Below are 206,718 nucleotides of genomic sequence, written 5' to 3'. Positions count from 1 at the left end.
TATCATGGAGAGTTTGATCCTGGCTCAGGATGAACGCTGGCGGCGTGCCTAATACATGCAAGTCGAACGCATCACCTTGGTGATGAGTGGCGAACGGGTGAGTAAGACATAAGCAACCTGGCTGTACCAGGGGGATAACGCGTGGAAACATGCGCTAAGACCGCATAGGCTTTAACTAAGCATTTAGATAAAGTTAAATATCCTAAGGGATAGGGAACAGATGGGCTTATGGTGCATTAGCTAGTTGGTGGGGTAAAGGCCTACCAAGGCGACGATGCATAGCCGGCCTGAGAGGGTGAACGGCCACACTGGGACTGAGACACGGCCCAGACTCCTACGGGAGGCAGCAGTAGGGAATTTTCGGCAATGGGGGGAACCCTGACCGAGCAACGCCGCGTGAAGGAAGAAGGCCTTCGGGTTGTAAACTTCTGTTATAAAGGAAGAACGGCTAATACAGGGAATGGTATTAGAGTGACGGTACTTTGTGAGGAAGCCACGGCTAACTACGTGCCAGCAGCCGCGGTAATACGTAGGTGGCAAGCGTTATCCGGAATTATTGGGCGTAAAGAGGGAGCAGGCGGCAATGGAGGTCTGTGGTAAAAGGCTGAAGCTTAACTTCAGTAAGCCATGGAAACCAAATAGCTAGAGTGCAGAAGAGGATCGTGGAATTCCATGTGTAGCGGTGAAATGCGTAGATATATGGAGGAACACCAGTGGCGAAGGCGACGATCTGGTCTGTAACTGACGCTCAGTCCCGAAAGCGTGGGGAGCAAATAGGATTAGATACCCTAGTAGTCCACGCCGTAAACGATGAGTACTAAGTGTTGGGGGGACAAGCCTCAGTGCTGCAGTTAACGCAATAAGTACTCCGCCTGAGTAGTACGTTCGCAAGAATGAAACTCAAAGGAATTGACGGGGGCCCGCACAAGCGGTGGAGCATGTGGTTTAATTCGAAGCAACGCGAAGAACCTTACCAGGTCTTGACATCTGGATAAAGACTCTAGAGATAGAGGGATAGATATATCCAAGACAGGTGGTGCATGGTTGTCGTCAGCTCGTGTCGTGAGATGTTGGGTTAAGTCCCGCAACGAGCGCAACCCTTGTCGTTAGTTACCAGCAGTAAGATGGGGACTCTAACGAGACAGCCGGTGACAAGCCGGAGGAAGGCGGGGATGACGTCAAATCATCATGCCCCTTATGACCTGGGCTACACACGTGCTACAATGGACGGATCAAAGGGAAGCGAAGAGGCGACTTGGAGCGAAACTCAAAAACCCGTTCTCAGTTCGGATTGCAGGCTGCAACTCGCCTGCATGAAGATGGAATCGCTAGTAATCGCGGATCAGCATGCCGCGGTGAATACGTTCTCGGGCCTTGTACACACCGCCCGTCACACCATGAGAGTTGATAACACCCGAAGCCGGTGGCTTAACCGAAAGGAGAGAGCTGTCTAAGGTGGGATCGATGATTGGGGTGAAGTCGTAACAAGGTATCCCTACGGGAACGTGGGGATGGATCACCTCCTTTCTAAGGAGAAAAAGGTTCTGTTCAGTTTTGAGTGGAGACACTCAAGGAAAAGAGATCATTGAAAACTGGATAATAAGATGAAAAGAAATATTAGAAAGATCAGGAGAAATCAAGGATCTTTCCTAATAGTCGAAAAAACTAAGAAAAAGTAACAAAAGCAAATCTAGGATAAGAAAAGAAGAGCGTATGGAGGATGCCTAGGCACAATGAGGCGAAGAAGGACGCAGCAAACGGCGAAACGCAGCGGCGAGTGGTAAGCACACGCAAGAGCCGCTGATATCCGAATGGGGGAACCCACTATCTACGAGATAGTATCCATGCATGAATACATAATGCATAGGAAGCAAGACGCAGGGAACTGAAACATCTAAGTACCTGTAGGAGAAGAAAATAAAGAATGATTTCCTGAGTAGTGGCGAGCGAAAGGGAAGGAGCCCAAACCAAGAGTTATCTTGGGGTTATAGGACAGTCAAGAAAGGCAAGACACTTTACAGAAGAAATACATGGGAAGGTATGCGAGACAGGGTGAGAGCCCCGTATTCGAAGTAGAGCGAAGCCAAGACTGATCCTGAGTACGGCGGGACACGAGAAATCCTGTCGGAAGGATCGAGGACCATCTCGAAAGGCTAAATACTCCATTGTGACCGATAGTGAACCAGTACCGTGAGGGAAAGGTGAAAAGAACCCCGGGAGGGGAGTGAAAGAGAACCTGAAACCATATGCTTACAAGAAGTCAGAGCCCGTTAAGGGGTGATGGCGTGCCTTTTGTAGAATGAACCGGCGAGTTATGATAGTCAGCGAGGTTAAGCAGGAGATGCGGAGCCGAAGCGAAAGCGAGTCTGAAAAGGGCGAATAGTTGGATGTCATAGACCCGAAACCGAGTGATCTAGCCATGACCAGGTTGAAGTTGGGGTAAAACCCGATGGAGGACCGAACCGACCCCCGTTGAAACGTTGGCGGATGAGTTGTGGCTAGGGGTGAAATTCCAAACGAACTCGGAGATAGCTGGTTCTCCCCGAAATAGCTTTAGGGCTAGCGTCAGGGTAAAGTAGCGTGAAGGTAGAGCACTGAATATGTGATGGCCCCATCCCGGGGTACTGAACATAATCAAACTCCGAATGTCACGAAAACATACCTGGCAGTCAGACAGTGGGTGATAAGGTCCATTGTCAAAAGGGAAACAGCCCAGACCATCAGCTAAGGTCCCAAAATTATTGCTAAGTGGAAAAGGATGTGGAGATGTCCAGACAACTAGGAGGTTGGCTCAGAAGCAGCCACCCTTTAAAGAGTGCGTAACAGCTCACTAGTCGAATGACTCTGCGCCGAAAATTTACCGGGGCTAAGCAATATACCGAAGCTATGGATTGACATTGAAAAATGTGAGTGGTAGGGGAGCGTTCTATCATCGGAGAAGCATGATCGTAAGGACATGTGGAGAGGATAGAAGAGAGAATGCCGGTGTGAGTAGCGGAACGTGGGTGAGAATCCCACGCACCGAAAACCCAAGGTTTCCAGAGGAAGGTTCGTCCGCTCTGGGTAAGTCGGGACCTAAGGCGAGGCCGAAAGGCGTAGTCGATGGACAACAGGTGGAGATTCCTGTACCTAATAAAGAGTGATGGAGTGACGGAGAAGGCTAGACAGGTCCGGCGGATGGAAGAGCCGGAGCAAGCGGGATATCTGGTGTGTAGAAAAATGCGCATACCGCAAGGAGAAGACGTGAAGCGTATGGAAAGGGGCGACCCAAGTACAGAAGCTGTCGAAGCAAGCTTCCAAGAAAAGCTTCTAGCAAATTTTTATTAGCCCGTACCGATAATGGACACACATGGGTGAGGAGAGAATCCTAAGGTGAGCGAGAGAACTATGGCCAAGGAACTCTGCAAAATGACTCCGTAACTTCGGGAGAAGGAGTGCTTATGAAAATAAGCCGCAGTAAAACGGCCCAAGCGACTGTTTATCAAAAACACAGCTCTATGCGAAGCCGCAAGGCGAAGTATATGGGGTGACGCCTGCCCGGTGCTGGAAGGTTAAGAGGAGTTGTAAGATCGTAAGGTCGAAGCAATGAATTGAAGCCCCAGTAAACGGCGGCCGTAACTATAACGGTCCTAAGGTAGCGAAATTCCTTGTCAGGTAAGTTCTGACCCGCACGAAAGGCGTAACGATTTGGGCGCTGTCTCGGCTGTAGACTCGGTGAAATCTTAGTACCTGTGAAGATGCAGGTTACCCGCGACTAGACGGAAAGACCCCATGGAGCTTTACTGTAGCTTGATATTGGACTTTGATGAAGGATGTACAGAATAGGTAGGAGACAGGGATACATGCACGCCAGTGTGTGAGGAGTCGACGTTGGGATACTACCCTTCCTTGATTGGGGTTCTAACCGGATGCTTTGAAGCAAGCAACGGGACAGTGTCAGGTGGGCAGTTTGACTGGGGCGGTCGCCTCCCAAAGAGTAACGGAGGCGCCCAAAGATACCCTCAGCTTGGATGGAAATCAAGCGCAGAGTGCAAAGGCAAAAGGGTGTTTGACTGCGAGACAGACAAGTCGAGCAGGGACGAAAGTCGGGCTTAGTGATCCGGCGGTACCGAATGGAAGGGCCGTCGCTCAACGGATAAAAGCTACCCTGGGGATAACAGGCTGATCTCCCCCAAGAGTTCACATCGACGGGGAGGTTTGGCACCTCGATGTCGGCTCATCGCATCCTGGAGCTGAAGTCGGTTCCAAGGGTTGGGCTGTTCGCCCATTAAAGCGGTACGCGAGCTGGGTTCAGAACGTCGTGAGACAGTTCGGTCCCTATCTGTCGTGGGCGCAGGAAGTTTGAGAAGAGCTGTCCTTAGTACGAGAGGACCGGGATGGACACACCAATGGTGGACCAGTTGTCACGCCAGTGGCACAGCTGGGTAGCTAAGTGTGGCAGGAATAAACGCTGAAGGCATCTAAGCGTGAAATCCCCTTCAAGATGAGACTTCCGGACGCAAGTTGGAAGACCCCTTAAAGACGATAAGGTAGATAGGTCAGGAGTGGAAGTATAGTGATATATGGAGCGGACTGATACTAATAGGTCGAGAACTTAACCTAGAAGAAGAAAGAACTTATTATCCAGTTTTGAGTGAGAGCTCAGAGGAATCCGGTGATGATGGGGATATGGAGACACCTGTAACCATCTCGAACACAGAAGTTAAGCATATCAACGGCGAAGATAGTGAGCGATCGCGAAAATAGCAGATTGCCGGGTAAGAGAAGGAGGAGTTCCTCCTTTTTTTATGTATTGGAAAGAGACTTGTCTATAGAGAGAGAAGAGAGATTTCTACTCTTTTTTGTGTACTATTTCTCTTTTTTTATTATAATTAAACATAATAAGAGGAGATAAGACATGGACAAAAAGTATTTTTTCTTTGATATTGATGGTACACTAACCAATAAAGTTTCGGGAGAACTAATTCCCAGCGCAAAAAAGACCATTCATTTGTTGCAAGAGAATGGGCATTTTGTCTGTATTGCAACAGGTCGTGCAAATTATAAGACAAAGGCGTTTGCAAAACATGCTGGAATCCATCATATTGTCAGTAATGGTGGGGCAGCGTTAACTATTAATGATGTGCTTTTAAAGAATAGCCCATTAGATCATAAAAAGGCCATTTCTTTATGCTGTGAGGCAGAAAAAGCTGGATTTGGTATATTAATAGCTATCGATGACAATATCGATGTGAGAATGAAAAATATGCGTTTTATAGAACAGGCAGGATTTAGACAAGAACCTACACGGTACTTTTTAGATTTGAATCAGCCTTATGAAGAATATGAGAATATTTATAAAATTTATATTGCTGTCCCTAAAGCAAAAGAAAATAATCTTAGCTTAATAAATACATTAGGACATATTCGTTTCGCAGATGACTATTTAACATTCCAACACGATCGAAAAGATCAAGGAATCATGGAAATGATGGAACAAGTGAAAGGAAATCTAAAGGATGTTGTTGTCTTTGGAGATGATTATAATGATTTGGTCATGTTTCAAGATGGCTGGACTAAAATTGCTATGGGAAATGCCTGTGATGCATTAAAAAAGAAAGCGACGTTTGTCACAAAAGCAAACACGGATGATGGAATTGAATTTGCTTGCCGTCACTTTGGTTGGATAAAATAAAAGTCTTTGAACTGATTTTAGCTCAAAGACTTCTTTTTTTATTTTTCTTTTTTAGGATCTGTAGCAATTTCTTTAACAGAAGAAACTAACCCTGCTAATCCTTGGATCTCACTTGGAATAATGATCTTTGTGGCTTCCCCTTCAGATAATTTTTCTAAAGCTTTGTATCCTTGTAATTGTACATATGCCGGCTGTGGTGCTGCCTCATTGATATAAGCAATCCCTTTTGCCTGTGCTTCAAAGACTAAACGCAGTGCTTCGGCTTCACCGGTCGCTCTTGTGATCTTCGCTTCTTTATCTGCTTCAGCTCGCAAGATGGTAGATTCTTTTTCCCCTTCGGCTGTTAAGATCGCCGCAGTTTTCTTTCCTTCAGCCTGTAAAATCGCTTCACGTCTTTCACGTTCTGCACGCATTTGTTTTTCCATTGCTTCTTGAATATCACGTGGCGGAATAATGTTTTTCACTTCAACACGATGTACTTTGATTCCCCATGGATCGGTTGCTTCATCAAGAATACTTCTCATTTTGGCGTTGATTAAATCACGTGATGTTAATGTCTCATCTAATTCGAGATCCCCAATAATATTACGTAAGGTAGTTGCGGTTAAATTTTCAATCGCATTGATGGGGCGTACAACACCATAAGTAAATAATTTCGGATCTGTGATTTGAAAATACACAACTGTATCGATTTGCATCGTAACGTTGTCTTTGGTAATAACCGGCTGTGGTTCAAAATCAACTACTTGTTCTTTTAAAGAAACACGGTTGGCAACTCGATCAAAAAATGGAATGAGGATGTGTACCCCAACATTGCAAGAACGGTTGTAAGCCCCTAATCTTTCAACAACGTAGCAGTTGGATTGAGGAACGATACGAATCGTTTTTGCGACAATCAAGAGTCCAACTAAAATAACAACGGTAACTAAAACAATGGTAATAATTTGTCCTGGCATATAACTCTCTCCTTTATACTTTCTTTACTACTAATTTTACACCATCGATGGCTAAGATTTCAACATGTGTTCCTGCTTCTATGAAATCTCTGTCAATTGAGATTGCACTCCAAGTACTTCCCATGACTTTGACTTCCCCTTTGGTGTCTTCTTGAATCTCTTTTGTCACTAACCCTTGTTTGCCAATTAAACGGTCAGTGTTAGTATGAACAATATTCCCCGTTAAATACTTTTTCGCAATCGGCCTTGTTATAATGAACGAAAGCACGGTAATCACTAAACATACAATAATCTGTACGGTTAAATTGAAACCTAGAAAATAAGCAATCAAAGCACCTAAACTACCTATACTAATCCAAATGCTGACTAAATCGATTGTGACGATCTCAACAATGACAGATAAAATTAAAATAACTAACCAAATGGTCATTTAGACCCCTCCCTTATAACTGCACAATTAATAGTTTATTCTTCTCATTGAAGTGAGCATCATATTTAATACCGTTTTGAGCGGTAAAATCAATGTTGTACAATTCTCCAATAGAGCGAATAAATGTTTTATTGCTTATTCTACCGTAACTTTTACCAATGGATATTTTATGCAATTGGCTAGGGGGATAGACCCCTAAATCGATCTCGTCTTTTGTAATAGGTTTGATGGCAACTTGTTTAAGCTCTTCATCAATCCCTAATAATACATATCGTATGTCAGTAAAATTTTCACAAGCAACTTTATTTAATGTCAAATTGGACTCATAAATGGTAACCGTAGGTGTTGCGATATCATTTTTAATCCACTTAAAGTTCATTTTATCACCTTCTTCAGTATTATTATATTATTTATATTATTTTTTTGCAATATATTATTTAACTAAATCTTAGTAATTTCAATTGAATTTTGGTATACTGTTAATGGTTAGGAGGAATTGTTGTGTTTAAAAAAGGATTTTTATTATTTTTAGTGTTGATGATTGCGGGATGCACTCTGACAAATAAAAAGAACTATCCGGATTTTAATGTGAAATTCTTTTATCGGGATTCCTGCGGTTACTGTGAAGCCTTTAAAGAATATGCGATTCCTGCTTTAGAAAAAGAATTTAAAGAAGCGATTCATATCGAATATTATAATATGGATGATGAAACCTCCATGATGGTATATAATGATATTTGTGATCAGCTTTATTTTTTTGATGAATCTTATCGAGGCGATGCACCACTTTTTGTAATGGAGGGGGAATTTGCTTTATTGGGATATGCCTCGGGTGAAGAAAAAGAACTGATTCGTGATATTAAGCGTGCTTTAAATAATGAAGAATTAGGCGATCGATTATCAGCTTACAGATGGGAGTTTACACTATGAAAAAATGGTTATTAAGTATGATTGCTTTTTGTTTTTTGATCAGTTTGAGCGGTTGTACATCCACTAAACAAAAAAATGAAGAAAAAATTAATATGACAGTTTTTACAGTCAGCACCTGCAGCAACTGCAAGGCGTTTAAAGAATATGCGATTCCGGCATTGGAAAATGAATTTGGTGATCAGCTTGTTTTGACAATCAAAGATCTTGATGAAGATGAAAATGGGGCATTATATGATCAAATCACCAGTCAGTTGGCAGATTATGATACCGTATATTCGCGCATGGTCCCATTCATTGTTGTTGAAGGTTACTTTGCCGTTTTGGCTTATAATAAAGGAGAAGAAACAGCATTGATCAGTGATATTAAAGCAGCTAGAGATGGAAAACCGTTAGGGGATACATTATCTAACGGCAGATGGCTATTTAAAGAATAAGGAGGAAATAAAGATGGCTACACCACATAACGAAGCAAAAGAAGGAATGATTGCGAAAACAGTATTAATGCCGGGAGATCCGTTGAGAGCAAAATTTTTGGCAGAAACTTATTTGGAGGATGTCGTACAATTCAACGGTGTTCGTAATATGCTGGGCTATACCGGCTATTATAAAGGAAAACCGGTATCCATCATGGGATCAGGTATGGGAATGCCTTCAATCGGCATTTACTGTCATGAACTTTATCAGTTCTATGGCGTAGAAAATATAATCCGCATTGGGTCATGCGGAGGATTAAAAGAAGACGTGCATTTGCGTGATATCATTATTGTGCAAGGGGCATGTACAGATTCTAACTTTGCAGCACAATACCAATTGAATGGAACTTACAGTGCCATCAGTTCGTATTCTTTATTGGAAAAAGCAGTGAACTTTTCAAAGGCAAAAGAGCTTAACTATCATGTTGGCAATGTCATTGCATCGGATTATTTTTATATGGCAGAAGGCGGATCAAACTTGAAATGGGCTAAAATGGGATGTCTGGGAGTAGAAATGGAATCGTATGCATTGTTTGCGACAGCTGCTTACTTAAATAAAAAAGCACTGACTTTACTGACCGTTTCTGATTCTTTGGTGACAAGTGAAGAAACATCTGCACAAGAGAGAGAAAAAACATTTACAGCGATGATGGAAGTCGCTTTAGAGATTGCGTGTGATGAAGCGTAAAATAGCGTTCTTTGATTTTGATGATACGCTTTTGCCACAGGATTCCATGAAACGATTGATCTATTTTTGTTTAAAACGTCATCCATGGAGTTTTATTTACTTGTTTAAACTGGCTTTTTTAGGTCTGTTGTATGGAATAAAAGTAATCTCTTTTATTCCTTTAAAACAAGCTATTTTGTTTCCTTTGAATCATCTGAGCGAAAAAGAACTGGAATTGTTTTATCAGGAATGTTTGATTCCTCATTATTACACCAATGTAGTGGAGGAGTTAAAACAAAAAAAATCAGAAGGCTATCTGATTTATCTTGTTTCTGCTTCTCCGGAAGTCTATTTAAAATATACAGATCTTCCGGTGGATATGGTGATCGGGACAAAGACACTCACAAAAGAGGGGAAAAATACCAGCAAGGTTATTGGAAAAAACTGTAAGGGTGAAGAAAAGGTAAGACGAATTCAAGAGATTCTAAAAAAACAGAACATTGAGATTGACTATGATCACTCTTATGGTTATTCGGATTCACTTACGGATATGCCGATGTTGATGCTGGTAAAGCATCGTATTCGTATAAATAAAAAAGATGGCTCAATGAGCCAATTTGAATAGGTGGTAAACACCTATTTTATTTTTGATCCAAGTCAAGAAACAACAACATAATGTTGATGATCCCAGAAATACCGACAACGATATAGATCAATGAAGTTAAAAATGTACTAGTTCCAAAAATCATTTCAACTAAGTTGAAAGCGAATAATCCGATTAATCCCCAGTTGATTGCTCCGATAATAGTGAAGACTAATGCAATTTTATATAAAATATTCATTGTGTTACCTCCTTTTAAAACTATTATGGCTGTTCATTTGTATTTTATTCAGTCATAACTGCAATTTTTAAACATATAATGAACTGCATAGAAAGGTGGTTATTATGAAGAAAAAGATTATTATTGGAATTGTCATTGTCTTACTTGCTGGCGGTGGTTTCTGGTTTTATAAAAGCAAAACAGGAACATCGGATGCCAAAGCAAAAAATCAGTTGAGCGATTTGAACAGCTATCATTTAGAAGCGAATATGGAGATGACCATAAACGATGAACTTAAAACCTACAAAGTAGATGTCGATTATTTAAAAAAAGACAGTGATTTATTCAGAGTCAATATTTATGATAAAACGCTGAATCAGTCACAAATTATTATTCGTAATACAGAGGGTGTTTTTGTTTATACGCCAAGTATGAATCAAGTGTATAAGTTCAAGAGCGAATGGCCTTATAACAGTGATAAACCTTACATCTATCAAACTTTACTTTCTTATTTCGATAAAGAAAATAAAATTGAAAAAACAAAAGATGGTTTGATCTTGAGAAGTGCAGTGGCTTATCCGCATGATGAAAAAATAGTATCACAGGAAATTAAATTTGATAAAAACATGGTACCTCTTTATATTTCATTATTCGATGAAGATGAAGCTGAACATGTAAAAGTAGAATTTACAAAAGTAAGCATTAATGAAACCGTTGATGAATCATTGTTTAATGTGGAACAATTATCTGCCAGCCAAACTGCCTCAAACCTGACAGATGATTTTCCTTTAATGCCATTAGAGTTGTTAGGAACTCAGTTAGCAGAACAGCAAGAATGTTCAATCAATGGAACAACAACGCATATTCTTCAATTTAGTGGGGATAAAGCATTTACTTTGATTCAGTCTTTAGAACAGCCAAGCGATACACTACAGACAATTGATACATCTGCTGAACTGGTGGATCTGGTAGGCGGTGTAGCGATGTTTGAAAACAATCAGCTTAAATACCTTTATCCTGGCTTAACATGCAGTGTCTATTCCGAAACGATGTCAAAAGCAGAAATGATTGAGGTTGTCAGCAGTTTGCAAAACGAAGTATTAAAATAAATTATTGTTTTGACAGACATTAAGCATTGGTATATCATAGTCAAAGAGGTGTTAAAAATGAATTTTTATCGAGACACAAGAGCGACTGTGGATTTAGATCATCTACTTTATAATATTGATGTGATATATAAAAAAAGTCAGAAACCATTGATGGCAGTATTAAAAGCCAATGCTTACGGTCATGGTGACCAAGCAGTAGCAAGTGTATTGGAGAATCATCTGGCGATTGCAATGTATGGATTAGCCACAATTAAAGAGGCGATCGATTTAAGAATTGCCGGGATGAAAAAAGAAATGCTGGTGATTGGACCGACGAGATGGGAAGATGCGAAATATGCCGCTATTTATAATGTGGCATTAACCGCCTACAGCATGGATTATATTCAATCGTTAGTAAAAGAAGAATTTACCAAACCATTAAAATTGCATATTAAATTAGATACCGGAATGAATCGGATTGGTTTACGAACAAGAGAAGAATTAGAAGAAGCATTGCATCTGATTAAACAAAACAAGATGTTGAAAGTGACAGGAGTTTTTACTCATTTTGGTGCCTCAGAAGAGGAAAATGAAACATATGCGTTGCAATTACAACGTTTTCAAACGATGATTGAAGGCTATTCTTTTGAATATGTACATGCAGATAATAGTGCCGGAACGATGTATCGCCATGATGATTTTACCAATTTAGATCGTCTTGGCATTGGGATGTACGGGGTAGATCCGAAAGGGAGAGAAAACAATGAATTAAAACCGGTCATGATGCTAAGCACAACTGTTTTAATGGTCAAACATATTAAAAAAGGAGAAAAGGTAGGCTATGGCTTTACCTATACTGCTGAAAATGACGAATATGTTGCCACTTTGCCAATTGGTTATGCCGATGGATTTATTCGTAAGAATCAAGGGCGTGATGTTTATATCAACAATAAAAACTATCAGATCATCGGACGTGTCTGCATGGATCAAATGATGGTTCGTGTTGATGAAACCGTAAAGGTCGGAGATCGTGTGGAAATTTTTGGACCGCATTTGTCAATCGTACAGATGGCAAAAGAATTAGAAACGATTCCTTACGAAATTATGTGTTTATTGACAGACCGGGTTGAACGAAGATATGAAAAAATAGAAGAATAATGGAAAAGCAAGAAAAGGGATCAGAAGATCCAACTTCTTGCTTTATTTGTATATGATCATATTTTTATCAAGGAATATCATAGAGCATTTTATATTGAACAAAAAGATTCATTCCAATGTCGTCTTCTTTTGTTATTGTGTGATCAAAAAGAGAGAAAATACCTGAAATTGCAAACTAAAAATCCGACTGTTCAGCCGGATCTCTAGATAAACTAATTTTTACTTTTAGCATGACACTTAACACATTGACCCTCGATTGTAATATTAATCTTTTCCGCTTGGTGATCAATAGAATCGGCAATCTGTTGATAAATGTCCTCCTTAATGACGATATCATGAATTTCATTGCAAGATGAGCAAACAAAATGCACATGCGGTGTAATCGTTCCATCGTAATGATAAGTTCCATCCCCGACATCCAATTTCAAGATATCCCCATTATCCGCTAAAAAGCCAAGGTTACGATAAACAGTTCCGAGTGATAATTCAGGATACTTTTGCTTTAATGTATAATAGACTTGATCCGCGGTTGGGTGATCAGTTCTATTTTGCAATTCTAAAAGTATCGCTTCACGCTGTTTAGAATAACGAGTTGTTTTCATAGCTTCACCACCAATCGATAATAGTTATCAATATCATAATATATAAATTTAGCTGCTTTGTCAATTCATAAGGTATATAAAGACTAAAAAGGTGGAAGCTAAAGCATGAAAACATCTAAAAAACAGATAGCTTTTAAAATGAAATGGGGTATGGTCCATTAATTGATACACTTGTAAGAAAACGCTCAATCCACCAAAAGAAAGGTAAAAGACACTCATTAAAAGTTTGATATGATAAGAGTAGGCACTGCCGTTAAACAAAATGATACCGGAACTAAATTCCAAGGCACCGTTTAAAAACAAAATGATCTGTGAATTAAATAAATGCGATAGACTGATCAGGGAAACTTTACATACCAGCATGAAGCCGAAAATATAAATAAAGGCAATCATACATTCTTTTAGACTGTCTTTAATAATATCGAAGATTTTATGCTGATAAATAGTTGAAGAAAACGGATACCAAGCATTGCACCAAGTCATCTTTTGACTTTTCCCTTTTGAACTAATCAGAAAATAAATAAGAGTAGGCAGAATATGTGCTAATTCCAAGATAAAGCCAATGCGAATATCATGAAAGATAGTCATACCGACAAAATAGACGATAAAGCTAAAAGAACCATGGTGTGCCACTTTAACAAGCAAATCTGCCTCTCGCTCATCAATTTGTTTTAGAGAATAAGCATTGCTGATCATTTTGGCGTTGGTAGGATAGCCGCTTAAAATAGAAAAGCAATAGATGCTTAGCGCATTTCCTGACACCCGAAAGAGGGGACGGGAAATAAATTGCAGAAAAAAAGCAATGAGTTGAATCATCCCCACCTTTTGACAAATCGTAATGATCAGCATGAAAGGAAACAGGGTGGGAAAGAGTTGGTTAATGATCATATCTTTGACTTCTTTTGTGATACTTACGATATCACTCATATGGAAAAAAGAAAGAAAGGATATGTAAAGAATAATGGATAAGATAAGGTAAATCTTTGTTTTTTTCATTATATCACCTATTATTATAAATATGTTATAATGGGACATATATGTATAAATGGAGAGAATATGGAAGCAATAATTGTAGGCGTTAGTTATTTTGGAATGACATATGATTTAGAAGAATCAATGAGAGAATTAGAAGCTTTATGTGCTGCATGTGATGTGCAGGTTAAATATTCATTGACACAGGCTTTAGATAAGATATCGGCTGCGACTTATATCGGTAAAGGAAAAGTGGCGGAATTAAAGAATTTAGTTGGGGATGTTGATCTTGTGATCTTTAATGAAGAACTGAGTCCGATGCAGATTAAAAACTTAACCGATATTTTAGAGATCGAAGTCAGTGACCGAACAGATTTAATTTTAAAAATCTTTGAATCTCGTGCAAAGACCAATGAAGCAAAATTACAGGTGAAAATTGCCAAGTATAATTATTTATTGCCACGTTTGGCAGGAATGAACGATGAACTCGAAGGACAGCAAGGGGGGAGTGGGTTCCGTGGGAGCGGAGAAAAGAAGATTGAGTTGGATCGCCGCTTGATTCGCAATCAGTTGACAAAAGCCAAGCATGACCTTGCTTTAATGGTCAAACAACGCAAGACACAGCGTATTTTAAGAGCGCATCAAGATCAAAAGGTAGTGGCTTTAGTCGGGTATACCAACAGTGGGAAATCCTCTTTAATGAATTATTTTGTTGCCCATTCAAAACTAAATGATAAAACCGTTCTGCAAAAGGATATGCTTTTTGCAACCTTGGAAACATCAACGCGTAAAGTCAAACTGAATAATAATAAAACATTCTTATTGACCGATACCGTTGGTTTTATCAATCAGCTGCCGCATCATCTGGTACAGGCATTCCGCTCAACTTTGGAAGAAGTGAAGGAAGCAGATCTGGTTCTTCAGGTGGTGGACAGTTCGTCCCCTTATTATCGTGAACATATTTCAGTGACAAATCAAGTGTTAGAAGAACTAGGCGTGGATCTAAATAAGATACTGTATGTGTATAATAAGATTGATCTTAATAAGTATGGTTTGGTGGAACCATTAGATCCCTATGTTTTTATTTCTGTCAAGGAAGAAAAGAATATGGAAACCTTGATGAAATCAATTGATCAGATCCTCTTTGGCGATGATCATATCGTCGAAGTTGTTTTACCGTATTCACTGATGAATATCGTCTCTTACTTACTCGATAATACACATGTTTTAAGTTACGAATATCTTGAAAACGGCATCTATCTGAAGGCGGAAGTATCGGCAAAAATGCAGGCGTATTTAAAAAAATATGTTTTATTCAATTAAAGGTTGAAGTGGGATAGGAAATGTAATAAAATGGCATAGAAATTAGAGGGGGAATAACAATGAGACTGGCAGCTATTGAGGCAGGCGGAACAAAGTTTGTCGTCGCTATCGGTGATGAATTTGGAAACATCATCAAACGTGATTCTTTTGCGACAACTTCACCGCAGGAAACATTTAAACATGTGTTTGAATTTTTTGACGGAGAGCATTTTGAAGCAATGGGAATAGGGACATTTGGCCCCATTGATTTAGATCTTCATTCACCGACTTACGGATACATTACGTCAACACCTAAACCCAACTGGGGAAATGTTGATTTTGTGGGACCGTTAAAAGAACGTTATCAGGTGCCGATTGCTTTTGATACTGATGTAAATGGTGCCGCCTTGGGTGAACTAAATTTTGGCAGTGCCCAAGGATTAGACAGTTGTTTATATCTTACTATCGGAACCGGAATCGGCGGCGGAGCCATTGTGGAAGGGAAACTGGTACACGGCTTGCTGCATCCAGAGATGGGACATATTTTATTAGCCAAACATAAAGATGAAACGACCGATGGATTTTGCCCGTTTCATAAAAACTGTTTAGAAGGTTTAGCTTCCGGTCCGGCTATAGAAAAAAGATGGGGAGTGAAAGCTTATGACTTGCCTGTTGATCATCCGGCATGGGAAATGGAAGGCTATTATTTAGCCCAAGCCTTGATGAATTTCATTCTTACATTGTCACCGCAAAAGATCATCCTAGGCGGTGGGGTCATGAAACAAACCCAAATCTTTGATTACATTCATCAGTATGTCGTGGAAATGCTGAATGGCTATGTTCAAAAAGATGAAATTCTCCATCATATCAAAGACTATATCGTTTATCCTAAATTAGGGGATAATGCAGGAATCTGTGGTGCATTAGCCTTGGCGATGCAAGCCAAGAGGACAGCTTAAATGAATCGTGTTGAACGAGTCCGATGGAATCATCAGCATGGCTATAATTGTGCTCAGGCGGTGGCTTGTGCTTACAGTGAACTATTGGATATAGATGAATCTACGATTTATCGCTTAATTGAAGGTTTTGGCAAGGGGCACGCAGTTCAAGGAACCTGTGGAGCAGTCAGTGGGGCAATATGCGTTTTAAGTGCTTTAAACAGTGACGGACAAGTGGGAAAAGCCAATACAAAACTATCCACTTATGAATGGGTTGAACATTATCTTCATGATTTCTCATTAAAGCATGGCACTTATGTCTGCAAGGAATTGCTGGCACTGCGTGCTAAAAAAGAAAGTCAACACCGCACGTGTACAGACGTTTGCGAAGCGGCTGCAGAGCTGTTAGAAAAATTTATCAAGCAAGTGAATAGTTAATCAGCCGTGATTAACTATTTTTAATACGAGGGACCTATGAAAAATAAAAACGGGAATTTTTATGCATTATGTGTTTTTTACTTTGTTTATTTTATGAGCAACGGCTTACTTTTACCCTTTATTAATATCTATTTTGAAAAACTAGGGTTTAATGGTGCCCAGATCGGACAGATCAATTCAGTAGCCTTAATTGGTTCTATGTTTCTTACTCCCTTATGGGGAATCATCTGTGACAAGACGCGGCGCTATAAATCAATGATTGGGTTATCAATTCTTTTGACGTTCGTCATAACCTATGTTTTTTCTAAACAAACAGTTTATCCATTAGTTCTTATAACGTCTATCTTTATGGTCTCTATTCGTTCATGTACGATGCCTATCAGTGATAGTGTCTGTGTCACTTACTGCAATGATCAAGGGAGAGATTATGGGGTCTTACGCGCAATCGGATCATTTGGTTATGTGGTAGGCAGTGTCGTCATCACTAAAATTGCGGAAATGTTTGGAATGGACGGACCTTTATTTTTAATCTATTTAATGGCTTTGTTTATTGCGATGGTGATCTTGATTCCTTATCCTAATGTTGAAATGAATAAAGAAACAAAATCGGATAAGAAACAAAGCAGTTTGTTTAAAGATTTAAAGAGCTTAATGAAAAATAAAAATTATATTTTTATTCTCGTCTTAGCTGTGTTTACAAATGTGGTCATGGATTCAGCGGGTGGGTATGTTGGAAATCATTTAGTCACCACACTCAAGCTTTCTTCTTCCTCAATGGGGACTTATCTGCTTTTTGCAGTGGTACCGGAAATCTTTTTTATACTGGTTGTATCACGACTCATCCGTACATACGGTTATAAAAAGGTATACGCACTTACGTGTCTGTCACAGATACTGCGTGGTATTATTTATGCTTTGATTTCCTCTTTCCCAATTTTCTTATTGACCTCTTTATGTCATATGTTTATGACGGGAATTGCCAGTGTCGGGCATATTCAATATATTAACCGCAGTGTACCGGTACGCTATGTAACAACGGCAATCACCTTCTATATGTCTTTCTACATGATTGCTTCTGCTATCTTTACTCAAATTTTTGGAATTGTCTACGATCAGCTTGGCAGCCGTTATATTTTCTGGCTGCTCGCTTTGATGAGCGCTATTGCGTTAGGGATCGTATTGACCACTAAACGTTTCAATATCGAAAGGAATGAAAGTGATGAATCGATTTAATGTTGACCAAGATAATCCGCTGTTGACCTATCTTTTTACCATTATGCCAAAACGTTCAAAAAAAGACGTAAAAAATTTATTATCTAAAAAAATGATTTTGGTTAATGATCAGGTACAGACACAGTTTGATTTCCCTTTAAAAAAGGGGGATGTAATTACGATAGGACAAAGGCAGGTACAGACACACCTTGATATCCTGTATGAAGATCAGGAATTGATTGTTATAAACAAGCCTTCCGGACTGCTTTCTATGGCATCTCAAAGGGAAAAAGAAAAGACCGCCTATCATCAGGTTCGTCAGTATTTAAAAGAAAAAGAGCCTAAAGCAATGATATTTATTGTCCATCGTTTAGATCAGTTTACTTCAGGTGTATTGATGTTTGCGAAGAATGAAAAAATAAAAAATATATTGCAGGAAAAATGGAATGACATTGTGACTAAACGTGGATACATTGCTATTGTAGAAGGACAACCTAAGAAAAAGATGGGAACCATTCGCTCATATTTAAAAGAAACAAAAACGCAGATGGTGTATTCCGCTCATGATCAAACGGGCAAACTGGCGATCACTCATTATCAAGTACTAAAATCCAATTCACGTTATAGTTTATTAGAAATTTATTTAGATACCGGACGTAAGAATCAGATCCGTGTTCATATGCAGGACTTGCATCATCCGATTGTCGGAGATACAAAATATAAAGCAAAAACGAATCCGATCGGACGTTTGGGACTGCACAGTCATATATTAGAGTTGGTTCATCCGGTTACACAAAAGAAAATGACTTTTGAAGCTGCCATGCCGGAGTGTTTTAAACGTTTATTTTAAGGGGTGAAAAAATGGAAAGATTAATGTTGACATCAAGAGAAGATGAAACTAAGATCAGTGTCATGTATCTGCCTGTGGAGCATCCGATTGGGATAGTTCAGATCTGTCATGGAATGTGTGAACATAAGGAACGTTATATTCCTTTTATGGAGTATTTAGCGACACTGGGCTATGTAGCTGTCATTCACGATCATCGCGGGCATGGAGAAAGTGCGGCTTCTATAAAACATTTAGGTTATTTTGGGAAAGAGGGAGCACGTCATTTAGTAGAGGATGCTTATTTAGTCACTCAGTATATCCAAAGACATTATCCTGACCTTCCGCTTTATTTATTTGGTCACAGCATGGGGTCTTTGATCGTACGCAATTATTTGCAAACTTATGAAAGTGTTTTATCCGGTCTTATTGTTTGCGGAAGTCCAAGTTATAATCCATATGTTGCTGTAGGGAAAATGCTGACTTCTGTTTTGATTAAATGGAAAGGTCCTTTTTATCGCAGCCGTTTTGTTAATCAGATGGCATTTGGTTACTTTAATCATGGCATTAAGAATGCTGTAAGTGAACACCAATGGATCTGTACGGACGAAAAGATTGTCAAAGCGTATGATGAAGATCCATATTGTAATTTTATTTTTACTGTAGATGGATATCATGCTTTATTTACATTAATGGCAAAGGCTTATAATAAAAACAACTATGCCGTTAAAAATACGCAGCTGCCCATTTTATTTATCAGTGGGAAAGAAGATCCCTGCTTAGTGGATACAAAGAAATTCTATCAAGCTGTAGCGTTATTAAGAACGGCAGGCTATCAGCATGTTGAAGCTATCCTATATGAGGGAATGCGACATGAAATATTAAATGAATCAGAACACCAAGCGGTTTTTGATGATATTGGTCAGTGGTTGAAAAGAAGTGCAAAGTAAATGCACTTTTTTTAATGCTTGCTTATTAGTTTAGAATAAGGAATATGCTATAATGTGGGATATGGAGGTGATCTTGTGAAATTTATACATATAGGCGATCTGCATTTAGGAAAATGGATTTGCGGACATTCCATGATTGCGATGCAAAAAGAAGTATTGTTTGAACTGTTAACTATGATGGATCAGCAGGATATACGCTTGCTTTTAATTGCCGGAGATGTCTATGATCGTCTGGTTCCCCCTATAGAAGCCGTGGAATTATTCGATGATTTCTTAACGGCGGCTATTCGTCAATATCATATTCGAGTGCTGATGATCAGTGGGAATCATGACAGTGATGAGCGTCTGAATTTCGCCAGTCAGCTATTGAAACCAGAAGGGCTGTACATCGCTTCTAAATTACAGGAAAATTGGGAGACTTGTCTTTTAGAAGATGAATACGGTGACATCGAATTTCACTTGCTGCCTTATATCAAACCGTCTCAGGTTAAAGCATTATATCCTGAAGTGAAAGTGAAAACTTATCAGGAAGCATTGGCACAGGTGATTTCTCAGCATCCCCTAGAGCCAAAACGCCGTCATGTGTTAATCACACATCAGTTTGTAGCGGGCGGGCAACAGGTGCAAACCAGCGAATCGGAAACAATATTGAGTGTTGGTGGAAGTGAAGTGGTGGATGTCCATCTTTTTGATAATTATGACTATGTTGCTTTGGGTCATCTGCATGCACCGCAGGCGGTGTCTCGTCAGGAAGTACGTTATTGTGGATCATTGCTTCGTTATTCTTTTGATGAAGTCAAACAGAACAAAACAGTGTGCAAGGTAGAAATGAAAGAAAAAGGCGATACGGTGATCGAACAGATTCCTTTACATCCGACTTTAACTATGCAGAAATACAGTGGCTATTTTGCTGAATTTATAGATGAAACAAAGAACATTATTGAAAATAAACAAGATTATATTGCTTTTGAATTATTAGATGACAGTTTGATAGCAAATGCAATGGAACGTTTGCGAATGCTTTATCCTAATGCCATGCAGTTAACTTATAAGCAGCTGCTAAAAGAATATGACGGTAAAAAAACAGTAGCAAATCTGCAAGTGGAAAAACAAGATGACTTTACTTTATTCAAAGCATTTTATCAGACTATTCGAGATCATGAATTAGATGATGAAAAAGCCACGATCATTGCAAATACATTAGAAAAGGCAAAGGAGATAAAATGAAACCTGTACAATTAGAAATATCCGCTTTTGGTCCCTATGCTTCAGCTGTCACGATTGATTTTACTTTGTTATATCAAGATGGATTGTTTTTAATTACAGGAGCAACCGGAAGCGGAAAGACAACAATCTTTGATGCCATTACATTTGCTTTGTACGGAGAAGCCAGCGGTTCGCTGAGAGAAGCGAAAAGCCTGCGTTGTGATTTTGCCGATTCTAAGCAGGAAACGTATGTCGATTTAACCTTTCAGTTTAAAAAACAGATATATCATATTCGCCGTAGTCCTCAATATATCAAACCGGGGCGCAAGACACCGATAAGTGCACAAGCAGAACTGACAATGCCTGATGGAAAAATTTTTAGCACTTCGAAAGAGGTGAACCAAGCTATTTCTACCTTGTTAGGGGTGGACGTTCTGCAGTTTAAGCAGATCGCAATGATTGCTCAAGGAGAATTTACACGATTGATTCATGCAAGCAGTGATGAAAAAGAAAAAATTTTCAGAAAACTGTTTGGAACTCATCATTATGATCGTTTTGAGAATTTATTGAAAGAAAAATATCATCAGTATAAACAAAAAATAGAATCGACGATGGTTGCAATCGAAACATTGAAAAAACAAATCGATGAAGAATCGGCTTCTCTAACAACGGGGTCCTTCATCGACACAATAAAAGCGAAGGCAGTTGAAACTGAAAAGCAATTAATTCTTCAAAATGATGAATGGAATCAATTATTAAAGCGATTAGAAGAAAAGCGCCAAAATTATGGTTGGATTGAAAAAAACAATGCACGATTAGATCAGCTTGAAAAAGCATTGGCAGTACAGTCTGCTTTATCTGATCGAGAAGCAAAGATGAAACAGCATCAAGAAGAGTTATCGGCTGCTAAAAAAGCCAACGAGCTGATGCTTATTGAAAAACAATGGAATGAAACACAAAGACAATATCAGATCATGCGTGATCAGGAAACCTCGCTTCAGCAAGAAATCCTCAATCTAAAAAAAGAGGCAGGGCAAGTTGATCAAGCATATTTAGCGGTGCCACAGATTCAGCAGGAAGTACAATCTTTGCATATGGAATTGAAAAAGAATCAAGATCAATGGGAAAAGTTAAAGATACTCAAAGACCTTCAAGCAAAGAGTACGCTGTTAGAAAAAGAGGGGGGACAATGCCAAACAAAGCTTATTGAACTAGAACGTAAAAAAGAAGAAAATACTCGTCTTGAACAGCATTTAACAATATTTATTGAATCTTCTCAAGGCGTTGATCTGCAATACTATACTTGTCAGCAGGAGTTAAAAGAGATACAGATACACTTAGATCGTCATCTGCATTTAGAAGAACTGATGAAAAAAGAAGCAGAGGCGCATCGACACTATACAACGCAAGCTTTAACATATCAAAAAGAAGCGGATGACTATGCTTCCTTGAATCAACAGACCTTACATTATGAAAATCGTCTCATGATGGAACAGGCAGGTATTTTAGCACAAAATCTAAAAGAGAATGATCCGTGTCCGGTATGTGGATCAATACATCATCCGCAGCTGGCACAATTATCGGATCAAGATTTATCGGCGGAGACCTTAAAAAAAATGAAAGCAGCATCAGAAAGGGCGCAACGTCGTCTGCAGGATACTTATCAATTTGTTTTAGAAAAGAAACAAGCATTTGAAGACATTCAGCGGCAGATTCACTTTGACTGTGATGTCATCGGAATCTCGCTAGAAGAAAAACAGAAGGCTAAAGAAAAGCTGATAAGCAAGATGGAAGATTTAACACTTCGTTTAGAGACATTAAGCAAACTGCAAAAAGAAGTGCAGCAAAAAGAAGCTCAGCGTCAGTTAGTTTTAAAAGAAACAGAGAGTATTTTGCAGAATTATCAACATACGATGCAATATTTACAGGAGCTGCAGGCTCAAATTGCCACCTACAGCGGACAAATGAAAGGACTGGATGTAGAGGCAGAAAAAGAAGAGTGCATAGCAGAAAAAATAACGGATATCAAACAAAGCATCACATTTAAGACAAAAGAAATCGATACTGCAACAAAAGCGTATAACCTTTTGCATACCACGCTAAATACCTTATTAGGGAAACAGACGGGTTATCAAAGTGAAAAGATAAAGTGGAAGCAGCAGTGCCTTTGTGAACAGGAAACCTTTGATAAACAACTGAGGGTATTATTTAAGGATTTACCGCATTATCAATCAGCAAAACGGTCACCAAACGAAATCCTGCAATTAGAAAAATCATATCAAGACTATCTTTTAGCTAAAGAACGCAATGATACCTTGGTATTGTCACTAAAAAATGAACTTACCAGTACAACAAAAATAGATTTGTCTTCTTTATCAAAAGAGATCGAAGCATTAGAAGAACAAAGTATAATCATTAGAGATCAGTATCAGCAGAAATTAGGACTTTATCAACAAAATCAGCGTCTGCTTAAACAATTGGAAAAAGAGTATCATGCGATTGAATTAATTGAACCTAGCTATCAAAATTATTATGATCTTTATTCTTTGACTTCGGGGAATAATGCTTTGAAATTATCATTTGAACGTTATATTTTAGCAGCTTATTTTGAACAAATCCTTGCATTAGCGAATATTCGTTTTCAAGAGATGACGAATCAGCGCTATAAAATGCTGCGAAAAGAAGAAAAAGGAAGCCGTCAGTCCGGATTGGATATCGTCATTCAGGATTACGAGAGCGGGACAGTCCGTGATATTAAAACATTATCAGGGGGAGAAACATTTAAAGCGGCTTTATCTTTAGCTTTAGGTTTATCCGATATGATTCAAAGCTTTGCCGGTGGAATTGAGTTGGATATGTTGTTTATTGATGAAGGATTCGGTTCTTTAGACAGTGATTCTTTGCAGCAGGCACTTCATGTATTGCTTCATTTACGCCAAAGTGACAAACTTATTGGGATTATCAGTCATGTTCAGGAATTGAAAGAACAGATAGATCGGCAAATTGTGATAAAAAAAGAAAATATGGATAGCTATATCGAGGTAATATAGTGTTCGTATTTCTTTTTTTATTATAAAGAAGTCATCTTGTATAGGGGGATTAAGAATGTTATAATGGGGGCAGTAAGCGGGAAAAGGATTGGGACTATACATCATGATAAGTTTGGATTGGAACATTGCACCGGAGTGCATTTCAGCTGTTATACTCAGTATAATTTGGCTGTATTCAAGAAGAGGGAGTTGGCTGCCGACATTGAGAAATCGTATTTTCCAATGTTGTTTTTTGGTTACTTTTCTAGCGATTATAACCAATATTCTTTCGACTATCATGATTGCTTATTATCATGTGTTCCCACTTTGGCTAATATGGCTGATTACCACGATCTACTTTATATTTACACCTTTAATGGGAGCCGTCTATTGCTTGTATGCCGCAACGATTATTTATCAAAATAAGGAACACTTGCTTCGATTTATGAAGTTAAGTATGATTCCCGCAGTTCTTTACACATTGTTAGTACTGACGAATCCTTTTAATAAGGAATTATTTGATTTAAACTATCAATCCGGTTATGTAAAAGGTCCATGGATTGCGATTACTTATATTCTTTTTTATGCTTATTGTTTGGGATCACTGATTATTGCTTATTTAAAAAGAGATAAGGTAGATAAAAATGTTTTTAATATTCTTTCTGCTTTTCCAATCATTGCCAGTGTAGTGATTGCTGTTCAGCAAATTTTTCCGACTATTATTTTGACCGGTTCTGCCGCTACATGTGCATTATTAATCATTTATCTCTATTTACAAAACAAACAGATTTCGATGGATTATCTGACGGATATTCCTAATCAGTTGGAGCTTTCTAATATGCTGGAGTATTTGCTTAGTGAATATCCTAAACAGCATTTTAGTTTATTTGTTATTTCTTTGCGTGATTTTACTCAAATCAACAGTGCTTTTACTCATCAGGTAGGCGATGGCTTTTTAAAAACGATTGCTTCTTATTTAGCTTCTTTAGTTGGACAACAGCATGTCTATCGTTTTAAAGGGGATGAGTTTGCGATATTGATTCGCCAGCCACATGAGGTGATTGCTGTTATTTTAAAACAGATTCAAGAGCGCATGCAAAAGCCTTGGGTTGTTAAAGAGCATGAAGCTATTCTTTCTTATGTGATTGGGGCAGTGGATTATCCGGAGAGTACGACCGGAATCGAAAGTTTAATCAGTTCCGTTGAGTATGCCGTTTCTGCAGCAAAAAAGAATTATAATGGCTATGTGTGCTATTGTGATCAAAATATGTTTGAGATGATTCAAAGAAAAAGAGAAATCGTCAAGATTTTAAAGGATAAGATTGCAAGTCAGGATTTTGAAATGTATTATCAGCCTATCTTTAGCGTAACGACACAGCAATACGAATATGCTGAATCATTAGTGCGTATTAATGATAGCCCTCTAGGACCTATTTTGCCTTCTGAATTTATTCCAATCGCAGAAGAAACAGGTTTGATTATTGAAATGACCTATATGATTTTAGACAAAGTATGTCAATTTGCCCGTCGTTTAATAGATGAACAGATAACGATTAAATGTATTCACGTTAACTTTTCGGCTATACAATTCCGTCAGCCTCATCTAGCACAGAAAGTCTGTGAGATTATTCATAAAAACAATATTCCCTTTTCGGTGATTAAGATTGAATTTACTGAATCTACTTTAGCTGAAAATATGGATATCATCCATGATTTTGTGAGTAATATGGAAAAGATGGGAATCTACATGGGACTGGATGATTTTGGTGTAGGATATTCCAATATCTCGACGGTCATACAAATTCCTTTTACAACAATTAAGTTGGATAAGAGCTTAGTATGGGCAGCGAGTAAACAAGAAAAATCGGCGATAATGGTTAAAAATCTTATTCGTACTTTTAAAGATCTGAACTTAACGGTCGTAGCAGAAGGTGTCGAAGATGATTTTCAAAATCAGTTTATGATTCGTAATGGCGTGGATCAGATTCAAGGATATTATTATTCAAAGCCGTTATCTAAAAAGGATATGATTCGTTTTATGAAAGAACATAATCCGAGTATAACAAAAGGTTAAACACCCCAAATGTTTAACCTTATTTTTTATTTTAAGACTGTGCCGCAGTATTCACACACTTTTGGACTGCCTGCATAAATTTCATTTTTAGCGCCGCAGCTTGAACAAACATAAGTTTCCAAAGCCGCCGTATCGATTCCTTGGTTTACAGGTTTTTGCGTTAATATAATTTGATTTCTTGAACGATCAATATAGGCATTAGCAAGATAACCGTTATCGATCATAGATTGCAGATCATGGGTTACTTGACTTGATGATAGTGACAGTGCTGAAGCAATTTTGCTGATTTCACTTAATTGGTTATTCACAACTAAATTGATATAACGTTTATATTTAACGGAGTTCTTATCAATCTTTCTCATCTTATTAAATAGGATAATTCCTCCTAATAGGAACATCGCTGAAATTAAAAGGTAGGGAATCATTTGTGCACCGACAATTTGATGTTCAACACCTGCACTGTCTTTGCCTGTCATTTGACCACTTAAAGTCATCACCATGGCGAGTGCTCCAAATCCCATTAATATATATGAGGTAATCTTTAATCCTTTAGAATGCTGAAAAGTCGCTGCTTTATCGTTGTTGAAACGTCGAATTAACAAATATATCCCAATCGGCCAAAAGAAAATCAATGCACACGTGATTACGCCCCATGAAGTGTTTTTTGTTTGTTTCATATTATTTACTCCTTTTATAGTTTAGTCCCACATTCCGGACAAAATTTAGTGTTTGGTTTCACTTTAATTCCACAATTAGGACATTTTTTATGCATTGGTTCACCACAGCTAGGACAGAAATTCGCCCCTTCTGGGACTGCCCCTTTGCAATTTGGGCATTCCGTTTGTTTGGCGATTTGTACATCAGTCCCGCACTCCGGACAGAATTTGGCATCGGCACGAATCATCTGATGACATTTAGGACACTCTTTTTGTTTAGTTGTCACATCAATCTGACTGGCGATGCCACCCATTTGCTGTCCCATAGGAACACCAAGACCAGCCCCTAAACCTAATCCGATTCCGGCACCCATCAAGCCACCTCCGCTGTAATCATTTTTAGCGGCTCCTTCTAATGTATCAAAAGATCTTTCCTGCTGATAACTATAACCGATAATATCCATTTCTGCTCGTTTAGCTAAAGCGTCTCTAAGCTTGACAACGGATGGATCATCTTCGGGTACACTGACATCATTAACGTTGAAATTAACGATCTTGATTCCATATTCTGCCATTTCCGGACGAATCTTGTCTAACAGACAGTCGGAAATTTCTTCTAAATAAGCCCCAATCTCTAATATCGGAACCTGTTCTTTAATAAGGTAAGAAGAAATGGCATCTTTTACTTTAGTTAAGTAGATACCTTTAAAATACTTCACGACAGATTCTTTATCAAAATATGGAACTGTTCCGACTAATTTGGTCAGAAATGCCTTGGAATCTGAAATAGTAATCCCAAACTGCCCATAGGCTCTAACTGGGATCATGACATTATATTTAGGGTCTTGCAGCTGAATAGGTGAGGGGGTTCCCCACTTTATATCTAAAACAACTGTCTTATTGATGAAATAAATTTCGGCGGTAAATGGTGAATTTCCACCAAATGGAAGCCCGATCAATCCAGTGAGTAATGGAATATTTTTAGTATCTAAAACATGTCTTCCAGGACCAAAGCGATCTAAAGCTCTCCCTTCTTTAAATAAAATTGCTTCTTGTGATTCATTGACAATCAATTGTGTCCACGTGCTTAACTCTTCATCTGGATACTTCCAAGCAAAAACATCAGGATCCCCATTGTATTTGACAAAATCAATGATAGCCATCTTTATCCCTCCCGATTACTATAATAATTACAGTATCTATTATACTGTATAAAGAATAGATTTACTACTTCTTTTAAGATGTGTTTGTCAAAAATTGTCACTTTAAGTGATAAACGAAATTGCTTTTATTTTTACTTACAAATAGAAACCCCTATTTATTACATCTATTAGGTATAATAAAAATATAATTTTTTAAAAAAAGGATTGCTTTTTTTTTATTATAATTGTATAATCTACTAGCAACGTAATTGATTGCCCAAGTGGTGAAATTGGTAGACGCAACGGACTCAAAATCCGTCGGTAGCGATACTGTGCCGGTTCGAGTCCGGCCTTGGGCACCATTAGATAATAACGATCCGAAAGGATTGTTTTTTTGTTTTATTAGGAATTTGAAAATGGTTAAGAACCATAAAGGATGAAACTTACTTTATTAAATGTGTAAGTTTTTATTTGATTTACTACAATAAAACAAATGGAATACGTTCTTGGCAGATTGGTTTCCTCATTTTTATAGAAATTCTTATTTATGGTGGTTTGAGCTTTATTTTGTGTATGCTTTGGACTATTGTAGGAAAAGAAATGATTTCTCGGGCATTAAACATCCCGCTTCAGCTTACGTTATTTCATTTCTTCCAGCGCTATATGGTGTATTATTCCTTACTGTTCATCTTACCAAATTTAATTTTTCTGCCTAAAATATTAAAATATACACCTAAAGAAGTGTTGAGAAATTAACTGTAAATATCCTATGACTTAATTGCTAAAGAGATATAATCGGATTTGTTATTAAAAAGACAAGTGGGTCAGAAGAATATAATGGAATAATATGAGGATTATGTGAGGATGGAGGAATTAGACACTATAATCGTGTTATCAATACTAAATGTTATCTTTATTCTATCGTCTATCTTGATAATTATCTTAGGCGGCTATATAATAAAATAGAATAAAAGGAGTCTTTCAATGGAAAAAAATAATTCAAAATCAAAAGAACTCATTAAAACAATTATAGAATTAGTCGCCGTAGCGGTGGTGACATCTCTTATATTTACAAAGGTGGTCAATCCTGTCATCGTGAATGGAAAATCAATGTATCCGACATTAGACAATAATGATATTTCAATCATTAATGTCATTGGACTAAGTCAAGATAGTTTAGAACGTTTTGATGTTGTGGTGTTATATTCAACGCAGCTTCAAGAGAAAATCGTTAAGCGATTGATCGGGTTTCCGGGTGAAACTATTCAATTTAAAGATGATCGTCTCTATATTGATGGCGTTGAATATGAAGAAACTTATTTGGATAAGGAATATATGGAAGAAGCTAAGCTTAAATACAACAGTTCTTTGTTTACCGAAGATTTTGAAGTAACTGTCCCTGAAAATGAGTATTTCGTGATGGGGGATAATCGTTTGGTTTCTGCTGATTCACGTGTTTTAGGAAGTTTTCCTTATGATAAGTTTATTGGCAAAGATGGAGTAATTTTATTCCCGTTCAATCATATTAAAACAATTAAATAAAAAAATAGGGATACATCGGTATCTCTATTTTCATTTCTCTAAAAAATCTGCAATGCACTGATAGACATGGTCAATATGGTGAGTTGCTTTTTGTTTAACTTCAGTTGGAGATTGATGGAAGGTATAGCTTTCATCCGCAATTTCAAACATTGGGATATCGTTCCAGGAATCTCCAACAGCTCCTAACTGATAAGATTCATTTTCAGAATCTAAATCGATAATAAAATGAATCGCAAATGCTTTTGATATATTTTGGGGCACGATATCCACATACCAGTTATTCTGGTGGACTTCGCAATGATAAAAAGTTTTTGCTTGATTGAAAATGGGTTGAATGTCACCCATGTTCTTATTTTTAGATTCAACACAAATATTGATGATCTTACTTAGATTGGGAATTTCTTGAGTATCTTCTTGATTTTCTAACAAATAAATTTTTTCCCCATCAAAAACACTGCATAGTAAATCGGAATGGGTATTTAAACGATAAAACAGTCTCAAGCTTTGCTCTGCAATCTCCTTTTTTAAAGTCATTTGAAAAATACAGCGGCGATCAGAATCAAAGATTTGGGCACCATTACTTGTAATGTAATACGTATGTGTTAATTGTTGATTCAAACGATCAAATAATTGAAAAGTGCTTATTTTATTTCTTCCGGTTGAAATAATCAAGGTATGTTGTTTAGTGAAGAATTCTATTGCTTGTATGTCCTTCTCCAAAACTGATCGTTTTTGATTGCTCCCATTATTATGTTTCAAAAGTGTTCCGTCAATATCACTGGCTAAATATTTTTTCATAGTTATCCTCCTTATTTCTACTCATTATTTTAGATAAAGAAAGAAGAAATATCATTCCTATATTTAAGAAAATAGGGGTCAATTTTTAATCTGATGTCTTTTATTAAAATGACGGAATTTATTTGGAGATAACTGATAGATTGCTTTGAAGACTTTATTAAAGGATTTCACAGAAGCAAAGCCGCAAGCTTCTGATATTTGAATGATGGAAAGATCACTGTTAATCAGCAACGGAAGAGACTTATCAATTCGAATACTGTTCAGATAAGTGAGAAAGGTCATGCCGATATAGTTTTGAAATAGGGAAGCAATATACTGAGGTGTGTAGGCAAATTGCAAAGATAATTCATTTAAGGTTAAGGGTTCGTTATAATGATTTTTGATATAAAGGCAAATATCTTGGATTAGAGTTTGATGTTTCAGTGTGGATATTTCAATAGAAGCATGATGGATTTCTTTAAATTCACGAACAAAAAGATAGGCTACTTCAAAAAGTAAACTATAGATTTTTAAATGATATCCTTCTTCTTTAAGTGCATAATGACTATAGATTTGAAATAATAATGTTTTTACTCTTTCAGGTTCTGTGATCTTTTTTTCTTTTTCCAACATAGTTTCATTTTCAATTCTAAAGTTAGGATCATTACTAATATTACGGATAAAGTCATTAGATATCTGTAAAACGAGGATTTCATTTTCAACAGGACATATGGTAGCGTGAGCTTCTTCAAGATTAATGTAGAGATAATCCTCCTTTTTTAAGTGAAAGATAGTCTCTTTAATCCTAATATCTAAACTGCCATGGACACAAAATAATAATTCTGCATCACGATGAGTGTGTAAAGGATATCCAATCGCAGATTTTTTACCTTGAAAATAGAAAATACGAAGAGGCAGTCGTTCATAGGGAACGAGGATTTCTTTTAATAATTCGATGGATGGCTGCATAATAAACTTCCTTTCTATAAAAAACAAGCATGAATCATGCCTGTTAATCGCTATAAAATAAACAACAGTATGCCAAAGACGGTACTGACAGCGGCACCGGCAGCAATATCTTTAATAAAATGAACACCGGCAATGACTCTTGATATCCCGACATATAAAGCGATGATAAAGCAAAGAATACCGAGTGGCAAAGATATATACAGACAGCTAAACGCAATGATTACGGCGCTTCCTGTGTGGCGGCTGGGAAAAGATTCTCCTTGATGATGCTTAATTAAAGGTTCAATAGAATAAATGTCAGCAGGACGCGGACGATTATAAAATTTACGCATCAAGGTAATGGTGAAGAGAGCGAAAAAAGGGTAAAGCAGAACTTTGATTAGACGTGGGTCATGCTGTAAGGATAAATAAAGAATCATTCCTAAATAAATGATAATAACACCAACAGGAGAATAACGGCATAATAAAGTAAGCAGTTTTTCTTTTGTTGTATTAGTTCGACACCACTTTAATACAGATTGATATTGTTGTTCATTCATCTTTGTCACCTCTTTATTATAGTACCAAAAATTATTCTAAAATGTAACCCAAGTCTTTATAAGAGAATGGTGTTGTATCGTTTTTAATCAATATATTGCAAAAATGAGTTGAAAAGTTATTGAAGCGAGTAAATCTTTGAAAAAGGAGGAATAAGTAGATAGGAGCAGGGGGAAATGTATGAGAAGATATCCAATCTATCTGCAGGATGAGAATTATTCCTGTGGAGCTTACAGTATATACATGATCTTAAAATACTTTCATATTAAGGATGAAGTGGATCATATTAAAGCGCTTTGTCGTCTTGACCATCATGGCATCAGCATGCAGGGATTGATCGAATGTTTGAAATACTATCATATTGAAGCCAAAGGATATGAGACAGATTTAGAGACGCTAACAGCACATATGCGCTATCCTTGTATTTTACATACGCATCATGAAAACAGATCACATTATATGGTTTTGTATCGTTATAAAGCTCCTTATTTCATTTGTGGGGATCCGGCTAACGGTTTAGTACGTTACACATTGGCTGAATTAGGGCAGCTTTATCGAAATCGAGCGATTGTCATTCAGATCGTTGGGCATCCGCCTCATACTGCGGCGCTTTCTTTTTATCAGTATGCTTGGCAGCAAATAAAACTAAGGCGTTCCTTTATTATAAAAATAATGGGGATATCCTCTTTCTTATCTCTACTTACTTTAATAATGAATACCTATTTTAAATATTTAATGGATATGCTCAATGACAATGTGAATACTTCACTTGTCAATATATTGAGTATTGGCGTTCTTTTTGTTTTGCTTCAAAAAGCTTTCTGTCAAAAGATAAAGAATGATTGGATGATTCAATGTGAGCAACAGCTGCAAACAGATATTATATATTCAACGCTGGATCATCTTTTATTACTGCCAATGGACTATACGGAACGTTATTTACCGCAGGAAAGTTTAAATAAGCTTCAGACGCTATTTGAATTACCGCAATATTTAGTGGAATGTGTAGAGAGTCTGTGTGTAGATGCAATACAGATTATCTTATTTTTTGTGGTGCTTTATTGGGTGGCGGCGCCGTTATTGACAGGGATTGGCATGATTTTCATCTTAGTGATGGGGTTAAGCTATTTGATCTTGAAACGATTGAATAAGAAAGATAAGCAGATTTTAGTTGACCATCAATATCTTATGACACTGTCTCATCACTACTTGATGCATGCTCAAAATTATTCACTATTTAGATTAGAGACAGTAGAAAAACAGAACCGAGAATCTTTCTTTATTCACTATTTGCAGCATTTTAAAGAGAAAAAAAGAGATTTAAGCTATTATCAGATCATAGTGAATGTTCTGCTTCAATTTATGAGTATATTATTGTTTTACCAAGGTTATGGCTTGATCCGTTCTAATCAACTGACAATAGGAGAATTGATGCTGGCTTATACATTGGTTTCCTATTTAGTAGATCCTTTATTTAGAGCGATTCAATTAATCATTCAAGGAAAACGCATGGAGATGGTTTTTGAACGTTATAAAACGTTGAATATCGAAAATAAAGAAGGACAAGAAACCATACAAGGGCCTATTAATACAGTTGCTTTTGATCATGTCAGTTTTGCTTTTGGTTATCGAACTCCTATTTTTGCGCATCAGGATGAGGTTTTCTCTCATCATTTGCAAGTCGTTGGTGATAATGGGAGTGGGAAAACTACTTTTCTTAAATTGATTACCGGACAGTTAAAAGGGTACCGTGGCAGCATTAAGTTAAATCAGGCAGAACTTAAAAATATTCCCGAAAAGGAACTCAAGGAGAAAATCTGTTTTTTGAATGGAGAACCCTTTATTGCGGATATCAATGTCCTCCAGTTCTTAACGGAAGGGATTGATCAAAGTGCTTTATATAAATTGATGGGTAATTTTTATTTAACGGAGCTTTATCCTTTGCTGACATGTTCACTGGATGGACAAGGTCAAGGGTTATCTCAAGGGCAGCTGCAGCTAATTGCCTTTGTTCGAGTTATTTTGCTGGATTATGAGATGTATGTCTTTGATGAAGCATTTAGTCATATGAGTGATTCTTTAAAACAGAAAGTCAAACAAATATTAGAAAGTGAGAATTTTAAAAATAAATTAATTCTGGTGGTGGATCATCAAACAAATATTGTTTCTAATAGCGAAAGCTGTGTTATAATAAGCAAAGGAAGTATACATATAGGAGCGAAATAAAATGGAATTAGATATTGAAATGATTAATGAATTAGAGATGGATTTAAGTGAATTTGAAGCTTTATTTAATGAGATCGCTTTATATACATTTGATTATTTGAAGATTGAAGAGGATATTGAATTTTCTGTAAGTATCATTGATAATGATCGAATTCATGAGATCAACAGGGAATATCGTCATATCGATCGACCAACCGATGTCATTACCTTTGCTTTAGAAGATGAGGAATCCCCTTATGTAGAAGGGATGCCGCGCTTGTTAGGAGATATTTTTATTTCTTATGATAAAGCAGTCGAGCAGTCACAGGATTACGGACATAGTATCAAACGTGAATTATGTTTCTTGTTTACTCATGGATTACTGCATTTATTAGGCTATGATCATATGGTGGAAGAAGATGAAAAAGTAATGATGGCATTACAGGATACGATATTGAATAATATGGATATTTTAAGAAAGTAGGGAAGAAGAATGGATGTAAAGAAAAGAATAGAAAGAGCTTTTGAGGCTTCTAAAAAAGCGTATATCCCATATTCCCATTTTGCCGTAGGAGCAACAATTGAAATGAAAGATGGGACATGGTTTGATGGCTGTAATATTGAAAATGCGGCATACGGATCGACGATGTGTGCAGAGCGCAATGCAATATATCAGGCATATTGTCATGGGTATCGGAAAGAAGACATCGCAACACTGACGATTGTGGCTTATGGCAAAGAGGTCGTTACGCCTTGCGGAGCCTGCCGTCAGGTTTTAGCGGAATTGATGCTGCCGGAAACGCCTATCATTCTAGCCAACCCAACAAAGCATCTGATTACCAATATCAAAGCTTTATTACCGGGTGCATTTTTAGAGGAGGATTTACATGTTTAAATCAGGATTTGTAAGTATCGTAGGAAGACCCAATGCGGGAAAATCCACTCTGCTGAATCAGATGCTTAAAACAAAATTAGCGATTATGTCCGATGTAGCGCAGACAACGCGAAATACGATTCAGGGGATTTATACAGATGAAGACAGTCAAATTGTGTTTATCGATACACCGGGAGTTCATAAGCCACAGGATCGATTAGGATCGTTTATGAATACTTCAGCATTAAATTCAATCTATGGAGCAGATGTCATTCTTTTTATTGCTCCGGCTAATGAAAAGATTGGTAAAGGGGATCATTATATTATCAATCGTTTAAAAGAAGCTGAGATACCTGTTTATTTAGTATTAAATAAAGTGGATTTGCTTTCAAAAGAAGAACTGATCCAAAAATTAATGGAATGGCAGGATTTGTTTCCTTTTAAAGAAATTATTCCAATCAGTGCTAAAACCGGATTGCAGGTAGATCATCTGATTCGTGTATTAAAGGATGACTTGCATGAGGGACCGAAATATTATGAAGACGATCAGTTAACCGATCATCCGGAACGTTTTATTATAGCCGAATTCATTCGTGAAAAAATATTGCATTACACACATGAAGAAGTCCCGCATTCAGTGGCGATACTTATCGATAAAATTGAAGAAGATGAAAAAGAACATCGTTTAGACGTTATTGCTTCGATTGTGGTAACCCGCGACTCTCAAAAAGGAATCATCATCGGAAAACAAGGGGCTATGATCAAGAAAATTCGGTTAGCTGCACGTAAAGATATTCGTCAGTTCTTAGGAATGGATGTAGATTTAGATCTTTTTGTGAAAGTGGAAAAAGATTGGCGTAATAAAGAAAAATATTTGAAAGAGTTAGGATATAACGAGGACGAATATTAATGAATGAAACGACGACCCTTGCCTTTATTTTAAAGACCATGCCCTATAAGGAAAAAGATCGTTTAGTTTATGCCTATACTAAGGAATTTGGACGATTGACTTTTATCGCTAAAGGGGTCAATAAAATGGAAAGTAAAAATGCAGCGGCTTTGCAGGAATTGAGTTTAGTAGAAATGATGATTATCCCTAAAAAGGGGATCAGTCTTTTATTGAAAGCGACAATAGTTGATTTCTATCGTCATCTTAAAGAAGACTTACAGCTACAAATCTACAGCAGTTATATGAATGAATATGTGTATAAGCAGGAAGAAGAAAATGTACCGGATGCACAGCTGTTTACACTTATAGAAGATAGTTTTCAGGCATTGCAGGCAGGGTATCCGCCACAGGTGGTATATGATTTATTTAATTTGGCAATGCTGGAAAGATCGGGAACTGTCTTGGAAGTTAACCATTGTGTCAGGTGTCAGGAAACGAACCCTATCGCTTCAATCAGTATTGTTGATGGTGGATTTGTCTGTGTGGATTGCTTGAATAAAAACGATCCGGTTTATTCGAAAGAAGTATTAAAACTATTTCGGCATATGCAGCTGTTAAAAATAAAAAACATAGATAAGTTAAGCTATACGGAAACGACGCTGAAAGAAGTAACGCAAATTATTGAAGCATTTGTAGAAGAATACAGCGGAATCTATTTTCAAACTAAGAAATTTATGACATAATAGAAAACCGTAAAGAAAGGATGAGGTTATGAACGAATTTTTACCTATGAACGCCCAAGAAATGAAAGATAGAGGATGGGAACAGCCTGATTTTGTTTATATATGTGGGGATGCTTATGTTGATCATCCGTCATTTGGAGCTGCCATCATTTGCCGTACTTTAGAAAGCCGAGGGTTTAAAGTATGCTTTTTAGCTCAGCCGGATTGGCATTCATTAGATGAATTTAAGCAGTTTGGAAAACCTCGCCTTGGTTTTTTGATTTCATCAGGGAATATTGACTCTATGGTCAACCACTATAGTGTTTCAAAACGCAGACGTAAGAAAGATCAATATACTCCCGGTGGGAAAATGGGGAAACGCCCTGACCGTGCTGTCATCGTTTATTCTCAAAAGGCTCGACAAGCTTTTAAAGATGCCACGATTATTATCGGTGGGATTGAAGCGAGCCTTCGCCGTTTGGCTCACTATGATTACTGGGATGATAAAGTGCGTAAATCTATTATTATTGATGCAAACGCCGATCTTTTATTATACGGTATGGGCGAAAACAGTATCATTGAAGTAGCCGAAGCATTGGACAGTGGGTTGGAAGCAAAGTATTTAACTTATTTAGATGGAACCGTCTATAAAACAAAAGATATTTCCAATTTGAATGATTACATAATGCTGCCAAGTTATGAAGAAATCTGTCAAGATAAAATTGCCTATGCAAAAGGGTTTAATATTCAATATCAAAATACCGATCATTTCAATGCTTCAATCTTAGTAGAGCCTTATGATGGTTGGTATGTCGTACAAAACCGACCGAACCGTCCGTTAACTACGCAGGAATTTGATGATGCTTATGCTTTGCCTTATCAGCGTGATTATCATCCGCGTTATAAGGAAATAGGCCATGTACCCGCGATTGAAGAGGTGAAATTCTCTCTTATTTCAAATAGAGGCTGCTTTGGGTCATGCAATTTCTGTGCTTTGGCTTTTCATCAGGGAAGAATCATACAAGCTCGTTCCCATGAATCCATTATTGAAGAAGCAAAGAAAATTACTCAGGACCCGCAATTTAAAGGGTATATTCACGATGTTGGCGGACCGACTGCAAACTTCAGAGCACCATCGTGCCAAAAACAATTGGAACATGGAACTTGTGTTGCCAAGCAGTGCTTATGGCCTAATGCCTGTAAAAATATGGAAGTCAGCCATCAAGATTACATCGAATTATTAGATCAGTTGCGCTTACTTCCAAATGTGAAAAAAGTATTTGTTCGTTCAGGTATCCGTTATGATTATTTAATGTATGATAAAGATGATACATTCTTTAGAAAATTGGTGCAAAATCACATCAGCGGACAATTAAAAGTAGCACCGGAGCATATCAGTGATCGTGTACTGGATAAAATGGGGAAACCACGTCGTGGTCTTTATGAAAAATTTGTGAAACGCTATGAAGATTTGAATAAGGAATATCATAAGAATCAATATTTGGTTCCATATTTGATGTCTTCTCATCCGGGCAGTGACTTAAATGCAGCGATCGAACTGGCAGAGTATCTGCGTGATATCCATCATCAGCCTGAACAGGTACAGGATTTTTATCCAACTCCGGGGACTTTATCGACAGCTATGTATTATACAGGATTAGATCCACGGGATATGAGTGAAGTATATGTACCGCGTGATCCTCATGAAAAAGCGATGCAGCGTGCCTTGATGCAATATCGCAATCCGAAAAATTATGATCTCGTATATGAAGCGCTGATTAAAGCAAAACGACAGGATTTAATTGGTACCGGTCCTAAATGTTTGATAAAACCAAGGGGTTCTCGATTTAAACCAAGTTACTCTAAGCGATAAATCTTGGTCTATTTTAAAGAAGTAGATAATATATTATGGGGACAGCCATGGAAGCATGAACTGTCCTTTGCAATGTGAAAAGGTACCCTTATCGTTGGTTGACAAAAGCACGGGTAAAACGTATTGTAATAATTGAATTTTTATATCGTCAACCATATGCCTTTAGTAAGACTAAATGGCATTTTTTACTTAGAGGAAGGGGTAATTTTATGGCGAAAAAAGATATGGACGTATTAGTAGCACACGCAAAAAGCAGCGGATTTGTCTATCAGGGATCAGAGATCTATGATGGATTGGCAAATACTTGGGATTATGGACCACTTGGGGTACAGATGAAAAACAACATCAAGCAGGCTTGGTGGAAAAAATTTATTCAAGAATCTCCGTATAACGTAGGGATTGATGCTGCCATTTTAATGAATCCACGTGTTTGGGAGGCAACGGGACATATTGGCGGATTTTCAGATCCTTTGATGGATTGTAAAGAATGTCATACACGTCATCGTGCAGATAAATTAATTGAGGAATATGATCCTGAAATTCATAGTGATGGATGGTCAAATGAACAGATGGAAAGTTTCATTTCGGAACATCAGATTGCATGCCCGCATTGTGGGAAAACTAACTTTACAGAAATCAGACAGTTTCAACTGATGTTTAAAACCCATATGGGCGTTGTTGAAGATGCCAAAAGCGTTGTATATTTAAGACCGGAAACAGCACAGGGTATCTTTGTCAACTTCAAAAATGTACAAAGAACAACACGTAAAAAAGTCCCTTTTGGAATCGGACAGATTGGTAAATCATTCCGTAATGAGATTACACCGGGAAACTTTATTTTCAGAACACGTGAATTTGAACAGATGGAAATGGAATTTTTCTGTAAACCGGATACGGATTTAGAATGGTTTGCTTATTGGAAAGACTATTGCTTTAATTTTTTGAAAAATATTGGTATCAAAGAAGAAAATCTTCGTTTCAGAGATCATGAAAAAGAAGAATTATCTTTCTATTCAAAAGCAACTTCAGATATTGAATATGCTTATCCATTTGGTTGGGGAGAATTATGGGGGATTGCAGATCGTACAGATTATGATTTGACAAGACATCAAGAATACTCTAAGAAAAATTTAGAATATTTAGACCCTGAAACAAATGAAAAATACTTACCTTATGTCATTGAACCGGCTGTTGGGGTAGATCGTATGTTCTTGGCAGTTTTAGCGGATGCTTATGATGAAGAAGCTTTAGAAAATGATACACGTATCGTCATGCATTTACATCCGGCGATTGCTCCTTATAAAGTAGCGGTTCTCCCTTTAACAAAAAAACTTTCTGAAAAAGCCAATGAAATTTATGGAGCTTTATCAAAAGAGTTTATGTGCGAATATGATGAAGCAGGACAAATCGGAAAACGTTACCGTCGTCAGGATGCAATCGGAACACCATTATGTGTAACGGTTGATTTTGATACATTAGAAGACGAATGTGTAACAGTCAGAAATCGTGACACGATGGAACAGGTACGTGTTAAGATTTCAGAATTAACACAATATGTGAGTGATTTTATTAAATTTTAATCAAACATAAGGGGGCGATGAAATGGCAAGATTGAGTGATGCGAAAATCAGTGAGATATTGCAGAGTGTTGACATCGTTGACGTTATTTCATTATACCTCCCTTTGCAAAAAAAGGGGAAAGATTACAAAGCGGTCTGTCCGTTCCATAATGATACCAATCCGTCATTGTCAATTTCACCGGCAAGACAGATTTATAAATGTTTCGTTTGCGGAGCAGGAGGAAATGCTTTTACTTTCTTACAAGAATATTTGAATATATCATATCTTGAAGCAGTTAAAAAAGTTGCCGAAATAGGCGGAATTGATGTCAGCGAATTAAATTTTAATACGCCGACAAAAAAAGTAGATGAGAAACTTGTCCCGCTTTATACGATGCATGATGAAGCTAACAAGATTTATCGCCATTTACTGCATACAAAAACAGGCTTAGCGGCGCATGAATATCTGCAAAGCCGCCATATTAATGATAGTCTGATTGAAGAATTTGATATCGGTTATGCCGGACGCGACAATCAGTTATACATGGCTTTTCAAAATTTAGCTTACAAAGAAGTCGATATGGTGCGTTCAGGACTGATCATTGATGGTGAACATGGGGCTTTTGATCGTTACCGTGATCGTGTGATGTTTGCCTTGCATGATGCAGATGGAAAAGTAATCGGATTTAGTGGACGTGTGTATAGGTCCAATACAGATGAAAGCAAATATATGAATTCGCCGGAGTCGGAGATCTTCATAAAATCAAGAACGCTTTATCATTATCATAAAGCAAAGGAACCGGTTAAAAAGGCAGGCTTTGTCTACTTGCTGGAAGGGTTTATGGATGTCATTGCCCTAAGTCGTATCGGCATTGATAATACCCTTGCCATTATGGGAACGGCATTAACAAATGAGCATATGAATATGATACGTAAGCTCAGCAATAACGTTTATCTTTGTTTAGATGGTGACCGTGCCGGACAAAGTGCGGCAATCAAGTCTGCCAAGCTTCTGCTGGAGCATCAGTTTAATGTGAAAATGATCAAACTGATGGATGGAATGGACCCTGATGAAATCCTAGAGCAATTTGGTGAAGAAACATTACGGATTGCGTTGACTTCAACGATGGACCCGATTGAATTTGAAATTCAGCATCTTTATGAAAACACCAATATGGCAAATCATGAAGAAACCAGGGAATTTATTCAAAGGTCCTGCCAGTTGATTGCCAATATGACCAATCCTATCGATCGTCAATATTATATTGAAATGATTGCGACACGATCAAACAGTGATCAAAATGTGATCAAAGAATTCTGGCAGTCTCTGCAAACCAATAAAGTGGTTCGTCAGCCGGTCATCAGTCCAGTAGTACGCAATGACTATAAACGTTTGGACAAATATCAAAAAGCGGAACGTCATCTTCTGTTTTATATGCTGCATGATAAAAAGGTCTGTGATCTATATGAACAAAAGATCGGATTCATGTTTGATGATATGAATCGTATCATTGCCAGCTATATTGTAGACTATTATCGTACAAAAGAAAAAATGACGATTGCCAGCTTTATCAGTTACATACAAAATACAAAAATGGTGGAATATGTGTTAGAAATCATGGATGAAAACTTACCGGAAGAAGTCGAGATGAAAGTGATCGAGGATTATATCGAAACCATAAAAATCAATACGCAGGCTAAAGAGATAGAACAATTAAAACTACAGATGGCGAATGAATTAGATGCCTTAAAAAAAGCCGAACTCGCTGTAAAAATATTAGAGATCCAAAAAAATTAGGAGGACCAAGATGGCTAAAAAACAAGAACCTGTAACATTAGAAGATTTAAAAAAGAATATTTTAGAAACATCAAAAGTATTAGGCAAATTGACTCAGGAAGATTTAGATGCCTTTTTAACAAAATATGATCTGGATGACGAATCAGCAGAAGAACTTTTAACATTCTTAACCGAAAATAATATTGATATTGTCGATGATTCTTTAGATGAATTGGAAGACGTGGATATCGACCTGGAATCATTGGAAGAAATCGATCTTAATCTGGATCTTGATTTGGACTCTGATATTGACGATTTAGCGACAGAAGAAGGTCCTGATTTAGACTTTGTTAATGACTTTGATTTAATGACCAGTGATACTTACAATATGTATACGGCCGCTACTGATACATATGATGATAATCAGTTGGGAAGCAACGTTAAGATTAATGATCCGGTTAAAATGTATTTAAAAGAAATCGGACGTGTAGAACTGTTAAGTCATGATGAAGAAATCGAATTGGCAAAACGTATTTTAGATGGGGATGAGGAAGCAAAAAAACGTTTAGCGGCAGCTAATTTGCGTTTGGTAGTTTCAATCGCAAAACGTTATGTTGGACGTGGAATGCTCTTCTTAGATTTGATTCAGGAAGGGAACATGGGGCTGATCAAAGCCGTTGAAAAATTTGATTATACAAAAGGATTTAAGTTCTCGACTTATGCGACATGGTGGATTCGACAAGCGATTACTCGTGCCATTGCCGATCAAGCCAGAACAATTCGTATTCCTGTGCATATGGTCGAAACCATCAATAAATTAACACGTATTCAAAGACAGTTGATTCAAGAATTAGGACGCGAACCTTACGCTGAAGAAATCGCTGAAAAAATGGATAACATGACACCTGAAAAAGTGCGTGAAATTCAAAAAATCTCTTTAGAACCGGTTTCTTTAGAAACGCCGATCGGAGAAGAAGATGACTCTCATTTAGGAGATTTCATTGAAGATGAGGGGGCCATGTCACCGGATGACTACGCTGCCAATGAATTATTGAAAGATGAATTGAATGAAGTTTTATTAGAATTGACGGATCGTGAGGAAAAAGTATTGCGTCTGCGTTTTGGATTAGATGATGGGCGTACTCGTACTTTAGAAGAAGTAGGGAAAGAATTTAACGTTACTCGTGAACGTATTCGTCAGATTGAAGCAAAAGCCTTAAGAAAATTAAAACATCCATCTCGATCAAAACGTTTGAAAGATTTCTTAGATCGTTAAAATGAAATTATCAAAACGTTTGGATTGTATTGCGACCATGATAAAAAAGCAAGCGAATAGTGATGATCAGTTAGCCGATATTGGGACGGATCATGGCTATCTGCCTTGCTTTTTAGTAGAGAAAAACATAGTCAGTAAAGCTTACGCCTGTGATGTGGCCGAAGGTCCTTTGAATTCCAGCAAAGAAACTATTCAAATGATGCAATTGCAAGACCGAGTAATCCCTTTACTAGGCGATGGGCTGGCACCGATTATCGAAAAGCCGGTTACCATGATATCCATCAGCGGTATGGGCGGTTTTCTAATGGTCGATATTTTAAAAGCCCATTTAGCTAAATTAAATCAAGTGCATACATTGATCTTGCAAGCTAATATTTGTGAATACGCTCTAAGAGAATATTTATGTACGAACGGGTGGGAAATTGTGGATGAAGCGATTGTGAAAGACCTTCGTCATCTTTACGAAGTCATTGTTTTTAAAAGAACAGATAAAAAGATAGAATATACTATGTTGGATTATTGTTATGGTCCTATTTTAAGAAAAAAACAACCATTATTATTTAAACAAAAATGGCAAAGAGAGATGACAATCAAAAAACGGATTCTTGACAGTATTCAAGATCAAACACATCCTAAATTTCAGGAAACACAAAACGATATAATCGAGATCGAGGCGATATTAAATGATGATTAAAGATATAACCGATTTTTTGGAAACCTTTTTTCCGTTAACGTTAGCGTATGAGTGGGATCATTGTGGGCTGCAAGTGGGCAATATTCATGGTAAAGTTGAAAATATCATGATTGCCCTTACTCCGGATATCGATGTCATGCAGGAATGTATAGATCATCATATTGATCTGTTGATTACGCATCATCCTTTATTATTTCATCCGTTGTATTATGTGAATACAGAAGAAGAAACCGGTAAAATTATTGAGATGGCACTCAACCATCATATTACGATTTACAGTTCTCATACCTGTATGGATCGTGGATCTTATTTATCAATGAATAAGTGGCTGATGGAAGCAATGCAGATCGAGGATTATCAGGACTATGGTGAAGATGGGTTAATCAAAACCGCAGCGCTTCAAACAACATTGGGACAGTTGATTAAACAAGTCAAAAAAGATTTGAATCTGCCTGCTTTACGTTACGTTGGAAACTGTGATCAGCCTGTAAACAATATCGCTGTTATTGGCGGAAGTGGCGCTGATTTTATTGATGAACTAGCAGGTCAGGTCGATGTTTTGATTACAGGCGATATTAAATATCATGAAGCACAAAACGCTTACAGCAAAGGCTTATGCTTAATAGATATCGGACATTTTGCGGAACGAGTGATGGTTCCTCAGGTCAAAAAGATTCTTCAAGAAAAATTTGATGTGGCTGTTTATGAAAGTCAGCAGAAAGATTATTTTCAGTTTGGTTAAAGTCATCGTTTAGATGACTCTTCTTATATTCTTTTATTTAGTGAGATGCATATCATAATTTTACGATCACGATGAGCAAAAACCGGTTGTATTTTTGATTTACAATTTATTTTGAGAAGGTATAATAAAAAGAGATAAGGGGGAAACACAATGAGTAAAAAAACAAGACAGATACAAGTCTATGAACAAATGCAGAAAAATGATGTGCTGATTTTATATTCAGGGGTACAGCATCATATCAGTTTAGATGCTTACCACCCATTTGCCGTTAACACACAATTCTTTTATCTAACCGGGATTGAAAGAAAAGATGTTATTTTAGTTATGCATAAAAATGGAGAAATGGATCCTGTTTTATTTATTAAGCGTATTGATCCGTTGGAAGAAAAATGGCAGGGAAAACAGCTGACAGCCACCCAAGCCAGTGAGTTATCAGAGATTAAAACCGTTAAATATTTAGATGAATTTGATAAATATATAAATACTTTGATGATGCAAAATGATATACAAACCGTTTATTTTGATCTGTATCGTAATTCACCGACAGATTTACCAGATTATAATATGGTAATGGCAGAACAGTTTAAAAAGATTTATCCGTCTGTCATGGTTAAAAATGCCTATGCACTTATAGCACCGCTTCGTATGCAAAAAGATGAAGAAGAAATAGAAAAGGTACAAAAAGCAATCGATATTACACAAAGTGGTTTAGAGTTTGTGATGCAGACTTTAAAACCGGGAATGCAGGAAAATCAGGTACAGGCAAACTTTGAATATAAAATTCGTTATAATGGGGCCAGTGGGCCATCTTTTGCGACGATTGCCGGTGCCGGATATAACGGAACGATGCTGCATTATTCGGAAAACTGCGGACCGTGCCGAGACAATGAATTAATCTTGTTGGATTTAGGGGCGAAATATGAGGGGTATTGTGCCGATATTACACGTACGTACCCAATCAATGGGAAGTTTACTGAGCGCCAAAAACAAATTTATGATATTGTGTTAAAGGCCAATCAGACGGTTGCAGCTACAGCAAAACCGGGGATGACAACCGTTGAATTAAATAATGTCTGCAAAGAAGTATTAGCTAATGGATTAAAAGAGATTGGTTTGATTAAAGAAGACAGTGAATTAATCAAGTATTATATGCATGGGGTATCTCATCATTTAGGGATTGATGTGCACGATGCGACGATTGCCAGCAATAAGGAATTGCGTCCAGGAGCCATCATCACTAACGAACCAGGACTTTATATCGATGAAGAAAGCATTGGGATTCGTATCGAAGATGATTTGTTGATTACTCAAGATGGATGTGTGGTATTATCAAAAGATATTATTCGCACCACAGATGAGATTGAAGCCTATATGGCACAGTTTAAATAAGATGAGGAAAGTTCCTTGCATAAAAAGCGAACGTCTGGTATTGAAACCGCATGGGATTGACTATTTAGATTCTACCCATGTTTATAGCAGTGATTTAAGCAATACGTTATATATGATTCATCTTCCCAATCAAAATAAAGAAGAAACACGGGATTTTTTGGAAAACGTCAGTAAAGAGTGGGAAAAGGAAGTTCCGGATTTTTACGAGTTTGCCATCTTACTAGGGGATGTGCATATCGGTTCTGTTTGTCTTTATTTGGACGAAAGCCATGAGACCGGTGAACTGGGATGGATCTTAAATAAACATTATTGGCACCATGGATATGCATTTGAAGCAGCGGCGACGATGAAGACATTCGCCATCTCGATAGGATTAAAACGTTTGATAGCTCATTGTGATGATCAAAATGTGGCTTCGTATAAAGTTATGGAAAAACTGGGAATGAAGCTTGTTTCAATGACCAAGGGGCGATACAATAAAGCAAGTAAAGAAGAATCAAAAGAGCGTATGTATCAACTGATCTTAGAATAGGGAAACCTATTCTTTTTTTAACTGGACAGACAGGTGTCAAGTTATGTCGGGTATAATACAATTAGAAATGAAAGGAGAATGAACGATGGCATTTGATTATAAAAAAGAACAGAAAGCATTTTATCGCCCATCCATAAAGCCACAAATTATTGATATTATACCAATGCAGTTTCTATCAGTTGAAGGAACAGGAAATCCAAATGATCCTGAGGGAATGTACAGTGAGGCGATCAGACAGCTTTATGGTGTTGCTTATACTTTAAAGATGAGTTATAAAAATGGATATGAAATGGAAGGCTTTTTTGAATATGTAGTTCCGCCATTAGAAGGATTTTGGTGGATGGAAAATAAAAAGGGCATCGATTACGCCCATAAAGAAGAATTTCATTGGATTTCATTGATTCGTTTACCCGAATTTGTGAAAGAAAAGGATGTTGAATGGGCAAAAGAACAAGCAACATTTAAAAAGAAGAAAGATTTTTCAAAAGTAAAGTTCTTTACATATGATGAAGGGTGTTGTGTACAATGTCTGCATTTAGGGAGCTATGATGATGAACCCCAAACCGTAGACAAGATGCATCAGTATATAAAGGAACAGGGTTATGTGTTGGATATTAATGATGAACGTTATCACCATGAAATTTATTTGTCTGATGGACGTCGCTCGGATGTCACTAAAATGAAGACGATTATTCGTCATCCGATTCGTAAACTATAAAGTCTAGACATGATAAAACCTCATTCTGTTTATTAGAATGAGGTTTTCAATTATTTACTTAAATCTTCACCATTTGTAGCAATAACTTTTTTATACCACTCAAAAGAATCTTTTTTACTTCTGTCTAAAGTTCCTTTGCCTTCGTTATCTTTATCTACATAAATGAATCCATAACGTTTTTTCATTTCTCCGGTACCGGCTGAAACAAGGTCAATACATCCCCAAGGCGTATAACCCATTAAATCTACACCGTCTTCGTCTACTGCTTTTTTCATTTCTGCGATATGAGCCGCTAAATAGTCAATACGATAAGGATCGTGAACAGCGCCATCTGCTTCTTTAACGTCGATAGCACCAAATCCGTTTTCAACGATGAACATAGGCAGCTGATAATGATCATAGAACCAGTTTAAAGCATAACGTAATCCAACTGGATCAATTTGCCAACCCCAATCACTTGCTTTAACGTGAGGGTTTTTAACTAAATCGATCGTTTCATCATAATCATAATGTGGATTGTCACGAGTAATCTTTGTCGCAAAAGACATGTAGTAACTAAATCCGATATAATCGACACAACCATCTAATAAATCATCTTCATCTTGTTCGGTAATATCTAAATCATATCCTTTTCTTTCAAAGAATTTCTGCATATAAGCAGGGTAGTAACCACGAACATGGACATCAGTGAACCAATAACGTTTATGCATTGCGCCAACTGACATCATCATATCTTCTGGATCACAAGAATATGGATAGATCGGACACATCGCGATCATACAACCGATTTGGAATTCAGGGTTGATTTCATGACCGATTTTAACACATTGGGCACTCGCTACTAATTCATAGTGAGCTGCTTGATACATGATTTGTTCACGATCTTCGCCTTCTTTATACTTGACTCCTGAATTAGTGAAAGGTGCAAAGTCTTCTTTGTAATTGGCTTGATTGTTGATTTCATTGAAAGTCATCCAGTATTTTACTTTGTTTTTATAACGTTTGAAACATACTGTCGCAAAACGAACGAAAAATTCAATCATTTTACGATTACGCCATCCACCATATTGCGTTACTAAATAATAAGGCATTTCAAAGTGAGATAACGTAATAACAGGTTCAATATTATGTTTAATACACTCATCAAATAAATCATCGTAGAACTTTAACCCTTCTTCATTAGGCTCCATTTCATCGCCTTTAGGGAAAATTCTTGTCCAAGCAATACTTGTTCTAAAACATTTAAAGCCCATTTCCGCAAATAAAGCAATATCTTCTTTGTAACGATGATAAAAATCAATGGCTTCATGGTTAGGATAGTTTTCCCCTTCGATGACACCATCTGTAATTCTTCTTGGAACACCGTTTGCTCCGACTGTCATTACATCGGCAACACTAGGTCCCTTTCCGCCTTGGTCCCAGCCACCTTCAAGCTGGTGAGCAGCAACGGCACCGCCCCATAAAAAGTCTTCTCTAAAACTCATTTTATAAGCCTCCTTTAATTCACCCCTATTATACACAATCTGAGCATTAAAATAAACACTTTAGATAAATGTTGTTAAAAGTTTGAAGCCATTAAATAAAGGGCTGCTAATAATAGTAAATTGATGATCACGGTGATCCCTATACTTCTTAAATATGAAGAAGGTTTTTCCTTGATTTTTTTCATTTTATTATCAGTAATCAGCAGCCAAGCAACATTGTAAATAAGATAAGGAAATAAAATGAGTAAGAGCTGCATGGCTTCAGGAGTATTATTGGAAATATTGAAATGTTCCATCACAAACCACATCATACCAACTAAACTAAAGATAGAGCCTAAAAAGACAAATAGAGGAATCTGACTGCCGGCATTGTCTATCTTTTTTAAGAGAAGTTGATCTTTGTAGCGATAATTAACAAGCAGGATTGAACCGATAAAATTAAAAATAAAGATCATCAAGATCAATGGAAAGATCTTCGCATTGACATCAAGATAAATTAAGACCAAAAACAACAGCATGAATCCTAAAATATCGATCAATACGACATGAAGTATCGAAAGAACCATCTTTTTTAATGTCGGATAATGATAAGGTAAAGAAGAATCGAACCCGGCAATTAACGTATAATCCTCATTTTTGATGACATAGTTAAATATAAAATAAAGCGTTGTTGCCATTAAAAGCATAATATAAATAATCATATCTTCCCCAATCAAAGGCAATTTCAAGGTCATTCGTACAAGCAGATTAATGACCGCGATGAAAATAATTCCGATATAAATCAATGCAGAATAGTTTTTAATTGGTTTTTCCGTTGTTGTTGAATGAATTAGATCGGTATTGAAAATGTCTCCTAAACGCTGCAGAGTTTGCAGGTCAGGAGTTGTTTTTGAATTTTCATAAGAAGAGATCGCTTGTCGGGTAATAAATAAAAGGTCTGCCAATTCCTGTTGAGTCATTCCTTTTTGTTGTCGTAAGTTTTTAATTTCTTCACCAATAGTATGCATAAGTTTCACCTCATAGCTATTGTATAGTTTCATCTTGATAAAGTCACGCAACAAATCATTGCTATTGAAATTATGCACATGACAGGCACGTTTTTTTAGTATTTAAAATGACAGATAAAGATAAGAGGGATAGCTTAATTCTTTCATCCATATAAAAATGAGGGGATATTTTTTATTAAAAGATAGGATTAAAGCATTTTGTTTAGAAATGGTTCATATAATTTCATGAGGTGATATTGTGATATATTTAGACCAAAGTAAGATCGTAATAAAACAGTATGAAAGCATCATCACATTAGAAACACATTGTATCCTGTTAAAAATGCCCAAATGTATGTTAAAACTGATTGGAGATGATTTCATTGTGGTGTATTTGTCACAAGAAGAAATCCATATTCGAGGTATTATGAAAGAAGTTAAATTTAGTTATGCTTAGCATCGGTTTGGGCTATGATGTGTATGAAATCGATTGTCTCAATATCTCTTATTACATTGATTTATTTACCAAAAATAAGGTGCAGCTGTATCATTTGCGCAAGATCGATACATATACGTATAGTTTTTTAGTACGGCGCAAAGACACGTATGTCCTCCAAAAATTAGACGTTCCTTTACAATTTATTAAGAGTGTCGGTCCCCTTTACTATATTACACGTTTTTTAAAAAGCAAAGTAAAGTTAGTAGGTGTAGCGGTTTTTATCGCGGTGTTTTATTATACGCAGCAGCATATATTAAATTTAAAAATCATCGGTACGCAATATCAGTTGAATGAAGATATTGTCGCAAAGCTGAAAGATTATCATATTGATTTTTTTGATAAAAAAATGTCATTGGATGATATTGCCAATTTAAAAAATCAACTGTTAAATGACTATAAAAGTAATATTGACTGGATAAATATCTATCAACAAGGGGAAACTATCTATATAGAGTATACGAATAAAAAAGAATCACAAATTGCAGAAAAAGATGTCCGTCCGATTGTGGCATGCAAAGAAAGTGTAATCAAAGAATTTCAAATTCAAAGCGGTTATATCATGAGCAGTATTAATCAGTATGTACAGCCGGGCGATCTATTGGTCAGCAATGCCATTGTATCCACATTTGATGAAACCATTATGGTATATCCTAAGGGAAAAGTGTATGGATATACTTGGTATGATATTGAAAAAGAGCTGCCGCTTCAAGATGAAGCCGATGATTTTAACACTTTGCTGCTGCAAATCCGCAATGAACTGCAGCAGCAATTAGGCAGTGAGGCGAAGATTGACAAAGAAAAGGTTTTGCATTATAGCATTGATAATAGTAAAATAAGGTTAAAGGTACATTATACCGTCATAGAAGATATAGCATGCAAGGGAGATATGAATGAGCAAAACACTGAAACTAACTGAATATACGGTCGACCAGATTACACGTTTAGTAGGGATCGGCGAAAAGAATCTTGAATTGATTGAAAAACAGTTTGACATAAATATTATACTGCGTGGAGATGAACTCATCATCCAAAGTGAAGATGACACCGTAGTTCAAAAGGTAGAAAGCCTAGTGATTGCTTTACTGGCATTGACTAAGAAAGGACTTAATATTTCATCGCGAGATATTATCTACGCATTAAAACTACAGCAGGATAATCATTTGGAAAAATTAGATGCACTATATGATGTGGTCATCGCTAAAACGATTACCGGGAAAGTAATTTATCCTAAAACGATCGGACAAAAAGAATATTACTTAGCGCTAAAAAAGAATGACGTGGTTTTTGGAATCGGACCTGCCGGAACCGGAAAAACTTATCTGGCAGTTGTTTTTGCAGTAGCGGCATTGAAGAATAATGAGGTGAAGCGTATTGTTTTAACTCGTCCGGCAGTAGAAGCAGGAGAAAGCTTAGGCTTTTTGCCAGGGGATTTAAAAGAAAAGGTAGATCCATATTTGCGCCCTTTATATGATGCCCTTCATGATATGCTAGGGGTGGAACAGACGGAGCGTCTGATTGAAAAAGGAACAATCGAAATTGCACCGCTTGCCTATATGCGAGGACGTACATTAGAAGATGCCTATGTTATCTTGGATGAAGCTCAAAATACTACAGATGCCCAAATGAAAATGTTTTTGACTCGTTTAGGATTTAATTCTAAAATGGTCATCACCGGAGATATTACACAAATTGATTTACCGCGAGGTATCCATTCAGGATTAAAGATCGCTTCGCAAATCTTACGCGGGGTTAAGGGGATTCAATTTGTTGAATTATCAGCGATGGATGTTGTTCGTCATCCAGTCGTTCAGCGTATTATTGAACGTTATGAAACCCGTCCGCATGAAGAACACTATGAAAAGTAGTGTTTTTCTTTTGTTTGTGTTATACTAAACTGTATGTTTAAAGAAAGAGGAAATAAATGAAATTTAATGAATTACAATTAATCGAACCATTGCAAAAAGCGGTGGCTCATTTGAATTATGAAGAAGCATCACCGATTCAGTCACAGGCAATCCCTCCTTTATTAGAAGGAAAAGATCTGCTTGGCTGTGCAAAGACAGGAACCGGCAAAACGGCTGCGTTTGCTTTACCGATCTTACAAAAACTCTATTTGCGTGAGGAAGCAGACAAATATCCGCGAACAATCAAGGCGCTGATATTAGCCCCAACACGTGAATTAGCGATACAGATCAATGAGACTTTTTCATCACTGAATCCCTATGTTAACTTAAAATCTGCGGCTATCTATGGCGGTGTACGTCAAGGTCAGCAGGTTACTGCAATTGAACGTGGAATCGATGTCTTAATTGCGACACCGGGGCGTTTATGGGATCTTCATGAACAAGGCTTGTTGGATCTTCACCATGTTGAATACTTTGTTTTAGATGAAGCAGATCGTATGTTGGATATGGGATTTATTTGTGATATCCGCAAGATCATGAAGCTCATTCCATCTAAAAGACAGACAATGCTTTTTTCAGCGACATTGCCTGATGAAATACAACATTTAGTGAATGAAATCTTACATGATCCAGTGCGTATTATGATCAGTTCAGGACATATGACAGTAGAAAAGATTCAGCAGTCTTTATATTATGTTGATAAATTAAATAAAACCAAATTATTGATTCGTCTGTTAGATGATCCCCGCATTTATAATGCTATCGTATTTGTACGTACCAAACGTAATGCGGATACTTTGTGCAAGAAGCTTAATAAAGCAAAAATAACGGCAGAAGCGATTCATGGGGATAAATCACAGAATTCTCGTGTCCGTGCTTTACAAAATTTTAAAGATAACAAAGCTCGCATTTTAGTTGCCACCGATATTGCGGCAAGAGGCATTGATATTGATGATTTAACTCATGTCATCAATTTTGACTTACCTGAACAAGCTGAAAACTATGTGCATCGTATCGGACGTACCGCTCGTGCAGGGGCAAGCGGAGAAGCGATCACATTCTGCTGTTATCAGGAAAAGGATCTTCTTAAAGAAGTCGAAAGATTTATTCACCAATCCATTCCGGTTGTGGAGAACCCTTATTATCCTATGGAAGATTTAAGTCAACCTGTAAAGAAAGAGAAAAAAGCACCAAAGAAAACGCCGGCTTCACCAAGAAACCGTCGTCCTTCTAAAAGCAGTAAGCGCCGTTAATCAGCACTCATAGGAGTGCTTTTATTGTATTAAACAAGCGATGTCAAAGGATTTTGACACTAAATTGAGCGATGTCAAAGAAGTTGGATAGACAAATACACTTAAACATGGCATGATGAGTACGAAAGGAATGAGATTGTTATGGAGATTGGGGACAAATTAAGAAAAGCAAGAACGGCTTCTTTGCTTACACAAGAGATGGTGGCTGAACAGCTGCAAGTCTCTCGACAGACCATATCTAACTGGGAAAATGAAAAGTCCTATCCCGATATTATCAGTATTATTAAACTGAGCGATTTATATCAAATCAGTCTGGATGAACTATTGAAGGGGGATTCTAAAATGATTCAGCATTTAGAAGAAAGCACCGATACAGTCAGCAGTAATAAAAAGTTGATTATGGCAATCGGCATCAATATATTTTTCTTAATTTTATTTGTATTATTTAATGGTTTGATCGCTAAAAATAATTATTTGATTATTGGCAGTGCATCAATCGGAATCATCAGTACCTGTTTCTTGTTTTATCAGATCATAAAAAAGTTTTAAGGAGGAATGAGGATGACTTGGTATTTAATAGTATTTGTATTTATGGTATTAATGGGAGCTATGGCATTAGCTTATCAAATTTTTCGCTTAACTGAATTAGATGCGAAATGTCGTGGTTTAAAACATCCTAAATGGTGGGGGTTCTTTTCACTGAGTGGTAATAATGGAAGTGGGGGATTGATTTTATACTTGATCGGACGTCGAAAATATCCGATTTCAATGAATAGTGAAGAAAGAAGTCTGATGACAACCCGTAAGAAAAGGGCAGGTGCTGCACTGGCTTTTATGGCAGTCGGGATGATCTGCTTAATGAGTACCTGCATCTTAACTTTTAATTAAATAAAAAACGTTATGAATATTCATAACGTAGGATTAAAGCACTGCTTTTTCTTTTTGAAGCAGAGCTTTTTTCTTTAAATCACGACCGATGGTCAGCCACATCGTCAGATAGCAGGCACCACCGCCAATGAAATTGGATATCGGTTCCGCTAAGAATATCCCAGTGATGCCTAAGCCAAAAAGTTTAGGCAAAAGGAGTGTCAGTGGAACAACGATAAATACTTTTCTTAATAGAGAAAAGAAAACCGCTTGTTTCGATTTCCCTAAAGCTACCGCAACAGATTGTCCGGCAAATTGAAATGCCATCATAAAGAAACCAAAGAAATAAACTTTTAAAGAAGGAATCGCCACTTCAATTAAGTGGGGCTCATTATTGAAGATATGGATAAAGAAACTTGGGAACAGCGTAATAATCAGCCACATGACAAAGGTATAAGCAACACAAACCAATGTCATAAACTTAATGCCTTTTAATACTCGCTCATAAGCCTGAGCACCGTAATTATAACCTAATACCGGTTGAGAGGCGTTTGTTAATCCGCTTGAAGGCATGGAAACGACTTCACGAATGGAATTGATGACAGTCATTGCCGCTACATAAATATCTCCGCCATAAGATTGCAGACTGGCATTGCAGACAATCGCTACCAAGGAGTTGGTAATCGCCATGACAAATCCTGACATCCCTAAGGAAACAATTTGTTTTACATAATCTAATTTCAGTTTCATTCGTTGAATGCGTAATTTCAAAATAGTGTTTTTACCAGTTAGAAACAGGAGTATCCACACAGCTGAAATAAACTGTGAGATGACAGTAGCCAAAGCGGCACCACGAACTCCCATTTGAAAAGTAAAGATGAAAATCGGATCTAACACGATATTGGTGATTGCCCCTAACAAAACGGTCATCATTCCAATTTTAGCGAACCCCTGAGAATTGATAAAACTGTTCATCCCTAATCCAATCATCACAAATAAGCTGCCTAACAGATAAATTGAAATATAGGCATCTGCATAAGGAAAGGTTGCTTCACTGGCACCAAACATGAAAAGCAATGGCTTTTTAAACAGTAAACCAATGATAGTTAAGAGAATTCCGAAAATAATCATTAAAGCAAAAGAATTGCCCATAATTTCTTCGGCTTCCTGATCATTGCCTTTCCCTCTGGCAATTGAACACAATGGAGCTCCACCCATTCCAAATAGGTTAGCAAAGGCGATAATGATCGTAATCAGCGGCAGGGATAACCCCAACCCACTCATTGCTAAGGTCGCTCCATTATCAATACGTCCAATAAAAATACGATCGACGATATTATATAATACATTGATCAGTTGTGCGAGTGTCATCGGAATTGCAAGATTAATAATATTGCGTGCCACACTTCCCTTAGTAAAATCATTTTTTCTATTCTCCATAATTCCATCTCCCCTAATTTCTATAGTATAGCACCATTCAATTGGCTCTGCCTTATTTTTCATGAATTGGAATAAAATAGCATAGCCACTCTCATTGCTATGCTTAAAAAATACTATTTGATTTAATGGAAAGTGCCATTAAACACAGATTATGCCCATGATAATCTTATTTGACCGACAGCATTCACTTCTAAGGTAAAGTAACCTGCATGACTGCCTAACACAAATCCGAATTTTTTCACAGTGTAATTATACGTCAATTCTGCTCTTGCAGGTAAATCTTTCTGTGACTGTTCAGTGGTAACGTTCACCTCATAGTTGTTCACAGTGGCTTGTGCTTTTTTGAAAATAGGGGTATATGTGTTCATGATTCTGGCAGGATAATTCCCGATAACATCAACATAAAAACTAGCTTCTAAGCCTCCGTCACTGATATGCGGGCGCAGAGTGCTGAGTCCCTCCGGAAGTGTACCTGAGCTCCAACCCGTCGTTTGCTCAGAATGCAGTTTTTTAAATGAAGCAGCATCCATAATGTCTATACCAATGCGAATTCCATTTGTATCATTATGGTAAACCGTCATCTTTCTTGTGTGGTCTAGTTGAGTTAAATCAATGTCTGCATACATTTCTTTAGTTAGTTTGTTTTTATATATTTTAACCCCATCACTTTCTTCAACTAATTTAAAAGTTTCAATTGCTTTTGTTGAGGATATGCTAAGTCCAATTGCCATGCATAAACTCATTATAATCATACATAACTTCTTTCTGCGTTTCATCTTTATCCCTCCCTTTGCTTTTTAAATGAAACCATTGTTGAAATGGAAAATTCTAAATACATGAATAGCTGGATACTTATCTCTATCTAAATGGTATCATAGATTTTAAATGCTTTACTATTCTTTTTATGAATCAAAAAGATGAACGTCAAATTCTTGCTTTTAAGTAAAATAATCAGTATACTTATTTAAGAATTGGAGGAACTTATTCATGGATAAATTATTAGTTTTAGGAACAGGAAATGCTGCTGTTAAAAAGTGTTACAATACATGTTTTGCATTAAAGAAAGATAATGAATATTTCCTTGTGGATGCCGGTGGAGGAAACGGAATCTTAGGTCGATTAGATGAGATGAACATCCCTTTGAATGGAATTCATCACCTTTTTGTCACACATGAGCATACGGATCATATTTTAGGGGTTGTTTGGATTATTCGTATGATCACAACTAAGATTTTGGCGAATGATTACATGGGAGATTTTCATATTTATGCGCATACAACACTTGTAGAGACGATTAAAACGCTCTGTCAGCTGACTTTACAAAAAAAGCTTACCAACTGTTTTGATCAGCGTGTTCTCTTTCACCCATTGCAAGATGGAGATCAATGGACAATCTTGGATACACCGTTTACGTTTTATGATATATTATCAACTAAGGCAAAACAATTTGCTTTTACTTTCATCAATGAAGACGGCAAAAAGATAGCCTTTGCCGGAGATGAACCTTATAATGAAAAGTGCTATGAATATGTGAAAGGAGCAGATTGGCTGATGCATGAGGCTTTTTGTCTGTATGATCAGCGTGATCTATTTAAACCTTATGAAAAACATCACAGCACTGCAAAAGATGCCGCTGTTTTAGCGACTCAGCTTGGCATAAAACATCTCATTCTTTGGCATACTGAAGAGAAAAATCTGACCCAGCGTAAAGCTCTGTATACATTGGAGGCAGCTAAATACTTTAATGGCAGTATTTATGTTCCTGATGACCTCGAGGTGATCGACCTATGTCAGTAACATTTGCGTCTATTGCTTTAGCCTGTCTGGTGGTAATAGCCGTTTGCAGTATTGTGTTTCCGATTATATTTATTGTATCCTTTAATCGTTTTCGTAAAGAAATGAAACAAACATTTGAAAAAAGAAATTTAGAAGAGGTAAAAGATGAAATTTAAAGAACCCCGTTTATTAAGTATCTGTGCAGTTGCGTTTATCGGCATGGTTATTTTAGCGATTCATGCTGCCAGCCAGCATGAAACAGCAAAGTTGATTATTACTGTAGTCTTATCTTTAATGGCATTAACGATGATGTTGGGGCGTTTCAACATTTTAGTTAAGGAAGATTTTATGTTGGTATATGCATTTCGCTATATTGGCATTTTACCTGTCATGATTGATTATATCGATTTAAAAGAAGTTGAACTGGTTTCAAAAACAAAAGTAAAAATGAAAACAACTAAACAGGATTTATCGGTTTACATCTTAAATGCTTCAAAATTTGTCAGTTGTTTAAAAGAACACACAAAAAAATTAGAATTAGAAGTGGAATATCGTTAGATATTTCATTTTTATTACCAAAGATGCAAATTGAAGCGGTTTCATGTATAATAGAAATAGAGATGGATCAACAGAAAGGAGCATACATATGAACAGAAAAGAAAGAATCCTTAACATATCCCGTAAATCCGGTGTTGCAGTTGAAGAACTTGATGATACTTTAGATAATGAAACAACGATGAAGCGTCATAAAAAATGGCCGCTCATCCTCATGGTTTTATTTTCATTCCTCTTTGTTTTTTATGGGGCTTACCGTATTTATACTGTATTTAAAAAGATTAGATAATGAAAAACGGACTTTTTATAAGATCCTATTAAACTGTTAGCAAAGCAGAAAGCTAACAGTTTTTTTAGTTTATAGCGGTTAATCTTGATAAGTTCTTATGACATTTCAGAAAATCTAATTCTAAAATGGGTTAAGAGTAATCGATTATATTATGAAATAAAGTATAATAGCTCCCATGTCTTATAAAATTAGTAAGTGATTATCCATTGTGAGGAGTCGCTTTTTTTATGTTCTCTCTTTTATAAATGGAAATAATTGGAACATATTCTTTGATAAAAATATGCGATAATTAAAAGTTGACATTACCAGAATAGGAGGAACAAAAATGAAAAAATATGGTTATGTAAGAGTGTCAACAAAAGATCAAAATATTGATCGTCAGATGTCTGCAATGTTAATGGAAAAAATAGAGAAAGAGAATATCTATATCGATAAACTTTCTGGTAAAGATTTCAATCGCCCTAAATATAAGAAATTGTGTAGGAAATTACAAGCGGGGGATACTGTCTATGTAAAATCTATTGATCGATTAGGACGGGATTATGATGAAATCATTGAACAATGGCGATTCCTTACAAAGGTGAAAGATATCGATATTATTGTTTTGGATTTCCCACTTTTAGATACTAGAAATCAAGTAAACGGAATTACAGGAAAATTCATAGCTGATTTAGTGCTGCAGATTCTATCCTATGTGGCACAAGTCGAAAGGGAAAATATTCATCAGCGTCAAATGGAAGGAATCAAAGAGGCAAAGGCTAAAGGAATTCAATTTGGCAGACCTGCTAATGATTTTCCAGAAGATTTTGAAGAAGTTTATAATTTGTGGAAAATGAAACAAATCAGCCAGCGTGAAGCAGGCAAAAGACTAAATAGTAGTCATGTCATGTTTAGAAGATGGGTTCAAAGAATCGAAAAAAATAGTAAATAAATGTATATATTGGTTGAGTATTGGAACAAATTGTAGACGTTTTGTTCCGGCTTTTTTTTACCTAAATTAATATAAAATCTCCTATTTTAGATTTCGTTTTTATCTTATCACACCCTGAAACAAAAAGTCTGCTTTTTTTACCATCCATATAATGAAAAATCTGATATCTCAATATAGGTTGCATGATGAGTGGAAGAGGCAGTGCGAAAACTCGTTTTGTAATTGAATATTGTAAAGCGGTAGGAAGTTATTGAGAATCTTATAACTAGGATTACAGATGCAAATTTTCAAATCAGAATATAGTACAGAATGACAATATAAAAAACATATTTTCAATGTCTAATGAAAAATGCATAGTAGTAATAACGGCTTATTGAACATAGTTTTTTTGTAAATTTAAGATGATTATGGAGGTTTGAAATCTTAGGGAAATGCAATAAAGAGGAATGCTTAATTTTAAGACAAAAAAGAAATAACTTTATGTAAAGGTGGAAGGAATAAAAATGAAAAATAAATCATACATGATAACTGTTTTATTAGCATTAATCTTGATGGTCACATTGTTTATGCCAAAAACTGTTGTGTCTGCTAATGGTGAAAAAATGGAAAATATTTCTGAAGAAAATGAAGCAGTGTTTTATAAAATAAGTACAAAAAACAATGACGATAAACAAACAGCAGAAATAGAATTAACACTTACGCCAAAAGAAAACATAGTATTGCAAGGTATTGTATTGCCTAATGGTACGGAAGAAAAGTATGAAAATAAGCCTATAAAATATATAGCTTCAGAGAATGGAACATTAATATTTACATTAAAATATGGTTTTATCGACTCTCAAAATAAAACGAATACTACTTATCTAGAGCGAGATCAGGTTACTCAAGAACAGATTAATGAAATATTAACAGTGGATATTTCATTTGAAATTACTAATGTTATTCATCAAATAGAGGAAAGTATTGCAAACTATGAAATAAATTCATCTCAGATAAAAACCATTCAAAAAGATATAAATGTAGTACAGGTATCTAATTTTAACGAATTGGTGGATGCATTAGCTAATTCAAATATTACAATAATTGAACTAATGCAAGATATAGAAGTTACAGATACATTACAAGTGATTAGCCAAAAAAGCATTATTGCAAACAAATCGGTAAATTTAACAAGAGAAAAAAATTTTTCAAATACATTAATTAATATTACCACATCGGGTTCTTTGATTTTAAATGAAAATCTTTCTATTGATGGATTACTAATTGAGCTTAAAAATCTATCGCTTGAATCTTCTGCCATCTCAGTATCTGGGTACATAGAAATGAATGGATGCTCCATTAAAAATAATATAGCTGCTTGGGCACCTGCCATTTCTATTCTTGCTGGAGGCAAAGCCGTTATAAATGATTGTGATATTTCTTATAATTCTATTATTGATGGTCTGTATGCAGATAATGGCGGTGGTGGTATTAGAGTAGGCTCTGGCGGACAACTGGAAATGAACGGTGGCAATATTCATGATAATACAGCATATATGTATGGTGGTGGAGTTTGTGTAGTCGAAAATGGAAAATTCATTCTAAATAACGGAAGAATTTATAATAATAAAGCATTACATCAGAGTTCTTTAGGCGGAGGGATTTACGCAGGTCGTAAAAGTACATTTTATATGTACGATGGCGAAATATTCTCTAATACAGCAGGTCATGGCGGAGGGATAGCTTTAGGGACTGCTTATGATTCTGAAGACCAAAAAGGAAATTTTATTTTTGAAAAAGGATTTATACACAATAATACAGCTGCGGATGCATACGGTGGAGGATTATATTCACCTTCAAAGTTTAATGCAATAAAATTGAAAAATATTTATATTGGTGAAAATAGTGCTTCGTATGGAGGAGGACTTTACGATTGCCCGACTGGTGAAAGCAAAATATATATAACAAATGGTGGAGCATTTGTGGATAATACCGCAGAAGTTGCGGGGAATACACTGTACAAAGTTGATAGTGAAAATGAATTTTATATTAGTACTAGGATTTTAGGTGGTGGGAAGCAATTAATTTATAATGATTTTAATCCAAGATATCAATTGAATGACACCCCCTTAGAAAAGACAATGTTTCAAAATGTGGACGGACAATTATTATTACATAATGAAATTGACCAAGAACAAAGTAAAAATTTAGCACGACAACAAGCACAATTGATTATAGAAAATAATAATGCATTGGTAGCAGGTGGTGGAATTGCAAATAATGGTTCATTAATAATTGGTGATCAAGATGCTGATAAAACGCTACATGTTTCAAAAATTTGGGAGAGTCCTTTATCAGACATTCCTTCTTCAATATTGATTGATTTAATCAGAATTGATGGGGATGGGAATGAGTTAGTGTTAGAAACGGTTGAATTAAGTGAAAATAATAAATGGCAATATTCTTTTGAAGAATTACCAGGAGAATTCAATTGGACAGTAAAAGAACATGAAATTTTAGGATTTGTACCAAATTATGAAACAGTTGAAAATGGGAATGAAATATCAGTAAAAATTAATAATACTGTAGAAAAAGTTAATAAGGTTGTGACCAAAGTTTGGGAAGACAGTGCCAATCAAGATGGAATACGAGTAGCTGAGGTAACAGTTCAACTTTATGCTGATGGCAAAGCAGTTGGTGAAAGTCTTGTATTAAACGAGAACAATTCATGGACGGCTATGTGGTCTGATTTAGCAAAATATAAGGATGGTAAAGAGATTTTATATACAGTAGAAGAAGTCGTCGTTCCTGATGGATATACAGCTAACATTGAAATAGATGAGGATGGTAACTTTATTTTGATAAATACGCATGCTCCAAAAGTTATAAATAAGAATATCAATAAGATTTGGAATGATGATGATAATAGAGATCAAATTCGTCCATCAGAAATAAGGGTTCAACTTTATGCTGATGGCAAAGCGGTTGGTGAAAGTCTTGTATTAAACGAAAACAATTCATGGACGGCTATGTGGTCTGATTTAGCAAAATATAAGGATGGTAAAGAGATTTTATATACAGTAGAAGAAGTCGTCGTTCCTGATGGATATACAGCTAACATTGAAATAGATGAGGATGGTAACTTTATTTTGATAAATACGCATATTTCTCAAATACCGGATATACCATCCGAGCCGATTAAACCAAACACGCCGGATACTACTACACCAAGCAATGGAATTCAGACAAGCGATACAACAAATCTGATACTCTCTTTTGTCGGGGTATGCATTTCGTCAATCGGAATCGTATTGTTAACTCTTAAAAAAAGAAAACTTTTAAAAAAATATTAAATTTATTTACATGCAGGATATGAAAATTAGGTGGAAGTGTTGTAAGTTCACTTCAAATCAGAGCATTTAATAATGAATCAAAATAGCACAATGTTACTTAGGTTATGTGAAAGGAAGAATTTGCTAGAGAATATGAAATCACAAACAGATCGTTATCAGGGTAAACGGTTCGGAAAGTTAACCGTTCTTTCCTCTTATCGTGATCATAAAGGGTATTGGAAATGTGTTTGCCAATGTGACTGCGGCCAGCAAAAAGAAGTATATGCCAGTAATTTAGTGAGTGGGAGAACGAGAAGCTGTGGCTGCATGGAAGAGGCGAACCGTAAGAAATATGTAGATTTGACAAATCAACGCTTTGGAATGTTAAAAGCAATTTGTCCGACTCAGCAACGCAAAAAAGGATGCGTAGTATGGAAATGTCAATGTGATTGTGGAAATATTTGTTATATCACAAGTAGAAACCTCATTCGTGGGGATACAAAAAGTTGCGGGTGTCTGCGTAGTCTTAATAATGATTTAACAGGTAAACAATTTGGCAAACTGCATGCCATAAAAGTTGTGGGGAAATCACATGGTCATTTATTGTGGCTATGCCAGTGTGAATGTGGGAATCAATGCATCGTACAAGATGGCAATCTTAAAAGTGGTCATACACAAAGCTGTGGATGTGTTAGGGTAAATCCTAATCTTATTGAGGGAACAAATTTATGTCTTATTGGTTCTGATAAGTTGTCAAAAAGAAATACCAGTGGTGTCAAAGGGGTTTCACCGACACGCAATGGGAGATGGGTAGCTACAATAACGTTTAAGGGAAAAAGATATTTTCTGGGACAGTTTACGACAATTTCTGAAGCAGAAACAGCTAGAAAAGAAGGGGAAGAAAAATACTTTGCCCCATTTCTTATAAAACATAGAAAATACAATTTAAAGCAGTAATGGTCGAATAAAACCGTATTATCAAAATTTGTAATAAAGAAAGTATGAGAGGAAAGTAGTGATGTGTAAAGTTAAAACAATTAGTAGTCAATTGTGTATAGGACTATGTATCGGATTGATTATGGCAGTACTGCCTTTTCAATCAGGAACTAATGCGTACGCAACGGATGAACAACATGTACATAGGGATCAATGTTATGCTGAGAAACTAATATGTCAGGAAAAAGATCATGAACATAAAGATGAATGTTTTGAAAAGGAATTGATATGTGAAAATGATATAAAAGACTCTGGAGTGGAAAATTCTGAAATGGAGAATCTTGAAACACAAGGTTCACCTATAAAGGATATAGTCCAATCTAATGATGTGGAGCCAGGATTCGTTAGAAACTCATATGCAATAGAGGGTGTAAGAAATGAAAATACAGGAACTCTTTATTCAACATTAGCCGAAGCAATGAATGCTACATCTGATGGTGATGTTCTTAAAGTTTGTGGTAATTTAGGTGATCAAGGAACTATTAGTGTTTCAAAGAATATTACGCTAATAGGAGATGCTGCTGCTGAAATCAATGGTATTAAACTAACTGTAGAAATTGGAAAAAGCCTGAACTTGGGAAATGGAACAGGAAACCTTTCTTTGATAAATGATGTTACGATAGATGTCAATGGTTCGTTAACTCTTAATAATGGTTGTACAATTAATGCTTCTCGTGGCAAGACCATTATTGAGATAAAAAATGGTGGAAACTACCTTGGAAATGGTGGAAGCGTTACAAACACTTATACTACATCAAATTATGCGAGTGCCATTCAAATAAATGTAGGTGGAATAGGTGAATTTAGGGGTGGAAATTATACAGCAGAACATGAAGCATTGTTTGTTTGCGGTACAGTAACCTCTATCTCAAATGGAACATTTATTTCCAAAAACGTATCAACCACTACTAAACGTGGGGCTGTTGTTGTACAAGATGACTCCTCTATACCTGGAATCACTGGTTTGATTAAAGACATCTCAGGTGGCACATTCACAGGAGAAAACGGTGGATCAGGAATGCAAGTAATGTATAACGGAAAGGTTGAAAACATATCAGGGGGAACATTTACTGGACAAGGGTCCGATGGAAAGGGATGTGTGTTATACAGTGGAAGGATCGATAGTATAGTTGGAGGAAGTTTTTATGGAAGCGATACAGGTATTGATGCTATTGGATTATGGATAGTAAGTAGTGATTCATCGTATCAAGCTTCTTCGGTTGGAAAGATTACGGGAGGATATTTTTATGGAAATGCCCGAGGATTATGCCTGGATGCACAGTCTTTTAGCAATGTGTCAGCTACCAGCATTGATAGTATTTCAAATGCTACGATTAAGGGGAGAGGAAACGTAATGTTTATTTATGGTTCAGTCGGATATTTAGAAGATGTAACTGTAGATGCATCCGGAAGTAGTGGGATTCCATTGACACTTTGGACAGATTCTACGATAGGGGAAATTAAAAGCGGAACTTTTTTAGCCGATGTTACCCGATTTCCACCCAGTAATGCTGTGAATGTGGCAGATGGTGCAAAGATTGATACGATTACAGATGGAAACTTTATTGGCGGAAACTCCGCCATTTCTACCACAGGAACAGGAAATGTGGGTGTGATTAAAAGCGGTGTATTTTATGGCAGATATGGACAGCCGTTAAATTTATCCACACCGACTAAGTTAGAGCCGGATTTAACTGCCCCTAGAGGCTTAGGAAGATATTTAACAGATGCAAATAAGAATCCACAGTCTATGATTGCCAGTAATAATATTATTACACCAGAAGGATACATTATGTCTACAGCTACGGTTCCGGTAACAGTGGCATATGCAGAAAGACAGTACCATTATTTGACAAAAGTAGATTCAGAATTAGAAATCACGTTTAATGCCAATGGGGGAATAGGTGCGGATTATACACAAGATGTTCCTTATAATACAGCAGTTGAGTTGTTGGAAAATAAATTTACATTCGAGGGGAAAAATTTTGTAGGTTGGACAACTGATGCGAATTCAGATGTAGTGGAGTATGTAGATAAAGCAGAAATCACAACAATCACTAATACTACACTTTATGCTCTATGGGATACAGCTATGTATGATGTTAATTTTGCATTCACAACAATAGCACCGGATGGAATAATCCCACCAAACCAAACAACGGTGGCACATGGGGATATTGTGTCAGAACCAACATTTGCAGCTGAAGAAGGCTGGTTATTTGATGGATGGTATAAAGATGAAGCGTGTACACAGGTATATGAGTTTACAGAGGCGATTGTTGCAGATATGACGCTTTATGCAAAATGGGAACAATTAAGCTATCAAGTGGATTATGCGTTCACAACAGTAGCCCCAGATGGTGTAATACCACCTACTACAATGACAGTAGTCTATGGTGATACTGTCATAAAACCTGTAGTGGCTTCCGTAGATGGATGGCTATTTGATGGATGGTATAAAGATGAAGCGTGTACACAGGTATATGAGTTTACAGAGGCGATTGTTGCAGATATGACACTTTATGCAAAATGGAATCATTTAACTTATTATGTTACTTTTGAATTCATAACAGTAGCTCCAGATGGTGTAATACCACCTACTACAATGACAGTAGCCTATGGGGATACTGTCATAGAACCTGTAGTGACTTTCGTAGATGGATGGCTATTTGATGGATGGTATAAAGATGAGACGTGTACAGAAAAATACGAATTTAGTCATTCGATTATAAAAGATATGAAATTATATGGTAAATGGTCAAAACAGGCAGAGGCTGCAGAAACAGATGGTTTTGAACAAAAGCCTGTGAACGATTTGAATAATAATGTAAGTGACCAAGAGCAACCACAAACAGGAGATGAAACAAGAATAGTATTTTATCTTAATGCATGTGTGGGAGTTACACTATTGATACTTATTCTTCTTATAATGAAAAAAAGAGAAAAGATAAAACAGATAAGATATAGAAATACTAAAAGAAGATAAATTATTTGATTTAAGGTATGAAAAGTAATAATTACGGTTTCTAGTTAGTTAAACTACAGGAGATAAAAGTCAAAGTATTTATTCATAATTCATTTCTTAAATAAAGAAAGGGAGTAACAGATGAAAAAAAGATGTAGAATAATATTATCATTAATAAGTATGCTATTATTAGGGAGCATATTTATGCTAGATACATATGCGGTAGACACCAAAGCCGAAGGGGTCGTATATTTAGATACAAATTCAGCAACTAATGGAGATGGAAGTATTGCAACACCATATAATCAAGTGCAGGCTGCCATTGATCATTTTGGGGGTGGAGATGGAACTATCCTATTGCAAAGTCAAATGAATGTGAATGAAGATCTAACTTTAAACACCCAGCCATCACAAGAAATTATCATTAAGAGAAATTTTGATGGTTTTAATCCAATGTTTATTGTGAGTGATAATAAATCAATGATATTAAATCAAATCATTTTAGATAATAATGCAAAAAGTACGAGTATTGTCACTGCAAAGGGAATCAATTCCAAAGTTATTATTAATGATGGTGCGGTTTTGCAGAATAGCCGACATACTCTTGTGTTAATTGGGAATACTTCGACACTTGAAATGTATGGTGGAGAATTACGGAATATGGTCAATAATGCTTCTTCTGCTATTTCTATTCAGGGGCAAGGAAACGGCGTTATGAATGGGGGCTCTATTCATGATAATGATTGTTCCGCAATTACGCTTGAAGCAGGAAGCGGAAGGTTTGAGATGAATGGCGGGAAGATTTATAATAACTCCACTATGAATAAAACAGGATTTGATGTGAAAGCAGGGGCAGTTTTTGTTGCCTCTAAGAATTCCGCATTTATCATGAACGGTGGTGAAATTTACAATAACGGTGCCAAAGAACATGGAGGTGCCATCACTAATGCTGCTGGCGGAAGTGTCACTATAAATGACGGAAAAATATACAATAACTATACGACAGATTCCGGGGGAGCAATTAGTGTAGCAGGGGATGTCGATAAAATGGCCCATTTAATTATAAATGGTGGTGAAATTTACGGGAAATATACGATCGATGAATTTGGTCTAGGCGGAGCGATTTATATCAACCGTTATGCTGAAATCAATATAAACGATGGAAAAATATATAGTAATAATGCCGGAGCTCGTGGAAGCGGCGGTGCTATTTGCTTCATAGGAGCAAATGACAGTGTATTGACATTATCAGGGGCAAATATTTTTGGTAATACAGCAGAATGGGGTTCAGGTATTTATGCTGCTGATTCCTTTATTTTAAAGGGCGCGATTCGCTTTGAGGGAATCAATGACGTATATTTGCGCAGAGATCGAAATGCAATCATTCAGTTAGACGGTGAACTGACAAATATGAAGGGAACAAGTATTCCAGTCGCTTCTTTTTCACCAGATCATGATGATGTCGAAAATATTGTGACAAATGTTCCGGGAGAAGCACTTGTAGTTTGTAAAGATACCGCATTAGCAACACTCGCAGATACGAATAAATGGTTTACTCCAGCAAAATATATAACCGATAGAGTAGCAAACGTCAATGCTATCCTTCAAGCAAGTGTATTTACCCCTACAGAAGCAATCGATAATACATATTTGGTTTACGGTTATAAGCAGCCCATCATAACATTTGATGCAAATGGCGGCTCTTGGGAAGATGCTTCTGTCATTAAGAATGTGGAAGCCCCCTTAACACTAACAAATATTCCGGAAACTCCCGAGCTGATTGGGTATCACTTTGCAGGATGGTATTTAGATGTTAATGATGAATCTACTCAATTGGATCACACCAATTTGCCGTCAATTACTTCAGACGTTGTATACTATGCAAAATGGGCTGTAAATACATATAAAGTAGATTTTAAGTATATGGGGAAAGTACCCGAAGGGGTGACGGAACCACTAAGTGAAACTGTTGAATATAATTCCACAATCACAAAACCGACAGTAGTACTCCTAGATGGATGGGCGTTTGACGGGTGGTATACAGATGAAAACTGCACTAACCAGTTTGATTTTACAACGCCAATTTCTTCTGATGTTATTTTGTACGGAAAATGGAGTCAAATAATTCCGGAAAATCCAACGGACAAACCTACACAGGACCCAACAGATAAGCCGGAAGAGAATCCGACAGACAAACCAGTGGAAAATCCAATGGATAAACCAACAGACAAGCCGATGGAGGATTTAACAGAGAAACCAATGGATAATCCTCAAACTTCTCCTAAACCTGTTGAAACAGGAGATAATACACAGATGACGTTTTATATATTATTTTTGCTTTCATCAGCATTGATGATTGTAACATCCGCCTACAAGAAGCGCAGTTATCGATAAATAAAACTAATATTTGTATTATTACAGGCGTAGAATAAGGGTTAAAAAGAATACATTCACTTTCGTTAGGAGAATATTTCTTAAGTATAAATATTTCTAAATTATTCTTTAGAACTGTCTCGTCTATAGGTTATAACTTATCAGCGGGCATAAGCTGAAATTGGATAAAAAATTCATGATTTAAAACTAATCCTGAACAAAAAAGGAAGTCAACTATTTGACAGACTTCCTTTTTTATAATGGTTAATTAGTTAAACATAACTTTTTATAAAGTCTGTTTTGTATTATAGAGAAGTTTTTTCAAATAATTTGTAAAAAAGCTTTATTTTATATTTGATCTGTGCTACTATACTAACAAGCGGAAGGTGATTATTATGAATACGAATACATTATCACAACAATTACATCACCATCATTGGATACGGTAGGGTTATATCAGCAAATTGATACAGCCCATTTTGTGTTATTTCAAAGGGTTGTATCTAATGACAAAAACGTGTGAAGCAAGCGAGTCATTAGACTCGCTTTTTTATTTATCTGGAGGGGGAAATATGGAGAATTACAAGTTTGTGCTTCCCGAAGAAGCACAGGAAGCAGTAAAAGGGCATGTCAAGACACTAAGGAAGATGGAAGCCGATTTAAGGGTTGTTTTTGAAAATCTCAATTATGATGAGGTGATGCTGCCAACATTTGAATACACTGATCTTTATCGGGAAATTTCTACGGGAATTCAAGTTGACAGGTTATTTCAGTTTTTCAATAAGGATGGAAAAGCAATCTCATTAAGAGCCGATTTTACGTTTCCGTTAGCACGTTATCATGCCCACGTGGCGCAAATGGTAGGACGTTATTGCTACTTCGGCAAAGTCTATCGAAAGCAGTTAAGCCACAAAGGGCGGCAAAGTGAAATCTATCAGGCAGGAATTGAACTGATGGGATTAGATGAAACCGCGGGGGATCAGGAATGCTTAACCGTCTTGGCCCAAAGCTTAAAGACAATGACATTATCCCATGTGCAAATCGAACTCGGCAGTGCAGCTTTTTTTAGCCGTTTGAAAGAGCTCATAAAAGATGACGGACAATTAAAAGAGATTCTTGATTTTCGGGATATGAGTGCTATGGAACTTTTTGTAGAAAAGAAATTAAAAGCATTGGTGATCGATCAAAAAATGGCAGATTTTTTAAACCAACTTATTATTTTGACAGGAAGACAAGAGGTGTTTACTCAGGCTAAAAAATATTTGGAAGATGAGGCACTGTTGAACGCTTTGAGTCATTTAGAGAATTTGTATTTTACTTTTAAAGATCAATTTGAAGATTTGACAGTAGATTTAGCCATGGTACCAAAGTTCAAGTATTACACAGGTTTGATGATTAAAGGATACCACTTAGAAGCAGCCGAAGCATTCATCAGCGGTGGACGGTATGATCAACTGCTTCAAGTCTTTGGACGTAAAAGTCGGGCGATAGGATTAAGTTATCATTTAGATATGCTTAGTGAACTGGCGGATAAGGAGAAACAAAATGATTAAGATTGCAGTAACTAAAGGAAGAATCGAAAAACAAGTATGCCATCTGCTTTTAGAAGCCGGTTACGACATGCATCCCTTATTAAATAAAGATCGGGAACTGCTCATTACCACACAGGATGATTTACAATTTATCTTTGCAAAAGCAAATGATGTACTTACCTTTTTAGAGCATGGCATTGTCGATATCGGATTCGTAGGGAAAGATACACTGGATGAAAGTGAATTTAACGATTATTATAATTTACTCGATTTAAAGATTGGTCAATGTTACTTTGCTGTGGCGAGCTATCCGCAGTATAAATATACACAATTTAATCGGCGTAAACGCATTGCATCGAAGTATACGACTATCGCCAAACGTTATTTCCAATCTAAATTAGAAGATGTAGAAATCATCAAACTGGAAGGATCGGTTGAATTAGGTCCGATTGTTGGGATTGCAGATGCCATTGTCGATATTGTTGAAACGGGTTCAACATTAAAAGCCAATGGATTGGAAGTCATTGAAAAAATCAGTGATGTCAGCACCCGCTGTGTCTGTAATAAAGTGAGTTTTAAATTTAAAAAAGAGGAGATATTGACGTTAGTTAAACGTCTGAAGGGGGAAACGATATGTTAGAAAAAATGAAATTTACAGGAGATTATACTGCTCTGGATCAATTATTCAGTGCTCGTAAAGCTACCATTAATAAGGAAGTCAATGAGACTGTAGAAAAAATAATTCAAGATATTATAGATCGTCAAGATGAAGCTTTATTTGAATATGCTAAACGTTTTGATGGCTATGATATTAAAAGTAAAGAGGATCTTTTAGTTACTGCAAAAGAAGTAGAAGAAGCAGTGGAGCGTGTAGGTGATAATTTTATTCGTATCTTAGAAAGAACGAAAACTCAATTGATTGATTTTCACCAGCATCAGTTAAGTCAATCCTGGTCGTTATTCAAAGAAAATGGGGTCATCATGGGACAGATTGTCAGAGGATTAAGACGAGTAGCTTTATACGTTCCCGGAGGAACGGCTACCTATCCGTCAACAGTCCTTATGAATGCTGTTCCGGCACAACTTGCCGGTGTTAAAGAGTTAGTCATCATAACCCCTGTAAAAGCAGATGGAAAAGTAAGTGATGTGATATTAGCGGCGGCTCATGTTTGTGGTATTGAGACAATTTATAAAGTTGGGGGAGCCCAAGCTGTTGCCGCTGTTGCTTATGGAACGCCTTCCATTAAAAAAGTAGATAAAATTGTCGGTCCGGGGAACATTTATGTAGCGACTGCAAAAAAATGCTGTTATGGAGCGGTTGATATTGATATGATTGCCGGTCCTAGTGAAGTACTTGTGATTGCCGATGAAAACGCAAACCCTAAATATATTGCTGCCGATTTAATGAGTCAGGCAGAACATGATCGTTTAGCTAGCAGCATTTTAGTAACCACTTCGGCTTTACTGGCAGATGAAGTGGAGAAAGAATTAGCACGTCAGTTAAACACTCTGTCACGTCGAGAGATCATTGAAGAATCATTGCAGAATTACGGCGGGGCAGTGCTTGTTGATTCAATTGCGGAAGCATTTGATGTATCGAATTATATAGCCCCCGAACATTTAGAAGTCCTTGTCGACCAGCCTATGAATACCTTACCTTATATTGAAAATGCCGGATCAATCTTTTTAGGTGAATATACGCCGGAACCATTAGGGGATTACATGAGCGGTACAAACCATGTTTTGCCAACCAGCGGCACTGCTAAGTTCTATTCCGCTTTAGGAGTCTATGATTTTGTTAAATATTCATCATACAGTCAATATCCAAGAAATATCTTAGAGACTTTTAAAGAAGATGTCATTGAGTTTGCTAAGTTAGAAGGATTAGATGCTCATGCCAATTCAATCACCGTTCGATTCGAGGAGGAAAACCGAAATGGAAACGATTAAAATTATCAGAAAGACGAATGAAACCGATATTGTTGCAGAGCTAAAATTAAATGGAGAAGGGAAAAGTTCGATTCAAACCGGCATTGGATTTTTTGACCATGTGCTGACTCTCTTTGCATTTCATTCAGGCATGGATCTTAATTTGTGTTGTAAAGGAGATTTAGAGGTGGATACGCATCATTCGATTGAAGATATTGGTATTACTTTAGGACAAGCAATGAATGAAGCCTTAAAAGAACGTATAGGAATTCAGCGTTATGGAAATGCTTTTTTGCCGATGGATGAAGCTATGGCACAAGTTACTTTGGATTTATGCCGACGAAGCTATTTGGTTTATCATTGTGAACTTCCGGTTGAAAGAGTGGGTGGGTTTGAATGTGAGATGCTGGAAGAATTTCTGCGTGCGTTTGCATTTAATACACAGATGACACTGCATGTGAATTTACTTTATGGAAAGAACGCCCATCATATGATCGAAGCTATTTTTAAAGGGTTGGGACAAGCACTAAAACAAGCGATTCAACCGACGAAAGATCAGCGTTTAATGTCAACGAAAGGACAATTATAGGTGAAATATATGGTGATTATCATAGATTATCATGTTGGTAATTTAAAAAGCGTCTTAAATGGGTGCCGCAGGGCGGGAATCAAGGCTCAAATCAGCAGTGATAAAGATACAATCAGGAACGCTAAGGCATTGATTTTGCCGGGTGTTGGAACATTTAAAGCCGCGATGGAACATTTAAAAGAAACTGATCTGATCGATACCATTAAGGAATGCAAAGAAAAAGGAACCCCTATTTTAGGCATCTGTTTAGGTATGCAAATCTTGTTTGAAGAAGGGAATGAAGTCAGTCAGACTAAAGGCTTAGGCTTTTTATCCGGACAAGTAGCCCCAATTCAATGTACACTTAAAATTCCACACATGGGATGGAACGAATTGTATTTTGAAAATGAACATCCTTTATTAAAGTATCTGTCAGAAAAAGAAGATGTCTATTTTGTGCATTCTTTTCAAGCCTACTGTCCAACTGAGGAAGTGGTCGCTTATGCCCGTTATAAAGAGGCATATATTCCGGCAATTGTCGCAAAAGAGAACGTGATGGGGTGTCAGTTTCACCCTGAAAAAAGCGGAGAAACAGGAAAGAAAATCTTAAAAGCATTTAAGGAGATGATCGCATGTTAATATTACCTGCTATTGATTTAAAAGATGGAAAAGTGGTGCGTTTATTTAAGGGAGATTATCAAAAAGAAACAGTCTATGCCTTAGATGCTGTGGAAATTGCGGCATATTATGAAAAAATCGGGGCTGATTTCTTGCATTTAGTCGATTTAAACGGCGCTAAAGAAGGATGTCGTGTCAATCAAAAGACGATTGCTTCAATACGTGAGCATACACGACTCCCTATTGAACTAGGCGGCGGTATTCGTGATCAAGAGACGATGGCATTTTATTTAGAGGAACTAAAAATCGACCGTATTATATTAGGAACAGTAGCCTTAAAAAATAAAACGTTATTAAAAGAAGCACTCCGGCTTTACGGAGCAGAAAAAATTGTCGTAGGGGTCGATATTAAAGATGGCTGTGTAGCTACGGAGGGCTGGCTGGATAAGAGCCAAGTTGATTATCTGACATTTTTAAAAGAGTTGGAGAATATGAAGGTACGCTATGTTGTGGTGACAGATATTAGTAAAGATGGAACTTTAGAGGGCCCAAATTTCGAACTGTATGAAAAGATTCGACAGGAAACAACTTTGCAGGTAATTGTATCCGGGGGAATCAGTTGTAAAGAGGATGTTTATCGGGTAAAAGATAATTATGGCTGTATTGTTGGAAAAGCTTTTTATGATGGCAAAATAGATTTAGAAGAGGTGATAGCATGCTTAAAAAAAGAATCATTCCTTGTTTAGATATTAAGGATGGGAAAGTGGTTAAAGGGATTCATTTTAATGGACTGAAGGAAGTCGGAGATCCGGTTGAACTTGCTCGCTGTTATGATGATCAAGGTGCGGATGAAATTGTTTTTTTGGATATTACGGCGACCTATGAAAATCGTGATACGATGTATGCATTAGTAGAAGAAGCGGCAGGGTCTTTATCGATTCCTTTGGCGATTGGGGGCGGTGTACGTCATTTAGATGATTTTAGAAAGGTACTGTTATGTGGGGCTGATAAAATTTCGATTAATTCAGCGGCAATTCGTGATCCTGAATTAATCAATCAGGCAGCACAGGAGTTCGGCAGTCAGTGTGTTGTTGTCGCAATCGACGCCAAAAAGAACCTTCAAACCGATCGTTTTGAGGTGTATATTAAAGGCGGACGTGAAAATACTGGAATCGATCTTGTCGATTGGGCTAAGGAATGTCAACAAAGAGGAGCGGGGGAAATCTTGTTGACTTCGATGGATAAAGATGGAACTCAATCCGGATATGATATCGACATGCTTCAAGCGGTTTGTGCCGCCACTCATATTCCCATTATTGCCAGCGGTGGCTGCGGAAGCATAGAAGACATAGTAGATGTATTTAAAAAGACGGATTGCGATGCGGCATTAGTGGCTTCTTTATTCCATTATGGCGTTAGTACAATCAATGAAGTAAAAGAACGTTTGAAAGAAAATAATATTCCAGTGAGGTAGAAAGATGAAACCAGATTTTAACAAAATGTCGCTGATACCGGCAATCGTACAGGATTATAAAACCAACGAAGTATTAATGCTCGCTTATGTTAACGAGGAAGCCTATGAAAAGATGCTGGAAGACAAGCAAACTTATTTTTATTCTCGCAGTCGTCAGACACTTTGGCATAAAGGGGAAACATCGGGACATTTCCAAAAGGTTAAATATATGGCATTAGATTGCGATCAAGACACGCTGCTCATTCAGGTGGAACAGATCGGCAATGCCTGTCACACCGGGGCTTACAGCTGTTTTTTCAATGCTATTCAAGGAGAAGAAAGTTTAAGTACGATATTTCAGTCTGTTTATGATCGGATTCAAGATCGCAAGATACATCCCATAGAAAACTCTTATACTAACTATCTTTTTGATCAAGGAACTGATAAAATATGTAAAAAGATCGGAGAAGAAGCCAGTGAAACGATAATTGCCGCCAAAAATGAGGATCGTGAGGAATTGATTGGTGAAATAGATGATCTTTTATACCATGTTTTTGTCTTGATGGCAGAAAAGAATATTTCCATGCAGGAGATACAAGCCAAATTAAAAGAACGCCATCAGATTACGGGAAATAAAAAAACATTCCATCAAAAAGGAGAATATTAATGAGAAAAATTGATTATCATATGCACACCTGTTTTTCTGCTGATAGTGATGCAGATCCTAAGGAACATATCCAGCAGGCAATCAAGATGGGACTAGAAGAAATTTGTTTTACGGATCATCAGGACTTTTATTATCCGGGAACATCGTTTGATGTCGATGTTGATCGTTATTTAGCAACAATGATGGATTTAAAACAGACCTATCAGGATCAATTAAAGATTAAGATCGGAATTGAAGTGGGACTGGACTGTCTTTACCAAGAAGATATTAAAAACTTTATTCAGACCCATCCTTTTGACTATGTCATCGGATCGATCCACGCTATTGGGAATACAGAATTCTTTTTGCCGGGAAATTTCTTTGATGGCAAAACAAAAGAAGAAGCTCATCGTGACTTTTTTGAAGAAACACTGCGCTGTGTACAGCAGTTTGATGATTTTAATTGTTTAGGACATCTGGATTATATCGTTCGCTATGGACCTTATGAAGACAAATCAGTCGACCATGCTTTATATCAAGATATCATCGATGATATCTTTAAAACACTAATCAAAAAAGGAAAAGGGATCGAAGTGAATACATCGGGGTTTAAAGATTTAAAAACCTGTGGGTTTCCAAACTTTGATCAGGTTCAACGTTACTATGATTTAGGTGGAAGAATCATCACGATCGGAACCGATTCTCATACCAGTGATCGAGTTGGAGAAAATGTCGATCGAGTCATAGAAGAACTTGAAAAGATTGGGTTCAAGGATGTCTCAACTTTCACAAAACGTGTGAAAGATTCAATTTAATTGTGCTATAATATATGAAATAGCACTTTTTTGTTTGAAGGGGGATATTATGCAATTTTTAATAAAAAAATGTATCAAAGATTATGAGCAGGTAGATAAACGTGAAGTGAGAGAGCGCTATGGAACATTTGTGAGTATTATTTCTATTATATGCAATATTGTCTTAGCGACTTCTAAATTGATCGTTGGAATATTTTCTAAAAGTATCTCCATTCAGGCAGATGCCTTAAATAACTATTCGGATGTAGGAAGTAATCTTGCCACCTTGTTTGGATTTAAGCTTGCCAGCAAGCACCCGGATACGGATCATCCTTACGGACATGGACGTATCGAGTATATTTCGGGATTAATCATCTCTTTTTTAATTTTATTGGTAGCATTGCAGTCTTTGAAAGAATCGGTGATGAAAATCATTCAGCCGGAAGTCATTCATTTCAGTTATCTTGGAATTGCAGTACTGATCTTTTCTATGCTGGTGAAATTCTTAATGGCAAAAATGAATAAGAATATCGGAGAGCGTATTCATTCTACTTCTTTAAAGGCTGCCAGTCAGGACAGCTATAATGATATGATCACGACTTTTGCTGCCATGATCGGTATGCTGGTCAGCCATTTTGCATCATGGAATATCGATGGTTGGATTGGATTGTTTGTATCCTTCATCGTATTAAAAGCCGGTTATGATGTTTTTAAAGATACCGTCGGTCCATTGCTGGGACAGGCACCGGATAAAGAATTAGTGGAAGGCATTGCAAATTTGGTTATGTCCTATCAGGGAATTTTAGGTATTCATGATTTTATGTTGCACGATTATGGTCCTGGAAGATCGTTTGTCACTCTGCATGCGGAAATTGATTGTCACGATGACCTTTTGGAAATTCATGATGTGATTGATTTAGTCGAAAGGGAAATTCTGAGTCGCTTTAATGTACATGCCACCATACATATGGACCCGATTGACAGCACCAATGAAATGATCAATGAATTAAAGGGTAAAGTGATTGAAATCATTAAAAAGATTAATCCTGCTTACACCATTCATGATTTTCGTTTAGTCAGCGGACCGACCCATACAAATATTCTTTTTGACGTTGTTTTGCCGCCTGAAGATGAAACCAATGTGATTGAATTAAAACAGAAAATTGATCAGGAAGTGAAGCAATTAGATAAGAATTTTTTCACTGTTGTTGAAGTGGATCGTGCTTATTATTGATTCTTATGTCATATTCCATAAATATTTGTCTAATTCTTCGGTTTGTGCTATTATTTAATTAGATATATTGAATAACGGAGGGACTATATGAAAACAAAAATGGAAATTCAATATCATGACAAAAATGTCATCACAGCGGATATTGAAAAAGCGGTAAAAGAGGAATTGAAAATTAAGGGAATAAAGATGAATACAATCGATACTTTGGATATTTTCTATCAGCCGGAAACAAGTGCAATTTACTATTTAGCTAATTTAGCAGATGGGACAGAAGCAAAAGGGGAAGTAGTGGAGATTTAGCTGTGAAAAGGGGCGCTGCCTCTTTTTTTGTCGACTTTTGTAAGCGCAAACATTTTTAGTTAAAAGCATTGGATTATTCCTAAAAGTACGCTATAATAGAAGCATGAAAGGTCAATCAGTTAGGGAGGAATGGAATATGACTTTGAATTATAAATTTGTGGTGACCGATCCGTTAGGGATGCACGCAAAATCTTTGACTGCTTTAGTGAATGAAGCAAGTAAGTTTGACAGCAACATCAAATTAATCTATGATGGGAAAGAGGCAAGCTTGAAATCAATCATGGGTGTGATGGCATTGGGAATTCCGACAAAAGCACACTTGGAAATCGTCGCTGAAGGGCAAGATGAACCAGAAGTGATCGATAAGTTAAAAGAAGTCATCAAAGATTTGCATATTGCCGAATAAACAAGTGATTAAGTAAAAAATAGGGGTGGATAAAACGATATGGGTTATCAAGAAAAATACAATCAATGGTTAAGTTTTGAAGGATTAGATGAAAGTTTAAAAGCGAATCTAAAAGAAATGGATGAAAAAGAAAAAGAAGACGCGTTTTATACTAATCTTGAGTTTGGTACTGCTGGGATGCGTGGTATCTTAGGCGCAGGGACCAATCGTTTAAATATTTACACAATTCGAAAAGCAAACGTTGGGTTTGCGAAATATGTATTGACCTTGCCAAATGGTAAAGAACGTGGAGTGGCAATCGGATATGATAATCGTCATATGTCATATCGTTTTGCAATCGAATCAGCAAAAGTATTGGCGACTTATGGCATTAAGTCTTATCTTTTTGAAAGCCTGCGTCCAACGCCGGAATTATCTTTTGCAGTTCGTCATTTAGGATGTGCGGGTGGAATCATGATTACCGCCAGCCATAATCCAAAAGAATATAATGGATATAAAGTATATGATGATACAGGGTGTCAGTTGATTCCGGAATGGGCAGATCAAGTGGTAGACTATGTGAATCAAGTGGAAGATGAATTAAATGTGGAGGTGTGCAGTGATGAAGACGCCTATCCATATATCACTTATATTGGTGAAGAAGTGGATGAGGCATACTATAAGGAAGTCATGGCGATCGAAATTAATCCGGGAATGGATAAAAAAGATTTCAAGATCGTTTTCTCTCCGCAGCACGGAACTTCCAATATTCCTGTCAGAACATGTCTGGAAAGATTGGGGTATGATTTGATTCCGGTATTGGCACAATGTGCGCCTGATCCCGATTTCACAAATACAAAATCACCAAATCCGGAAGTAGAAGCTTCTTATGAATTGGCGATTAAAAAAGCGAAAGAAGTAGATGCCGATGTCGTTGTTATTTGTGATCCTGACGGAGATCGTTTAGGTGTTGTCGCTAAACATGATGGTGACTATGTGCTGATGAGCGGGAACCAGTCAGCAGCAGTTTATCTGGAGTATATTTTAAGTCAGTTAAAAGAAAAAGGAACCTTACCTGATAATGCGGTTATGTATAATACAATCGTAACATCTGATTTAGGTGAATTAGTAGCGAGAAGTTATGGTGTCGACGTTGAAAAAACATTGACGGGATTCAAATTTATCGGAGATAAGATCAGAAAATATGAAAAGACCGGAGAAAAACAGTTTGTCTTTGGATACGAAGAAAGTTATGGTTGTGTAATCAAAGACTTTGTTCGTGATAAAGATGCCATTCAAGCCGTTTTGACTGCGGCAGAAGCAGGAAATTATTTCAAAAAGCAAGGGAAAGATTTAGTCGATGTGTTAAATGACCTTTACGCAAAACATGGAACTTTCAAAGAAACTCAGATTGCTTTATCAAAAGCAGGGGTAGAGGGTGCTCAGCAGATCAAAGCCATCATGGCTGGTTTAAGAGCGAATGCGCCAGCTGAAATTGCCGGATATAAAGTGGTTAGCGTTGAAGATTATGAAACAAGTATCAAAGTTGCCGACGGTCAAGAAACAGTGATTGACTTGCCTAAATCAAACGTTTTGAAATATTATTTAGAAGATGGATCTTGGATTGCAGCCAGACCTAGCGGAACTGAACCAAAATGTAAATTCTACTTTTCAATTAAAGGAAACAATCAGCAAGATGCATTGGATAAGACGAACATCTTCCATAAAGCAATGATGGAAATGATTGGCGAAACAGAATATTAAAACTTAAAAAACGAGCCTTCGGGTTCGTTTTTTATTTATTTTGAAAACGCTATCATTTTAGAGTGAAATATGTTTTGTTATTTGGTATAATAGGACTATAGTTAAAGGGGGAAATTTTATGCTAGATGAATTTTTGATTCAGCTGTTCTATGAAGGACAGTGTTTAGAAGCATATAAAGTATTTGGAGCCCATCTTTGCGAAGAAGATGAAGTCAAGGGGGTACGTTTTACCGTTTTTGCTCCTAACGCCAAAAAAGTATTTGTCGTTGGAGAATTTAATGAATGGCAGCAGACGCATCCTTTGAAGAAAATGGGGGATGGGGGCATCTATTCAGGATTTGTGCCAAAAGCAAAAGCAGGACAGCTTTATAAATATTTGCTGATTGGGCCAAACGGACAGCATCTTTATAAAGCGGATCCTTATGCACGTTTCAGTGAGGTACGACCGGGGAATGCTTCACGAATTTATGATCTTGAACGTTTTCGCTGGGGCGATAAGCGTTGGCTGGCTAAACAAGATAAGCATTTTGAAAAGAATCTGAATATCTATGAAATGCATATCGGTTCTTGGAAAATGAAGAAAGATTATACGGATGAAGAGGACGGAGAATTCTATAATTATGAAGAGATTGCCGAAAAACTGATTCCATACATAAAAGAAATGGGATATACCCATATCGAATTAATGCCACTATCGGAGTATCCATTTGATGGGTCATGGGGATATCAGGTAACCGGATATTTCAGTGCGACTAGTCGTTATGGCACCCCTAAACAATTGATGCATTTTATCAATCAATGCCATAAAGCGGGTATAGGGGTTATCATGGATTTTGTACCTGTCCATTTTGTCAAAGATGCTCACGGCTTAACGATGTTTGATGGGGGATGTGTCTATGAATATCCTGACTTAAATCGTCGTTATACAGAGTGGGACAGTGTTTATTTCGACTTAGGGCGTGATGAAGTTCGCAGTTTTATGATGTCTGCCATTAATTTTTGGATCGAATACTATCATATTGACGGGATTCGCTTTGATGCAGTCAGCCATCTGATTTTCTGGAAAGGGAATAAAGAGATGGGAACTAATGATGGGGCGATCGATTTTATGAAGCGAATGACATATAAAATCAATGAACGTCATCCACATACATTATTGATAGCCGAAGATTCATCTGATTATCCAAAAGTGACGCGTTCCAGTGTGGAAGGTGGTCTAGGATTTGATTATAAATGGGATTTAGGATGGATGAACGATACTTTGAAATACATGGCATTAGATCCCTATTTCAGACAGCATGAACATCATCTAATGACATTTTCAATGGCTTATTTCTATAGTGAAAATTATATCCTGCCTTTTTCACATGATGAGGTGGTGCATTCTAAAAAAACAATTATTGATAAAATCTATGGTACTTATGAAGAAAAATTGGCACAACTTAAAACTTTATATATATATATGATGACTCATCCCGGTAAGAAATTGAATTTTATGGGGAATGAACTGGCAGAATATAAAGAATGGGATGAAAAGAAATCATTGGGATGGAATATCTTATCTTATCCGGTGCACGATTCTTTCCATGAATTTATCAAGAAAATGAATAAAGTGGTAAATGACTATCCGGCATTGTATCAAAATGATTACTACCCGGAAGGTTTTGAATGGATGGTTGTTGATGATAATAAACAAAGTGTATTTGCTTATGAAAGAAAGACGTTGGAGGGGCAGCATTTATTGGTGGTTCTTAACTTCACATCAAACAGCCATGCCTCTTATTGCATACCGGTAACGAAATCGGGAAAATATAAGGAAATATTAAATAGTGATAAAGATATTTATTCTGGAAATAATCAGGTGAATTCACGACAACTAAAAGCGAAAAAAGGAACTGTGTTGGGAAAGCCTTATTCGATAAATGTGAAAATAGCTCCATATACCGGAATGATCTTTGAATGGAAAGAATAGTGAGGAAATAAAGATGTTTAAAAATAAAGAAGAATTTAAAACTGAATTTACAAAAAGAATTATTGAAGGCTATGGTCGTCCTTTAAAAGAGGCGCATATCACCGAGAAATTCATGGTCTTAGAAAAATTGATTCGCGATCAAGCGGCGATTAATTGGGCTTTAACGAAAGAAGAAGTTCAGGATAGCCAGCAAAAGCAGATGACCTACTTTTCGATGGAATTTTTAATTGGCAGACTGCTGGTTAATAATATGATGAACTTAGGTGTTTATGATATTGTAAAAGAAGGCTTAGCAGATCTGGATATTAATATTCATGAACTGGAAGAATTAGAATCGGATCCCGGTCTGGGGAATGGTGGTTTAGGACGTTTAGCGGCATGTTTCATGGATTCCTTAGCCTCTTTATCAATGCCGGGGCATGGAAATACTCTGCGTTACCAGTATGGGTTATTCAAACAAAAAATTGTTGACGGCTATCAAACGGAAATTCCCGATCAGTGGATGTCGATTGGGAATATGTGGGAAATCAGAAAACCTAAGCATGCGGTAGATGTCCGCTTTTGGGGAAAGGTGATTTGGGATGACAGCACCGGACGCTTTAAGCATGTGGATGCAGAATGTATTCGTGCAGTTCCGTATGATATGCCTATTATCGGGAATGAGACAACAGTCACGAATACCTTGCGTTTATGGGACGCTGAAGTAAGTACCAATATTCCGACAAATAAGGATTTCCGCCAGTATTCTCAGGAAGTGAATGAAATCTGTCAGAACCTTTATCCTGATGATTCTACTTTAGCGGGACGTACTTTGCGTTTAAAACAACAATATTTCTTTGTCTCTGCCGGATTGCAGGCATTGATTAAATCGCACTTAAGAACCTATAAGACATTAGATAATTTCCATGAAAAGAATGTCATTCAGCTTAATGATACGCATCCGGTATTAGCAATTCCCGAATTAATGCGTCTGCTTATCGATGAACATGATTATGATTGGGAAGATGCATGGGATATCGTTTCTCATACAATGGCTTATACCAACCATACAATTCTATCAGAAGCATTGGAAAAATGGCCGATTGATACTATGCGTGCTTTATTGCCGCGTGTGTATATGATGATTGAAGAAATTAATCGCCGTTTTATCGGTTATGTAAAAGAACATGTGTCAAATCCGGACGAGGTATTTAATCATGTATTGATCATTAAAGACGGACAGGTTCATATGGCACATTTGGCGATTGTCGGAAGTTTTAGTGTGAATGGGGTAGCTCGCTTGCATACAGATATTTTAATTCATCAGGAGATGAAGGCTTTTGCGGAGCTTTATCCAACTAAATTTAACAATAAAACAAATGGAATTACGCATCGTCGTTGGCTGGCTTATGCCAATCCGCAATTAAAGGAACTGCTGCACGATACGATTGGAGACCATTGGATCAAAGAGCCTGATGAATTGGAAAAATTAATGGCTTATGTGGATGATCCTGATATTCAAAAACGTTTCATGCAGGTAAAACGTGACCGCAAGAGAATCTTAGCACGTTATATTCAAAAAAATAACGGTATTCTTGTAAACGTAGATTCTATCTTTGACATTCAGGTAAAGCGACTGCATGCCTATAAACGTCAGCTGCTGAATGTACTGCATATCATTTATCTATATCAGGAAATGAAACGCAACCCGGAATTTAGAATTTATCCGCGTACTTTCATTTTTGGGGCAAAAGCAGCACCGGCTTATTTCTTTGCGAAAAAAGTAATTAAGTTAATTAACAGCGTTGCTGATGTCGTGAACAGTGATCCGGAAACATCTGATTACCTAAAAGTCGTTTTCCTGGAAAATTATGGTGTGACATTGGCGGAAATGATTATGCCGGCAGCAGATGTCTCAGAACAGATTTCAACTGCCGGAAAAGAAGCGAGCGGTACGGGAAACATGAAATTTATGATGAATGGAGCTTTAACATTAGGAACATTAGATGGAGCCAATGTTGAAATTCATGAACGTGTCGGTGATGACTACTGTGAGATTTTCGGACTTACAGCCAAAGAAGTGGATAGTTTACGTCAATCAGGTCAGTATAATGCTTGGGATTATTACAATAATAATATAAAATTAAAATTTGTGGTGGATTCTTTAGTTGATGGAAGTTGGAGTGCATCACGTGAAGAATTCAGAATTATATTTGAAGAATTAATGAATTATAATGATGAATATTTCTTGCTTGCTGATTTTGATTCTTATATTAAAGCACAGCAAGATGTTGAAAAGAGATATTTAGACAAATCCGCATGGGCAAAAATGTGTTTAATCAATATCGCAAAATCAGGATTCTTCTCATCTGATCGAACAATTAAGCAGTATGCAGATGAAATCTGGCATATTCAGCCAGTTAAAAAATAAAAATATAGAATGGAGGACTCTCTCCATTCTAAGTTTTTGATAATAGGAGGCAGTATGGAAAAATCACTGATCTTTATGAGTGCCTATTTGGAACGCTTTAATGTGATTCATGTTCATGTCGCAAAACAGTATTATGGAGGAATTATTGAGCAGTTTTACTTGAAGAATATGCTAACTCAGGAGTTATCTTCAACACGAATCGTTTATGATTATGAAGAAAATGATTGGCACATCTATCAGTTAATGGTAGATAATTTATATTTGGGGACACCTTTTACCATTTTAAATAATCATGGATTAAGCTGTGCCTTAGAAACAAGAGGGATTGTCAACGATCCGATGTTTGATCATCTTTTTGCTTATGATGGTGATGATCTAGGACCGACATATACACTAGAAGAAACAACGTTTAAAGTATGGTCGCCGACTTCTCATGCCGTTAAGCTCCAGTATCAGTTAAATGGACGAATGGAAACGATTGATATGGAAAGACAGACGCAGGGAATTTATAAGGTAGTACTCAAAAAAGATATGGAAGGGGCACGCTATATATATTGGACATGCAATGGGGATCAATGTTTAAAGACAACCGATCCATATGCGTATGCGAGTACTGCTAACGGAGCAGAGAGCGTTGTGGTAAACCCGAAAAAGTTCCATAAAATTTTAAAAATGTCTTTTCCTTTAAAACAAAAGACGGATGCTGTTATCTATGAAGTCAGTGTTCGTGACTTTACCAGTTCAAAATCTATTAAAAGCAAATATCGCCGTCAATTTTTAGGTGTGGTGGAAAAAGGATTAACAACTAAAAATAATCAGATTGCCGGATTTGACTATTTGATTGATTTAGGTGTCACCCATGTTCAGCTTATGCCGATTTTTGACTTTGCCACCATAGAAGAAACTAAGCCCGATTTATTTTATAATTGGGGATATGACCCAAGTCAAATTAATGTCCCAGAAGGAAGCTACTGTACAGATATCAGCGATCCTTACAGCCGTATTAATGAATGTATTGATATGGTCAATCGACTGCATCTTTCAGGGCTTCGAGTGACGATGGATATGGTAGTGAATCATGTGTATGATGTCAACAGTTCCAGTTTAGAGCGATTAGTTCCTTATTATTATTTTAGAAATGATGATTTCGGACATATTTCCAATGGTTCTTTTTGTTCTAATGATATTAACAGCGAGTGCTTTATGGTGAGAAAATATATTGTTGATATGTGTAAACGTTGGCAGAAAATATATGGCATGGATGGTTTCCGTTTTGATTTGATGGGGATTTTAGATATAGAAACAATCAATACAATTCAGCGTGTTCTTTACAACAAGGATCCTAACTGTTTGATTTATGGTGAAGGCTGGAACATGAATACGATGCTGCCGGATGATCGTAAAGCGATGCTGGATAATCAGGCAAAGATGCCAAATATCAGCTTTTTTAATGATCAGTACAGAGATGTATTAAAAGGATCAACCTTTACTAATGAGCATGTGCGGTTAGGTTATTTAAGCGGAAATACTGATTTGTTTGATGAAGCTCAGGCGGTCATCAGCAATCAGCATAAATTCATCTATCCGGAACAATCCATCAATTATGTGGAATGTCATGATAATGCTACGATGTACGACTATTTGAAAGAAACATTGGATGAAGATGAAGAAACACGTTTAAAAAGACAAAAACTCTTGAATACGGCGGTTATTCTTTCTCAAGGGATTCCTTTCCTTCATTGTGGACAGGAATTTGCCAGAAGCAAGATGGGAGTACACAATTCATTTAATTCGCCTGATAATATCAATCAAGTGGATTGGGATCGAAAAGATGAAATGATGGATCAGGTATATTACGTTAAAAATTTACTGAAACTAAGACGTAAAAATAATGGTTTTCGTTATACAACCAAAGAAGAAATCGAAAAGAATGTGAATATTTGTCATTTAAGCAATGGAGTCATGATCTATACCGTTTATCAGACTCAAGGGGAATTTAAGCAAATTAAGGTTATTTTTAATCCCAAGAGGGAATCTACTTATTATAATTTAAGTGCAAAAGATGAAGTGATCATCACTACCGAAAATGCAATAAAACAAGAATATTCCAATCTTTTAATCGAGCCGGTTTCCGTCTATATTATTGCACAACGATAAAACTGCCCTTATGGCAGTTTTTTAATTTAATAGCGGAAATTGCTTTTTTAGAAAAAAGATTTTTAATGATGAGAAATTCTTTTTGAAAGAAGTCGGATACCGACAGGAAACTACAAATTTAGAACTGAACACAAGATAGAATAAAAGATGTGTGTGTATCCTATAAATGACTTTTGCCTTGTGTTATTTTAGATTTTATAAAATAATTTATCCTATATTTACAAATTAGAATAAATAAAATTTTGTAAAAAAATAATTATAAAAAAAACATAAAAAGGGTGTAAAAAGATACGCATTTGTAGTATTCTATAAGTATAGAAAGCGTTTACAATTTAAGGGGGTAAAAATAATGAGTAGAGAAGTAGTAGCTATGATTTTAGCGGGAGGAAGAGGAACCAGATTAGAAGCTCTGACAGCTAAAGTGGCTAAACCGGCAGTATATTTTGGTGGGAAATACCGTATCATTGATTTTCCATTAAGCAACTGTGCAAATTCAGGGATTGATATCGTTGGAGTACTGACTCAATATGAATCTGTACTGTTAGGGTCTTATGTAGGTTCAGGGATTAAATGGGGACTCGATGGAACCAACTCATCTGCAGCAATTCTGCCAGCACGTGAACGTGGTGAAGTAGGGGCAACTTGGTATGAAGGGACAGCCGATGCGATCTATCAAAATATCAGTTTTTTAGATCAGTATGATCCGGAGTATGTATTGATTTTATCAGGAGACCATATTTATAAAATGGATTATGCGTTGATGTTGGAAGCACATAAAGCTAGAGCAGCGGATTGTACAATCGCAGTATTAAATGTCAGTTTAGAAGAAGCCAGCCGTTTTGGAATTATGAATGCCCATAAAGATGGAACCATTTATGAATTTGAAGAAAAACCAGCTAAACCGAAATCTACTTTAGCTTCAATGGGAATCTATATCTTTACATATCAGGAATTAAAGAAATACCTGATTGAAGATGCGAAAGATGAAAACAGTAAACATGACTTTGGGATGAATATTATTCCTAATATGCTAAACGATCATAAAAAATTATATGCTTATGAATTTGATGGATATTGGAAAGATGTTGGAACAGTAGACAGCTTATGGCAGGCAAATATGGATTTACTTGCTGATAAAGAATTAGATCTTTATAATTTAAAGAAGGATTGGAAGATTTATACGAGTGATACAACCAGCCATCCGCAAATTATTGGCTCTGAAGGAAAAGTAACAAATTCCATGGTAACTCAAGGATGTATCGTTGATGGAGAAGTATCTGGTTCGGTTTTATTTGACAGCGTGCATATCGGAGTCGGAGCGAAGGTTGTGGATTCTGTGTTAATGCCGGGTGTATTAATAGAAGAAGGGGCAGAAGTCTATAAAGCAATTGTTGATGAAGGGGTCGTAGTCGAAGCTAACTCAGTCATTAATAAAGAAGCAAAAAAAGTCGAACTTGTTTCGGTGAATAAATAGGCATAGGGGGTAAAAGAAAATGGCAAAAGTTATAGGACTCGTAAATTTACATTCAGACATTGATTTTAAAGGATTAACAGAACGACGCCCAGTGGCATCTGTAAGCTTTTTAGGACGTTATGGTGTCATTGATTTTGTTTTATCTAATCTATCAAATTCGAATATTGATAATGTCGGAGTATTGATTAAAGAAAAACCAAGATCATTATTCAAACATATGGGACTCGGAAATTCTTGGAATTTCAACTCTAAATCAGGAGGGATTTCATTATTATATAATGAGCGCTATGCAAATAATCCTCACTATAATCATGATATTAATAATATGATCGAAAACATTGCTTTCTTGGAAAAAAGCAAAGCGGATTATGTTGTGATAGCACCTGAACATATCATCACGACGATGAACTATCAGGACGTGATTGAAGAACATGAAAAAACAGGGGCAGAAATCACGATGGTTTATCAACACATTAAAAATGCGGATCAGTCTTTCATTGGTGAACATTGTTTGGATATTAAATCAAAACGTGTTGTAGAAGTAAAAGAAAATAAAGGGAATCGTAAAGAAAGAAATATTTCATTAGATACGTATGTCATTAATTTAAAAACATTAATGAAACTGCTGACAAAAGCACAAAATATTAGTGCGTTCTTCAATTTAAGTGACACTTTAGCGTATCTGTGTGATGAACGTGAAATTATGGCTTATGAATATAAAGGATATGCTCGTTGCTTAAATTCAATTGAAGCGTATCATAAATATTCTTTGGAGTTTTTAGACTTAGATATATTCAGTCAAGTCTTTAAATCAAATTGGCCTATTTATACTAATACGAACGATACACCGCCTTCAAAATACAAAAAGAATGCTCAAGTAAAAAAATCATTTATCGCTAACGGTACGATTGTTGATGGAACAGTTGAAGAAAGTATTATCGGACGTAACGTTGAAATCGGTAAAGGGGCAGTTGTGAAAAACTGTATCTTGTTATCTGGATGCAAAGTATCGGCAGGATCACATTTAGAGAACGTTATTTTGGATAAAGAAGCACGTGTAGAAAAGCATAAAGAATTGATTGGAGATAAAGATTCACCGCTTTATGTTAAAGAAGGGGATGTTGTTTAATGCATATCTTGTTTGCAGCAAGTGAATGTACACCATTCATTAAATCAGGTGGGTTAGCCGATGTTTTAGGTTCCTTGCCACAGTCTTTGCAGAAATTAGGGCATGAATGTATTGTTGTTTTACCTAAATATGCAGATATGAAAGGGGCAGAAGATTTAGAATATGTAACCCATTATGATATTTATATCAGTTGGCGTAAAAAGTATTGCGGTGTTTTTAAATGTGTCAGAGACAATGTCACCTACTATTTTATTGATAATGAAGAATACTATGGTCGTCCGGGCTTGTACAGCTATGATGATGACTATGAAAGATTTGCTTTCTTTGATTATGCAGTTTTGGAATTGATTTCTCATCTTCAGCTAGAAGTCGATATTCTGCATCTTCATGACTGGCAGGCAGCGATGATTGCTCCGTTATATCGTGAACGTTATGCAATGCATCCTTATTATGATGATATTAAAATTGTTTTTACGATTCATAATATTGCTTATCAGGGGAAAGCAGATCCAAAGATTATTAACTCTATTTTTGGATTGCCGGATTACTTATATGAAAATGGAAACTTACGTAATGGAGACTGCTTTAATATGATGAAATCGGCTATTCTTTACAGCGATATCATCACGACGGTTTCTCCAACGTATGCAAAAGAAATTCTAACAGATGAATTTGGAGAAGATCTTCAATACATTCTGCGTATTCGTATGAATGATCTCTATGGTATCTTAAATGGTATCGATTATGTGATCAATGATCCCAAAACAGATCCCAATTTAATTCAATCCTTTGATGTAGATACCATCGAATTAAAGGCTGAAAATAAAGCCGCTTTGCAAAAAGAATTAGGACTGGTTGAAGATCCGGAGGTTCCGTTGATTGGGGTTGTCACTCGTTTGACATGGCAAAAAGGAATTGATCTTATCATCAATCGTTTAGATGAAATGATGAAACGTGACTTACAGTTAGTTATTTTAGGAGCCGGGGATTATCAGTATGAACAGGCTTTTGAAAATGTGGCAAAAAAATATCCGGATAAATTATCTGTCAATTTAAAATATGATTTTGGATTGTCATGCCGTATATATGGATCTTGTGATATGTTCTTGATGCCGTCTTTATTTGAACCATGCGGATTATCACAGATGATGTCTATGCGCTATGGAACGATTCCGATTGTTAGGGAAACTGGTGGATTAAAGGATAGTGTACAGCCATATAATGAATATTTGATGACTGGAACCGGATTCAGCTTTGCGCATTACAATGCTCATGAAATGATGGATATCATCGATTATGCACTTCAAGTTTATCAGCAAAAAGATCAATGGAAACACTTAGTAGAGAATGCAATGAATGAAAAGTTGGATTGGGAAAAGAGTGCTAAAACATATGAAAGATTGTTTAATGATCTTTTAAATCGTTAATAAATGTCTCCAAAGCATATGCTTTGGAGCTTTTTAAAAGGGAGGGAATAAAATGAATGTTGTATTTATATCACCGCATTTTCCAACGTATTTTTATAATTTCTGTGATCGTTTGAAAAAAAGAGGTGTTCATGTATTAGGAATTGGAGATGAGGTTTACGATCATTTATCAGCACAGACAAAAGCTTCATTAACTGAATATTATCGTGTGGATCATTTGGATGATTATGAAGCGGTATATCGTGCTTGTGGTTACTTTATCAGCAAATATGGCAGACTGGATTGGATCGAATCCGAAAATGAATATTGGCTGGAATTAGAAGCGACACTCCGCAGTGACTTTAATGTCAATACCGGAACTAAGATTGAACATATGGGGGAAATGAAATATAAATCCAAGATGAAGGATGTCTATAGGCGAGCAGGGATACCTGTTGCCCGTTATCAGTTGTTGTATTGTCACGAAGATGCCTATGATTTTACGGATCGAGTAGGTTATCCCATTGTAGTAAAGCCGGATAATGGGGTAGGTGCCAGCAAGACCTATAAACTGGAAAACAGAGAAGAATTAGATTATTTTTTGGCTACAAAAGATGATACACTATATATCATGGAAGAATTTGTAAACGGACATGTCGAAACATTTGATGGGATTACAGATTCTAATAAGAATATTTTGATCTGTTCAAATCATGTGATGCTTCATTCAATCATGGATACGGTCAATTTTGAGACGGACATGGCATTCTTCTCACAATCTGTGGAAGATAATGATATTCGTATAATTGGTGAAAAGGTGGTAAAAGCATTTGATACACGAAGCCGATTCTTTCACTTTGAATTTTTCCGTTTAGACAGCGATAAAGAAGGATTAGGTAAAAAAGGTGATCTTATTGGATTAGAAGTGAATATGCGTGCACCGGGTGCTTATATGCCGGATATGATCAATTATGCCTACGATGAAGATGTTTACTCGATATGGGCAGATATGTTAGTTTTTGACCGCTGTTTCAGTGTTCCGCAAAGGAAATATTATGTTGGCTATGCATCACGCCGCCATGGCATCGATTACGCATACACTCACGATGAAATTATTGCGATGATGAAAGATCAGCTGCTTTTAGAAACAGAAATTGCTCCTTCGCTTGCTGCTGCAATGGGGAACCATGCTTATTTATTTAGAACTGTCGATCGTTATCATTTAGAAGAATGGGTTCGTACGATTTTACGTCGTAAAGACGGAACTGAATGGTTTTAATGTCATTACTTAATTAAATGAACTGCAAGGTTGGATATCCCTAATCTTGTTAGTTCATTTTCTTTTTTTTATAAATGAAATAGGATAATTTTGTAAATTCTGTTTATAAATCTGTTGAAGTTAAAACTTGTCTTTGATGAATGGGTGGGTGAGTTTAAACTAACATTATGAATAATAAAAAAGGATCAACCTCTGCGAATAGGCAGAAATTAATCCTGATTGTTAGTTTAATCTTCTAAATCAGCTCCGTTAGAAGCGATTACTTTTTTATACCAGAAGAATGAGTCTTTACGAATTCTTCTTAAATCTTTTAAATCAAATTCATCACGATTCACATAAATGAAACCATAACGTTTTGTACAACCTTGATGTGTAGAGATCAAGTCAATGGCAGACCAAGGAGAATATCCCATTAAGTCAACGCCATCTGTGATAGCTTCCTGACACGCTTTGATATGTTGTCTTAAATAGTCAATACGGTAATCATCATGAATCTTGTCACCTTCTTCTAATTTATCAGGGACCCCACATCCATTTTCAGTGATTAATAATGGTAAATGATATCTTTCCCATAATTGTCTTAAAGTAACACGTAATCCTACAGGGTCAATTCCCATTCCTAATGAAGTCTGTTTTTGATTAGGGTTCTGAACATTCTGAGCAATACCAGGTTCTGTCATTAATCCAATCATAAATTCAGCTTGACTTCCTTTAGCTTTTTCAATAGCGACTTTAGCTTCTTCTTCAGAAATATATTTCACTGTACCACCACCATAATAGTTAAAGGCAATGAAATCGGGTTTTCCATTCGCTAAAGTTTCAGCATCTCCCTCTTCAAAAGTAGGGGCCCATCCGCGTTGAGTTAAATATTCCATGAACGCTTCAGGATATTTACCGAATACTGCTGTATCTAAGTACATACGATTTCTTAATTGATCATAATCCATCGCTGCCAATGTATCTTCTGGTGAAGAAGTAGCAGGATAAATGCAGGTAATATTTGGTGCAGGAGCAATTTTACCGTCTTTAACTAATTCATGACAAGCAATCATGGCTCTAGCCTGTGCCAACAGCATATGATGGTTTGCTTGATATTTATCTTTTTCACTTGGATAAGGGAAGAAGATGACCATCATATTTTGTTCGTTAATAGTCAGCCAATGTTTGACACGGTCGCCAAAGTTTTCAAAACAAACACGTGTATATCTTTCATAATCTGCGATACATTGTCTTGATGCCCATCCACCGTATTTTTCTTGTAAAGCTAATGGCAAATCAAAATGGTACAAAGTAACGACCGGTGTAATATTATATTTTAGTAATTCATCGATCAAGTTGTTGTAGAATTCAATACCTTTTGGATTTACTTTTCCATCTCCATCAGGAATAATTCTAGGCCAAGCAATTGAGAAACGGTATTCTTTAAATCCCATTTCTGCCATCAAAGCAACATCTTCTTTATAATGATGATAATGATCACTCGCTACTTTAAAATCAGTAGTCCCTTCTGGAATAGGAGCTGTTTCTTGTGTTGATAATCCTTTTCCGTCTTCATCATAAGCGCCTTCTACTTGATAAGCAGAAGTACTTGCTCCCCAAAGAAAATCTTTAGGGAAAGGTTTTAATTTTAAATGTTCCATATTTTTCCTCCTATATAACAGTATAATTATACAATAAAATGTAAACGTTTGCACTTGTTTTGTTGCATTGAAAATATTCTTTTTGAAGAATAGTTGAAAATACTTTTCAAATCAGACTTTTGTGCTATAATATATTTTATAAAAGCGCTTACACTTTTCTGAAATCAGTGCAGTGGGGAGAGAATAAAGTGAAAAGAAAGTTATTAATAGTAGCTTGTCTATTGATCATGGTGGTTATTATCAGTGGATAAGTTTCTTGATCCTGTTTCCGGGTGAAACAGGATTTTTACTTTTTGATCAAGAGGGATTGACATTAAAGTTAACTTTAATATTATAATGCATTTGTATGTAAAAGATAACATGATTATAAAAGGAGAAAAGATAATGGAAAAATCAAAAGTTTATTTTACACGTCAGATTACTCCGGAGGCGATGATCACAATGTATGAAGCAATGGGTGTTAAACTGCCTGGAAAAGTGGCAGTGAAAGTACATTCCGGTGAAGTAGGCAATCAAAATTTTATTCGTCCTTCGTTTATGAAACCGATCATTGATTATGTAGAGGGAACAATCGTGGAATGCAATACTGCATATGAAGGAAAACGCAATACGACAAAAGAACACTGGGAAACGATGAAGCTTCATGGCTGGACGGATATTGCTGATGTAGATATCATGGATGAAGAAGGCGAAATGGAACTTCCGGTAGAAAACGGACATCATCTTAAAGTAAATTATGTAGGAGAACATATGAAAAAGTATGACTCTATGCTGGTATTAAGTCATTTTAAAGGACATCCTATGGGAGGTTTTGGCGGTGCTTTAAAAAATATTTCTTTCCCATGGAAAAGCGCATATTCATGGTGCAGGAGTAGCTGAACATATTTGGAGTGCAGATCATAATGAATTTTTAGAATCCATGGCTGATGCTTCAGAATCGATTGTCCGCTACTTTAAAGAAAACATTGTTTATATCAATGTCATGTGTAATATGTCAGTGGACTGTGATTGCTGTGCAGAAGCAGAAGATCCTGCTATTGCAGATATCGGTATTTTGTGTTCGACAGATCCAGTCGCCTTGGATCAGGCATGTATAGATATGGTTTATGCAAGTAATGACCCAGGGAAACCACATTTATTGGAACGCATTGAATCAAGAAATGGTGTGCATACAATAGAAGCTGCGGCGGCATTGAACATTGGAAACCGAGATTATGATTTCATCGATTTATCTAATCATTAGCCAAAAATAAAATCTGCGAATTGTTTTTCGCAGATTTTTATTGATTTATTTATTTAAAATAATGTTTGTCAAGTCTACAGGCTCAACGATTTTCCCGTCTTTATAAACACGCATATTACCAGATGCAATTTCATCAATTAAGATGACTTCATCATTATTGTAACCAAATTCAAATTTAATGTCATAAAGATCAAGACCTTTTTTCTTAAGATCATCCGCTACTAATTTTGTGATTCTTAATGTTTGATCTTTCATGCTCGCAAATTGTTCTTCGCTCATGATTCCAAGTGCTGCAAGACCTTCGCTGGTAATTAATGGATCTCCTCTGTCATCATCTTTTAATGTTGCTTCAACGTAACCTCCTTCTAAAGGTGTTCCGTCTTTAATATAATCCCCATAACGACGAATGAAACTTCCTGTTGCAACCAAACGGCAAATCACTTCAAGACCTTTACCAAATACTTTGGCAGGAAGAACTTCCATTGTTGCTTCGTCAATGTTTGCCTCAACATAGTGAGTCTTGATTCCAGCGTCTTTTAAGATTTCAAAGAAATGGATTGACGTTTCTAAGTTTGCTTTTCCAATACCATCAATAGTTAATCCAACTGAGTTTTCACCTGGATCAAAGACACCGTCTTTACCAGTACAATCATCTTTGAATTTCAGCATAACATTTCCGTTATCTAATTCATAAACATCTTTAGTTTTACCTTCATAGACTTTTTTCATAATTTTCCTCCGTGTTATTTTATTGATTCTTGAACGTTGTTATTATATCATTTTTTTGATGAAATTCTACATTTTTATGTAAATTTATATGATAAAAGATAATTTGTGAGGGATAGCTTATGAAAATCACGGTTTTAGTCAGGAATCTTGCTTCCATAATGGATATATGTTTAAATAAAAGCAGAGAAACAAGGAGGAAATCAGTATGTTAATTGAGGAAATATTAAAATCAAAAAAAGGTTTTTCTCCTTTAGAAGTCACACTCGCTGATTATTTTTTAGAGCATTCATTAGATATTGAAAAACAGAGTGCCAGATTTATCGCTAAAAAATTGTTTACTGTTCCGTCGACGATTGTCCGCTTCACTCAAAAAATCGGCTATCAAGGGTATAATGAATTTAGAGAAGCTTATCTTAAGGAACAGGAGTATTTATCGAGCCATTTTGAACACATTGATCCAAACTTCCCTTTTGATGATCAAGATAAAAACATTGTGATCGCTAACAAAATGGGAACTTTATATCATGAAATTATTGAAGATGTCTTGACTTTGCTTGATCACGATCAGCTCCAGGCAGCGATTACTCTTTTAAAGAATGCCGATTTTATCTATGTTTTTTCATTGGGGGTACAGTTAGATATAGCCCAGACATTTAAAGATAAGATGCTTAAAATCGGAAAGAATGTGATGACTGAGGAGAAAGCCGATGAAATGTTTTATCGCAGTAAGTACTGTAACGAGAAGAGTGTTTTTTTATTAATCTCTTATTCGGGGGAAACAGAAACATTATTGAGAATTGCAAAACAGTTAAAGATCCGTCATATCCCTTTGTTGGCAATCACAACCTATGGAGAAAACTCTCTTTTTCAATATGCCGATCCTATTTTATATGTATCCAGCCGAGAAAAACTGATTGAGAATTTAGGCAGCTTCAGTATGAATTTAAGTGTCTTGTTTCTATTGGATATTTTATATGCGAATCTGTTTAACGAGGATCGTCAAAATCATTATGATAAGCGGGTAGATGCCTCTAAATCCTTTGAACAATATCGGACGACCTATAATAGCTTATTAAAAGATAGAAAAGAGTAGGTTAACAGCGTTTGACGACAACGGTTATATTTTAAGACATTATAAATAAGAAATAGACACCGATATAGTGTGTTATCCGCTGAAGGGATTAAAAATATACAAACAGAAAAAATAAAATGAATGATGAATAAAAGTGTTAGCTTAGCATTATCAAGAAACCAGTCGTAAGCAAAACAAAGACGACTTTTACAGCTTATGGAGTGAGAATAAAGGAAACTCACACATATTCATTATTCAAAGTAAAAGAACAGGCTTTTGACCTGTTCTTTGTTTATATCAGATGATAATGTTCTAATAATTCTTCAATAATTGTGCCTTGGAGTTCTTTTAATGCTTTGCGTCCAACAAATTTATATTTGAATGGCAGAGAAATCTGATCTAATTTCTTACCGTCCATCATCTTTGAAGTCGCATCTAACAAATCTCTCACGTCATAACAAGATCCCCATACTTCGGGAACACCGCGATCAATGTCAAGTAATGTATACACAGCTTCCATTCCGGTTCGGACAGAATATTCAGTAGTGAAGATCGTATCTCGGATTGTTTCGGCAAACTGACCGATAAATGCAAAGTTCACACTGCCTGTTGGAACCACATTTGGACGATCCCCTTTTTCGCGTGGCATAAAGAAAGCAGTAATATAAGGCATCATGCATGGAATCGTGCTGGCTGAATGCGTAGCGAGGTCTAAGATCTGATCTTCAGGAACGCCCATATGATATAACCATTCTTCACAAATTTCAATACCGGTACATTCACGCATTGGTTTTTTTATAAAGTTTCCGGGGACATCTGTATAAAGTCCGTAAATCCATCCGACTAACTGTTCTTTAGGCTGGGCTTTGAAATGAGGCTGACGGTTAAATGTATAGCTCATCAGCCAGTTAGAATCTTTCACCGTTACAATACCACCCGTTACTACTTTTCCTGAAAATGGATCACGTTTACATATTTTTTCTAGATAAGGTGGGATCTTGTCATCCAATGTAGTGACGGTAGCAGATTCCCAATTTGTTGCTTTGATATTGCCACAGAATTTATCGGGATGACCAAAGTCTGGATGCTGAGCGGCAATCTTTTTCCATAACTGCCAGCAGCCCCCATCTCCTTCTTTGGTATTTTGTATCGGTGCATGGGTATTATCTCCTAAAGAAGAGTTTTCTGTACAGCTTCCATTCGTAATAAACAATAGATCATCTTCTGTCAGATCAATGGATTCTTCAACACCCTGATGTGTGCAGAGAATACGTTTTGCCAACTTTTTAGCACCCTTAAACTCAAATTCAACATTTGTCACTTGAGTGCTGTAATGGAATTGAACATGATGAGATTCCAGATATTTAATCATTGGCAAAATCAGGGACTCATATTGATTATACTTTGTAAATTTAAGAGCGCTGAAATCAGGCAGACCACCAATATGATGAATGAAGCGCTGAATATACAATTTCATTTCTAAGGCACTATGCCAAGTTTCAAAGGCAAACATCGTCTGCCAGTAAAGCCAAAAATTCGATTTGAAAAATTCCGGATGTAAAACATCTGTGATTGTTTTATTATAAAGCTGTTCATCAGGGGTCATGAATAATTCCATGATACTCATGGCTGCTTTATCGGATAATGCAAACTTACCATCGGTATGAGCATCTTGACCACGATTGAAAGTTGCTCGCATCAATGAGTAGTTAGGGTCTTTTTTATTTAACCAATAATATTCATCTAAAACGGAAACATCTTTAGTTTCAATAGAGGGGATAGAGTGAAATAAATCCCATAAACATTCAAAATGGTTTTCCATTTCACGACCGCCACGGATAATGAATCCTTTTTCCGGGTTGTAAATACCATCACAGGCTCCACCAGGCAAATCCATTTCTTCTAAGATATGAATATGCTCTCCTTTCATTTGTCCATCTCTGACTAAAAAGCAGGCAGCGGATAAAGAAGCCAATCCGGAACCAATCAGATATGCCGATTTTTTATCCACTCCTTCTGGTTTTAGTGGACGAGCAAAAGCTTCGTAATTTCCGTTACTGTAATACATATAACATTCCTCCTTGTTGATATGCTTACATTATAATCTGTCTGTTTTATAAAAACGATGGACAGATAAAAGCCAATGGCTAAATTTTAACCATTGGCTCATTATTGTCTAAATTTTGGACAAATCAATGGAGTTGTCTATCGTTCTTCAAAACGCAGCAGGGCTTTATGAAAATCTCCTTCAATCAACGTTGTCAAATCCTGAATGATTTCATCAGGGTTACGCTTCATATTTCCTTCAATCCATTCCAATGCCAAGCCCACAAAAGCATGTTTATAAAAATTAGCGATAAACTCTTTATGCTTTTGATCGACTTTCATACCTTGTGCTTGTTCGTTTACCACATCTATTAAAAACTGATAGGTGGTTTGGTTTAAAAAACGCATCAGATCTTTACGGCTTAATGAGTGGTAAGTATTGGTGATAAATGTTTTATTATCTAAAGCATATTGAAACAATGCCCGTACACCATCAGCCCATGTTTCATAAGTTTTATTGTCAGCAATCACTTTTTCCATTTCCGTTTCATATATCCAATCTATTAAATCATAAATATCTTGAAAATGATAATAGAAAGTATGACGATTTACTTCACAGTCTTCTGTGATATCTGTGACCGTAATCTTGGATAACGGTTTATGGATCAATAGCTGCTTTAATGAAGCTGCAAGGGCTCTTTTGGTTGTTTGTGACATTAAACTCATCTCTTTTCTTTTACTATCTCGATATCATTTTAGCATATTTTATATAAGATGTATAAAAAAGAAGTATGGCTTTTGCCATACCTCTCGCTTTTAAATGACTTTAAACTGTTTCCATTTTCCCTGATAGTATCTTTTGGCGATTAGTGCAGATTTGATTGCCCAATCTCCCACCATCGCTAAAGCAATACCGATTACACCTAAATTCATCCAAATACCAAAGATGATGGAAAGTATAACACGACATACAACGGTTGAAAAAATAGATGTATACATTGTATATTTAACGTCCCCACAGGCACGAAGTCCATTTGATAAGGAAGAAGCAATCGGACATAGCAAAGCGTTAAAGAGATTATGAATCAGACACAATATAATAATCATATAGATAGTGTCACTTGATAAACTGTAAAGTTGAAGAATCAACGGTGTCACTATAAAGAAAACAATATTCCAAATGATCCCGCCAAGATAGGTAATTCTTAATAGCTTCTTCATATAATAATCTGCTGCTTCAACATCTCCGGCTCCCATACATTGTCCGATTACGGTAATAAAAGCAGGACCCATTGCCAAACAAAAGAGTGCAGCCATCGACCAAAAACTTTGAGCGACTCCATTAGCGGCAATTTGGCTGGTTCCAAACATCGCCACAATACTGCTCAGTGCTACTTTGGATAGCTGGAATAACCCATTTTCAATTCCATTAGGAATGGCAATATTTAAAATGCGTCGAATCATCTCTTGGCTCCATTTGAAGATATCTTTGATACGTACATAAATCGTATTGTTTTTATTTAAAGATATTGCAAGTAAAATAACTGCGGCTATGACTCTGGAAATCAATGAAGGATAAGCCACTCCGGCAACTCCGGCATGGAGAACAAAAATCCCGATGAAGTTTCCTACAACATTAATGACGTTCATAATAATGGATACATACATAATTGTTTTTGTTTTAGACATACTTCTAAATAATCCCGCACAACTGTTGTAAATAGCTAATGCTGGGAAAGAAAACGCAGAAATAATTAAATACGTTAAACACGCTTGCATCACTTCACTTTCCACACGCCCAAAAAGCAAAGTCAGCAGCTCTCGACGAAAAATAATCGCCACTCCCATTAAAATAATAGAAATGAATGTGGTGATCATCACTAACTGACTGGAAGCTAAAACCCCATTCTTTTTATCTTTATTCCCTACGTATTGACTTGCGACAACAGCCCCTCCCGAAGCTAGCGCCGTAAAAACAAGAATAAAGACCGTATTTAACTGATTGACTAACGAAACGCCCGAAACGGCGGCTTCTCCTGCATAACTCACCATCAAAGTATCGGCAATGCCCACAAGTAAGATCAGTAACTGCTCGATAATCAGCGGAACAATCAAGTCACGCAAGTTGCGATTAGAAAATAGCTGTCGGCTTTTCTCTATCTGTATTTTTGGTTCAATTAATTTCAACATATCTACACCTCAATTCTTTTACATTGTACAATCTGGAGTGCGCTCCAAGTCAATAAGAAAAAGCAATTAATTTAAAAAGTGGCTTAAATTCAAGTATTTTTTTATTCTTTGAGCCAATAAAGATATGCCTAAAATGTATATGAATAACTAATACTATGGTTTTTATTATGGAAAATAGAGTAAGATTAATATCATTTTACTCTTTATTTTATAAAAACATCTTGACTTGAAGTGAACTCTAAGGTGTAAGATTAACTTAAATCCAAGAAGGATCGAATGAAAATAAGAATGTTTTCATAAAGACAGAAGTTATAAAGATAATAAAGAAAAAAAGCAGAAGTCCCAACACATTGAAGTGTATGAAGAGTTATAGACATAACTGTGGAAAGGACAATATGAATTTATTAAAAAGGAATAAAATCTTACATTGAATATCTAGGGCAACGTTATTATCCTAGACTTTTTGTGTTGGAAATGAATGATGGGAGTAAGAAATTTTAAAATAGGAGAGGTCATATGACAAAATATTTAGAAGATATATCCGATTATTGGGATACTCGTGCCAGAGGCTATTCTTTGGATAATCAAGCGGAATTGGAAAGTGGACAAGCAACGAAATGGCTTCAGCTGATCGAACGCTATGTTTCGATCAAAAAAGAATGGCATGTTTTAGATTTAGGCTGCGGACCGGGCTTCTTTTCGATCTTGTTGTCTCAAATCGGGTGTCGGGTAACGGCGATTGATTATAGTGACAAGATGTTGCAGGAAGCAAAAGCAAACGCTGAAAAATATAAGACAAGTATTGATTTTAAGAAAATGGATGCTCATCAGTTGATGTTTCAAGATCAAAGTTTTGATTTGATCATTACCCGTAATGTCACCTGGAATCTGGAACAACCCATGATTGCTTATCAAGAAATGTTAAGGGTGCTAAAACCTAGCGGGCATTTATTAAATTATGATGGAAATTACTATTATCATTATACAGATGAGGATTACAATCGAAAAATGCATCGTGAACATCAACATATGGAAGGGATTGATGTATCTAAAATTGACGGAATTGCTGAACATTTAGAATTATCTAAGCATTTGCGTCCTTACTGGGATGAAGAAGTATTTAAACAATTAGGGGTTAGTTCTATAGAATGGGATATTCTAAATAAAGAGATAAATTCGTTGGGAAAAACAATGATTCGCAGCTTTTTGATACACGTTATTAAATAATGAAAAGCTATATTATTAAAAGACTGTTTTCCTTAATCTTTGTATTATTAGGCGTTACTTTTTTAACTTTTTTAGTTACGGATTTAGCCCCTAGTGATAGTGCAGAGATGTATTATCTATCAAGAGGAATGACACCATCAAGTGAAACTTTAGAAACTACTCGTAAAGAAATGGGATTGGATAAGCCGGTGATTGAACGTTATGTTCATTGGTTGGATGAAGCCATGCATGGAAACCTTGGGGAATCCTATCATTATGGCAACAGCGTTATTGAACAGATGAGCCGAAAACTGCCCAATACATTAAAACTTGCTTTTTTATCCTTAAGTATTGTTGTGGTAATATCCATTCCTTTAGGTATTTTTACAGCGATTTATCAAAATAGAGCTATCGATTATTTCATTCGCTTTTTAACTTTTTTTAGTATCTCTATTCCTAATTTTTGGTTAGGGTTATTGCTTATCTATATTTTTTCGGTAAAGTTAGGAATTTTTAATGTTATTAGCGGTACGGATCTTAAAGGAATGATATTGCCGATGATTACTCTGTCATTGCCGTTAATGGGTTCCTATATACGTCAAATCCGAACGGCCATCTTAGAGGAACTTAGTAAAGACTATGTTGTCGGTGCTGTGTCTAGGGGATTAAGTCAATGGGACATCATTGTTAAACATGTCTTACCAAATGCTTTTTCTTCTATTGTGACATTATTGGGCTTATCGATTGGACATTTATTGGGAGGTACGGCTATTGTAGAAACAATTTTTTCCTATCAAGGGATTGGCAGTATGATCGTAGAAGCGATTCGTGTCCGAGACTATCCAATTATACAAGGGTATGTCGTTTGGATGGCAATCATTTATGTTTTCGTTAATCTCATTGTTGATCTGCTTTGTTTCATGATGAATCCTAAAATGCGTTTAAGCAAGGGGGAACGATTATGAAAAAGATAAAAAACTGGACAACGATCAAAATTATTATATTATCCTCTCTGGCAGGGGGATTATTATTAGTTGCTTTATTTGGAAAATACTTAGCCCCGTATGATCCATTAGAAGTGAATTATGCTTTGTCATTACAGCCGCCCAGCCGTGCACATTGGTTTGGTACAGATAAACTAGGACGAGATATCCTTTCAAGGATATTATGTGGAGCAAGATCGTCTTTTTCATTAACTTTTATAATGCTGATTATCATTGTATTTGTTGGTGTCACTCTAGGCTTGATTGCCGGTTATAAAAAAGGCATGATTGATCATGTTTTAATGCGATTTGCAGATGTGTTATTGGCTTTTCCTGATACGATCTTTGCGATTGCAGTGGCTGGAATATTAGGCGCGGGACTATTTCATACTGTTTTTGCTTTAGCTCTAATATGGTGGACGAAGTATGCAAGACTTACAAGAACTTTGGTTTCGTCTATCATGCATCAGGATTTTATCATTGCCGCTAAACTATCAGGGGCAAAACCGTTTAAGATCATCTGGGCTTATATCTTGCCAAATGTATTTCCGCAAATCTTGATTCATGCCACCTTAGATATTGGTTCCATGATGATTTCTCTAGCAGGACTTAGCTTTTTAGGATTAGCAAGTCAGCCTCCCCAACCGGAATGGGGATATATGCTTTTTGAAAGTAAACAATTTATGCAGACTGCCCCATGGATGATGGTGTATCCGGGGTTAGTGATATTGATCAGTGTGATCATCTTTAATTTATTGGGAGATAGTTTACGTGATAAACTAGATCCTAAACAATCATAGGAGGAATTATGAAAAAAATCAGACATTGTTTATTCTGTTTATTACTTAGTTTATCGTTACTGGGATGTCAAGCTGGGCAAAAAAACAATCCTCAGCCGAATCATTTGAATGCAGCGATGTTTTGGATCAGTACATCCTTAGATCCTACAAATGATTATGATGGTTGGGTGTTAAGCCGTATAGGCGTAGGGGAAACCTTATTTCGTTTAAATGAAGCATTTGAAGTGGAACCATGGCTGGCAGACAGCTATCAACAGGTAGATGACACCACTTGGCAATTTCATATTCGAGAGGGGATTCGATTTTCTAATGGCAACGTTGTGGATGGTGAAAGCGTGAAATCCTGTATTGAAAGAGCCTTTACGAAAAACGCTCGGGCTAAAGATTATTTTGACTTAAGTCATGTGGAAGCGTCAGGACAAAATGTTACTGTATATTTAAACACAGCAAGCGGAGCCGTCATTAATAATTTATGTGAACCCTTGTTTACGATTTATGATGCCTCTGAAAATGAAGATAAGATACAAACTTCACCTAGCTGTACCGGTGCTTTTGTAATTGATCAGTTTGTACCTGAAACAACGATTGACTCTTCAGCGAATAAAAATTACTGGGATGGCCAGGTGGGACTGGAAACTGTACATTTTACACAAGTAGCGGATTCTGATTCACGTGTTTTAGCGTTGCAGTCTGGTGAGGTAGATTTAGTGACAACCATCGATTATTCAAATCTTTCTTTATTTAGTGATGAATCAAAGTACACAGTGTCACAGGTGTTGGGTCCACGATGCAACGTGGTCTATATGAATAATACATCTCAATTTTTATCTGACCAAACTTTACGTCAGGCATTGTCGTATGCGATTGATCGTCATAGCATTGTCCAGTTAACAGGAGGAAAAGAGGCATTAGGTTTATATTCAAGTGCATTGCCTTATGGGGAAGGAATAACCAATGCTTATGATTACAACCCTAAGGAAGCGATACGTCTATTGGATCAGGCAGGTTATGTAGATAGCAACGGGGACGGTATACGTGAAATAAATGGGCGAAACATTGTAATCGAATATTATGAAAGCGCAGATCATGGATCAAGTGATGCTAGTATTATTGCGCAATCGATTCAAAATGAAGCAAAAGAAATTGGGATTTCTATCCATATCAATCAAGTAGAAAACTTAGCTGATATAAAAGCATCTGGAACATTCGATATGTGTTCAGCAAATGATTCAACCGCTCCAACCGGTGATCCTGAAGTATTCTTACAATTTCATTACCGAAGTGGTGCAAAGGAAAATATTGCTCGCTATACTAATCCAACTGTTGATCAGATGATATTGACATTAGCCGGAACATTCGATATTAAAGAACGTCAGGAACTTTCTAAAGAGATTTCTGAAATTTTATTAGAAGACGCGGTAAGCTTATATGTATCTTATCTGCCATTAAATACCATTACTTCCTCTAAGGTTAAAGGTGCAAATCAGCATCCGGTTGATTATTATATGGTGACAAAGGATATCCGTGTTCAAAATGATTAATCTAGTTGAATATCATCATATTGATCTATATTATCAGGATCAGCCTGTTTTAAAAGATATTTGTTTGACCATTCCTAAGAATAAAACCGTAGCGATTGTAGGGCAGAGCGGCTCAGGGAAATCAACCTTGCTTAAATTAACGATGCAGTTATTGGGAAAAGATGCAGTCGTTCAAAATGGTCGGATTCTTTTTGAGGGACAGGAACTGTTATCATTAAATACACATTCGTGGCAATCGATTCGGGGCAGAGAGATTGGAATGATCTTTCAAAATGCAAGTCAGTATTTTGATCCGCGAAAAAAGATAAAGGATCAATACCTTGAAATTTTATCTAAACATTTTAATATGGATAAAAATACGGCTTTAGAGACAGCACAAAAACAAATGCGTCAAGTCTCTTTGCTTAGTCCTGATTCTGTCTTAGGGAAATATCCTTTTGAGTTATCCGGAGGAATGGCACAGCGAGTGGCAATTGCAATGGCATTAAGTTTGAAACCAAAGCTTCTTTTAGCCGATGAACCGACAAGTGCATTAGATGTTGTGAGTCAAAAACAGATTTTAGAAGAATTTCGTATGATCAAGGAAAGGGAAGAAATGACTATCATGATCGTCACTCATAATATGGCAGTAGCCCAATATTTAGCGGATTATATTGCAGTGATGAATCATGGTGGCATTGTCGAATTTGGTACGCGTGATCAAATCATTTATTCTCCCCAGCATCCCTATACTAAACTTCTTTTAGAGGTGACGAAAAAGGAGGAACATTACCATGGATGAACCGATTTTCTCTCTAAAAGATGTCTCTCAAGTGTATATAAATAATAGTGAAAAAAATGAAGCTTTGAAACATGTGAATCTGACTATTTATCATGGCGAATGTTTAGGGATTGTAGGGCAGAGTGGCTGTGGCAAAAGCACACTTGGAAAAATCATTTCCTTAATTGATAAACCGACTCAAGGGGAAGTATACTATCAAGGGAATAAAATCCAATTTAGTGACCGCAGTATTTATCCGATCCGAAAAGAAATTCAATATATTTTTCAAGATCCTATCAGTGCTTTTTCACCACGTAAAAAGATCATAAAGTTCTTGTTGGAACCTTATGTGAACTTTAAACTTTGTCCTAAAAAAGAAGCTTTAATCCAGATTGAACATTATCTAAAACAAGTCGGTTTAGATCAAAGTTGTTTGAATAAATATCCGCATCAGTTAAGTGGGGGACAACTGCAAAGAATCGTTATCGCAAGGACATTATCTTTATCTCCTAAACTAATAGTCTGTGATGAAATGACAAGTGCTTTAGATGTAATCGTGCAAGATGAAATCCTGACATTAATGAAAAAACTACAGATTGAAAATCAACTGACACTTGTGTTTATTTCTCATGATCTTTCGATTGTGCAACGGTTTTGTGATCGTACAATGGTCTTATTTGATGGAGAACAAATCGAATGTTTAAACAGCAAGGATTTTACTGCTTCGAAGCATCCTTATATAGAATTATTAAAGGACGCTATACTTTAAATACGCTCTTATCGGAGTGTATTTTTATTTTTTTGAAATATAAAAAGGAGAAGTATAAATTTAAAAAGAGTGATGATTGAAAAGAATATATAAATTACAATTAAAATAGTGTTTAATACGGTTTATTTAATTTAGAAAATACAAAACTTTTCAGTTAGAAGAGTATGTTTTTATTTGTGTTTTCTGAAAAAACACTAATTTAATGTTATATAACAATGTTTACTATGAAGAATGACTGGAATTTAAAAATAATTATTGTGAAACTGAATCAAAAAAGTTCTGACATAAAATCAGAACTTTTCATATTTTGATATAAAACTGTAATTATTTACAAGCTTCTTCGATTGCTACAGCTACAGCAACAGTTGCTCCAACCATTGGGTTGTTACCCATACCGATTAATCCCATCATTTCTACGTGAGCAGGAACTGATGAAGAACCAGCGAATTGAGCATCTGAATGCATACGTCCCATAGTATCCGTCATACCATAAGAAGCAGGTCCGGCTCCCATATTATCTGGGTGTAATGTACGTCCAGTACCACCACCAGAAGCAACTGAGAAATATTTTTTACCTTGTTCGATACATTCTTTTTTATATGTACCAGCAACAGGATGTTGGAAACGAGTAGGGTTTGTAGAGTTACCAGTGATTGATACGTCTACACCTTCACGATGCATGATTGCTACCCCTTCACGAACATCATCAGCACCATAGCAGTTTACTTTAGCTCTTGGTCCATCAGAGTAAGCAGTTGTAGAAAGAACTTTTACTTCTCCTGTGAAATAATCAAATTGAGTTTCTACATAAGTGAATCCATTGATTCTTGAGATGATCTTAGCAGCATCTTTACCTAAACCGTTTAAGATAACTCTTAATGGTTTAGTTCTAACTTTGTTAGCTTTTTCAGCGATCTTGATAGCTCCTTCAGCAGCAGCGAAAGATTCATGTCCGGCTAAGAAAGCAAAACATTCTGTGTTTTCATCTAATAACATTGAACCTAAGTTACCATGTCCTAAACCAACTTTACGATCATCAGCTACAGATCCTGGAATACAGAATGATTGTAACCCAATACCGATTGTTTTAGCGGCATCTACAGCTTTTACGTCACCGTTTTTAATTGCCATTGCAGCACCTACAGTGTAAGCCCAACAAGCATTTTCAAAACAGATTGGCTGAGTTGATTTTACGATATCGTAAACATTAATTCCTTTTTCATCGCAGATAGCTTTTGCTTCTTCGATAGATTTGATATCAAATTTAGCTAATGCAGCGTTAATTTGATCAATTCTTCTTTCATAACTTTCAAATAATGCCATTGTTTGTACCCCCTATTATTCCTTTCTTGGATCGATGTACTTAGCAGCTTCATCAAATCTACCGTAAGTTCCAGTAGCTTCAGCCATTGCTTCATTAGCATCTTTTCCAGCTTTAATCATATCCATCATTCTACCTAAGTTGATGAATTCATAACCGATGATTTCCCCATTAGCATCTAAAGCGATTTTGTTAATGTAACCTTCAGTTAATTCTAAGTATCTAGGTCCTTTTAATTTAGTAGCGTAAGATGTACCAGTCATACTTCTTAAACCTTTACCTAAATCTTCAAGTCCGGCACCGATAGGTAATCCACCTTCTGAGAAAGCAGATTGAGTACGTCCGTAAACGATTTGTAAGAACAATTCTCTCATTGCAGTATTAATAGCGTCACAAACTAAGTCAGTGTTTAAACCTTCTAATAAAGTTTTACCAACTAAAGCTTCAGAAGCCATTGCTGCAGAGTGAGTCATTCCTGAACATCCGATCGTTTCGATCAATGCTTCTTCAATGATTCCTTCTTTAACATTTAAAGTTAATTTACAAGCCCCTTGCTGAGGTGCACACCAACCGATACCATGTGTCAAACCGCTGATGTCTTTAATTTCTTTTGAATATACCCATCTTCCTTCTTCTGGAATTGGAGCACATCCGTGTGAAGCGCCAATTTTAACACTGCACATTTGTTCTACTTCATGTGAATAAATCATGTTTTAATAAACTCCTTTCATTTGATTATGATTTCAATTTCCGTATGAATACAATAACTATTCATGCATCTTTAAGGCAACCGTAATTACCTAGACTTAGTATAAAGTAAAGAGGCTCTAAAGTCAATTGCACTTTCAGTCATTTTTAGGTCAAATAAGATAAAATCCCTTATGAAAAATGGAAATCTACAATTACTTTTTAAATATCTGAAAAAGAAATTTTTAATATTTCTTAAGATTCTCTTAAATACGGTTTTTTATGTTTTTTTCATGTTAGGATATGGGCGGAGGGAAGATTATGAAAAAACGATTATCAATTATCATGACCATGTTGATGGTGGCAGTCAGTACACTTAGCCCAATCCACGGTCAGTCATCATCCTCACTAACGCCTTATAGTGATGGATTAGATGCCAAGAGCACAAGCTCTACCAAATATGTGAATATAAGTGAAAGCTTATCCGGGTATATGCTTGCAACCAGTGAAGGGTTAAGTATTATCGGAAATGATCAGTTTAAAGTAACCACGAGCTATCCAGTAAAAGACTATGAAATCGTTAACGATGTGAACCAAGGCGGACAAAATGATATTCTTGTTTACATGGATAGCCCTAACGGACAAGATAATGTAGCATTAATCAGCAGTGAAGACTCTAAGGTTTTATTTTCTAAGAATTATCATCATCTAAATACAGAACAAGGAAAAGGACAATTTGAAGAAAACTCAAAAGTTCTGCAGTTGTTATATAAAGAGGGACGTATCTATATTTTATATGATTACCATATTATTTGTTTAGATTTAGAAGGCAATCAAATCTTTGATTATGAAGACAAAGATAATATTTGGAAAATGATACCGGTAGGGGATAATGGACTTGCTTTTACATGCCAAACCGGTATGGTGAAACTGTTGGATCGCAGTACTGGTAAAGTGCAGTGGTCTGTGCAGTTAACAGGAACACTGCAAGTTCCGACAATGGACCCCAATCGTACAAGTGCCGTTCAATTAAATGTTTGGGATCTCTATTTAGTAAATGATTCACTTTTTGTTACTGCGGAAAACGGTACGCTTGTACAATTAAACAAAGATACAGGTGATTTTATAAACTCGGTTGATTTAGGGATGATCAGTGAGGAACAGTTAATCCGTCAGTTATCTTCTAATTCGGGATATGACAGTCAATATCGTCCGACTGTATTTCCAAATGGAATAACAACTAATGGATTTATGGGGTATACGATCGAACCGATAAAAGACCATACACTTTTAATTAGTGGTTTCTTAGGCCATGAAAAAGCACAGACATTTAAGTCCGATGGGGGAATGATGAGCAGAGGAGAACAACAAGTGATTCTTCCGGCTCTGGGTATTTATGATCAAGAGACAAATCAAATCACCCAAACATTTACATTTGAACAATATAATTTGAAATCTTCAAATGCGATCCTTTCTACTTATCAAGATCAAGACGTTATCATAGCGCCAAGTTATAGTAAAAAAGGGGAATTGAAAATAAATATTTATTCTTTAGAAGATGGACAAATGATAGGGCAAGAAAGTATCAAAGCGCCATCGATTAAAGAAAAAGATGAAAAGATCAAGATTATTAAAGCAGAAGATCGCTATTTAGTTCAAAGTGAAGGCAATGTTACATTCTATATATCTAATGATTTTAAATCTATTGAATATGTTGGTAACTTATCTATGGCTTCAATCATAGCGAATACGAATGAAGGAATGTTAGTGGGTTATAGTGAAAGTGGAATAACTACTAAAATTAAAAAATTAAATAATGGGAATAAAGATGATGTTTTATTTAACTTTGATTTGCCAGAAGAATTTATTGGCTGTTCCAATGGTTTGGAATCCATTCAATATGATGAAAAAACAAATCATTTATTGATGCTGGTCAACAAACGCAGCAGCAATAATACCGTTGAAGCAAGCCATATCTTAATTGTGGATGCGAATGATGGGGCATTGCTTGAAAATAAAGCAGTGGTTTTGGATAAAGGGGTTGATGAGTTCGGGAAAGCCTATACCCATTATGTAACAGGTGAAAAAATTAGTTATTTTAAAGATATGAATAATGATGGTATTAAAGAAATACTAGTTGACACCTTTATTATTGACGGGAAAACAATGACGCTAAAATCAATGTATTCACAAACTGCAGATGAGGCGGGGTCAATCATTGAAGTTGGAGATGTCAATAATGATGGCGTAGCAGATTTTATTTTATTTGGTGAAACACAGGCAAATCTTTATTATTCAAAAGTTTCGGGATATGATGTGTCTTATGCGAAATCAGGAATTAAATTAGATTACGCCAAAGATTTGCAGAACCAAGTTCAAGCCTTGCAAATGGAAGATTTAGATCATGATGGTGTTCATGATGTGATCATCAATGCGAGAAATGCAAACAACTATCAAGTATATCGTGTTATTGATGGAAAAACATTACAGACAAAATATGATTTGATGAAAGATGGGGTTTACAACTGGGGGGAATCTTTTGAATTCCCAGGGGTTGACTATAATCAGGATGGTGTGGATGATATCGTATATAACACACCAGAAGGTTATATCGAGATTGTTAATGGAAATACCGGTGAAACATTAGATTCACATAATACGTATCCGGAATATGGACAGCACACATGGCAGGCACCTATGGCACAGGAAGGAATGATTCCTATTAAGATTGAGCCTGATAGTCATAAGATCGCATTATTAGAGGATGTTAGTGGTGACGGAAAGAAAGATGTCGCCTATCTCACTTCAACTGTTGACGAAAACAGTTATCGTTCTAAAACGATGCTTTCAATCAAAGACAGTACAACTTTTGAAGAAATAAAATCAATTGAAGTCATACAGGATATATCTATCGATTTTGTATTGATCGGAGTTGAAGGAAGTAAAAAAGTGATGTTTAATTTAGATGGCTTCATGCAGATTTATGATTATGAACAAGAACGTCCGATTGCCGGGTTTGCAACAGGAGTTCAATACGCTAAAAACATATCTGATACACATATTTTGATCTCAAATAATGAAGGAAATCTCTATATGTTAGATGATGCGATTGACTTTAATTTAGGAGATACCTCGGAAACGATTAAGGGCGGATATATGACATTGCAGTGGCAAAGTGATAAGAGCGGGAAAATGACTATTTCTGATGGCGGTGAAACAGTGCTAACAACAGCGGCCAACGAAGCAACCTTCCGTCTGCTTGAAGGGGAGCATAACTTAACCTTATCTTATAATGATGGCTATGGCAAAACGACACATCAAACCGTGCGTGTTAATGTGAAAAAAGGACATGCTTTAAGCTATTTCTTCAACTTTGGGTTAGTATTGGTATTAGGATTGATTGCAGGATTGTTGTTCTATCCTAAATATCGTTTAAATAAAAAGGCAGGTGTTAAACGTGGATAAAATTATTGAAATATCTCATTTGAATAAAAAATTTGGTGATTTTACAGCTATCGATGATCTGTCCTTCTCATTAGAAAGCGGGAAAATTTATGGAATTATCGGTCCAAATGGGGCTGGGAAATCAACGACAATGTCCTTGTTAATGGGACTGATTTATCCCTCTCAAGGTACCGGTACGGTGAAAAATTTTCCTTTAGGGTCGCAGGAAGCAAAGCAAATCATGGGATATTCGCCGGAATTTCCATCTTTTTACAGCGATATGAACTGTTTAGAGTATTTAGTTTATATGGGCACACTCTCCGGGTTAACTTATGATGAGGCGATTGAGCGAACTAAAGAATTAATTAAAGAATTTGATTTAGAAGCTCATTTATTTAAGAAGGTCAATAAGTTTTCGACTGGGATGAAGAAAAAAGTCGGGTTGATTCAAGCGATGATCCATGATCCGGAAATTCTTTTATTAGATGAACCTACGGCTAACTTAGATCCAACCAGTCGTATGGAAATTATCGATACTTTGAAACGTTTGGTTACACAAAAAAAGATGACGGTTCTGATCAGTTCTCATGTTTTAACCGAATTGGAAATGATTATCGATCATGTGATTATGATTAATAAAGGGAGAATTGTTTTAGACCAGCCATTATCGCAAGTACAGGAAGTCTTTAATAAAGAAGTATTGTTGGTTCGTTGTTCGGATAACCAAATGATGGAAGCTTATCTAGCAAAACAAGGCTATGATTGTTCTTTAGTAAAAGATAAAATCAGAATTAAAGCCGGAGATAAAAACCTCTGCAAACAAACGATAGTGGAATTCATTTACCACAATCATTTAACATTAGACTTACTGCAGGAAGAGGCAGTGACTTTGGAAAATCTATATAAACAATTAGTGGAGGGAGAACAAAATGAAGCACATATTTAATAAGACCTATTCTAAAATGTTTACCTATGTCACAATGCCGATTGTAGTGGCAGCTAGTCTTTTTGCCGGATATTTACTTGCCGGAGACTATTTAGATGTCGTGACAAGAAACCCCACTTTTGTCTACTTGTCACAGCGTTTAGCTGTGATGTATTGCATGCTGACCTTTGTTTTAATTGCTGGACTTTGCATCTGGATGATCGTTGCGAATACTTCATCAGGACTGTTTGCCAATGAGCTGCATGAAGGAACACTGCGCCTGCTTTTATCAAAACCGGTGAGCCGTTATGAATTAGTTGTCGGCAAAATTGGGGGGATGTTGGCAGGAGCGATGACATATCTTGGTATTTCTTTGTTGATTGTCCTGGGAATCTTTACTTTAAGAGCTCAGCCCGATCAAGATATTCTGATTTATTTATTAAAATATACTTTTGTTTTCATGTTGTATGGGGCGTTTGTGATTCTAATTGCCGGAGCAATCGGAAGTTTCCTTTCTACCTGTTTTAAGAAAAAAGTTCCGGCATTATTAGTTCTGGCATTGATTGGTTTCTTAATCTTTGGTATCATTCCAATAGCTAGAACAATTACACAATCATTGGGAGTTTATGATAAAATGCATTTATATCTGTTTGATCTGAACTATCAATTTGCTCTCATCTTTAATTCATTTACACAATTAATCGGGCAGTTGTCTAGTTCAGCAGGTCAAATTGAAGTTTACAATGTCTTTACTAACTTGTTTAAAAGCGTTCCGACGGATATTGATATCACATTATCATCAGGAAGTTTGATGGTATTAAATAAAGCGCTGAGCAGTGTGATCGTCGTTGGTGGCTATGGGGTATTAACCGCAGTGTTATATGCATTATCATTTAGAAGAATGAAATTAAAAGACGTATCATAGTATTTATAAGGTAGGAGGTAATGCAATGAGTAAGCGTGCAGTCAGAAGGTTATTGCTGGTAATCGTTGTTTTTGGAATTATAATCGGTGGGAGCGCTTATTTGTTGCAATCCGGTATTTTTATGAAACAGAAAAAATCGATTGGATTAACAGATCCATTAGCTATACAATTAAATGAGTTATATCCGGATAATAAAAAAGTTCATGAGATTATTTATAATCTGAAAAATTATCCGCGTGCTTTGGTATCCGTACTTCTTGTCTACGAAGAAGAAATTGATTATGTGTATAATTATCCAAATCGACAGCATTTTGATGAAATTGTATTAACGGAACAAGATTTTAAGAGAGAAGTCCCTTTGTTTATTCAATGGGATGCGCGTTGGGGATACGACTATTATGCGGATGAGATGATGGGGTTGAATGCTTGCGGTCCTACTTCATTAGCAATGGTGATCTCAGCACTCACAGGTAATCGTGACATTAATCCACGCTTAGTTGCACAATTTGCATATGATAATGGCTATTATGTGCAGGATGTTGGAACGATGTGGACACTAATGTCGGAAGGGGCAAGTGCCTTTGGGGTACAAGGAACACAGCTTTCGGGTAATGCTCAAAGTATTTTGGATGCCTTAAATCAAGGACATTTGGTGATCCTAAGTGTCGGCCCTGGTGATTTTACACCATCCGGACATTTTATCGTGTTAACAGGTATTGATGAAAAAGGACAGATCATCTTAAATGATCCGAACAGTCCTAAAAGAAGTGACATGCATTGGGATATTCAACGTTTGGTGAATCAAACCGCAGGTGCATGGGAATTTACAAAGTTATGAGAACTGTCATGAAAATGGCAGTTCTTTTGTTGTTGTCTGATAATTGTGGATTGGTAAGGATGATGTTATAATTAAAGAAACAAGGGAGGTGATGAAAGTGGAAGTTATAAAAAGATATGTAGGACATCACATGAGAAAAATATACTATTTAAGAGATAGATTTGTTCGATTAGCTTCTTGTCTGATTTTTACTTTACTTTTATGTGCATGTTTTATTTGGTATAAATGGAACGGCTTTGGAAATCCCGATAATAATTTAATTGTTTTGATCATATGCGGCACGCTTTCCATCGAATTTATATTGTTATTTATATATAATCATATGACAATTAGTATGGTCAAATGGATAAAATATGGAAAGTTATTCTTGTTCGAGTTGTTATATTTCTTTGGAATAATTGTATTACTTAAATATAAATCAGTGACTCTTGATGATCTGTTATTTCAGTCAGTATCATTATTTTTTCAGGTGTTAATTATGATTAATGGATTGGCAATAATGATTGTTACAGTTTTTTTGAATATCTTTGGAACAGGAAAAAAATTTCTAACTGTAAATAGAAAAATGAGCTTATCTTCATATAAAGGTATTAAGCTTACATTTTTAAGCATTATCATTTTAGGACATATATTTTATATAGAAACTGCGCTTACTAGTCATGTTTTCTATTTTAGTCTTATGATATTTTTATTCAGCTTTTGGCTAGTTCTGGTCATTTCTTATTTTCCATACGATATGAATGACTTAGCGGAAGCAGTTTCAATTGAATTTCTAAACCTTCATATGAAAGATCTGTTACACAATAAAATATACTTAAATGAATCTATTCTTGAATTTAAAGCTTATCGTATATTTAAAATTGACTTAAATAGACTGTTTCCTAAAGGGGCTTTAAATAAAGAAGTAAAAATTGTAAATCAGCCTTTTGTATGTTTTGAAAAAAACTATGACTCTATTAAAGAAGGAACATCTTGTTATTTAGCGGTAAGTGATAATGGAGTTGAAAGATTAGCTAAATTACAGGTTTTGTTAATGTATCGAGATAGGGATAATAAAAAATCAAAGAAATTTTTATTAAGCTTCTATATTAAATATGTCAATATTAAAGGTGAAATTATTATAGTGGATAAATATGTCGATGGTTATAAAAAAGTTCTTTCTTCTACAGTAAATCAAGATTTTGAATATTGGAAAAAGAATAAGTTTGATTTCAAAAAAATATATAAAAAATGTTATCAATATCCACATGGGTTAGACTTATTTCAAAATAAATTGCTTTTAAAAGAAATTACAGAGAATAGAAAGTGGGTACATCATGAAGGCGGTTATGGTGTCGGGAAAACCAGTTTAGATGTCTTAACCGTTTCAAATACCGGATTTAAACCAGTGGTCGTGTCCCCATGGGCAGAGAATTATGATCAAGATATACTAAGTTTAGTTTTTAAGAATGTAGCAGAAAATTCAAATAGGTCATTTTATTTTCCAGATCGATCAGTCATGATGTTTTATTTTTTAGAATTAGTAACATTAGTCCCAACCTTTTATTTCATTTTGACTTACCTTAAGATTCATCTTATTTCTGTGTTTTTTGCTGATATTATAAAAAATATCAATCAGTTTCATAGCTATGGTCCTCTTTTTATTGGCGGTGCAAGTGTAATTTTAGCGATAGCGACAGCGAGTTTCTTTTTGCCGCATCTTATTTTACTGAGAAAGAATTCGACAAAACTCTATCAAACTTTTTATCTTAAAGAAATCAGAAAAACATTGTTAAGAGAAAAAATGGTATTCATTGTTGAAGATGTTGATCGTTTAAATAAAACGGCTTTAGAAGATACTGTCAGAACACTTAGTACCCTTAATGATATGTGTTATCACGTAAAAAGGATAATCGGTATTATTTCTTATAGCAAAAGCAATATTGCATCATTAGTCAATGAAGGGGTGCATAATGATATCTTAGAAGATATAGAAAATAAAATTATTTATGAAGATATATTTAAAGACTATTCTAACCAAGAAACAATGCGAACTTATTTAAAAGCTTCGTTATTTAGTATTGTTTACCAAAACGAGAAAGAAGATAAGTTTAGCTGCTATCATAAATTAAATCGAGAGATTGATTGCATGTCGTTTAAAAACGATAATTTACGAGACATACATAAGTTTTTAGATGATATTTCTGAAAAGGAAACGCTAAATGAACATCAAATTATTGAATTGTTGAAGGATAAGTTTAAAAAAGAAAGTAACTTATATACAAGATTAAAAGATAGTTTTTTAGAAAAGAGGGGCTTTCATTATAAATAATGTTTTTTGATGAATTTATCTTTTAGTTCATAAATGGCTTGATGATATAGTTTGTCAAAATATGTTCTGCTGATATTCAAATGTTTATATATTTTATGTCTTGGTGTCTTTTTGATTACATAATAGTAGATGAGCTGTTTTTGAAGAAAATCCAATTGATGAAATGCCCAACGCACATCATAAAATAATTGTTTTCTGCACATTATCTGATGAGGTGAGTCAAAAGAATAAGCTGGTTGGTCTTCAAAGATGCGAATGTGTTTTTGATATCTGATGTTCTTGCGAAAGTGATTCATCGCTATGTATTTAGCGAAACCAAATGCCCAAGTGGTAGTTTTTGATTCATGTCTAAATGCTGGATATTTTAAGTCGCATTTGTATAGTGTTTCATTTATAATTTCATCAACATCAAATGAATGTACATGGTAATAATGAGATAAATATTTTGGCAGTTTTTGATATAGATAATCTTTTATTTCGTTTAGCTGTTGATTAGTCATTCGCTATACCCCCTCTATTATATGTTTCTAAAAATAACCCTTAATTAAAATATAACATAGAAATATAAACTTTTGAATGATTGGTTTCTATTTAATGAAACCACCGATATGAGAATTCGTTTGTGAAAAAAGAAATATGTATTATATGTCATATAAGAGGGTGCCCTAAGAAATGGGGTTAATAAAGCAAAAAAAGGATAAATGAGGCATTGCAATCTGAAGGAAGCGATGTCAAATTAGAATTTTTAATGAGATCGTACAAGCGTACGATTTTTTTGTTGATGACGTTAAAAGTGCCAAGAGAATGGCTCTTTTATTTATCAAAGGGCTTACATTACTAAATTTTTGATTTAAAAGAAATATTATTGTGAAATAGCCCTAAATATGGTATAAATTAGATGAATGTTGTATTATCTTGTATATTTTTGAATGCATGGGTCAAGAGTCTCTACCTACACCCCATAAGTGTAGACTACAAGATTAAAAAAAGCATTATCTTTTAATGCGTTTTTTAAGTTTTTAAAAGGGGGACGGGTATTTCCCCTTATTTAATTTCAAGGAAAGGGTGTCATGAATGAAAACTGATGTTGAAATTGCTCAAGAAGCGACAATGCTGCCGATTAAAGAAGTAGCAAGTAAGATTGGCTTAGAAGAAGATGATTTGGAACTTTATGGGAAATATAAAGCGAAAATCTCATTAGAAACAATCAAACGTTTAGAAAATGAAAAAGATGGGAAATTGATCTTAGTAACAGCGATCAATCCGACCCCGGCGGGTGAGGGAAAAACAACGACCATGATTGGTCTTGGTCAAGCAATGAATAAGATTGGAAAAAATGCAATCGTTGCCATGCGTGAGCCATCTTTAGGGCCTTGTTTTGGCGTAAAAGGAGGAGCAGCTGGCGGTGGTTATGCTCAAGTGGTTCCAATGGAAGATATCAATCTTCATTTTACCGGAGATATCCATGCGATTACAGCAGCGAACAACCTGATCTCAGCTATGCTGGATAACTCTTTACAGCAAGGAAATCCTTTAAATATTGATACACGCAGTATCGTATGGAAACGTGTTGTTGATTTAAATGATCGCGCTTTAAGACACACGGTATGTGGTTTAGGCGGAAAAACAAACGGGGTTCCAAGAGAAGATGGATTTGATATTACGGTAGCTTCAGAAGTAATGGCCATCCTTTGTTTAGCAAGCGACTTAGAAGACTTAAAGCAGCGTGCTGCAAGAATGATTGTCGCTTATAACTATGATGGAAATCCGGTCACTGTCGATGATTTGAAAGCAACCGGAGCAGTAACGATCTTATTGAAAGATGCGATTAAACCAAATATGGTGCAGACATTGGATCATACACCGGTATTTGTTCATGGCGGACCTTTTGCTAATATTGCTCATGGATGCAATTCTGTGATGGCAACAAAACTCGCAATGAAATTAGGCGATTATGCGATTACAGAAGCGGGATTTGGAGCTGATTTAGGAGCAGAAAAATTCTTTGATATCAAATGTGCACAGACCGGGTTAAAACCGGATGCCTGCGTCATTGTGGCGACAGTACGTGCATTGAAAATGCATGGAGGTGTAGATAAAAAAGAATTAGGAACAGAAAATTTAGAAGCCTTAGCTTCAGGAATTGAAAACTTAGAAAAACACATTGAAAATGTTCATAAATTTGGAGTGCCGGCAATTGTAGCCATCAATGCTTTCCCAACGGATACGGAAGCAGAATTACAGTTGTTAAATGAAAAATGCGAGAAAATGGGAGCTGAAGTTTCAATTTCCAAAGTATGGGAATTAGGTGCAGATGGGGGAATCGATTTAGCTAATAAGTTGATTACTTTATTGGAAACAAAAACTTCTTCATTTAAACCGTTATATGATAAAGAAGCCTCTATTAAAGATAAGATTACAACGATCGCTAAAGAAGTTTATGGTGCACAAGGAGTCATCTTTGATAGAAAAGCAAACTTAACGATTAAACGTTTAGAAAGATTGGGATTAGCTAATTTACCGATCTGTATGGCGAAAACACAGTATTCATTATCAGACCAACCGACGCTTTTAGGGCGACCTAAAGGATTTACTGTTAAAATCAATGACATTATCGTATCTGCAGGAGCAGGATTTATCGTGGCGATTTCAGGAGATATTATGAGAATGCCGGGATTACCTAAAGTGCCAGCAGCATGCAATATGGATATTGATGAAAACGGAAAAATTGTTGGATTATTTTAAGAAGGAGATAAATATGAGAGTAGCAATTGTTATGGGTTCTGCCAGTGACCTGCCAAAAATGACTGACGCAATCGACTTTTTGAAAAGCTTTGGGGTAGAAGTAAGTGTTCGTGCCTTATCTGCTCACCGCGCACATGAGGCGTTAAGTGAATTTTTAAACGAAACTAAAACAGATGGTACAGAAGTGATTATTGCGGCTGCTGGAAAAGCTGCCCATTTACCTGGAGTTATCGCTTCACAAACAATCAAACCTGTTATTGGAGTACCTATTAAAGGTTCTGCACTGGACGGAATGGATGCATTATTATCTATCGTACAAATGCCTGCCGGAATCCCTGTTGCTACCGTAGCGATTGACGGAAGTAAAAATGCAGCGATTTTAGCTTTACAAATGATGGCAATTAAACATGAGGATATCAAAGCTAAATTAAATAAACATCGTGAAGAAATGACTGCAGAAGCATTAAACGCAAACACTAAAATCATGGAACAATATAAATAGTTAAGATTGAAGGAGAAGTAAAACAATGGCACAACCATTATATGAAGGAAAAGCAAAACAAGTATTTGCCACAGATAAATCAGATGAGTATATTATTCATTACAAAGATGATGCCACTGCTGGAAACGGTGCAAAACATGATCAATTCGCAGGGAAAGGCGTGTTAAATAATACGATTTCTTGTATTATTTTTGAAATGTTGGAAGCAGCAGGAATCAAAACACACATGATTGAAAAAGTGAATGAACGTGATATTCGTGTAAAAAAAGTAACGATTTTACCTTTAGAAGTGATCGTTAGAAATATTACAGCCGGATCTTTTTGCAAACGTTTAGGTGTAGAGGAAGGCATTGTATTAGATGAGCCTATCTTTGAAATGAGTTATAAGAATGATGATTATGGTGATCCTTTGATCAATGACGATCATGCGGTAGCTTTAAAATTAGCAACACGTGACGAAATTAACTTTTTAAGAGAAGAAACATTAAAAATTAATGCGTTATTGAAAGAATTCTTCTTAAAATTTAATTTGAAACTTGTAGATTTCAAAATAGAATTCGGTAAGACTGATGATGGTATAATTGTATTAGCGGATGAGATTTCACCGGATACATGCCGTTTATGGGATGTTGAAACCAATCAAAAATATGATAAAGATGTTTTCAGACAGGATATCGGAGATTTGATTGAAACTTATAAAGCGGTTCTTGAAAGAATGCAGACTAAATAAAAGGAGATTACAGATGGATTACAAAAAAGCTGGAGTAGATATTGAAGCAGGCTATAAATCAGTAGAATTGATGAAAAAGCACATCAAACAGACAATGAGACCCGAAGTGTTAGGGGGCATTGGGGGATTTGCCGGAGCATTTGATTTAAGCGCAATTAAGAATATGGAAGAACCTGTTCTTTTATCAGGAACAGATGGTTGTGGAACAAAAGTAAAACTAGCATTTATTTTAGATAAGCATGATACGATTGGAATCGATGCGGTAGCAATGTGTGTCAATGATATTGTTTGCTCTGGTGGTGAACCATTATTTTTCCTTGATTATATTGCTTGTGGAAAAAACTATCCGGAAAAGATTGCGACTATTGTAAGTGGTGTCGCTCAAGGGTGCGTTCAGTCTGAATGTGCGCTTGTTGGTGGAGAGACTGCCGAACATCCAGGATTAATGCCGGAAGATGATTACGATCTTGCAGGATTTGCGGTAGGTGTCGTGGATAAAAAAGACATTATTGATGGTCAAACTATAAAACCGGGAGATGTGTTGGTAGGAATCGCTTCGAGCGGAGTTCACAGCAATGGTTTCTCTTTAGTGCGTCAGGTGTTTGAAATGAGCAAAGAATCATTGAATACTTATTATGATGAATTAGGAAAAACATTGGGAGAAGCATTGATCGAACCGACGAAGATTTATGTCAAAGCACTTAAAAATGTTAGAAATGCTGGTGTTAAAATTAAAGGCTGTTCACATATTACGGGTGGTGGATTTGATGAAAATGTACCAAGAATGCTGCCTGAAGGAATAAGAGCAGTTATTAAAAAAGATAGCTATGAAGTACCGGCAATCTTTAAACTAATCGAAAAGAATGGAAATATTGCAGAAGAAATGATGTATAACACATTCAATATGGGACTTGGTATGGTGATTGCTTTAGATCCAAAAGATGTAGATGCAGCAATGAGTGCCATTAAAGATGCTGGGGATGAATGTTATATTGTAGGACATGTTGAAGCAGGTGACAAAGGAGTTACTCTATGCTAAAAATGGCTGTCTTTGTATCTGGAGGCGGAACAAATTTGCAATCTCTTATTGATGCTACCCAAAACGGCAGCATCAATGGAGAAATTGTTTTAGTTGTTTCTAACCGCAAAAACGCTTATGGGTTAGAAAGAGCTAGAAATGCTTCCATCAAAGCTGAAACAATTAAAGATCAAGATCTATTAATTCAACGATTGCAGGAAGAAAACGTTGAATTAATTGTTTTAGCAGGTTATTTAGCTATCATCCCGGAAAAATTAGTTCAGTTATATCCAAATCGTATTTTAAATATTCATCCATCTTTGATACCTGCTTTCTGCGGACCGGGATTCTACGGCATTCATGTTCATGAAGCAGTATTAAAAAGAGGAGCTAAAGTGAGTGGGGCAACCGTTCATTTTGTAAACGAAGAAGTAGATGGCGGTCCAATTGTGATTCAAGAAGCTGTTGATATCGCAGACTTGGAAACGGCAGAAGACATTCAGCAAAGAGTATTAAAAATAGAACATCGTATCTTGCCAAAAGCAGTGCAGTTGTTTTGTGACGGAAAGATAACGGTAGAAAAAGGAAGGGCAAAAATCATATGAAAAAAAGAGCGTTAATTAGTGTAACGGATAAAACCGGAATCGTTGAATTTGCTAGTGGGTTAATAGGTTTAGGTTATGAAGTGGTTTCTACTGGAGGAACGATGAAACAGCTGCGTGAGGCTGGATTGGATTGTATTGCGATCGATGATGTGACAGGATTCCCGGAAATCTTAGATGGTCGCGTTAAAACACTGCATCCAATGGTTCATGGGGGATTATTGTTTAGAAGAGATGACCCTAAGCATGTAGAAACAGTGGAAAAAATGAATATTCAGCCTATTGATATCGTATGTGTCAATTTATATCAATTTGAAAAAGCATTAAAAGAAGGAAAACCGATGGAAGATATGATTGAAAATATCGATATCGGCGGACCATCTATGATTCGATCTGCTGCGAAAAATTTCAAAGATGTTTTAATTGTGACGGATCCAGCAGATTATAATGAAGTACTAGAAGCGTTAAAGGATCAAAAAGATGACTACAATTTCAGATTAAACTTAGCCTATAAAGCATTTAGTTTAACCGGAAGCTATGATGCAATGATTTCTCGCTATTTTGCCGGAGTCGTTGGTGATGACTTCCCGGATATCTTGAATATTTCGTTAAAGAAAACAGAACATTTGCGTTATGGGGAAAACTCACAGCAAAGAGCGAATGCTTATGAAGATCCTTTTGTACAACATACCTTATTGGACTATGAACAATTAAACGGAAAAGAAATTTCGTTCAACAATGTTAACGATTTATATGGAGCGGTTGCATTAGTAAGAGAATTTAAAGATCAGACTGTGACGGCTGCTATTAAGCATTCTACGCCTTGTGGGGTTGCCATTGCGGATACAGGATATGATTCTTATGTCAAAGCATATGAAGCAGATCCACAATCTATTTTTGGTGGTATTGTTGCTGTAAACTATAAAATTGATAAAGAGACAGCTTTGGAAATGAAAAAGACATTCCTGGAAATTGTCGCTGCACCGGATTTTGATGAAGAAGCTTTGGAAGTCTTAAAGAAGAAAAAGAATCTGCGTATCTTAAAATTAAAGAACTTAGATGCACGTGAAGCAAAATATGATATTAAATATTTAGAAGGAAAAGTATTGGTTCAGGATATCAATGATAAAATGATTGATGAAATCAAGGTAGTCACTAAAGCACAGCCAACCCCAGCACAATTAAGTGATATGGAGTTTGGTATGAAAGTAGTGAAATTCGTTAAATCAAATGCTATTTGTATCGTTAAAAACGGAGTGACGCTTGCTATTGGCGGTGGTCAGACTTCACGTGTTTGGGCATTGGAAAACGCCATACATAATAATCAGGATAAAGATTTCAATGGCGCTGTTTTAGCGAGTGATGCGTATTTCCCATTTGGAGACAGTGTAGAAACTGCACATAAAGCAGGAATCAGTGCCGTTATCCAACCAGGTGGAAGTATCCGAGATCAAGAATCTATTGATTACTGTGATGCCAATGAGATGCCAATGGTATTCACTGGCTTAAGACACTTTAGACACTAGGAGGCTTGTCATGAAGGTATTAGTTATCGGTGGAGGCGGTCGTGAACATGCGATTGCCTACGCCCTTTCAAAAAGTAAAAGAGTAAGTGAAATCCATGCCATTCCGGGGAATCCGGGCATTGCTCAGATTGGAACATGCCATCCGGGCAGTGTCACTGATATTGAAGCCATCAAACAATTTGTAAAAGAGAATCATATTGATTTTACAGTTATCGGTCCGGAAGATCCGCTATGTTTAGGTATGGCAGATGAACTGACCGCAATCGGGTGTCCGGTTTTTGGACCGCAAAAAAAAGCGGCACAATTAGAAGGCAGCAAAGCTTTTTCAAAAGAATTTATGATGAGACATCATATTCCAACAGCGGCTTATAAAGAAGTAAACAGTTATGATGAAGCTGTTTTGGCATTGGATGAATTCAGCTACCCGGTAGTCGTAAAGGCTGATGGTCTGGCGGCTGGTAAAGGCGTGGTAATCTGTGAAAACCATGAAGAAGCCATCCAAGCGTTGAAAGATATTATGGAAACAAAAACTTTGGGCGAAGCCGGAAGTAAAGTGGTCATTGAAGAATTCTTAAAAGGGTTTGAATGTTCGCTGTTATGTTTTACAGATGGCGAAACGATTGTGCCTATGGTAAGTGCGAAAGATCATAAACAGGTTTTTGATGGGAATAAAGGACCAAATACTGGAGGAATGGGGACTTTCTCACCCAATCCATTCTTGCCAAAAGAAATTGAAGAGACTTTCCAAGAAAAAATCTTAGATCCTTTTATGAAGGGACTAAAAGCAGATCAAATGGATTACCGCGGGGTTGTTTTCATCGGTTTAATGATCGATGGTCAAGATGTCAAAGTACTTGAATTCAACGTTCGCTTTGGTGATCCGGAAACACAGTCGATCCTGCTTCGTTTAGAAACCGACATCCTAGATATCTTTGAAGCGGTTTCGAAAAGAAAATTGAATACAGTGAATATTCAATGGAAAAAAGAATCTGCCGGATGTCTGGTATTAGCTTCGGGAGGATATCCGGGAAGCTATGAAAAAGGAAAATTAATTGAACATTTAGATGAAGTCGCAGAGGATATTATCATCTTCCATGCCGGAACTGCTTTTGATGATCAGCATCATGTTGTTACAAATGGTGGACGTGTATTGAATATCTGTGCATTGGGATCTTCATTAGAGGAAATTCGTGAAAAAATATATGCTGCAGCAAAAGTCATCGATTTTGATGGTAAATATTACCGAAATGATATCGGTCTAATTTAAGAGGGGTCACGTATGAGCAAAGTATATCGCGTATATGTAGAAAAAAGAAAAGAAAATGCAGTAGAAGCAGAAGCTGCAAAGAACCAGTTAATTGAAGAATTGGGAATGAACCAAATTGAAAGCTTAAGCATTGTTCATCGTTATGATGTTCAAGGGGTAAGTGAAGAAGTATTAAATGAAGCTATTCCAACTATTTTATCTGAACCTATGGTAGATGATGTTTATTTGGAAGACTATGCAAGCAAAGATGCAAAAGTGTTTGCGATTGAATTTTTACCGGGACAATATGATCAAAGAGCCGATTCGACAGAACAATGTTTTGAAATCTTAACAGGAAGTGCTACGGTAAAAGTAAAATGTGCTAAATTATTTGTACTGCATGGAGACTTAACCGACAGTGATATTAAGAAAATTCAAGACTTCTTAATCAATCCGGTTGATCAGCGTTTAGCTTCATTAGAAAAATACGAAGACTTAGCGGATCAGATGCCAGAAATCAAACCTGTTCCTGTATTGACAGGATTTAATCAGTTAGACGAAAATGGATTGAGAGATTTTGTCCGTGATCAGGGATTGGCAATGAATGATGATGATTTAAAAGTCACACAGGATTATTTTAAAACGATCAATCGTGAACCTACTGAAACAGAAATCAAAGTATTGGATACTTACTGGTCAGATCATTGCCGTCATACGACCTTTGGTACGATCATTACAGATTTAGATATTGAAAACGGAGCTTTCAAAGAAATTCTGGAAAAAGATGTTGAATCTTATAAAGCAAGCCGTCATTTAGTTTATGGAATTGAAACCAAAAGACCATTGACATTAATGGATTTGGCAACCATTTCAATGAAAGAATTAAGAAAAACCGGGTATTTGGATGATATGGAGGTATCTGAAGAAATCAATGCTTGTTCCGTAGAAATTACTGTTAAAACAAATGCCGGAGATGAGCAATGGCTGTTAATGTTTAAAAATGAAACACATAACCATCCAACCGAAATCGAACCATTTGGTGGAGCAGCGACCTGTTTAGGAGGCGCCATTCGTGATCCATTATCAGGAAGAGCTTATGTCTATCAGTCAATGCGTATCACCGGTGCCGGGGATCCACGTAAATCGATTGAAGAAACCTTAAAAGGAAAGCTTCCGCAAAGTAAGATTTGTCGTGAAGCGGCACATGGATTCTCATCATACGGAAATCAGATTGGATTAACGACAGGATATGTTCATGAAATTTATGACGAAGGGTACGTGGCTAAACGTATGGAATTGGGAGCAGTTGTAGCAGCAGCACCCAAACACCAGGTTATCCGTGACATCCCTCAAGCAGGACAGATTGTCTTATTGATCGGCGGACGTACAGGTCGTGATGGTGTTGGGGGAGCAACCGGTTCATCAAAATCACATGATATTAAATCAATTGAAACTGCCGGAGCAGAAGTGCAAAAAGGGAATCCGGTTGAAGAAAGAAAGATTCAACGTTTATTCAGAAATGAAGAAGTAAGTAAACGTATTGTGCGCTGTAATGACTTTGGAGCCGGTGGTGTTTGTGTCGCTGTCGGAGAATTAGCACCGGGGTTAGATATTGAATTGGATAATGTTTTAAAGAAATATGATGGGTTAACCGGTACAGAATTAGCTGTTTCTGAATCACAGGAAAGAATGGCTATTGTAGTGGAACCAAGTGATGTAGACTTTATTAAACAAGCCTGTGCAGATGAAAACTTGGAAGTAGTGCAAGTCGCAACCGTGACAAAAGAACCACGTTTGGTGATGCATCATATGGGACAGACAATCGTGGATATCGAACGTGACTTCTTAGATGCTGCCGGTGCAAAACGTTATCAGGATGTAAAAATCACGTTACCTGATTTCACATGTACACCATTTGATTCAACAGCAGCTAAAGACTTTAAAACAACTGTAAAAGATGTTTTAGGAGATTTAGCGGTATGTTCTCAAAAAGGATTAGTAGAACGTTTCGATTCATCTATCGGGAATGCAACGGTATTATCTCCTTACGGCGGTAAAACTTACCGTACCGAAACAGAGGGAATGTGTGCGTTAATTCCGGTATTAGGGAAAGAAACCACAACGGCCTCTTTGATGACTTATGGATATGATCCTAAAATTTCTACTTGGTCACCTTATCATGGAGCGGTTTATGCAGTAGTAGAATCTATCGCGAAAATCGTTGCAATGGGAGGAGATTACCACAGAATTCGTTTCAGTTTCCAAGAATACTTTGAAAAACTATTGGATGATCCGGTACGTTGGGGAAAACCAATGGCAGCTTTATTAGGTGCATTTAAAGTTCAAAAAGAATTAAAACTGCCTTCAATTGGTGGAAAAGATTCGATGTCAGGATCATTTGAAGATATTCATGTCCCTCCAACATTAGTCTCTTTTGCAATCGTTTCAGAGGAAGTCCAACATGTTATTTCTCCTGAATTAAAGGGAAGCGGACATCTATTAGTAGAGTTCATGCTGAAAAAAGATAAATATCATTTGTTTGATTATGCTCAGCTGCAAGCTCAATATGATGTGGTATCTTCTTTAGCGAAAGCGGGGAAAGTATTAAGTGCTTACACCGTGAAAGCTGGTGGATTGATCGAAGCAGTCAGCAAGATGGCTTTCGGTAATGAAATCGGTGTTGAATTTGCGGATACATTAACGATGGAAGATTTATTAGCTAACCATTACGGACATATCGTTGCTGAAATCGAAGATATCAAAGATATTGAAGGTTTAGAAAATGTTCGTGTGATTGCCGCTACAAATACATCAAAAACTTTAGCTTATAAAGAGGAAAGCATTACTTTAGATGAAGCATATCAGGCAAATAGTGAAACGTTGGAAAAAATCTATCCGACAACCCAAGCTGCTGAAAGTGATGAAGTGATTGTAAAAGATTGCAATGAAAGAAGTTCGTTAAAAGCGAAAGTCATTGTTGATACACCAAAAGTTGTTATTCCGGTGTTCCCGGGAACGAACTGTGAATATGATTCAAAACGTGCTTTTGAAAAAGCCGGAGCAGAAGTAGAATTAGTATTGATTCGAAATAAAACAGAAAAAGATATTGCCAATTCTATCGATGATTTAGAAAAAGCAATTCAATCTGCAAATATTGTGATGCTGCCAGGAGGATTCTCTGCCGGTGATGAGCCGGAAGGATCAGGTAAATTCATTGCTACAGTGTTAAGAAACCCTCGTTTAAAAGCGGCTATTACTGATTTATTGGAAAATCGTGACGGTTTAATGATCGGTATCTGTAACGGATTCCAAGCGTTAGTTAAGTTAGGATTATTGCCTTATGGTAAGATTTCTGATCTGACTAAGAATGATCCAACATTAACATTCAATACAATCGGACGTCACTTATCACAGATGGTAACAACGCGTATTGCAAGCGTTAAATCACCTTGGCTGGCAAATGTAGAAGTGGGAGATCAGCATATTATCCCGATTTCTCATGGAGAAGGTCGTTTTGTAGGACCTAAAGAAGTGATTGAAGAATTATTCGCTAACGGACAAGTTTTCACACAATATGTAGGACCGGACGGACAGCCAACGATGGAATCACCATATAATCCTAATGGTTCAATGGCAGCAATTGAAGGTATTATCTCTATTGACGGACGTGTCATCGGTAAGATGGGACATAGTGAACGTCAGGGAGACAACCGTTTCAAAAATATTTATGGTGAAATGGATCAGAAATTATTTGAAGCAGGTGTAAATTATTTTAAAGGCGGAAAATAGAATGGAAAAACAAGAATTTGAAAGCTTTACCCTTTGTCCATTAGACGGACGTTATTCAAAAATAAAAGACGCCCTAGGCGAATACTTTTCTGAATATGCATTAGTCAAGTATAGAGTTTTCGTTGAAATCCAATGGCTAAAATTCTTGATTGAAAATGTAGAATGTGATGTGTTAAGTCGATTTGATCTTCAGGATCTTCCTAAGATCGAATCGATTACTAAAGAATTTAATTATGATTCTTTTAAACGTATCAAAGAAATCGAAAGCGTGACACGTCATGATGTAAAGGCAGTAGAATATTTCATAGATGAAAAAGTAAAGGCATTTGGTTTTGATTACTTACAAAGTTTTGTTCATATCGGCTGTACATCAGAAGATATCAACAATACCTCTTATGCCTGCATGATCAAATATGGGTTAAAAGAAGTATGGCTGCCTAAAGCAAAGGAATTTGCCAATATTATTAATCAATGGGCAATGGATCATAAAGATGATGCGATGTTAGCTCATACACATGGACAACCGGCAACCCCTACAACGATTGGGAAAGAATTCAAGGTTTATGCTTATCGCTTTATGTCAAGCATTGAAAATATTGAAAATATCCAGATCAAGGCTAAGTTTAACGGGGCAACGGGGAACTACAGTGCAATCTTAACAGCGTTCCCACACTTGGATTGGCAAGTATTAGCAAAGAAATTTGTGGAAGAATATTTAGGATTAACGTTTAATCCGTTGACAACTCAAATTGAAAGTCATGATTATACTTGTCATATTTTGGATGGTATACGTCATTTCAATAATGTGCTTGTTGATTTTGATGTAGATATGTGGTTATACATCTCTATGGAATACTTTAAACAGATTCCGGTTAAAGGAGAAGTAGGAAGCAGTACAATGCCTCATAAAGTTAACCCAATCCGTTTTGAAAACAGTGAAGCCAATGTCGATATGTCAAATAATATTTGTATAGCTTTATCGAATAAATTGCCAAAATCACGTATGCAAAGAGACTTGTCAGATTCATCAAGTCAACGTAATTTAGGGTTAGCTTTCGGGTATTCACTGCAAGCGATCAACGAAACTAAAGATGGTTTGGAAAAATGTGTGGTGAACAAGGAAAAGCTTGCTTCTGATCTTAATGAAAAGTGGGAAGTATTAGCAGAACCGATTCAAACAATGCTGAGAAAGTATGGAATTCCTGATGCTTATGATACTTTAAAAGAATTAACACGTGGAAAGAATATCTCTAAAGAAGATATCATGAAGTTTTCTGAAAGTTTGGAAATGCTGTCAGATATTGATCGTCAGACATTAATTGATATGACACCGGCATCTTATATTGGTCTGGCAAACCTTTTAGCTGATATTCACTTAAAATAAAGAATAAAAATGATATAACTCATAAAAGGGTTATATCATTTTTTTATATAAAAAAACAGTAAAATCATGATTATCCTCTAAAACACTGTATCTATCGCAATATTAAAGGACGAGAAAACTCATTTCACTACTTATTTACTACTTACTAATGAGACTTGATACGTTGATAGATCCAAGAAATGCAAAGAGATGGTACAGCACATCAGTATTGAAACATTAAAAATTGAATAGATTTCAAAGTATGAGGAACACAGTAAAAGGTGTTTCTTTTCTCTTTCAAGCCGTTCAGAAATGGATGGCTATTTTATTACCAAAACGGAGGGAGCATTACATTGAAAAAGATATTCAAACGGTTGCTAACCGCTACAGTGACACTAGCATTCTGCTTTCAGATCTCACATGTTTTCTTATCCTGCATATTCATACACACCATGACTGTTGACATGGAAATTTCCCTCAATCTCTAAATCACGAGCGTATGCGTCATAATCAATGTAATTTTGTAATTAGGTTGGAAGTTCACTAAGTGCTTGATATTCATCAATGAAATAATAGGCAACGTCTATCATGCTTTCACAGTCTGGATAACAATAGATATCGTCCTTATGGTCGTACAAATCTTCAAAGCTGTTAAAGATTGTATTTTGTATGTCTGACAGGTCATATTCCAGTGGTGTGCCGATAAATTCTTCACAGGCGGTTGAGTTCTTCCAGTGGGATATATTCGTCAATATCAAAGGGAAGTTCATAATCATGGATTGCATATTCTTCATAGTTTCCACCGAGTTCTAAGCGTTCTGCGACTTGGTCCTCGCCAACAGGGTAGGTAAACCAGTCACCGATTGGATTTTCCTCGTTATAAGTTCCAATATAGACCTTCATTTTTTCCATAGGTTCTAACTTCCTTTCTTTATTTTTAAATTTAAGTATGAAAAAGCAGTAAATCGTATTTGATTTACTGCTCATTATGAGAGAGTATGAAGTTGGTGAAAATGAAATTTAATGTATGATTTTATTTCTTAATCTTTGCACTAAATATGGTCGGATTGAAGAAACAATTATTGCACGAATTTTTGCTTCTTGCCTTTCACTTGGCTCACTTCTTTTATTAAACATATCTAACAAAAACTCGTAATCATTTTCGCCATTAAATTTATTATATTGGGTAGGTTTGAATACACCTTCATCATATAAATATCTTAATAATTTTCTTGAAAAAAATTCTGAATTTAAAGAGATAAACTGTCTATTTTGAATAGCGTGTAATAATTGAAATAATTTTTCATTAACAGTGGTCTGTTCGTTTAAGTCATCACGATTAAACTTTTTGATACAAGATGAGCCTATGGGGTAAAGAGTGCTTCCAGTTTCATAGTTCCGAATAGTATAAAGATAGCGAAGTCTTTCTTTTCCACAAATACAGGCAGATTTACATTTTTCATCTTCTTCGCAATCAACTATTTCCCATTCTTGAACAGCACTATCCCAATAATTACTAACTGAATTATCAAGCACTGTTTGAATTAATTTTTCCCTATAACTACTCATTTTACGCCCCCCAAAACTTAGTTTCTCATTTTGATACTACAATTATACCAACATTTTATTTAGCATTCAATGCTATTATATAGTTTGTCTATGTACCATTTTGCCCCCCTTGTCATTCACCCTATGCCCCAACTCCAATAGGGAGGAATGGTAAGTTTGCGTTGCAAACTCTTTAGCTCCAAGTATTTAAAAAAGCAGATTAAGAAATCTACTGTTTAAAATGCTATTTTTAAATCATGAATATTTTGATAGCGTTTGCTAATATCAGAATTAAATCCTTTTTCAAGAAATCTCAATATACGAGGATTCTTTTCATTGTTTATATTTGTTCGTCCAGTCATCACATAATAAATCAATCGTGTAAGTGCAAAAGTTGCTGGTGACTTTCAAAGCACAGTCAAAGGTTTGGTAAAAAAGTATAAGAGCCATTGTACAGAGGATTTTCCTCATGTAACACCGCAGACCTTTAGACACTCGTTCTGCACACATCTAGTCAATGCAGGAATGAACCCGAAAGCATTACAGTACCTTATGGGACATTCAAACATCACTATGAGGCTATAGACTATTATGTCCATGCTACATTCAGCTCTGCGAAGGCAGAAATGGAACGTGTGGCAATGTTAAATATGTGTGCTGAAAAGCCTACTTCTGGACAGTTGATTGCATAATATCAAAACAGATATTTACTACTTTTGAATGCCAAGTCATGCTATCTTATACCAAGATATGCAACGTAACCATCACAAAGAAAAATGCTGATAATCCTTGTAAATAAGGGATATACCGACATTTGCCAACTTATGAAAAGATAATTTGAAATTACTTAATTGTTTCTTCTAAAAATAATGAACGATGGCATCTTCTTTTTGAGCGGTACGATGATAGTTGACATTAGGGTAACCTAACACCAAAGCTGCAACAACTTTACCGTTTTTAAGTTTTAACTTTTTACGAAGCTTAGAAGAATACTTGACTGCAGTTGCAAAGAAACCACTGTATAAAACCCCTAAGCCATGAGATTCAGCCATCAGTGTCATATTACTGGCTGCTAAAGCTCCGTTTATTTTGCTTTTAGAAATGACAAGTATCACTACAGGGGCTTTCTTAAAGAAAAAATGGTCATCAATAGGGACGTCCCTAGCTGTCGCGTTGATTAATTTTATCATCGGAAGAATACGCCTAAACAGACGAACCGCTATTTTCTCAACGTCTTTTAGATAATCTTTCAACACAATATAGGAGACATCTTGGGCATTGCCTCCAGTCGGTGTCAGGCGGCCCGCTTCAATAATCTGTGAAATAACAAGGTCAGAAATTTGTTGATTCTTAAACTGACGAATAGTGCGTCGGGTTTTTAAGGCTTGCAGAAGCTGCGCTGAATCTACCGTTGTTTTTTCTTTAAATTCGATAGGGGATTCGTTAAAACCGGTCATTGAAACTGCCTTTTTAGGGCAAATCGCAACACAATGGCCACATTGAATACATTGTTGATGCTTAATATGAGCGGATTTATTGATAAGAGTTATGTTGTTGGCTGGACAATCCTTGATACATTGACTGCAGCCAATGCATGCCTTTTTATCAATTTGTATAAGATGTTCTTTCAAAGGTTTACTTCCTTTCTTAATCGTTAGTCCTTTTTTATATAATAGTGGTAGCGATCTTTTGTCTTTGATTTATAGTCGATGGCTTTTGTCGGACATCCGCTAATACAAGCCATACAATGAGTGCAGTTGCCTTTCCAAATCGGTTTGCCATTTTTCATTTCAATGTTGTTGAGAGGGCATCTTTGGGCACACTTTTTACAAGATACACATTGATTTGATACTTTAAAACCTCTATCATGAACAAGTAAAGTGTAATAAAGCGAATGAACCGGACCGCTGGATAATCTGCCTTTAAATGAAGGAGAAATATTTTTAAAAGATTCTCCTTTCAAAATTTGTTGTGCAGTCGCTAGAATGCTGGGTTTTGCTTTCTCCAATATAGCCTGACATTCAGAAGCGGAGGGAGTAGGGAACATCGCGAGATAATTCTCCGGCATAATAATTTCGGTTAGTCCTTTAAAATTCCACTTCTTTTCCTTACATATTTTTTTGACATATTTAATGGCGTTGCCGGTGCTTCCCGCACAAGTAAGAACAAAGTAAGCATTAGTTTGATGATTGAAACTAGTCTCTTGAATCCAACGCTCTACCACTTTTGGCATTCGCCATGCATAAGTAGGAGTGACAAAGACCCATGGTTTATTTGACTCAAAGTTTCCGGATTGGTTGAGTTTAAGATATTGATGGATTGAAATCAGTTCATCGTTCGTCACGTCTGCAATTTCTTGCGCAACTCGCTGACTGTTTCCGGTACCGCTAAAATAAAAGATCATCTGTATTTCTCCTTTTCTTTATGATTCCTCTGTAATTCCGTTTACGATAATGCCAAGATAAGCTCTTGCTTCCTTTTTAGAACACTGCCTATTATCTAAATACTTCCATTCTAATAGGGTAAGTACAGCATCACTATATACTTTTGCCGCCATTTCCACAGGAACTTTATAATGACTCTGTTTAGGGCAATTTTTAAAGGCTTCGATCATGCTTGCGGTTAAATAAAAACGAAATTGATTAATAAAATATTGATTTGGTGAATTATACTTTAAGATTTCTTGAAGCACTTTTTGATGTTGATCAAGAAAATCAAAACAGTTTTCCATCAATGTACTGATATGGTCTTGAGTAGTGAGATTTTTTGCGATGTTTTGGTCGATTTGCTTTTGAAAGACCATAAAACAGTAATGCAGTAAATCGTTTTTGTCATCAAAATAGTTATAAAAAGTAGCTCGTGGAAGCATGGAGCTGTCACAGAGTTCTTGAATTGTAATGTCTTCAAAGGATTTTGCTTCTAACAGTGACAGCATTGCTTTTTGTAATGCCGTTAATGTTCGAGCAGCACCGATTGTTAATTTTTGATAGGGATTATATTTCATAAATGGTTTCTCCTTTGGGTTCACTATTATTATATACCATTGTTTAAAATTAGACAAGTGTATAAATATAGTCTTCTGTTTATATAGGAAAATAAAAAAAACAAGACAACTTGTTTATGTCTTGTTTTAATACTAAAATGGGTAGAGTTCAGATAATTGTTTAGCGACATAAGCCTGCAGAGAACCTTGCGGTTGTAAATAAAAGTTACGAAGATGAACAGGATCATGAATCACTACTTTTTGCTGATCGAAACGATCAAATAGCTGCTTTAATTCTTCAACAGTAAGATCTGGCTGCAATTCAAAAAACTGAGTTGTGGTTTGGATATTTAAGTTTAAACGGAAACGGGTACCGGTAGCAATATCAAAAACCAAAACCCTTGTTTTACGTACCTCACTTAGCACTTCTATGGTGATTGTTACGATTTGTCCGTAAGTAAAGCATAATACTTCTTCACTGTTATCTTTAGAATAGATCTGAATGCGGTCTTCGCCTAAGACCAAAATTCCCCCGTGATCCGGTCTCATTTTATCATCAATGATATAATCATCACTAAATAATATTTTCATATATAATGCCCCCTTTATCTCATCATAGCAAGAAATAACGTTTAATAGTATACCTTTCCCAAAAAAGAAAAGAAAAGCGAGAGATTAATGTCCTCTGTGCTTTTCCTTTCTTTTTTGTTTTCTCATTTGATATAACTGCTCTTTTTGTATTTCTTTCATCTGTTTGGATTCCCGCTTTTTAAGCTGATGTGTTTTTTCATACTCCGTTTTCAAGACCTGCTGAGCCTTGGTAGCTATAGAAGGCTGATTCATGAGTTTACTGACCAAACGTTGTCTACGTTTAGGATTAACCTTAACAGTTGGTGTTATGGTTTTAGAGACATGTTCTGTGAAATGAAACTGATGAAAAGATTTTAAAAGCATCTGATAGATTTGCGGATCAGTAGGTTCTTTTCCGAATCGAATCTTACAGATCTGATGTTGAGTGCCATATTGAATTTCATAAATACCAATCCAAAAAGGATCATCAAAAAAGACAGTTAATTGTGATTGAACAGACATTCTTGTTCCTCCTTAAAATGTATGAATAAGAAGGGACAACCAAGGAGGCAGGTTACTGATAGCTTCCGCTACGTCTGGACTACCAACCAGACTGTGTTTTTATCTTACAAAGTTATTATAATAAATATGTTGATTTAATCAATGTCTTTTTTGTTTGTTGTTAAGATTTATTTGTTTTGGAATTGTTTTATCGACTTCTATTGCATTTGTCATTCATATATAAAAAAATAAAAGCCTATATCTTTAAGATATAAGCAATGAACTCATGAATAGTTAGAGATTCTTTTTTATTGTTAACATCGTATGTAGTGTTTATTTTGGGCATGCTTTCCACATCTTGCATTGGTGGATTATTTTCCCGTTATCCCCTTGCTTTTTATCATAGGCAAATGCATTCAACTGATCACAAGGAAAAGCTTCGCATTCGCCACAGTGTTCATATCCTTTTTTCTCACAACAAGTTTTAATGATGCATTCTTCACCCCAAAATGGTTTTTTGATATGAACACATCCTAAACATCCCACTTCTTCTTTATAATGACATTCATTACATAAAATTCCACATCTTGATTCTACCATGTAACCCATCCTCCTTATTCCCCATTATAATTAGAATTTATAAATTTCATTGTAAAAATCAGACAAGTTTTTAATATAGTCCGTAGGAGTCGTCTCACATATTTCTTTAAAGACATGATTGAAATGTGCTTGGTCAAAATAAGCATAGTCAAAGGTAATATCCATAAGATTTTTATGACTCATATCTTGAATGAGGTGATTGATGGTGACAATCTTTGAAAATTTTTTGACGCTCATCCCAATATATTTATTAAAACAACGGTTAACTTGGCGTTCGCTCATACCTAATTTTTGTGCGATATCTGTTGTACGTTGTATGCTATGTTGAGAATAGATATGCTCAATTTGATCTAGGATAGGGGATTTAATAGGATATTTTTTGATTTCTTGACATAAGAGTTCATCCATCAAATCAACCAACTCATCAAAAGTAGAAATCTTTAATAATTGCGACTGAATTTGATCGTAGAGAGGGGGATTGAGTTCTTTGAGTTCATATTCCTGATCGACCATTTCCCGAATCGATCTGCCGAAGATTTGGTATAATCCGCCTGGCAGAAATTCAACAAAGAAACGACAAGGATAAGTATTGAGGTCATTAGCGACACTGACAACTTTTGTGGTGGGTCCCCATACTTTGATTCGTGACTTGGGAAAGTCGAATACGAAACAGCCGCTGACATCGGGAATCAGCTGTAAAGTAGGTTCATTTGAAACCGGTAATTGATAATCGGGAAAGGTGATCGTATAATGAGCGATTGCTCTTCTTAGGGGGGCGGCAGGCAAAATATAAAGATGATGCTTTGTTTTATTGATATATTCGCGTGTATAGCTATCAACATCAAATGACATGTCATTCACTCCTTTTTTTACTATTATACTGGATTTATATAAAAACCACATTAGAAGTCTAATGCAGTTAGAGGAAAAAATAAGAAACGATACCAACCAGTAAAGCTATTCCACCAATCATTCTAGCCGTTATTATTGATTTTCGAATCCCTATACGACGGATCGTTGAAGCTTTGGTAAAAGGAAAGAAGATGAAATCCAGTCCCAAGAGGACCAGACTGATCGTTGTTCGATAGGGGGAATCCCATAATAAAGCAATCCCAATAGCGATAAGGGCAACGATTGCAAAGATAGGCATGCCTTTCCTTTGCTTTTGTTCGTACAGTTTCACTTTTTGCTCACATTCCTGACTGCAATATTCCTTTTGGGTATCTTTAAAGCAATAGTGACATTTCATTTTAATTCCTCCCTTTGTTATAGTTAATATCTTAATGGTCAGAAGAAGTAAAGTCAAATAGAAAAGCCTGAACGAGATCAGGCTTAAATTAGATAATATGATATAGCTGCATAAAATTGTACAGCGCTCCTAAAAGATTAGAATCGTTATTGAATTTACACGCTTTAATCACCGGCTTAGCGAATTGATGCTCATGTTGAGACAATAAATCCACATACTTTTGAACCCCTGTTAAGAAACTTGGCTGTTCGCTGATTCCGCCGCCTAATAAAATAATATCGGGATCATAGGTATATTGGAAATTGTAAGCCTGCATGGCAATGCTGTAGTACATATCTTCAATAGCTTCAATACATTGTTCATCCCCATCGGCTGCCCATTCGTATATTTTTTCTCCGGGACATTCCTTAAAGTCTTTTCCCTTCATTTTGCCAACACGTAATGACAAAGCCACTGCAGAGGCTTTTAATGCCCATAAATTCATGATCAGTGGTTTTCCATCCAATAGATCTTGACGTGTATAGTCTACGATTAAGTTTGAGATTTCCCCAGCTACCAGGCGATTTCCACGATGAATCTTACGATCTTTAATAATGGCTCCGCCAATGCCACTGCCAAATACCATCACAATCGCATCTTGCACATCTTTGGCGTGCCCAAGCCAGACTTCGGCTAAACCAGCTGATTTTCCATCATTTTCAACAGCGACTTTTATTCCGTCACAACGTTTAGAAAGTTCTTCGATGACGCATACTTTATCTAAGCAGGGAACGCCTCCGCCTTTATAGACGATGCCTTTTTCAACGTCAACAGCACCCGGAACAGATAAAGCAATCCCCGATAATCCCTCTTCCTTATTTTCCTTATAGATGTTTTCTAGGATATCTAAAAATTTATCCTTGTCATGACGATGCTCTGTAGGTGTTTTTCCTTTTTTATAGAATTTCCCATTTTCATCAATGATGGCAAACTTAATAAAAGAGCCTCCTACGTCCAAAACTAAAAATTTCATTTGTCTATCTCCTAACATTCAATCATTATGCTATTATCATATCACTTTTTAAATGAAAATGCTTTCATAATTTGAATAAATATTATAAGCAATTTTCTTGCAAATATAAAAAGAGTAAGTTAAGATATAATCGTACCCCTACTAGGGAGGGGTGGAAAGGAGTTTTATGAAAGAAAAATATCGTATTACAGGGATGACATGCAGTGCCTGTTCATCTTTTGTTGAAAATAGCGTAAAAAAGATTGAGGGAGTCAGCCATGTTGAAGTCAATTTACTAAGTCAGTCCATGAATGTTGATTATGATGAGACAAAAGTGGATCAAAACAAGATTATCAATGCCGTGACCAGTGGAGGTTATGGGGCGGAGCCGGATAGTAAAAAAGGGACTGTTCAAAAAACAGAAGTCAAAGACGATTTAAAAGACATGAAACAGCGTGTCATTTATTCTTTTGTTTTTATGATCTTACTGATGTATGTATCGATGTCTGTGATGTTTACTTATCCCGTACCATCTTTTCTAATCGGTCATGAAAATGCTTTGATTCTCGTACTTACACAATTTTTATTAGTATTGCCGATCGTCTATTTAAATCGTCAGTATTTTATCAGAGGATTCCGTTCTTTATGGAAAGGGCATCCTAATATGGATACTTTGATTGCGATTGGATCGGGAGCATCGCTTGTTTACAGTTTATTTGTTTTTTATGAAATGGCGTTTGCTTACGGACATATGGATATGAATGCCATGAACAATCATTTTGTCCATGATCTTTATTTCGAGTCAGCAGGAATGATCTTAACTCTCATTACGTTTGGGAAATATTTGGAAGCACGCTCTAAACGTAAAACGACAGATGCGATTTCAAAGCTGATTGATCTTAGTCCAAAACAGGCAATCGTCATTAAAGACGGACAAGAAGTCATGGTACCGGTTGAAGATTTAATGATCGGGGATATTGTCTTAGTGAAGCCGGGGCAGAGTATTCCTAGTGATGGAATTGTGATTGAGGGTGACAGTTATGTCGATGAATCCATGCTGACAGGAGAAAGCATGCCAGTAGAAAAGCATGTCGATGATAAAGTCATTGGTGCTACGATGAATAAGCAAGGAGCATTCAAGTTTAAGGTGACTACAACCAATGAAAATTCCACTTTATCGAAGATTATTTCTTTGGTAGAAGAAGCCAGTAATTCGAAAGCACCGATGGCAAGTCTGGCAGACAAAGTGTCTTCGATCTTTGTGCCAACTGTCATGGTCATTGCGGTTGTAGCCTTTATCGTTTGGCTGCTTGTTGGAAAAACATTTAGTTTCGCATTGTCTATAGGGATTGCTGTTTTGGTTATTTCATGTCCATGTGCATTAGGACTAGCAACACCGGTAGCGATCATGGTAGGAACCGGAAAAGCCGCTGAGAATGGTATTTTGATTCGTAATGCCACAGGATTAGAAAATGCACATAAAGTAGATCATATCGTCTTGGATAAGACAGGCACCATTACCGAAGGAAAACCAAGAGTGAGTGATATCGTATCAGACCAGTTAACCAAAAAAGAATTGTTGGCTATTGTCACTGCCTTGGAGAAAACTTCGGAACATCCTTTAGCTTCAGCGTTTAAAGAAGAAGGCGAAAGGTTTGGCGTCAATGTTTTGCAAGTGACTAATTTTGAAGCGAAAACCGGCTTTGGAATTACGGGGATGATTGAAGGAATTGCCTATTCAATAGGAAATATTCGTTTAATGGAGCAGTTAGGTATTCATGAAAATGCATATACAAAAAGAGCGGAATCACTGGCGAAATCAGGAAAAACAGTGATGTATGTGGCGAAAGAAACAGAAGTGATCGGAATTACAGCTGTCTTTGATCATATTAAAGAAAGCAGTTATCATGCAATCGAAGAACTCCATCGTTTAGGTATTAAGATTACGATGCTGACCGGAGATAATCGGTTAAGTGCGAATGCTTTAAAAGATCAACTGCATTTAGATGAAATCATCGCCGAAGCCATGCCGGAAGATAAGGAAAAGAAGATCAGAGCCCTTCAGGCAGAACATCATTTTGTAGCGATGGTCGGAGATGGAATCAACGATGCACCGGCATTAAGCAGTGCGGATGTCGGCATTGCCATCGGTGCCGGAAGTGACATTGCGATAGATTCAGCCGATGTTATCTTAATGAAAAGCGATTTGAATGATGTCGTGACAACGATTGCTTTATCGAATAAAGTCGTTCGTAATATCAAACAGAATTTATTTTGGGCATTCTTCTATAATTGTATTGGCATCCCACTAGCGGCAGGATTACTTTATCCAATGTTCCAATTAAAACTGAATCCTATGTTTGGGGCACTGGCAATGAGTTTATCTTCTGTATGTGTCGTTACGAATGCCCTACGTTTAAGATTTTTTAAAGCAACCACTATAGAAACAAAAGAAAGAAAAGAGGAAACAAAGATGAAAAAAACAGTTTATATTGAAGGAATGATGTGTGCACATTGTCAATCTAGAGTAAATGAAGCATTAAATACTATTCCCGGTATGACAGCAGAAGTTGATTTAGATAATAAATTAGCGCGTGTGGAACTAAGTGCTGATATCAGTGATGGAAAAATTAAAGAAGCAGTGGAAGATGCGGGTTATAAAGTAACAGGTATTGAATAATGAAAGGGGATCAAAAGAAAACCTTGCAGTATTTAAAGACGGCTCGTGGACAGCTTGATGGGGTGATCAAGATGATTGAAGAAGATCGCTATTGCATCGATATTTCCAATCAGCTTTTAGCCATTTTGTCGCTTGTCCAAAAAGCTAACCAGGAAGTATTGAAAGGACATCTTCATCATTGTGTGAAGGAAGCCTTTGAAAGCGGTAAAGAAAATGAAAAGATTGATGAGATTGTGCAATTAATCTCCAAAATGACAAAATAGCTAATTCTTTAGCTATTTTTTATTAAACTTTACTTTAAAATATAGTATAATCAAATAAATAAGCATTAGGGGGTAGAAGAATGAAAAAATATATGAAGACAATCAAGCAGGTTGTGTTTGTTGTGATCGTAGCAGCTATCTCTTTAACGATTGGATCTTTTATTGGCGGTAAACAATCTAAACCAAAGATTACGTCAGATCTGATTACTCAGCAATTACGTTCAGCAAGTGAATTAACCACTTTGGAATATTTATATACCAACATTGGTAAGTTTGAAAATAATATTGACTTTAACGGTTGGAATATCCCGTTAACGACAAAAGAATTTGTTTTATCTTATGATGGGGTTATTAAAGCGGGAATCGATTTAGAAGCATTGGACGTAAAAGTAGAGGGAAAGAAAATTACGGTGACTTTGCCGCAAGCGACGATTACCAGTCATGTGATTGATGAAAAAAGTATTCAACTGTTTAATGAATCAAAAAATATTTTTAATCAGATCAGTGTTCAGGATTATGTCGACTTTACAAAAGTATTAAAAGAAGAAAAAGAATTGGATTTAGAGACAAAAGGATTATTGGAACAGGCACAGGAGAAATCAAAAGAAGTCCTTACAACTTTGATTGATACCTTGACCGATCACGAATATACAATAGAATTTACAGCATAAAAATAATACATAGGGGGAGGGATTAGATGGATGTTTTAGCAATCAGAAAAAAAGCAAATGAGATGTTTTATGGCTATTATCGTCTATTAGTCCCTGCTTTTTACATGATAAATTGTGTGACACTGCTTGCTCAATTATCAAGCAGCGGCTTTTTGTCGTTAGCGATTGAGTTTTTGTTGGTAACGTTATCACATGGATTTATTCATATGGCATTGATGTTGGATCATGGAGAAGTAACAGAGTTTACTTTTAGTGATATTTTTATTGGAATCAAGCAGTTCGCTAAATATTTTCCGTCTTATATCGTCAGAAAAATTATTTTAGTAGGGGCAATGCTGCTGATCATGGTGCCGGCTTTTGGTATGTTGTATCATATGGCTGGAGAACACTTTTATCGTGTTTTTGATCATTTGATCTATCTTTTATTTTCAAATAGCTTTCGTATTGATATGATTAGTTTTTTCCTAACCGATTATTTTTCTTGGTGGGTGCTTTTATTTATTGCGTTAGGAGTGATTGTTTATTTTTATCTGTCTGCCGTCTTTATATTAGTTCCGTGCATTGTTGAAGACTACGATTATGCATGGAATGAAGCATTGATTAAATCCGCTAAAATGATGAGCGGGCATATCAAAGATTTTATACGTTTAGTGTTAAGTTTTACACCGAATTATTTAGCTTATTTTGCTTCGTCACTTTTAGTGATGTCTGTCTGTGGTTTTTTACCCATTGGCGGCACTTCGACGTATTTGGTTATCTCAATGCTGCTGATGATTACTTCATATCAGGTTCGTTTTTATCAGGCAATTTCTATCTTTTATTTAGAATTACGTGATCAGACACGAGAGCCAAATTCACATGAACTTTTCAAGATTTAGGGGAGAAAATATGGAAAAGATCGAACGCATTATTATAAAAGTAGGGAGTTCCTCATTATGTAATCATAATGGGGTTCTTGATTTAGAGAAGGTTTTATTATTAGTTCAGCAGATTGCTTTGCTGAAAAAGAAAAACAAACAAGTATTGCTGGTAACTTCAGGTGCGATTGCTGCCGGAATGGGTGTTGTTAAACTATCTGAAAAACCGGAAGAAGTTGAAAAAAAGCAAGCGTTGGCGGCAATTGGTCAAACACATTTGATGCATCATTATGAAGTCATCTTCAATATGTTTAAACTTAATTGTGCACAAATATTGCTAAATCATGATGATTTTAAAGAGGGGGAACGTTTAGAACATCTGCGACAAACTTTGCATGCTCTGTTTGAGATGGAGGTCATCCCAATTATTAATGAAAATGATGCTTTGGCAGTCGAGGAAATAAAGGTAGGGGATAATGATACATTAGCTTCTTTACTGGTACCGATCATGCCTGCTGACTTATTGATTTTAATCAGTGATATCGATGGACTATATGATAAGAATCCTAATCTTCATGCAGATGCTAAATTAGTCTCAACAGTAGAACATATAGATGAAGAAATCTTACAGATGATAGAAGATAAGCAAACGGCTTTAGGAACCGGAGGAATGGCAACGAAAATAAATGCCGCTCGTTATGCCACAGCGAACCATTGTCATATGGTGATTATGAACGGACAAGAGATTCATCGATTACATGAATTAGCTGATGGCGTGTGTGTGGGAACTTGGTTTAAGGGGGAATAATATGAGATTGCAGGAACAGTTAAAAGCTGTCAAAACGGCTTCTAAGGAATTGGCACTTTTGACAGAAGAGAAAAGAAATCAACTATTAAAAAATATTGCTCGATTATTGATTGAGCAAAAAGAAGCGATTTTAACTGCTAACCAGAAAGATATCGTTCAGGCAAAAACGTTAAGCAGTGCAATGAAAGAACGGCTAACTTTGACTCATGAAAAGATTGAATCTATGGCAAAACAAGTAGAGATTGTCATTCAACAAAAAGATCCTTTACATCGTGAATTAGAAAGCATCCAACGTCCTAATGGATTACGGATTAAGAAATTAAGCATTCCACTAGGTGTCATGGCAATCATTTATGAATCACGCCCTAATGTCACGATAGATGTTGCCTGCTTATGTATGAAAAGCGGTAATGCCTGTGTATTAAAGGGAGGAAAAGAAGCACGCTGCACTAATCAAGTATTGGTCGCTTTGATCCATGAAGCCATGAGAGGAATCGTAGATGAGCGTGCGGTGATGCTAATGGACTCCTCAAGTCAAGTATTAGAATTAATCCAAAGTCATGAATTTATTGATGTGGCAGTGCCTCGCGGAGGAAAAGGATTGATCGAGTTTGTTGTTAAGAACGCAACTGTACCGGTGATTGAAACAGGTGCGGGAATCTGTCATCAGTATGTAGATAAGTGTGCCAATCTTGAGCAAGCGGTAAAAGTAGCAGTCAATGCGAAAGCCTCCAGACCGTCCGTCTGCAACGCTATTGAAACACTGCTTGTTCATGCGAAAGTAGCGGATGTATTTTTGAAGGTGTTAAAACCGGCAATGAAAGAAGCAAATGTAACATTAAAGGGAGATGCACGTATCGCTCAATTTATTGATGTCGAACCGATTCAGATTGAAGATTATGCAATAGAATATAATGATTATATTCTTAATTTAAAGATAGTGGATTCTATCGAGGAGGCGATTGATCATATTCAGCATTATTCAACTGGACATTCGGAAACGATCATGACTCAAGATGAAACTCGTGCTCAATACTTTATTGATCATATTGATTCTGCCTGTGTCTATGTCAATGCTTCTACTCGTTTTAGTGATGGAGGAGAATTTGGTTTTGGCTTGGAATTAGGAATCAGCACCCAAAAGCTACATGCTCGCGGACCTTTAGGCTTACAGCAAATGACGACTTATCGTTACGTTATTTTTGGTGACGGACAAATAAGATAATGAAAAAAGCAAACGAATTAAGTATCCCTTTAAAGTTGGAACTGTAAATTCAACGGTTGAAGGCTGATGCAAATGGGTTTGTTTTTTTTGTCACCGATTTATACAAATAGAATAAGATAGAAGATAAGCAGTCCATAGAGACAAAGCTCATATAAACATATAATTTTTATGAGCATTAGGTGATCATGGCTGTGATAATCAACAAATAAATAAGTTGCTGTTGTTTAGACAACACTATAAACGACGATTGATGATAGTATAAATCAAAAATGTTGATTATGATATAGATAGAGAGCAATCTCAAAAGGAAAGCAAAGATCAATGTAATATGTGAACTATCAATGATAGTCGATATGAAAAGAAAAATTGACTGAAAAAGATTTGGATAATAATGGTTGACATTAGTTAGGGTACTAACTATAATAAGAATACAATAGTTAGTATAGCTAACTATTTAGGAGGTGACAGAGTGGAAGAATATGGTTATATCACGACTTTACAGCAATTTGGTATGATGACGCATCAGTTGTTCCATAGTTTAACACGTCAAATGGCAAATCTTCCAGTATCGGCGGAAGCGCCGATCTTACTGCATGTCATAGAAAAGCATGGACCGCTGACACAAAAAGATATCGCTCGCAGAATGCGCATTAAGCCGGCAACATTGACTGTTCGTTTACAGCGATTAGAGAAACTGGAATATGTGAAACGTGAAACGGATGTAAACGATAAAAGAATCCAGAAGGTCAGTATAACCGATGATGGTGTTCGCATTATCAAAGAGTGTTATGAAGCATTTGGCTATGTCGCAAAACATGCATTTGATGGTTTTAGCGAAGATGAAGTGAAAACATTTATTTCTTCGATACAGCGAATGAATGAAAACATTGAAAAAATTGATATGAAAGGAAAGGAATAAGGATGATAAAGTTAAGAAGATATTTGAAACCATTTATCGTATCCATCTTAATTGTAATCGGATTGCTTTATGTTCAGGCACAAACTGAATTGGCATTGCCGGATTACATGTCTAAGATAATTACTAATGGGATTCAAGCCGGGGGCTTCGAAGACGCTGTCATGGATGTATGTTCAAAAGACACTTATGATCTGATGAAAGTATTTATGTCTGAGGAAGATCAGAAAACTTTAGATGAACACTACACATTGGTGGAAAGTCAGAATATTGATGAAGCAACCTTGAAAAAATATCCAGACGCTAAAGATAAAGATATTTATGTCTTAAATGATAAAGCAGACCGTACGGCCTTAAATCATATCATGGTAAAACCATTATTATTGGCGACCGGAATACAAACTTCAGAGCAGGCAGAACAGATGCTGGCTCAATTACCCGAAGGGGTGACGATTGCTCAGGCGATCGAAATGATGCCAAAAGAACAATTGGCATCAATGACAGAAGGTATTGACGAAAAGTTCGATACACTAGGAGAATCATCAATGACCATTGCGGCTAGTAATGGCGTTAAGACAGAATATGAAGCGTTAGGCAGAGATACCGATACTATTCAAAACAATTATATTATTAAAATTGGAGCGATGATGTTAGGAATTGCTTTGCTGGGATCTATTGCTGCAATTACAGTCGGATTCTTCTCATCACGTATCGGTGCAGGGGTTTCGAGAAAATTAAGACAAGATGTTTTTAATAAAGTACAGCATTTCTCGACAACCGAATTCAATAAATTTTCGACGGCTTCACTGATTACTCGTACAACCAATGATATCCAACAGATTCAAATGGTCGTTGTGATGTGTTTGAGAATCATTGTTTATTCTCCAATCATTGGTTTTGGAGCATTGATTAAAGTATTGAACAGTGCCAATTCGATGGCATGGATCATCGGAGTGGTTCTCGTCATTTTATTTGGAGTAATTATCACAACATTTATGATCGTCTTGCCAAAATTTGCGGTTGTTCAAAAATTAGTCGATAAATTAAACTTAGTGATGAGAGAAAATTTATCTGGAATGCTTGTTATTCGTGCATTCGGAAATGAAAAACATGCAGAAGAACGTTTTGATGAAGCAAATAAAAATACATGGAAAGTCAATTTGTTTGTCAATCGTGTCATGAATACCGTAATGCCAATCATGATGTTAGTAATGAACTGTGTTTCTTTAGCTATTGTTTGGTTTGGTGCTAAGCAAATTGATTTAGGAACGTTGGCTATTGGGGATATGATGGCATTCATGCAGTATTCAATGCAGATCATTATGTCATTTGTTATGATCTCAATGATTATGATTATGATCCCAAGAGCTGCTGTGGCGGCTAAGCGTGTAAATGAAGTATTGGAAATGGAACCTTCTATCGAAGACCCTAAAGATCCAAAACACTTTGATGAAAATAAAAAAGGATATGTTGAATTTAGAAATGTCAGCTTCTCTTATCCGGATGCGGCTGAACATGTCTTAAGTAATATTAGTTTTACTGCTAAGCCGGGAGAAACAACGGCCTTTATTGGAAGTACAGGGTCAGGAAAATCTACTTTGATTCAGTTGGTACCGCGTTTCTATGATGCCACAGAAGGAGAAGTACTGATTGACGGTATTAATGTAAAAGATGTGACACAGCATGATTTACGTGAAAAAATTGGTCTGGTGCCTCAAACCGGAGTATTATTCTCTGGAACAATCGGTTCTAATATTCGTTATGGGAATCCAAATGCAACAGATGAAGAATTAGATGTTATCAGTGATATTGCACAGGCAACGGAATTCATTGCTTCTAAAGAAGAAAAGTATGAAACGCCGATAGCCCAAGGCGGAACTAACGTTTCCGGTGGACAAAAGCAACGTTTATCGATTGCCAGAGCCATTGCGAAAAATCCGGAAATTTATATTTTTGATGATAGTTTCTCTGCATTAGATTTCAAGACCGATGCGGCATTAAGAAAAGCTTTGAATGAACTATGTCAGAAAACTAAAAGTACTGTATTATTAGTTGGACAAAGAATCAGTTCGATTATGAGCGCAGATCAGATTGTCGTTTTAGATGAAGGAAAGATTGCCGGAATCGGAACACATGATGAGTTAATGAAGAACTGTTCAGTTTACCAAGAAATCGCCTTATCACAATTGTCAAAGGAGGAACTAGGTAATGAGTAATCAGCAAAAAAGTGCACCTCGTCGACCAATGGCAATGGGACCAGGAGGTCGTGGTCATGGACCGGGTGAAAAAGCAAAAAACTTTAAAGGGACGATGAAAAATTTATTTAATTATCTAAAGCCCTTCTATCTTAAAATATTTATTGTTATTATTTTTGCAGTGGGATCAACGGTTTTTGCGATTATCGGACCAAAGATTCTAGGACAGGCAACAACAAAATTATCTGAGGGAATCATGGCAAAAGTCATGGGAACTGGAGGCATTGATTTTGATGCCATTTGGAATATTATTCTATTATTAATTGCGTTATACGCCATTAGTGCGATCTTCTCTTATATTCAAGGATTTATCATGACCGGAGTCTCTCAGAGCATTTCCTACAACATGCGTAAAGAATTGTCAGAAAAGATGGATCGTATGCCATTAAAATATTTCGATACAAAAACACATGGGGAAGTATTGAGCCGTGTAACCAATGATATTGATACAATCGCTCAATCGTTGAACCAGAGTATGTCACAGATTATTACTTCTGTTGCAACAGTAGTCGGAATCTTCATTATGATGCTCAGTATCAGTTGGGAAATGACATTGCTTGCGGTAATGGTATTGCCAATTTCCGCGGTATTGATGATGCAGATTACCAAAAGATCACAAAAATACTTTAAGCAGCAGCAAGCTTACTTAGGGGATGTTAACGGTCATATCGAAGAAATGTATGGCGGACATGATGTTGTAAAGGCTTTTAATGGTGAAGAAGCCTCTATTGAAGAATTTGCTGTGCATAACGGGAACTTGTATAAATCAGCTTGGAAGTCTCAGTTTTTATCAAGTATGATGCATCCAATTACTAACTTTGTTGGTAACTTAGGATATGTAGGTGTCTGTTTATTAGGGGGATGGTTGGCATCTCAAGGAACGATTGCGATTGGGGATATTCAAGCATTTATCCAATATGTACGTTCATTCAATCAGCCAATCGGACAAGTGGCTCAAATCATGAACGTATTGCAGTCCACAGCCGCCGCCGCTGAACGTGTATTTGAATTCTTAGCTGAAGAAGAAATGACACCGGATACACCAAATCCGGTAGCTGTAGTCGATCAAAACGGTGAAAGCACCATTAAAGGATCTGTTACGTTTGCTAATGTTCATTTCGGATACTTTGAAGATAAAATCATCATTAACGATTTCAATATGCACATTCATTCCGGACAAAAGGTAGCGATTGTCGGACCTACCGGAGCCGGAAAAACAACTATCGTTAAGTTATTGATGCGTTTCTATGAATTGAATTCAGGGTCTATCATGATCGATGGACACGATATCAAAGAATATACACGTAAAGATTTAAGAAGTTTATTTGGAATGGTACTTCAAGATGCATGGCTGTTTAATGGGACTATCAAAGAAAACTTAAAGTATGGTAAACAGGATGCTACCGATGAAGAAGTGATCGAAGCGGCCAAAGTTGCCAATGTCGATCATTTCATCAGAACTTTGGATCATGGGTATGATACAGTGATTAACGAAGAATCAAACAACGTTTCACAGGGTCAAAAACAATTGCTGACCATTGCCAGAGCGTTCTTAACCGATCCGAAAATCTTAATTTTGGATGAAGCAACAAGTTCAGTCGATACTCGTACAGAAGTATTAATCCAAGAAGGGATGGATCGTTTGATGGAAGGCAGAACAAGCTTTGTTATTGCTCATCGTTTATCGACGATCAGAGATGCGGATGTTATCTTAGTGATGCGTGATGGTGATATCGTTGAAGTTGGTGATCATGAAGAATTATTGGCAAGAGATGGTTTCTATGCTTCACTATATAATTCACAATTTGAAAACTGTGAGTAGTAAGAATTTCTTACTGCTCCTTTTTTATTGAATAAAATCAGAAATTTATGTATAATCATAACTTGTAAAGGTAAGGTGAGTTTATGATCAAAACATTAATCGGCGGGATCGCTGTTGGCGTTGCAAATATTATTCCGGGTGTCAGTGGCGGAACCATGATGGTGGTTTTAGGTATTTTTAATAAAGTAATGGATAGCATTTCTGATTTGGTATCAAAAGATAATAAAAAAAGAATGGAAGCTATTATTTTCTTAGCACAAGTATTAGTAGGGGCCGTGATTGGACTTGTTGGATTCGCTAAAGTCATTGAGTTCTTGTTTAATCATTATCCAACCCAAACGATGTACTGGTTTATTGGACTTATTGCGTTCAGTATTCCCTTATTCTTAAAATCAGAAATGAAAGGGGAAAGACTGAGTCTGCTTCCTTTCATAGTGGGGATGGGGATTATCCTTGGTTTAGAATTCTTAAATCCCGGTAAAGGGGAGGCTGCGGTTAATCCGGTACTTCCTGCAATCTCAATCGGATTACTTTTAAAGATGATCATGATTGGAGCGATTGCCGGAGGGACGATGCTGATGCCGGGAGTCAGTGGATCGATGGTATTGTTGATCTTAGGAGAGTATTATCTGTTTAAGTCTTATTTAGCGAATATTACGAGCTTTTCAATGGATATTTTGATTCCATTAGGTTTCATGGGAGTAGGGATTATTCTTGGTATTTTGATCAGCGCAAAATTATGTGGTTATTTCCTTAAAAAATATCATCGCGGAACATTAAGTCTGATTTTAGGTCTGATCGTGGCGTCATCATTAGTGCTGATTCCTTTTTCAGCCACTTATAATGTTTCTGTGATTCTCACTTCAATGATTGCATTGCTTTTAGGCGGGATCATGGTGATTGGTTTAGGAAAAATATCTTAGTAGCAGGATTGCTACTTTTTTTGATAGGAGGTTTTTATGAAGATTGAAATCATCAATGTTGGAACAGAATTGTTATTAGGGGAGATCGTCAATACAAACGCTACAGAAATTCAAAAAGTCTGTCGTGAATTAGGTTTTTCGATTTTTTATCAGACCGTTGTGGGAGATAATCCTGAACGTTTTAAAGAATGTTTGGAAACTGCCTTTTTACGTGGAGCAGATATGGTGATTACTACAGGTGGATTAGGTCCGACAGCAGATGATCTGACGAAAGAACTTTCAGCAGAGTATTTAGGGTTAAAGATGGAGTTTAGAGAAGAAGAGGCAAAGAAAGTCTTTGATAAATGCAGTTTTTTAATGGGGAGTGATCAGATCCCAAAAACCAACTATAAACAGGCGTATTATCCCCAAGGCGCTTATATATTGGAAAATGATGTGGGAACTGCAAACGGTTGTGTCATGAGTAATGGTCAAAAACGTATCGCTAACTTGCCGGGACCCCCTAAAGAGATGCGTTATGTGTTAAACCATGCCTTACTTCCTTATTTGGAACACTATCGAGAAGATAAGATTTATACGTATAATATTAATACGATGATGATTGGTGAAAGTGATATGGCACAAAAATTAAAAGATATTGTGGATAACCAAAAAGAGGTGTCTATTGCTTTATATGCTTCCGAGGATCATTGTCGTGTACGCTTAGCTGTGAAAGCGAAAAGCCAAACAGAGGCGGATCATTATGTTGCTTCAGTAAAACATATTATTGAAGAACGTTTAAAAGAATATATCGTTAAAGAAGAAAGCTTAAATGAAGCCTTATTTGCGATCATGCCCCCATATCATATTGAGTATAAAGATGATTTTCGGTTACCGGAAACATTGCGGTTAGGTAAACACTATTCTCACTCTAAAACAGCGATGAGATTAGAGATAAGCAAGTCAAAGCATCGATTAGGAGATATTATCTCGGTGACGATTCATTATGGAGATATCACTGAGGCATTTGAGGTAGCGGCTTTGAAGGATGCAGCCCTTTCTTATGCTCGTATTGAATCCCGTATTGTCGCTAATCTTTATCGCTTTTTAAAGAAAAATACAAGATCAAAGGATTAAATATCCAATTGACCTTGTATCAGTTCGATAAATTTCAGACAGGCAGGACTAAGCGTGCGTCGTTTTAAATAGGCATAACCGATATGCCGCGCTTTGATCGGGGGATCAATGGTGACCGGGTGGACCTCTTGATCTTCTATTGCCTGTCTGACAAATTCTTGTGTGACACAAGCAATTCCCAAATTACTGGTGACAAAATCAATTAAAAGATCGTGGGCACCTAGCTCAATATTAGGATTCAGCAAAACCCCTTCTTTGGCAAAAATATTATCGACATAACGTCTGGAATTTGCCGTAGTTTCTAACATAATTAAAGGAAGCTGTGCAAGTTCTTTATAAGTATACACTTTTTGATCCGGATAATGGGAAACAAAAATATCGTGAATTTGTAAGCAGGGTTTGACTTCGATCGTTTCTTCATGAATGGGCATATTAAGAAAACCAAGATCAATTTGTCCGCTTTTTAAGAGATCGATCGTCTCCATGCTGGTACGATTGACCACTTTAATATTTACGCCCGGATATAATTCGTGAAACTGAGTAATATAAGGTAGGACAAAGTGCTTGCTCAGTGTATCTCCGGCACCGATGGATAGTTCCCCTTCATTTAAGGTTTGGTAGTTCACTAGTTGATTTTCCGCACTGGTAATAATCGACAGCGCTTCATTAATATTTTGATAAAGCAGCATTCCTTCATTGGTTAAGGTGACACCTTTTGGGTGACGAATGAACAGTTGGGTTTGAAGTTCTTTTTCCAAAGCATTAATGGCTTGTGAGACAGCGGACTGCGTTATATAAAGATTTCGGGAAGCGATAGAGAAGGATTGAGTAGCAGCGGCTTCATTAAAAATTTTATATTGTTCTAATTTGATATTCATATTAGTGCTCCTTATATCAAAAATGCTATTTATTAATTTTACTTATGGTTATAAGTATAATATAATGAATTTGTATTTTGGTCAAGCAATGAACGAAAGGATGAGTTATATGGCTGGAGTTGTAGTAGTAGGAAGTCAATGGGGAGATGAAGGTAAAGGAAAGATTACCGATTATTTATCTCAACAAGCAGATTATGTAGTACGTTATCAGGGGGGCAATAATGCCGGACATACGATTGAGTTCAATGGTAAAAAGTTTGCTTTGAGATTGATTCCATCTGGAATATTCAATGCGAAAACAGTTGTGTTGGGAAACGGAATGGTCATTAATCCAAAAGCATTACTAGAAGAAATGAAATATCTTAATGAAGCAGGAATTCAAACGGATCATATTTTAATTTCAGATCGTGCCCATTTAACTTTACCTTATCATATTGAAATCGATGGTATTCAAGAAGAACGTCGAGGGGCAAACAGCATTGGAACGACTAAAAAAGGAATCGGACCGACTTATGTGGATAAATATGCCCGCATTGGAATTCGCATTGGTGAGTTTGTCAATGAAGCTTTATTTTTAAAAAGATTACAGGAAGTATTACCATTAAAGAAACAAGAATTTCCAGAATTGAATTTTACAGTTGAAGAAATTTTTGAAGAATATAAAGAATATGCGAAAATCATCAAACCGATGGTAACAGATACGGGCTTAGTATTAGATGAAGCTTTTCGCGAAAATAAAAAAGTATTATTTGAAGGAGCTCAGGGAACGATGTTGGATATTGATTATGGAACCTATCCTTTTGTTACCTCTTCTCATCCGGGGGCTAACGGCGTATGTGAAGGAGCAGGGATAGGCCCGACAAATATTCAAACCGCTATCGGAATTATTAAAGCTTACACGACAAGAGTAGGAGCGGGAGCATTTCCAACGGAAATTGATGGAGAATTGGCTCATTTTATCCGTGAAGCCGGACATGAATATGGGACAGTCACTAAACGACCAAGAAGAATTGGTTGGTTTGATGCAGTGGTAGTGAATCAGTCAAGACGTATGAGCGGATTAACCGGTGTTTCGTTAATGCTTTTAGATGTATTAACCGGTTTAGAAACATTGAAAATTTGTACGGCTTACTCATTAGATGGAAAGATTATTCATGCACTGCCGTCTACTATTTCAGAATTAGAAAGAGTACAGCCGATTTATGAAGAGATGCCGGGCTGGAAAGAAGACATTACACAGGTGAGAAGTTTTGCAGAATTGCCTGTTGCTTGTCAGAATTATTTAAGACGTATCGAAGAATTGATTCATTGTCCGATTCAGATTTTCTCAGTTGGACCGGATCGTTTGCAGACAATTATATTGAAAGAAGTATTTTAAGGAGGGGCATGAGTGAAAAGAGAATTAGTCATCGTTATTGACTTTGGTGGACAGTATAATCAGCTGATTGCGCGTCGTGTGCGTGAAAGCAATGTATATTGTGAAATCTATTCGTATAAAGTGGATATTGAAAAAATCAAGTCAATGCATCCTAAAGGAATTATTTTAACCGGCGGACCTAATAGCTGCTATGAAGAGGATTCACCGACATATTCAAAAGAATTATTTGAATTAGGTATTCCCGTGTTGGGGCTATGTTATGGTGCACAATTGATGCAGCATGTTTTAGGCGGTAAAGTAGAGCGTGCGAGTGTAAGAGAATATGGAAAATCAGAATTAACGGTTGATAATAATTCAGTATTGTTTTCTGATGTCGCTAAAAACAGTATTTGCTGGATGAGTCATTTTGATTATATTTCTAAAGTGGCACCGGGATTTAAAATTGCGGCAACGACACCGGATTGTCCGGTAGCGGCTTGTGAAGACGAGGAACGTGGATTGTACGCTATTCAATTCCATCCGGAAGTACTGCACACAAAAGAAGGGACGAAAATGCTTTCTAATTTCGTTTTGAATGTATGTGGATGTCATGGTGATTGGCGCATGGATTCTTTTGTTGAAGAGGCGATCAAAGACATTAGAGAAAAAGTCGGAGATGGTAAAGTATTATGTGCATTATCTGGTGGAGTGGATTCATCGGTTGCAGCTGTTTTACTGTCAAAGGCGATTGGTAATCAATTGACTTGTGTGTTTGTTGATCATGGATTGCTTCGTAAGAATGAAGGGGATGAAGTGGAAGCGGTATTTGGTCCTGACGGAAATTATGAGTTGAACTTCATTCGTGTCAATGCACAGGAAAGGTATTATCATAAGCTTGAAGGGGTGATTGAACCGGAGGCAAAAAGAAAGATTATTGGTGAAGAGTTTATTCGTGTTTTTGAAGAAGAAGCGAAGAAAATCGGAACAGTGGATTTCTTAGTGCAGGGAACGATTTATCCTGATGTAGTAGAAAGTGGATTGGGCGGAGAGTCTGCCGTGATTAAATCACATCATAATGTAGGTGGATTGCCTGATTATGTTGATTTTAAAGAGATTATTGAACCACTTCGTGATTTGTTTAAGGATGAAGTGCGTAAAGTGGGATTGGAGTTAGGAATTCCGGAATATCTAGTGTTTAGACAACCTTTCCCTGGACCTGGTCTTGGTATTCGTATCATTGGTGAGGTAACAGAAGAAAAAGTGAAGATCGTGCAGGAAGCAGATGCGATTTATCGTGAAGAGATTGCTAATGCTGGTTTGGATCGTTCGATTGGGCAGTATTTTGCAGCTTTAACGAACATGCGTTCTGTAGGGGTCATGGGGGATGAAAGAACTTATGACTACGCTGTGGTTTTAAGAGCTGTGAATACGATTGATTTCATGACGGCAGAGGCGGCGGAAGTTCCTTTTGAAGTGTTGAATAAGGTAATGAGCAGGATTATTAATGAGGTTCGTGGGGTAAATAGGGTAATGTATGATATTACGTCTAAACCACCGGGAACGATTGAGTTTGAATAAAGAATAGTTGCAATGGATTTGCGGGGTGTCCTTAAATGGATGCCTTTTTATGTTTAGTTAAATAAGTAAATTTATATATGTTCTTAATAGAAAAATAAATGATTTGCTATGCAAAGTTTAGCATATTTAAATATATTTTTTTTGTATAAAAAATTGTCTTGTTAAATAAACTGTTTGGAAATTACTGTTAAATATTGTAGAATAATATAAAAAGAGGGAGATAATAGTATTATGAGTGATGAAGTAGTTATTGAAAGTTTATCTGACTATATTAATAAAATAAAAAAGATCAGTAGTGAGTTTGAAGACAATGATGTTATTGTGTATAGAGGAGAAAACCAGGAATATCCAACACCCTGTGTACCTAATTTATTTAGGCAAAATCGTACTAAAGAAAATTATTTTTTTGAAAAAAATCTTTTAGATGAAATGGTGGCTAATAAATTAACAGATGGTGAAAGTTATCTAATAAAGGCAGTAGATGCTCAACACGGAGGATTTCCTAGTAGATTGTTAGATGTTACATATGATTGTTTGGTTGCTTTATATTTTGCGATAACTCCTTCTTATAAAAAAAAAGAAAATATTGATGATGATAAAAATGGAGTTGTCTATGTATTTGATTTTGAAAATATGTATTGTCCCATAGCTACAAATGTAAAAGAACTATATGAGGGTATTTTAGAGAGAAAAGAAGAATGGCTTTTTGAGGATACTTTATTTCAATATAATCATAAATTTGTAGATCATGTTTTAGCAAATAATAGAATAATAGCACAAAAAGGTGCGGTTATATTATTTCAAGGTGATGGATTTTCACCAATTCCTAAATATGATTTTGAGAAAATTGTAATTCCATCTCATTTGAAAAGTACATTAAGAGAAGATTTGAAAAAGTTGTTTGGAATATATACAGGGTTTATTTATCCAGAAGGAGATAATAAAGTTGATGAAATAGTTAATAAGAGTATAAAATTTAATCCTGCTCCTTTCTCAAGAAAAACAGAAATAGAATTAATATCTCATCATATTAAAAAATATATTGGGTATAATATAGAACAGATAACTTCTCAAAAAGAAATAAGTTCTTTTCAATTACAAACACAAGTTATAGAAGTAGAAAAAGAATTAAAAGAAATAAAAGATAGAATATTGAAACTAAATCACCTTAATAGTGATGAGAAAGAGGTTGTGGATAAATTAAAAAGCAATTTTAATATTCATATTGATGAATTTGAACAAGTTATGCAATGTATTGATAAGGATTTAACTATTGATATAGATTTTTTAAAATTCTAAGAAGGAGATAAGTATGGCCAGAAAAATAAATAATAATAATAGTGTAGAGTTAATCAATCAATTTTTAGAGGAAAAAGATTTTTTTAAGGAATACGATGATGATGAAATTCAAAAAATTAAAAATAATGTTAAAATGACACTTTATAAACAAAATTTTATTACATTAAAAGAACTAAATATGGAAGATTCAGATGATTTTGTTAATTTTTTTTATGTAAAAAATGGTCAAGAAATGGATATTCTAATGGACGAAATTAGAAATCAAAATAATATAAATGATATAGATAAATACAATTTTTATTATGTTGTTATAATTGTAGAAAATTATAAAATGAAATTAGAAGTTGAAAAATGGAAACAAGAAATTAGAAGTTTAATAAAAAAAGAATTTGAATGTAAAAGTGTAACAAGGGTTATTTACCAGATTATTCAGGATGTTCAAAATGTAAGTAAAGAATTTAATGTACGAATAGATAGTAGATCGTCTTCTATTACTGTGCCATTTAATAATAATGTTCAATATCGTAGTTCAAAAAGCATATCTTCAAAAGTAAGTTCATATGTTTTTACAGCAAATCTTTACGATATTGCAAATATGTATAATTATATTGGTGATGCTTTATTTGATCAAAACGTTCGTTACAAATTAAAGGATTCTTTTGATGTGGAAAAAAACATATTAAGCACTTTATCAAATAGTCCGGAAGATTTTTGGTATCTTAACAATGGCGTAACTATGATAGTATCTAGTAAAGATAATATTAATTTATTTGATCCTTATAAAGTTGTACTTTCATTTAATAAGTTCGGTAATATTTCAATTATTAATGGAGCACAAACAATTTCAACAGCAGCAAATTATTTTTTTGATAATTCCAAATTAAAAGACGAATTAGATTATGCTCAAAAAAATGCAAAAGTATTGTTGAGAGTTATGTATGTTAATGATCCATATATAGATTGTAAAAACGATCTGAATAAAATTAGTGTTTCTTTAAATAGGCAAAAGCCAATTTCTGTAGAGGACATAGCCTATACAAGTGAAAGAATTTTCGAGATTAATCAACTATACAAGGATAGTAGAGATCAATATCATTTTTATATTTCAAAAAGAGGAGAGGAAACAATCAAGAAATATGCTTATAGTATACCAACTCTTTTAAGGAATTATGTTGCTTATTTTCAACAAAAACCTGGAGATGCAAGATCAAAATCATCTAAGAATATCATTGATAGTGTATTGAATGATGAATTTAAATATGAAATAGATGAGAAAGAATTTAATAGGTGTTTCAAACCAATTAATTTTGTGGTTGGATTAGGTAGTTTATATGATAAATTTTCCAATAGTCATCAATATGATATTGAAAACAAAAATACAATTTTAAAAAATGGAAAATATTATTTTGTTTCTTTAGTAATGTATGCTTTGATTCTGAAAGATAATATACCATTTAATGAAGATCGTTATAATTTTAGTGATTTTAAATATACTAATGATTCTTATGATGATAATATAGATGAAATCATAGAGGTATATGTTGATGTTATAAACGAATATTGCAAAAATAATAGTTTAGATTCAAATGATTTTAAAAATCAAAAACTATATAATGAGATTAAAAATTGTGAGCAAACTAAACGGTTATTTGATAAAATTAATGAATTTTTTAGTTAATATAAAATTAATAAATTACATATTTTTTTCAGAAAATTTATGATATTATTTAAAAATATAAAAGAATTAATTTTATATATGATAATTGCTATTTTGTTAATGTCATTTAATAATTATTAGAAAGATTGATAAAAAATGTTAAGTAATTTTAAAAATGTTTACATTCAAATATTACAAAGCAAGAGGTAATCCAATATGTAATTCATACTTACCTACGTTTAGGAGATATTTTAAGCTTACAATGTTAATGAATCTGGATGTTACTTGTAGAAAATATAATAAAATTGATGATTTAGGTGTTATCGAAGCAAACAAATATGTTAAGTTTTATTGATAACTTATATAGTTTAAGAAATATGCATTAAATGAAGTGCCATTAAGTGGCACTGTTTTTTTATGGTATATATTATGTAGTTTAAATAATTTTCTTTCTAATCTAGAATGATAATAAGTAGATTATTCTTTATTTAAACCATCGGAAGGCAAATTAAATACACATACTTATATTTTAGACTGTAAATAGATACGTAATGTTGGTATAATTTTATTAACGGTAGGTGATATTGTGTTTAAAATTATATTAAAAGGAAATGATTTAACGGATTATATTAAGGATTGGAGTATCTATAAAGCAAATAATAATCAATTGATGGTATCTGTAACATATAAGTCTGATAAAAAATTTCATAGACCTTTAAATGAATGGAAAATAGAACCTTGTAGGAGACATACAGGTGACTTATTATTGTACAATAAAATTAACAAGAGAGTACAAAATATTAAAGAGGCATTTGAAATTGGAAATAAGTATTATATTGTTAGATTTATTGAAAGTAATGAATGGTATATAATGCTGAAGTCTAACAATATACTCTCACAATCAACAAATATAAAAGATGGAGATATTTATAAATATTTTTTACAAGTAGCAAAAGAACGAATTGAGGTTAGTAAAGGAAAGGCAAATAAAACGATAGCAGAAAATGTTTTAAATCAATTTGATAAACTACTTCCTTATAATCAAACCTGTTTAAATGCTTATTTAACTAAGAATGTTAGAAAAACAATCAATAAAGAGCATCTAATATTTCCGTTTGGAATTAATGAAACTCAAATGGAAGCCGTAACAAATGCTTTTAAATCACAAATCAGTATTATTGAGGGGCCACCGGGAACTGGAAAAACACAGACAATTTTAAATATTCTTGCAAATATAATAATTAATGGTGAGACATGCGCAATAGTTTCAAATAATAATTCAGCTGTTGAGAATGTTTATGAAAAGTTAGAGAAAGTCAATTTAGATTTTATAATAGCTAAATTAGGTAACTGGGAAAATAAAGATGATTTTTTTAAAGATATTAAATATAAAAAGCCAACCTTTAACTATAGTTCAATTAAGTTAGATGAGATAACTACAATCAAGAGTAACATAGAAAATCTACTGTCAGCTAAGAATGATTTAGCAAGACTTAATACTGAGATTGAAGAGATCAAAATTGAAAAAGAATATCTTTTAAAATGGCAGCAAGATCATCCGGAAATAAAAATGATAGAGATAACTAAATATCATTTATCCATAACAGAAATGGTTAATTTGTTGGTCTATGTAAGAAGACTATCGGATCAATTTTTATCTTTTAAGAATAAATTTACTTTATTAATGAATTATAGAATAATTAGAAGCAAATTTTTAAATGATTTAGAAACTAGACAAAACTTTGTTTTTTCTCTTCAATTTACTTATTATGAAAGGTTATTGCGTGAAAAAGAAGAGGAAATAAAAAAGATTAAAGAAATGCTTGATAAAGAAGATTTTGAGTATAGTCTGAAAACTTTAAAAGAAAAATCTCTTGCTTATTTATATGAGTATATTTCTAAAAATTTTCCAAATGATATTCCGACTTTTAATGTTGGTAATTATTATAAAGACTTCTCTAATTTCTTAAACTATTTTCCTATAATTGGCAGTAGTACACATTCGCTAATGAATTCTATTGCAAGAGGCTATATATTGGATTACGTTATTATAGATGAAGCTTCACAGCAGGATATTATTCCCGGCATTTTATGTTTTGGCTGCGTAAAAAATATTATTATTGTCGGGGATAGAAAGCAATTACCACACATTCCAATAAAAACGAATATAAAATGTCCTGATAGTTTATACGATTGCGAAAAATTAAGCCTTTTAGATTCATTAGATGAAATATTTAAAGATGATGTTCCTAGAACTTTATTAAAGGAACATTATAGATGTCATCCTAAAATAATACAATTTTGTAATAAAGAATTTTATAATAATCAACTTATTCCAATGAAAAAAGATATGGGTGAAAATGCCTTATCACTGATTGTGACAGCTAAAGGAAATCATACACGTGATTTATCAAACCTAAGAGAAATAGAATCCTATCTAAAAGTAAATGATGAAATATTTTCCATTAAGGGTGAAAAAGGATTTATTGCCCCTTATAATGCACAAGTTGATCTTGCAAATGAAAAAATGCCAAAGGAGACAATTTGTAGTACTATACATAAATTTCAGGGCAGAGAATGCAATGAAATAATATTTTCAACTGTACTAGATAAGAAAAAGAGTAGCCAAAGAAATATTGATTTCGTTGATGATCCATCACTTATCAATGTTGCTGTATCCAGAGCCATCAATAAATTTATTTTAATAACTGGATATAATGTATTTTTAAAGAATAATAAACATTTAGCGGCTTTAATTCGTTATATAAAATATTATGCAAATGAAGGCCAAACTTATGATAGCCCGCTTATTTCAGCGTTCGATTTGCTTTATACAGAGTATGATAGATCCTTGGAAAAATTAAATTCAAAACTGAAAACAAAAGATTCTAAATTTAAATCGGAACAGATTGTTGCGGCAATATTGCGAGATATTTTAAAGTTGGAAGAATTTAATTTTTTGATTTTTCATATGCAAATTTATTTAAAACAACTTGTGTCGGTATCGGATATTAAATTTACTTCAAGAGAAATAGAGTATATTCATAATAATGCAAGTTGTGATTTTGTCATCTATTTCAAAATAGGTAAATCTCCATTTACAGTAATTGAAGTAGATGGTGGGTATCATAATCAATCTCCTCAAATAGAACGAGATCTGCTGAAAAATAGTATTCTAGAAAAAGCCGGCATTCCATTGTTAAGGTTACCCACTATAAGTAGTGAAGTTGAAGAAAAAATAATTTTACATTTACGAAATTTATTAAATTAATAATGTATTTGCTATCGATTTAAATTATATTTTTTGATGCCATTGTATTATTATAAATGAGTATTTATATACCTAGAACGAGAATAATAGCGTTTTATTATTGTTTTGAACAAATAATTAGCACTAAAATAAGAAAAGAAAAAACAGTTTCTAAAATTGTTTTTATAAATAATTGTTGCATTTTGTAAGAAATTGTTGAATTATGTAAAATGTTATTATAAGATAAATTTACTATAGTTAAGAGAGGGGAAAACATTTTGTATATTTTAGATTTTATAAAAGTGATCTTAGAAAAAAGAAACATACCGACATTAATTTATTTATTAGTTAATATTGGAATTATTGCTTTATTATCAATCAACACATTTAATGCTGGTTGGATGCAAGCTTTTGCCAGTGCTTTAATTTTATATGTTATTTCTTTAGTGATTGCACTAAGTCCATTTGGGGAATGGATATTGCGATTGCAAACAGGATGTAAGAAAATAAGAAGAGAGGATTACAAAAGATTTATTAATCCAATATTTGAGGAAGTATATTCTAAGGCAAAAAGTATGGATAACACCATTCCAAATAATGTTAAATTGTTTATGTTAGACGATGCTGGAGCAAATGCCTTTGCAACAGGAAGAAGAACAATTTGTATTACAAAAGGAATGCTAAATGCTCCTGTTGAAGAAATTAAAGCAGTATTAGGGCATGAGTTTGGCCATCTGTCACACAAAGATACAGATTTGATTTTGGTAGTATGTATTGGCAATTTTTTTATAACAGCCATTTTTATCTTAATACGATTATTTGCTCGATTCATATCGCTTATTTTTCAATTAGCAGGTATTTTTGTTGGAGAAGCCATTGTAAATTTAGGAGCGTTTTTTAGTGGTCTTATTGTAGATTTTATTTTAATTGCTCTAATGAGATTGTGGACAAAGGTTGGGATGTTGTTAGTTATGAAATCTTCTAGGAGTAATGAATACGCAGCTGATGAGTTTTCTGCTAATTTAGGGTATGGAAAAGAGCTATGTATGTTCTTGGATCGATTTGATAGTGTAGGGTTTGATGGACTTTTCGCAACGTTAGTAAGTAGTCATCCTGCAAATGATGACCGAATAGCCAGATTACAATCGAAAGGAGTAGATTATCATCTTCAAAGACTATAATAGAGAAAAACATCACTTGGTTTTAGATATTCTGCGAGAAGAATATGATAAAGAAAAACAAACAACTCAATCACTTGATAATAAGGCAGGAGTATTTTTATCTGCACTGGTGGTTATTGAAACAGTTTGGATTCAACTTGTTCCATTTAAAGATATTGTAATCCTTTTAAAACAGTGCGAATATAGTAAATTAACTGTAATAAGTCTTTTATTAATAGTGTTATTTTTATTGTTTTGTTTTAATATAGTTTTGTTAATTAAGTGCTTAATGCTTAAAAATTATAGTGCGGTAAATATGGATAGCATTATTACAGAGAGTCGGAAGAATACAGCAGGTATAGACTATATGAATGCAGTTATCGATCATTACAATATAATACTGCATGATAATATTCCTTTGAATCAGAAAAAGTCTGAATATTTAAAGAAATCTATAAAAGTTTTTGGAGTTTATAGTGTTTTAAGTATTGTTATATTGGGCATCGTTATTGCCATTGTATAGGAGATAAAATGATTAAATATAGTAAAAAGAAAACAAAACCTAAAATTGATAAACCAAGAAAAACAACTTATGCTGAATTTAGTAATTGTAAGTTATATAGTAATGTTTGGAAAATAAAAGATGATAAAAAGAATGATAAATAATTGAATTGGCTAATTAGAGGGCACTCTAACAGCCTTTTTTATTTTCATCATCAGTTAAACCCATTATAATATTACTATTCCCTATAAATTTTTATGATTTAAGGATTTTTTAATAATTGATTCTTTATAATGGAAACAGTTAAAGGAGAAGAATCTATGTTAATACAAATACTCAAAAAAGATATGATGAAAAGAAAAGGCGTCAATTTCATTCTATTTTTATTCATTACGATTGCCACAATCTTTCTTACAAGCAGTATTAATAACATAATGATCGTTACATCGGCTGTTGACTATTATATGGAATATGCCAATGTACCAGATCTTAATTTGGTACTTAATACAGAAATAGACAAGGAAAAGATTGATACATGGCTTAAACAGCAAACATTCAGCGAGACAGTAATTGATTATGATTATAATCAGTTTTATGTAATAGCAGATCAATCCATCACTGTCAAAAAGGATACGCAATCATCAAAGCTGGATAATCAAGGAACAGCCATTTATTTATCTACACTGGACAGTGATTATAGTCAAGTCTTTGATAAAGAAGGAAAACCGTTGGATTTAAAAGATGGAGAAATTGCAGTTTCTATTTCTATGATGAAACGTTCACAGTTAAATATTGGTGATACTCTAATCATTCGTCATGGCAACACAGAAAAAGAGTTTAGGATAGCTAAAGCAACAAAAGATGCTGCTTTTGGTAATGAAATGATAGGAATGAGCCGATTTATTGTTAACGAAAAAGAATTTAAAGAATTTTCAGAAGACTCAATAAAAATTGGGATTTATTATATTGTGACAAATGAACCCATTAAACTTGTTGATGGTTTAAATGAACAAGGATTTAATGGAATTATGAATACAATCACGATTGATATGTACAAACTGGTTTATTCGTTTGATATGATCATGGCTGCTTTATTGATCTTAATCGGTATTTGTTTAATTTTAATTGCTTTACTTGTTTTACGGTTTACATTGGTTTTCTCATTAGAAGAACAATATCAGGAAATTGGTATATTAAAAGCGATTGGATTGCGAAATTATTCTATAAAGAAGTTATATTTAATCAAATACTTTGTTATCGTAGTTGTAGGGGCGACATTAGGAACACTCATCAGTATTCCAATTAGTCAAATCATGATCGATAGCGTCAGTCAGAATATGATTATGGCAAATAGCAGTGTGAATATGGGGATTAATATATTATGTGCATTAATTATCATCGTGTTAGTCTCATTATTTTGTTATTTCTGCACAAGGAAACTCAATAAAGTCTCTGCAATCACGGCAATACGAGGAGGATATACCGGAGAGAGATTTAGTAAACGAAAAGGTATCCACCTTTCACGATCTCGTCATTTATCTGTTCCGTTTTATTTAGGAATCAATGATATCATGAATCATTTGCCGCGTTACATTATTCTGATGATTACCTTCTGTATGAGCTTTATCTTAATTACAATTCCGTTGAACACGATTAATACGATGAAAAGTGATGAGATGGCTAAAAAGTTCAATTACGATCCATCCAGTGCAGTTTATATTCATAAGATCGAAGACAGTCAGAATCAAAAATATAGAAATTCAAAAGATCTTATGGAAGGTGTTGCCAGAGTTGAAAAGGAAATGAAAGAAAAAGGATATGATGCAAAGATTTCAGCTATTCCAATTTACTTCATTAATTATGAGTACCAAGGAGATACCTCTCGCTACAATATTATGTCAACACAGCTTCTTGGAAAAGAAAATACATTCTCCGATTATAGTGCCGGAACTGCTCCGATACTGCAAAATGAAATTGCTTTTTCTCAAGGGATTATGACAGAAAGAGGATGGACGATAGGAGATTATGTAGAAGCTACTATCAATGGTGAAAAGAAAACAATGATTATTACAGGGATCTATTCAGATTATATGCAGTTAGGAAAGAGTGCTCGTTTGAATAATCAGTTAGATTGTTCACAAGAAGTGATGTTTGATTACTGGACATTAATGGTTGACATGGAAACTGAGCTTACCCAAAGGGAGATGGCATCGCTGATGAATAAAGAATTTCCTGATTATGAATGGAATACCGCGCAGGATCAAATTGATCAAAATGTCGGGGGAATACAGGCTGCATTGTCAGAAATGAATATTCCAATGACAGCTATGCTGTGTGCAGTTATTATGTTAATTACTCTATTGATGGAAAAACTGTTTATCACACGTGAAAAAGGAGAAATTGCGATGATGAAAAGTATCGGTTTTACCTATCGCACGATTCGTCATTGGCAACTGACTCGTATGGTTTTAGTTGTGTTGGCTTCAATGATTATTTCTATCCCGCTTTCACTTTTGAGTAATCACTATATATTAAAACCGATCTTTGCGGTTATGGGAGCAGATGTCGCTATTCAGGTAAATCCATTACAAACGTATCTGCTTTATCCAGGGATCTTATTGATTGGCATCATGATGGCAACTTCCTTGGCGACAAGAGGAATCAAGAAAATTAATATCCGAGAAATGAATAATTTAGAATAGGGGAATAAAACATGGAATGTTTAACGATATCAAATCTATGTAAAACGTATATTATAAATAAACGTCAAAATAATGTGTTAAGAAATATCAATCTAACCATTCAATCAGGAGAAATGGTAGCCGTCATGGGTCCGTCCGGATCAGGGAAAACCACTTTGCTGTATACGGTCAGTGGAATGGATGAAGCCACTGCCGGAAAAGTGGATTTCTTTGGGAAAGAGTTGACAAAATTATCAGCTAATGAGATGAGCGATTTGCGTTTACAGGAGATGGGATTTGTTTTCCAACAGATGTATATGCTGAAAAACTTATCCGTTTATGATAATATTATATTACCTGCTTATCAAGTGGCAAAGGGCAATAAGAAGCAGTCAAGAGAGCAAATTAAGGAACGAGCAAAAATGCTAATGCAGAAATTAGGAATCAGTGAAGTTTCAGACAATGCAGTGACTGAGGTATCAGGAGGACAGCTTCAACGTGCCTGCATATGCAGAAGTCTCATTAATCAACCGAAAATTATTTTTGCAGATGAACCAACAGGAGCTCTAAATAAGCAAAATTCGATTGATGTCATGAATGAATTAACCCGAATTAATGAAGAAGGAACAAGCATCTTATTAGTGACTCATGATATGAAAGTAGCTTCTAAATGTGAACGTATCTTATATATTGAAGACGGCGATATTCGTGATGAAATTTCGTTAGGAAAATGCCATGTCGGAGATAATCTTCCTGCAAGAGAAAGAAAACTCAATGATTGGCTAATTAAACTGGGGTGGTAAATAATGACGGATATATTAATAGTAGAGGATAATATAGAACTAGCTGAACTGATTCAAGCCTTTCTTTTTAGGGAAGGCTTTTCTTGCTATCATGCACTGTCAGCAGAAGCTGGGTTAAATTGGCTTAAAGAAAATAAACCACAAGTGATTTTATTAGATATCATGCTGCCAGACATGGATGGCTTTGCATTCTGTCAAAGTGTAAGGCATCATAGTCGTCTGCCTATTTTTATTATGAGTGCCAGGTCAACAAAAACAGATCAGTTAATGGGTTTTGAACTAGGAGCAGACGATTATATGGAAAAACCGATTGATCCGGATATTCTTTGTGCTAAAATTCGTGCCTTAATTGCTCGACAAAAACAAGTACCCAAACAATCAGCAATTATTATTTCCGGAGCGTTAACTGTCGATAAAGAAGCACGTCAGGTTTATTTAAAAGATAAGCGTTTAGAGCTAAATGTCAAAGAATATGAATTATTAATATTGTTTATTGAAAATGCTGGTAAAACGTTGCATAAAGAATATCTGTTTAATCAAATTTGGGGGATGGACAGTATGAGTGAGAATCAGACTTTAACCGTTCATATAAAAATGCTTCGTTCAAAAATTGAGGAAGAGACACGCCAGCCGAAACGTATTTTGACAGTATGGGGAATAGGTTATCGTTATGAAGAAATATAATCAGGTTATTTTACTTTCTATTGTTATGTATATTATTTTAGCTTTTTTTCTAGGCAGCAGCTTAATTCAAATGGAAAATAAACGCAATCAAACCTATCGTGTTGAAAGCAATCGTATAATGGATAAGATAAATCGTGGTGAAGCCATACAACAAATAGATCTTAGTACTTATACTATCGTAGAAGATATTCAATTTTTAGATAATTCCATCACCGATAAACAGATCATAGATTCTTTTTTTACCGAAGAAAACAATAAAAAATCCCATTATCAACCTTATTATCAACATGGAGAATTAGTAGGGTATATTAAATTTTCTTATCAAATGCCGGAACTCAATATAAAACAAGTGTTTTGGTATTCACAATTTAGTTTGTGTATACTAGAGCTATTGATTGTAGGGATACTCATTTATTTGAAAAAGAATATTATCCAACCATTTGTACGTTTAAACAGTGCGGCAATTGAAATCTCAAAAGGTCACTTAAAGGGAGAAATCAAAGAAGAAAAAAATCGCTATTTAGGCCGTTTTATGTGGGGAATCAGTCACTTAAAGGATAAATTAGATATTTCTCGTCAACGTCAGTTAGAAATGTTAAAAGATAAAAAGACGATTCTTTTGTCCCTGTCCCATGATATTAAAACACCGATTAATCTAATTAAATTATATAGTAAAGCTTTAGAAGAAAAAATCTATGTAAAGGAAGAAGATCAGCGTCATGCAATGCATCAAATTAGAGAAAAAGCTGGAGAGATTGAAAATTACGTGGATGAGATTATTCGATCTTCAAGGGAAGATATTTTAGATGTACAGATTAAACAAGGGGAATTCTATCTGTCAGATCTAATGAATCGTGTTTTAGCCGTATATCAGGAACAATGTGACTTAAGACAAATTGAATTAACGGTTCAAAAGTTTGATAATCGTTTATTAAAAGGCGATATCGAGCGAAGTCAAGAAGTCTTTGAAAATCTTTTTGAAAATGTATTTAAATATGGCGATGGCAGACGGATTGATCTTTCTTTTTATGAAGAAGATTACTGTCAGCTAATCCGTTTTTTTAATACAGGAAACCCAGTTTGTGATAATGAATTTAATCATATTTTTGAAAGCTTCTTTAGAGGAAGCAACAGTCAAGGGTTAAAAGGGAATGGCTTAGGCTTATATATATGCCGAGAATATATGAGAAAAATGGAGGGAGATATATTTGCGGAAAAGTCACAAGAGGGGATGGCGTTTATTCTTGTTTTTCGATAACAAATAAAGATACATGTAAGGAGAATTGTATGAAGGAACACTTTGCTAAAACAGCTGTAGCGGCTATCATTGAAAGAACAATAGAAAATCAACCCTATATTCTAATGCAAGAACGGCAGAAGGAAAATGATCTGAATACGAACGGGCTTATTGAGATTGCGGCAGGTAAAGTCAGAGAATATGAAAATGTCTTTGATGCTTTAAAAAGGGAAGTATACGAAGAGACGGGATTAACAATCACAAATATTATTGATCAGGAACAGTCCGAGTATGCAGGCAACCAAACAGCAAGTGTCATGGGATTTACTCCGTTCTATATCACTCAAAATCTTGACGGCATCTATTCACTGATTGTGATGACCTTTATCTGCGAAGCGGAAGGGCAAATTGCAGAGAATACAAACGAAACCATTAATATTCGTTGGGTGACATTAGAAGAAGCAGAGGGGATACTGTTAAAATCACCCGAAAAGATATTTCCACTCCACCTTCTTTCAATAAAGAAGTATATTCAATATAAAACCAAATCTTAAAAAAAGGAATTCTCTTTGAAAGAAATTCCTTTTTATTCTGGAAAAGAAGAGTTCATACAGTTTTCTTAAATAAGAAGGTGTCATTACCGCTAACTAAATATAGTAGTTTCAAATAAATGACTTCTATGATAGAATAATAAAAAGAGACACATAATGACTGAAAATGCAAAAATAAGCTGGTATTGGGGATTTTTCTTCTTGCATTAGAATAGCCATTATCTAAGACAAAATAATATCTATGGGGTATACAACATGGAAGAGAGGCATGTGGGATGTTGAACGATCATAATAAAAAGTCCACACATAACATTATTATTTTTTCAGCTATATGGGTTGTTGCCATTGGAATTTTGATGTTTTCACTCTATCAAAATCTCGGGTATGCAAAAGTTATAAACTATAGCGGAGTTGTACGTGGAGCGACACAGCGCTTAATCAAAAAAGAGTTAACGGATCATCCTGATGACACCATGATCATTTATTTGGATGATTTGTTAGAGAACTTGCATACCGGACAAGGGGTCTTTAATTTGATTAAAATAGAAGATGATAATTATCAAAATCAAATTCAATCGATGATGATTAAGTGGGAAGAAATTAAAGCAGAAATAATGAATATCCGTACCGGAGGCTCTCCGGATCAGCTTTTTAGTTTGAGTGAAAACTATTTTGAAGATGCCGATCACATGGTTCATACCGCTGAAGAATATTCAAATCTGCAATTAAAACAACTCATTGTTTTTTTCTTGTTTTATTTGGTTCTTTCAATCAGTGCTTTTATTATTTGGTATCGATTTAAACAAGATGAGCTGAATAAAGTTTTATATATTGACACTTTATCAGGTATTCCTAATTTAACCGCATTCGAGTTAAATGTTGCAGCCTATTTAGAAAAGAAACATGATAAAGAATTGGTAGTATTATGCTTTGATATAAATGATTTCAAATTTCTTAACACTTCTTACGGGTATCCTTTAGGGGATTCTTTGATTAAGATTATTGCTAAAGTAGTTAAAAAAACGGCGGTTCAAAGAGATTGCTGTGCAAGAAGCGGTGCTGATAATTTTTATCTTCTTGCAGAAAACAGAGAAGACTTATATGTATACATTGGCACGCATTTAATAGAAGCTATTCAAAAAGAGTGTGCATTTGATATTGCCAGTGATATTTCATTTAGCTTTGGCGGATTTAAGATTCATGAGGACACTGAAATCAGAGAAGTCATTGATCGTGTCAATTTAGCCCATAAAAATGCGAAGAGTATGAAAAGTGATACGATTATTTGGTACGATCATGCATTAACAGTTCAGCTATTAGAAGATAATAAAAAAGTAAAACAAATGCATCGTGACTTACAGGATGATAAGTTTTTGCTTTATCTCCAACCAAAATTTGATGTTGCTACAATGACAATCATTGGAGCTGAAGCATTAGTTCGCTGGCAATATTCTAAAGAGGTCTTTTTATATCCGGACAGCTTTATTCCATTATTTGAACTGACCGGCAATATCTTTGAACTTGATTTTTATATGCTTGAAAAAACATGTGCCTACATAAAAACACATCATTTAGATCAACGTGATTTTAAAGTATCCATTAATTTTTCCAGAGTCACATTATATCGTAAGAATTTTAGAGAACAGCTTTTCTTAATTTTAGAGAAGTATAATGTAGCACCTACAAGTTTGGAAATAGAAATTACTGAAAACTCCATCAACGGACTTTCTGATCCGATTATTTACTTATTGCAGGATTTACGTCAGCAGGGCTTCTTAATCTCGATTGATGATTTTGGAACGGGTTATTCTTCGCTAAGCTTATTAAGCTCGTTGCCGGTAGATATTCTTAAAGTGGATAAAGCATTCTTGTTAGATAAGCACAATGAAAAGAATATTCAGGATATTTTAGGTTTGATTATCAGTGTTGCCCATTCCTTAAATATTAAAGTAATTTGTGAGGGAGTAGAAACACAGGAACAAGCCGATTTATTAAAGACTCTTTCTTGTGATTATGGTCAAGGTTACTTGATTTCAAAGCCAATCGATGAAAATGATTTTGAAAGTAAGTATCTTGCAAGAAAGGAGGAGTCAGTAAGATGAGGAAATTTTCTGAAAATGAATTAAGCACGATTATATTAGATGAAGATGATAATCTTGTCTGCATTACCGATCCTGATACTTATGATATTGTTTATCTCAATAAAGGAGCTAAGCGTCTTTTTCATCTGTCAATGGAAGAAGATTGTTATAAAAAGAGGAAATGCTATGCCCTTTTACAGGGGTTAAATCAGCCATGTAGTTTTTGTACAAATAAGTTTTTAACGACACATGATTTTTATCGCTGGGAATTTTTCAATCCGGTCGTACAGCGTTATTTTATGATTAAAGATAAATTTATTGTGCTTGATAATAAAACTTACCGTTTAGAGATAGCAGTAGATTTGACCGATAAAGAAGAGGAAAGAAAGACCTTGGAATTAGAATTGGAAAAGCATCGTGCAGTAACGGATCTTATGCAGAAACTTGATTTGCGCGACATGAATTCAGATATCATATCGGAAATGCTGCATAACTTAGGGGAAATGTATGATGGGGATCGCTGCTATATAATTGATGCCGATTATGCTTCACGTACTTTTAATAATACCTATGAGTGGTGTAATGATGGGATTCATCCGGAAATTCAGAACATTCAAGGGGTCCCTTTTGAAGGAATGCAGAGATGGCTGGATGAATATGAAAAAAACGGAGAGCTGATCATCGACTCACTGCATCATGAAGTCGCAAAGGATAGTTTTGAATATCAATTCCTTAAATCACAAAATATTGAGTCTATCATCTCTGTTCCTTTGCTCGATGGAAATAAAATTGTAGGCTTGATTGGAGTTGACAATCCAAAGAAATTCAATAAGAATTTATCTTTTATAAAAACCATTGCACAGTTTTATGTAAATGAAATGAAGAAACTTAAAGTGCTGCACAAACTGCAAAAATTAAGTATTATCGACAGCCTTACACATGTTTTTAATCGTAATGAATACATTAATGAAGTTGAAAGATTTAAGCAAGAACCTAAAACAAAAGTAGGAACAGCTTTTATTGATTTGAATGAACTGAAGACGGTGAATGATAAATTGGGGCATGATTTTGGTGATCGCTTGATTATTCAGGCAGCCGAAATATTAAATAAAGTATTTCCTAAAGCGGTTTATCGTATTGGCGGTGATGAATTTGTGGTTGTTGAAAAGGGGGTTGATGAAGAAGATTTTAATAAACAATTAAAAATGCTTCATCACCTGCTTGGGTTAGAAAAGACTCTGAAGCTTTCCATCGGCTCAGTATGGGAGTTGGCTCCTGAAAACATAGAGGGACTTGTTACAAAAGCGGATCAAGCGATGTATAAAGAAAAACATATTTATTATGCATCTAAAGATAGAATAATGAGATAATAAAATGATTTGTTGATAATAAAAGCACATAATATCGTGGCATTTATGTTCTAAAAGTTAGAGCTGAACATCTAACGATTGGAGATGAGTCCACTAAACCTATGTGCTTTTTTTCTATATTTCTGCCACCACTCTGCATGGCAAGCCGGTCGTGTGACTGTAATGGATAGGATAAGTATTGATGGTGCAGTGTACAGCTTTTTGATGATTCAAGAGCATTTCCATTTGACAAAGATTTTCAACGACAAATACATGATGATCGGCACAATGCTGATCCATTGGCGTATGTTCTTTTCCACGTCGAATCCCCGCACAGTCTATACCAATAATATTGACCCCTTTTTGAATCAGCGCTTCAATTAATGAGGCTGATAATTGCGGATGTTCCTTAAAGTATCGAGGAGTACCATATCCAGCGGCATTGATAAAACCGGTGTGAAAAGCGATAAACCTATTTTCTTGAATGAGATCGATATCGATATCTTCTATTTCAATATCACGGTTATAAACTGAACTGACATCAAAAATGACGGCAGAAAGACGCAGATAATCTAAGGGAAATTCTTTATTCATAACATCAAAGTGAGTCCCCAGATGACCGGATAAAGTCATCTTTTCGTTCTGATTTGCATCATTTACCAGTTTAGGGGTAATTTTTAAAGTTAAATCATAATACATTATTATTTCCTCCGAATCGTTAATTTATATTTATTATTATATTAACGGATTGAAAGATAATATATAATAATATTAGCAAATAATATCAATATATTATCTTTTTAGGAGGATTTATGAAAATAAATAAAAATCATAAAGATTTAACTGATCACGGTACTTTTGAATTTCCGCTTTCCATTTATGATGATTATGTATACCCCAATGTCCTGAATTTTACTGAATGGCATTGGCATGATTCTTTGCAGTTTTGTTTAGTTAAACAGGGAGCTGTATTGTTTCATATTGATCAGCATAAGGTTTTATTGAAAGCAGGGGAAGGTCTTTTTATTAATTCCAAGCAATTACATAAAACAGAAAATATTCAAAAAATAAAAAGTTATTATATCTGTTTTGATGTTCATCCCGATTTTATTTCAAGTTTTTCTGGCAGCATTATCAATACACGTTTTATCTATCCTATTATTCAAAGTGATACTATAGATTACTGTTTGCTTACATCACAAACGCAATGGCAAAAATATATTCTGTTGTATTTAGAAGAAATTTATAACCTTTATCAAAATAAAGAGTCCCAACTGGCGATTCATATATTATTTTTGCAGATCTGGCAGCTGCTTTATGAACATCATTTCAAGTCGCTGCCATTAAAAGAACGAAATATCACTAATGAAAGAATGCGGACAATTATACATTATGTAGAAACCCATTACTCAGAAAAAATAAGACTGGAAGATCTCGCTGATAAGGTAGGACTGACTCGTACGTCCTTTTGCCGGGAATTTCAAAAATACATGGGATGCAGCTTATTTGATTATCTTTTATCCTTTCGCTTGCTTAAAAGTATGGAACTTTTAAATTCTGATTTATCTATTACTGAAATTGCATATCGATGTGGATTCAGTACAACGAGTTACTATATTCAAAAATTCAAGAAAAAAACAAAGATGACACCAAATTATTACCGTCGTTTTTATCAAGATGTTTGATATTTACAAAAAAGATGATAAAAGCAGGATTTGATTGCTAAAGAAATTGGGAGCGCTTATAATGAAATTAAGGTTTGTCTAAATATGGGATCAAGAGGAGAATTATAAATGAATCAGATAGAAAATAATGCATCATGGAAAGAAGGAATAATGCTTACGACGGAAGAACAATATCAACTTTTGATAGAGACAATGAAAGTAGGCATATGTCATCTGCTTTTGAATGATGAATTTACTTTTCTATGGGGAAATGATTCGTTTTATGAAAACTTAGGCTATCGAAAAGAGGAGTTTCTTTCTCTTTATCGTAGTGTTAAAGCCCTTTATCAAAATCATATGAAAGATTTTGTTTTTTTTCAGGCGGCCTTTAAAGAGGGAATCCAACAGGATAAAAAGAATATTCAGTTTATTTGTTGTTTGCCAAAGAAAGATCTTTCTGTATGCTATGTACAGATACAGGCTAGAGTGACCGATAAATGTATACAAGGAGATACCGTTATTGAAGTGGTATGGCAAAACGTTGATGAAACAATCAAAAGCCAACACGAAGCTGAACGTATAAAAGAAATGAAAGCACAGAACTTTGAATGGCTGATGTCAGAGTATATGGGGAACGTCTATATAAGTGACATGGATAATTATGATTTGCTGTATGTGAACAAAACTTCATGTGAGACGCTTCATGATGAAATGAAGAATTTAATTGGCAGGAAATGTTATGAGGTTATACAGGGAAGGACTTCACCATGTCCGTTTTGTACGAATGATCGTTTGACTTCTGATGATGTATATGAATGGGAGTTCTATAATCCGGTATTAGAAAGAACGTTTATGATTAAAAATCGTCAAATAGAATGGGAAGGCCGACGTGCCCGTATAGAATTATCACATGATATGTACAGTACTGAATATAAATTAGCTAAAAAAGATCAGGAACGTGAAGCTATTATTAAAACAATTCCGGGCGGTCTTTCACGAATAGAAGCAAAGCACTATAAAAAAGTAATGTGGTATAGTGGAGACTATTTAGAAATGATAGGGTATACTGCTGAGCAGTTTGAATCGGAATTAAATTCTGAATGGACTAATGTATATTTCGATGATCAGGAAAGAATTTTAAATACAGCTAAGTCTCTTTATGAAACCGGTCAAAATGCAGTTTTGGAAACAAAAATTAAACGCCGAAACAATGAAGAACGCATTTTAACAATCACTATGTGCTATATCAGCGGAGAAGATAGTTGGGATGGTATTCCTTCAATTTACAGTGTAGCAATTGATATAACAAAAGAACGTCAGGAACAAGAAAGACAAAGAAAGGCTTTAGAGGATGCTTATAAAGCGGCGCGTGTGGCAAATGATGCTAAAACCAATTTCTTGTCTTCCATGTCGCACGATATTCGTACCCCAATGAATGCAATTGTGGGAATGACGGTTATTGCTAAAGCCAATATAAACGCACCGGAAAAATTAAATGACTGCTTAAATAAAATTAATGTTTCAAGCCGGCATTTATTAAGTTTGATTAATGAGGTTTTAGACATGTCTAAGATAGAAAGCGGAAAGATAGATTTGCTGCCTGAAAATGTAGATTTACCGGAACTAATTGAAAATGTAACGGATATGTGCAGATCATTAGTGGAAGAAAAACATCTTGATTTTCAAATCATAGTGGGGCATGTTCGTCATGAAAAAATCATTGCTGATGGGGACCGTATTCAACAGATTTTTATGAATATTCTGTCAAATGCCATCAAATATACACCTGAAAGCGGAACGGTTCGTTTTACTATTAATGAAGTCGAATCGATCATTCGTGGCAGAGGGCGTTATGAATTTATCTTTACCGATACAGGAATTGGAATGTCTAAAGAATTTCTTCCTCATCTGTTTGAACCTTTCTCCCGTGCGGAAGATTCACGTATTTCAAAGATACAGGGAACCGGATTGGGAATGGCGATTACTGAAAATATCATTCATATGATGAATGGCACAATTGAAGTGAACAGTGAATTAGGAAAAGGCAGTCAATTCACCATCTCACTTCCGTTACAGCTGCAAATGGAAGAAGAACAAAACGAAGAAGAATTAGTTGGTCATTCGGTTTTAGTTGTAGACGATGATCAAATGGTATGTGAAAGTGCAGTTTTATTGCTGAAAGAATTGGGAATTCGTGGATCTTGGGTTCTTTCTGGAAATCAGGCAGTACAAAATATATGGGACGCTCATATCAATAAAGAAGATTATTTTGCGGTTATTTTAGACTGGAAGATGCCGGGGATGGACGGACTTGAAACGGTCAGGCAGATTCGTAAAACGATGGGGGAAGATGTTCCGATCATTATTATTTCTGCTTATGATTATTCAGATATAGAAGATGAATTTATTCGTGCCGGGGCCGATGCCTTTATCACAAAGCCATTGTTTAAATCGAAAATGCTGCATGTACTGCAACTCTTTTGCTCAAGCAACAGTTTAGAGACAACCAGCGACTATGCTGAACACCAGCATACTGATTTATGTGGTAAAAAGGTTCTGCTGGCAGAAGACAACGAGTTGAATCGTGAAATTGCTGCGGAAATACTGCAAATGCAGGGAATTTTAGTGGATACTGCAGAAAACGGACTACATGCAGTAGAAATGTATGCAGCTTCTGAATTGGGCGAATATGATGCGATCTTAATGGATATTCAAATGCCAATTATGGATGGTTATGAAGCAACACGGCAGATTCGTGTGATGGAGCGAAAAGATGCGAATACTATTCCTATCTTAGCCCTAACGGCCAATGCATTTATCACAGATATCACAAAGGCACAAAGCGCCGGCATGAATGACCATATCGCAAAACCTATCGATGTGGAAGTGCTGATCAAAACGTTGCAGAAATGGATAGATTAAAAGGATAGGGAGGGATCGATCCCCCTCCTAGTTTTATTTAGGAAAAATATGTTTGGGCTTAGTAAATCCGGCTTTAAATAAGCCGCTTAATAATATTGGAGGAGAATAAATGAACAATGCCTATTTAGATCAATTAAGAAAAATAAAAAGTGTTTCAATGGCAACTGTTGATCATAACGGCATACCGCAAGTAAGAGTGATTGATGTCATGTTGGTAGAAGGAGAGAATTTATATTTTTGTACCTCAAGAGGAAAAGGATTTTATAAGCAATTAATTAAAAATAAATGGGTCTCTATTTTAGGAATGACGGAAAACTACCAAACAATCCGTTTTACCGGAAAGGCTCATCTTTTATCCAATCAAATCGAATGGATTGATAAGATATTTGAGCATAATCCGGTGATGGAGGATGTTTATCCCGGAACATCTCGTTATATATTAGAACCGTTTTGCTTAAATGAAGGAACGATTGAATATTTTGATCTAAGTACTTCACCGATTACACGAAAAGAAATGGTCATTGGTAAAGCTGAGGCAATAAAAAAAGGATTTGAAATTACCCCTGCTTGCAAGGCATGCGGCATCTGTTTAAAAAAATGCCCCCAACAATGTATTGAAGCAGGAAAGCCATATCAAATTGTACAGGAACATTGTTTGCATTGTGGATTATGTCAAGAAGTATGTCCGGCTAAAGCCATTCAACATAGATAAACGTAGGGAGTATGAAATAAAAATCGGAATAGATATTGACTTTCAAACATACTTCAACAATAAAATATAATAAAAGCACAGGATGATTCCTTCCTTACGTGTTGGTAAATGAAGTTTAATGATGTCATTTATCAACCTTATTGGAGGTATCAAGAAATGTGCTTTTTCATGTGTTGAAATATAAATAAGTTTTCATTATCTATTATTTTTTATATAATAGAGATGATAAAAAACTAAAAAGCAGGTTATTATAAATGAAAAAAACAATTATTGGAATTTTAGCACATGTCGATGCTGGAAAAACGACATTAACAGAAAGCATGCTTTTTCTTTCGGGAAAGCTGCGTGCACTGGGAAGAGTGGATCATAAAGATGCGTTTCTCGATTATGATCAGCAGGAAAGAGAACGAGGAATTACAATCTTTTCTAAACAAGCTGTTTTTCAATGGAAAGATACTGAATTTACATTAGTAGATACTCCCGGTCATGCGGATTTTTCTACCGAAATGGAGAGAACACTGCAAATTTTAGATTATGCGATTGTTGTGATCAGTGGAACCGATGGGGTGCAGCATCATAGTGAAACGATTTGGGAATTATTGGAGCATTATCAGATTCCTACCTTTATTTTTGTAAATAAAATGGATTTAAACCAAACCGGTAAAGCATCATTGATGAATGATTTACAGGATAAATTAAGTGATAGCTGTATTGATTTTTCAAAGATGAATGATCAGGTGCTGGAACAAATTGCATTGAGCGATGATCATTTATTAGAAGCGTATCTTAGCGGAGAACAGATCAGTTTAGAAGCAATTCAAAATCAAATTGAAAATCGCCGAATATTTCCTTGTTTCTTTGGATCGGCTTTAAAATCAGAAAATATTGATGATTTATTAAATGGACTGGATCGTTATATCAAATCGTCTCTTTATCCAAAAGAGTTTGGGGCAAAGGTTTATAAGATTACACGAGATGAGCAAGGAAACCGTTTGACGCATATGAAGATTACAGGAGGAAGCCTTAAAGTAAAAACACGATTGAGTGAAGATGAAAAAGTGGATCAGATCAGAAAATATTCTGGAAATAAATATGAAACTTATGAAGAAGTTTATGCAGGAGAAATATGTACAGTCAAAGGATTAAGACACATTGCGGTTGGTCAGGGACTAGGTATTGAAACAGCAGTTCAGACCCCAATGTTGGCCTCTTTCATGGATTATCGTATTCTTTTACCAAAAGGGTGTGATCCTTTTCAAATGCTGAAACAATTACAGGAATTGGCAGAGGAAGATCCCCAATTACATCTTCGTTATCAAGAGGCAACTCAAGAAATACGTATTCAGCTTATGGGAACCATTCAAATTGAAATATTAAAGAACAGAATTAAGGAACGATTTAATGTTGAAGTTGAATTTGATCAGGGACAGGTTTTATATAAAGAAACAATCCTGGAACCGGTGATTGGGGTAGGGCATTTTGAACCGTTAAGACATTATGCCGAAGTACATCTTTTATTAGAGCCGGGGGAACCAAACAGCGGATTAGTATTCAAAACAAAATGCAAAGAAGATATTTTAGGACGTAATTGGCAGCGATTGATCTTAACTCATTTAGAAGAAAAAGAACATCTTGGCGTTTTAACCGGATCTCCTATTACGGATATGAAAATAACCTTGATTAATGGGCGGGCACATTTAAAACATACCGAAGGCGGAGACTTCAGGCAAGCGACTTATCGTGCTGTTCGTCAAGGTTTGAAGGTGGGAAAATGTCAGTTGTTGGAGCCGTATTATCAATTTAAAATGGAGATAGCGAGTGAATATTTAAGCAGAGCTATTTTTGATATTGAAAAGATGCACGGAGAGTTTACGATATTAAATACTCACATGGATAGGGTGATCTTAACGGGGTCTGCCCCTGTAGCATTAATGCAGAATTATCAAAGTGAACTTATTTCCTATACCAAGGGGACAGGACGCTTAACATATGGTTTAGATGGGTATCGTCCCTGCCATAATCAACAAGCAATTATGGATGCTTTGGCATATGACAGCGAATTAGATATTGATAATCCGACCGGATCTGTTTTTTGCAGTCATGGTGCAGGATTTAATGTGAAATGGGATGAAGTCCCTCACTATCAGCATTTAAAAGATAATTATTTGAAAGAAACAAAAGTGATTCAACAAAGTTCTTCTCACTATCAATATCCGGCCTATCAAGATGAAGATCAAGAATTAGAAAGAATCTTCACTAAAACCTATGGAGAAAGGAAAATCCGTTTATCCAGCAAAGAAACATATGAGCGAAATCGTTTAAAGCAGGAAAAAGTGTACAAAGCTTTACCGGAATGTTTATTAGTAGATGGCTATAATATCATTCATGCTTGGTCGGAATTAAAAGATTTAGCTGAACATAATTTAGGGGCAGCACGATCAAAATTAATGGATATTCTATGCAACTATCAAGGATATAAACAATGCATGCTGATTTTGGTTTTTGATGCCTACAAAGTGAAAGGAAATATCGGAGTTACAGAGCAGTATCATAATATCCATGTCGTTTATACAAAAGAGGCTCAAACCGCCGATGCCTACATAGAACGTGCAACACATCAGATGATCAATGAATATAACGTTATTGTGGCAACATCCGATGCTTTGGAGCAGTTAATTGTAGCCGGACATGGAAGCCGTCGTATTTCAGCACGAGAGTTAAAATTGGAAATCGAGCAGTTAAATAAAGAAAAACTGGAAGAATTTGAAAGAAAGCAGCCTAAACATCATCATTTTCCCTTGGAAGACGTTAAAAATATGAAATAAAAATGAAGAAAAGAGGAATTTAAAAATGAATAAAGCCTGTTTTGAATGTGATCGCCAGCAAATGTTGAAAATCAGCCGGTTTTTAAATTTAGAAAAGCAAATGCAAGAAAAACTGCTGACAACAGCGGATTCTATTTTAACACAATGTGACATGTCTAAAACCAATCCGGAAATCATGGCTGGGATATGGGAAGAAGTGACACAAATCTTAGGAAATAAAGATCCTTACGAAAAGGTTAAGCAGTATTATAATACATTTATGATGTCTATGAGCGAAACGATTCGTCAAGAAATATTAAACAGTAATGATCCCTTTTTGGTGGCATTAAAAATAGCGATCACCGGTAATTTAATTGATTTTGCCGCAAAACATACATTTAATGAAGAGACTGTACAGGAGATTTTAAGAAACGCTGAAAAAACTCAATTAGCGATTGATGATTCTGCTGAGTTGAAAAGACAGTTAGGTGCTGCAAAAACATTGCTTTACTTAGGGGATAACTGCGGGGAGATTGTTTTAGATAAATTATTTATTGAATGGTTGAAAACACAATATCCTGATTTGACATTTTATTATGGGGTACGTGGTAAACCAATCGTGAATGATGTTACTTTAAAAGATGCTGCAGATGTACATATGGAAGAGGTGGCGACAGTTATTTCCAATGGTGATGGCGCATTGGGAACTGTTCTTAAACGAACGAGTCCGGAATTCCAAAAAATTTTTGATCAGGCAGATCTTGTCTTATGCAAAGGACAGGGAAATTATGAAGGATTACTGGGAAACCCAAAAGAAAACCTATTCTTTATGTTTATGGCGAAATGTGAATTAGTGGCTCAGCCATTGGGTGTTCAACGATTGGGCATTGTATGTTTAAAAAACAGAAAACAGCTAAAATGGGGAGATTAATCAGATTACTCTCCTTTTTTATTTTGATCAAAGATAGTTTTTAATTAATTGAATAATATTTGCATAGTGGTAAGCGGCATAATCAGTAATGGGAATTTTTACGATATGATTGGGAAATAAAGCAGAAAGTGAATGATAACAATGTCCAACCTGCGGTGAAAGCAAAATTAAATCTGCTTCTGGTTTCTCTTGTGTCAAAGTGTAAAGATCCATCGCCTCTAATTTAATATTGAGCTGACAGGCACAAATATTGTTTTGAAGCTGCTCCACAAAAAAAGTAGAAGTGATACCGCAACTGCAGCATAATAAAATCTTGCGTTTTTGGATATCTAAATTATTAATGTATTGTATCAAATCGGAAATAAATCGACTGGCTTGTAATACATCAATAAATTCATAATGCATATAATAGGAGACTTTGTCTTCTTTATCGAGAATTTGTTCTTCGATAATATGGTTAGGATAAAAAGAAATTGTGATGGTGTATTGAGAAACGGATTTGGTAAAGACGGCTGAATCTCCGACTTTACTTATTTTAAAGTCATTCAGATAACGTTTTTTGACCCACAGATAAAAGAAGGTATAAGATAGGTCTTTGTAGAAAAGGTTCATTTTGATTCCTCCATTTCGCTTTCATTATAATTCATTTGGCAAAGATGGAAACAGCGACAAATAAAATAGAAAAGAAATTCTCATATATTTAACGGCTATCATTTCTTAGAATGAGAATTCTTTAAAGAAGAACCTATTTTGAAATGAATTTCTCATATTCATTTTCATTATCAAGATAAATGATGTTAAAAATATATCATTCTTTTTCAATCTGTTGTTGAAGTGAAAGATATCCCTATAATGGAAGGTGAGGAGAGCAATCACTATATCACTGATTTAAATCAAAGGATTGACCGTGCACACAAGGGAACCCATTCGTCAGTTTTCTATATAATGAATTTACATTAGAATTAGGTTACTCTTATTATATACCCATGATGATAGTGATTCTCCTTCACTAAATAAAAATGTAGCAATTTAGTTGCAATAAGGGGGAAATACAATGATTAAAATACTTTTGGCGTGTAATGCCGGAATGTCTACCAGTTTGCTTGTTGAAAACATGAAAAAAGCAGCTCAGGAAAAAGGATTGGAAATTGAAATTAAAGCAGTAGGAGCATCAAGCGTTCGTTTGGAGATGCTGAAGGAACAAGGCTGGCAGGTAGTGTTATTAGGACCGCAAGTTCGTTATGAATTAAAACGTATTCAAAAAGCAGCTGATCCGATTCCGGTAGATGTCATAGATACACGTGATTATGGGTTGATGAATGGAAAAAGTGTTTTAGAAAAAGCATTAGCGTTATTAGAAAAATAATCTTTAGTTAAAAATCAACTTTAAATTTAAAAAATAGAGTTGATTTTTACTGTTTATATGTTAGGCAAGGAGTGAAAGCATGAATATATTTACACAATTAAAAACTATTGAAAACTTAACCGGCAATGAACACTCTATCATCGATTTCGTTTTACAACATCCAGATGAATTTTTGCACTTAAAAACAAAAGACATTTGTGAACGTTGTTTTGTCTCCACTCCTACGCTTTATCGGTTATGCGAAAAACTAGGATTATCCGGTGTTTCTGAATTTAAAGTAAAAGTTTCTTATTCTATTCAAAACTATATAGAAGATAATTTAGACTTTGATTTTGATTTCCCAATCAAACCGAATCAAACCCACCATCAGATTATGACGGGAATGATGGAAGATTATAAGCAAACGTTGTTATCCACGTTTAATCTTTTTGATTTAGATCAGCTGTTGTTTTCTGTGAATGCAATGAAAAGAGCGGAAAAAATCGATATTTATACTTCTGCCGGAAATCTTCATTTTGCCGAGAACTTCCAATTTCAGATGCAGGAAATCGGTATTGAAATCAACGTTCCTAAAGAAGAATACAGCCAGCGTTTGACAGCCTCTTACAGCAATGAACAGCATTTAGCGATCGTGATATCGTTTGGTGGAAGAGGATTGTTAGTAGAACGCATTATCCGTTGTTTAAAAGAAAACCGCACGCCCATTTTATTGATTTCTTCAACAGAAGATTTTGAGATTAAAAAATGTGCAGACTATCATTTATATTTATGCTCAACAGAAAATCACTATCATAAATTATCTTCTTTTTCAACCCGCTTATCGTTATTATATATACTCGATGTCTTATTCCTTTGCTTTTTTTCAAAGGATTATGAACAAAACTTGAAAAATAAATTGACTTATTATCAGAAAATACGTCGTTATGATTATTAGATGCCTAGTAAAAAAAAGGTATCTTTTCTTTTATGCCTATTGACAATACAGATTAAACAATATAAAATAACAAGTGTTATATAACAAATGTTATTGAAAGGGGAATGAAGATGCCGCCACGTCCAAAAGTAAGTAAAGAAGAGATTATTGATCAGGCATATATGATGATTAAAACGGAGGGAATTGAACAGCTAAATGCCCGCTCTTTAGCGAACCGGTTAGGGTGTTCGACACAACCTATTTTTAAAAATTTTAAAAATATGGAAGAATTAAAACAGTATACAAAGGTAAAAATTGATGAACAATATGATGCTTTTATAAAAAAATATCATGATACGAACGATGAATTGTTTAGTATTGCTTCTGCATACATTCATTTTGCCAGTGAAGAAAGACACTTATTTGGTGCTTTGTTTGTTCATCCGTTAATCGAAAGCAGAAATATGAGCGAGGTATTAACTTCTTCATGGAATTTAGAAACTATCGCAAATTGTCAAAAGCAATATGTATTATCAAGAAAACAGGCAGAAGATTTATATCGTGATGTTCGTTTCTATAGTCATGGGATTGCCACCCAAATTTATGCGGGAACGATCATTTTAAGTAAAGGAGAGATAGAAGAATTGGTCAGAAATGCGATAGACCGATTCAAATAGATGAATAATTTATATATTTTAAAGAAGTATTTTAAGCTAGTAAAAATAAAGAAGCGATATACGTTTTATTTGATTGTGACCTCACTGTTTGCGGATGGACCGTATATGTTCACCTCTTTATTGTTTAGTTATGCTATCAAATATTTAACAGAGCAAAAAATGGATACAGTGATTTTTATATTTATCCTCTATTTTGGGTTAAAGATTTTATCAAAAGTTTCTAGGATAGCCAATTATCAAGCCGCTAAATTTTACTATAATGCCAGTTATATGACATTACAGAGTCAGGTTTTAGACAAAGTGAATGATCTTGAATATGACTATTTCACCAATGAAAAAAAGAGTCATTTGATTAATACCGTCAATACAGATATCAAGGAGTTAGCCGATTTTGGCACATGGCTGTCACGCTCTTTATTTCTGGTCATTTCCTTTTTGGTATCAATCATTATTTTATGGCAGATCAATTTTGGTCTGATGATCTTTGGGGTTGTGGTCAACGGAATCGTGATTTATCTACTTAATCATTATAATGATTATTATGAAAAGATTATGTTTAAAGCAAAACAGCAAACGGATAAAGAAGTAGGGTTCTTTTCTCAGATTATGAATGGTATGTCGGAGATTAAAATCTTTCATTTACTATCCCAATTTAAACAGATGTATCATCATTATAATAAAGATTATCTTTATGAGCATGACCGTATGATCAATAATAATATCATCAAGAATATCGTGAGTCCTGCCATTACGATGCTGGCGGAGATTTTACTGATGGGATATGCAGTTTACAACTGTCTTAAAGGGAGATTTGGGATTGAAACAGTATTGATTATTCAATCTTATTTTGGGAATATGTTTGGTTCTTTGAGTGAACTTGTCACTATTTTAGGGGAACTTCGTTTAAAGAACGTATCGATTGATCGTTATGCCCAGTTTATAGAAGAAGTCGTTCCTTTTCAAAAGAATCAAGATTGTCAATTAGTTAATTTAAAAGGAGAAGTGACACTGGATGATGTCACCTTTTCCTATCGTGATCAGCCGAACTTATCCCATTTGAATCTGCATTTTAAGCCGGGAAAGATTACCGGATTAGTCGGAAGCAGCGGCAGTGGCAAAAGCACGATTATGAAATTAATTTTAGGATTCATTCAGCCGGATTTCGGAACTGTTAAGATTGATGATCGGGATTTATCGGGAATCAGCCGCTCAACATTATCACAAGTTGTTACCATGGTGAATCAAGACCCATTCATTTTTAACCTGTCTATATATGATAATTTTGCCTTGATTAATCCTGATCGTAATAAAATAGAGGAAGTCTGTAAGAAAGTACATCTTTATGAGGATATCATGGCTTTGCCCCAACAGTTTGAAACAATTTTAAATGAGAATGCAACCGATCTGTCAGGCGGACAAAAACAGCGTCTAGCGATTGCCAGAGCTTTACTGAAAAATACGAAGATTATCCTGTTTGATGAAATTACCAGTGCATTAGATGAACATCTTTCCGCAGATATATTAAGTTTTCTCAAAGAGATTAAGCAAGACCATACGATCATTATGATTACTCATCGCTCGAAAGAATATCAGTTATGCGATGAAATTATAGATTTAAATACATTAAGCATATAAAAGAGGGATCCGATGAGATCCCTTTAGCCTATAAATTTTGAAAATCGTTCCTTTTCTTGTTCAAATAAGTCATTAAAAATAGGGTCAGGATCAAAGTTTTCTTCCCACCAGATCCGATCGATAATAAAATGAGGCGTTGTACGATCCGGATCGAAACGTCCTACTAAATGATCTTTATATAAAATAGGTAAAACATAATAGCCAAACTGACGTTGAGTTACCGGCTTGTATACTTCCCAGCGATATTCAAAATCAAATAACTCTTGAATCAGCTGACGATCCCAAATGAAATTATCTAATGGTGCGATGAAGCGGACAAATGGTGAAAAACGTATCGGAGTTTCTAACTGTTTTAGATGACCGGTCGCAATATAATAATGATATTTGGAATCTTTGATTTGGAATTCAGTTAGCTTTCCTTTTTCACATAATGAGCGAATTGCGCTTTTTCGTATGGCACTGTTGGAAAGATGGAGTCCCTGCCAACCTGATCCAGAGCGATCCCAATAAAACCCTATACTATTGATTCTTCTTAAGGTATACCATTCAATAAAAGATAAATCATCTTCAAAAGGATCTTCACTTAACAAATAAGAACCGGGAATCAGATTTTCGATGCAGTCATAGATTTTTATTGCTCCGTTACGTGAATGAATGCCTATACGTTCATGAGCATACAAATAATCCAAAGCAACACTGGCAATCCGACTGTTTCCCCAGCTGCTTTTACTTAATGCATTAAATGAAAGATCCTTTCCGGAGCAGGGGGCTTTTTCTTTAAATTGATTAAAAACATCATCAATATATTGATAGACTTCTTCTTGCTGCCGATATTCAATGGCAAGTTCATTGTAATGAGCAAAATGCTGCCGGACACGTTTAAAATAAGGATATTGAGACATAGGATAAATACAGACTTCTTTATCATAACCATCAACTAAAAGCCGTTCTTTATAAAGCAGTTGATCCAAGGTACTGCGCTGAACATGAGAAAAGCGACTGAATAGAACGATTTCCGGATTTCTTCCTACGATATTTAAAGGATCGTATTGAATTGAACCCACCTTTTGCAGATAACGCAGAATACCACGGTTATTTTTCCCATATGTGTTTAGTTTGTCTAAGCCATGATAACGTATTAAAAAACGTCGAGCTTGTTTTTTGGATAATGTCAACATAAAATCACCTGCCTTTATTTTGATTATACATGGTTTTCTTTCTTTTAGCGACTATTGACAGATAAAGAAAGACTGTATTTTTCCTTTTTAGATAAAACAATTTCTATTTTTCGCTAGTGAGTAGTGATTTTTAAATGGAAAAGTGATAAAATATGTCCAGATAAAAATAAAGGGGGATAAAGATGAAAATTAGAATTGGAATCGTTGGTTATGGAAATCTTGGCCGTGGAGTGGAAAGTGCTGTTACAAATAGTGATGATATGGAGTTAGTAGGTGTATTTACTCGTCGTGATCCAAGTACTGTTCATCCACATACGTCATTGCCTGTTTATAAAATGGAAGAAGCTTTTGATATGAAAGATCAGATTGATGTGATGATCTTATGTGGTGGGAGTGCAAACGACTTGCCTGTTCAGACACCACAATTTGCAACATGCTTTAATGTTGTTGACAGTTTTGATACACACGCTAAAATACCTGAACATTTTAACCATGTAAATGAAGCTTGTAAAATCGGACAAACAATAGCGGTTATATCAGCAGGTTGGGATCCGGGAATGTTCTCATTGAATCGTTTATACGGACAAGCGATCTTACCTCATGGTGCAGATTATACATTCTGGGGAAAAGGTGTCAGCCAGGGACATTCCGACGCTATTCGCAGAATTGATGGGGTAAAAGATGCCAGACAATATACGATCCCAGTAGAAGCTGCTTTGGAAAGTGTTCGTGATGGACAAAACCCTGCTTTGACAACAAGACAAAAACATACACGTGAATGTTTTGTAGTAGCAAAAGAGGGTGCTGATTTAGTAAAGATTGAAGAAACAATCAAAACTATGCCAAACTACTTTGCTGATTATGATACAACAGTTCATTTTATCAGTGAAGATGAATTACAAAGAGATCATCAGGGAATTCCTCATGGCGGTGTCGTGTTTAGAAGCGGGACTACTGGTTTTGATCAAGAAAATAAACATGTGATTGAATATCGTTTAAAATTAGATTCTAATCCTGAGTTTACTTCAAGTGTTTTAGTGGCTTATGCCAGAGCGGCATATAGAATGCACCAAGAGGGGATGAGTGGATGTAAAACCGTATTGGATATTGCACCAGCATATTTACATCCGGCTGACAAAGAAGAATTAATCAAAAACTTGCTTTAATGAATTTCAATATTTGAAATTTAAATAGATGGGTTCCTTTCTGTTATAAGACATGTTACACTAAAAATGTAATTTTAAATGAAAGGGTTTAGAGATGTTGAAAAAAATATTAATCGTTTGTTTAAGTTTAATGCTTATTGTTTTGACCGGGTGTTCTGGTAAACCTAGCAGTACTGAAAATCTCAATGATTTATCTTTAGAACAAATTATGGAAAAAGTATATGCCGGTATAAAAGAAGATCAATTACCCGGATTAATGAATACGCCGTTATCACAAGAAAATCTAAATTATGCATTGGGATTAGATGCATTAGATTTTAAAGAGGGATTAGTCAGTGAACCAATGATGAGTTCAATTGCTCATTCAGTAGTTATAGTCCGTGTTAATGATGGGGTTGATGTTGAAAAAACAAAAGCAGATATTGAAGCGAACATTGATCCAAGAAAATGGATTTGTGTAGAAGTGAATGAAAAGGATGTCATTGTAGATAGTAAAGATAATGTGATCATTTTGATTATGGTTAATGATTTAGCTAAGGATATCCACAATAATTTTAAAAAGTTATAATTAAATCTTCGTGCAAACGAAGATTTTTTCTAGTTAAAGGAGGTGAAATAATGGTCTTTTCAAGTCTGACATTTTTATTTTTCTTTTTACCGATTCTGCTCATTATTTATTATTTAGTGCCCTATAGATTTAAAAATCATATCCTTTTAATTGCGAGTTTAATATTTTATGGATTGGGTGAACCCAAATATCTTTTATTAATATTAGTAAGTTCTTTTGTTAATTCTTTATTTGGCTTGATGATAAGTAAGACAGCGGATCATAAAAGAACAATCCTATTTATTCTAGCCTTACTATTTAATTTGGGAATCTTATGTTATTTTAAATATACTGATTTTATAATTCGTAATATTAATTTAGTGTTACATCAAGATTTGCCATTATTTCATATTTTATTACCTTTGGGAATTAGTTTTTATACATTTCAATGCCTTAGTTACATCATTGATGTATATACCAATAAAGTTCAGGCAAATCCAAACTTGTTAGAGTTCACCACTTATGTTACATTATTTCCACAATTAATCGCCGGGCCTATTGTTCGCTATCAAGATGTAGCCTTACAGCTAAAAGTTAGAGAGCATCATTATCATAAAATAACGTTAGGCATTCAACGGTTTGTTGTGGGGTTATCAAAAAAAGTGCTTTTAGCTAATACGTTGGGAGAGTTAGTGACATCTTTACAAAGTGCCAATCCGTCTGTTCTTGGATATTGGTTTATTGCTTTTGCTTTTTTGATGCAGTTATATTTTGATTTTTCAGGCTATTCGGATATGGCTATAGGATTAGGGAAGATGTTTGGCTTTGAATTTCCGGAAAATTTCAATTATCCTTTATTCGCTGTTAATATAACCGATTTTTGGCGTCGCTGGCATATGTCTTTATCACGTTGGTTTAAAGATTATGTTTATATTCCTTTAAAAGGAAGCCGAGTTAAACCATCACGCTTAGTTTTCAATTTATTATTTGTTTGGATTCTGACTGGATTGTGGCATGGAGCTGAATGGAATTTTCTTTTATGGGGTGTCTATTTTGGGTTAATATTAATAATCGAAAAAATGGGATTGAAATCGTTCTTAGGAAAACATCTTTATTTTAGCAGACTATATACTATTTTATTAGTTTTAATTGGTTTTATGATGTTTCAATATGACATTCGCCAATGGAAAGATGTTTTTATTGGGTTGTTTGATGTAAATCATCTTCCTTTAAGCTCCACAGAATGTCTGTATTATTTTAAAAGTTATTTCATCATAGTAATAGTTAGCATCATGGGGGCAATGCCAATATCCCCATTTATTCTAAATTATTTTAATAAAAGCATTCTACTGCTAGATAACTTGAAAAAAGTATGGACGATTATTTTATTGTTGATTTGTATAGCTTTTATTGTTGATAGTTCATTTAATCCGTTTTTATATTTCAGATTCTAAGGGAGGTAAGAAAATGCGAGATAAATATTTTGTGTTTATTTTTGTTAGTATTTTACTTTTCTTTACATTAAGTTATCTAGTAACTAAAGATAAGGAAATATCAAATAGTGAAAGAAGGCATCTAACTACTTTTAAAGATGTAAAGCACTATAATATTACAGATTCTTTCTATTCTAAAGAGTTAGAAAAATATGCTTTAGATCAAGTTGTTTTTAGAGATCAGTGGCGTTATATTAAAGCGAAAGTTGCCTTTGATATATTTAATAAGAGTGATGATAATCAATTTTATTTAGAAGATGGGCATATTTTAAAAAAGGAGCAAAAATTAGACGAAGAAAGGTTAAAGGTATTTCTTAATAAAGCAAATGGAATCATTCAACAATATGCACATTCAAAAAGCAAAATGTTGATCATTCCCGGTAAAGAATATTATGCTTCTGCTTATAGTGCATTTGATTATGAAAAAGCTATGGATTTAATAAATTCTCAGTTTAAGGGGGAATTCCTTGATGTGCGTGATCAATTAGCATTAAATGATTACTATTATAGTGATCCGCATTTAAAACAAGAAGCTTATTTTAAATTGTTCCCAATAAATCAAGCTAATTTAAAAAAATATACTTATCAGCCTTTCTATGGTACTTACAGTAGTCAATTTGCTTATCAGTTAGTGAGTGATCAATTAAACTATTTTGAAAATCCTTGTAGTATTGAAGCAAACTATTTAGAAACACCTGAATTCAAAGAAGTTTATAATCTTGATAAGCTTAATAATAATGATGCCTATAGTGTATTTTTAAATGGTGCCACACCTTTTGTTCATTTGAAAAATAAAGATAATAAGGACGGTCAGACATTACTGGTATTTAGAGATTCCTTTGGAAGTAGTTTAGTTCCTTTATTAGTAGATACTTATCAGGATATTTATGTGGTTGATTTACGTTATATGAATTTAACAGATGCAGAACGGTTAATAGATAAAGAAATTGATGAAATTTTATTGGTTTATGGAATGAATAGTATTAATGAGGGAACGGTGATAAAGTAAGAAATTAATCGGAAATAGATAGGGGAGTATTATAAAATGATTGGTTAGAAGAGACCGTTATACGTATTGAAACGATTTTAAAAATACAGCATTTCTTAAAAAGAATAATCGTAAATTGTGAGTATTTAGTTGGAAATGAGTAATAAAAGATTGATATTGGGAGTGATAGTCTGGTAGCTTTTGGTACTGCTTTGATCAGGATGAGGTTTTCTAAATATGTTTTTAGGACATACTGTGGATATATTGTTTTATTTAAAGCCAGAAGTGATTCAACTGGATTTTATCCTAAATTAAATGTGTTATGTGAAACAAAGAAGATTTTATTCAAAGATATTGATATACAAAAAGAGGAATCTATTCATATTCACTTAGAGGTAAAATATCCTAAAACAAAGGAAAAACAACAGATGTTCATGCTTTTTCTGCCGCCTTTAGTATTAAAATATCAGTACTAAAAGCAAAATTAAATCCGTTATGATCGGATTTTTTTGTTAAAACAGAAGAAATGGAGATAGAAAATGGACAAAATTCTACTTTATTTTTCAAGACTAATTTACATTGCGAGCAGGGTATATTATAATACGTCTGTATGCAGTAATTTAAATTTAGAAGGGGCGTTATTATGGAAAGAAAAGTTGGAACCGTTTCAAGAGGGATTCGTTGCCCGATTATCAGAGAAGGAGACGATTTAGCTAAAGTCGTTGTTGACAGTGTGTTAGATGCCGCTAAAAGCGAAGGATTTGAACTGAGAGATCGTGATGTGATATCGATTACAGAATCTATCGTGGCGAGATCACAAGGAAACTATGCTTCAGTTGAAGCTATTGCGAGCGATGTGAAGGCTAAATTAGGCGGAGAAACAATTGGAGTTATTTTCCCGATTTTATCTCGTAACCGTTTTGCAATTTGCTTAAAAGGAATTGCGATGGGCGCTAAAAAAGTAGTATTGATGTTAAGCTATCCAAGTGATGAAGTTGGCAATCAGTTGGTAAGTTTGGATGCTTTAGATGAAGCGGGAGTTAATCCTTACAGCGATGTTTTAACTTTAGAAAAGTATCGTGAATTATTTGGTGAGAATGCACATGAATTTACTGGGGTAGATTATGTAGCTTATTATGCTGATTTAATTAAGGAAGCGGGAGCAGAAGTTGAAATTATTTTTGCAAATCAAGCTAAAACGATATTAAATTATGCGGATCATGTCCTCACTTGTGATATTCATACCAGAGCACGTACAAAACGCATTTTAAAAGCAGCCGGTGCAAAAGTGGTTTGCGGATTAGATGATATTCTGACAAGCAGTATTGATGGCAGCGGATATAACAGTAAATATGGTTTATTAGGTTCTAATAAATCAACAGAAGATACTATTAAATTATTCCCAAGAGAATGTCAGGACTTAGTGGAGGATATTCAAAAAATTATTTTGGATAAGACAGGCAAATGTGTCGAAGTAATGGTCTATGGGGATGGAGCGTTCAAAGATCCGCAAGGAAAAATTTGGGAATTAGCCGATCCATGTGTGTCACCTGCCTTTACAAATGGATTAGTAGGAACTCCAAATGAGCTGAAATTAAAGTATTTGGCAGATAATGATTTTAAACATTTAACAGGTGAAGAATTACGTAACGCTATTGCGAGCAGTATTAAAGAAAAAGATGATAATTTAGTAGGAAATATGGCTTCACAAGGAACAACACCAAGACAATTAACGGATTTGATTGGTTCATTATGTGACTTGACAAGTGGGTCCGGAGATAAAGGAACACCGGTTGTTTTAGTTCAAGGATATTTTGATAATTATGCAAATTAAGGAGAATAAGATGAAACAAGATATGATCGTAATATTAGACTTAGGGAGTCATCAAAATACTACTATAGCCCGTGAAATCCGTGCTTTAGGGGTGTATAGTGAAATCAAACCACATGATATTACTGTAGATGAATTGAACGCTTTAAGTAACGTTAAAGGGGTTATCATCAGTGGTGGTGAAAATAATGTGATTGATGGAGAAAAGATTGATGTTGTCAGTGACTTGTATACTGCCGGATATCCGATTATCGCTTTTGATCATGATTTGGCAAAAGTGGAAAATAAAGTATATCCAAAAGATGAAGCGGAATTAAGAGCCATTTTAAAATCATTTGTTTTTGATGAATGTCATGCTGAAGCTAATTGGAATATGAAAAACTTTATCAATGATCAGATTGAATTAATCAAAAAACAAGTAGGAGATAAAAAAGTGCTGTTGGCTTTATCCGGTGGGGTGGATTCATCAGTTGTTGCGGCGTTGTTGATTAAAGCAATTGGTCAGCAGTTAGTATGTGTTCATGTTAATCATGGGTTGATGCGTAAAAATGAATCTGAAAGCGTTGTGGAAGTATTTAAGAATCAATTACATGCAAACCTTGTTTATGTAGATGCCAGTGAACGTTTCTTAACGAAATTAAAAGATGTAGCTGATCCTGAACAAAAACGTAAAATAATTGGTGCTGAATTTATTCGTGTATTCGAAGAAGAAGCAAGAAAATTAGATGGTATTGAATTCTTGGCACAAGGAACTATTTATCCGGATATTATTGAAAGTGGAACAAAGACAGCAAAGACAATTAAGTCACATCATAATGTTGGTGGATTGCCTGAAGACTTGCAGTTCTCTTTAGTTGAACCTTTGTATCAATTATTTAAAGATGAAGTTCGTGCCTGTGGTGTGGAATTGGGATTGCCATATGAAATGGTATACAGACAACCATTCCCAGGTCCGGGACTTGGAGTTCGTTGTTTAGGTGCAATTACGAAAGAGCGTTTGGAAGCGGTTAGGGAATCTGATGCCATTTTAAGAGAAGAATTCGCTAAAGCGGGACTGGATAAAAAAGTGTGGCAATATTTTACAGTGGTTCCTGATTTTAAATCTGTTGGGGTTAAAAACAATGAACGTTGTTTTGAATATCCGGTGATCATTCGTGCGGTGAATACTATTGATGCTATGACGGCGACGATTGAACAAATTGACTGGGCAATCTTAATGAAGATTACGGATCGTATTTTAGCAGAAGTGAAGAATGTGAATCGTGTGTGCTATGACATGTCACCGAAGCCATGTGCGACGATTGAGTGGGAATAGCTTTTCGTAATATAGTAATTTTATTTGAATTGTTTTCATTAAATTTTATTGGTTTTAACAGTTTTAACATTTATATTTGACTTTGGAATAATCCAGAGTCTTTTTTTCTAAAGACCAAATTATAAATAAGTAATAAGATGAATTGTGAAACAATTATATTCAGGAGGAGCAATTGATATGAATATTTTTTTACTAACATTATTTGGAATAGTCATATTTCTTATAATAGTGATTATTGATTCAGTTAAAGATAATAAAATAGAGAGATATATTCAATCAAAAAAAAGTATTATAGATGTCTGTTCTAAAATATTTTTAGGAGTATTAACAGTATTTATTGCAATTCAGGCAAATGCGATATCAAAACGCAGTAATGAAGTAAATATCGCAGAAACAGCTCCTTTGTTTGATATTCAAAAGGTTAATGATTTTGCAGACAGGGGGTATGCAGAAGCATATAAGCTTATAAATGAAAAAGGAACAGCTTCTTATGTATCTTTTTCTAGGATTGATACCTACTCTTTTATTTACTTGAATAAACATTGTAGTTTTAGTGTATTTGTTATTAGTAAAGAAAACATAAATACAATGGAAGAAAATTTATGGTATTATGTGCCAGTAATACAAGATTATAATAATTATGATGCTGCCCATATGATGGAAGAATATTTTTATGAACATACAGGGGAAAAAATACAGGTTAATACTGAACGTGTGTTTAGTGTAGATTTTGCAGACTATAAAAATGAAATGTTTAATTTTTATTTCCATTATCGAAATAATGGAACATTAAATTTAGCTTATCGAGATTCGGAAGCTTATTATTCGTCAAGAAGTCTTGCATATGAATCCCTTATATTCTGGCGGTATAGTAGTTATAGAGGATGAAAATATCGAAGAATGATTCAAAATGGTTTTAGATAGTATCATATCTAAAGGGTCAAAATTAAAAGATTGACTATATAATAATTAAGTAAGTCTCAGTTAACTGGTAAATTGAAAATATGAACACATGGAAAAATGAAATAGAAATCATTTTAATTATTTTGTTTAATGCTTAACAAATGGTTTCTTAGAGAAAAAAATTATCTGATTTGTTAGCAGTTTAAATGCAGATGAATTTGTAGATTTATTTATAATCTTTAGATCATAACACCTTAGGATTCTCTTAGGAATTCAACAATGAAACATTAATAAAAAATTAAATTATGAAAAGCTCCAGTTTTGTATGATATATACGAACAGGAGCTTTTTTTATAATCCAAGTTTAGAAAGGAGAAAACATAATCATGAAATCTAAAGACACACTCGAACAAAGAACGGAGTCGGGCAAAACAAGAATTACAGTTTTTGGTTGTGAACCAGATGAAATTGAGATTTTTCAAAGATTATCTGTACAATTTGATGTTACTCCCGTATTGATAGATTTAAATATATCAGAAGGTTCCGCCAGATTGGCAAAAGGCAGTACATGTATTAGCATAGGGCATAAAGCAGAACTTTCCAGAAGAACAATTGCCGCACTAAAAAAGCTGGGAGTGAAATATATCTGTACTCGCAGTGTTGGTTTTAACCACATTGATTTAGAAGCCGCTAAAGAGATGGGGATCATGGTTGAAAATACATCATATTCACCGGGAAGTGTTGCGGATTATACATTGATGTTAATGCTTATGATTCTTAGAGGAGTTAAATCCACACTATTCAATGTAGAAAAATCTGATTTTCGATTAAATGCTGTACGTGGTAAAGAATTACAAGATTTAACCGTTGGTGTTATTGGCAGTGGTCAAATTGGCAAAGCAGTGATTGAACGTCTCCGAGGATTTGGCTGTCAGGTGTTATCTTGCGATAAAGAAACAATGTCTCAATCCTTTAGTGAAATCTTAAAAAATAGTGATATTTTGACTCTTCATCTGCCGTTAGACAATACGAATCATCATCTAATCAGTCATCGTGAAATTGAACAAATGAAACAAGGGGCAATTCTTATAAATACAGCTAGGGGCGGACTGGTAGATACAGAAGCTTTAATCAATGCATTGGACAATGGAAAATTAGGTGGAGCGGCACTGGACGTTTTAGAAGGAGAAGAGGGTATCTTTTATAATGATTGCCGTTATAAAGGATTTAGAAATACGTTTTTATCTCATCTTCGACAAATACAAAATGTCATTATCACCCCTCATACGGCCTATTATACCCAACAGGCATTATACGATGTGGTTGAGCAAACAATGATAAAATGCAAACAATTTGAGAGGAAATAATAAAATGAAAAAATTAAAAGCAGCTATCCTTTTTGGTGGAATTTCAGAAGAACATGACATCTCTATAAAATCAGCAATAGAGGTAGCAGGTAATATAAATAAAGATAAATATGACGTGATTTATGTGGGAATCACACGATCAGGCAGATGGAAACGATGTGAGAAAATAACTAAGAATTGGGAAGAAGAGGCTGGAGAATCAGTCATCCTATCCTCAAATCGTGATGTTTTGGGAATGCTTGTTGTAGGTAATGGCAAGTATCATATTCAGCCGATAGATGTCATTATTCCGGTACTTCACGGCAAGATGGGAGAAGATGGGTCTATTCAGGGACTTTTAGAATTATCGGGGATCCCCTATGTAGGTTGCGGCATTCAGGCATCAGCGGTCTGTTTAGATAAAGCGCTGACGTATCTGATAGTACAAGGCAGCGGGTTTAAAACACCTGAATTTAAAGTAGTCAATGATGATAAAAACTTAGATAATAAAAATTTAAAATTTCCGGCTTTTGTAAAGCCGGCACGATCTGGCTCCTCGTTTGGAATTACGAAAGTAGAATGTGCAGAAGAATTGCCCGATGCTATTGAAGAAGCAAGGAAATACGATAAGAAAGTATTGATAGAACAAGCTATTACAGGAATAGAAGTCGGCTGTGCTGTTTTAGGTAATGGCAAGAATTTATTGGTTGGAGAGGTCGATCAGATTAGGCTTACTCATGGATTTTTCCGTATTCATCAAGAAAAAACACCGGAAACTGGTTCTGAAAATTCAGCGTTTATTGTTCCGGCAGAAGTTCCTGAAAAGAAAAGAGAAGAAATCAAACAAACAGCTAAAGCAATTTACCAAAGTCTAGGATGTTGTGGACTGGCACGAATTGATATGTTTTTACAAGCGGATGGTCAGATCGTACTCAATGAAGTCAATACCATGCCGGGACTTACTTCCTATAGCCGCTATCCCCGTATGATGAGAGCGGCAAATATAGGATTAGAAGAACTGATCGATCGTTGGATCACACTTGCATTAGAGGGGGGGAAATAATATGATGCATGGCTTTGTGTTCTTAGATGAAATCTTAGAAGATATACGCTGGGATGCGAAATATGCTACTTGGGATAATTTCACCGGAAAACCTGTGACAGGGTATGAAATTAACAGAATCGTAGGGACAAAGGAATTAGCGGCCGCTTTGCTTCAAGCAAAAAAGATAGCCGCTCGTCTTGGGTATGGCTTATTGCTTTGGGATGGATATCGCCCACAAAGAGCGGTAGACAGCTTCTTGGAATGGGCTGAACTGCCTGAAGATGGGGATACAAAGATGAAACACTATCCAAAAATCAGACGAAGTGAATTGATTTTAAAAGGCTATGTAGCAGCCCAATCAAGTCATAGTCGTGGCAGTGCAATCGATTTGACACTGTATGAACTATATAGCGGAAAACTTGTACCGATGGGAAGTGATTTTGATTATATGGATACACGTTCTCATTGGAATTCATCTGAAATTTCAGAAGAAGAGATGAATAACCGTAAAATGCTATGTGCAATTATGGAATCATGTGGATTTTTACGTTATGAATACGAATGGTGGCATTATGTTTTAAAAGATGAACCGTATCCTGATACTTACTTTGATTTTCCTTTGGTAAATAAGCTAAAACAAACAATATAGAAAATAAGCAGCTAGTTAATTGGGATTAGCTGCTATTTTATTTCCTCTTTTTTTCTTTATATTACAAATCTGTAATATGGGACGAATTCCTTTCCTTGTCCGATTAAACCCGATATAATAAAATTAAATAGGGAAGGGGAATCACGGATGGAAAATAATATTCTTATTATGGTGGTTGAGGATGATGAAATCTTAGCTAATGAAATAAAATCTTTCTTAAGAAAATGGGGGTATAAAGCTGAAAAAGCGGTGCATTTTTTAAATATCATTGAGGATTATTCGCGACTTCACCCCCACTTGATCCTTTTAGATATCAATCTCCCTTATTATGACGGCTTTTATTGGTGTACGAAGATCAGAGAAATATCAGATATTCCCATTATTTATATCAGCAGCCGCAACGATGACAGCGATAAAATCAGAGCGATTGTCCAAGGCGGTGATGATTATGTTGAAAAACCATTCAATCTTCACGTTTTAAAAGCAAAAATTGAAGCCATTATCAGAAGAACCTATCAATATAAAGTGAAAGATAAAATTTATCTTAATCCGGAAACTTGTTTTGACACACAATCCGCAGTTCTCTATTTTCAAAATCAGGAAGTGGACCTAACTAAATCGGAAAAAAAGATTCTTTCTAAAATGTTTAATAGTAAAGGCGAGATAGTAAGCCGGGAAGAGCTTATGATGGAATTATGGAATACCGAAGAATATGTGTCAGACGGAACACTAACCACGATGATCAGTCGATTAAGAAGTAAGCTGGAAGCCTGCTGTCATAATGAGATCATCAAGACAAAGAAAGGTTACGGGTATTATATCGAATGAAGTATTTGAATCAAAATAAACGTGAATTTATATTGATGTTCTTCCTGTTTTTATCTTTTAATCTGTACTTCATCTTTTTGGTTCCACAGACCAGTATCAATTATCTTCTTTATCTGGATCTCTTAATCGGAGTAAGCTATGGAATCTTTATTGGTATCGATTGTTATCAGGTGATAAAAAGAGAAAAGAAAAAACAGGATTTAATTAAGGAAGATGAGCTTATTTGCTGGGAATTTTCTGATTTAAAAGACCAGGAGATCATTGAACATGATATTCAGGTCTTGCAAGGACAGCTTCACGATCAAATTGTCTTAAATGATAATCTGCAAGATTATATGACGAAGTGGTGTCATGAAGTAAAATTACCTCTTTCAGCGAGTTTGTTAATGGTTGAAAAGATTGAAAGACCGGATATTAAAAAAACATTAAGAGAACAGTTAGAAAAGATGAATCAGCAACTGAACAGTGCACTTGTAGGATGTAAGGTTCAAAGCAATATCTATGATTTACAGGTTAAACCTAATAATCTTAACGAATGTGTCAAAACTTCAATCAAAAATAATCAATTCTTTCTTATTCAAAATCATTTTAATCTAAGTATTGATGTCACAGAAAATCCTGTATATACAGATAAAGAATGGATCGTTTTTGTTTTAGATCAACTTATCAGCAATGCAATCAAATATGCAAAAGAAGAACCTGTTTTAAAGATTTGGAGCGAAGAAAAAGAAGCATCAATCTGTTTATATATCGAAGATCATGGTGATGGAATCAGCACAGAAGATATTCGCCGTATTTACGAAAAAGGATATACTGGCATCAATCGTCACAACGGAAAATATAAGTCCACCGGAATGGGACTTTACATGGCGCATTTGATCATAGAGAAGTTAGGACATCAGATTGAAGTGGAAAGCATAATAGAGCAATACACACGTTTTAAAATAATATTTAAAGATAACCGTGATTATTTTAATCTCTAATATTACAGAAAATGTAAGGTTAGAGATTATTTTGTAATGAAGATGTAAGGATTTAATCTGCCCACTTTTTTATAATGAGGGGGTAAGGAGGAAGTAAGGATGAATGAGAAGAAAGTAGTAGAAATTCAAAACTTAGTTAAAAACTTTGGAGTCAGAGGATTTCAAACACGTGTATTAAAAGGAATTGATCTGACGATTTATCGAAATGACTTTATTGCTATTATGGGACCAAGTGGGTCTGGAAAATCGACATTACTCAATATTTTATCAACCATCGATAAAGCAACGCAAGGAGCTGTATTTATTGATGGGAAAGATATTTCCAAAATCAGCAATAAAGAGTTATCTAAAATACGAAGAGATAAAATTGGTTTTGTTTTTCAAGATTATAATTTACTTGATACAATGACACTTCAAGATAATATAGTCCTGCCGCTTTCCCTAAATGGAGTTTCTAGCAAAATCTGTTTAGAAAAGAGTCAAAGATTAGCGGATATGTTTGGATTAAGTGCGCATTTAACTAAATATCCTTATCAGTTATCGGGCGGGCAAAAACAAAGAGGGGCAACTTGTCGTGCATTGATTACCGAACCGGAAATTATATTTGCCGACGAGCCAACAGGGGCTTTGGATTCTAAATCAAGTCATGATTTATTGGAGTGTCTTAAGCTTGTTAATGATCAGGGACAAGCAACAATTCTAATGGTAACACATGATGCCTTCAGTGCCTCTTATGCAAAGGATGTATATATTTTGAGTGATGGGACGATCAAATGTAGATTAAGCAAAGGCACTGATCGAAAAGAATTTTATGATCGTATTATTGAAATGCAGGCTTCTATGGGAAGTGATTTCTCATGAGTATGATGAAGTTAGCTGTTCATAACTTTAAAACAAGCTTTAAAAGTTATTTATCTCTGATTATATCTTTAGCTTTTACGATATTAATTTTTTACAATTTTCAGAATATTTTATTTTCAGGGGTCTTAACGTCGCTAGGAGAATCGAATACCCGTAATATTAGGATTATTATCCAAGTGATTACACTTGTATTAATCTGTTTCATCTTATTTTTTGTTTGGTATTCAACCAATGTCTTTTTAACGAAAAGAAAAAAAGAGATCGGTATCTATGTCTTTATGGGACTTACCAACCAAAAAATCGGAAAGCTATATATGATCGAAACCACACTGATTGGTCTAGTCGCTCTGGGATTAGGAATCGGATTCGGAGTGTTAACAACTCAGCTTTTTCAAATGATTATGATGGCTATTTCTGATATTTCAGTTGAATTGGTTTTTGGCTTTTCATTGCAGGCTATTTTGTTGGCAGCGGTTGTTTATTTAGTAATTTATTTCATTTTTACATTGAAAGGCTATGTTAATATCGTTCGAAGCAGTGTTTTGGAAATGGTTTCGGCAAACAAGCAGAATGAATATGTAAAAACGAAAGCTTGGATACTGATCTTAAAATCTATTTTAGGAGTAATCATCACAGGAATCGGTTATTATTTGGCAATTAAAGAAGGCGGAATAGAGGTCATGAGCAATGTTCTTTCTGCAGTCGTATTTGTCATTATTGGAGTATATTTGTTATTTGGAGGGCTAATACCGTTGATTTGTCAAAAATTGGCAGACCAAAAGCGTTTTCTTTATAAAAGAGAAAGGAACTTATGGATAAACAATATAATATTTAGAATAAAAAAGAATTACCACACATATGCGATGGTCAGTGTCTTAATGTTATGTTCGGTAACAGCTCTGGCAACCGGGTTTGCTATGAAAAATCGTTATGAGGGGATAGTTCATTTTAGAAATACGTATACCTTTCAAATATTAAGCTCTCAAACAGGATTAAGAGAAGAATATAAAAGAGTAATAGAAAAAGAAAGCGGTATTGCATATAGTTCTAAAATAGCTTTACTGCAATTAGACAGCAATGCAGTTGATTCCCCGTATCAAAATCAGTATTACGGTATTTTATCTTATTCTCAAGTTCAACAGTTAGCTAAAGAAAGTGGATTGGACTTTCCGTTTGAACAGCTTGAAGAGGATGAATACATTAGTGTTTCACAGCTTCATTTAATGTCTTTCATCACAGATAGTTCGCTAGTAACGGAGACAATTAATGGAAAAGTATATCAAGAGGTCGAAGAAACATCCATCCCCTATTTAGGGTATTTGCAAGAAAAATTGAATTTATATATGGTCAGTGATTCTCAATATCAAGAATTAATGCCTTTAGGAACAGTTGTTTACTGCTATAATTATAAGCTTAGTGATATGGACCATTTTGAAGCAGCTCAAGATATATTGAAAAGTTATGACAACTATGATGGGTTAGTGTCATTAGATCCAAACAGCAATGAAATTGAATGGATCAAAGTATTGTATTCATTATGTGTTTTCATGTTCATGGTTTTTGTTTTAGCCAGCGGCAGTATCCTATTTATGAAGCTGTATAACGATGCTTATGATGAAAAAGAACGCTATCAGATTCTTCATAAGATCGGAATAAGTAAAAAAACACTTAAGAAAGCGATTATCAATGAATTGCGTTTTGCCTATTTAACCCCCTTGTTGGTAATGAGCATTTCCTCTTATTTTTCAGTGCATTCACTTGCCAAACTGATGCAGACCAAATTACTGAATGTAAATATTATGAGTGTTTTAGTCATTTATGTTTTCATCTATATTTGTTATCGCTTGTCGGTTTCAATTTATCAAAAAAATGTAGGAATTAAATAGAGTGATATGAGTTAGAAAGGCTAGTATCATTACGGCTTATAATATATGAAATTTTGATTATTAAGCAGACAAAATGCTGTATCCGGTTTGTCATGAAAAAAAGAAAGTTACTCCTATTGGAAATGACTTTCTTTTTTATTTACTTAAACATGTTCTCTTTATTGAAATACCAATCAATAGCTTCAAGGACACCACCCTCATCATTAGAAGCAATGGTATAGTCTGCAACTTCTTTGATTGTCGGTTTTGCGTTTTCCATAGCAAAGCTGTAATTTGCCATTTTAAGCATTTCATAATCATTGCCGCTGTCACCAAAGGCGATTACTTCTCCTTCCGGGGTATTCCATGTATCTAATAAAAATTGAATGCCATGTGCTTTATTGATTCCCGGAATAATCAGATCAATACCAAAATGACCGCAGTCCACAGGTGTCATGATATGACCGATACTTTCTTTTAATTCTGTCAAAATCGATTCGAAATTATTTTCGTCACAGCTTAAAAATACTTTAAAGATAGTATCATCAAAATGATCGAAATTTTTTACCCGCTGTAATTTTGGATAATAGAAATTCAAGCGATTAAAGTAATCTTCATCTACAGATTCATTGATGTAGGCGCTCTTTTTGCCACAGACGATCTTTTTTATAGAAGGATACTGATTAATAGCCGCGATTACTTTTTGAACATCCGCATCTTCTAATTTAGCGACAAATAGTTCTTGATCCTGATCGACAATAAAAGCTCCGTTTTCTGCGATAAAGGTCAATTCTTTTTGTATTTCCGGAAAGAATGAGCGGAGCTGATAATACTGATTCCCACTGGCAACGACAAAACGAATGCCTTCTTCTTTCATCTTTGCATATTGATTTAAGAATCTTTCTTTATCATATTGATTATCATGGGTTAAAAAAGTCCCATCCATATCTACTGCGATTATTTTAATACTCATTATTCGTTCTCCTTTTTTAATTTATAGCGTGATTGTTCTATACAGAGGTGATTTAATCCTTTAAAGGTGTATTCATCCATATTTTCGATAAATTCAAAATTAGGCTGGTGAATTTGCGGAATATATTGATCCATCTTTTGCTTAAAGTCTGATTCATTGACACAGGGAGCATATAAAACCATATGGGATGGATTCATGACACTGATGACACTGGCAGATTGTTTGACTAATAATAGCAATGGATTTTCCTTTAATAACAATTCCTGTTCCTGTAATGATCCGTTGGGTAAGTAGCCAAGTTCACCGGCGAAGTGGGTAGCACCGTAAATTATAGCTTGATGAACATACAAACTGCAGCCACTGTGGTGATTATCAGGCTGATAAATAAAAGCGATTGAATCTTTACTTATCGAGTGTGTATAGATATAACCCAACATTGCCGTATTCGCATCATTTTCAATAGACACTTGAAGTTTTGCTGCCGATTCGATTTTTTCTTTAAGCTGAATGTTTTCCAATTCTTCAATATCACATTTGCTTACCAAACCCCGGTCGGCAATTGCCGGTATCGATATGCTGAGGTAAGAAAAATCAAAGTGACTCTTCATTTCCTCAATAATAAATAAAATCTTCTCAACAGGCAGGGAGTTAAAGTGATATGTTTTCTCATAAACAATTACATCGTCTAAATCTACGATTCGTACCTGAACCCTTATATGTTGCTGAATATTTTGTAAATACATAAGACCAAATAACATATATTGCCCACAAATCTGATAGCGTTTTGCTTTACGTCCGCCTGTGGATTCTTCATCTTCTATCCGTTGGATATACTTTGTCTCCAACAGCCCTTTTAAAATATTGGTTACAGTCGCTAAAGATAAGTGGGTGGCATTGGCAAGCTCTGTTTTGGTTGCTGTCTTATGTTCAATAAAATAATCTTTCACGCATTGGATACTGACATCCTTTTCTCCTTTTGATTTATACATAGTCATCTCCTTTCGTCAACAGTTGACGTATGTTCCTGCCTATATTATATCTGGAAAATAAAAAAAGAAGAGACTATTTCAAAATAAGAAAACAGACAGTACTTTGTAAGGGGGAATTGCTATTGAACTTAAACCAATGTATACTACTATTAGCAGCTATAGAAGGAGTTGATTCTGTCCGGCGCACTTGATATTGCATCATCAGTAATATAAGTGGAACGTGGAAAACGCTAAAATAATCAAAAATGCATATAAAAAAGCCTGACACTAGGTTTTATTTAGTATGCTTAAAATGATTATTTAATGGATTCCACAGACAGCATATGAAGTAGGCAACTGTGGAATTCCCACAGTTTTTTTATGTGCATAGCTGCTAATAAAAGAAAGGACAGAATAAAGGATGAAGGAATTCATACAATTTGAAAAGAAACCAAAACTATATCAAACCAGTACAAAGAAGTTCTGGGATGACCCTTATATTTCTAAAGGGATGCTTAAAGCCCATTTGAATCCGGAGGTGGATGCGGCTACCCGTAAAGAGAAATTTGTAGAAGAGTCAGTGCAATGGATCAGAAAACAAATCCCTCCGGCAACTTATCCAACATTATTGGATTTAGGCTGTGGACCGGGAATCTATGCGGAATTATTGAGTCGTAATGGGTATCAGGTCACCGGTTTTGATTTATCCAAACGATCAATTGATTACGCTAAAGCAAGTGCTAAAGAAAAGAAGTTAGACATTTTGTATGTGGAAGGAAATTACGTGAGTGATGATTTTGGCAGGGATTATGATTTAATCACTATGATTTATTGTGATTTTGGTGTGTTATCCAATGAGAA

Annotated in this window: 183 protein-coding genes, 1 tRNA gene, 3 rRNA genes and 1 riboswitch (1 of these 188 only partly in view); of the genes, 145 read left to right on the top strand and 42 right to left on the bottom strand. The window is 35.5% G+C overall.

Annotation, left to right across the window (positions count from 1 at the left end):
• Nucleotide 1 precedes the first annotated feature (1 nt).
• The 4 genes from BN1225_RS09940 (at nucleotide 2) to BN1225_RS09925 (ending at nucleotide 5,674) form a co-directional block, all read left to right on the top strand.
• Nucleotides 2–1,527: ribosomal RNA gene (locus BN1225_RS09940) — 16S ribosomal RNA — on the top strand.
• 166 nt (nucleotides 1,528–1,693) lie between these two features.
• Nucleotides 1,694–4,602, top strand: a 23S ribosomal RNA gene (locus BN1225_RS09935).
• A 48-nt stretch (nucleotides 4,603–4,650) separates the two neighbouring features.
• Nucleotides 4,651–4,759, top strand: a 5S ribosomal RNA gene (rrf, locus tag BN1225_RS09930).
• Together the 16S, 23S and 5S rRNA genes form the textbook arrangement of a ribosomal RNA operon.
• 138 nt (nucleotides 4,760–4,897) lie before the next feature.
• Nucleotides 4,898–5,674, top strand: coding sequence for an HAD-IIB family hydrolase (locus tag BN1225_RS09925; RefSeq protein WP_041139633.1), 777 nt, complete (start codon nucleotides 4,898–4,900; stop codon nucleotides 5,672–5,674).
• A 38-nt stretch (nucleotides 5,675–5,712) separates the two neighbouring features.
• Here BN1225_RS09925 and BN1225_RS09920 read toward each other — a convergent pair whose 3' ends face one another.
• The 3 genes from BN1225_RS09920 to BN1225_RS09910 are packed head-to-tail and all read right to left on the bottom strand — an operon-like array spanning nucleotide 5,713 to nucleotide 7,439.
• A complete protein-coding gene (locus BN1225_RS09920) occupies nucleotides 5,713–6,630 on the bottom strand; it encodes an SPFH domain-containing protein (RefSeq protein WP_041139632.1) in 918 nt (305 codons plus the stop codon).
• Nucleotides 6,631–6,643: 13 nt separating this feature from the next.
• A complete protein-coding gene (locus tag BN1225_RS09915) occupies nucleotides 6,644–7,060 on the bottom strand; it encodes an NfeD family protein (RefSeq protein ID WP_041139631.1) in 417 nt (138 codons plus the stop codon).
• A gap of 13 nt (nucleotides 7,061–7,073) precedes the next feature.
• The gene (locus BN1225_RS09910) at nucleotides 7,074–7,439 is read right to left on the bottom strand and encodes a hypothetical protein (protein ID WP_041139630.1); all 366 of its coding nucleotides are present in this window, start codon (nucleotides 7,437–7,439) and stop codon (nucleotides 7,074–7,076) included.
• Between the two features lie 122 nt (nucleotides 7,440–7,561).
• Here BN1225_RS09910 and BN1225_RS09905 point away from each other — a divergent pair, with 122 nt between their 5' ends.
• Genes BN1225_RS09905 through BN1225_RS09890 form a run of 4 tightly spaced genes read left to right on the top strand, consistent with a single transcriptional unit; the run spans nucleotide 7,562 to nucleotide 9,755 of the window.
• A complete protein-coding gene (locus BN1225_RS09905) occupies nucleotides 7,562–7,990 on the top strand; it encodes a hypothetical protein (RefSeq protein WP_041139629.1) in 429 nt (142 codons plus the stop codon).
• On the top strand, nucleotides 7,987–8,424 hold the full coding sequence (locus tag BN1225_RS09900) for a hypothetical protein (RefSeq protein ID WP_041139628.1): 438 nt from the start codon (nucleotides 7,987–7,989) through the stop codon (nucleotides 8,422–8,424). The genes BN1225_RS09905 and BN1225_RS09900 overlap by 4 nt, the downstream gene beginning before the upstream one ends.
• Before the next feature lie 13 nt (nucleotides 8,425–8,437).
• Nucleotides 8,438–9,151, top strand: coding sequence for a purine-nucleoside phosphorylase (gene deoD, locus BN1225_RS09895; RefSeq protein ID WP_041139627.1), 714 nt, complete (start codon nucleotides 8,438–8,440; stop codon nucleotides 9,149–9,151).
• Entirely contained in the window at nucleotides 9,141–9,755 is a 615-nt protein-coding gene (locus tag BN1225_RS09890; protein WP_041139626.1) for an HAD family hydrolase, read from the top strand. Before deoD ends, BN1225_RS09890 begins: the two co-directional genes overlap by 11 nt.
• Before the next feature lie 16 nt (nucleotides 9,756–9,771).
• Here BN1225_RS09890 and BN1225_RS09885 read toward each other — a convergent pair whose 3' ends face one another.
• Complete coding sequence (locus BN1225_RS09885; protein ID WP_041139625.1) at nucleotides 9,772–9,972, bottom strand: DUF378 domain-containing protein; 201 nt, start codon at nucleotides 9,970–9,972, stop codon at nucleotides 9,772–9,774.
• A 104-nt stretch (nucleotides 9,973–10,076) separates the two neighbouring features.
• On the opposite strand from BN1225_RS09885, the gene BN1225_RS09880 reads away from it, so the two are divergent.
• Nucleotides 10,077–11,060 carry a LolA family protein gene (locus tag BN1225_RS09880; RefSeq protein WP_041139624.1) on the top strand — a complete coding sequence of 328 codons (984 nt, stop codon included), beginning with the start codon at nucleotides 10,077–10,079 and terminating at the stop codon, nucleotides 11,058–11,060.
• Nucleotides 11,061–11,117: 57 nt separating this feature from the next.
• Nucleotides 11,118–12,197: an alanine racemase gene (gene alr / locus BN1225_RS09875; RefSeq protein ID WP_041139623.1), complete on the top strand. Its 1,080-nt coding sequence runs from the start codon at nucleotides 11,118–11,120 to the stop codon at nucleotides 12,195–12,197.
• Nucleotides 12,198–12,409: 212 nt separating this feature from the next.
• Here the strand turns inward: alr and BN1225_RS09870 are convergent, their stop codons facing one another.
• Together BN1225_RS09870 and BN1225_RS09865 are read right to left on the bottom strand one after the other, a co-directional pair.
• Nucleotides 12,410–12,799 carry a Fur family transcriptional regulator gene (locus tag BN1225_RS09870; RefSeq protein ID WP_041139622.1) on the bottom strand — a complete coding sequence of 130 codons (390 nt, stop codon included), beginning with the start codon at nucleotides 12,797–12,799 and terminating at the stop codon, nucleotides 12,410–12,412.
• A 60-nt stretch (nucleotides 12,800–12,859) separates the two neighbouring features.
• Nucleotides 12,860–13,795 carry a hypothetical protein gene (locus BN1225_RS09865; RefSeq protein WP_041139621.1) on the bottom strand — a complete coding sequence of 312 codons (936 nt, stop codon included), beginning with the start codon at nucleotides 13,793–13,795 and terminating at the stop codon, nucleotides 12,860–12,862.
• Between the two features lie 60 nt (nucleotides 13,796–13,855).
• On the opposite strand from BN1225_RS09865, the gene hflX reads away from it, so the two are divergent.
• The 9 genes from hflX to BN1225_RS09820 all read left to right on the top strand — a co-directional run bounded on the left by hflX (nucleotide 13,856) and on the right by BN1225_RS09820 (nucleotide 25,746).
• On the top strand, nucleotides 13,856–15,094 hold the full coding sequence (gene hflX / locus BN1225_RS09860) for a GTPase HflX (protein WP_041139620.1): 1,239 nt from the start codon (nucleotides 13,856–13,858) through the stop codon (nucleotides 15,092–15,094).
• Between the two features lie 59 nt (nucleotides 15,095–15,153).
• Complete coding sequence (locus BN1225_RS09855; RefSeq protein WP_041139619.1) at nucleotides 15,154–16,032, top strand: ROK family protein; 879 nt, start codon at nucleotides 15,154–15,156, stop codon at nucleotides 16,030–16,032.
• Complete coding sequence (locus BN1225_RS09850) at nucleotides 16,033–16,449, top strand: C-GCAxxG-C-C family protein (RefSeq protein ID WP_041139618.1); 417 nt, start codon at nucleotides 16,033–16,035, stop codon at nucleotides 16,447–16,449.
• 36 nt (nucleotides 16,450–16,485) lie between these two features.
• The gene (locus tag BN1225_RS09845; protein WP_041139617.1) at nucleotides 16,486–17,682 is read left to right on the top strand and encodes an MFS transporter; all 1,197 of its coding nucleotides are present in this window, start codon (nucleotides 16,486–16,488) and stop codon (nucleotides 17,680–17,682) included.
• The gene (locus tag BN1225_RS09840; protein ID WP_197066555.1) at nucleotides 17,660–18,511 is read left to right on the top strand and encodes an RluA family pseudouridine synthase; all 852 of its coding nucleotides are present in this window, start codon (nucleotides 17,660–17,662) and stop codon (nucleotides 18,509–18,511) included. Before BN1225_RS09845 ends, BN1225_RS09840 begins: the two co-directional genes overlap by 23 nt.
• 11 nt (nucleotides 18,512–18,522) lie before the next feature.
• Nucleotides 18,523–19,437, top strand: coding sequence for an alpha/beta fold hydrolase (locus BN1225_RS09835; protein WP_041139615.1), 915 nt, complete (start codon nucleotides 18,523–18,525; stop codon nucleotides 19,435–19,437).
• Nucleotides 19,438–19,512: 75 nt separating this feature from the next.
• Nucleotides 19,513–20,664: an exonuclease SbcCD subunit D gene (locus BN1225_RS09830; protein ID WP_041139614.1), complete on the top strand. Its 1,152-nt coding sequence runs from the start codon at nucleotides 19,513–19,515 to the stop codon at nucleotides 20,662–20,664.
• Nucleotides 20,661–23,693: an AAA family ATPase gene (locus tag BN1225_RS09825; RefSeq protein WP_041139613.1), complete on the top strand. Its 3,033-nt coding sequence runs from the start codon at nucleotides 20,661–20,663 to the stop codon at nucleotides 23,691–23,693. The genes BN1225_RS09830 and BN1225_RS09825 overlap by 4 nt, the downstream gene beginning before the upstream one ends.
• A gap of 103 nt (nucleotides 23,694–23,796) precedes the next feature.
• On the top strand, nucleotides 23,797–25,746 hold the full coding sequence (locus tag BN1225_RS09820; RefSeq protein WP_187117548.1) for a GGDEF and EAL domain-containing protein: 1,950 nt from the start codon (nucleotides 23,797–23,799) through the stop codon (nucleotides 25,744–25,746).
• 26 nt (nucleotides 25,747–25,772) lie between these two features.
• Here BN1225_RS09820 and BN1225_RS09815 read toward each other — a convergent pair whose 3' ends face one another.
• Both BN1225_RS09815 and BN1225_RS09810 read right to left on the bottom strand, forming a co-directional pair.
• Nucleotides 25,773–26,423, bottom strand: a complete 651-nt coding sequence (locus tag BN1225_RS09815) for an Rpo12/RPC10 RNA polymerase subunit family protein (protein WP_041139612.1) — start codon at nucleotides 26,421–26,423, stop codon at nucleotides 25,773–25,775.
• Between the two features lie 14 nt (nucleotides 26,424–26,437).
• The gene (locus tag BN1225_RS09810; RefSeq protein ID WP_041139611.1) at nucleotides 26,438–27,565 is read right to left on the bottom strand and encodes an SPFH domain-containing protein; all 1,128 of its coding nucleotides are present in this window, start codon (nucleotides 27,563–27,565) and stop codon (nucleotides 26,438–26,440) included.
• A 254-nt stretch (nucleotides 27,566–27,819) separates the two neighbouring features.
• On the opposite strand from BN1225_RS09810, the gene BN1225_RS09805 reads away from it, so the two are divergent.
• Nucleotides 27,820–27,906: transfer RNA gene (locus BN1225_RS09805), tRNA-Leu, on the top strand.
• Between the two features lie 622 nt (nucleotides 27,907–28,528).
• Nucleotides 28,529–29,086 (top strand): signal peptidase I, encoded by a 558-nt coding sequence (gene lepB / locus BN1225_RS09800; protein ID WP_041139610.1) that lies wholly within the window; start codon nucleotides 28,529–28,531, stop codon nucleotides 29,084–29,086.
• A gap of 30 nt (nucleotides 29,087–29,116) precedes the next feature.
• Here the strand turns inward: lepB and BN1225_RS09795 are convergent, their stop codons facing one another.
• The 3 genes from BN1225_RS09795 to BN1225_RS09785 all read right to left on the bottom strand — a co-directional run bounded on the left by BN1225_RS09795 (nucleotide 29,117) and on the right by BN1225_RS09785 (nucleotide 31,371).
• Nucleotides 29,117–29,884 carry an HAD family hydrolase gene (locus BN1225_RS09795; RefSeq protein WP_041139609.1) on the bottom strand — a complete coding sequence of 256 codons (768 nt, stop codon included), beginning with the start codon at nucleotides 29,882–29,884 and terminating at the stop codon, nucleotides 29,117–29,119.
• A gap of 78 nt (nucleotides 29,885–29,962) precedes the next feature.
• Nucleotides 29,963–30,832, bottom strand: a complete 870-nt coding sequence (locus BN1225_RS09790) for a helix-turn-helix transcriptional regulator (protein WP_041139608.1) — start codon at nucleotides 30,830–30,832, stop codon at nucleotides 29,963–29,965.
• A 50-nt stretch (nucleotides 30,833–30,882) separates the two neighbouring features.
• Nucleotides 30,883–31,371: a phosphatase PAP2 family protein gene (locus tag BN1225_RS09785; protein WP_041139607.1), complete on the bottom strand. Its 489-nt coding sequence runs from the start codon at nucleotides 31,369–31,371 to the stop codon at nucleotides 30,883–30,885.
• Between the two features lie 178 nt (nucleotides 31,372–31,549).
• On the opposite strand from BN1225_RS09785, the gene BN1225_RS09780 reads away from it, so the two are divergent.
• From BN1225_RS09780 to BN1225_RS09715, 14 genes are all read left to right on the top strand, one after another.
• The gene (locus tag BN1225_RS09780) at nucleotides 31,550–33,595 is read left to right on the top strand and encodes a cysteine peptidase family C39 domain-containing protein (protein WP_041139606.1); all 2,046 of its coding nucleotides are present in this window, start codon (nucleotides 31,550–31,552) and stop codon (nucleotides 33,593–33,595) included.
• A gap of 1 nt (nucleotide 33,596) precedes the next feature.
• A complete protein-coding gene (gene ybeY / locus BN1225_RS09775) occupies nucleotides 33,597–34,058 on the top strand; it encodes an rRNA maturation RNase YbeY (RefSeq protein ID WP_041139605.1) in 462 nt (153 codons plus the stop codon).
• Nucleotides 34,059–34,067: 9 nt separating this feature from the next.
• Entirely contained in the window at nucleotides 34,068–34,469 is a 402-nt protein-coding gene (locus BN1225_RS09770) for a cytidine deaminase (RefSeq protein WP_041139604.1), read from the top strand.
• The gene (gene era / locus BN1225_RS09765; protein ID WP_041139603.1) at nucleotides 34,462–35,358 is read left to right on the top strand and encodes a GTPase Era; all 897 of its coding nucleotides are present in this window, start codon (nucleotides 34,462–34,464) and stop codon (nucleotides 35,356–35,358) included. Before BN1225_RS09770 ends, era begins: the two co-directional genes overlap by 8 nt.
• A complete protein-coding gene (recO, locus tag BN1225_RS09760; RefSeq protein ID WP_041139602.1) occupies nucleotides 35,358–36,080 on the top strand; it encodes a DNA repair protein RecO in 723 nt (240 codons plus the stop codon). Before era ends, recO begins: the two co-directional genes overlap by 1 nt.
• Nucleotides 36,081–36,108: 28 nt before the next feature.
• Complete coding sequence (locus tag BN1225_RS09755) at nucleotides 36,109–37,932, top strand: YgiQ family radical SAM protein (RefSeq protein WP_041139601.1); 1,824 nt, start codon at nucleotides 36,109–36,111, stop codon at nucleotides 37,930–37,932.
• A 209-nt stretch (nucleotides 37,933–38,141) separates the two neighbouring features.
• On the top strand, nucleotides 38,142–39,512 hold the full coding sequence (locus BN1225_RS09750; protein ID WP_041139600.1) for a glycine--tRNA ligase: 1,371 nt from the start codon (nucleotides 38,142–38,144) through the stop codon (nucleotides 39,510–39,512).
• A 22-nt stretch (nucleotides 39,513–39,534) separates the two neighbouring features.
• Nucleotides 39,535–41,289: a DNA primase gene (gene dnaG / locus BN1225_RS09745; RefSeq protein ID WP_041139599.1), complete on the top strand. Its 1,755-nt coding sequence runs from the start codon at nucleotides 39,535–39,537 to the stop codon at nucleotides 41,287–41,289.
• 10 nt (nucleotides 41,290–41,299) lie between these two features.
• Nucleotides 41,300–42,544 carry an RNA polymerase sigma factor RpoD gene (gene rpoD, locus BN1225_RS09740; protein WP_041139598.1) on the top strand — a complete coding sequence of 415 codons (1,245 nt, stop codon included), beginning with the start codon at nucleotides 41,300–41,302 and terminating at the stop codon, nucleotides 42,542–42,544.
• A 1-nt stretch (nucleotide 42,545) separates the two neighbouring features.
• Complete coding sequence (locus tag BN1225_RS09735) at nucleotides 42,546–43,238, top strand: tRNA (adenine(22)-N(1))-methyltransferase (RefSeq protein ID WP_041139597.1); 693 nt, start codon at nucleotides 42,546–42,548, stop codon at nucleotides 43,236–43,238.
• Nucleotides 43,228–43,980, top strand: coding sequence for a Nif3-like dinuclear metal center hexameric protein (locus tag BN1225_RS09730; protein ID WP_041139596.1), 753 nt, complete (start codon nucleotides 43,228–43,230; stop codon nucleotides 43,978–43,980). The genes BN1225_RS09735 and BN1225_RS09730 overlap by 11 nt, the downstream gene beginning before the upstream one ends.
• Nucleotides 43,981–44,130: 150 nt before the next feature.
• On the top strand, nucleotides 44,131–45,369 hold the full coding sequence (locus BN1225_RS09725) for an aminopeptidase P family protein (RefSeq protein WP_041139595.1): 1,239 nt from the start codon (nucleotides 44,131–44,133) through the stop codon (nucleotides 45,367–45,369).
• Between the two features lies 1 nt (nucleotide 45,370).
• On the top strand, nucleotides 45,371–45,901 hold the full coding sequence (locus tag BN1225_RS09720) for a GNAT family N-acetyltransferase (RefSeq protein WP_041139594.1): 531 nt from the start codon (nucleotides 45,371–45,373) through the stop codon (nucleotides 45,899–45,901).
• Nucleotides 45,902–45,986: 85 nt separating this feature from the next.
• Nucleotides 45,987–46,619: a GyrI-like domain-containing protein gene (locus BN1225_RS09715; protein WP_041139593.1), complete on the top strand. Its 633-nt coding sequence runs from the start codon at nucleotides 45,987–45,989 to the stop codon at nucleotides 46,617–46,619.
• Between the two features lie 50 nt (nucleotides 46,620–46,669).
• Here BN1225_RS09715 and BN1225_RS09710 read toward each other — a convergent pair whose 3' ends face one another.
• Both BN1225_RS09710 and BN1225_RS09705 read right to left on the bottom strand, forming a co-directional pair.
• Nucleotides 46,670–48,103 (bottom strand): 6-phospho-beta-glucosidase, encoded by a 1,434-nt coding sequence (locus BN1225_RS09710; RefSeq protein WP_041139592.1) that lies wholly within the window; start codon nucleotides 48,101–48,103, stop codon nucleotides 46,670–46,672.
• 74 nt (nucleotides 48,104–48,177) lie between these two features.
• Nucleotides 48,178–49,110, bottom strand: coding sequence for a helix-turn-helix domain-containing protein (locus tag BN1225_RS09705; RefSeq protein WP_041139591.1), 933 nt, complete (start codon nucleotides 49,108–49,110; stop codon nucleotides 48,178–48,180).
• A gap of 238 nt (nucleotides 49,111–49,348) precedes the next feature.
• On the opposite strand from BN1225_RS09705, the gene BN1225_RS09700 reads away from it, so the two are divergent.
• The 6 genes from BN1225_RS09700 to BN1225_RS09675 all read left to right on the top strand — a co-directional run bounded on the left by BN1225_RS09700 (nucleotide 49,349) and on the right by BN1225_RS09675 (nucleotide 53,633).
• Complete coding sequence (locus BN1225_RS09700; protein ID WP_041139590.1) at nucleotides 49,349–49,546, top strand: YabP/YqfC family sporulation protein; 198 nt, start codon at nucleotides 49,349–49,351, stop codon at nucleotides 49,544–49,546.
• A complete protein-coding gene (locus BN1225_RS09695) occupies nucleotides 49,539–50,504 on the top strand; it encodes a sporulation protein YqfD (RefSeq protein WP_041139589.1) in 966 nt (321 codons plus the stop codon). The genes BN1225_RS09700 and BN1225_RS09695 overlap by 8 nt, the downstream gene beginning before the upstream one ends.
• On the top strand, nucleotides 50,479–51,453 hold the full coding sequence (locus BN1225_RS09690; RefSeq protein WP_041139588.1) for a PhoH family protein: 975 nt from the start codon (nucleotides 50,479–50,481) through the stop codon (nucleotides 51,451–51,453). The genes BN1225_RS09695 and BN1225_RS09690 overlap by 26 nt, the downstream gene beginning before the upstream one ends.
• Nucleotides 51,454–51,509: 56 nt before the next feature.
• Nucleotides 51,510–52,745, top strand: a complete 1,236-nt coding sequence (locus BN1225_RS09685) for a DEAD/DEAH box helicase (protein ID WP_041139587.1) — start codon at nucleotides 51,510–51,512, stop codon at nucleotides 52,743–52,745.
• A gap of 141 nt (nucleotides 52,746–52,886) precedes the next feature.
• Nucleotides 52,887–53,294: a helix-turn-helix domain-containing protein gene (locus tag BN1225_RS09680; protein ID WP_041139586.1), complete on the top strand. Its 408-nt coding sequence runs from the start codon at nucleotides 52,887–52,889 to the stop codon at nucleotides 53,292–53,294.
• A 12-nt stretch (nucleotides 53,295–53,306) separates the two neighbouring features.
• A complete protein-coding gene (locus BN1225_RS09675) occupies nucleotides 53,307–53,633 on the top strand; it encodes a hypothetical protein (protein ID WP_041139585.1) in 327 nt (108 codons plus the stop codon).
• A 33-nt stretch (nucleotides 53,634–53,666) separates the two neighbouring features.
• Here BN1225_RS09675 and BN1225_RS09670 read toward each other — a convergent pair whose 3' ends face one another.
• Together BN1225_RS09670 and BN1225_RS09665 are read right to left on the bottom strand one after the other, a co-directional pair.
• On the bottom strand, nucleotides 53,667–55,052 hold the full coding sequence (locus BN1225_RS09670; protein ID WP_041139584.1) for an MATE family efflux transporter: 1,386 nt from the start codon (nucleotides 55,050–55,052) through the stop codon (nucleotides 53,667–53,669).
• A 149-nt stretch (nucleotides 55,053–55,201) separates the two neighbouring features.
• A complete protein-coding gene (locus tag BN1225_RS09665) occupies nucleotides 55,202–55,828 on the bottom strand; it encodes a hypothetical protein (RefSeq protein WP_041139583.1) in 627 nt (208 codons plus the stop codon).
• Between the two features lie 211 nt (nucleotides 55,829–56,039).
• Between BN1225_RS09665 and BN1225_RS09660 the strand changes: the two genes are divergently transcribed.
• From BN1225_RS09660 to BN1225_RS09525, 29 genes are all read left to right on the top strand, one after another.
• The gene (locus tag BN1225_RS09660) at nucleotides 56,040–56,849 is read left to right on the top strand and encodes an MBL fold metallo-hydrolase (protein WP_041139582.1); all 810 of its coding nucleotides are present in this window, start codon (nucleotides 56,040–56,042) and stop codon (nucleotides 56,847–56,849) included.
• On the top strand, nucleotides 56,840–57,004 hold the full coding sequence (locus tag BN1225_RS14780) for a hypothetical protein (RefSeq protein WP_156133053.1): 165 nt from the start codon (nucleotides 56,840–56,842) through the stop codon (nucleotides 57,002–57,004). Before BN1225_RS09660 ends, BN1225_RS14780 begins: the two co-directional genes overlap by 10 nt.
• Nucleotides 56,994–57,386, top strand: a complete 393-nt coding sequence (locus BN1225_RS09655) for a hypothetical protein (RefSeq protein WP_041139581.1) — start codon at nucleotides 56,994–56,996, stop codon at nucleotides 57,384–57,386. Before BN1225_RS14780 ends, BN1225_RS09655 begins: the two co-directional genes overlap by 11 nt.
• A gap of 88 nt (nucleotides 57,387–57,474) precedes the next feature.
• A complete protein-coding gene (locus tag BN1225_RS09650) occupies nucleotides 57,475–57,672 on the top strand; it encodes a hypothetical protein (RefSeq protein ID WP_041139580.1) in 198 nt (65 codons plus the stop codon).
• A 325-nt stretch (nucleotides 57,673–57,997) separates the two neighbouring features.
• The gene (locus BN1225_RS09645) at nucleotides 57,998–58,603 is read left to right on the top strand and encodes a recombinase family protein (RefSeq protein ID WP_041139579.1); all 606 of its coding nucleotides are present in this window, start codon (nucleotides 57,998–58,000) and stop codon (nucleotides 58,601–58,603) included.
• 503 nt (nucleotides 58,604–59,106) lie between these two features.
• Nucleotides 59,107–61,935 carry a Cna B-type domain-containing protein gene (locus BN1225_RS09640; RefSeq protein WP_041139578.1) on the top strand — a complete coding sequence of 943 codons (2,829 nt, stop codon included), beginning with the start codon at nucleotides 59,107–59,109 and terminating at the stop codon, nucleotides 61,933–61,935.
• Nucleotides 61,936–62,067: 132 nt separating this feature from the next.
• Nucleotides 62,068–62,871: an AP2/ERF family transcription factor gene (locus BN1225_RS09635; protein WP_041139577.1), complete on the top strand. Its 804-nt coding sequence runs from the start codon at nucleotides 62,068–62,070 to the stop codon at nucleotides 62,869–62,871.
• Nucleotides 62,872–62,932: 61 nt separating this feature from the next.
• Nucleotides 62,933–65,896: an InlB B-repeat-containing protein gene (locus BN1225_RS09630; protein ID WP_041139576.1), complete on the top strand. Its 2,964-nt coding sequence runs from the start codon at nucleotides 62,933–62,935 to the stop codon at nucleotides 65,894–65,896.
• A gap of 183 nt (nucleotides 65,897–66,079) precedes the next feature.
• Complete coding sequence (locus tag BN1225_RS09625) at nucleotides 66,080–68,269, top strand: InlB B-repeat-containing protein (protein ID WP_041139575.1); 2,190 nt, start codon at nucleotides 66,080–66,082, stop codon at nucleotides 68,267–68,269.
• 551 nt (nucleotides 68,270–68,820) lie between these two features.
• The gene (locus BN1225_RS09620; protein WP_041139574.1) at nucleotides 68,821–69,801 is read left to right on the top strand and encodes an ATP phosphoribosyltransferase regulatory subunit; all 981 of its coding nucleotides are present in this window, start codon (nucleotides 68,821–68,823) and stop codon (nucleotides 69,799–69,801) included.
• Nucleotides 69,794–70,420 carry an ATP phosphoribosyltransferase gene (hisG, locus tag BN1225_RS09615; RefSeq protein ID WP_041139573.1) on the top strand — a complete coding sequence of 209 codons (627 nt, stop codon included), beginning with the start codon at nucleotides 69,794–69,796 and terminating at the stop codon, nucleotides 70,418–70,420. Before BN1225_RS09620 ends, hisG begins: the two co-directional genes overlap by 8 nt.
• Nucleotides 70,414–71,730, top strand: a complete 1,317-nt coding sequence (hisD, locus tag BN1225_RS09610; RefSeq protein WP_041139572.1) for a histidinol dehydrogenase — start codon at nucleotides 70,414–70,416, stop codon at nucleotides 71,728–71,730. Before hisG ends, hisD begins: the two co-directional genes overlap by 7 nt.
• Nucleotides 71,717–72,298 carry an imidazoleglycerol-phosphate dehydratase HisB gene (gene hisB / locus BN1225_RS09605; RefSeq protein WP_041139571.1) on the top strand — a complete coding sequence of 194 codons (582 nt, stop codon included), beginning with the start codon at nucleotides 71,717–71,719 and terminating at the stop codon, nucleotides 72,296–72,298. Before hisD ends, hisB begins: the two co-directional genes overlap by 14 nt.
• A 9-nt stretch (nucleotides 72,299–72,307) precedes the next feature.
• The gene (hisH, locus tag BN1225_RS09600) at nucleotides 72,308–72,916 is read left to right on the top strand and encodes an imidazole glycerol phosphate synthase subunit HisH (RefSeq protein WP_041139570.1); all 609 of its coding nucleotides are present in this window, start codon (nucleotides 72,308–72,310) and stop codon (nucleotides 72,914–72,916) included.
• Nucleotides 72,910–73,641, top strand: coding sequence for a 1-(5-phosphoribosyl)-5-[(5-phosphoribosylamino)methylideneamino]imidazole-4-carboxamide isomerase (gene hisA, locus BN1225_RS09595; RefSeq protein WP_041139569.1), 732 nt, complete (start codon nucleotides 72,910–72,912; stop codon nucleotides 73,639–73,641). The genes hisH and hisA overlap by 7 nt, the downstream gene beginning before the upstream one ends.
• Nucleotides 73,611–74,369 carry an imidazole glycerol phosphate synthase subunit HisF gene (hisF, locus tag BN1225_RS09590; protein WP_041139568.1) on the top strand — a complete coding sequence of 253 codons (759 nt, stop codon included), beginning with the start codon at nucleotides 73,611–73,613 and terminating at the stop codon, nucleotides 74,367–74,369. Before hisA ends, hisF begins: the two co-directional genes overlap by 31 nt.
• Nucleotides 74,370–74,373: 4 nt before the next feature.
• The gene (gene hisIE / locus BN1225_RS09585) at nucleotides 74,374–75,015 is read left to right on the top strand and encodes a bifunctional phosphoribosyl-AMP cyclohydrolase/phosphoribosyl-ATP diphosphatase HisIE (protein WP_041139567.1); all 642 of its coding nucleotides are present in this window, start codon (nucleotides 74,374–74,376) and stop codon (nucleotides 75,013–75,015) included.
• Complete coding sequence (locus BN1225_RS09580; protein WP_041139566.1) at nucleotides 75,015–75,809, top strand: histidinol-phosphatase HisJ family protein; 795 nt, start codon at nucleotides 75,015–75,017, stop codon at nucleotides 75,807–75,809. Before hisIE ends, BN1225_RS09580 begins: the two co-directional genes overlap by 1 nt.
• A 49-nt stretch (nucleotides 75,810–75,858) precedes the next feature.
• The gene (locus BN1225_RS09575; protein WP_197066554.1) at nucleotides 75,859–77,022 is read left to right on the top strand and encodes a cation diffusion facilitator family transporter; all 1,164 of its coding nucleotides are present in this window, start codon (nucleotides 75,859–75,861) and stop codon (nucleotides 77,020–77,022) included.
• Nucleotides 77,023–77,109: 87 nt separating this feature from the next.
• The gene (locus tag BN1225_RS09570) at nucleotides 77,110–77,322 is read left to right on the top strand and encodes a DUF6465 family protein (RefSeq protein ID WP_041139565.1); all 213 of its coding nucleotides are present in this window, start codon (nucleotides 77,110–77,112) and stop codon (nucleotides 77,320–77,322) included.
• 136 nt (nucleotides 77,323–77,458) lie between these two features.
• Nucleotides 77,459–77,728: an HPr family phosphocarrier protein gene (locus BN1225_RS09565; RefSeq protein ID WP_041139564.1), complete on the top strand. Its 270-nt coding sequence runs from the start codon at nucleotides 77,459–77,461 to the stop codon at nucleotides 77,726–77,728.
• Nucleotides 77,729–77,767: 39 nt separating this feature from the next.
• Nucleotides 77,768–79,471, top strand: a complete 1,704-nt coding sequence (locus tag BN1225_RS09560; RefSeq protein WP_041139563.1) for a phospho-sugar mutase — start codon at nucleotides 77,768–77,770, stop codon at nucleotides 79,469–79,471.
• Between the two features lie 118 nt (nucleotides 79,472–79,589).
• Nucleotides 79,590–81,443, top strand: a complete 1,854-nt coding sequence (gene glgB, locus BN1225_RS09555) for a 1,4-alpha-glucan branching protein GlgB (protein ID WP_041139562.1) — start codon at nucleotides 79,590–79,592, stop codon at nucleotides 81,441–81,443.
• A gap of 13 nt (nucleotides 81,444–81,456) precedes the next feature.
• A complete protein-coding gene (locus BN1225_RS09550; RefSeq protein ID WP_041139561.1) occupies nucleotides 81,457–83,853 on the top strand; it encodes a glycogen/starch/alpha-glucan phosphorylase in 2,397 nt (798 codons plus the stop codon).
• A gap of 54 nt (nucleotides 83,854–83,907) precedes the next feature.
• On the top strand, nucleotides 83,908–86,010 hold the full coding sequence (gene pulA, locus BN1225_RS09545; protein WP_041139560.1) for a type I pullulanase: 2,103 nt from the start codon (nucleotides 83,908–83,910) through the stop codon (nucleotides 86,008–86,010).
• Nucleotides 86,011–86,359: 349 nt separating this feature from the next.
• A complete protein-coding gene (locus BN1225_RS09540; protein WP_041139559.1) occupies nucleotides 86,360–87,484 on the top strand; it encodes a glucose-1-phosphate adenylyltransferase in 1,125 nt (374 codons plus the stop codon).
• A 19-nt stretch (nucleotides 87,485–87,503) separates the two neighbouring features.
• A complete protein-coding gene (gene glgD / locus BN1225_RS09535) occupies nucleotides 87,504–88,613 on the top strand; it encodes a glucose-1-phosphate adenylyltransferase subunit GlgD (RefSeq protein ID WP_041139558.1) in 1,110 nt (369 codons plus the stop codon).
• Nucleotides 88,613–90,040, top strand: a complete 1,428-nt coding sequence (gene glgA, locus BN1225_RS09530) for a glycogen synthase GlgA (RefSeq protein WP_041139557.1) — start codon at nucleotides 88,613–88,615, stop codon at nucleotides 90,038–90,040. Before glgD ends, glgA begins: the two co-directional genes overlap by 1 nt.
• Nucleotides 90,041–90,092: 52 nt before the next feature.
• Nucleotides 90,093–91,298, top strand: a complete 1,206-nt coding sequence (locus BN1225_RS09525; RefSeq protein ID WP_041139556.1) for an ATP-grasp domain-containing protein — start codon at nucleotides 90,093–90,095, stop codon at nucleotides 91,296–91,298.
• 227 nt (nucleotides 91,299–91,525) lie between these two features.
• Here the strand turns inward: BN1225_RS09525 and BN1225_RS09520 are convergent, their stop codons facing one another.
• Nucleotides 91,526–92,938 carry a glycoside hydrolase family 1 protein gene (locus tag BN1225_RS09520; protein ID WP_041139555.1) on the bottom strand — a complete coding sequence of 471 codons (1,413 nt, stop codon included), beginning with the start codon at nucleotides 92,936–92,938 and terminating at the stop codon, nucleotides 91,526–91,528.
• A gap of 384 nt (nucleotides 92,939–93,322) precedes the next feature.
• Between BN1225_RS09520 and BN1225_RS15120 the strand changes: the two genes are divergently transcribed.
• Both BN1225_RS15120 and BN1225_RS15115 read left to right on the top strand, forming a co-directional pair.
• Nucleotides 93,323–93,817: a DUF362 domain-containing protein gene (locus BN1225_RS15120; protein WP_317621634.1), complete on the top strand. Its 495-nt coding sequence runs from the start codon at nucleotides 93,323–93,325 to the stop codon at nucleotides 93,815–93,817.
• Nucleotides 93,768–94,181 carry a DUF362 domain-containing protein gene (locus BN1225_RS15115; protein WP_317621636.1) on the top strand — a complete coding sequence of 138 codons (414 nt, stop codon included), beginning with the start codon at nucleotides 93,768–93,770 and terminating at the stop codon, nucleotides 94,179–94,181. The genes BN1225_RS15120 and BN1225_RS15115 overlap by 50 nt, the downstream gene beginning before the upstream one ends.
• A 45-nt stretch (nucleotides 94,182–94,226) precedes the next feature.
• On the opposite strand, the gene BN1225_RS09510 is transcribed toward BN1225_RS15115, so the two are convergent.
• Nucleotides 94,227–94,910 carry a phosphoribosylaminoimidazolesuccinocarboxamide synthase gene (locus tag BN1225_RS09510; protein WP_041139554.1) on the bottom strand — a complete coding sequence of 228 codons (684 nt, stop codon included), beginning with the start codon at nucleotides 94,908–94,910 and terminating at the stop codon, nucleotides 94,227–94,229.
• A gap of 205 nt (nucleotides 94,911–95,115) precedes the next feature.
• Between BN1225_RS09510 and BN1225_RS09505 the strand changes: the two genes are divergently transcribed.
• Entirely contained in the window at nucleotides 95,116–96,003 is an 888-nt protein-coding gene (locus tag BN1225_RS09505; protein WP_041139553.1) for a MurR/RpiR family transcriptional regulator, read from the top strand.
• A 271-nt stretch (nucleotides 96,004–96,274) separates the two neighbouring features.
• On the opposite strand, the gene BN1225_RS09500 is transcribed toward BN1225_RS09505, so the two are convergent.
• From BN1225_RS09500 to BN1225_RS09490, 3 genes are all read right to left on the bottom strand, one after another.
• Nucleotides 96,275–98,050 (bottom strand): oleate hydratase, encoded by a 1,776-nt coding sequence (locus BN1225_RS09500; RefSeq protein WP_041139552.1) that lies wholly within the window; start codon nucleotides 98,048–98,050, stop codon nucleotides 96,275–96,277.
• A gap of 137 nt (nucleotides 98,051–98,187) precedes the next feature.
• Nucleotides 98,188–98,754, bottom strand: a complete 567-nt coding sequence (locus BN1225_RS09495; RefSeq protein ID WP_317621633.1) for a TetR/AcrR family transcriptional regulator — start codon at nucleotides 98,752–98,754, stop codon at nucleotides 98,188–98,190.
• 90 nt (nucleotides 98,755–98,844) lie between these two features.
• Nucleotides 98,845–100,218 carry an MATE family efflux transporter gene (locus BN1225_RS09490; protein WP_041139550.1) on the bottom strand — a complete coding sequence of 458 codons (1,374 nt, stop codon included), beginning with the start codon at nucleotides 100,216–100,218 and terminating at the stop codon, nucleotides 98,845–98,847.
• Between the two features lie 516 nt (nucleotides 100,219–100,734).
• On the opposite strand from BN1225_RS09490, the gene BN1225_RS09485 reads away from it, so the two are divergent.
• The 6 genes from BN1225_RS09485 to BN1225_RS09460 are packed head-to-tail and all read left to right on the top strand — an operon-like array spanning nucleotide 100,735 to nucleotide 106,277.
• On the top strand, nucleotides 100,735–101,445 hold the full coding sequence (locus tag BN1225_RS09485) for a class I SAM-dependent methyltransferase (protein ID WP_041139549.1): 711 nt from the start codon (nucleotides 100,735–100,737) through the stop codon (nucleotides 101,443–101,445).
• On the top strand, nucleotides 101,445–102,389 hold the full coding sequence (nikB, locus tag BN1225_RS09480; protein WP_041139548.1) for a nickel ABC transporter permease: 945 nt from the start codon (nucleotides 101,445–101,447) through the stop codon (nucleotides 102,387–102,389). Before BN1225_RS09485 ends, nikB begins: the two co-directional genes overlap by 1 nt.
• Nucleotides 102,386–103,207 (top strand): nickel transporter permease, encoded by an 822-nt coding sequence (gene nikC, locus BN1225_RS09475; RefSeq protein ID WP_041139547.1) that lies wholly within the window; start codon nucleotides 102,386–102,388, stop codon nucleotides 103,205–103,207. The genes nikB and nikC overlap by 4 nt, the downstream gene beginning before the upstream one ends.
• Before the next feature lie 8 nt (nucleotides 103,208–103,215).
• A complete protein-coding gene (locus tag BN1225_RS09470; protein ID WP_041139546.1) occupies nucleotides 103,216–104,748 on the top strand; it encodes an ABC transporter substrate-binding protein in 1,533 nt (510 codons plus the stop codon).
• Nucleotides 104,741–105,529 carry an ABC transporter ATP-binding protein gene (locus BN1225_RS09465; RefSeq protein ID WP_052466538.1) on the top strand — a complete coding sequence of 263 codons (789 nt, stop codon included), beginning with the start codon at nucleotides 104,741–104,743 and terminating at the stop codon, nucleotides 105,527–105,529. Before BN1225_RS09470 ends, BN1225_RS09465 begins: the two co-directional genes overlap by 8 nt.
• A complete protein-coding gene (locus tag BN1225_RS09460) occupies nucleotides 105,522–106,277 on the top strand; it encodes an ABC transporter ATP-binding protein (protein WP_052466537.1) in 756 nt (251 codons plus the stop codon). The genes BN1225_RS09465 and BN1225_RS09460 overlap by 8 nt, the downstream gene beginning before the upstream one ends.
• A 324-nt stretch (nucleotides 106,278–106,601) precedes the next feature.
• Here BN1225_RS09460 and BN1225_RS09455 read toward each other — a convergent pair whose 3' ends face one another.
• A complete protein-coding gene (locus tag BN1225_RS09455) occupies nucleotides 106,602–107,600 on the bottom strand; it encodes a GGGtGRT protein (RefSeq protein ID WP_041139545.1) in 999 nt (332 codons plus the stop codon).
• Nucleotides 107,601–107,615: 15 nt separating this feature from the next.
• Nucleotides 107,616–108,308 carry an iron-sulfur cluster assembly scaffold protein gene (locus tag BN1225_RS09450; protein WP_041139544.1) on the bottom strand — a complete coding sequence of 231 codons (693 nt, stop codon included), beginning with the start codon at nucleotides 108,306–108,308 and terminating at the stop codon, nucleotides 107,616–107,618.
• A 298-nt stretch (nucleotides 108,309–108,606) separates the two neighbouring features.
• Between BN1225_RS09450 and BN1225_RS09445 the strand changes: the two genes are divergently transcribed.
• The 5 genes from BN1225_RS09445 to BN1225_RS09425 all read left to right on the top strand — a co-directional run bounded on the left by BN1225_RS09445 (nucleotide 108,607) and on the right by BN1225_RS09425 (nucleotide 116,728).
• Nucleotides 108,607–111,750: an FG-GAP repeat domain-containing protein gene (locus tag BN1225_RS09445; RefSeq protein WP_041139543.1), complete on the top strand. Its 3,144-nt coding sequence runs from the start codon at nucleotides 108,607–108,609 to the stop codon at nucleotides 111,748–111,750.
• Nucleotides 111,743–112,675, top strand: a complete 933-nt coding sequence (locus BN1225_RS09440) for an ABC transporter ATP-binding protein (protein ID WP_041139542.1) — start codon at nucleotides 111,743–111,745, stop codon at nucleotides 112,673–112,675. Before BN1225_RS09445 ends, BN1225_RS09440 begins: the two co-directional genes overlap by 8 nt.
• Nucleotides 112,659–113,579 carry an ABC transporter permease gene (locus tag BN1225_RS09435; RefSeq protein WP_041139541.1) on the top strand — a complete coding sequence of 307 codons (921 nt, stop codon included), beginning with the start codon at nucleotides 112,659–112,661 and terminating at the stop codon, nucleotides 113,577–113,579. Before BN1225_RS09440 ends, BN1225_RS09435 begins: the two co-directional genes overlap by 17 nt.
• A 25-nt stretch (nucleotides 113,580–113,604) precedes the next feature.
• Nucleotides 113,605–114,417 carry a C39 family peptidase gene (locus BN1225_RS09430; RefSeq protein ID WP_052466535.1) on the top strand — a complete coding sequence of 271 codons (813 nt, stop codon included), beginning with the start codon at nucleotides 113,605–113,607 and terminating at the stop codon, nucleotides 114,415–114,417.
• Nucleotides 114,418–114,514: 97 nt separating this feature from the next.
• The gene (locus BN1225_RS09425; protein WP_147585201.1) at nucleotides 114,515–116,728 is read left to right on the top strand and encodes a P-loop NTPase fold protein; all 2,214 of its coding nucleotides are present in this window, start codon (nucleotides 114,515–114,517) and stop codon (nucleotides 116,726–116,728) included.
• Here the strand turns inward: BN1225_RS09425 and BN1225_RS09420 are convergent.
• Nucleotides 116,719–117,228, bottom strand: a complete 510-nt coding sequence (locus BN1225_RS09420) for an RNA polymerase sigma factor (RefSeq protein WP_041139539.1) — start codon at nucleotides 117,226–117,228, stop codon at nucleotides 116,719–116,721. The genes BN1225_RS09425 and BN1225_RS09420 overlap by 10 nt on opposite strands.
• A gap of 395 nt (nucleotides 117,229–117,623) precedes the next feature.
• A riboswitch (purine riboswitch) is annotated at nucleotides 117,624–117,723 on the top strand.
• Between the two features lie 79 nt (nucleotides 117,724–117,802).
• On the opposite strand from BN1225_RS09420, the gene BN1225_RS09415 reads away from it, so the two are divergent.
• Genes BN1225_RS09415 through purB form a run of 9 tightly spaced genes read left to right on the top strand, consistent with a single transcriptional unit; the run spans nucleotide 117,803 to nucleotide 130,270 of the window.
• Nucleotides 117,803–119,473 carry a formate--tetrahydrofolate ligase gene (locus BN1225_RS09415; RefSeq protein WP_041139538.1) on the top strand — a complete coding sequence of 557 codons (1,671 nt, stop codon included), beginning with the start codon at nucleotides 117,803–117,805 and terminating at the stop codon, nucleotides 119,471–119,473.
• Between the two features lie 13 nt (nucleotides 119,474–119,486).
• Complete coding sequence (purE, locus tag BN1225_RS09410) at nucleotides 119,487–119,975, top strand: 5-(carboxyamino)imidazole ribonucleotide mutase (protein WP_041139537.1); 489 nt, start codon at nucleotides 119,487–119,489, stop codon at nucleotides 119,973–119,975.
• 25 nt (nucleotides 119,976–120,000) lie between these two features.
• Nucleotides 120,001–120,705, top strand: coding sequence for a phosphoribosylaminoimidazolesuccinocarboxamide synthase (gene purC, locus BN1225_RS09405; protein WP_041139536.1), 705 nt, complete (start codon nucleotides 120,001–120,003; stop codon nucleotides 120,703–120,705).
• Between the two features lie 13 nt (nucleotides 120,706–120,718).
• Nucleotides 120,719–121,744 (top strand): phosphoribosylformylglycinamidine cyclo-ligase, encoded by a 1,026-nt coding sequence (gene purM / locus BN1225_RS09400; RefSeq protein WP_041139535.1) that lies wholly within the window; start codon nucleotides 120,719–120,721, stop codon nucleotides 121,742–121,744.
• The gene (gene purN / locus BN1225_RS09395) at nucleotides 121,738–122,328 is read left to right on the top strand and encodes a phosphoribosylglycinamide formyltransferase (RefSeq protein WP_041139534.1); all 591 of its coding nucleotides are present in this window, start codon (nucleotides 121,738–121,740) and stop codon (nucleotides 122,326–122,328) included. The genes purM and purN overlap by 7 nt, the downstream gene beginning before the upstream one ends.
• A complete protein-coding gene (purH, locus tag BN1225_RS09390; protein ID WP_041139533.1) occupies nucleotides 122,325–123,851 on the top strand; it encodes a bifunctional phosphoribosylaminoimidazolecarboxamide formyltransferase/IMP cyclohydrolase in 1,527 nt (508 codons plus the stop codon). Before purN ends, purH begins: the two co-directional genes overlap by 4 nt.
• A gap of 10 nt (nucleotides 123,852–123,861) precedes the next feature.
• Nucleotides 123,862–125,118, top strand: coding sequence for a phosphoribosylamine--glycine ligase (purD, locus tag BN1225_RS14985; protein WP_041139532.1), 1,257 nt, complete (start codon nucleotides 123,862–123,864; stop codon nucleotides 125,116–125,118).
• A gap of 12 nt (nucleotides 125,119–125,130) precedes the next feature.
• Entirely contained in the window at nucleotides 125,131–128,886 is a 3,756-nt protein-coding gene (locus BN1225_RS09380; protein WP_041139531.1) for a phosphoribosylformylglycinamidine synthase, read from the top strand.
• A gap of 1 nt (nucleotide 128,887) precedes the next feature.
• Nucleotides 128,888–130,270, top strand: a complete 1,383-nt coding sequence (gene purB, locus BN1225_RS09375; RefSeq protein WP_041139530.1) for an adenylosuccinate lyase — start codon at nucleotides 128,888–128,890, stop codon at nucleotides 130,268–130,270.
• Nucleotides 130,271–130,677: 407 nt separating this feature from the next.
• On the opposite strand, the gene BN1225_RS15230 is transcribed toward purB, so the two are convergent.
• The 4 genes from BN1225_RS15230 to BN1225_RS09365 form a co-directional block, all read right to left on the bottom strand.
• Nucleotides 130,678–130,764 carry a hypothetical protein gene (locus tag BN1225_RS15230; protein ID WP_443984277.1) on the bottom strand — a complete coding sequence of 29 codons (87 nt, stop codon included), beginning with the start codon at nucleotides 130,762–130,764 and terminating at the stop codon, nucleotides 130,678–130,680.
• A 12-nt stretch (nucleotides 130,765–130,776) separates the two neighbouring features.
• A complete protein-coding gene (locus BN1225_RS15225; protein WP_443984272.1) occupies nucleotides 130,777–131,043 on the bottom strand; it encodes a hypothetical protein in 267 nt (88 codons plus the stop codon).
• A complete protein-coding gene (locus BN1225_RS15220) occupies nucleotides 130,961–131,161 on the bottom strand; it encodes an antirestriction protein ArdA (RefSeq protein ID WP_455423235.1) in 201 nt (66 codons plus the stop codon). Before BN1225_RS15220 ends, BN1225_RS15225 begins: the two co-directional genes overlap by 83 nt.
• A 108-nt stretch (nucleotides 131,162–131,269) precedes the next feature.
• Nucleotides 131,270–131,818 (bottom strand): hypothetical protein, encoded by a 549-nt coding sequence (locus BN1225_RS09365; protein WP_041139529.1) that lies wholly within the window; start codon nucleotides 131,816–131,818, stop codon nucleotides 131,270–131,272.
• A 351-nt stretch (nucleotides 131,819–132,169) separates the two neighbouring features.
• On the opposite strand from BN1225_RS09365, the gene BN1225_RS15215 reads away from it, so the two are divergent.
• The gene (locus BN1225_RS15215; RefSeq protein WP_082029327.1) at nucleotides 132,170–132,382 is read left to right on the top strand and encodes a tyrosine-type recombinase/integrase; all 213 of its coding nucleotides are present in this window, start codon (nucleotides 132,170–132,172) and stop codon (nucleotides 132,380–132,382) included.
• A 275-nt stretch (nucleotides 132,383–132,657) separates the two neighbouring features.
• Here the strand turns inward: BN1225_RS15215 and BN1225_RS09360 are convergent, their stop codons facing one another.
• The 9 genes from BN1225_RS09360 to BN1225_RS09320 all read right to left on the bottom strand — a co-directional run bounded on the left by BN1225_RS09360 (nucleotide 132,658) and on the right by BN1225_RS09320 (nucleotide 138,712).
• Nucleotides 132,658–133,428, bottom strand: a complete 771-nt coding sequence (locus BN1225_RS09360; RefSeq protein WP_041139528.1) for a nitroreductase family protein — start codon at nucleotides 133,426–133,428, stop codon at nucleotides 132,658–132,660.
• A 23-nt stretch (nucleotides 133,429–133,451) separates the two neighbouring features.
• Complete coding sequence (locus BN1225_RS09355; RefSeq protein WP_041139527.1) at nucleotides 133,452–134,201, bottom strand: EFR1 family ferrodoxin; 750 nt, start codon at nucleotides 134,199–134,201, stop codon at nucleotides 133,452–133,454.
• An 18-nt stretch (nucleotides 134,202–134,219) separates the two neighbouring features.
• Complete coding sequence (locus BN1225_RS09350) at nucleotides 134,220–134,801, bottom strand: TetR/AcrR family transcriptional regulator (protein ID WP_041139526.1); 582 nt, start codon at nucleotides 134,799–134,801, stop codon at nucleotides 134,220–134,222.
• A gap of 132 nt (nucleotides 134,802–134,933) precedes the next feature.
• Complete coding sequence (locus BN1225_RS09345; RefSeq protein ID WP_041139525.1) at nucleotides 134,934–135,371, bottom strand: hypothetical protein; 438 nt, start codon at nucleotides 135,369–135,371, stop codon at nucleotides 134,934–134,936.
• A gap of 84 nt (nucleotides 135,372–135,455) precedes the next feature.
• Complete coding sequence (locus tag BN1225_RS09340; RefSeq protein WP_041139524.1) at nucleotides 135,456–135,872, bottom strand: YjdF family protein; 417 nt, start codon at nucleotides 135,870–135,872, stop codon at nucleotides 135,456–135,458.
• Between the two features lie 312 nt (nucleotides 135,873–136,184).
• On the bottom strand, nucleotides 136,185–136,451 hold the full coding sequence (locus tag BN1225_RS09335; protein ID WP_041139523.1) for a DUF3795 domain-containing protein: 267 nt from the start codon (nucleotides 136,449–136,451) through the stop codon (nucleotides 136,185–136,187).
• Between the two features lie 30 nt (nucleotides 136,452–136,481).
• The gene (locus tag BN1225_RS09330; protein WP_041139522.1) at nucleotides 136,482–137,303 is read right to left on the bottom strand and encodes a helix-turn-helix domain-containing protein; all 822 of its coding nucleotides are present in this window, start codon (nucleotides 137,301–137,303) and stop codon (nucleotides 136,482–136,484) included.
• A gap of 67 nt (nucleotides 137,304–137,370) precedes the next feature.
• Nucleotides 137,371–137,700, bottom strand: a complete 330-nt coding sequence (locus BN1225_RS09325) for a hypothetical protein (RefSeq protein ID WP_041139521.1) — start codon at nucleotides 137,698–137,700, stop codon at nucleotides 137,371–137,373.
• Between the two features lie 88 nt (nucleotides 137,701–137,788).
• Nucleotides 137,789–138,712 carry an ROK family protein gene (locus tag BN1225_RS09320; protein ID WP_041139520.1) on the bottom strand — a complete coding sequence of 308 codons (924 nt, stop codon included), beginning with the start codon at nucleotides 138,710–138,712 and terminating at the stop codon, nucleotides 137,789–137,791.
• Between the two features lie 166 nt (nucleotides 138,713–138,878).
• Between BN1225_RS09320 and BN1225_RS09315 the strand changes: the two genes are divergently transcribed.
• The 11 genes from BN1225_RS09315 to BN1225_RS09265 all read left to right on the top strand — a co-directional run bounded on the left by BN1225_RS09315 (nucleotide 138,879) and on the right by BN1225_RS09265 (nucleotide 152,227).
• Nucleotides 138,879–141,371, top strand: coding sequence for a heavy metal translocating P-type ATPase (locus tag BN1225_RS09315; RefSeq protein WP_041139519.1), 2,493 nt, complete (start codon nucleotides 138,879–138,881; stop codon nucleotides 141,369–141,371).
• Nucleotides 141,371–141,634 carry a metal-sensing transcriptional repressor gene (locus BN1225_RS09310; RefSeq protein WP_041139518.1) on the top strand — a complete coding sequence of 88 codons (264 nt, stop codon included), beginning with the start codon at nucleotides 141,371–141,373 and terminating at the stop codon, nucleotides 141,632–141,634. The genes BN1225_RS09315 and BN1225_RS09310 overlap by 1 nt, the downstream gene beginning before the upstream one ends.
• Nucleotides 141,635–141,714: 80 nt before the next feature.
• The gene (locus BN1225_RS09305) at nucleotides 141,715–142,305 is read left to right on the top strand and encodes a DUF4230 domain-containing protein (RefSeq protein WP_041139517.1); all 591 of its coding nucleotides are present in this window, start codon (nucleotides 141,715–141,717) and stop codon (nucleotides 142,303–142,305) included.
• Nucleotides 142,306–142,331: 26 nt separating this feature from the next.
• Nucleotides 142,332–143,183: a DUF975 family protein gene (locus BN1225_RS09300; RefSeq protein WP_041139516.1), complete on the top strand. Its 852-nt coding sequence runs from the start codon at nucleotides 142,332–142,334 to the stop codon at nucleotides 143,181–143,183.
• A gap of 10 nt (nucleotides 143,184–143,193) precedes the next feature.
• Nucleotides 143,194–143,970: a glutamate 5-kinase gene (gene proB / locus BN1225_RS09295; protein ID WP_041139694.1), complete on the top strand. Its 777-nt coding sequence runs from the start codon at nucleotides 143,194–143,196 to the stop codon at nucleotides 143,968–143,970.
• A gap of 1 nt (nucleotide 143,971) precedes the next feature.
• Entirely contained in the window at nucleotides 143,972–145,195 is a 1,224-nt protein-coding gene (locus BN1225_RS09290; protein ID WP_041139515.1) for a glutamate-5-semialdehyde dehydrogenase, read from the top strand.
• Nucleotides 145,196–145,664: 469 nt separating this feature from the next.
• Nucleotides 145,665–146,114, top strand: coding sequence for a MarR family winged helix-turn-helix transcriptional regulator (locus BN1225_RS09285; RefSeq protein WP_041139514.1), 450 nt, complete (start codon nucleotides 145,665–145,667; stop codon nucleotides 146,112–146,114).
• Between the two features lie 2 nt (nucleotides 146,115–146,116).
• On the top strand, nucleotides 146,117–148,327 hold the full coding sequence (locus BN1225_RS09280) for an ABC transporter ATP-binding protein (protein WP_041139513.1): 2,211 nt from the start codon (nucleotides 146,117–146,119) through the stop codon (nucleotides 148,325–148,327).
• Complete coding sequence (locus BN1225_RS09275; protein ID WP_052466533.1) at nucleotides 148,320–150,188, top strand: ABC transporter ATP-binding protein; 1,869 nt, start codon at nucleotides 148,320–148,322, stop codon at nucleotides 150,186–150,188. The genes BN1225_RS09280 and BN1225_RS09275 overlap by 8 nt, the downstream gene beginning before the upstream one ends.
• An 83-nt stretch (nucleotides 150,189–150,271) precedes the next feature.
• Entirely contained in the window at nucleotides 150,272–151,111 is an 840-nt protein-coding gene (locus BN1225_RS09270; RefSeq protein WP_041139512.1) for a DUF368 domain-containing protein, read from the top strand.
• 36 nt (nucleotides 151,112–151,147) lie between these two features.
• Nucleotides 151,148–152,227 carry a competence/damage-inducible protein A gene (locus tag BN1225_RS09265; protein ID WP_041139511.1) on the top strand — a complete coding sequence of 360 codons (1,080 nt, stop codon included), beginning with the start codon at nucleotides 151,148–151,150 and terminating at the stop codon, nucleotides 152,225–152,227.
• Here the strand turns inward: BN1225_RS09265 and BN1225_RS09260 are convergent.
• Complete coding sequence (locus tag BN1225_RS09260) at nucleotides 152,224–153,105, bottom strand: LysR family transcriptional regulator (RefSeq protein WP_041139510.1); 882 nt, start codon at nucleotides 153,103–153,105, stop codon at nucleotides 152,224–152,226. The two genes, BN1225_RS09265 and BN1225_RS09260, sit on opposite strands and share 4 nt — an antisense overlap.
• 109 nt (nucleotides 153,106–153,214) lie before the next feature.
• On the opposite strand from BN1225_RS09260, the gene BN1225_RS09255 reads away from it, so the two are divergent.
• The 15 genes from BN1225_RS09255 (at nucleotide 153,215) to BN1225_RS09190 (ending at nucleotide 173,315) form a co-directional block, all read left to right on the top strand.
• A complete protein-coding gene (locus BN1225_RS09255; protein WP_041139509.1) occupies nucleotides 153,215–154,483 on the top strand; it encodes an adenylosuccinate synthase in 1,269 nt (422 codons plus the stop codon).
• A gap of 12 nt (nucleotides 154,484–154,495) precedes the next feature.
• Nucleotides 154,496–156,040: a glutamine-hydrolyzing GMP synthase gene (guaA, locus tag BN1225_RS09250; protein WP_041139508.1), complete on the top strand. Its 1,545-nt coding sequence runs from the start codon at nucleotides 154,496–154,498 to the stop codon at nucleotides 156,038–156,040.
• 231 nt (nucleotides 156,041–156,271) lie between these two features.
• Nucleotides 156,272–157,339 carry an FRG domain-containing protein gene (locus BN1225_RS09245; RefSeq protein ID WP_052466531.1) on the top strand — a complete coding sequence of 356 codons (1,068 nt, stop codon included), beginning with the start codon at nucleotides 156,272–156,274 and terminating at the stop codon, nucleotides 157,337–157,339.
• A gap of 13 nt (nucleotides 157,340–157,352) precedes the next feature.
• Nucleotides 157,353–159,017, top strand: a complete 1,665-nt coding sequence (locus BN1225_RS09240) for an AIPR family protein (protein WP_041139507.1) — start codon at nucleotides 157,353–157,355, stop codon at nucleotides 159,015–159,017.
• A gap of 565 nt (nucleotides 159,018–159,582) precedes the next feature.
• Nucleotides 159,583–162,267 carry an AAA domain-containing protein gene (locus BN1225_RS09235; RefSeq protein WP_041139506.1) on the top strand — a complete coding sequence of 895 codons (2,685 nt, stop codon included), beginning with the start codon at nucleotides 159,583–159,585 and terminating at the stop codon, nucleotides 162,265–162,267.
• Between the two features lie 257 nt (nucleotides 162,268–162,524).
• A complete protein-coding gene (locus BN1225_RS09230) occupies nucleotides 162,525–163,427 on the top strand; it encodes a M48 family metalloprotease (protein WP_041139505.1) in 903 nt (300 codons plus the stop codon).
• 16 nt (nucleotides 163,428–163,443) lie between these two features.
• The gene (locus BN1225_RS09225; RefSeq protein WP_041139504.1) at nucleotides 163,444–163,929 is read left to right on the top strand and encodes a hypothetical protein; all 486 of its coding nucleotides are present in this window, start codon (nucleotides 163,444–163,446) and stop codon (nucleotides 163,927–163,929) included.
• Nucleotides 163,930–163,937: 8 nt separating this feature from the next.
• Nucleotides 163,938–164,072, top strand: coding sequence for a hypothetical protein (locus BN1225_RS15050; RefSeq protein ID WP_278247266.1), 135 nt, complete (start codon nucleotides 163,938–163,940; stop codon nucleotides 164,070–164,072).
• A gap of 156 nt (nucleotides 164,073–164,228) precedes the next feature.
• Nucleotides 164,229–166,610, top strand: a complete 2,382-nt coding sequence (locus BN1225_RS09220; RefSeq protein ID WP_041139503.1) for an FtsX-like permease family protein — start codon at nucleotides 164,229–164,231, stop codon at nucleotides 166,608–166,610.
• An 11-nt stretch (nucleotides 166,611–166,621) separates the two neighbouring features.
• Entirely contained in the window at nucleotides 166,622–167,392 is a 771-nt protein-coding gene (locus tag BN1225_RS09215; RefSeq protein ID WP_041139502.1) for an ABC transporter ATP-binding protein, read from the top strand.
• 3 nt (nucleotides 167,393–167,395) lie between these two features.
• Entirely contained in the window at nucleotides 167,396–168,076 is a 681-nt protein-coding gene (locus tag BN1225_RS09210) for a response regulator transcription factor (RefSeq protein ID WP_041139501.1), read from the top strand.
• Nucleotides 168,063–169,334 (top strand): sensor histidine kinase, encoded by a 1,272-nt coding sequence (locus BN1225_RS09205; protein WP_041139500.1) that lies wholly within the window; start codon nucleotides 168,063–168,065, stop codon nucleotides 169,332–169,334. Before BN1225_RS09210 ends, BN1225_RS09205 begins: the two co-directional genes overlap by 14 nt.
• A gap of 29 nt (nucleotides 169,335–169,363) precedes the next feature.
• Nucleotides 169,364–169,867 carry an NUDIX hydrolase gene (locus BN1225_RS09200; protein ID WP_041139499.1) on the top strand — a complete coding sequence of 168 codons (504 nt, stop codon included), beginning with the start codon at nucleotides 169,364–169,366 and terminating at the stop codon, nucleotides 169,865–169,867.
• A gap of 272 nt (nucleotides 169,868–170,139) precedes the next feature.
• Nucleotides 170,140–171,966 (top strand): bifunctional diguanylate cyclase/phosphodiesterase, encoded by a 1,827-nt coding sequence (locus tag BN1225_RS09195; RefSeq protein ID WP_052466529.1) that lies wholly within the window; start codon nucleotides 170,140–170,142, stop codon nucleotides 171,964–171,966.
• Nucleotides 171,963–173,315, top strand: a complete 1,353-nt coding sequence (locus tag BN1225_RS09190; protein WP_041139498.1) for a sensor domain-containing diguanylate cyclase — start codon at nucleotides 171,963–171,965, stop codon at nucleotides 173,313–173,315. The genes BN1225_RS09195 and BN1225_RS09190 overlap by 4 nt, the downstream gene beginning before the upstream one ends.
• Before the next feature lie 114 nt (nucleotides 173,316–173,429).
• On the opposite strand, the gene BN1225_RS09185 is transcribed toward BN1225_RS09190, so the two are convergent.
• On the bottom strand, nucleotides 173,430–173,993 hold the full coding sequence (locus BN1225_RS09185) for a cyclase family protein (RefSeq protein WP_041139497.1): 564 nt from the start codon (nucleotides 173,991–173,993) through the stop codon (nucleotides 173,430–173,432).
• 113 nt (nucleotides 173,994–174,106) lie between these two features.
• Here BN1225_RS09185 and BN1225_RS09180 point away from each other — a divergent pair, with 113 nt between their 5' ends.
• The 5 genes from BN1225_RS09180 to BN1225_RS09160 all read left to right on the top strand — a co-directional run bounded on the left by BN1225_RS09180 (nucleotide 174,107) and on the right by BN1225_RS09160 (nucleotide 182,327).
• On the top strand, nucleotides 174,107–174,979 hold the full coding sequence (locus BN1225_RS09180; protein ID WP_041139496.1) for an AraC family transcriptional regulator: 873 nt from the start codon (nucleotides 174,107–174,109) through the stop codon (nucleotides 174,977–174,979).
• Nucleotides 174,980–175,087: 108 nt separating this feature from the next.
• Nucleotides 175,088–177,880 (top strand): PAS domain-containing hybrid sensor histidine kinase/response regulator, encoded by a 2,793-nt coding sequence (locus BN1225_RS09175; RefSeq protein WP_052466527.1) that lies wholly within the window; start codon nucleotides 175,088–175,090, stop codon nucleotides 177,878–177,880.
• 109 nt (nucleotides 177,881–177,989) lie between these two features.
• Entirely contained in the window at nucleotides 177,990–178,592 is a 603-nt protein-coding gene (locus tag BN1225_RS09170; protein ID WP_041139495.1) for a pyridoxamine 5'-phosphate oxidase family protein, read from the top strand.
• Nucleotides 178,593–178,846: 254 nt separating this feature from the next.
• Nucleotides 178,847–181,417, top strand: a complete 2,571-nt coding sequence (locus BN1225_RS09165; RefSeq protein WP_041139494.1) for a translation factor GTPase family protein — start codon at nucleotides 178,847–178,849, stop codon at nucleotides 181,415–181,417.
• Between the two features lie 25 nt (nucleotides 181,418–181,442).
• A complete protein-coding gene (locus BN1225_RS09160; RefSeq protein ID WP_041139493.1) occupies nucleotides 181,443–182,327 on the top strand; it encodes a damage-control phosphatase ARMT1 family protein in 885 nt (294 codons plus the stop codon).
• A 27-nt stretch (nucleotides 182,328–182,354) separates the two neighbouring features.
• On the opposite strand, the gene BN1225_RS09155 is transcribed toward BN1225_RS09160, so the two are convergent.
• Nucleotides 182,355–182,939 carry a hypothetical protein gene (locus BN1225_RS09155; RefSeq protein WP_041139492.1) on the bottom strand — a complete coding sequence of 195 codons (585 nt, stop codon included), beginning with the start codon at nucleotides 182,937–182,939 and terminating at the stop codon, nucleotides 182,355–182,357.
• 442 nt (nucleotides 182,940–183,381) lie between these two features.
• Between BN1225_RS09155 and BN1225_RS09150 the strand changes: the two genes are divergently transcribed.
• The 4 genes from BN1225_RS09150 (at nucleotide 183,382) to BN1225_RS09135 (ending at nucleotide 186,918) form a co-directional block, all read left to right on the top strand.
• Nucleotides 183,382–183,693 (top strand): PTS sugar transporter subunit IIB, encoded by a 312-nt coding sequence (locus tag BN1225_RS09150; protein WP_041139491.1) that lies wholly within the window; start codon nucleotides 183,382–183,384, stop codon nucleotides 183,691–183,693.
• A gap of 79 nt (nucleotides 183,694–183,772) precedes the next feature.
• Nucleotides 183,773–184,627, top strand: a complete 855-nt coding sequence (locus tag BN1225_RS09145) for a MurR/RpiR family transcriptional regulator (protein ID WP_041139490.1) — start codon at nucleotides 183,773–183,775, stop codon at nucleotides 184,625–184,627.
• Between the two features lie 110 nt (nucleotides 184,628–184,737).
• Nucleotides 184,738–185,283, top strand: a complete 546-nt coding sequence (locus BN1225_RS09140) for a TetR/AcrR family transcriptional regulator (RefSeq protein WP_041139489.1) — start codon at nucleotides 184,738–184,740, stop codon at nucleotides 185,281–185,283.
• Nucleotides 185,284–186,918 (top strand): ABC transporter ATP-binding protein, encoded by a 1,635-nt coding sequence (locus BN1225_RS09135; protein ID WP_041139488.1) that lies wholly within the window; start codon nucleotides 185,284–185,286, stop codon nucleotides 186,916–186,918.
• A 23-nt stretch (nucleotides 186,919–186,941) separates the two neighbouring features.
• Here BN1225_RS09135 and BN1225_RS09130 read toward each other — a convergent pair whose 3' ends face one another.
• Entirely contained in the window at nucleotides 186,942–188,096 is a 1,155-nt protein-coding gene (locus BN1225_RS09130) for a DNA glycosylase AlkZ-like family protein (protein WP_052466525.1), read from the bottom strand.
• Nucleotides 188,097–188,278: 182 nt separating this feature from the next.
• Between BN1225_RS09130 and BN1225_RS09125 the strand changes: the two genes are divergently transcribed.
• The 15 genes from BN1225_RS09125 to BN1225_RS09055 all read left to right on the top strand — a co-directional run bounded on the left by BN1225_RS09125 (nucleotide 188,279) and on the right by BN1225_RS09055 (nucleotide 203,937).
• Nucleotides 188,279–189,262, top strand: a complete 984-nt coding sequence (locus BN1225_RS09125) for a diaminopimelate dehydrogenase (RefSeq protein ID WP_041139487.1) — start codon at nucleotides 188,279–188,281, stop codon at nucleotides 189,260–189,262.
• 94 nt (nucleotides 189,263–189,356) lie between these two features.
• The gene (locus tag BN1225_RS09120) at nucleotides 189,357–189,830 is read left to right on the top strand and encodes a hypothetical protein (RefSeq protein WP_052466524.1); all 474 of its coding nucleotides are present in this window, start codon (nucleotides 189,357–189,359) and stop codon (nucleotides 189,828–189,830) included.
• A gap of 50 nt (nucleotides 189,831–189,880) precedes the next feature.
• Nucleotides 189,881–191,263, top strand: a complete 1,383-nt coding sequence (locus BN1225_RS09115) for an MBOAT family O-acyltransferase (protein WP_041139486.1) — start codon at nucleotides 189,881–189,883, stop codon at nucleotides 191,261–191,263.
• 13 nt (nucleotides 191,264–191,276) lie between these two features.
• A complete protein-coding gene (locus tag BN1225_RS09110) occupies nucleotides 191,277–192,311 on the top strand; it encodes a DHHW family protein (protein WP_041139485.1) in 1,035 nt (344 codons plus the stop codon).
• Nucleotides 192,312–192,511: 200 nt separating this feature from the next.
• The gene (locus BN1225_RS09105) at nucleotides 192,512–192,766 is read left to right on the top strand and encodes a hypothetical protein (RefSeq protein ID WP_041139484.1); all 255 of its coding nucleotides are present in this window, start codon (nucleotides 192,512–192,514) and stop codon (nucleotides 192,764–192,766) included.
• 167 nt (nucleotides 192,767–192,933) lie between these two features.
• A complete protein-coding gene (locus BN1225_RS09100; RefSeq protein WP_041139483.1) occupies nucleotides 192,934–194,124 on the top strand; it encodes a coenzyme F420-0:L-glutamate ligase in 1,191 nt (396 codons plus the stop codon).
• 10 nt (nucleotides 194,125–194,134) lie between these two features.
• Nucleotides 194,135–195,436 carry a glutamine-hydrolyzing GMP synthase gene (gene guaA / locus BN1225_RS09095; protein WP_041139482.1) on the top strand — a complete coding sequence of 434 codons (1,302 nt, stop codon included), beginning with the start codon at nucleotides 194,135–194,137 and terminating at the stop codon, nucleotides 195,434–195,436.
• A gap of 177 nt (nucleotides 195,437–195,613) precedes the next feature.
• Nucleotides 195,614–196,324 (top strand): hypothetical protein, encoded by a 711-nt coding sequence (locus BN1225_RS09090; RefSeq protein WP_041139481.1) that lies wholly within the window; start codon nucleotides 195,614–195,616, stop codon nucleotides 196,322–196,324.
• A 401-nt stretch (nucleotides 196,325–196,725) separates the two neighbouring features.
• Nucleotides 196,726–197,706: an NAD(P)-dependent oxidoreductase gene (locus tag BN1225_RS09085; protein ID WP_052466522.1), complete on the top strand. Its 981-nt coding sequence runs from the start codon at nucleotides 196,726–196,728 to the stop codon at nucleotides 197,704–197,706.
• A 4-nt stretch (nucleotides 197,707–197,710) separates the two neighbouring features.
• Entirely contained in the window at nucleotides 197,711–198,748 is a 1,038-nt protein-coding gene (gene vanA / locus BN1225_RS09080) for a D-alanine--(R)-lactate ligase (RefSeq protein WP_041139480.1), read from the top strand.
• Between the two features lies 1 nt (nucleotide 198,749).
• A complete protein-coding gene (gene vanX / locus BN1225_RS09075) occupies nucleotides 198,750–199,379 on the top strand; it encodes a D-Ala-D-Ala dipeptidase VanX (protein ID WP_041139479.1) in 630 nt (209 codons plus the stop codon).
• 147 nt (nucleotides 199,380–199,526) lie between these two features.
• Entirely contained in the window at nucleotides 199,527–200,207 is a 681-nt protein-coding gene (locus BN1225_RS09070) for a response regulator transcription factor (RefSeq protein ID WP_187117547.1), read from the top strand.
• Nucleotides 200,204–201,190, top strand: a complete 987-nt coding sequence (locus BN1225_RS09065; RefSeq protein WP_041139478.1) for a sensor histidine kinase — start codon at nucleotides 200,204–200,206, stop codon at nucleotides 201,188–201,190. Before BN1225_RS09070 ends, BN1225_RS09065 begins: the two co-directional genes overlap by 4 nt.
• Before the next feature lie 99 nt (nucleotides 201,191–201,289).
• Complete coding sequence (locus BN1225_RS09060) at nucleotides 201,290–202,051, top strand: ABC transporter ATP-binding protein (RefSeq protein ID WP_041139477.1); 762 nt, start codon at nucleotides 201,290–201,292, stop codon at nucleotides 202,049–202,051.
• Complete coding sequence (locus BN1225_RS09055) at nucleotides 202,048–203,937, top strand: ABC transporter permease (RefSeq protein WP_041139476.1); 1,890 nt, start codon at nucleotides 202,048–202,050, stop codon at nucleotides 203,935–203,937. Before BN1225_RS09060 ends, BN1225_RS09055 begins: the two co-directional genes overlap by 4 nt.
• A gap of 139 nt (nucleotides 203,938–204,076) precedes the next feature.
• On the opposite strand, the gene BN1225_RS09050 is transcribed toward BN1225_RS09055, so the two are convergent.
• Both BN1225_RS09050 and BN1225_RS09045 read right to left on the bottom strand, forming a co-directional pair.
• A complete protein-coding gene (locus BN1225_RS09050) occupies nucleotides 204,077–204,889 on the bottom strand; it encodes a Cof-type HAD-IIB family hydrolase (protein WP_041139475.1) in 813 nt (270 codons plus the stop codon).
• Nucleotides 204,889–205,878, bottom strand: coding sequence for an ROK family protein (locus BN1225_RS09045; protein WP_041139474.1), 990 nt, complete (start codon nucleotides 205,876–205,878; stop codon nucleotides 204,889–204,891). The genes BN1225_RS09050 and BN1225_RS09045 overlap by 1 nt, the downstream gene beginning before the upstream one ends.
• 400 nt (nucleotides 205,879–206,278) lie before the next feature.
• On the opposite strand from BN1225_RS09045, the gene BN1225_RS09040 reads away from it, so the two are divergent.
• A protein-coding gene (locus BN1225_RS09040) for a class I SAM-dependent methyltransferase (protein ID WP_041139473.1) crosses the window boundary here: on the top strand, nucleotides 206,279–206,718 show its 5' portion. The gene runs 388 nt beyond the window's last position; only the first 440 of its 828 coding nucleotides appear in the window; its start codon is at nucleotides 206,279–206,281; its stop codon lies off the right edge, out of view.

Source organism: Beduini massiliensis (assembly GCF_000829905.1).
GTDB lineage: Bacteria > Bacillota_I > Bacilli_A > Erysipelotrichales > Coprobacillaceae > Beduini > Beduini massiliensis.
The sequence above is the reverse complement of the archived record's forward strand: the minus strand, read 5'-3'. Positions and strand labels throughout refer to the sequence as shown.

Excerpts from the sequence above, each read along its gene's own strand:
- BN1225_RS09925 (WP_041139633.1), top strand. The coding sequence starts at position 4,898 with ATGGACAAAAAGTATTTTTTCTTTGATATTGATGGTACACTAACCAAT.
- BN1225_RS09920 (WP_041139632.1), bottom strand. The coding sequence starts at position 6,630 with ATGCCAGGACAAATTATTACCATTGTTTTAGTTACCGTTGTTATTTTA.
- BN1225_RS09915 (WP_041139631.1), bottom strand. The coding sequence starts at position 7,060 with ATGACCATTTGGTTAGTTATTTTAATTTTATCTGTCATTGTTGAGATC.
- BN1225_RS09910 (WP_041139630.1), bottom strand. The coding sequence starts at position 7,439 with ATGAACTTTAAGTGGATTAAAAATGATATCGCAACACCTACGGTTACC.
- BN1225_RS09900 (WP_041139628.1), top strand. The coding sequence starts at position 7,987 with ATGAAAAAATGGTTATTAAGTATGATTGCTTTTTGTTTTTTGATCAGT.
- deoD (WP_041139627.1), top strand. The coding sequence starts at position 8,438 with ATGGCTACACCACATAACGAAGCAAAAGAAGGAATGATTGCGAAAACA.
- BN1225_RS09890 (WP_041139626.1), top strand. The coding sequence starts at position 9,141 with ATGAAGCGTAAAATAGCGTTCTTTGATTTTGATGATACGCTTTTGCCA.
- BN1225_RS09885 (WP_041139625.1), bottom strand. The coding sequence starts at position 9,972 with ATGAATATTTTATATAAAATTGCATTAGTCTTCACTATTATCGGAGCA.
- BN1225_RS09880 (WP_041139624.1), top strand. The coding sequence starts at position 10,077 with ATGAAGAAAAAGATTATTATTGGAATTGTCATTGTCTTACTTGCTGGC.
- alr (WP_041139623.1), top strand. The coding sequence starts at position 11,118 with ATGAATTTTTATCGAGACACAAGAGCGACTGTGGATTTAGATCATCTA.
- BN1225_RS09870 (WP_041139622.1), bottom strand. The coding sequence starts at position 12,799 with ATGAAAACAACTCGTTATTCTAAACAGCGTGAAGCGATACTTTTAGAA.
- BN1225_RS09865 (WP_041139621.1), bottom strand. The coding sequence starts at position 13,795 with ATGAAAAAAACAAAGATTTACCTTATCTTATCCATTATTCTTTACATA.
- hflX (WP_041139620.1), top strand. The coding sequence starts at position 13,856 with ATGGAAGCAATAATTGTAGGCGTTAGTTATTTTGGAATGACATATGAT.
- BN1225_RS09855 (WP_041139619.1), top strand. The coding sequence starts at position 15,154 with ATGAGACTGGCAGCTATTGAGGCAGGCGGAACAAAGTTTGTCGTCGCT.
- BN1225_RS09850 (WP_041139618.1), top strand. The coding sequence starts at position 16,033 with ATGAATCGTGTTGAACGAGTCCGATGGAATCATCAGCATGGCTATAAT.
- BN1225_RS09845 (WP_041139617.1), top strand. The coding sequence starts at position 16,486 with ATGAAAAATAAAAACGGGAATTTTTATGCATTATGTGTTTTTTACTTT.
- BN1225_RS09840 (WP_197066555.1), top strand. The coding sequence starts at position 17,660 with ATGAAAGTGATGAATCGATTTAATGTTGACCAAGATAATCCGCTGTTG.
- BN1225_RS09835 (WP_041139615.1), top strand. The coding sequence starts at position 18,523 with ATGGAAAGATTAATGTTGACATCAAGAGAAGATGAAACTAAGATCAGT.
- BN1225_RS09825 (WP_041139613.1), top strand. The coding sequence starts at position 20,661 with ATGAAACCTGTACAATTAGAAATATCCGCTTTTGGTCCCTATGCTTCA.
- BN1225_RS09820 (WP_187117548.1), top strand. The coding sequence starts at position 23,797 with ATGATAAGTTTGGATTGGAACATTGCACCGGAGTGCATTTCAGCTGTT.
- BN1225_RS09815 (WP_041139612.1), bottom strand. The coding sequence starts at position 26,423 with ATGAAACAAACAAAAAACACTTCATGGGGCGTAATCACGTGTGCATTG.
- BN1225_RS09810 (WP_041139611.1), bottom strand. The coding sequence starts at position 27,565 with ATGGCTATCATTGATTTTGTCAAATACAATGGGGATCCTGATGTTTTT.
- lepB (WP_041139610.1), top strand. The coding sequence starts at position 28,529 with ATGGAAAAAAATAATTCAAAATCAAAAGAACTCATTAAAACAATTATA.
- BN1225_RS09795 (WP_041139609.1), bottom strand. The coding sequence starts at position 29,884 with ATGAAAAAATATTTAGCCAGTGATATTGACGGAACACTTTTGAAACAT.
- BN1225_RS09790 (WP_041139608.1), bottom strand. The coding sequence starts at position 30,832 with ATGCAGCCATCCATCGAATTATTAAAAGAAATCCTCGTTCCCTATGAA.
- BN1225_RS09785 (WP_041139607.1), bottom strand. The coding sequence starts at position 31,371 with ATGAATGAACAACAATATCAATCTGTATTAAAGTGGTGTCGAACTAAT.
- BN1225_RS09780 (WP_041139606.1), top strand. The coding sequence starts at position 31,550 with ATGAGAAGATATCCAATCTATCTGCAGGATGAGAATTATTCCTGTGGA.
- ybeY (WP_041139605.1), top strand. The coding sequence starts at position 33,597 with ATGGAATTAGATATTGAAATGATTAATGAATTAGAGATGGATTTAAGT.
- BN1225_RS09770 (WP_041139604.1), top strand. The coding sequence starts at position 34,068 with ATGGATGTAAAGAAAAGAATAGAAAGAGCTTTTGAGGCTTCTAAAAAA.
- era (WP_041139603.1), top strand. The coding sequence starts at position 34,462 with ATGTTTAAATCAGGATTTGTAAGTATCGTAGGAAGACCCAATGCGGGA.
- recO (WP_041139602.1), top strand. The coding sequence starts at position 35,358 with ATGAATGAAACGACGACCCTTGCCTTTATTTTAAAGACCATGCCCTAT.
- BN1225_RS09755 (WP_041139601.1), top strand. The coding sequence starts at position 36,109 with ATGAACGAATTTTTACCTATGAACGCCCAAGAAATGAAAGATAGAGGA.
- BN1225_RS09750 (WP_041139600.1), top strand. The coding sequence starts at position 38,142 with ATGGCGAAAAAAGATATGGACGTATTAGTAGCACACGCAAAAAGCAGC.
- dnaG (WP_041139599.1), top strand. The coding sequence starts at position 39,535 with ATGGCAAGATTGAGTGATGCGAAAATCAGTGAGATATTGCAGAGTGTT.
- rpoD (WP_041139598.1), top strand. The coding sequence starts at position 41,300 with ATGGCTAAAAAACAAGAACCTGTAACATTAGAAGATTTAAAAAAGAAT.
- BN1225_RS09735 (WP_041139597.1), top strand. The coding sequence starts at position 42,546 with ATGAAATTATCAAAACGTTTGGATTGTATTGCGACCATGATAAAAAAG.
- BN1225_RS09730 (WP_041139596.1), top strand. The coding sequence starts at position 43,228 with ATGATGATTAAAGATATAACCGATTTTTTGGAAACCTTTTTTCCGTTA.
- BN1225_RS09725 (WP_041139595.1), top strand. The coding sequence starts at position 44,131 with ATGAGTAAAAAAACAAGACAGATACAAGTCTATGAACAAATGCAGAAA.
- BN1225_RS09720 (WP_041139594.1), top strand. The coding sequence starts at position 45,371 with ATGAGGAAAGTTCCTTGCATAAAAAGCGAACGTCTGGTATTGAAACCG.
- BN1225_RS09715 (WP_041139593.1), top strand. The coding sequence starts at position 45,987 with ATGGCATTTGATTATAAAAAAGAACAGAAAGCATTTTATCGCCCATCC.
- BN1225_RS09710 (WP_041139592.1), bottom strand. The coding sequence starts at position 48,103 with ATGAGTTTTAGAGAAGACTTTTTATGGGGCGGTGCCGTTGCTGCTCAC.
- BN1225_RS09705 (WP_041139591.1), bottom strand. The coding sequence starts at position 49,110 with ATGCATACTATTGGTGAAGAAATTAAAAACTTACGACAACAAAAAGGA.
- BN1225_RS09695 (WP_041139589.1), top strand. The coding sequence starts at position 49,539 with ATGCTTAGCATCGGTTTGGGCTATGATGTGTATGAAATCGATTGTCTC.
- BN1225_RS09690 (WP_041139588.1), top strand. The coding sequence starts at position 50,479 with ATGAGCAAAACACTGAAACTAACTGAATATACGGTCGACCAGATTACA.
- BN1225_RS09685 (WP_041139587.1), top strand. The coding sequence starts at position 51,510 with ATGAAATTTAATGAATTACAATTAATCGAACCATTGCAAAAAGCGGTG.
- BN1225_RS09680 (WP_041139586.1), top strand. The coding sequence starts at position 52,887 with ATGGAGATTGGGGACAAATTAAGAAAAGCAAGAACGGCTTCTTTGCTT.
- BN1225_RS09675 (WP_041139585.1), top strand. The coding sequence starts at position 53,307 with ATGACTTGGTATTTAATAGTATTTGTATTTATGGTATTAATGGGAGCT.
- BN1225_RS09670 (WP_041139584.1), bottom strand. The coding sequence starts at position 55,052 with ATGGAGAATAGAAAAAATGATTTTACTAAGGGAAGTGTGGCACGCAAT.
- BN1225_RS09665 (WP_041139583.1), bottom strand. The coding sequence starts at position 55,828 with ATGAAACGCAGAAAGAAGTTATGTATGATTATAATGAGTTTATGCATG.
- BN1225_RS09660 (WP_041139582.1), top strand. The coding sequence starts at position 56,040 with ATGGATAAATTATTAGTTTTAGGAACAGGAAATGCTGCTGTTAAAAAG.
- BN1225_RS14780 (WP_156133053.1), top strand. The coding sequence starts at position 56,840 with ATGTCAGTAACATTTGCGTCTATTGCTTTAGCCTGTCTGGTGGTAATA.
- BN1225_RS09655 (WP_041139581.1), top strand. The coding sequence starts at position 56,994 with ATGAAATTTAAAGAACCCCGTTTATTAAGTATCTGTGCAGTTGCGTTT.
- BN1225_RS09650 (WP_041139580.1), top strand. The coding sequence starts at position 57,475 with ATGAACAGAAAAGAAAGAATCCTTAACATATCCCGTAAATCCGGTGTT.
- BN1225_RS09645 (WP_041139579.1), top strand. The coding sequence starts at position 57,998 with ATGAAAAAATATGGTTATGTAAGAGTGTCAACAAAAGATCAAAATATT.
- BN1225_RS09640 (WP_041139578.1), top strand. The coding sequence starts at position 59,107 with ATGAAAAATAAATCATACATGATAACTGTTTTATTAGCATTAATCTTG.
- BN1225_RS09635 (WP_041139577.1), top strand. The coding sequence starts at position 62,068 with ATGAAATCACAAACAGATCGTTATCAGGGTAAACGGTTCGGAAAGTTA.
- BN1225_RS09630 (WP_041139576.1), top strand. The coding sequence starts at position 62,933 with ATGTGTAAAGTTAAAACAATTAGTAGTCAATTGTGTATAGGACTATGT.
- BN1225_RS09625 (WP_041139575.1), top strand. The coding sequence starts at position 66,080 with ATGCTAGATACATATGCGGTAGACACCAAAGCCGAAGGGGTCGTATAT.
- BN1225_RS09620 (WP_041139574.1), top strand. The coding sequence starts at position 68,821 with ATGGAGAATTACAAGTTTGTGCTTCCCGAAGAAGCACAGGAAGCAGTA.
- hisG (WP_041139573.1), top strand. The coding sequence starts at position 69,794 with ATGATTAAGATTGCAGTAACTAAAGGAAGAATCGAAAAACAAGTATGC.
- hisD (WP_041139572.1), top strand. The coding sequence starts at position 70,414 with ATGTTAGAAAAAATGAAATTTACAGGAGATTATACTGCTCTGGATCAA.
- hisB (WP_041139571.1), top strand. The coding sequence starts at position 71,717 with ATGGAAACGATTAAAATTATCAGAAAGACGAATGAAACCGATATTGTT.
- hisH (WP_041139570.1), top strand. The coding sequence starts at position 72,308 with ATGGTGATTATCATAGATTATCATGTTGGTAATTTAAAAAGCGTCTTA.
- hisA (WP_041139569.1), top strand. The coding sequence starts at position 72,910 with ATGTTAATATTACCTGCTATTGATTTAAAAGATGGAAAAGTGGTGCGT.
- hisF (WP_041139568.1), top strand. The coding sequence starts at position 73,611 with ATGCTTAAAAAAAGAATCATTCCTTGTTTAGATATTAAGGATGGGAAA.
- hisIE (WP_041139567.1), top strand. The coding sequence starts at position 74,374 with ATGAAACCAGATTTTAACAAAATGTCGCTGATACCGGCAATCGTACAG.
- BN1225_RS09580 (WP_041139566.1), top strand. The coding sequence starts at position 75,015 with ATGAGAAAAATTGATTATCATATGCACACCTGTTTTTCTGCTGATAGT.
- BN1225_RS09575 (WP_197066554.1), top strand. The coding sequence starts at position 75,859 with ATGCAATTTTTAATAAAAAAATGTATCAAAGATTATGAGCAGGTAGAT.
- BN1225_RS09570 (WP_041139565.1), top strand. The coding sequence starts at position 77,110 with ATGAAAACAAAAATGGAAATTCAATATCATGACAAAAATGTCATCACA.
- BN1225_RS09565 (WP_041139564.1), top strand. The coding sequence starts at position 77,459 with ATGACTTTGAATTATAAATTTGTGGTGACCGATCCGTTAGGGATGCAC.
- BN1225_RS09560 (WP_041139563.1), top strand. The coding sequence starts at position 77,768 with ATGGGTTATCAAGAAAAATACAATCAATGGTTAAGTTTTGAAGGATTA.
- glgB (WP_041139562.1), top strand. The coding sequence starts at position 79,590 with ATGCTAGATGAATTTTTGATTCAGCTGTTCTATGAAGGACAGTGTTTA.
- BN1225_RS09550 (WP_041139561.1), top strand. The coding sequence starts at position 81,457 with ATGTTTAAAAATAAAGAAGAATTTAAAACTGAATTTACAAAAAGAATT.
- pulA (WP_041139560.1), top strand. The coding sequence starts at position 83,908 with ATGGAAAAATCACTGATCTTTATGAGTGCCTATTTGGAACGCTTTAAT.
- BN1225_RS09540 (WP_041139559.1), top strand. The coding sequence starts at position 86,360 with ATGAGTAGAGAAGTAGTAGCTATGATTTTAGCGGGAGGAAGAGGAACC.
- glgD (WP_041139558.1), top strand. The coding sequence starts at position 87,504 with ATGGCAAAAGTTATAGGACTCGTAAATTTACATTCAGACATTGATTTT.
- glgA (WP_041139557.1), top strand. The coding sequence starts at position 88,613 with ATGCATATCTTGTTTGCAGCAAGTGAATGTACACCATTCATTAAATCA.
- BN1225_RS09525 (WP_041139556.1), top strand. The coding sequence starts at position 90,093 with ATGAATGTTGTATTTATATCACCGCATTTTCCAACGTATTTTTATAAT.
- BN1225_RS09520 (WP_041139555.1), bottom strand. The coding sequence starts at position 92,938 with ATGGAACATTTAAAATTAAAACCTTTCCCTAAAGATTTTCTTTGGGGA.
- BN1225_RS15120 (WP_317621634.1), top strand. The coding sequence starts at position 93,323 with ATGGAAAAATCAAAAGTTTATTTTACACGTCAGATTACTCCGGAGGCG.
- BN1225_RS09510 (WP_041139554.1), bottom strand. The coding sequence starts at position 94,910 with ATGAAAAAAGTCTATGAAGGTAAAACTAAAGATGTTTATGAATTAGAT.
- BN1225_RS09505 (WP_041139553.1), top strand. The coding sequence starts at position 95,116 with ATGTTAATTGAGGAAATATTAAAATCAAAAAAAGGTTTTTCTCCTTTA.
- BN1225_RS09500 (WP_041139552.1), bottom strand. The coding sequence starts at position 98,050 with ATGTATTACAGTAACGGAAATTACGAAGCTTTTGCTCGTCCACTAAAA.
- BN1225_RS09495 (WP_317621633.1), bottom strand. The coding sequence starts at position 98,754 with ATGAGTTTAATGTCACAAACAACCAAAAGAGCCCTTGCAGCTTCATTA.
- BN1225_RS09490 (WP_041139550.1), bottom strand. The coding sequence starts at position 100,218 with ATGTTGAAATTAATTGAACCAAAAATACAGATAGAGAAAAGCCGACAG.
- BN1225_RS09485 (WP_041139549.1), top strand. The coding sequence starts at position 100,735 with ATGACAAAATATTTAGAAGATATATCCGATTATTGGGATACTCGTGCC.
- nikB (WP_041139548.1), top strand. The coding sequence starts at position 101,445 with ATGAAAAGCTATATTATTAAAAGACTGTTTTCCTTAATCTTTGTATTA.
- nikC (WP_041139547.1), top strand. The coding sequence starts at position 102,386 with ATGAAAAAGATAAAAAACTGGACAACGATCAAAATTATTATATTATCC.
- BN1225_RS09470 (WP_041139546.1), top strand. The coding sequence starts at position 103,216 with ATGAAAAAAATCAGACATTGTTTATTCTGTTTATTACTTAGTTTATCG.
- BN1225_RS09465 (WP_052466538.1), top strand. The coding sequence starts at position 104,741 with ATGATTAATCTAGTTGAATATCATCATATTGATCTATATTATCAGGAT.
- BN1225_RS09460 (WP_052466537.1), top strand. The coding sequence starts at position 105,522 with ATGGATGAACCGATTTTCTCTCTAAAAGATGTCTCTCAAGTGTATATA.
- BN1225_RS09455 (WP_041139545.1), bottom strand. The coding sequence starts at position 107,600 with ATGGCATTATTTGAAAGTTATGAAAGAAGAATTGATCAAATTAACGCT.
- BN1225_RS09450 (WP_041139544.1), bottom strand. The coding sequence starts at position 108,308 with ATGATTTATTCACATGAAGTAGAACAAATGTGCAGTGTTAAAATTGGC.
- BN1225_RS09445 (WP_041139543.1), top strand. The coding sequence starts at position 108,607 with ATGAAAAAACGATTATCAATTATCATGACCATGTTGATGGTGGCAGTC.
- BN1225_RS09435 (WP_041139541.1), top strand. The coding sequence starts at position 112,659 with ATGAAGCACATATTTAATAAGACCTATTCTAAAATGTTTACCTATGTC.
- BN1225_RS09430 (WP_052466535.1), top strand. The coding sequence starts at position 113,605 with ATGAGTAAGCGTGCAGTCAGAAGGTTATTGCTGGTAATCGTTGTTTTT.
- BN1225_RS09420 (WP_041139539.1), bottom strand. The coding sequence starts at position 117,228 with ATGACTAATCAACAGCTAAACGAAATAAAAGATTATCTATATCAAAAA.
- BN1225_RS09415 (WP_041139538.1), top strand. The coding sequence starts at position 117,803 with ATGAAAACTGATGTTGAAATTGCTCAAGAAGCGACAATGCTGCCGATT.
- purE (WP_041139537.1), top strand. The coding sequence starts at position 119,487 with ATGAGAGTAGCAATTGTTATGGGTTCTGCCAGTGACCTGCCAAAAATG.
- purC (WP_041139536.1), top strand. The coding sequence starts at position 120,001 with ATGGCACAACCATTATATGAAGGAAAAGCAAAACAAGTATTTGCCACA.
- purM (WP_041139535.1), top strand. The coding sequence starts at position 120,719 with ATGGATTACAAAAAAGCTGGAGTAGATATTGAAGCAGGCTATAAATCA.
- purN (WP_041139534.1), top strand. The coding sequence starts at position 121,738 with ATGCTAAAAATGGCTGTCTTTGTATCTGGAGGCGGAACAAATTTGCAA.
- purH (WP_041139533.1), top strand. The coding sequence starts at position 122,325 with ATGAAAAAAAGAGCGTTAATTAGTGTAACGGATAAAACCGGAATCGTT.
- purD (WP_041139532.1), top strand. The coding sequence starts at position 123,862 with ATGAAGGTATTAGTTATCGGTGGAGGCGGTCGTGAACATGCGATTGCC.
- BN1225_RS09380 (WP_041139531.1), top strand. The coding sequence starts at position 125,131 with ATGAGCAAAGTATATCGCGTATATGTAGAAAAAAGAAAAGAAAATGCA.
- purB (WP_041139530.1), top strand. The coding sequence starts at position 128,888 with ATGGAAAAACAAGAATTTGAAAGCTTTACCCTTTGTCCATTAGACGGA.
- BN1225_RS15225 (WP_443984272.1), bottom strand. The coding sequence starts at position 131,043 with ATGAAGAATATGCAATCCATGATTATGAACTTCCCTTTGATATTGACG.
- BN1225_RS15220 (WP_455423235.1), bottom strand. The coding sequence starts at position 131,161 with ATGGAAAAAATGAAGGTCTATATTGGAACTTATAACGAGGAAAATCCA.
- BN1225_RS09365 (WP_041139529.1), bottom strand. The coding sequence starts at position 131,818 with ATGAGTAGTTATAGGGAAAAATTAATTCAAACAGTGCTTGATAATTCA.
- BN1225_RS09355 (WP_041139527.1), bottom strand. The coding sequence starts at position 134,201 with ATGATCTTTTATTTTAGCGGTACCGGAAACAGTCAGCGAGTTGCGCAA.
- BN1225_RS09350 (WP_041139526.1), bottom strand. The coding sequence starts at position 134,801 with ATGAAATATAATCCCTATCAAAAATTAACAATCGGTGCTGCTCGAACA.
- BN1225_RS09345 (WP_041139525.1), bottom strand. The coding sequence starts at position 135,371 with ATGAAAATATTATTTAGTGATGATTATATCATTGATGATAAAATGAGA.
- BN1225_RS09340 (WP_041139524.1), bottom strand. The coding sequence starts at position 135,872 with ATGTCTGTTCAATCACAATTAACTGTCTTTTTTGATGATCCTTTTTGG.
- BN1225_RS09335 (WP_041139523.1), bottom strand. The coding sequence starts at position 136,451 with ATGGTAGAATCAAGATGTGGAATTTTATGTAATGAATGTCATTATAAA.
- BN1225_RS09330 (WP_041139522.1), bottom strand. The coding sequence starts at position 137,303 with ATGTCATTTGATGTTGATAGCTATACACGCGAATATATCAATAAAACA.
- BN1225_RS09325 (WP_041139521.1), bottom strand. The coding sequence starts at position 137,700 with ATGAAATGTCACTATTGCTTTAAAGATACCCAAAAGGAATATTGCAGT.
- BN1225_RS09320 (WP_041139520.1), bottom strand. The coding sequence starts at position 138,712 with ATGAAATTTTTAGTTTTGGACGTAGGAGGCTCTTTTATTAAGTTTGCC.
- BN1225_RS09315 (WP_041139519.1), top strand. The coding sequence starts at position 138,879 with ATGAAAGAAAAATATCGTATTACAGGGATGACATGCAGTGCCTGTTCA.
- BN1225_RS09310 (WP_041139518.1), top strand. The coding sequence starts at position 141,371 with ATGAAAGGGGATCAAAAGAAAACCTTGCAGTATTTAAAGACGGCTCGT.
- BN1225_RS09305 (WP_041139517.1), top strand. The coding sequence starts at position 141,715 with ATGAAAAAATATATGAAGACAATCAAGCAGGTTGTGTTTGTTGTGATC.
- BN1225_RS09300 (WP_041139516.1), top strand. The coding sequence starts at position 142,332 with ATGGATGTTTTAGCAATCAGAAAAAAAGCAAATGAGATGTTTTATGGC.
- proB (WP_041139694.1), top strand. The coding sequence starts at position 143,194 with ATGGAAAAGATCGAACGCATTATTATAAAAGTAGGGAGTTCCTCATTA.
- BN1225_RS09290 (WP_041139515.1), top strand. The coding sequence starts at position 143,972 with ATGAGATTGCAGGAACAGTTAAAAGCTGTCAAAACGGCTTCTAAGGAA.
- BN1225_RS09280 (WP_041139513.1), top strand. The coding sequence starts at position 146,117 with ATGATAAAGTTAAGAAGATATTTGAAACCATTTATCGTATCCATCTTA.
- BN1225_RS09275 (WP_052466533.1), top strand. The coding sequence starts at position 148,320 with ATGAGTAATCAGCAAAAAAGTGCACCTCGTCGACCAATGGCAATGGGA.
- BN1225_RS09270 (WP_041139512.1), top strand. The coding sequence starts at position 150,272 with ATGATCAAAACATTAATCGGCGGGATCGCTGTTGGCGTTGCAAATATT.
- BN1225_RS09265 (WP_041139511.1), top strand. The coding sequence starts at position 151,148 with ATGAAGATTGAAATCATCAATGTTGGAACAGAATTGTTATTAGGGGAG.
- BN1225_RS09260 (WP_041139510.1), bottom strand. The coding sequence starts at position 153,105 with ATGAATATCAAATTAGAACAATATAAAATTTTTAATGAAGCCGCTGCT.
- BN1225_RS09255 (WP_041139509.1), top strand. The coding sequence starts at position 153,215 with ATGGCTGGAGTTGTAGTAGTAGGAAGTCAATGGGGAGATGAAGGTAAA.
- BN1225_RS09245 (WP_052466531.1), top strand. The coding sequence starts at position 156,272 with ATGAGTGATGAAGTAGTTATTGAAAGTTTATCTGACTATATTAATAAA.
- BN1225_RS09240 (WP_041139507.1), top strand. The coding sequence starts at position 157,353 with ATGGCCAGAAAAATAAATAATAATAATAGTGTAGAGTTAATCAATCAA.
- BN1225_RS15050 (WP_278247266.1), top strand. The coding sequence starts at position 163,938 with ATGATTAAATATAGTAAAAAGAAAACAAAACCTAAAATTGATAAACCA.
- BN1225_RS09220 (WP_041139503.1), top strand. The coding sequence starts at position 164,229 with ATGTTAATACAAATACTCAAAAAAGATATGATGAAAAGAAAAGGCGTC.
- BN1225_RS09215 (WP_041139502.1), top strand. The coding sequence starts at position 166,622 with ATGGAATGTTTAACGATATCAAATCTATGTAAAACGTATATTATAAAT.
- BN1225_RS09210 (WP_041139501.1), top strand. The coding sequence starts at position 167,396 with ATGACGGATATATTAATAGTAGAGGATAATATAGAACTAGCTGAACTG.
- BN1225_RS09205 (WP_041139500.1), top strand. The coding sequence starts at position 168,063 with ATGAAGAAATATAATCAGGTTATTTTACTTTCTATTGTTATGTATATT.
- BN1225_RS09200 (WP_041139499.1), top strand. The coding sequence starts at position 169,364 with ATGAAGGAACACTTTGCTAAAACAGCTGTAGCGGCTATCATTGAAAGA.
- BN1225_RS09195 (WP_052466529.1), top strand. The coding sequence starts at position 170,140 with ATGTTGAACGATCATAATAAAAAGTCCACACATAACATTATTATTTTT.
- BN1225_RS09190 (WP_041139498.1), top strand. The coding sequence starts at position 171,963 with ATGAGGAAATTTTCTGAAAATGAATTAAGCACGATTATATTAGATGAA.
- BN1225_RS09185 (WP_041139497.1), bottom strand. The coding sequence starts at position 173,993 with ATGTATTATGATTTAACTTTAAAAATTACCCCTAAACTGGTAAATGAT.
- BN1225_RS09180 (WP_041139496.1), top strand. The coding sequence starts at position 174,107 with ATGAAAATAAATAAAAATCATAAAGATTTAACTGATCACGGTACTTTT.
- BN1225_RS09175 (WP_052466527.1), top strand. The coding sequence starts at position 175,088 with ATGAATCAGATAGAAAATAATGCATCATGGAAAGAAGGAATAATGCTT.
- BN1225_RS09170 (WP_041139495.1), top strand. The coding sequence starts at position 177,990 with ATGAACAATGCCTATTTAGATCAATTAAGAAAAATAAAAAGTGTTTCA.
- BN1225_RS09165 (WP_041139494.1), top strand. The coding sequence starts at position 178,847 with ATGAAAAAAACAATTATTGGAATTTTAGCACATGTCGATGCTGGAAAA.
- BN1225_RS09160 (WP_041139493.1), top strand. The coding sequence starts at position 181,443 with ATGAATAAAGCCTGTTTTGAATGTGATCGCCAGCAAATGTTGAAAATC.
- BN1225_RS09155 (WP_041139492.1), bottom strand. The coding sequence starts at position 182,939 with ATGAACCTTTTCTACAAAGACCTATCTTATACCTTCTTTTATCTGTGG.
- BN1225_RS09150 (WP_041139491.1), top strand. The coding sequence starts at position 183,382 with ATGATTAAAATACTTTTGGCGTGTAATGCCGGAATGTCTACCAGTTTG.
- BN1225_RS09145 (WP_041139490.1), top strand. The coding sequence starts at position 183,773 with ATGAATATATTTACACAATTAAAAACTATTGAAAACTTAACCGGCAAT.
- BN1225_RS09140 (WP_041139489.1), top strand. The coding sequence starts at position 184,738 with ATGCCGCCACGTCCAAAAGTAAGTAAAGAAGAGATTATTGATCAGGCA.
- BN1225_RS09135 (WP_041139488.1), top strand. The coding sequence starts at position 185,284 with ATGAATAATTTATATATTTTAAAGAAGTATTTTAAGCTAGTAAAAATA.
- BN1225_RS09130 (WP_052466525.1), bottom strand. The coding sequence starts at position 188,096 with ATGTTGACATTATCCAAAAAACAAGCTCGACGTTTTTTAATACGTTAT.
- BN1225_RS09125 (WP_041139487.1), top strand. The coding sequence starts at position 188,279 with ATGAAAATTAGAATTGGAATCGTTGGTTATGGAAATCTTGGCCGTGGA.
- BN1225_RS09120 (WP_052466524.1), top strand. The coding sequence starts at position 189,357 with ATGTTGAAAAAAATATTAATCGTTTGTTTAAGTTTAATGCTTATTGTT.
- BN1225_RS09115 (WP_041139486.1), top strand. The coding sequence starts at position 189,881 with ATGGTCTTTTCAAGTCTGACATTTTTATTTTTCTTTTTACCGATTCTG.
- BN1225_RS09110 (WP_041139485.1), top strand. The coding sequence starts at position 191,277 with ATGCGAGATAAATATTTTGTGTTTATTTTTGTTAGTATTTTACTTTTC.
- BN1225_RS09105 (WP_041139484.1), top strand. The coding sequence starts at position 192,512 with ATGAGGTTTTCTAAATATGTTTTTAGGACATACTGTGGATATATTGTT.
- BN1225_RS09100 (WP_041139483.1), top strand. The coding sequence starts at position 192,934 with ATGGAAAGAAAAGTTGGAACCGTTTCAAGAGGGATTCGTTGCCCGATT.
- guaA (WP_041139482.1), top strand. The coding sequence starts at position 194,135 with ATGAAACAAGATATGATCGTAATATTAGACTTAGGGAGTCATCAAAAT.
- BN1225_RS09090 (WP_041139481.1), top strand. The coding sequence starts at position 195,614 with ATGAATATTTTTTTACTAACATTATTTGGAATAGTCATATTTCTTATA.
- BN1225_RS09085 (WP_052466522.1), top strand. The coding sequence starts at position 196,726 with ATGAAATCTAAAGACACACTCGAACAAAGAACGGAGTCGGGCAAAACA.
- vanA (WP_041139480.1), top strand. The coding sequence starts at position 197,711 with ATGAAAAAATTAAAAGCAGCTATCCTTTTTGGTGGAATTTCAGAAGAA.
- vanX (WP_041139479.1), top strand. The coding sequence starts at position 198,750 with ATGATGCATGGCTTTGTGTTCTTAGATGAAATCTTAGAAGATATACGC.
- BN1225_RS09070 (WP_187117547.1), top strand. The coding sequence starts at position 199,527 with ATGGAAAATAATATTCTTATTATGGTGGTTGAGGATGATGAAATCTTA.
- BN1225_RS09065 (WP_041139478.1), top strand. The coding sequence starts at position 200,204 with ATGAAGTATTTGAATCAAAATAAACGTGAATTTATATTGATGTTCTTC.
- BN1225_RS09060 (WP_041139477.1), top strand. The coding sequence starts at position 201,290 with ATGAATGAGAAGAAAGTAGTAGAAATTCAAAACTTAGTTAAAAACTTT.
- BN1225_RS09055 (WP_041139476.1), top strand. The coding sequence starts at position 202,048 with ATGAGTATGATGAAGTTAGCTGTTCATAACTTTAAAACAAGCTTTAAA.
- BN1225_RS09050 (WP_041139475.1), bottom strand. The coding sequence starts at position 204,889 with ATGAGTATTAAAATAATCGCAGTAGATATGGATGGGACTTTTTTAACC.
- BN1225_RS09045 (WP_041139474.1), bottom strand. The coding sequence starts at position 205,878 with ATGTATAAATCAAAAGGAGAAAAGGATGTCAGTATCCAATGCGTGAAA.